The following is a 230,014-nucleotide window of genomic DNA, read 5'->3' on the forward strand; positions in this document are numbered from 1 at the left end:
GTGGTACGCGGCGAAGGACGTCAGCCCCAGCTCCCGCATCCGCCGCGACAGCCGGTTCGCCACCAGCGCGCTCTTGGCCGACGACAGGTGGATGCCGGCCTCCGCCTCCACCAGATGCTGGAACAGCGCCAGCTCCGAGCGCGACAGCGCCGGAGGCAGCGCGGAGGGCCAGGGGTCCTGCCCGCTCATCTCCTCACCCGTTGCCCGGCGCTTCCGGAGCCGGCGGCGCCGCCGGAGCCTGGGACGGCGCGGGGGGCGGGGCCTCTTCGGAGGCGGCCGTCAGCTTGAGCAGCTCCTCCAGCGACAGGAGCCGGTCCAGGTCCAACAGCAGGATGAACGCGTCGTTGTGGCGGCCCATGCCCCGGAGGAACTCCAGCCGCACGCGCGTGCCGAAGGCGGGGGGCGGCTCGATGTCCGCGGGGCCCAGCTCCAGCACCTCGCGCACGGTGTCCGTGAGCAGCCCCAGCACCGTCTGCTGGCCGTCGAGCGCCACCTCCACGATGACGAAGCAGGACCAGCGGGTGATGGGCCGGGGCGGCAGCCCGAACTTCACCGCCAGGTCCACGACGGGCACCACGCTGCCGCGCAGGTTGATGACGCCCTGCACGGCCGCGGGCATGCCCGGCACGCGCGTGACGGGGCGGTATTCGATGATCTCCCGCACCCGCAGGAGGCCCACGGCGTACTCCTCGCCCGCGAGCATGAAGCTCAGGTAGCTGGACCTGCCGCCGCCCGGTTCGCTGGATGGGTTCATGGTGCGCGCGCCTCCCTAGAACCGCTGGAAGTCATGGGGGGCCGGCGCTTCCGCGCCGTTCTGGAGCCGGGACAGCGCCGTGGGCGTGGACGCGCCGAGCGCCCCCTGCGCCGCCGCCTGGAGTCCCCGCGCGGGCGAGGCCGGCAGCCGGGGCGCCGGAGCGCGCGGCGCGGCGTGGTGGTTGAAGCTCAGGCCCTCCGTGAGCCGGAAGAAGGTCATCATCTGCAGGAGGGACTCCGCCTGGGTGGCCATCTCCTCCGCGGTGGAGGACAGCTCCTCCGCGGCGGACGCGTTGCGCTGGGTCACCTGATCCACCTGCGTCATGGCGCGGTTCATCTGCGACACGCCGACGGACTGCTCGCGCGAGGCGTTGGTCACCTGCTGCACCAGCTCCGACGTGCGGCGGATGGCGGGCACCAGCTCCGACAGGAGCTGGCCGCTTCTCTCGGCGACCTTCACGCTGGAGGTGGCCAGGCCGCCAATCTCCTTCGCGGCCTTCTGGCTGCGCTCCGCCAGCTTGCGCACCTCCGTGGCGACGACGGAGAAGCCCCGGCCGTGCTCACCGGCGCGCGCGGCCTCCACGGCGGCGTTCAGCGCGAGCAGGTTCGTCTGGTAGGCGATCTCCTCCACGATGGAGATGCGCTCCGCGATGGCGTTCATCGCCTCCACGGTCTCCTTCACCGCGCGGCCGCTCTCCTCCGCGTCGCGGGCGCCCTTGAGGGCCGTCTGCTCCATCTCCCGGCTGTTCTCCGAGTTCTGGCGGATGCTCACGTTGAGCTGCTCCAGGCTGGCGGTGGTCTCCTCCACGGAGGCCGCCTGGGAGCTGGTGCCCTGCGACAGGCCCTGGGCGGCGGACGCCACCTGGAGGGACGCGGAGGACAGCGAGCCCGCGGCACCGCGCACCTCGCTGATGACGCCCGACAGCCGCTGGATCATGTCCCGCATGCTGCCCATCATCCGGCCCGTCTCGTCGGTGCCCCGGGCGGTGATGTTCGCGGTGAGGTCGCCCGCCGTCACCTGCGCCGTCACCTGCACGGCCTCCGCCAGCGGCTGCACGATGCTGCGGGTGAGGAAGTAGGACAGCAGGGCCGCGAGCACCACGCCCAGGACGCCGCCGGTGATGATGGTGTTGTACAGGTCCTCCACCATGCCCGCGGTGCGGGCGGAGCGCTCGCCCAGCAGGGCCGTCTCGTCGTCCGCCAGCTTGGTGAGCTGCATCCGGATGCGGTCCGCGGTCTGCTTGCCGCGCGCGGACTGCTCCACCGCGATGAGCTGCGCCAGCTCCCCGCGACCCGCGGTGACCTCGCGGCGCTGGGCGATGAGCGGCTCCAGGTGCTGGGTGATCCACTGCTGCAACAGGTCGCGGATCTCCTGCTGGCGCTCCTGCTGGCGGTGGTCGCTCTGGGTGAGCTGGCGGATGTTGTCCAGGCTCTGCGTCACGCTCAACCGGGCCATGCTGTAGGGCTCCAGGAACTTGTCGTCGCCGGTGATGAGGAAGCCGCGCTGCCCCGTCTCCAGGTCGGCCATGTCCCCCTCCAGGGTGCGCACGGCGATGAGCACCTTCTGGCTTTCGGTGTCGCCCAGGGCGGTGACGGAGACCTTGATGATGGTCGTGTACACCACCACGACCAGCGCGATGATGATGGCGACCATCGCGCTGAAGGCGAGCGTCAGCTTCGCCGTGATGCTCAGGTTGTTGAACATGATGACTCCGGTACGGCGACTGACTGCTACGACGCCCGGGGGGCGTTCGCGGGGGAAAGGGGTTCCAGGGGGGCGGGAGGACTGAGCGCGGCTTCGGAGGCGTGGAGGATGGCCCTGCGCACCAGCGCGGGCGTGTCCAGCAGGAGCCCCACCCGGCCATCCCCCAGGATGGTGGAGCCGGAGATGCCGGGGATGCCCTGGAAGAGGCGCCCCAGGGGCCGGATGACGCGCTGGCCTTCTCCCTGGAGCTCATCCACCGCCAGCCCGATGACGCCGTCCGGGTGCTTGAGGACGACCACGTTCTCCCGGGCCGGCGTGCCGCCTCCCAGGGAGAAGACCTGACGCAGCCGCAGGTACGGCAGCGGCTGGCCGCGCAGGGACAGCACGCCGGAGGCCTCCGACGTGCGCTCGTCGGCGGGGACCTCCATGCACTCCTGCACGCCCTCGATGGGGACGACGTACACCTGGTCCCCCACGCCCATGGCGAAGCCCTGGATGACGGCGAGCGTGAGCGGCAGCCGCAGCGTCAGCGTGGTGCCCTGCCCCTCCTGGCTCTGGATGGCGACGGACCCGCGCAGGGCCTCGATGTCCCGGCGCACCACGTCCATGCCCACGCCGCGGCCGGACAGCTCCGTCACCTCGGTGGCGGTGGAGAAGCCGGGCTCGAAGATGAGGCGCAGCAGCTCGTCGTCGCGCAGCCGCTCGGGCGCCGCCACCAGCCCCTTCTGCCGCGCGCGCTCGCGCACCCGTTCGCGCTGGATGCCCCGGCCGTCGTCGGACAGCTCCACCACGACGCTGCCGGCGTCATGGTAGGCCTTGAGCCGCAGGTGGCCCCGGGGGTCCTTGCCCGCCGCGCGCCGCTCGTCCGGCGTCTCGATGCCGTGGTCCAGCGCGTTGCGCAAGAGGTGGAGCAGCGGGTCGCGCAGCGCGTCCAGCACCGCGGTGTCCAGCGTGGCGTCCTCGCCCTCCAGCTCCAGCTGGGCCAGCTTCTGCTGGGAGCGGGCCAGGTCGCGCACGGTGCGCAGGTGCTGACGGAACAGCGGTCCCACCGGGACCATCCGCACCTTCATCACCTCTTCCTGGAGCGCCTCGAAGAGCGGATCCATCTCCCGCTGCTGCGTGAGGGCGTCCTCCCAGCTGGCGCCGGACTCCTCCGCGCGCGACAGGAACTGCGCCATCCGCCCGCGCGCCACGGACAGCTCCGCGGTGAGCGTGACGATGCGGTCCAGGCGCTCCAGGTCCATGCGCGCGCGGCTTCGCGCCGTGGTCCGGCCCTCCGGCAGGCGCGGCAGGCCGGTGGGGATGGGCGGCGCCTCCATGGAAGGAGCGCCCGCGACGATGCCCTCGCGCAGCCGGACGAGGTGGGTCTGGTGCACCGCCCCCAGCGAGTCCACACCCGCGAGCGAGGCCCGGGACAGGTCGCGCAGGTGGTCCACCGCGCCCAGCAGCAGCGACACCCGCGTCTCGTCCGGCTCGAGACGCCCGTCAATCAGGGCCTGGAGGAGATCCTCGACGCCGTGCGTGTAGTCCGTCACGGCCTGGAAGCCGAGCGACGCCGCCGCGCCCTTCAGCGTGTGGGCCCCGCGCAGGATGTCCTGGAGCAGCCCGTCCGCCGGAGAGACCTCGAGCGCGATGAGGTTCTCTTCCATGGAGGCGACCAGGCCCTCCGCTTCATCCGCGAAGACGGCCAGCACCTTCTGCCATTCCGCGGCGGTCTCCGAAGAGATGTCCCCCGGACCTGTCGTCACCATCCGCCCCACGAGCCCAAGGGAGCAAGCACACGCATGCAGACAGCGGGAGGGGCCTTCAGCAACAGCGACACGCGCCCCCCTTCCTCAAGCTGCAAGGCATTGCCATGAAGGTGGGCCGACCCCCAGGCGAGAAATCAATCGAGAAGTCAACAATATCGAAATAAACAAAAAGACACAACCTGACCGGTGATTTCACGCACCGTTGGAATCAGCAGGAAAGCGAGGGCTGCCGACAAGCAGGACCTCTCAGGTCGGACGGGAGATACGCCCGACGAGAGTATGTCTCGCCTGTCGTGAGTTACATGTTTCAATCCCATCCATACCCAACACAGTGCGTCTCATCCGTTCGTCCAAGACATCGCACTCGGGCTCCGGGGTGATGTGGACCCTCGGGTCCGTGCGCGACGCTTCCCCCGCGCACGTCGAACAACCGGAGGTGCTGCATGCCCAGCGTCATCGTGGTGGGAGGGGGCGTCGCCGGCCTGACGGCGGCGCACGAGCTGGTGGAGCGAGGCTTCGAGGTCCACGTCCACGAGACGCGGACGACCTGGGGTGGCAAGGCCCGCTCGCAGCCGGTGCCCGGCACCGGGACGGAGGGGCGGCGAGACCTGCCTGGCGAGCACGGCTTCCGCTTCTACCCGCGCTTCTACCGCCACGTCATCGACCAGATGCAGCGCACGCCCGCGGTGCCCGGCGCGGCCACCCCCACCGTCGACCAGCACCTCCGGGCCACGACGGAGAGCGCCATCGCGATGGTCGACGAGGACACGTGGTACCGCCTTTCGCGCCGCAAGCTCGACAAGCCTTACGACGTCCTGGAGGCGCTGGAGCTGTTCTTCCAGAAACTGGACATCGACACGGCTGACAGCAGCCTGCACATCCTCAAGATCCTGCAATTCCTTTCATCCAGTGACGCTCGCCGGTTTGGCCAGTATGAGCAGCTTTCCTGGTGGGACTACTGCCAGGGGGATTTGTACTCGCCGAAGCTCCAGCGGCTGCTGCGGGCCGTCCCCCGCACGATGGTCGCCATGGATCCGAAGCGGGGCTCCGCGCGGACGATTGGCACCATCGCCATGCAGCTCATCCTCGACTTCGCGCAGAGCGGGGTGAACAACGACCGGACGATGGGCGGCCCCACCAGCCAGATGTGGCTCGACCCCTGGGTCGCCCACCTGCGCTCACTGGGCGTGCAGTTCCACGCGGGCGTGCCCTGCACCGGGTTCGACCTCGCGGAGGGGCGCATCCGCCGCGCCTGCTTCGCCAACGGCGAGTTCCGCGCCGCGGACCACTACGTGCTCGCGGTGCCCCTGGAGGCGGCGCATGCGCTCATCACCCCGGAGCTGGCCGCGTTGGATCCGGCCCTGGCGCGGCTGCGCGCGGCGGACGTGGAGCAACTGGTGTCGTGGATGGTGGGGATCCAGTTCTTCCTCTACGAGGACGTGCCGCTGGTCCGGGGCCACACCTTCTATCCGGACTCGCCGTGGGCGCTGACGTCCATCTCGCAGCCGCAGTTCTGGCGCGAGCTGGGGCTGTTCCGGCGCCAGTTCGGGGATGGGCAGGTGGGCGGCCTGCTGTCCATTGACATCTCGGATTGGAACACGCCCGGCACGTTCGTGCCGAAGCGCGCGAAGGACTGCACGCCGGAGGAGATCAAGACGGAGGTCTGGGGACAGCTCAAGGCGGCGCTCAACGGCCGGGGCGCGGAGGAGCAGGTGCTGACCGACGAGCTGCTGCACTCCTTCCACCTGGACGCGGACCTGGACTACGCCAGCGGGCTGCCGCCGCGCAACACGTCCGGCCTGCTGGTCCATCCGCCGCGCTCCTGGGAGCTGCGTCCGGAGGCCGCCAGCGCCATTCCCAACCTCTGCCTCGCGGGGGACTACGTCCGCACGCACACGGACCTGGCCTCCATGGAGGCGGCGTGCGAGGCGGGCCGCCGCGCCGTCAACGCCATCCTCGACCGGACGCACTCCCAGGCCCGCCGCGCGGACATCTGGCCCCTGGAGGAGCCGGCGTGGCTGGAGCCGTGGAAGCGCCTGGACGCGGTGCTGTGCCAGCGCGGACGGCCGCACCTGTTCGAGCTGCTCGGCCTGCGCACCGCCCACCAGGCCGCGGACGTGCTGCGCCGGTTCGCGGCCGTCACGGGCCTCACCGACATCGACGACTGGATGGACCAGTTCCGCGTCAGCGGCATGGTGGACACGCTGCTGGCGCGGCTGGGCATCCGCTGAGCGCCGTGCCGGCGCGCGGGCTACTGCCCGGGCTACTGAAGGGTCGGCTGCGCGGGTTCCTCCTGCTTGCCGGTCCGGGCCTGGGCGTACTCCTCCGCGCCGGTGAAGTCGACGACGCGGCAGGGCTCATCGCCCACGACCCAGGCGTCATGGCCTGCCGGGACGAAGGCGACGTCGCCCGGCTCCAGGTCCAGCTCCTGGCCGTCGCGCATTTGAATGTGCATCCGGCCGGACAGGACGCTGAGCGTGTGGACCACCTCGCAGCTCTCCGTGCCCGCGATGGGCTTCACGTCCTTCGACCATTGCCAGCCGGGTTCGAAGTAGCCCCGGCCGATGGTGAGCGCTCCCAGGTTCAGGATGGCGGCCTCTCCGTGTGCGACGAAGGGCCGGCGCTCGTCCGCCTCGTTGGCCTTCTTGATGATGGCGCGTGCCATGGTGCAATCCCTCCAGGTGAATGGGTCCCAGGGGAAAAGCTGGGGGCCGCGCGCGCCGGAGGAAAGGGTTTGAGCGCGGACACGGTGGTGGACCCGGGCACGGGGTGTAGCGCCCGTCCCCACCTCCGTACCTTCGTGCCGCGGCAGCCAATCCGCGTCACAAGGGAGTAGAGCCATGCGCCTTCCGTCGCGCCTTGCCCTGTGGGCATGTCTGGTCATCGCGCAGGGATGCCGCACGCACCCCGAGCCGCCTCCCGCGCCGCCGCCCACGCCGCCCACCGCCACCGCCCGGCCGCTCCACCTGGCGAAGCCGGAAGCCATCGAGTTCGAGTTCGGACGGGCCCAGGCCACCGCCTGCAATTGCTTCAAGGCGGATGCCACCGCGAAGGAGGGGGGCGCGTGCGCCACGCCCCGCTTTGGCGCGTACCTGCTCGCGCTGACGTGGGCGCCCACCTTCTGCCGGACCCACCCGGACAAGGAGGAGTGCGAGCACCTGGAGGGCACCTTCGGCGCGACGCACCTCACCATCCACGGGCTGTGGCCACAGTTCACCGACGAGGAGGCGCGGGAGCTGAACTGCACCTATCCGGCGTACTGCGGCGGGCTCTGCGAATGCCGGGGCGGCAACGCGCCTTCACGGTGCTTCCCCGACCCCGCCACGATTCCACCCGCCATGGGCACCTACGGCCCGGGCTTCGTCACGGACAACTTCTTCCTCGCGAACCACGAGTGGCCCAAGCACGGCAGCTGCACGGGGATGGATGCCCGGACCTACTTCCAGAGCAACATCGACGCGCTGCTGTCATTGCCGGGCGACCAGGGGACGCCGGCCGCGCTCACGGACAACGTCGGTCGCGGCGTGGCGCTGGAGGAGCTGCGCGCGTCGTTCGGCCAGGCGGACAGCGTCGCCTTCGCGTGCGATCCAGGCTGCAACCTGACCGAAGTGGGCGTCTGCTTCTCGGTGGATGATCAGCGGCGGCCCGCGGCGCGCATGACGTGTCCGAAGAACGTGACCAGCGGCGCCACCAACAGCTGCGTGGGCAATGGCTCACAGCCCCGCTGCCCCACCGTGAAGATTCAGGCCGCGAAGCCCTTCGACCCCGGCGGCGGACCGTCCACCACCTGCGGGCAGCCGGGCCAGGGCCCCGCGTGCACGAATGATCAGCTCTGCCAGAACCAGGGCTGGGTCCGCTGCGCGCGCTCCGGGTGCTGCACCACCGTGCCCAAGCGCTGAGGGCCCGGCGTCAGGCCACGGCCTGGAGGTCGGCGTCGCGCGGCACCTTCGCGGCGGCCACGCGCACGACCTCCGGATCCGCGCCTTCCTTGTGGGCGTTCTCGCTCAGGTGCCGGCGCCAGGCGCGCGCGCCGGGCAGGCCCTGGAAGAGGCCCAGCATGTGCCGGGTGATGGCGCCCAGCGGCGCCCCCTGGCTCAGCTGCGTCTCGATGTACGGCAGCATCGCGTCCACTACCTCGTGCCGCGTGAGGGGCGCCTGCGTGCTTCCGAAGAAGCGCCGGTCCGCGTCCGCCAGGAGGTACGGGGATTCATAGGGCGCGCGGCCCATCATCACGCCGTCCACGCGGCCCAGGTGCTCCGCCGCCGCGTCCAGCGTCTTGATGCCGCCGTTCAGGGTGATGTCCAGGTGCGGGTACTCGGCCTTGAGCCGGTGCACCAGCTCGTAGCGCAGGGGCGGCACGTCCCGGTTCTCCTTGGGGGACAGGCCCTGCAGCCACGCCTTGCGCGCGTGCACGATGAAGCGCGTGCAGCCCGCCGCGGAGACGCGCCGCACGAAGTCCTCCAGCGTGGGCCACTCCTCCATGTCGTCGATGGCGATGCGCGACTTCACCGTCACCGGGATGCGCACCGCTTCGCGCATGGCGGCGACCCCGCGTGCCACCAGGTCCGGCTCCGCCATCAGGCACGCGCCAAAGCGGCCGGACTGCACGCGGTCGCTGGGGCAGCCGACGTTGAGGTTGATCTCGTCGTAGCCCCACTCCTCGCCGATGCGCGCGGAGGCGGCCAGGTCCGCGGGCTCCGAGCCGCCCAGCTGGAGGGCCACCGGGTGCTCGGCGGGCGTGAAGCCCAGCAGGCGGTCGCGCTTGCCGTGGAGCACCGCGCCCGTGGTCACCATCTCCGTGTAGAGCAGCGTGTGCCGGGAGATGAGCCGGAAGAAGTACCGGCAGTGCCGGTCCGTCCAGTCCATCATCGGCGCGACACACAGCGGCATGGGGTAGGCCAGGGCAGTCATCGCCCTACCCATATCCGGACTCCCGCCGTCCGCCCAGGGTCTCCCGAGGCCCCCTCCGAAGGCAGGCGGGCGACCGGGCCTGGCGGGCTCTATGCTCGCGGGCCATGTCCCCTGCCCCGCCCTGGCTTCCCGCCGTCCGGAACAACGCGGACTGGTGTGATGCGGTCTGCCGCGCCCATGGCCGCCCGGGCTGCTTCGAGCACGGCCTGTGGCTCAACCCCGCGCCGGTGCCGGCCTTCTATCCCAACGCCGTCACGCTCACGGCGGACGGCCAGGAGCGCACCCTCGCGCTCCTGGCCCGCCTGGAGCTGCCGGGCCGCTGGGGCGTGAAGGACAGCTTCGCGACGCTGGACCTGGCCGCGCACGGCTTCGACCCGCTGTTCGAGGCCCGGTGGATCCACCTGGACGCCACCGCGCCCGTGCCGGAACCGGCCTCGGGCCTGGCGTGGCGCACGGTGCGGACACCGGACGAGCTGGAGGCCTGGGAGGCGTCATGGAGCGGGCTGCCCGAGGGAGCGCGGCCCGCCCCCGGTGCGCGCGTGTTCCCTCCCGCGCTGCTCCAGGAGGAGGGCGTCGTCTTCCTCGCGGCGGGAGCCGGAGCCCGCCCGGTGGCCGGAGGCATCGCGTCCCTCGCCTCGGGGGTCGTCGGACTGTCGAACACGTTCCGGGCCGAAGGCGCGCCCTCCGCGCTGGACGCGGAGCTGCTCGCGCGGATCCGCGCCCGCTTCCCGGGGCAGACCCTCGTGGGCTACGAGCACGGCGAGGCGCTCGACACCTGGTGCGCCCTGGGCTTCGAGCCCGGCGGGCCGCTGCGGGTGTGGCTCAAGCGGGAGGGCTGAGCACCACGCCCTGCTCCGCGAGCCACCCGTCCACCAGCCGCTGGCCGGCGTCCGTCAGCGTGAAGCCCAGCCCGGCCCACTGCTGGCCGTTGAGCATCACCACCTGCCCCAGCGCGCGGGCGAAGGCCACCTCCGGCGCGGCGTGCTTGAGCAGCGCGCCCGCGTAGTGGTGGAGGAACAGGTCGAAGTTCTTCGCGAAGTCCGGGTGCCCGGGCAGCGAGTCGCTGCGCGTGTCCGCCGCCACGTCATACGCCTGGATGAACGCGCCGAAGCCCAGCACCTCCACCAGGAACGCGTGCATCCGCGCCTGCCCCCGCACCCGGCCGGGCAGCCACCGCTCCGGCCCCGCCGACGTCTGGAAGGTCCACAGCCCCCGTTGACGCGTGGCGGCGAACGGCAGGCCCCCACCTCCCTGCCGCTCAAGCCGGGCCACGCGGCGGTGCACCCGTGAAGGTGTCGCCTCAGAACGCGCGGGAAAGTAGACGATGACCGCCGGGGCCGAGCGGGCGCAGTTCATGGGGGACATGACTCCAGGAGGGGGACACCTGCACCGGAATTATCCGGCGTCAGCGCCCAGGAGTTGCTTCCCGGCCAACGCTTTTCAGGGACCGCCGGGCGAGGGCCCGGCGAGCGCCTCCACGGCCTCGGGGAGCGTGCCCCGCTCGAGCGCGGCCTGGAGGGTGGCCAGCTGGGCGGCCACCACCGCGCGTGACACCTTCGCGCCCGCGCCGTCGCGCACCAGCAGCTCCAGGGTGGCCTGCGCCAGCAGGAGCGGCAGCGTGGTGAAGGCGAGCACGTCCCGGGGCGCCCCGGCCAGGTGCAGGGCCCGCACGTAGCGCGCGGCCGCGACCAGGTCCTCGCCCGCGAGCCGCTCCACGTCCTGGAGCTGGACGCCCGCCGGCAGCCACACGCGGCCCTCCTTCCGGTCCTGCCGCGCGTCCTTGAGGATGTTGACCAGCTGGAGCCCTTCGCCGAACAGCGGGGCCAGCGAGCGCAGGTTCGGCGCGTACGGCGCGAGGCGCGGGTCCAGGACGAACAGGTCCGTGAGCAGCTCGCCCACCAGTCCCGCCACGATGTAGCAATAGTCACGCAGGGACTGGAGCGACTCCAGTTGCAGCAGCCCGCCCTCGGAGGCGCCGGCCAGCACCTGCCCCATGCCCTGCACCGTCTTCAGCACGAAGTGGCGCAGGATGGCGCCGGCCTCCGGGCGCAGCGCGTCCAGGCTGGCCAGCAGCGTGGGGGTGCTCGCGAGCAGGTCCAGGTAGCCCGCGTTCTCGGTGGGACGGCGCGACAGCCACTCGCGCGACAGCGCCTCGGCGTCCACGCCCGGGGTCTCCTGGAGCAGCGACGCGAAGGCGGCCAGGGCCTGCCGCCGCTCGTCGCGCGTCCAGGGCGCGGCGTCCTCCAGCGTGTCGGCGACGCGCAGGAGCAGGTAGCCCAGGCCCACCTCGCGGCGCAGCGGCTCGTCGAGCAGCGGGATGGCGAGCGCGAACGTGCGGCTGGTCCGCTCCAGGAAGTCCGCCAGCTCGTCATCCCGGAACGGCAGGGCCGTCGCGGTGGGAGCGTCACTCAAGGAACCGTCCTCCGGGCACGGGCGCGACGTTGCCGCCCGGGGGCCCCTCACTGCCACAAGCCACCCACCGACACACGCGAGAACGTGCGAGCCCGGCGCGCGGGTCCCGCAGCGGACAGCGCGCTCCCGGATTCCCGCGCTCAGGCCCGGGCCAGAGAGCCGCTGGCGGCCCGCGCACCGGGGGACTTCCGGTGCACGGGGGCCTGGCGGGAACCTCAGGGCGCCGGAGCGACCGTCGGCTTCGGGGCCGGCTGCGCGGGGGCGGCGGGCGGCGCGACCGGGGCCGGCGCGGCCGCGGCGGGCTTCGGCTGCGGCTTCTCGTGCGACTGCAGCATCTTGCCGTTGTCGGCCGCGATGCGGCGGTACCACGCGTCCGGGTAGCGCGGGTGGCCCACCTTGCCCGTGGCGTCGCGCACGTTGCCGTCGATGTACTTCACGAGCATCTGCTCGCCCAGCTTGCGCCAGCGCGCGTGGACCTTGTCGCCCTGCTGCATGGAGTACTCGGTGAGGTACTGGCGGGCCTGCTCCGGCGTCCGCTTGTAGAGCACCTGCGCGATGCTCTCCACGTTGGCCTGATCCGCCAGGAACTGGCCCTCCAGGTCCCCCTGCGCCTTCTGCACGTCGACAATCATGTCGCTCCAGCGCCCGTAGGCCTGGTTCGACACCCAGTTGAAGACCCAGAAGGAGGAGTCCCAGGAGAAGTCCCCGCGGCTGGCCACGCCCTGCGCGAAGTTCTTCGGCACCTGCCGGATGCCCGCGTACATGGGCGTGTAGACGGTGGTGAAGGTGTCATCCACGCCGAACCAGAGCACCCCGCCGATGGCGGCCGGCAGCGACGAGCGCATCTGCGCGACGAAGGAGAAGCCCGTCTGCTGCGTGGAGATGGCGCGCTCGTGCACGTAGCTCTTGCCGTCCACGTCCCACGTCATGGGGCGCCAGCGGTAGGGCACCGCGTAGGGCCCCGCGCCCACGTCCTTGGACATGTCCAGCGGCGTGCCCTCGAAGTGGTCGCGCATGAGCGCCATGGCGTCCTGCACGGACACCTTCTTGTCCGGCTTCACCCACAGCGGCAGCCGCTTCGTCGTGTCCGCGCCGTCCGCGTACTCCACGCCCAGCTTCAGGGACGGGGCCGCGCGGCGGAAGATGCTCCACACGCGCGACTCGCTGAAGCGCTGCCCGCCGAAGTCCAGCGGGTGGTACGTGTCCGCGAAGCTGAAGTCCTTGTCCGCGCCCGTGTACCAGCCCTTCGCGCGCGCGAAGGTGATGACGTCCGGCGAGTACAGCGTGGTGGCGCTGTCGTTGAGCGGGAACTGGCGGATGCGCGCCTGGTTGGCGTGCGCGGAGATGTAGCCGTCCGGCAGCTTGCGGGCCACCCACACCGCGCCCTTCTGCCCCGCGCCCTTGCCAATCATCTCCAGGAGCCACGCCTCCTTCGCGTCGGCGATGGAGAACGTCTCACCGGTGGAGGCGTAGCCGTACTCGGCGACCAGGTCCGTCATCACCTGGATGGCCTCGCGGGCCGTCTTCGCGCGCTCCAGCGCGATGTAGATGAGCGAGCCGTAGTCGATGATGCCCGCGGGCCCCTCCAGCTCCTTGCGGCCCGAGAAGGTGGACTCGCTGATGGAGAGCTGGTGCTCGTTCATGTTGCCCACCACGGAGTACGTGGCGGCCGGCTGCTTGATGCGGCCCAGGAACTTGCCGGTGTCCCACTCCATGACGTCGCGCATGGCGCCGGCCGCGTGGCGGCGCGCGGGCGTGTAGTACAGCTCGCCGTACAGCTCGTGCGCGTCCGCCGCGTAGGTGATGAACGTGGAGCCGTCCGTCGTGGCGCCCTTCGTCACCAGCATGCTGGTGCAGGCGTCCGCGACGACGGGGGCCACGAGCACCGCCGTCAGCGGCAGCGCGGTGAGGAGGGTCGAAGGGAATCGGTTCATGGCGGCGCAATCTAGCAGGACCGTCGCCCGCTGCCCGCCCGGACAGGTTGCCCGACCCTCAGGCGCCCGGCCTCCCGCCTCGCGACGCCATGCGTGAAGCCGATGGCCGCCGAGCGCCCGGCTACTTCCTGGCCCTCACGCTCGATGGCACCAGCCCCGCCAGGACGCTAGGGTTGGCTTTTCCCGCCCCGGGGCCTTCCCAACCCCCGGGGCGCCCCTCTGGAGGAAGCCGTGACGGAGATCGTGGTGGGCCTGGTGGTGTTCTTCGTCCTCACGGTCGTGCTCGGCCCCGCCCTGTGGAGCTCCCGCATCTGGTGGAGCAAGGCGGACCGGGAGCAGGTGAAGGACAAGTACGGCCGCCCCCAGAAGGACGCGAAGGACGCGTAGGGACGGCCGCTTGCGGTGCCCGGGGCCTGGAGCCGCTACTCGTCGTTCTGCCGCAGCGCGGCCAGGACGTTGAGGTCCTCCAGCGTGGTGGTGTCCTGCGAGGACTGCTTGCCCGCGGCCACGTCGCGCAGGAGCCGGCGCATGATCTTTCCCGAGCGCGTCTTGGGGAGCCCTTCCGCGAAGCGGATCTCATCCGGCCGCGCGATGGCGCCAATCTCCTTGCCCACGTGCACGGCCAGCTCCTTCTTGAGCGCGTCCGAGGGAGCGTTGCCCTGCTTGAGCGTCACGAAGGCGACGAGCGCCGTGCCCTTCAGGTCGTCCGGGCGGCCCACCACCGCGGCCTCGGACACCTTCGGGTGCGCCACGAGCGCGCTCTCCACCTCCGCGGTGCCCAGGCGGTGGCCCGCGACGTTCACCACGTCGTCCACGCGCCCCATCAGCCAGAAGTAGCCGTCCGCGTCCGTGCGCGCGCCGTCACCGGTGAAGTACATGCCGGGCAGCTCGCTGAAGTACGTGTTCACGTACCGCTCCGGATCCCCGTACACGGTGCGCAGCATGGACGGCCAGGGCTTCGTCACGAAGAGCAGGCCGCCCTGCCCCTTGGGCACGCGGTTGCCTTCGCGGTCCAGGATTTCGGTGTGGATGCCGGGCAGCGGGAGGGTGGCGGAGCCGGGCTTGGTGGGCGTGGCGCCGGGCAGCGGGGAGATCATGATGCCGCCCGTCTCCGTCTGCCACCACGTGTCCACGACGGGGCACCGCCCCCCGCCGATGACGTCGCGGTACCACATCCACGCCTCGGGGTTGATGGGCTCGCCCACGCTGCCCAGCAGGCGCAGCGAGGACAGATTGTGCTTCTTCACCGGCTCGTCGCCCAGGCGCATGAAGGCGCGGATGGCGGTGGGCGCGGTGTAGAGGATGGTGGCCTTGTAGCGCTCGATGATGTCCCAGAAGCGGTCCGGCCCCGGCTGCGTGGGCGCACCCTCGTAGATGATGGTGGTGACGCCGTTCATCAGCGGGCCGTAGACGACGTACGTGTGGCCCGTCACCCAGCCCACGTCCGCGGTGCACCAGTAGACGTCCTCGTCGCGCAGGTCGAACACCCAGCGCGTGGTGAGCGACGCGCCCAGCGCGTAGCCCGCCGTGGTGTGCAGCACGCCCTTGGGCTTCCCGGTGGAGCCGGACGTGTAGAGGATGAACAGCGGGTGTTCACTTTCCACCCACTCCGGCTCGCAGACGTCGGACTGGCCCTTCACCAGCGCGTCCCACGCCAGGAACCTGGGACCTTCGGGCAGCTTGCCGTCGCCGGTGCGCGTGAGGACGACGACCTTCTCGATGCTGGGGGCGTTGGGGAGCGCGGCCTCCACGTTCTTCATCAGCGGCACCACCGCGCCCTTGCGCCAGCCGCCGTCCGCGGTGAGCAGCACCTTCGCGCCCGCGTCCTTCATGCGGTCCTGGAGCGCCTCCGAGGAGAAGCCGCCGAACACCACGGAGTGCACCGCGCCCAGCCGCGCGCACGCGAGCATGGCGACCGCGGCCTCCGGCACCATGGGCAGGTAGATGCCCACGCGGTCGCCCTTCTTCACGCCCAGCGACTTGAGGCCGTTGGCCAGCCGGTTCACCTGCTGGGAAAGTTCGCCGTAGGTGATGCTCCGGCGGTCGCCCGGCTCGCCCTCGAAGAGGATGGCGGGCTTGTCCTTGAGCTTCGGCAGGTGCCGGTCCAGGCAGTTGTAGGCGAGGTTGGTCTTCCCCTCGACGAACCAGCGCGCGTGGGGCGGCTTCCAGTCCAGCACCGTCTGGAAGGGCTCCTTCCAGTAGAGCTCCTCACGGGCGCGGTCGCCCCAGTACTTGTCCGGGTCCTTCGCGGCCTCGTCCCAGAGCCGCTGGTAGTCCTCCATGCCGCGGATGTGGGCCCGCTCGGAGAACTCCCTGGGCGGGGGGAAGACGCGGGACTCGGTCAGGACCGAGACGATTTCGTGCGGGTTGGCCATGGGCGTCCCTCCAGCTTCAGCGTGGGAACAGCCCTCCTGTTGTAGGAAGCCCACTCCACTATCTCAAGGGTTCCCTTCACAGCGGGTGTTCCCCTGAACGCCGTCGAAGCGGAACCACAGCTCGCAGGTGCAGGCGGTGTTGTTGTTGGCGTCGTAGGTGAGCCGCATCTGCCCATTGAACTCGGTGGAGCACAGCGTGGTCGCGTCCAGGTGCACCTGGACCTGGTCGAGCAGGCACTCGTTGTCCCCGTCCACGGTGGTGCTGACGTTGGCCACGCTGCCGTCGGCGGTGAAGGCCTCGCCGTCCTCCAGGAAGTAGCCGAGCAGCTGCATGTTCTGCACGCCGAAGTCCGCGCGCACCACGCGTCCGGAGATTTGGAGGCTCAGCTGGAGGTTGCCCTGGAACTTCTCCAAGAGGTCGCAGTCGTCGCGCAGCGTCTCCGTGGGGATGAGCTCGTACTCGCCCTCGTTCTGGCTGTAGGGCAGGCAGCCCGCCAGGGTGGAGACCAGGACGGCGGTGAGGCAGAGGCGTCGCAGGGTAGACACGGCACGCACCATCGCCCACGGGAGGCATCCGGAACGGGCGCTCGGCGGGGGGCTTTGGGTAGAGTGCGACGCCATGCCTGAATACCGCAACCCCAAACCCACCGTGGACTGCATCATCGAGTTGTCCGGCGAGCGCATCGTGCTCATCCGCCGCGCGAACCCGCCGGTGGGCTGGGCGCTGCCGGGCGGCTTCGTGGACGAGGGCGAGCCCTTGGACAAGGCGGCCATCCGCGAGGCCAAGGAGGAGACGGGCCTGGACGTGACGCTGGAGGAACAGTTCTTCAGCTACTCGGATCCGAAGCGCGACCCGCGGCTGCACACCATTTCGACGGTGTTCATCGCGAAGGCGACGGGCGAGCCGGTGGGCGCGGACGACGCGGCGGAGGCGAAGACGTTCAGCGTGGACGCGCTGCCCAAGGACCTGTGCTTCGACCACGGCACCATCCTGTCGGACTACCTGACCTACAAGCGCACCGGGAAGCGCCGCAAGCTGTAGGCGGAAGGCGGGCCTCCACGGATGCACTACCTGTTCGTCCTCCTGGCGCTCGGGGCGCTGCTCATCGTCCATGAGCTGGGGCACCTGGTGGCCGCGCGCCTGTTGGGCGTGCGGGTGCCGCGCTTCACCGTGGGCTTCGGGCCGCCGCTCCTGTCGTTCCGGCTGGGCGGGACGCAGTTCGTGCTGGGCGCGGTGCCGCTGGGCGCGTCCGCGAACCTGCAGGGGATGAACCCGCACCGCTCCGCGGAGGAGGACACGTCGGGGTTCGGCACGCTGGGGCCGCTCAAGCGGATGGCCATCATCCTCGCGGGGCCGCTGGCGAACTACGCCGTCGCCCTGGGGCTGTTGTTCGCGCTGTACTCGTCGGGCACGCACGTGGTGGTGCCGCTGACGGTGGGCACGGTGGTGCCGGGTTCGGAGGCCGCGCGGGCGCAGCTGTTGCCCGGGGACAAGCTGGTCGCCGTGGCCGGCAAGCCGCTGGAGCGCTGGTCGGACTTCGTCACGCGGGTGGCGGACGGCGTGGGCGGACCGCTGGAGCTCTCCGTGGACCGGCACGGCGAGCCGCGCACGGTGACGGTGCGGCCCCGGGCGGACGAGCGCGGCGCGGGGCGCATCGGCGTGAGCCAGCAGTACGTGTTCCGCGAGCACGCGCCCGGCGAGGCCTTCACCCAGTCGCTGGTGCACACCGGACGCGTGGCGTCCGAGGCGCTGTCCACGCTGGGGGCGATGGTGCGCGGGCCCCAGCTCGCGGGCCGGGCCGGGCCGGGCGCGCTGATGCGCCAGGAGTCCTCCGACGTCGCGTCGTCCACTGCGTCCGGCGCGGATGCGCTGGTGCGCGCGCTGGTGGCGGCCTCCGTGGCGCTGGCGATGCTCACGCTGGTGCCGGTGCCGGGCCTGGATGGCGGCCGGGTGCTGCTGCTCGCCATCGAGGCGGTGAGTGGACGGCGCATCCCGCCCCGCGTGGAGACGGTGGCGCAGACGGCCGGGTTCCTCTTCCTGTCCATTGGCATCGTGGCCACGGCGGGAGCGGAGATCCGCCGCGCGCTGCCGCCGACGGACGCGCCGAACGTCAGCGTGAAGGCCTCCGCGGCCGCGCCTGCTGTCACGGATGCGGGCACGTCCGTGGGGGCCGCGCCGCTGGCGCCGGACGGGGGCACGGCCCGCGTCGCGGCGCCCCCGCCTCCCTGAAGCGACCGGTCGCCTGCTCCTCGGGCAGCCTTGCTGGAAGCGGAGCGCCTGTTGGATGGCAGGTGCCACCTGGATGCATTCCACCTCGTGGATTGCACGGCCGCGTGTGCGCCAATAGAAGCCAAGCTCCTTCCCACCTCGCACGGCCCCCCAGAGCTCCGCATGCCCCAGCCCCCGCCCCCTTCCATCCTTCCTTCCGAGGAGCGTCACTTCGCGGGCGGCGGTGAAATGGGAGAGCTGGTGCGCTCGATGGACTGGTCCCGCACGCCGCTGGGCCCGTCCCGCGACTGGCCCGTCAGCCTGAAGACGATGGTGGGCGTCGTGCTCCACAACCGGTTCCCCATGCTCATGTGGTGGGGCCCGGAGATGATCCAGGTCTACAACGACGCGTACCGCCCGGTGCTCGGCCTCAAGCACCCCGCCTCCCTGGGCGCGCCCGGCGAAGAGATGTGGCGGGAGATCTGGGATGTCATCGGCCCCATGGCCCGGGGCGTGCTCAACGGCGGCCCCGCCACCTGGAGCGAGAACCTGGCGCTGTTCCTCGGCAGCCGGGGGTTCATCGAGGAGACGTTCCACACGTTCTCGTACAGCCCCATCCCCGACGAGCAGGGCGGCGTGGGCGGCGTGCTCGTCACCGTGCGGGAGACGACGCAGGAGGTGCAGCACGACCGGCAGCTGCGCATGCTGCGCGACCTGGCGGCCCGCGCCGCCGACGCGAAGTCCCCGGAGCAGGCGTGCCGCGCCAGCCTGGACGTGCTCGCGGGCAACGACCTGGACCTGCCCTTTTCCCTGCTCTACCTGCTGGACGCGAAGGGCGGCACCGCGCACCTCGCGGGTGGCACCCAGCTGCCTGACGACGTCCTGGCGGCGCTGCCCGCGCAGCAGTCCCTCTCCGCGGAGTCCGACACGGACTGGCCCTTCGCCGAGGCCGCCCGCACGGGCGAGGCCGTCGTCGTGAAGGACCTGGGGGAGCGCCTGCGCACGCTGCCGGGAGGCCGCTGGAACACGCCGCCGTCGCTCGCCGTGGTGCGCGCCCTGACGCGGCCGGGCCAGTCGCGGCCGTCCGGGTTCCTCGTGGGCGGCGTCAGCCCCCGGCGGCTGCTCGACGCGCCCTACCACGCCTTCTTCCAGGCCACCGCCGAGCACGTCGCCGCCACGGTCGCCAACGCGCGCGCCTATCAGGAGGAGCGGCAGCGCGCGGAGGAGCTCGCCGCGCTGGACCGCGCGAAGACGGCCTTCTTCAGCAACATCAGCCACGAGCTGCGCACGCCGCTCACGCTGCTCCTGGGCCCCACCGAGGACGCGCTCGCCAGTCCCGAGCGCTCGCTCCACGGCGACGCGCTGGAGACGGTGCACCGCAACGGCGTGCGCCTGCGCAAGCTGGTCAACACGCTCCTGGACTTCGCGCGCATCGAGGCCGGACGCGTGAGGGCCACCTACGAGCCCACCGACCTGGCCGCGCTCACGGCCGGGCTCGCCAGCGCCTTCCGCTCCGCCATCGAGCGGGCGGGGCTGGTGCTCGACGTGGACTGCCCGCCCCTGCCGGAGCCGGCCTGGGTGGACCACGAGATGTGGGAGAAGATCGTCCTCAACCTCATCTCCAACGCGCTGAAGTTCACCTTCACCGGCAGCATCACCGTGGCGCAGGCGCAGCGGGACGGGCACGTCGAGCTGCGCGTCACCGACACCGGAACGGGCATCCCCGCCAACGAGCTGCCCCGCCTCTTCGAGCGCTTCCACCGCGTGCACGGCGCCCGCGCGCGCTCCCACGAAGGCTCCGGCATCGGCCTGGCGCTGGTGCACGAGCTGGTGCGGCTGCACGGCGGCACGCTCGCCGTCCAGAGCGAGCTGGACCGCGGCACCACCTTCACCGTGCGCATCCCCACGGGCTTCGCGCACCTGCCGCCGGAGCACGTGACGTCCGCGCGCAGCCAGCGTCCGCTGCCCGCTGGGGCGGACCCCTACGTGCGCGACGCCCTGGGCTGGCTGACGGACCTGCCCGCCACGCCCGGCGAGGACGGCGCCGCTCCGGAGCCCAGCGTCACGGCCGGGCTCGGGGAGGAGGAGCGGGGGCGCGTGCTGCTCGCGGACGACAACGCGGACATGCGCGAGTACGTGGGCCGGCTGCTGGGCGCGCACTGGACGGTGGAGGCGGTGGCGGACGGCGAGGCCGCGCTCCAGGCCGCGCGCGCCCGGCCCCCGGACCTCATCCTGTCCGACGTGATGATGCCCCGGCTGGACGGCTTCGGGCTGCTCCAGGCCCTGCGCGCCGACGAGCGCACCCGGACGGTGCCCGTCATCCTGCTGTCCGCCCGCGCGGGCGAGGAGGCCCAGGAGGAAGGCCTCCACGCGGGCGCGGATGACTACCTGGTGAAGCCCTTCTCCACGAGGGACCTGCTGGCGCGCGTCACCGCGCAGGTCACCCGCTCCCGGCTGCGCAAGCTGGAGGCCGCGCATGCCGAGCGGCTGGCGCGCATCTTCCAGCACGCCCCCGTGGGCATCGCCATCCTGCGCGGCCCGGAGCACGTCTTCGAGTTCGCCAACCAGAACTACCTGCGGCTCATCGCGAACCGGAACGTGGTGGGCAAGCCCGTCCGCCAGGCCATGCCAGACCTGGCGGACCAGGGCATCTACGAGCTGCTGGACGGCGTCTACACGACGGGCGAGCCGTACATCGGCCGCTCGCTGCGCGTCGTCTTCCAGCACGGTCCGCGGACCGAGCAGGAGATGTTCTTCGACTTCGTCTACCAGCCCATGAGCAACGCGCAGGGCCAGGTGGACAGCATCATCGCCGTGGTCTTCGACGTGACGGAGCTGGCCACCGCCCGGCGCGAGGCGGAGACCGCCAACCGCGCCAAGGACGAGTTCCTCGCGATGCTGGGCCACGAGCTGCGCAATCCCCTGGCCCCCATCCTCACCGCGCTCCAGCTCATGCGCCTGCGGGGCGACACCGCCGCGGAGCGCGAGCGCACGCTGATTGAGCGGCAGGTGACGCACCTGGTGCGCATGGTGGACGACCTGCTGGACGTCAGCCGCGTCACCCGGGGCAAGGTCACCCTCAAGCGCGAGCGCATCACCCTCACCGACGTGCTGGCCAAGGCCATCGAGCAGATCAGCCCGCTCATCGAGCAGCGCCAGCACACGCTGGAGGTGGACCTGCCGGAGCACGGCACGGACCTCCACGGCGACCCCACGCGGCTGGCGCAGGTGTTCGCCAACCTGCTCACCAACGCCGCCAAGTACACCGAGCCGGGCGGCCTGCTCGCCGTGACGGGCACGCGCGAGGGCCAGGAGCTGGTCGTCAGCGTGCGCGACACGGGCGTGGGCATCCCGCCGGAAATCCTGCCGCGCGTGTTCGACCTCTTCGTGCAGGAGCACCAGGCCCTGGACCGCTCCCAGGGCGGCCTGGGGCTGGGGCTCGCCATCGCGCGCAGCCTGGTGACGCTGCATGACGGCACCATCAGCGCGCACAGCCCGGGCCGGGGCCGCGGCAGCACCTTCACCGTGCGCCTGCCCGCGCTGGAGGCGGAAGTCCCCCCCGCGCTGCCCACGCCGCAGCCCGGCGCGCTCGTCCCCCAGGAGCCCACCTCCGTGAGCGCGCGCGTGCTCATCGTGGACGACAACCGGGACGCGGCGGACGTGCTCTCCGAGTCCCTGGAGTTCCTGGGCTGCACGACGCGCGTGGCCTACGACGGCCCCACGGGCCTGGAGGCGGCGAAGACGTTCCAGCCGGAAATCGCCTTGCTGGACATCGGCCTGCCGGTGATGGACGGCTACGAGCTGGCCCGCCTGCTCCGCCAGCAGGAGGAGCCCCGCTCCATGAAGCTGGTGGCGGTGACGGGGTACGGCCAGGAGTCCGACCGCCAGCGCTCCAAGGCCGCCGGCTTCGACGCCCACCTCGTGAAGCCGCTGCACTTCGAGACGCTGGAGACGCTGCTCAAGGACCTGACGGGCGCCTGAGGGGCAGGCCGCCCGTCGTCCAGGGGACGTCCGGCCCCACGAAGCCGGGCCGGGCGGCCGCGAAGGCCCTATGCTCCGGCCCGACATGCCGACGCCTTCCGCGCCCTCCGCGCCCTCCGCGCCCTCCGCATCTGGGGCGGACGGTGGACTCTTCTGCGAGCTGTACTGGGGCACCTCCCTGGCGGAGGCCTGGAGCTATGGCCCCGAGCTGGGCCAGGTCCACGCCGCGCCCGACGAGACGGCCCCCCTGCCCCTCTACGGCTTCACGCTGCCGGAGGAGCCGTTCCTCCTCGCCGAGCGCACGCCGCAGGGCTGGCGCATCCACGTGCCGCCGTCCGCCCAGGTGGAGAAGAGCCTCAAGGGCGACGCCTTCCACCCGGTGGGCCCGGAGGAGCTGACGGGCGCGCCGGGCCGCGCGGCGGTGGAGCTGCGCGAGGGCATGACGCTGCGCCTCGTGGAGGGCGAGCTGCGGCTGCTGGTGCAGCCGTCGGTGGTGAAGGAGCGCGCGGGCCGCTTCCGCGTGCGCGACGTGGCGTGGATCATCACCGTGGCCATCCTCTTCTTGAGCGCGCCCGTCGCCTTCCTCACCATGGGGCCGGACCCGGCGCGCATGGCGGCGAACAACGCGCGCGCGCTGCAGGTGGCCCACGAGAAGGAGGTCGCGCGGCGCAAGGCCATGGGCCTGGACCAGCCGCTCAAGCCGCTGACGGAGAGCGAGCGCGCCACCCAGAAGCAGGACGGCGGCGCGCGCGTCACCGTCCCCGCCAGCCTCGGCGTGCGCTAGCTCAGGGCCCCAACCCCACCCAGACCTCGCCGTCCTCGAAGAACTCCTTCTTCCAGATGGGGACGTCCTGCTTGAGCCGCTCGATGGCGTACTCACAGCCCCGGAAGGCCTCCTTGCGGTGCGCGGAGGCCGCGGCGATGACGACGGCCAGCTCGCCCGGCACCAGCGTCCCCACGCGGTGCGCGATGGCCAGCCGCGTCCCGGGCCACGCGCGGGCCACCTCGTCACCAATCTCCGCGAGCTTCGCCTCCGCCATGGGCGCGTAGGCCTCGTACTCCAGCCGCAGCACGCGCCGGCCCTTCGTCTGGTTGCGCACGGCGCCGGAGAACGTCACCAGCCCGCCCGCCCCCTCGGAGGCCACCGCGTCCACGACCTCCGCCAGCTGGAGCGGCCGGGCCACCACGCGGAAGAGGCCCGGCGACCCGCCAGCCACGGGCGGAATCAACGCCAGCTCCGCGTCCGGCGCCACCGGCGAGTCCAGCCCCACGAACTGCTGCTGCACCGCCACCCGCAGGTGCGGCAGGAGCGGCGCCAGCGGCGGGTGCTTCGCGGCGAGCAGCGCCAGCACGTCCGACACGCGCGCCCCGGCGGGCACGTCCAACGACTCGCGAGACAGGCCCGCGCGCTCGCGGGCGGCGGCGAAGTACAGCACCGTGACGGACATGGCCTGGGCGCCCTCCTGGCGTGTGGCTACCGCTCGCGCAGCACGACGCGGCCCTGGAGCCGGCCGCCGCCTTCCGCGGGGGAGAAGTCGAGGAACCCGTACTCGAACGGGGTGAGCCGCTCCAACAATGCCGTCACGAAGACCTGGCTCGCCAGGAGCTGCCCCGTGCCGACGCCCGGCACCGAGCGCACCCCGGCGAGGTCCGCCCTGAGCCGCCCCATGTCCACCATCAGCGACAGGTGGCCCGGGCCGAACGCCTCCGCGCCGAAGCGCGTGCGCAGCGTCGCGCCCACGTCGCCCGTCTCGCGGCCGGTGAGCACCTCGCCCGCCTCCAGCGTGGCGCGCTCCGGGGTGAGCGTGAGCGACACCGGCTGCTCCATGAGCCGCGTGCGGAAGCGCGTGGTGTTGCCCTGCGCCTCCTTCTGGAAGACGAGCGCGTTGTCCTGCAGCTGCTTCTGGATGAGCTGGAGCACCGGCTGCAAGGACGTGAGGCCCGCCTCCATCACCACCGTGCCCTTGGGCGACGGGCGCTTGTCCTGGATGAAGCCGCGGAAGAAGGCCGCCGCGTCGAAGTAGACGAGCATCGCCACGTCGCCGCGCAGCGCCTTCAAGAGCGGCTCCGCGTCCAGCCCCTGCTTGCGCCAGCGCTCCAGCGTCCGCTGCCGCCGGGGCGACTCCGGCGAGCCGAACACCAGCCGCGCCAGCTCCTCCGGGGGCACCGACAGCTGCGCCGCCGCCACCGGCCCCACCGCCGCGCGTCCCAAGAGCTGGGAGGCCGGGCCCCGCGTGCCGCCCAGGAGCGGCCGGGACGACGACAGGAAGCCGTCCAGCTCCGCCTGGTCCGCCTGCACCGCGAGCGCGCCGAAGAAGCCGCGCACCGGCATGTCCTCCTTCTCCGCCTCCGGCACCGGCGGCGCGGAGAAGAGGAACACGCTGCCGTCGCGCACCTTGCCGCGCAATTCGCCCAGGAGCGCGTTCTCGGAGAGGCCCGGGCCCGACAGCGCCTCCACCCGGCGGCGCACGAGCTCCACGTCCGGGGACTCCTCCACCGCCAGCGCCTTCACCGTCTCCCCGGGCTCCGGGGCGTCCGGCGAGTCCGGCACCGCGAGGTACACGTAGCCCCGGTCCGCGAACAGCAGCATGGACCGGCCACCGTCCACTGGATCCACGCGCGCGCTGCCGTCCTCGCGGGGCAGCACCTGGTGGCCGGCGCTCCGCAGCTCACGCGCCACGGCCGCGAGCGCCGCCCGCGAGTCCGTCACGCCCAGGAGCGCCACCACGCCGTCGAAGTCCGGCAGGAGGAAGAAGCCGAAGCCCTCCTCCGGGTCCACCTCCGAGGGGCCGCCCGCGAGGCTGCGCAGCAGCAGCGGCATCAGCGGCGTGTCCGCCAGGGTGGCGCGCGCGTTGCCGGCGCCCACCAGCCGCTCGTAGAAGTCCACCAGCCCTTCCACGTTGCCGCGCAGGCGGGGCACCCACAGCACCGTCTGCGCGTCCTGGGGCACCGCGCGGAGCACCGGACGCGGCACCACGGTGATGACCACCCGGGCCAGTTCCTTGTCCCCGTCCAGCGCCCGCACCGTGTAGCGGCCGGCGGTGGCCCACGCGTGGCTTGCGCCCGGCGCCGTGCGGGGCGGCGTGCCGTCCCCGAAGTCCCAGGTGACGGTGGGCGCCTTCGGGGCGGGGGAGCCGAAGGCCTCCGGCACGCCCGCCTCCAGCGTGCGCTCCGGCCCCAGGTCCGGCCGCAGGTTCCGGCAGCCGGAAGTCCCCAGCCCCACCGCGGCCAGCAGGAGGAGCAGCGGAAGCGGAGACCGGAGCGCGCGGGGTCGGGAGGCCATGGGCCTTTCGGTTAGTAGTCCAACGCCAGACCGAACATCCAGCGCCGGCTGCTCAGGACCAGGCCCTTGCCGCCGAAGTTGTTCACATCCGCATGGGTGTACTCGGCGAAGAGGTACGAGTGGTTCACGCCCAGGTCGGAGTCGAAGTCGCGCGCGAAGCGCGGCTCCAGCACGTCCAGGAGGAACGACACGCCGGCGGTGCCCGCCCAGCCCCACTTGCCGCCGCTGGCCTTGCTGCCCTCCACGACCTCCGTCTCGCTGCCCTTGGTCATCCACCACGGGGAGTAGACGAGCCCCAGCTTGGCGTACGGCACCAGCGGGATGCCCCAGCGGAAGGCGGCGTAGTCGAACTTGTAGAAGCCGTTGAGCTGGATGGGCAGCACCTTCAGCGCCGCCTTGTCCGCCGCCGCCGAGCCGTCGTCGAGCTTCGCGTCGGCGTACTTCTCCCCGTAGCCCACGCCCAGGCCGAGGCCCGCCGTGCCGATGCCCTGGTAGAAGAAGCGCTGGAGCTCCAGCTCGATGAGCAGCAGCGACGCGTCACCGAAGGTGTCCTTGTACGGCGTCGCGCCGTTGAGGGCCTTCTCGGTGTCGATGCGCGGCTTGTAGCCGCCCCCACGGAAGATGACCGCGCCGGTGCGCGGGGAGCGCGTGGGGATGGTCACCTCCTGCGCCACCGCCGGTACCGCCAAGAGAAGCGCCGCGACTCCCAGGCCCACAGCCCTGCTGCTCATGACACCTTCCTCCGAGACGACAGCCAGATGCCCAGCGCGGCCAGCACCGCGCCACCCGCGATGCCGCCACCGGTCGCGGCACACCCGCCGCGCTCCTCGCCTTGGGCTTCTTTATAGGCATCGAACAAACCATTGCTCTTCACGGGCGTCGCCTCCACCGCGGCGGACTTCGCGCCCTCATTGCCCGCGGCGTCGATGATGGTCGCCTGGAGCCGGTACGTCACGCCATTCGTGAGGCCGGTGACGACGACGTTGCCCTCGCCGGCCGCCTTGGTGACACGCGTCACGGGCCCCTCGGCGCCCTCCACCGCCAGCGCCCCCACCATTCCCTGCCCTCCCAGCCCGCCGTCATCCGTGCCCGCGTCCAGGTCCGTGCCGGCATCCACGTCGGTGCCCGCGTCCTCATCCGTCCCCGTGCCGCCGTCGGCGGACGCCACCGCCGCGGCCTCCACCACGACGGTGGAGTCCTCCTCCGCGCCGTCCACCTGCACCGACAGCGCCGAGTCCCGGGGGATGACGGTGGCGATGGTGGGCGCGGGGGGCGCCACCGGGTCGAACTTCATCACGTAGGCGGGCGTGCCCACGCTGGCGTAGGCCGTCTGGCACTCGGTGCCGTAGAGGCCGCCCAGCTGCCGCGCGGACGCGCACAGGTTGAAGGAGATCTCCGCCGCCTGGCTGTCGCACGTCGTCGCGGTGCCGCCGTCCGTGCCGCCCCCGCGCGCCGCGAGCAGCTGCGACACGCTGAAGTTCACGGTCCCCGTGGTCGTCGTGCTGGACGGGGTGAGGGTCTCCAGCCGCAGGTCCGCGGCACCGGGCTCCGAGCCACACGAGCCCGTCGTCGCGTAGATGAAGAGCGAGCCGCCGCAGATGTTGCCGTTGCGCGTCCAGGTGAAGCGGCGCGCATTGCCGCACTCACTCCTGGGCACGGTGATGGTCAGGCCCGTCGTGCTGGTGGCCGCGCTCGCGAACGTCACCGTGGGCCCCACCTGGGCCACGGCCGTGGACGCGAAGAGGAGGAGTCCAATGAAAGGAAGGCGCATGGATGGGCCGGAGGCTAGCAAGGGCGGGGCCACCCTCAACCCCCGTCCGGACGGCCTGTTTCCCAGGGAAAACCCCGGGTTCGCGCGCCAAACAGGCAAGGCGTCCCCGGGGGCTTTGCCAAATTGTCAGGCGGGGCGTTCCGCCAGCTTGAGGCCCGCGTCCACCAGGTGGGCGGCGGCCCGGCCGGCGTTGTCCACGGACGCGAAGAGCGTCACCCACTCCGGGGCCTGGGGGAAGGCGCGCACCCGGCCCACGTGGACCGCCGGGTCGCTCATCACCAGCATGGGCATGGGGTAGACGCGCTCGCCGGGGGCATCCAGCACCTTGAGGGACGGGGACGTCTTCAGGGCGGCGCGCACCTGCTCCACCGGGCCCGGCTTCTTCAGCTGCACGTTCACCGTGAGGCCGTGGCCGTGGAAGGTGGGCACCTGCACCGCGGTGCCGGCGAGGACGGGCGTCTCGCCCAGGGCGGAGAACAGGCGCGCGGCCTCCAGCGTCCAGCCGCCCTCCTCCTCCGTCCACGGGCTGTTCACCATGAAGCCGCCCACCTGGGGCACCAGGTTGAAGCCCACGCGGTGCGGGAACACCTGCGGCTCCGGCTCGCGGCCGGACAGGAGGTCCGCGGTCTGCTTCTCCAGTTCGGAGATGCCGCGCACGCCCCCGCTGGAGGCGCCCATCAGCGCCGTCACCTGCGCGCGCACCACGCCGAACGCGCGGCGCAGCGGCTCCACCAGGTGCACCGTGGCGCTGGTGACGATGCCGGGCAGGCTCACCACCCGGCCCTTGAAGCTGAAGCCCGGCCCCAGGGCCTCCGTGTTGAAGCCCGGCAGGATGAGCGGCACGTTGCCGTCGCTCCGGAAGGCGGAGCTTGCGTCCACCACCCACGCGCCCGCGGCCTGCGCGGCGGGAGCGAGCGTGCGGGAGGCCTCCGCGGGCGTGGCCAGCAGCACGACGTGGATGCCCCGGAAGGCGTCCGCCGAGGCCCGCTCCACCTCCAGCGTGTCCTCGCCGTACTCCACCTCCAGGCCCTTGGAGCGCTCCGAGCCGAAGGCCTGCACCTGCTCCATCGGCACGTCGCGCGCGTACAGGTTGGCCAGCACCTCGCGGCCCACCACGCCCGTGGCGCCCACCACGGCAATCCGAAGGTTCTCTCTCATGACGGGCTCCTTTACGTCAGCGCCCCGGCCCGCGCGAGCACGACGAAGCGTGCCCAGGGCTTCGGTGTCAGTCTTCCTTCAGCCGCGCCGTGGGCACGGGGCCCGGCAGCGGCGGGAACTTCGGATTGCGCTCCGGCTCGGACGCGCGGACGTAGTGCGGCTCCAGGGCGAAGAGCGCCTGCTGGGAGTACGCCTCTGGGAGCTTCGCCAGCCGCCCCACCTCCACCGCGGACGGGAAGGCCGGGCCGGACAGCAGCCGGTGCGGCGCGACGCCGTGCTTCTCCAGCGCCTGCCGGTAGTCCGCGAGCGCCGGGCCCAGCGCCACGGCCTCTGGTTCGGCGGCCATGCGCCGCGCCACCTCTTCCGGCGACATGGCCGTCTCGGGCGCCAGCGCCTCCACGGCGTGGCCCACGCGGCGATAGGCGCCCAGGTACAGGTCGTCCTTGCGCGCGACGGCGAGGCAGAACAGCGGCACGCCCTCCGGCCCCTCCAGTGCCACCGCCGCCAGCGACGACGCGCCGGCCACCTTGAGCCCCGTGGCGTACGCCAGCGCCTTCACCGTGGCCAGGCCGATGCGCAGGCCCGTGAAGGACCCCGGCCCCAGGCCCACCGCCAGCCCCTCCAGGTCCTTCAGCTTGAGGCCGTGGCGCTGGAGCAGGTCCCCGACGACGCCGGGCAGCGCCTCGCTCTGCTTGTCCGGCGGCGGCACCACCACGTGCTCCACCGCGCGCACGTCCGTCCCCTGGCGTTCCACCAGGGCGAGCGACAGCGTCAGCGTGGAGGTGTCCAGCGCGAGCAACACAGGCGACATCCCTTCTTTCTTCCGTTCACTTCGCTCAGGCCGGGACGGCCCAGAACTCCACCGGCACTTCCGACACGCGGTCTTCGCACCGGAACAGCCGCACGCGCGCCAGGCCCTTGTCCAGCATGCCCAGCTGCTTCGCCGCGGCCTTCGACACGTCGATGATGCGGCCGTCCACGAAGGGGCCGCGGTCGTTGACGCGCACCTCCACCTGGCGGCCGTTCTCCATGTTCATCACCTTCATGCACGTCCCGAAGCGCGCGGTGCGGTGCGCGGCGGTGAGCGCGTTCTGGTTGAACTTCTCCCCGCTGGCGGTGGGCCGGCCGTGGAGCCCGGGGCCGTAGAAGGACGCGATGCCCTCCCCCAGGTAGTTGCGCGGCATCTTCTCCCGGCGCGTCACCTTCGGGCCCTCGTCACCCGAAGCAGCGGTCTCCGGCGGCTGGGGCTTCGCCGCGCGCGACGCGCAGCCAGCGAAGAATCCCATCCCCAGCAGCAGGAGCGCGGTCCGTCCTTGCATCATCACCTCGGCTAGCGGGTCACGTCGTTGGTCACGGCCAGCAGCATCAGCAGGATGAGCAGCGCCAGGCCCACCATGTTCGCCACCTCGCGCACGCGCACGGGGATGGGGCGGCGGCGGATGCCCTCCCACGCCGCGGACAGCAGGTGGAAGCCGTCCAGCACCGGGATGGGCAGGAGGTTCATCACGCCCAGGTTGATGGAGATGATCGCCATCAGGTTGAGGAAGCTGTCCAGGCCCTGCTCGGCGCTCTTCGCGGCCAGCTGGTACATCATGATGGGGCCGCCAATCGTGCTGGGCGACACCTTGCCCACGAACAGCCCGCCCAGCACCTGCACCATCTGCCCGACAATCTTCGGGACGATGAGCGCGGCCTCCTTGAAGGCCTGCGCCGGGCCCAGGTCGATGGTCACCTTCTCCACCGGCGGCAGGTCCGCGCTGCTGAAGCTCCACGGGCGCACGCCGAACACCAGCGGGGCGCTCGTCTGGCCGTAGTCGTCGCGCGTCTTGAGCGGCGCCTGCGCCAGCTTCTCCGTGCGCTCGCCCTTCTCTCCGCGCCACGTGAGCGTGAAGGGCTGGGCCTGCAGGCCGTTGAGCACCGTCGCCAGCTTGTTGAAGGACTTCAGCGGCGTGCCGTTGATGGACACGATGCGGTCCCCTGGCTGGAGGCCCGCGGCTTCCGCCACGCTGCCCGAGGCCACGCTCGCCACGTAGAGGTCCACGGCCTCCGCGCCCAGCGCCGCCGCGCCCTCGCCGGCCTGACGCGGCAGGGTCACCTCCACCACTTCCGGCAGGCGGCCGGTGACGGCGCCCACGGCCACGGGGGCCAGGCGCGCCACGCTCAGCTTCAGGGGGGTGCCTTCCGGCACCTTGGCCACTTCGCGGTAGAGGGCCGCCTCGTCCTGCACGTGCACGCCGTTGACGGACAGCACGCGGTCAAAGCTCTTGAGGCCCGCGCCGGCCGCGGGGGACGCCGCCGGCACGCCCACCACCGGCGGCTGCGGGTAGGGGCTCACGCCAATCATCCCGCGCTCGACGGTGTCCACCGGGGACACCTCCGAGCTCTTCTCCGGCGTCACCTCCACCACGAGCTGCTTCCCGTCGCGCTCCAGGGTGACGGGCACGGGGCGGTTGAACTTGCCGACGAAGGCGTCGCGCATGTCGTCGAAGGTGCGGACCGGCTCGCCCTCCACGGACAGGATGCGGTCTCCGGGGCGCATGCCCGCGGCGGCGGCGGCCATGTCCGGCGACACCATGCCCACGCGCGTGGACAGCGTCTCCTGGGGGCCCAGGAAGACGAAGAAGTAGACGAAGATGGGGAACAGCAGGTTGAAGGCCGGGCCCGCGAGGACAATCAGGCCGCGCTTCCAGGGCGGCTGCGCCAGGAAGCCGCGCGCCGCCTCTTCCGGCGGGAGCTCCTCGTGGGGCAGGTCCCCGGCCATCTTCACGAAGCCGCCCAGGGGCAGCAGCGCCACCTGGTACTCCGTCTCGCCCTTGGTGAAGCCGATGATTTTCGGCCCGAACCCGATGGAGAACTTGAGGACCTTCACCCCGCAGGCCTTGGCCACGAGGAAGTGGCCAAGCTCATGCACCGTCACGAGCACGCCCAGCAGGAGGATGAAGAACCCGAGGTTCTGGAGCATGGCCGGAAGAGTAATCGCGCACCCTGGGCCGGACAACGCACAACGCACGCCGCAAGGCGGGCGGGCAGGCGCGAAATCAGGCACTTACGGCAGCAGGTGCCTCACGAACTGCACATAGACGAACACCAGCGGCGCGTTGAAGATGAGCGCGTCGATGCGATCGAGCACGCCGCCGTGTCCGGGAATGAGCTTTCCGGAGTCCTTCACGCCGTAGGCGCGCTTGAGCATGGACTCGCAGAGGTCGCCCACGGGGCCCAGAAGGCCCCCCAGGATGCCCAGCACCACACAGTCCCACACGGTGAAGATGGGGAAGAAGCCGAGCTTGGCGATGAACATGCCCAGCACCGAGCCGACCATGCCGCCGAAGAAGCCCTCCCACGTCTTGTTCGGGCTGACCGCCGGGTAGAGCTTGTGCTTCCCGAGGAAGCGGCCCGCGAAGTACGCCAGCGTGTCGTTGGCCCAGGTGATGGTCAGCGCGCAGATGACCCACGCGTGCCCTTCGCCGGGGAGCAGGCGCAGCGCGGACAGCGCGGTGAGGCCGATGGAGCCGTAGAGGAAGCCCGTGACGAGGTGCGCGGCCCGGGTGGGGGCCTCCGCGAGCGCGCCCCGGAACAGGTTGTAGATCCACGCGAAGAAGAAGAAGACGGACGTCAACCAGAAGGCCGTCTCGCCGGTGCGCGCGGCGTCTCGCAGCGGCAAGAGCGGCATCACGAAGGCGAAGGCCATGCCCACCCACGCGGCGGCGCCCAGGCGCTTCTGCGTGATGAGGTAGTACTCGCCGGCGCATACGGCCGCGGCGGCACCCAGCAGCACGGCGCTGTAGTACCCGCCCAGGAACAGCAGCAGGAGCACCAGCGGCAGCAGGGTGATGCCTGTGACAACGCGGATGAGGAGGTTCTTGTTCTTCTCGTTCACGCCTTGGCCCGCTGGGGGGTGTCGTCCCGGTTGACCTGGGCGGACGTCAGACCGAAGCGCCTCTCGCGGCCCTGGAACTGCGACAGGCAGCGCAGGAACTCCTCGGTGCGGAAGTCGGGCCACAGGGCGTCGGTGAAGCACAGCTCGGCGTACGCCAGTTGCCAGAGCAGGAAGTTGGAGATGCGCTGCTCGCCGCTGGTGCGGACGATGAGGTCCACCGGCGGCAGCCCGGCGGTCCACAGCCGCGACTCCAGGTCGTCGGCGTCCAGGTGCGCGGGGTCCAGCTCACCGCGGGCGGCGGCCTGCGCCAGGTCGCGCGCGGCGCGCAGCAGCTCCTCACGGCCGCCGTAGGACAGCGCCAGGGTGAGCACCATGCCCGTGTTGTGGGCGGAGTCGGCCCGCAGGCGCTCCAGGGGCTCGCGCACGTAGCGGGGCAGCTTGTCCACCTCGCCGATGGCGTTGAGGCGGATGCCGTTGTCGAGGATTTCAGCGCGCTCGGACTCCAGGTACTCGCGCAGCAACTCCATCAGCCCGGCGACCTCTTCCGGCGGGCGGGCCCAGTTCTGGGAGGAGAAGGCGTAGAGCGTGAGGGCCTGGACGCCCAGGCGGCGCGCGGTGCGCGTCACTTCCCGGACACTCACACTGCCCTCGCGGTGGCCCTCCAGCCGGGGCTGGCCGCGGAGTTCCGCCCAGCGGCCGTTGCCGTCCATGATGATGCCCACGTGGCGCGGGAGCGGCCGGGCCTTGACCTGGGCCTCGAGGGCGGTGGGCAACACGGTAAGAGGGCGATCCATGAAGCCGCGCACCCTAGCGGCGGCGCCGCGTCGCGTCCACGGGCGCGTGGACGCCCGGTCCCTCGCCCAGGCCAGGCGGTCGTCCAGAGGGGGTGAACGGTTCATGAGGGGACAGGAAGCCGGTTAAAGTCGGCTTCCATGAAAACTCCTCATGGGTGGCCTTCCTTCCGGGTGCTCGGCGGGCTGCTGGGGCTGTGGGTGTTCGGGGCGGGGCCGGCGTACGGGCAGACGGCGAAACCGGGCACCCAGGCGTCCCGGCCCGCGGGCAGCTACTTCGACGCGGCGATGGCGGAGGCGGCCCGGCTCTATGAGGACCTGGAGTCCGAGCAGGCGCTGGCGGCGGTGACCCGGGCGAAGCGGCTGGCGCGGACGGAAGAGGAGCGCAGCAAGGCCGCCATCTACGAGGGCGTCATCCTGGCGGACATGGGACGGCGCGACGAGGCGCTGGCGTCGTTCCGGGCGGGGTTGCTGCTGGCGCCGGAGGCGAAGCTGCCGGCGAAGGTGTCTCCCAAGGTGGAGAGCGACTTCGAGTCGGTGCGGAGCGCGGTGGTGCAGGAGCGCGCGGCGCTGGCGAAGCCGGCGGATGCGCCGGTGCGGCCTCCGGTGGTGGAGGCTCCTGCTGCGTTGAGTCCGCCCCAGGCCGCGGCGGCTCCGGCTCCAGGGGTGGACCTGAAGGCGGACGCCCGTGAGCGCGGGATGCGCCGGGTGCCGACGGTGTCGTGGGTGCTGCTGGGGACGGGCGTGGTGGCGGGCGGCGTGGGGTCCATCATCGGGCTCCAATCGCGCGGCAGCGTGAACTCCGCGCGTGAGGCGGAGCTGTCTTCGAGCGTGAGCGGGCACCTGGACGATGCGCGGGGACAGGCGGTCGTGGCGAACGTGCTCTTCGGCACGGCGCTGGCGGCGGCCGCGGGCGCGCTCACCACGTACTTCCTGATGGGTGAGGTTCCTGTCGCCGAGGCCACGCCATGAAGGCGTGGCTTGCGACAACGGCGTGCGCGCTGCTCGCGGGCGCCTGCACCGTGCCCAGCAATGAGGACGTTGCCTTGCAGCGGTTCTGCACGGACGTCGGCAATGACTTCCAGGACGGAACCCTTCGCCTGACAGAAAACGCATTCTGTGACCGGGGGATGGCCCTTGAAGTTCGGGTCCGGGACCTCCGACCCGGCTGCATCCGGGTCGCGCTGCTGGACGCCAAGGAGCAGGAGCTGAGCAGCACCGAGCTGAAGGGGGCTACGCAGGTGACGCCGGAGCGCTCCAGCAAGCTGCGTGTCCTGCTGTCCGAGAAGCAGGGAACAGCGTTCAGGTTGACGGCCACGGCGTTCCAGTATGCCTGCGCCAACAGCACCGTCCTGAGCCGTGCAGGGCAGACAGTCCAGGTTTCGAAGGGGGCCGTCGCATCCGTACAACTGGAAGTCTCACCGGCCTCCCCCCTCGATGGTGGAACGCCCGTGGACCTGGATGGAGACGGCTACGCCTCCGTGGCCAGTGGCGGCACGGATTGCGATGACACGGACGCATCCATCCATCCCAACCAGATTGAGTTCCGCTGTGATGGAAGGGATGACGACTGCGACGACGAGAAGGACGAGAACTTCAACGTGGGCGGAGCCTGCAAGGATGCCTTGCAATGCTTCGGAGTCCTGGCCTGTGACCTGAGCCAGGTCGGCACGCAGTGTGTGAGCACGACTGCCCCAACAGCCTGGTACATCGACGAGGATGGGGACGGGAGAGCAGGTGCTGATGCAGGCATCTCCTGTGCGGCCCCCATCCCTGGCGCGACCTCGGTGGCAGCGGACTGCGATGAGAGCTCGCCCTTCGTGGCCCAAGGTCTCACGGAGGTTTGTGACCGCCTGGACAATGACTGCGACGGCCGGGCGGACAACGGTTTGAGTTGCGCTGCCATCTCCTGGAAGAAGGTCGCGGGTGCCGGTGTCGAAGATCTGTCCGCCGTGGCCGCGTATGCCCGGGGCGGTGCCTGGTTCCTCAGTGGGTCGAACGAGGGCATGTTCTCCCTGGACGGAGGAGTCGTGGTCCCTGAGCTTGGTGTATGCGCCGGAGGTTACGAGGGCCGCCGGGCCGCGTGGGCCGACACCACGGGGCAACTCTTCGCGGTGGATCATCACGGCGAGATGATGACGCGCATGCCGGGAGAGCCTTGCATCCGGGCATCGAGCGCGAATGTGGCACATCCCTCCTTCACCGGCGTCACGGGCATGGCGAACGTGGATGGAGGGCGTGCCATCGCATATGGCGTCACGAGCCAAGGCGCCATCTATCGTTGGGTCTCGTTGAGCAGGGATCCTGTGCTGATGGCCGTGTTGCCTGCGAACCTGCAAGCCATCGACAGCTACGGGACGGAAGACACGCTGGTCGCCGTGGGCGCGGAGGCACTGGATGGCGGCACGGGCTGGGTGCCGCGAGCCTATCGTTATGACTCCACCCAGGATGTCTGGCGTTCCGAGAGCCTGGGCGCGGTCCAGGGGCAGGGATTCTTGCGCGGCGTCCACGTCCTCGATGCCCAACGGGCCCACGCCGTCGGGGACAACGGCCTGGTCCTGGAGCGGGACTCGAGCGGCTGGCATCCACTGCCCGCGCCTCCTTCGGGAACGGGGCCGTTGGACGACCTCACCAGCGTGGTCTCCTTCTCACGCAATGCCGTCTACGCGGCCTCCCGGCAGGGCCGGATCTTCTTCCATGGGCTGCAGTCCGACGGCGGGACCGCCTGGCGCCAGGATTACGTCGACACGAACGGCCGGCTCCTGATGTCCATGGACGCGACCTCCCCCACCGACATCTGGGCCGCGGGCTACGACGGCGCGCTGTTCCACTTCGGCCCCTGATGCGCCGTCACTCCGCCGCGAGGTTGAGCTTGAAGACGTTGTCCTGCCCCGCCTTCACCTCGAAGGGCTTCGTCACGTCCTTGCCCAGGTCCTTGTTCACGACGCGCACCTGATGCCAGCCCTCCGTCGCCTCCACGGCGGCGAAGGGCGTCTGCCCCAGGGGCTTGCCGTCCAGGGACACCATGCCGAACGGACGGACGCGGAACTCCACCTTGCCCTTGGGCAGCTCACGGCGGACCAGGGTTGTGCGGCGTACAGGCGTCGTGACCTTGCTGACAGCCACAGGCTTCACGTCAGCCGAGGGTCGTGACGCCGGAATCGGAGCCGTGGGCGGAGCCACCTCCGTCACCGGCCCTGCATCGCGCGCCTCCACGGGCGCCCCCGTCGCGGGCGTCACCTCCGCCACGACAGTCGGCGTGCCACTGTCCACCGTGGCGGCCACAGGCTCCACGCGCGCCTCGGGCACGGTCGGGATCACCACCGGGTCTACCGGCTTCGCGGGTGCTTTGTCCTGCTGAGCCACCGGCGCAGGAGGGCTCACAGGGTCCTCGGCCTTCTCACTCCGGCCCAGGAGCGCCAGCCCGCCCACGAGCCCGGCCATGCTCACGAACGCGACCGCGCCCGCCGCCAGCTTCCGGTGGGCACGCGTTGTCGTGGCGGGCTTGCCGGACTCCGAAACCTCCACCGGTTTGAACCACGTGGAGCGCTCGGATCGAGCCGCTGGCAACAGGCTGCCCGCCGATGGCGTCGCGGGATCCGTCGCCGCGTCGAACTGGCTCGACCGCGCGTCGTTCCCCGACGCCGTGACCGCGGGCGACTCCATCGACGCGCTCGAGGACAACGGCTCCCACGCCGTGCCCACACGGGCAGGCATGGGCGTCGTCACCGCCTCCCCTCCCCCGGGCTGCTTCGCGGGGGGCGCCTTGTCCGGCCTGACCAGCTCCGCCGTCTCCCGCCCCTTCGCGGGCGTGGCCGCAACGGGCGTGGCCTCCACCCCTTCCATCACCTGCGCCACCAGCCGGGCAATCTGATACGCGCCCACCGGCTCACCCAGCGACAGCACGAAGCGCTCCAGGTCCGCCTGGAACGCGCGGCAGTCCGGGTAGCGCTGCGCCCGGTCCTTCGCGAGCGCCTTCTCCAGAATCCGCTGCATCGCCTCCGGCAGGTCCGGCCGGCGCGTCAGCGCGGGCACGAACGGCTCGAAGAGGATGGCCTGCATCATGCTCACGTCCGTCGTCGCCTCGAACGGCCGCTTCCCGGTGAGCAGCTCGTAGAGCACGATGCCCAGCGCGTACACGTCCACGCGCCCGTCCATGGCCTTCGCCTGGAGCTGCTCAGGTGGCATGTACGCGACCTTCCCCTTCACCACGCCCGTCGCCGTGCGGTGACTCTGCCCCGCCACCTTCGCGATGCCGAAGTCCACCACCTTCACCGCGCCCTGCCGCGACACCAGGACGTTCTCCGGGCTGATGTCCCGGTGCACCAGCCCCAGCGGCGCGCCCGTCTCCGCGTCCGTCAGCTCGTGCGCGAACGCCAGCCCTTCGGCCGCGGCGGCCACCATCTTCGCGCACACGCCCGCGGGCAGCGGCTGCTTCAGCTCCATGGAGCGCTTGATGAGCCTGCGCAGCGTGGGCCCGTCGATGTACTCCATCGCCAGGAAGTAGCTGCCGTCCACCTCGCCGAAGTCGAAGATCTGCACCACGTTCGGGTGGTCCAGCCGGGCGGCCAGCTGCGCCTCGCCCAGGAACATCTCCACGAAGGCCTCGTCCTCCGCCAGGTGCGGCAGGATGCGCTTGAGCACCAGGGTCTTCTCGAAACCCCGGGGGCCCGCCGCCTTCGCGAGGAACACCTCCGCCATGCCCCCCGAGGCGATCTTCCGCACCAGCTGGTACTTCCCCAGTTGCATGGACCCAGAGCTTTCCCACGGTTTACCGGAAAAGTGAAACGTCCCAAGGGGACAGGCGTCCGCTGTCTCCCAGGACACGTCTGCGTGTTTGACCGTGACGTGACGTGCTCCGTAGGATCCGCCCTCCCATGCCTCCCAAGGCCATTGGTCCCTACCGCGTGCTGGAGACGCTCGGCAGTGGCGGGGCCGGGACCGTCTATCGGGCCCTGGACCGCCGCAGCAACGACGAGGTCGCGCTGAAGCTCCTGTCGACGGGTGGCCCGTCGCTGGACGACCGCGCGGCCCGGAGACTCGCGCGCGAATTCGAGACCCTGGCGGACCTGGCCCACCCCAACGTGGTGAAGGTCTTCGAGGCCGGCGTCCACGCGGGCCAGCCGTACCTGGCCATGGAGCTCATCGAGGGGCTCACGCTGCGCCACTACCTGGACGTGAGCTTCAACGACCTGCACACGCCCACGCCCTCCTCGCGCGGCCCGCTCGCCATCCGCCGCACCGCGGACGACGACTTCGGCAGCGAGGGCGGCCCGGACGAGGACGCGGACGACGCCAGCGAGGACGACGGCACCTTCGACCTGAACGCCTTCGCGGAAGAAGCGCCCAGCGAGGACCTGGCCAGCTTCCACGGCGCCGGGGACGACTCGGATTCGGACGGGATGCTCGTGGTGGACCCGCGCCGCGCGGCCCCGCGTTCGCCGCCGCCCTCGCGCGCCCCCGCCACGCCGAGGATGGCGGACCTCAACCGGCCGGAGCGCATGGGCAAGCTGAAGGACGCCATGCTCCAGGTGTGCGAGGCGCTGGCGTACATCCACGGCCACGGGCTGGTGCACCGCGACCTGAAGCCGTCCAACATCATGGTGGACGACGACCGGCAGGTGCGGCTGATGGACTTCGGCCTGGCCAAGTTCCTCGCCGACGACGCGGGCATCACCGCGGACGGCAAGCTGGTGGGCACCTACCGGTACATGGCCCCGGAGCAGATTCTGGGAGAGCCGCTGGATGGGCGCTCGGACCTGTACAGCCTGGGCGTCATCCTGTACGAGCTGATGAGCGGGCGTCCGCCGTTCGACGCGAAAACGCCGCACGAGCTGTGGCGTCAGGTGCTGGAGACGGAACCCCCGCCGCTGCTCGCGCTCAACCTGCATGGCGACCCGCAGCTGGCGCGGGTGGCCCATCGCCTCATCCGCAAGGAGCCGGACGACCGGTTCCAGACGGCCGAGGAAGTGTACGAGGCCCTCTCCGAGTGACCACGACGACGACGCACACCCTCACCGTGGACGCCGACAAGGCGGGCCAGCGGGTGGACCTGTTCGTGGGCGAGGCCCTGGGCCTGTCCCGCGCCCGCCTGAAGCGCCTCTTCGAGGAGGGCCAGGTGCGCGTGGACGGCCGCCCCGCGAAGAAGGGGCTCACCATCACCGCCGGCCAGAAGGTCGCCGTGACGGTGGAGGAGGCCCCGCGCGAGGCCGTGCCCGACACGGACTTCCCGCTGGTCGTCCTGCACGAGGACGCCGCCCTGCTCTTCGTGGACAAGCCCGCCGGCCGGGCGTCGCACCCGCTGCAGCCGGGTGAGACGGGCACGGTCGCCAACGCCCTGGTGGCGCGCTACCCGGAGGTCGCGCAGGCGTCCCAGGACCCGCGCGAGGGCGGCCTGTGCCACCGGCTGGACGTGGAGACGTCCGGCGTCCTCGCGGCGGCGCGCACGCGCGAGGCGTGGACCGCGGTGCGTGAGGCCTTCAGCCAGCGCGCGGTGGACAAGCGCTACGTCGCCCTGGTGACGGGCCCGCTGGCGGACGAGGGCGAGGTGGAGGTGCCGCTGCGCCACCACCCGCGCCACCCGGACCGCGTGGAGCCCGCGCCCTACGGCGCCGAGGACGCGCGCGAGGCGCTGTCCCACTTCCAGGTGCTGGCCCGCTCCGGGGACTACAGCCTCGTGGAGGTGAAAATCCTCACCGGAGTGCTGCACCAGGTGCGCGCGCACCTGGCGGGCGTGGGCGCGCCGCTCGTGGGGGACGCGCTCTACGGGGGCCGCGAGGCGCCGGAGCTGGGGCGGTTCTTCCTGCACGCCCGCTCGCTCACCGTGCCGCACCCGGTGACGAAGGCGCCCGTGAAGGTGGAGAGCCCGCTGCCGCCGGACCTGGTGGCGGAGCTGGCGCGGCACGGGCTGTCGTGGCCCGTGGCCGGCTAGTCGCCCATCACCTTGACGATGACGCGCTTGCGGCGCTGGCCGTCGAACTCCGCGTAGAAGCACTGCTGCCAGGGGCCCAGGTCGAGCTTGCCGGCGGTGACGGGAATCAACACCTGATGGTGGACGAGCATGGACTTCAGGTGCGCGTCGCCGTTGTCCTCGCCGGTGCGGTGGTGGCGGTAGTCGGGGCCGGAGGGCGCCAGGTGCTGGAGCCAGTCCCAGATGTCCTCGTGGAGGCCGGGCTCGTCGTCGTTGACGAAGATGCCCGCGGTGATGTGCATGGCGGACACCAGCACCATGCCCTCCCGGATGCCGCTCTTCTTCACCAGGGCGGCCACGGTGTCCGTGAGGCGCACCAGCTCCCGGCGGGCTTTCGTCTCGAACCAGAGGTATTCGGTGAGGGTCTTCATGGGTCGCACTGTCAGAGGGGGCCACTAGAGTGACTCACGCCATGCGAGCCATCCTCCACGTGGACATGGACGCCTTCTATGCGTCCGTCGAGCAGCGCGACAACCCGTCCCTCCGGGGCAAGCCGGTCATCGTTGGCGGGCATGCACAGCGAGGCGTGGTGGTGGCCGCGTCCTACGAGGTGCGTCCCTTCGGCGTGAAGAGCGCGATGCCCATGGCGCGCGCGGTGAAGCAGGCGCCGCACGCCATCGTGGTGAAGCCGCGCTTCTCCGCGTACGCGGAGGCCAGCGAGCAGGTGTTCGCCATCTTCGAGCGGTACACGCCGCTGATTGAGCCCCTGTCGCTGGACGAGGCCTTCCTGGACGTCACGGCGTCGGTGGGGTTGTTCGGCGCGGCGGCGGACATCGCGAAGCGGATCCGCAAGGAGATTGCCCACGAGCTGAACCTGCCGGCCTCCGCGGGCATCGCCACGGCGAAATTCGTGGCGAAGATCGCCTCCGACCTGGCGAAGCCCAACGGCCAGCGCGAGGTGCGGCCGGAGGAGACGGTGGCCTTCCTCGCCGGGCTGCCGGTGTCGCGGCTGTGGGGCGTGGGGCCCAAGACGGAAGAGGCGATGAAGCGCGCGGGGCTCGTCACCATCGGGGATGTGGCGGCGCGGGACGCGGGCTGGCTGGAGGAGCGCTTCGGCGCGTCCAGCGGCAAGCACCTGTGGGAGCTGTCGCACGGCATCGACGCGCGGGACGTGGTGCCGGACCGGGCGGCCAAGAGCGTGGGCGCGGAGGACACGTTCGAGGAGGACCTGACGGGCCTGGAGGTGCTCAAGCCGCACGTGCACGCGCAGGCCCTGCGGGTGGCCCGGCGGCTGCGGCGCGCGTCGCTGAAGGGGCGCGTGGTGCAGCTCAAGCTGAAGTTCGCGGACTTCACGCTCATCACCCGGCGCACCACGCTGCGCGAGGCGACCGACGACGGACAGGTCATCTACCGCGCGGCGCTGGAGCTGCTGGAGCGCGCCCACGAAGGCAAGGCGATGCGGCTCACGGGCGTGAGCGTGCAGCTGGACGAGGACGAGGCGCAGCTCGGGTTGTTCCCGGCGGCGGCGCCGAAGTCGTCGAAGTTGAACGAGGCAATGGACCGCATCGCGGCCCGCTTCGGCAGCAAGGCCATCACCATGGCGGACATCGCGGGGGCGGAGGCACCGGATGACGACGACCCGCGCTCCGAGCGTCCCCTGGAGAGACCGAAGCGGTAGCGCGTCACCAAGCTCGCGGACACGACAAGAGCCGGAGCACCGAAGCGCTCCAGCCCCTCTGCACCGCACCTATGCGCTGCGGGAGCGCCGTCCCCCGGACACGACAAGGGCCGGAGCACCGAAGCGCTCCAGCCCTTTCGCCGCACCTGGGCGCTACGGAGCGCTAGCCCTCGCCGGCGTCGGAACCGGAGGACGCGCCTGAACCGCCGCCCTCTCCGCTCCCGTTGCCGGAACGACGGCGACGGCGACGGCGACGCTTGCGGCGGGGGCCTTCCGCGTCCCCATTGCTGTTCGCTCCGGCGCGCGGCGGCGGCACCTCGCCGGCCTGCCACGCCTCCAGCGCCTCGCGGCCCTCGCCCGTGGCCTCCACCGTCATCGTGAAGACGGCCAGCGCCTCGTTGAAGAGCGGGTGGCGGCGGAAGGCGCCCGTCTTGCGGCGGCGCTCCCCGGTCAGCGTGCGCTGCATCAGCAGCAGCATGCGGCAGCGCTCGGCGATGCGGCGCGGCAGCCGGGCGGACTCCACGAAGCCGGCCAGCAGGTCCTCGATGACGCGCGACACCGACGCGCGGCCCTCGTCCTGCGACTCCTCCACTGGCGGCTGCGCGCGGCTGATGGGCACCAGCAACGTCGCCAGCAGGATGGCGTCGTCCAGCACCTCGCCCGCGGACACGCGCTTATCCAGCGCCTGCGCGAAGGCGTAGAAGGTCTTCTCCCCTTCCTTGCCGTTCTCCCGGAGGTACTCATCCACGGGCGGCAGCAAAATCTTCAGCGCGTCCAGCGCCGCCAGCAGCTTCAGCGCCGGAGCGGACACGCCGCCGCGGATGAGCCGGAACGTCTCCTCCAGCAGGCGCGCGGGCGCGCAGCGCGGCAGGTCCTCCACCGCGCCCTCCATCGCCGCGTACGTGCGCGACTCGATGTCCAGGTCCAGCTTCGCCGCGAAGCGCACCGCGCGCAGGATGCGCACCGGGTCCTCGCGCATGCGGATCTCCGGGTCGCCAATCGTCCGGATGAAGCGCTCATCCAGGTCGCGCCGGCCGCGCACGTAGTCGATGACCCGGCCTTCCGCCGCGTCGTAGAACAGGCCGTTGATGGTGAAGTCGCGGCGGCGCGCGTCCTGCTGCGCGGTGCCGAAGACGTTGTCGTGGGTAATCAGCAGGTCCTCGCCGCCCTGCCCCTCCTCCGCCCCCGCGCCCGCCGCCGGCTCCAGCTCCGTCGGGTTCGCGCGGAAGGTGGACACCTCCACGATCTTCCCGCCCTTGAAGTAGACGTGCGCCAGCCGGAAGCGCCTTCCGATGAGCCGGCAGTTGCGGAAGATGGCGCGCACCTCGCCCGGGTGGGCGCTGGTGGCCACGTCGAAGTCCTTCGGCTTCTTGCCCAGGAGCAGGTCGCGCACGCAGCCCCCCACCAGGTACGCCTGGTGGCCGTGCTGGTGCAGCCGCAGCACCACCTTGAGCGCGTCCGGATCCATCTCGTCCGGGTCGATTTCCGCGGGCTCGCCCGTGCGCGTGGTGGTGGGCGCCTGCAGCTCCGGCTCGTTCGCGGCGGGCTCGGGCTCCGGCTCCAGGATGACGGCCTCGGGCTCCTCGGCTTCGTCACCCGCCTCGGCGGCGGCCTGCGCGTCCTCCGCCTCCGCGGCCTTCAGGGCCTCGGTGGCGCGCTGGATTTCGTCGCTGACCTCGGGGCCGGCGTCCTCGGTGTCGTCATCGTCGTCGAACCCGTCGTCCTCTCCCGCATCCGCGGAATAGGGGGGCTCGGAAGGGGCCTCGGGGGCCCGGGAAGGGGTTTCGTGCTCGCTGGGGCGCTCGGCGGAGTCCGCGGGCGCCTGGGCCTCGGTGCGCTCGGGGCGCTCCTCGGGGCCGGTCAGGTCCAGGGGGGAAGACATGGAAAGAACCTCGTGCGCGGACCCGGATGCCTCGGCCGCTGCCGCCTCGAAGGAGGCCTCTCCGCGCGCGTCGTCTCCGGGCGCGGCTGGCAGCGTTCCGCCATGGGGCGGGGGATGGGTCGGGTCTCGCGTCATTCGCCTCGGAAGGGCAGCCGTCTAGCACGCATCCTCCCACCCATGGGGGTCGCGCTTAAGGACATTCTTCAGGGACGTCGGGGGTTCGCCTGGGGCCCCCCGCCCGCCCTCCGTGCGCCCGCTGCCCACAGGGAAAGGCGCTTCCACTGGATAACACCCCGCCCCACCCCCATCCGGGGCCAGGGCCGGGCGTTCCAGGGGTTCCAGCCGCTGGACAGGCCCCCGGGCAGGCAGGCAGTCACCAGGGCCCGGGGCTCAGGACTGGGGCTTCAGGGTGCGGCCCTTGTGGGTCCGGGGCAGCGCGTGGGAGATGAGCGACACGTAGTCCACCGCCTGCACGCGCGGCGGGGGCGGCTGCGTGCCCAGCGCGGCCAGGCGCTTGCTGAACGCGGCCAGGATGTCCGGCACGGGCCGCATCGCCTTGAGCAGCGCGTTGGGCCCCTCCATCGCCTGCGACAGCGCGATGGCCGCCTGCTGCAGCGGCAGTCCGCGCCGCAAGAGGTCCTGGAACGAGTTCGACAGCGTGATGATGTTGTGCCCCGCCGTCTGCACCATCTCCACGGCGATCTTGAGCACCTGCGGCGCCGTGAGGTGGCCGTCCGCCAGCAGCACCAGCGCCGCCTGGAAGTAGTTGAAGATGGGCACCACGCGCGGGCCGTAGGGCGTGAAGTGCGCGGGCGGCGTCAGCCGGTCCAGGTGGATGAAGATGCGCCGCACGGGGTCCGCGATGGGAATCTTCTTCCACGCCTCGTGCACCCGCGCGGCGTCGTCCGGGTACACCCCGCCCGCCTCCAGCACCTGGGACAGCACGCGCTCGTCCACACGCCCCGCGATGAGGTCCGCGTAGAGCGAGTAGATGAACGCGTCCGCCTCCGCGTCGTCGCCGAAGAGGACCTCCTCCGCTTCCACCGGCGCGTTGACGCGGCTCTCCAGGATGGCGGGCAGCTTGTAGCCCACCTGTCCGCGCAGGGCCCGGAAGCGCCCGCGCAGCAGGTTGCCCACGTTGTCCTTGAGGACGAACTCGTCCCACTGGACGCCGTCCAGCTTGAGCTTCTCCTCCAGCACCGCGCGCATCTGCTTGGGGCTGCCGGACACGATGCACAGCCGCGAGTCCCCCTGCTCCGCCAGCTCGCGGATGAGGGCGGACGCACCCGGCACGGCGACCTTCTCATGGGCCTTCTGGAAGGCGGTGCGGAACAGGTCGCGCAACGACTCGAAGTCCGTCTGGAGGTACGTCTTGTCCAGGTCCCACCGGTAGATGCGGCGCGGGGGACGCGGGTCGATGCGGTCCGGCAGGCTCACTTCGCCAGGCCCTCCTGGATGGCGGTGCCCAGCTCGTTCGCCACCGCCTTCGCGGCCACCTTGCCCGCGTTCGCGATGGCGCGCGCCCTGGAGCGGCCGTGCGCCTTGATGAAGATGCGGTCGAACCCGAGGATGGGCGCGCCGCCGTACTGCTCCCAGTCGGTGATGTCCTTCAGCCGCTCGATGCCGGAGGACAGCATGGCCAGGCCCGCGCGCCAGCGCAGGCTCTCCTTGTAGGCGTATTGGGCCAGCTCCATCACCGTGTCGTGCACGCCCTCCAGCATCTTCAGGCACACGTTGCCCACGAAGCCGTCCGTGACGATGACGTCCACCGTGCCGCGCGGAATGTCGATGCCCTCCACGTTGCCCGTGAAGTTGAGCCCCGCCATCTGCGACAGCCGCTGGTGCGCCTCCACCACGCGCGGCGGACCCTTCTGCGGCTCCACACCGTTGGACAGCAGCGCCACCTTGGGCCGCTCGTTGCGGGAGATGATGCGCGCGTAGGCGCTGCCCATGACGGCGAACGCCACCAGGTCCTCCGCGGTGGCCTCCACCGTGGCGCCCACGTCGAGGATGAGGCTGAAGGGGTCCTGCTTCGCGCCGCGCACGCCCCGCGTGGGGTACACCGTGGCCAGGGCCGCGCGGCGCACACCGGGGATGAGCTGGAAGTGGCGCTTGCACGCGAGCACGCCCGCGCCCGTGTTGCCCGCGGAGACGAGCGCGTGCGCTTCCCCCTCCGCCACCAGCCGGGCGGCCACCGCGACGGAGGACTCGGGCTTGCGCGCCAGCGCCTCGCCGGGCTTCTCGTCCATGCCCACGAAGTCGCCCGCGTGGTGCACGGAGATGCGCTCCCCGTTGTGCTTGATGCCCGCCAGGGCCTCGTCGATGACCGGCCGGTCCCCCACGAGCAGCGCGTGGATGTGCGGAGACTCCAGCGAGAGCTGGGCGGCGCCTCGCACCACCTCCGCCGGGCCGTGATCGCTCCCCATCACGTCGAACGCGATGGTGATGTGCTGCGGCTTGCCCACCATGGTCCCCATCCTATGAGCTTTGCTCCGCGCCCGCTCCGGACATTCGCACCTGTGTCACCAGCGACAGTGCCAAAAGTCCACCCAGCGCCACCAGCACCGCGCCCGTCCCGTAGGGGGCCGTCGGGCCCAGTCGGGTGAAGAGCAGCCCGCCCAGCGCGGGCCCCACGATGCGGCCCAACGACCCGGACGCCTGATACGCCCCCAGCACCGCCCCCTGCCGCTCCGAGGGCGCGTGCAGGGACACCAGCGCGGACAGGCACGGCGTCACCAGCGCGGACCCCACCGCCAAGAGGCCCATCACCGGGAAGAGCCACCCGTACGACGGCGCCACGGGCAGCAGCGCCAGCCCCGCCGCCGTCAGCCCGAAGCCCACCACGGCCACCGGGGCCTCCCGCCCTCCCCTGCCCCCCGGGCCACCGGACGCCTCTTGACTGGACGCGCCATGGACAGGCGCCACCAGCCGGCGCACCAGCCCGCCCTGCACCAGCGCGGACAGCACGCCCACCACCGCGAACAGCGCCCCGGAGCGCAGGCTGGCCTCCCGCAGGATGGCCGCGTCCGGATGCACCGCGTGCACCAGCCACCCGCCCTCCAGCGGCACCGGCCCGGAGGACAGGAAGCGCGTCAGCAGGTAGACGGAGAAGGTGCCCTCCATCTGCGCGAAGGCCACCGTGTAGAGCAGCACCAGCACCACGCACCGGCCCACGACGGGCAGCGTCAACGCGGACAGGGCGCCCTTCAGGGTGCGCGCCGTGGCGGACGGAGAGCCGGGCTTGCGCGTCTCCGGCAGGAAGAACCAGGTGTTGAGGAGGTTCAGCGCGGACAGCCCCGCCGCGAACAGGCCGATGGCCAGGTTGCCGCCCCACGCCCCCAGCACGCCGCCCAGCGCGGGCCCCAGCACGAAGCCCAGGCCGAACGCCGCGCCGATGATGCCCATGCCCTTCGCGCGCTCATGCGGCTTGGTGATGTCCGCCACCACCGCCTGCGCCGTGGACACGTTGCCGCCGGAGATGCCGTCGATGACGCGCGACAGGAACAAGAGGGGCAGCGTGTGCGCGAAGGCGAACAGCACGTAGCCCGCCAGCGACCCCACCTGGGAGATGAGCAGCACCGGCCGCCGGCCGAACCGGTCCGACAGCCGCCCCATGAGGGGCGCCGCCACCAGCTGCATCAGCGAGTACACCGCGACCAGCAGCCCCACCGCGAAGGGGGAAGCGCCAAAGCGCACGCCGTACACGCCCAGCTGCGGAATCAGGATGCCGAACCCGATGAGGTCCAGGACGGCGATGCCGAACACCACCCGCAGCGACGCCTCCCGAGCCAACTTCGCACTCCCCTCGTCCCTTCGAGGGACCGTTGGAAAAGACAAGACCGCCGGAGCGCGCGTACGGGGCGCTCCGGCGGCCGGGAACAATCCCACTCTCAGCGCGAGGCGTCTACATCGCCTCGGCGGACTGGATCTGACGGTTGGCCGTGTCGCGCTCGATGCAGCCCTTGGTCATCGTGTACTGGTACGTGCCCAGCTCGTCACGCCAGTACTCGCCCTCGTAGGGCCAGTAGAGCTGATCGTCCGCCACCGCCACGGAGTACTTGTACTTCTTGACGATGGCCGTGCGGCCGCCCGCCTTGAGCTGCTCCTCCAGGAACTCCTTCTCCTTGGTGGTCGTCTCGAACTTGATGCGCAGGCCGTTGGCCAGCAGCAGCTTGAGCGCGCCCAGCTCCGTCTCCAGCTTGCCCTTGGCCATGATGCCGGCCTTGGAGATGAGGCTGGTGCGCTGGACCTTGAGCTCCTCCAGCAGCTGCTTGGTCAGCTCCGAGTACTTGAACGTGTCGCCCTTGTTGGAGAACAGGTCCATCTCACCCTCGAGCTCCAGGATGGAGTCGTTGGTCTTCTTCAGGTCCTGATCCGTGAGGGCCAGCCGCAGGATGCGCTCCAGGATGACGTCCGTGCCGTTCTTCTCCAGGCCGTCCTTGTTCTTCTTCTGCACGTCCGCGAGCACCGTGTAGTACTCGGAGGCCTCCATGTTCTTCTTCACGAGCCCGTCCAGCTCGTCGTGCACGGGCAGGTAGGTGCGCTCGAAGTCCTGGAGGATGAGGTTGGACTCCCGGTAGCGGCAGTTCTCGTAATAGATGACCGCCTTGAGGATGAGCGCCTCCGGGAAGTACTCCTCGCGGAAGAAGGGCGACGACAGGGTGATGAGGTTGCCCAGCGCCTGCTCGTACTGACCGATGCGGTAGTTGGCCCAGGAGGACTCGAAGAGCGCCTCCAGCCACTGCGTGTTCCCGCGCTCCACCTTGTTCAAGTAGAAGATGGAGAAGCGGTTCTGCTGCATGCCGTAGTGCGTGCGCGCCAGCTGCATGAAGGCCAGCTCGCGCAGCGACTTGTCCAGCTTCGCCTGCTCGCCGGTGCGGCCCGCCATGGGACGGGTGAGGCGCACCACTTCCTTCATCGCCTCCACCGACGCGAGCACGTCCGTGTTGCCGCGCTTGCTGGCCGCGTCCTTGTTGCGCGTGCCGTTGCGGAAGAAGGCCAGGCCCTCCAGGTACTTCGCGCGCGGGTAGAACGCGTCCGTGCGCGGGATGGTCAGCGCCAGGCGCTTCACTTCCTCGAAGGACTTGTCCGCGTTCTCCGTCTGGCCCACCTGATCCAGCGCGCGGCCACGCACGAAGTGGTAGCGCGCCAGCAGGTAGCGGAACTCGTTGCGGAACTTCTCCGGGAACTCGTAGTTCGCGTACCGGGCGATCTCATCCAGGATGACCGTCTCGTTCTGCGTCTTGCGGCTGATGAAGAACAGCCACTCCAGGCTCGTCTTGAAGAACTTCGTGGACGGGCCCGCCGCGAGGATCTTGGAGAACTCGCCCAGCGACGAGTGGTACAGCCCCATGCGGTAGAGCGACTTGGCGAGCACGTAGCGCGCCTCGACGTGCAGGCCCTGGAGCTTGGGGTCCCCCAGCAGCTCGTGGGCCGCCATCGCGGACTTCTCGTACTCGTCGTTCTTGAACAGGCTGATGGCCGCGTCCAGGCGCTGGCGGTCCGCCGTCTTGCCGGACACGTCCACCGCGTCGAACGTCATCGTGGGCGCGGGCGGCTTGTCGTTGTCGCCCGTGAGGTCCAGGCCCAGGCCGGGGCTGGCCTGGGGCGCCGGCTTGGCGGCGGGCGCGGCCGGAGCGGCGGCGGGGGTGGCCGCCGGCGCGGGCGTCGTCGTCACGGCTGCGGGCGGCGTGGCCGGGTTGCCCATGGGCGCGGGGTCGGTCGCCGCGGTGGAGGACTCGGTGGTGTCCTCGGCCGGGGCGGCCGTCTTGCCCTTGCCGCGCTTGGCGGAGGTCTTCTTCTTGGAGGAGGCCTTGGAAGACGACCCCTTCTTCTTCTTCTTCGACTGGCCCGCCAGGTCCAGCCCTTCGAAGGACTGGGCCAGCGTGGGGGCCGTGTACGCGAGCGTGAGCCCGAGGACGGCGAGGCGGAGGAACCGGTGGGTGCGCATGAGTCTTCAGGAACCGGAGGGGAAGAAGAAGGACAGGCCCAGCTCGAACAGGATCTGGTTGCGGAGGTAGTTGGGCGTGGGGTCCCGGCCCTTCTCCACGTAGATGACGTCCCGCAGCTCCGTGCGCAGCGTCATCCAGCGGTTGAAGAAGAAGCGCAGGCCGACGCCCACGTTGCCGCCGCCCGTGAGGTACGACTTGCTGCCCGCGGCGGGCGTGCCGTCCGTCAGCGACTCCGCCGGTCCCTTGTACTGGACCACGGACGCGCCCACGACGCCGTACATGTCGAAGTGGACGAACTTCTCCGCCAGCAGCGACAGCTTGCCGTAGATGGGCGCCCACTGGACGTCCACGCCGCCCATCATCGTCATCTGGCCGGGCGCGTACCCGTCCAGCTCGCCCTTGGTGGGCGCGCGGCAGCCGCGCGTGTCGCCGTCCTCGCCCGGCGAGAAGGTGCAGATCTGCGCGGAGCCCGCCACGGAGTTCAGCGCGTAGCCGCCGCGCAGGCCCACGCCCAGCGTCTCCATGGGGAAGTACGTGACGGTGCCGCCGAAGAGGTACTTCTTGAAGAACGCGTCGCGGATGGTGATGGACGCGGACGGGCTGATTTCAAAGCGGCCCTTCTTGAGGAACATGTGGCCGGACACCGGCCGGATGCGCTCGCGAAGGGGCCCCAGGGCGTCCTTGTCCACCTCGGACACGTCGCCGGCCTCCTCCTCCTGGGAGGTGGTGGGCGGGTTCGAGTTGGCGGCCGTCTTCGGCGCCGGGGTCACCGGGGCCGCGGGCGGCGGGGTCGCCGGAGCCGGAGCGGCCGGAGCGGCCGCGGCCGGAGCGGGCGCGGGGGCCTGGTCGGCGGCGGAGGCGAGCACGGGCACGCCCGCGCACAGGGTCAGGAGCAGACGGAAGGCGGGCTTCATTCGGACTCCCTCCCCGTCGACTTGAGGGGCAGGAAGATGGAGATGCCCGCGTTGAGGGTCATGACGTTCTGGATGGCGCCCTTGCTGCTGCCCAGGGGCTGATCCACATAGGAGGTGTTGATGAGGGCCACGTTGACGGCCAGGTAGTCCTTGGTGACGAAGCGCATGCCCAGGCCCAGGTCGAAGGCCGGGTTGAGGCCGCGCTCCGGAAGCTCGGACGTCTCCGTCCTCACCACGCCCATGCCGCCCAGCAGGTAGCCGTCGAAGTGGAGGATGGAGTTGAGGAAGGACACCTTGCCGTAGAGCGGCGCCCACTCCAGGTCGCCCATGGCGGACCAGTTCGGCACGGAGTTGTAGATCTTCGCGTTGAAGGTGCGCTTCGCCGTGCGGACGTCATCCGACGGGAGCACCTGGATCAACGAGCCGCGCGCGGAGATGGCCAGCGTGTCCGACAGGTACCAGGCCGCCCGCAGCGAACCGCCGAACTTCGAATAGAACGGGTCGTTCACGGAGAGGCTCACGAACGGTGAGATCTCCAGGCGGTGCTTCTTCAGGTAGACCTTGCGCTGCACGCTCTTCACCCGGTCGTCCTGGGTGATGTCCGTGAGCGGCATCAGCGCTTCGACCGGGATGTCCTTCGCCGGGGTGGCGGCAGGCGGCGACGCGGGGCGGGCTTCCTCGTCCGGCGGCGGCGCGGGGTTTTCTTCGGGAGGCTTGGCCTGGGCATCCTCGGTGAGATCGAGGCCCATGCCTTCCTGGTTCTGGGCGGGGGCCAGCGCGGGCCACATCAGGCTCAGCGCAAGCAGCAGCGTGGGGCGGTTCAAGTCCGGGCGCTCCGTGGGGGGAGGGAACGTACTGCCACCGGAAGGCAGCATGACATCAGCCCCACCATCCTATCGGTCGTATTCCCAACCATCAACCGCCACGATGCGCCTGCCTCCTCTGTATTCCTCCCGTATCCCTTCACAATTCCACTGCGCTCGCTCCCCGTGGGTCAGGGGTTGGCGCGAAGGAGCGGTGTGCTACCGTTTCGAGGTTCCGGCGTCCTCCCCCCAGGCGCCCTGGTTCCATCCTTCCTAGAGGTCTCAAAGATGTTCGTGCGATCCGCGCTCTTCCTGTCCGCCGTCCTCCTGATGGGAGGCTGCGACGTCACCACCGAGCTGGGCAAGCCGTGCAACCTGGTGCGCAAGGCCACGGATCAGGAGCGTGCGGAGCAGGGCCGCGAGGTGGTGGAGGTCAAGGAGAAGGACATCGCCGCGGAGCAGGACTTCATCTCCTTCGGTTCGCTGGAGTGCGAGGACCTCATCTGCGTGCGCGACGACCTGAGCCCCCGCAGCGCGGATCCGGAGGCGCCGGCCCTGGGCTACTGCAGCAAGGAATGCGTGCAGGGCAGCACCACCGGCTGCGAGATCACCCGCACCGTGGGCGACGTGGAGGAGGGCCTCAAGGACCGCATGACGTGCCGGCCCCTGCTCCTGGACCAGGACACGCTGGACGCCATCCGCGCCGCCGACGAGGGCTTCTACCGGCGCACCTTCGGCGAGAACAACTCGCCCTACTTCTGCGCGGGCGCCACCCCGGAAGCCCAGGGCACCTGAGCGCTGGACTGAACAGTCGCCTCGCGCGAAAGGGTTAGACCTTTTCGCGCCCCCCGTTCGTAAAGGCAGGGCCCGCGTTTCAAACGCCTTTGGAGCCCTGCCATGAATCGTACGGTCCTGTTCCTCGCCCTGGCTGGTGGCCTCGCCCTCACCGCGCTGGTGCTGGGCATGCCCCACAGGGGTGGACTTCCGCCCCAGGTCGTCGTGACGACCCCGGTGCCCCCGCTTCCCACTCCGGCCCCGGGGCCGCGCACGTCGTCCGGCAGTCTCCAGGTGACGAGCCGCCTGTCGCATCCGTATGTGCCGGTGGGCACGTCGGAGACGTACGTGACGGTGGACCTCACCGGCGCGGAGGTGCCCGGGGCGAAGAGGAGCCCGGTGAACCTGGCGGTGGTCATCGACCGGTCCGGGTCCATGAGCGGCTACAAGCTCCAGCAGGCGAAGCAGGCCGCGCGGCACCTGGTGACGCTCCTGCGCGACGAGGACCGGCTGGCCATCGTGCACTACGGCAGTGACGTGAAGAGCCTGCCGTCCCTGCCGGCCACCGCGGCCAACCGCGAGCGGATGCTCCAGTTCATCGACGGCATCTGGGACGACGGCGGCACCAACATCAGCTCCGGCCTGACGGTGGGCCGCACGCAGCTGGCGTCCGCCATGGGCAACGGGGCCCGCGTCAACCGCCTCATCCTGATGAGCGACGGCCAGCCCACCGAGGGCGTGTCCGACGAGGAGGGGCTGAAGAACGTGGTGAAGGAGATCCGCGCCTCCGGCATCACGGTGAGCTCCATTGGCGTGGGCACCGACTTCAACGAGGACCTGATGCAGGCCTTCGCGGAGTACGGCGCGGGCGCGTACGGCTTCCTCGAGGACGCGAGCAAGCTGTCCACCCTCTTCCAGCGCGACCTGCAGCAGGCCACCACCGCGGTGGCGCGCAACGTGGAGCTGTCCTTCGAGCTGCCCCCGGGCACGACGCTGGACGAGGTGCTGGGCTACCGCGCGCACCAGGCCGGCAACACCGTGCGCGTGGCGCTGCCGGACTTCTCCGCGGGCCAGGTGGAGCGCGTGGTGGCGCGCCTCCACGTGACGGGCACCGCGGCGGGCCAGTCCGTGCAGGTGGCGGGGCTGAAGGTCGCGTACACGGACCTGCTCGTGCAGAAGAACGTGGAGGACCAGTCCACGCTGGCCGCGGTGGCCACCGACGTGCGGGAAGAGGTGGTCCAGCGCCAGGACAAGGAGGCCACGGTGTACGCGGCCCGGGCCCGCAGCGCGCAGAACCTCCAGAAGGCCGCGGAGGCGATGAGCCAGGGCCGGAAGGACGAGGCCAAGGGCTACCTGCACCAGAACCAGGCCCTCTTCCAGGAGGCGGGCGCGGTGGCGGGCGCGGCGGCGGTGGCGGCGGATCAGGCGGACCAGGCCCGCGCGATGCAGGAATACGACGACGCGGACTCCGAGGAGGCCCAGAAGGCCGCCGTGAAGAACAGCAAGGTGAAGGCGCTCAAGAGCTTCGGGCGCATGGGCTCGACGTACTGAGCGGGGGCTGGAGCCCGGGGCGTGCGAGGGGGCGGCGCCCGTCCCCCTGCCCGCCCTTCATCGCGACGTCACATCTTCGCGGTTGACCTCCGGAATCGCGTGGCCCTATCTCCGCGTTCTTCCAGGCTTCACCCCCTGGAAAGCAGGGCGCACTGGAGGCGCGGACAAGCATGGCGGCGAGCGCGAGCACCCCGTGGGTCGGGGTCATCATGGGCGGCAGAAGCGACCTTGAGCACCTGCAACCGGCGATCGACATCCTCGCCGAGCTGCGCATCCCGCACGAGGTGCGCGTCGTGTCCGCGCACCGCACGCCGGACTGGATGATGGAGTACGCGTCCAGCGCCGAATCGCGCGGCCTGTCCGTCATCATCGCCGCGGCGGGCGGCGCGGCGCACCTGCCCGGCATGGTGTCCAGCAAGACGCTCCTGCCGGTGCTGGGCGTGCCCATGCCCACCACGGTGCTCTCCGGCTTCGACGCGCTGCTCTCCATCGTGCAGATGCCCAAGGGCGTCCCGGTGGGCACGCAGGCCATTGGCAAGCCGGGGGCCGCCAACGCGGCGCTGCACGCGGCGGCCATCCTGGCGCTGAAGTACCCGGAGCTGCGCGAGCGGCTGGCCGCGTGGCGCAAGGCCCGCACGGACGAGGTGCTGGCGCAGCGCGAGGTGGCGGGATGAGCGGCCCCATGGTGCTCCCCGGAGGAACGCTGGGCATCCTGGGCGGCGGCCAGCTGGGGCGCATGATGGCGCTCGCGGCGCGCACGCTGGGCTACCAGGTGCAGGCGTTGGATCCGGACTCCACGTGCCCTTCCCGCTCGGTGGTGGACCGCTGCCTCACCGCGTCCTTCTCCGACACGGCGGCGGCCGAGGACCTCGCGCGTCAGTGCGACGTGGTGACGCTGGAGATCGAGAAGGTGTCGCTCGGCACGCTCAACGCGGTGGCCCGGCACGCGCCCATGCGGCCCGGCGCCTCCGTGCTGGAGGTGGTGCAGCACCGCGGCCGGCAGAAGGCCTGGCTCGCGAAGGGCGGCTTCCCGCTGGGCCCGTGGCGCGAGGCGAACTCGGAGGCGGAGCTGTCCGCGGCCATCACCGCGCTGGGCGGCAGGTGCTTCATCAAGTCCAGCGAGGGCGGCTACGACGGGCGCGGCCAGTACGAGGTGAAGGCGGCCTCCGAGGCGGCCGTCGCGTGGAAGGAGCTGGGCGAGCGCTCCGTGGTGGTGGAGGCCGCGCTGGACCTGAAGGCGGAGCTGTCCGTGCTGGTGGCGCGCGGGCCGGATGGACAGCTCGCGGTGTACCCGCCCGCGTTCAACCACCACGAGGAGCGCATCCTCGCGTGGTCGCTGTTGCCGGGCCCACTGCCGCAGGCCGTGCTGTCGCAGGCGTCGCAGGTGGCGCGCGACATCACCTCCGGGCTGAAGGTGGAGGGGCTGCTGGTGGTGGAGATGTTCCTCCTGGGTGACGGGTCGCTGCTGGTGAACGAGGTGGCGCCCCGGCCGCACAACAGCTTCCACTCGACGGAGGTGGCGTGCCTCACCAGCCAGTTCGAGCAGGCCGTGCGCGCGGTGTGCAACCTGCCCCTGGGCTCCGTGGAGGTGGTGCGCCCCGCGGCCATCGTGAACCTGCTGGGCGACCTGTGGCTGAAGGAAGGCGGCCCCAGGTTCGCGCAGGCGCTGGCGATGCCCGGCGTCCGGCTGCACCTGTACGGCAAGCGCGACGCGCGCAAGGGCCGCAAGATGGGCCACCTGTCCGCGGTGGGAAATACGCCCGAGGACGCGCTCCAGCGCGTGAAGGCCGCGGCCGCCGCCCTGGGGATGTGACGCCCATGAAGACGAACGCCGCCCGGCTCCTGGACTCGCTCGGCATCGCGTACAGCCTGCGCGACTACGACGTGGATCCGGACGACCTGTCCGCGGAGACGGTGGCCGCCAAGGTGGGCATGCCCGCGGAGCAGGTCTTCAAGACGCTGGTGGCCAAGGGGGACCGCACCGGCGTGTTGATGGCGGTGGTGCCCGGCAACGCGGAGCTGGACCTGAAGGCCCTGGCGCGCCTCTCCGGCGACCGCAAGGTGGACACCGTCCCCCTCAAGGAGCTGCAGCCGCTCACCGGCTACATCCGGGGCGGCGTCACCGCGCTGGGGGGCAAGAAGGACTACCCCGTCTTCGTCGACGAGACGCTGGAGCTGTTCGACGAGGTCGCCGTGTCGGCCGGGGTGCGCGGGACGCAGCTCGTCCTCGCCCCGGCGGACTACCTTCGCGTGACGAAGGGAAAGCCGGGACCCATCTCGCGTCCGAAGGCGTAGACCCTTTTCGCGCGCCGCGCGTTCGAAGGGACATTCCCGGCCCTTGGGGCCGTTCCCGGGGTGTCCCGATGAATGCCGCCGTGTTGCAATTCCACCACCGCGAAGCCTTCGAGCACACCGTCACGCGCGCGCTGGCCGCCGGCGCCGGGGCGGGCCTGGTGCAGTGGCTGGGCCTGCGCGTGGGCCTGCCGGTGCCGTTGACGTGGCTCGTGCCTGCCGCGGTGGTGCTGGCGTGCGCGCGCGGAGACCGGTGGGACCGGGGCCTCTTGAGTGGCCTGGGCCTGCTGCTGGTGGCGCTGCCCTATGGGCTGGGCCTGTCGCCCGCGTGGACGGTGGCGACGAGCGGCGCGGCCGCGGGGGCCCTGCTGGTGCGCTCCCGCCTCAACGACCTGGGCGAGGAGGGACAGGTCGCGGAGGCCCGCCCCACCCTCGTGCACTACGGCCTGGGCTCCGTGCTGGGCGCGGGGCTCACCCTGGCGGGCGGCGTGGTGGCGAACACCCTGGCGGTGCGGCTCGCGTCCGTGGCCACGCCCACGCTGCTGGCGGCGGCGGTGGTGGGCGGCATCGTGGGCCTCTTCGTGGGGCTGGGCGCCATCGCCGCGCACCTGGGCCTGACGGCCGACCCGGTGGAGGCGCGCGCGGAGGAGCTGCTGCCCCAGTTGTCCGGGGACTTCCTCACGCTGTCCGAGCGCGCGCTGACCCTCTACCGCCAATGCGGCCAGTCCCTGGCGAAGCTGCCCCGGGAGCCCGCCCGCGAGGAGCTGGCCCGCACGCTGGCGCGCATCACGAAGGGCGCGGTGGAGCTGGCGTCCGAGTGGGCCGGCGTGGAGGCGCAGCTGGAGGAGCGCGCCGCCGCGGAGCTGCAGGCGGAGCGCGACAGCCTGGAGCGCAGCGCCCGCGCGAGCACGGACGTGGTGGCGCGCCGGCAGCTGGAGGCCGCGGCGGCGTCGCTGGCGGAAGAGGTGGAGCGGCTGGGGGACATGCGTCAGCGGCGGGAGCGCATCCTCGCGAGGCTGCGCGCGGAGGTGGCGCTGCTGGAGCGTGCGCGCGTGGCGCTGCTGTCGCTGCGCAGCGGTCAGGCCCAGCTGAAGGCGGCGGAGCTGGCCTCGCTGGCCCGCCGCTTCCGCGCCCTCTCGACCGCCCAGGGAGAGGAAGGCCAGGCGATGGACGCGGTCGCGGCCCAGGTGACGTTGACCCAGGTGGCGCCGGTGGAGGCCGCCCCGGTGACGCCCGTGGATCCGGCTCCGGTCGCGTCCGACGGCGCCAAGGTGCCGGAAATCCAGCGGATTCAGGGGGAATAGGACCTGGGGAGGCTGTCAGGTCCCGCCCGCCCCGGGCTCCCGGGAGGCCCCGCGGCAAGCGTCCGTTTTCGATGTTGGACCTGCCGAGTGGTCGGGGGGGCCTGAAGCTTGCGCCGGAGCGCGGTACATTTCGGGAGTCATGAGCCTGCCCTCCCCCAGCAAGCCTGCAGCGCCACCGCCCTGGCTGTGGAACGGAGATGAGCCGAGGGTCGCCACCGTCTTCCAGCCCATCGTCGATCTGCTCAGCGGCGAGGTGCTTGGCCACGAGGTGCTGTCGCGAGGCCTGGGCCCGGTGGAGTCCCCCAACGAGCTGTTCAACCGCGCGCGGGTGGAGGGCTTCACCTTCGAGCTGGAGCGCGCGTGCTGGACCGCGGCGGTGCGCCGCATCGCCACGCTGCCGGAGGCGCAGCGGCGCGGGCCCTTCTTCTTCAACGTCAGCCCGGACGTGCTGAGCGACGAGCGCTTTGGCGGCGCGTCCACGCTGGAGCTCTTGCGTCAGCACGGCTTGAGTCCGCAGCAGCTGGTGCTGGAGATCACCGAGCGCAGCACGTTCGAGGACACGGAGCAGCTGCGCATGCTCGCGCGGCGGTACGCGGAGCAGGGCTTCGGCATCGCGCTGGATGACTTCGGCGCGGGGCACTCGGGCCTGGTGACGCTGGTGCACAGCGCGCCGGACTTCATCAAGTTGGATCAGGCGCTGGTGCGGGACATCCACCTGCACACGTACCGGCAGCACCTGGTGAAGTCGCTGGTGGCCTTCGCGCAGCGCGTGGACGCGGTGCTCATCGCCGAGGGCGTGGAGACGTGGAACGAGCTGGCGGTCCTGCTGCGCCTGGGCATCCGGCACGCGCAGGGCTACCTGCTGGCGCGGCCCGTGAGCTCCCCGCAGCGGCCCGGCGCGGACTTCGCGGAGCGCTGCCGGGAGGCCATCCGCGCGCTGCACCACCGCGAGCACGAGGACGACGAGACGGTGGGCAGCATGATCATCCGTCCGCCGTGCGCTCCGGTGACGGCGCAGGCGGTGGAGCTGGACCGCCTCTTCCGCCGCACGCCGGGCGAGGACCACGTCGTGCTGCTGGACGCGGAGCAGCCGCACGCGGTGGTGACGCGGCGGAGCTTCTACGCGCGCTTCGGGGGGGCCGCCGTCAGCTCGGCGTCCGCGCTTCCGGAGGGGCCGCGCGAGGCGCCGATGGTGGTGGAGGACGCGACGGCCATCACGGCGCTGGCGCGCATGGCGATGCGCCGTCCCCCAGAGTCCGTCTACGACCCGGTGGTGGTGACGGACGCGAAGGGCCATTTCCTGGGCACGGTGACGATGAAGCAGCTCATCGCGCGGGCCTCGGACCTGGAGCAGCACGCGGCGACGGGGGCGCATCCGCTCACGGACCTGCCCGGCAGCCGGATGATCGAGCGGTGGATCCGCGCCGCGCTCCAGGGCAAGGCGTTCACGGTCATCTACGCGGACCTGGACCACTTCGAGGCGTACAACGACCGCTACGGGTTCCTCCAGGGCGACCGGGTCATCCGCTACACGGCGAGCGTGTTGTCGGAGTGCCTGCACCTGCTGCCCGAGGGCTCGAACCTGGGCCACGTGGGCGGCGACGACTTCGTGCTCGTGTGTCCGGACGCGGTGGCGCCGGAGGTGCTGCGCACGCTCTGTCAGCGCTTCGACGCGGAGAAGGTGCCGCTCTACGGTCCGGAGGACCTGCGGCGCGGCGGCTTCACCGCGACGGACGCGGCGGGCAAGACGGTGCCGGTGACGCTGAGCCTCGCGGCGGTGGACCACCACGGGCTGTCCGCCCAGCCCCACCCCGCGGAGCTGTCCGCCGTCGCCGCGGCCCTGCGCAAGCGCGTGAAGGCCGTCTCCGCGCAGACGCACACCAGCACGTTCCTGTTCCAGCCGGGCGCGGTGAAGTAGCGCCCACCCGCTGGGTCACGGCGCGATGGGGAGGGTGCTCACGCCCTCGAACTCCGCCGTGCCGCCGCGCACGATGCCGTTCTTCTGGCACCAGCCGCCCGGCACCTCCAGCACGTACTGGCTGGGGATGCCCACCGTGCGGTTCGTCAGCGTGCGCGGCTCCGCGTTCTCGATGATGCCCACGACGCGGCCCTCGGACGTGATGAACAGCATGTCCAGGGGGATGAGCGTGTTGCGCATCCAGAAGCCGCGCACCTCCTCCTCCGGGAAGAGGAAGAGCATGCCCTGCCCCGCCGGCAGCGACTTGCGCCACATGAGCCCGCGCGTGCGCGCCTCTGCCGTGGCGGCCACCTCCACCTCCACGCGGTGCACTCCTCCGTAGGCATCCTTCAGCCGCACGTGCGCGCGCGGCAGGGTCGGCATCACGTAGTCCTCCGCCGCCACGTCCCTCGACTTCGGACGCGCCGGAGCGGGCGCGGCGGGCTTCGGAGGCGCGGCGGGCGCTTCCTGACACGCGCCGCCCGCGAAGGCCAGCGCCGCCAGAACGAAGGCGAGTCGCATCTTCATGGGTGCTGGGGGTGCAGGGGCTTGTTGAGCAGCTTCTCGGTCAGCTCGGAGCCCAGGCTGTCGGACATGAGCCGCTCCACCAGCGTCTCGAAGTCCACGCGCTGCGACTCGCTGCTGTAGATGAAGCGGATGCCCATGCCGGGCTCCTCCGCGTCGGCCTTGGACCAGACGACCTCGCCCAGGAGTTCGAAGGGTGCCTCGCGGTGCGGCACCGTCAGCTTGAAGAGGAAGCGCGTGCCGATGGGCAACGGCTTCTTCGTCTTGATGAACGTGCCGCCCTTGCTGATGTTCTTCGTGTAGTCAGCGAAGAACGAATTGAGCTTCTTGTAGTCGACCTTCAGCTCGATGGGCGCACGACCGTGGGTGCGCAGTTCGGATCCGCTCTTCTGTTCGGACATGCGGCCGGGGAGTATAGGGGACGCCATGCGGCAAGTCCTCCCCCGTGCCCGCGCTCTGTTGAGCCGTCCGGCCGTCCTGGCCACCGTGCTGCTGCTCGGCGGTGGGGGGTCGGCGCTCGTCCTCCTCCCGCTCTTCGGGGTCCCAGGCTTCGAGCTGGGCCTGGCCCTGTCCATCGCCGTCGGCCTGCTCGGGGGAGGGACGGGCATCGCCGCCGCCGCCCAGGAGCGCCGCATCCTCACCGGCGCCGGGTCCCGGCCCGCCACGGCGGAAGCCTCCGCCCTGCCCGGAACCGCCGTGGGCCGCGCCCTGGGCGCCAGCGTCGTCCTGAACCTGGGGGTGCTGGTTCCCCCCTTCCTGTGCGCCCTGCTCTTCGCCCGCCTTCGCACCGCGTGCGACCCCTTTGAACTGGCCGGCTTCTACCCCCTGCTCACCGTGCCCTCCGCCCTGCTGGCCTCCGCGGCGGGCGTGTTCCTGGGCTTCGCGACGGCCCGGCCCCGGAGCGCGGCCGGCCTGTACGCCCTGGTCCTCCTCGCCTCACTGGCGGTGACGGTGTGGCCCATCGTCTTCGGGCCCCAGGTGTTCGCCTTCAACGTCTTCCTGGGCCACCTGCCCGGCCCGCTCTACGACGAGGCCCTCCAGCTGACGGCCGCGCTCGGCTGGTTCCGCCTGGAGACGCTCCTGTGGGTGGGCGTCTTCGCGGGGCTCGCCCTGGCGCTCCTGGACGTGCGCACCGGGCGGCTGGCGCTCAAGGGGGCCCGCGTCGGCGGCGTGATGGGACTGGTCCTCCCCTGCGCCCTGGGCATCACCTACCTGGAGGCCCGCGCCCCCCAGCTGGGCCTGCGGATGAGCGACGCGTACCTCGCGGAGCAGCTGGGCGGCGTGCGGGAGACGGCGCACTTCGTCCTGCACTACCCGCGCGGCAAGGCCCGCGAGGACGTGGACCGCATGGCCCGCGACCTGGAGTTCCGCTACGCCCAGACGTCGCGCTTCCTGGGCGTGGCCCCCACGGAGCGCGTGCGCGTGTGGCTCTACCGCTCGGAGGGCGAGAAGCAGAAGCTGGTGGGCGCCGGCCGCACCCAGTTCGCCAAGCCCTGGCGCACCGAGCTGCACATCCAGGACAAGCCCTTCCCCCACTCCACGCTGCACCACGAGCTGGCGCACGTCATGGCGGCCCCGGCGGGCTCGGGCTTCTTCCGCGTCACCACCCGGCTGGGCGTCTGGCCGTTGATGGGCGTGATTGAAGGGCTCGCGGTGGCCGCGGACGACCCCGTGCAGGGGGAGCTCACCCTGCACCAGTGGGCCGCGGGCATGCGCCGGCAGGGGCTGGCCCCGGACATGCGCAACCTCATGGGGCCCAAGGGCTTCTACCAGTCCGCCCCGGCGCGCGCGTACACCGTGGCGGGCTCGTTCCTGCGCTACCTGGCGGACACGTATGGCGCGGACCGGCTGCGCGCCGTCTACGCGCACGCGGACTTCAACGAGGCCTATGGCCGGCCGCTGGACGAGCTCGTCACCGAGTGGGAGCGCACCCTGGACGCGCTGCCCCTGGACGCGTCCACGCTCGCGCGCGCCTTCGCCCGCTTCCGCACCGGCAGCCTCTTCTCCCGCGCCTGCGCCCGCGAGGTGGCCCGCCTGTCGGAGTCCGCCCGCGACGCGCTCGCGAGCGACCCGCAGGACGCGCTCGAGCGCTACCAGCGCGCCGCCGCGCTCCAGCCGGAGGAGCCGTCCTTCCAGCTGGGACAGGCCGTGGCCCTGGACGCCCTGGAGCGCGGGCCGGACGCGGCGAAGGTGCTGGCCTCGCTCGCCGAGCAGGTGAAGGACCGGCCCACGCTCGCCGCGGAGGTGGCAGTGGCCCGCGCCGACGTGGCGCTCCACCTGGAGGACGTGGAGGGCTCGCGCGCCTTCCTCCAGGCCGCGCTCGCGCTGGACGCCGCGCCGGAGGTGACGCGCACCGCCCAGGTGAAGCTGGCCGCGCTGGAGACGCCGTCGCGCCGCGCGCCCATCGAGGCGTACTTCCGCGCGCCGCAGGAGGAGCTGCGCCTGCTGCTCCTGGACCGGGCCCTCATCCTCTCGCCGCAGGACCCGTGGCTGCGCTACCTGCTGGGCCGGCGCCTGCACCAGGTGGGGGCCCCGGCGCTCGCGGGAGACCAGCTCCAGCGCGCCCTGGCGGCGGACCCCGCGCTCCCGGAGGCCATCCGCCGGGAGGCCACGCGGCTGAAGGTCGAGGCCGCCTACCTGGCGGGCGACTGCGGCGCCGTGCGGCATGAAGTGGGGGCGCTGCCGGATTACGGGGCCGCCTTCCGTGCGGCGGCCTCCGAGTGGCAGGAGCGATGTGACTTCGAGCAGACGACCTTTCGCGGGCCCCTGGTGCCGCGTCAGGCTTTCCGCTAGACGCGGGCCCCTGCTGGAACGACTCACGCATTGACGGAAAGGTGGATGGGGCATGCACTTCGAGAAGACGCAGTACATCCAGGGGACGGTGGACGAGGTGGAGCGCGCGCTCCTCGACGAGCGCTACTTCCCGTTCCTCCTCCAGCACCACGGCGTGCTGCTGGAGCTGCAGCCCCTGGAGGTGCGCAACGACGGTGACCGCGTCCACCGCAAGGTGCGCTACCGCCCCAAGCCCGTCATCTCCTCGGTGGGCCCCAAGAAGGTGTCCCCGGAGTGGTTCGCCTTCATCGAGACGTCCACCTACGACAAGCGCACCAAGCAGCTCACGTTCACCAACACGCCCACGTCCCACACCATCTCCAAGATGCTGGTGAACACGGGCGTGCTGAAGCTGCGCGACCTGGGCAATGGCCAGACGGAGCGCAAGATGGACGGCGAGCTGGCGCTCAAGGTCCCCTTCCTGCTCAAGCCCGTGGCGATGATCGCCGAGCCGCTCATCAAGACCGAGGGCCTGAAGATCCTCGACGGCGAGCTGCCCGTGCTCAACCGCTTCATCGCTGAAGTCATCCGCGCCAAATAGTCAAAGCGCACGCCAGGCGGCGGGGCCTGGGAATGGGTTGACACAAATGCGGTTGAACCCATAAGGCCCCGCCATGCACAACCGCTTCCTCGCCCTCTGCGCCGTCTTCCTCCTGGCCGCGTGCGCCCCGAAGCGCATCCCCGGCACGGAGCTGGAAGACACCGACGACACCCGTGCCATCCTCGCCGTGATGGAGAAGTACCGCGCCGCCCTGGAGGCCCGCGACGCGAAGGCCATCCAGGCGCTGGTGTCCCCGAAGTTCCGCGACGACGGCGGCACCGAGGACACCGCGGACGACCTCACCGCCGAAAACCTGGGGCCCCACCTCCAGGCCCTCTTCCAGAAGCTGCAGAACCCCAAGGTGGACTTCAACATCCGCCGCGTGGAGATCCGCGAAGAGGACAACGTCGCGCTCGCCATCTACTACTGGAACGCGTCCTGGCGCATGCCCGGCCTCAACGCCCGGCCCCAGCAGGACTCGGAGCTGGAGCAGATGGTGTTCCAGAAGGTCGACGACGCGTGGAAGATCGTCTCCGGCATCTAGCCGTCAGAAGTCCAGGAGCGTCCGCAGCCCCAGCGGGCCCATGTCGTTGAGGGCCCGCGCCCGGGCCAGGTAGGTGCGGAAGTCCTTGGGCGCGAGCTTGTCCGCGCCCAGCGGGGACAGGTGGTAGTCGCGGATGCGGCTGGTGGCGAAGCGCACCGCGCCGTAGAGGGCGTGGCTGTACAGCGCCCGCTTCTCCACGTCCGCCAGCGGCCGGACGTCCTGGTAGCCGCGCAGGAGCGCCTGGCACAGCTCCGGCTGGTACGTCCCCTCGAAGCACCACGCGTTGAGGGTGATGGCCACGTCCAGCGTGTACGCCTCCACGCAGGCCATCTCGAAGTCGAAGAAGGCGCCCACGCGGCCGGCCAGCCACTTCACGTTGTCCAGGAAGAGGTCCGCGTGGATGACGCCCAGCGGCTCCAGCCCCTGGCGCTCGGCTTGCGCGCGGGTGAGGAAGCCCTCCAGCTCCGCCGCCACCGACACGAGCTCCGGCTCCGGCCGCTGGGCCAGCCTGGTGAGCCAGCCCTTCACCACGCCCGGGCCGTAGGGGTTCGCGCGCGTCCCCCTGAAGGACTGCGTCACCTGGTGCAGCTTGCCCAGCTCCGCGCCCAGCCGCTCCAGCACGTCCGGCGTGAGGCGGTCGCGGGTGAGCTCCTCCCCGGAGAGCCACTTGAAGACGCTGATCCGTCCGCCGTGCAGCTCCAGGAACGGCGCGGGCCCCGGCGGCACGAGCAGCACGGGCGCGGGGAAGCGCGCGCGGGACAGGTGCTCCAGCAGGGCCGCCTCGAAGCGCAGGTCGTCCGACGAGCGCACCGTCGTGTGGCGCACGAAGACGCGGCCCGCGTCCGTCTCCAGCCGGTGGTTGGTGTTGATGGAGCCCTGCGGGATGGGCGTGATGGAGCGCACCGCCCCCAGGCCGTAGACGTCCGCCACGTGGGTGAAGGCCTCGGGCGGAAGTGTCGTGTACACGGCCATGGCGTGCCTCCGGGGCGTGCCGCCCCCGCGTGCGTGCTGCCCCCACCCGTTGACACCCCGGGGGGCCGGACCTATCTGTCCATGCCCGTCCTACTTCGCATAACTGTCTGAAAATCTTCAATCTTTGCGCGTGAGGCCACCCCCATGGAAACGCCGGGCCACGGTGACTGGAAGCGTCGCGAGGGGCTGGGCAGCGCCCTGGCCCAGGTGGGCGTCGTCGCCGTGCTGCTCGCGGCCGCCGTGGCGTGGTTCGTCCACCGCGGACAGGTGCGCCAGGAGGTGGACGCCCACCTGCGCACGGCGCGCTCCGCGTTCCTGAGGGGCAACCCCAGCGACCTGGCCATGGCGCAGCAGAACCTGGAGGCCCTCTTCGCGCTCGCGCCGGACTCGCGCGACGCGCGGGCGCTGGCCGCGGAGCTCCAGGCGGAGCTGTGGCTCACCCACCACCAGCCCGGCGCGGACGCGAAGGCGCGCGAACAGCTGGAGCGCGCGGAGGCGCTGGGCTCGCGCTCCGGTGAGCGCTACGGCGCGCGGGCCCTGCTGCTGCTGGGCGCGGGCCAGACGGCGGAGGCGCAGAAGCTGCTGGAGGAGCTGAAGGCCCAGGGCGCCAACAGCCCCAAGCTGACGCTGGCGCAGGCGCGGCTGCTGCAGAAGCAGGGGCACCTCTCGGAGGCCCGCCAGGCCTTCGCCCGCGCGGCGGAAGGGGCGTGGAAGGATCCGCGCTTCTCCACGGCCTACGGAGAAGCGCTGCTCGACGAGGGCCTGTTCCCCCAGGCCGTGGAGGCCTTCTCGCGCGCCACCACCGCGAACCCGGACCACCTGCTGTCGAAGGTGACGTCCGCGCTGGCGCAGCTGTACGCGGGGCGTCCCCCGGACGGCGCGCAGGCGACGCTGGACGAGGTGCGCTCGCGCGCGAAGGACCTGACGCCCGCCCTCCAGGCCCGCCTGGAGGTGGCGCAGGCGGAGGTCGCGCTGGCGAAGGGCGCCCCCGACCAGGCCCTCACGCACGTGGACGCGGCGCTCAAGGCCTGGCCGGAGGAGCACTACGCCCTCTTCACCCGGGGCCGTGCGCTCGCGGTGAAGCGCGCCCCGGAGGCCCGTCAGGCCTTCGAGGCGGCGGCGGCGAAGCGGCCCACCGCGCCCCTGCTGACGCTGGAGGGCGCGCGGCTGCTCCAGGCCCAGGGTGACGGCGAGGGCGCGCTCGCCATGCTGGACGCCTACGAGAAGACCTTCCGCGAGGTGAAGGCGCGGACGGCGGACGGCAAGGAAGTGCCCGCGCTGGACCGGGATGACCGGTACTGGCTCGCGCGCGGCGGCGTGATGGAGGCGGCAGGCCGGCAGGACGACGCGCTCGCGGCCTACGACAAGGCGCTGTCGGCGCGCGGCGTGGGGCTGGCCCGGGCGCAGTACGCCAAGGGCTCGCTGCTGCTCGCGCGCAAGGACTTCGAGGGCGCGAAGTCGCTGCTCACCGCCGTGGCCCCGGACACCGGCGCGGGCAGCATGCCGGAGGCGTACGCGGCGCTGGGCGAGCTGCTCTTCGCCCAGGGCGAGTTCGCCGCAGGCTGCCAGCAGCACTACTTCTCCCTCGTGCGCGCCCGCGCGCAGGGCACGCCGGTGGAGCAGCTGGCCACGCGCGCCAACGACATCAAGAAGCGCCTGGAGACCAGCGGCCAGCCCGCCATGGCCAAGGCCTGGCTCAACGAGGCCGGGCCGCTCTTCCAGCAGCAGTAGCCGGCTAGAGCAGCTCCGAGGGATCCAACCGGCGCTGCTTCGCCTTCACCACGCGCCACTCGCCATCGGGCTCCTTCTCGAAGGTGCCCTCGATGGAATAGGCGTTGAGGACGCTCTCCTTCGCCAGGTCCTCCAGCTTGTCCGCCTGCGAGCGGCCGAAGATGAAGCGCGCCTGGAAGTCGCCCTGCGTGGGGGACACCTCGTGCACGTCGATGTCGGTGGTGAAGATGCGGACCCACTGGCCGCGCAGCACCTGCGCGGCCAGGATGCGGTGCACGTCCTGCTTGCTCCAGCCCTCCGTCGTCTTGAAGCGCTCGGACACGCCCTCCATCACCTCGCCGACGTCCTTGTCCTCCGCCGAGCGCGTCATCGCGATGATGCGCCGGGTGACTGCGTCCTTCACCCCCGGCTCCTCACGCGGCCAGAAGAACAGCACCAGCGCCGCGGCGACCACCGCCGCCATGCCGCTCACCACCCGGGCTCGAGTCAGCACCATCTCAGGCGGCCCCGGTCTCCGGCTCCAGCATCATGTCGTCCGCGTCGATGATCTCCAGCGGACGCAGTGCTTCGCCAATCTGCTTCAGGCGCCGGTCGGACAGCTGCTCCAGGTACGTGCGGATGTTGGGGTAGGTCTTCACCAGCTCCTGGAAGGCCTCGCGCTTGAGCCACCCCGCCGCCGTCTTGCGCGTCACGGACACCGTGGCCGTGGCCCTGAGGCCCGTGAGGAGTGAAATCTCTCCCGCCACGTCGCCCTCGCGCAGCACGCCCAGCGTCACCACGCCGCCCGCCGGGTCCTCCTTCTGCACCGTCAGCTCACCGGCCAGCACCAGGAAGAGGCCCTGGGAGTGCTCGCCCTCCACCAGGACGTTCTCGCCCGTCTGCAGCGCGCGGAAGGTGAAGCGCTGGAAGAACGCGCCCCGCTCCGACTCCGGCAGCTGCTGGAACAGCGGCGAGTTCGCCATCAGGTTGCGCATCATGCGCTGCTGCGCGAAGTCCGCCAGCAGCTGCGGCACCGCCGGGTGGCTCTTGGCCACCGCGTTGAGGTGCTCGCGGCGGATTTCAAAGACCTCCGAATCCGACACCGCCGTCACCGTCGCGGTGGGCGGCGCGCCCGTGAGCAGCGCCAGCTCCCCGAAGATGGAGCCGCCGCCCAGGAAGCCCAGGGTGCGGTCCTCGCCGTCCGTCCTGCGCGTCACCTCCGCCTTGCCGGCGACGAGCACGTGCAGGTGGTCGTCCGGCTCGCCCTCGCGGCTGATGACCTCCTCCGGCTTGATGGTGCGCCACACCATGCGCCCCACCAGGTCCAGGAACGCGTCCCGGTCCAGGTCCGCGAACAGCGGCAGGGGCGGACGGCTCTGCGGATCCGCGGTGCCGCCGGTGTCCGGCGCGGCCAGCACTTCAATGGCGCGGTTGGACAGCTCCTCGCCGACGAGGCCCATCAGGTCCGTGTCCACCTTGCCGTCGTACAGGTGCTCCGGCGGCAGGGGCGGCGGCACGGCGGCGCGGCCCGGGGCGCTGCGCGCGGCGCGCGAGTGCACGCGGAAGAGCGTCTCCTTCAGGCGCCGCTCGTTCGGCGACAGCTCCAGGGCCAGCTTGCACGCGGCCATGGCGGAGAGGAGGTAGTCGCGGCGCAAGAGCCCCTCCGCGCACGCGTGGTACGCGGTGACGGCGCGCTCTCGCTCGCCCAGCTCCGCCAGGCACCGGGACGCCAGCATGCGCGAGCGGTGGTCCGCGGGCACGCGGCGAACGGCCTCCGCGAAGACGGCGAGGGCGCGCTCGAACTGGCGCTCCTCGAACAGGTCCATGCCCAGCTCACGCAACGACGACTCGTTCATCCGGTGTCTCCAGACCGCTCACGACGAAAGGTGTGACAGGAATCCATGAGGAGGCCGCCCGCTCCAGCCCACGAGCGGCGGCCCCCGGCTTCACGCTGCGCGCTACGAACCGTCGGCCTTCTGCAGGTCGCTCAGCGCCATCTCCGCCCTGCGCTTCACGTCCGCGCCGTCCGCGGACGCCTCGATGACGATCTTGAACTGCTCCTTCGCCATCGCGGGGTCGCGGTCGCGCGCGATGTAGGCCGACAGGTACAGCTCCTCCACCTTCTTCTGCAGCTCGTCCAGGCCGTCGCGGGCGCGCGAGTCACCCGGGTTGAGGCGCAGCGCCTCGCGGAAGCTGCGGCCCGCCAGCGGGTACTCCTTGCGCTTGAAGGCCGCCGTCCCCGCCGCCACCGACGCGGACGCCAGCTCGTTGTCCAGCGTGTCGCCCAGCGAGCCGTTGAAGCCGATCTGCCGGTACACCTCCGCCGCGCGGCGCAGCGGCTTCACGGACGCCTCCAGCGCGTTGTTCTCGTACTTCTTCTGGCCCTCCTCGAAGGCGGAGCGGAACTGGGGGATGAGCTTCTTCAGGTTGCGCGCGCGGGCCTGGATGTCCGCCTCCGAGCGGTACTTGTCCATCACCCGGTCCACCTCCAGCGTCGCGCGCTGGAAGTCCCCGCCGTTGAAGCGGCGCTCCACGTCCTGGAAGGCCTCCGCCACGAACTCCGCGCGGCGCTGCTTGGCGTTCTCCGCCGCCACCGCCTGCCGGATGCCGGCCTGCCGCGCGGCCTGCGCCGCCTCCTTCGCGAGCAGCGCCTCCAGGTCCGCGAGCTTCTGCTCGTAGATGGCGCGCGTGCTCTGCGGCAGCTCCGCGATGAGCGTGCGCGCGTCGTCCGGCCGGCGCTCCGTCAGCGCCGCCTCCACGAGGCTGAGCGTGTACGCCTGCTCCCGGGACTCCAGCTCCTCCTCCAGCTTCTTGCGCTCCTCGTCCGTGCGCGCGGTGCCCTGCGGCGTGGCGGTCAGCTTCGCGCGCGCGTCCGGGTACTTGTTCTCCGCCATCAGCGCGCGGACCGCCTGGAACGAGTCCACGATGTCCTGCAGCTGCTGCGCCGCCTTGGCCACGCCGTCCACGTCGATGCCCACGCGCAGCTTCTCCGCCTCCTGGGCGAAGCGCACCGCGTCCGGGTACTCGCCGTCGCGCACCTTGTCGCGCGCGCGCTGCATCAGCTCCTGGGCGCGCTGCTGGTTCGGGTCCACCACCGGCTTGGGCGGCGGCTTGTTCCCGCCGGACATCGCCAGGCCCGCGATGAGCATCAGCAGCACCAGGCCGCCCACGGCCGCGCCCACCTTCATCTTGAAGGTCGGACGGAAGCCCTCGCGCGCCGGCGAGCGCACCGGGCGCGGGCGGGGCACGCCCGTCTTGCGCGCCTTCTCGTCGCGCATGAGGTCCGCGAGCTTGTAGTTCGCGTTGGTCTTCTCATCCAGGCGCGGGTCCTTCTTCTCCTCCTTCTTTTCCTCCTTCTGCTCCTCCGCCTCGCCGGACTCGGCCTTGGCGCGCATCTCCTTGATGAGCTCGCCCTCGTCCACGAAGCGCAGGCGCGTCTTGCCCACGGAGATCTCATCCCCGTGCTTGAGGATGCACTCGTCGATCTTCTGGTCGTTCACCTGGGTGCCGGAGATGCCGCCCAGGTCGCGCATCACCACGCCGCTCTCGCCGTAGACGAGCTCCAGGTGGCGCCGGGACACCGTCTGGTCCTTCAGGGCGAAGTCGCAGTCGTTGCTGCGCCCCACCACCATGCGCACGCCCTTGAAGCGCTTCTTGCGTCCCTTGTCGACGCCGTCCAGCACCAGCATCATCACCGGCGGGCCGGCGCGCGTCGTCTCGGAGTTGTCCTCCTCCTCGGCGGGCTCCTCTTCCGGACGCACGCTGTCGATGGAGGCCACCCGCGTCTCGCCGGTGCGCGAGCGCACGGGCTCCGCGTCGCCGTACAGCTCCGGGTCTCCTCCGTCCTGGCTGTCCTCGCCCGACTCGGGCGCGGACCAGTCTTCATCCGGCACGGCGGACACGCGGCGTGAGCCGCCCCCCGCGGGAGCTTTGGGTCGGCGATCCGCCGTCGCGCCCCCGGCCGAACGGCCGGTACCTGAACGCGATGACGGTGATGGACGGCGAGGAGGCATGGGTGGGTCCAGGTTGAAGCGGCCAGCATCTTAGAGCGCTCACCGCACGGTGGGAATGCGCTCCCACCGTTCCTTTCAGGGAAGACGGGCCCATTCCGGTTCGTTGGCCCGCACGCCATCCCGTCTCCGATGTAGGTTTCCTCCATTCCCGCTTCCTCCAGCGCCACGAGCCCTCCCATGCCCCGAGTCCTCGCCTCCTCCCGGCGCGCCCGTCCCGCCCAGCTCGCCCCCCCGGCGGCACGGCAGGCGGCCGCCTCCCCGCTCCTGCCCCCGGGTCTGTTGGAACGTCTGCTGGCGGAAGCCATGGGCCGGGGCGCGGACTTCGCGGAGGTGTACGTGGAGCGCACGTCCACCACCGCCGTGGTGCTGGAGGAGGAGCGCATCCGCAGCGCGCAGGTGGGCCTGGTGCAGGGCGTGGGCGTGCGGGTCATCGCCGGGGCCAAGGTGGGCTACGCCTACTCCGACGACTGGGAGGACGCCGCGCTCGTCCGCGCCGCGCGCACCGCGGCGATGATTGCCCAGGGCGGCGGCTCCGAGCGGGCCTACCCCGTCAAGCGCGTGCCGGTGCCCAGCCACTACCGCGTGGCCCAGCCGCTGGAGGACGTGGCGGTGGCGAGGAAGACGGCGCTGCTCACCCGCGCCAACACCGCCGCCCGCGCCTTCGACTCGCGCATCCAGCAGGTGAACGCGTCCTACGTGGATCAGACGCGGCGCATTGCCGTGGCCAACACCACCGGCCGCTTCAGCGAGGACACGCAGGACCAGTCCCGCATGAGCGTGCACGTGGTGGCGCTGGGGAAGAACGGAGAGCGGAGGACCGGCATGTACGGCAGCGGCGGCCGGGTGTCCTTCAGCTACTGGGACGGCGTGACGCCGGAGTCCGTGGCGGAGGAGGCCGCGCGCCAGGCCATCGCCACCCTGGGCGCGGTGGACTGCGTGGCGGGGCCGCAGACGGTGGTGCTGGCGCCGGGCTGGAGCGGCATCCTCCTGCACGAGGCGGTGGGCCACGGGCTGGAGGCGGACTTCATCCGCAAGGGCACGTCGCTGTTCGCGGGCAAGCTGGGGGAGAAGGTGGCCTCCGACCTGGTGACGGTCATCGACGACGGCACGGTGTCCAGCGCGCGCGGCTCCATCAACATCGACGACGAGGGCGTGCCCGGTGAGCGCAAGGTCCTCATCGAGAACGGCGTCCTCAAGGGCTACCTCTATGATCAGCTCAACGCGAAGCTGATGAACCAGCGCTCCACGGGCTCTGGCCGGCGGGAGTCCTTCAAGAGCCTGCCCCTGCCGCGCATGACGAACACCTTCCTGGCGCCCGGGGACCACGCGCCGGAGGACATCCTCAAGGAGGTGAAGCGCGGGCTGTACTGCGCCACCTTCGGCGGCGGCCAGGTGGACATCAGCAACGGCAACTTCGTCTTCGAGGTCAGCGAGGCCTACCAGATTGAAGACGGGAAGCTGGGCCGCCCGGTGAAGAACGCCATCCTGATTGGCGTGGGGCCGGAGGCGCTGAAGAACATCAGCCGCGTGGGCTGCGACCCGATGCCGGACCCCGGCATGGGCGTCTGCGTGAAGGACGGGCAGATGATGCCCGTGGGGGTGGGCCTGCCCACCGTGCGCATCGACAACGTCACCGTGGGCGGAACGAAGGTCGGCTGAGGACACCCGTGAACTACGAACAGCTCGCGAAGAAGATCGTCCAGCGCGCCGTGAAGAAGGGCGCGAAGCAGGCGGAGGCGTACCTGGAGGTGGGCCGCCAGAGCAGCGTGCGCGTCCGCGAAGGGCAGATTGAAGACCTCACGGAGGCCACCAGCAAGGGCGTGGGCGTGCGGGTCATCGTGAAGGACCGGCTGGGCTTCGCGTACACGTCCGACTTCACGACCTCCGGCCTGGAGCGCGTGGTGGACCTGGCCGTGCAGCTGGCGGAGGCCGCCGCGCCCAACAAGCTCAACGGCCTGCCCGGCGCGAAGGACCTGGGCAAGCGCGGGGACACCGGCATCCTCTTCGACCCGAAGGTCGCGAACCTGCCCGGAGACTGGAAGATCAACGCGGCGCTGGAGGCGGAGCGCGCGGGCCGGGCGCAGGACTCGCGCGTGGCCACGTTCGACTCCGTGTCCGCGGGCGACTTCGTGTCGGAGGTCTACCTCGCGTCCAGCGAGGGCGCGTCCGGCGGCTACTCCGGCACGTACGTGTACCTCGTGGCGGTGCCGGTGGCCGCGCAGGACGGGCAGCTCCAGACGGGCTACTGGCTGGACTACAAGCGCTTCCTGGACGACCTGGAGTCGCCCGAGTCCATCGGCCGCGAGGCCACGAAGCGCGCCGTGCGCATGCTGGGCGCGAAGCCGGTGAAGACGCAGCAGGTGCCGGTGGTGTTCGACCCGCTGGTGGCCGCGAGCTTCGTGGGCAACCTGTCCCAGGCCGCGGACGGCAACGCCGTCTACCAGCGGTCCAGCGTGCTCGCGCCCCACGTGGGCAAGCGGCTCGCGGGCAAGCACGTCTCGCTGGTGGATGACGGCCTGCTCCCCCGGGGCTTGGCCACCGCGCCCTTCGACGGAGAAGGCGTGCCCACCCGCCGCACGCCCATCCTCGATGAAGGCGTGCTGTCCGGCTTCCTCTACGACGCGTTCACCGCGCGCAAGGCGAAGGCGCGCACGACGGGCAACGCGTCGCGCGGCTACAGCGCGCTGCCGCACATCGGCACCACCAACCTCTACCTGGAGAAGGGCACGAAGACGCCGGAGGAGCTCATCCGCGAGGTGCCCCAGGGCCTCTACGTCACCGCCCTCCTGGGCCACGGCGCGGATCCGGTGTCCGGGGACATGTCCTGCGGGGCCAACGGCCTTTGGATTGAAAACGGTGAGCTGACGCACCCGGTGCAGGAAGTCACCGTCGCCGGCCACCTCCTCCAGATGCTGAAGGACCTGGACGCGGTGGGCAGCGACCTCCAGTTCCGCGGCGGCAGCGTGGGCGCGCCCACTGTCCGCTTCCGACAGCTCACCGTATCGGGCGCGTAGCACGCCCCACCCGGTCGCCTACGCTGGCGGGCCTCCTTCCTCACGGTACGAGGTCCGCCCGCATGGCCGCGAAGTCCGCCCGCAAGTCCGCCCCCGCGAAGTCGAAGTCGGCCACGCCGCGCAAGCCGCGCCGCAAGAAGGCCGAACCGAAGTCGCGGGGCCTGGGGCCCCACGAGGTGGCGAGCGAGGCCGTGGCCTTCCCCGACGCCCTCCTCCAGGCGGTGCGCGAGGACGGCGGCGAGGTGCTCTCCGTCTACCGCGACCCGCTGGGCGGCCACCCCGTCGTCTTCGCCGTGCTCCCCATCGACAAGGTGGAGCCCACGCCCTACCAGCGCGACCTGTCCGAGCCCCACGTCAAGCGGCTCGCCACCGCGATGGAGCGGTTGGATCGCTTCCTGGACCCCGTCATCGCCGTGCGCGTGGAGGGGCGCTACTGGACGCCCAACGGCAACCACCGCCTCAACGCCAGCAAGCTGCTGGGCGCGAAGTCCATCGTCGCGCTGCTGCTGCCGGACGAGGACGTGGCCTATCAAATCCTCGCCCTCAACACGGAGAAGGCCCACAACCTGAAGGAGCGCTCGCTGGAGGTCATCCGCATGGCGCGCGGACTCGTGGGCGCGAACCGCCCGGGCAAGGAGTCCGCCTTCGCCCACCTCTTCGAGGAGCCATCCTTCCTCACCCTGGGCGCCGCCTACGAGAAGCGCCCCCGCTTCTCCGCGGGCGCCTACCACCCCTTCGTCAAGGTGGTGGACGGCTTCCAGGACGTGCCGCTCCCGGAGGCCATCGCCGTGCGCGACGCCCAGGCGGAGCGGCTGCTGGAGCTGGACGACGCCGTGGTGGCCATCGTCGCCGCCCTCAAGGAGCGCGGCCTCCAGAGCCCCTACCTCAAGAACTTCGTCGTCGCCCGGCTCAACTTCCTGCGCTTCCGCAAGGACGGCCCGCCTCCCACCTTCGACTCCACCGTGAGCCGCATGCTGGCCAGCGCCCGGCGCTTCAACGTGGACAAGGTGCGCCGCGAGGACATTGGCCGCATGGGCGGCGGCCCCATGGAACCGGACGAGGAGCAGGCCTGAGAGGCGCGGGCCTGAAGGGAATGGGGATTGCAGGGCGGTGTTGAGAGAGGCCCCGTACTCCCATGACATCTCCCACGGTCCTGGTCGTCGACGACGACCGCGCCAACCTTGATTCCGTCGCCCGCATCTTCCAGCGGGAAGGCTTCGCCACGCTGTCCGCCGCGCAGGGCACGGAGGCGCTGGAGCTGCTCCGGCGCCCCGAGGTCAGCGTCATGGTCACCGACCTGATGATGCCTGGCATGGACGGCCAGGAACTGCTCAAGGCCAGCCGCGCCATCCGCCCGGACGTGGAGGTGGTGCTGATGACCGCCTACGGCACGGTGGAGACGGCCGTGGCGGCCATGAAGGACGGCGCCTACGACTTCATCACCAAGCCCCTCAAGCGCCACGCCCTGGTGAAGGCCGTGCAGAAGGCGCTGGAGAAGCAGGCGCTCGTCCAGGAGAACACCTCCCTCAAGGCGAAGCTCGCGGAGATCAACCCCGCCGGCGGCCGCGCCATGGTGGGCCAGTCCCCCGCCTTCCGCGCCATGCTGGACACCATCCGCCAGGCGGCGCCCTCCACCGCGACGGTGCTGCTGCTGGGCGAATCCGGCACCGGCAAGGAGCTGGCCGCCCGCGCGCTGCATGAGCACTCCGCCCGGGCGAAGCAGGCCTTCGTCGCCGTCAACTGCGGCGCCATCCCGGAGAGCATCCTGGAGGCGGAGCTCTTCGGCGTGGAGCGCGGCGCGTACACCGGCGCCGTCACCCGGCGCGAGGGCCGCTTCGAGCGCGCCCACGGCGGCACCCTCTTCCTGGACGAGGTGGGCGAGATGCCCCTCTCCGCGCAGGTGAAGCTGCTGCGCGTGCTCCAGGAGGGAGAGCTGGAGCGGCTGGGCGGCACGCAGACGGTGAAGGTGGACGTGCGGCTCGTCGCCGCCACCAACAAGGACCTGCAGAAGGAGGTCGCCGAAGGGCGCTTCCGCGAGGACCTCTACTACCGCCTGCACGTCGTGGAGATCCGCGTGCCCGCGCTCGCCTCGCGCCGCGAGGACATCCCGCTGCTGGCGGAGGCCTTCCTGCGCCGCTTCTCCGCGAAGAACGGCAAGGTGCTGCGCGGCTTCTCCCCGGACGCGCTGAACGTGCTGGAGAACTACGCGTGGCCCGGCAACGTGCGCGAGCTGGAGCACGCCGTGGAGCGCGCCGTGGTGCTGGCCCGCACGGACGTGCTGGAGGCCAGCGACCTGCCGGAGTCCGTGCGCAAGGGCCCGCTGGGCTCCGCCGGCCAGCTCGTCATCCCCATCGGGACGCCCATGGAGGAGATTGAACGGCGCGTCATCCACGAGACCCTGCGCCACACGCGGGGGGACAAGACGCTCGCCGCCCGCCTGCTGGGCATCGCCGCGCGCACCATCTACCGCAAGCTCGAGCGCGAGCAGGGCGGCCCCGACGCGCCCGCGGTCCCCCCCTCCCCCCCCACCAGCGCGGACTGACAGGCCGTCACACCGGCCCCCGCCTGCTTTTGACAATTTGTCCCGACGTCCTGTCCCGGCCGCCCACCTGGCCGGGGCCCCGTCCTATTCCGAAATAATTTCAAGGACTTGGCCGTAAGTCGTGGGTTTGACGCCCGCCCAGCGATGGCACCTGCCTTGCTCAAGGTCCCATCTGGGGCTGGCTTTCTCCCGGAAGCGTGATGGAACTCTTCTTTCGCAAGTACTTCTGGAGCGTGAACCTGTTGTTCATCCTGCTCGTCGCCCTCCTGGCGGCGCGCACGGTGAACCTGTTCGTCGAATCCTCCATCTCCCCCGCGCCCGCGTCCGAGGCTCCCGCCCGCGTCGCGCAGCGCACCCACGCCGCGGACAGCGGCCTTGCCACCATCGACGCGGAGCGCCTGTCGCGCCTCACCGGCGTGAAGCTGCCGGAGCCGGAGGTCGCGGTGAAGGAGCCCACGGCGCCGGAGTTCGACGCCAACGCCCCGCCGGCCAAGAGCGGCCTGCGCGTGAAGCTCCTGGGCACGCTCGTCGCGGCCAACCCGGACTGGTCCTTCGCGTCCATCCAGGACATGACCACGCAGCGCTCGCAGACGTACATGATCGGCAACAACCTGATGGGCGCCACGATCATGGAGATCGAACGCGAGCGCGTCATCATCAACAACAACGGCCGCCGCGAGTTCATCGACGGGCAGCCCGGTGACGGCGCCGTCGCCGCCTACACCCCTCCCCCCGCGGCCACGCCCGCCGCCACCCCGACCAACAGCCTGGGCAACGGCATCAAGTCCACGGGGGAGAACGAGTACGAAGTCCCCAAGGCCGAGATCGACAAGACGTTGAGCAACCTCAACGACGTGGCGATGCAGGCGCGCATCGTGCCCGCCTTCAAGGACGGCCAGGCGGTGGGCTTCAAGCTGTTCTCCATCCGCCCGGACAGCATCTATTCGAAGATCGGCGTCCAGAACGGTGACGTCATCCGCCGCATCAACGGCTTCGACATGAACAGCCCCGAGAAGGCGCTGGAGATCTACTCGAAGCTGAAGGACTCCAGCCGCATCGAGATCGAGATCGAGCGCAACGGCGCGCCGATCCGCAAATCCTACAACGTCCGTTAAACACCCCCGTCAAAGCGCCCGCTCCTCCATGAAGACGACGCTCCCGTCCTGGCTGCTCTGTCTGTGCCTCGCGCTCTCCGGCTCCGCGTGGGCCCAGCGCCGTCCCACCCAGCCCGGTACCCCTGCCCCCGCTCCCGCGGCCCAGGGTGAACGCGACCGGACCATCACCCCGCAGGGCGGAAGCAACGCCGCGCCCGCGGAGAACCAGGGCCCCCGCCAGGTGCCCTCGTGCGAGCAGGCCCGGCGCAACGCGCGCTACGGCATCTACTTCGACAAGGTGGACATCGAGAAGCTCGTCCAGACCGTGTCGGACGCCACCTGCCGCACCTTCATCCTCCCGGAGAACGTGCGCGGGAAGATCTCCATCATCGGTCCGGAGAACGGCCGCGTGGAGGTGGACGCGGACCAGTTCTACTCCGCGTTCCTCGCCGCGCTCGACGCGAACGGCCTGGCCGTCTACCCGTACGGCCGGTTCCTGAAGATCGTCGACAAGCGCTCGGCGAAGCAGAACCCCATCCCGACCATCGTGGACGAGGACACCCCGTACACGACGAACGAGCAGATGGTCACCAAGCTGTTCAAGATCAAGTACGTGGAGGTGGAGCCGCTGCGCGGCGTCCTCCAGCAGCTCGTGTCCAAGGACGGCGACACCATCCCGTACCCGCCGGACACCATCATCATCAACGACGTGGGCTCCAACATCCACCGCCTGGAGCGCCTCATCAACCAGCTGGACAGCCGCTCCTCCAGCGACGAGATGCGCATCATCCAGGTGCAGTACGCCACCGCGCAGGACGTGGCCAACACCATCCAGAAGCTCTTTGAGGCCAAGGCCGGCGCGGGCGGCCGCCCGGGCCAGCGCCCCGGCAACTTCACGCAAGGCCAGCCGGGCCAGCCTCCTCCCGGCGCGGAGGGCGTGGCCGGCGGCACCGAGGCCGGCGGCGCCGTCACGCTGTCGCAGATCATCCCGGACGAGCGCACCAACAAGCTCATCATCGTGGCCAGCCCCGCCGCCTTCGGCCGCATCCAGGACCTGGTGCGCGAGGTGGACATCCCGTCCGGCAGCGGCAACAAGATCAACGTCTACCCGCTGGAGAACGCCAACTCCGAGGAGCTGGCCAGCACGCTCCAGTCGCTCGCGCAGGGCACCGCCAACCGCCCCCAGCGCGGCCCCGTCCCGCAGCAGCCGCAGGGCCTGCCGCGCGCCGCCCAGGCCGCGGAGCTGTTCAGCGGCGAGGTGAAGATCTCCGCCGACAAGGGCACCAACTCGCTGGTCATCGTCGCCAGCCAGGGCGACTACAAGAACATCGTCCAGATCATCCAGCAGCTGGATCAGCCGCGCCGCCAGGTGTTCGTGGAGGCGGTCATCATGGAGGTGAACCTGGACCGCAACAGCGAGTTCGGCATCAACTTCCACCAGGGCTTCAGCCTCAAGACGGATGACGGCGCCATCCCCGGCATCCTGGGCACCAACTACTCCGGCGGCACCATCCCGCCGTCCTTCTCCCTGGCGAACCTGGCCAGCATGGGCGGCTTCCTCGCCGGCATCCAGGGCCCCGTCCTGCCGGAGCTCAAGGCGCTGGGCATCGACATCCCGGCCTTCGGCGTGGTGCTCAACGCCATGCAGCAGTCCTCGGACGTGAACGTGCTGTCCACGCCGCACCTGCTCACCAGCGACAACGAGGAGGCCGAAATCACGGTGGGCCAGAACGTGCCCTTCCAGTCCGGCTTCACCCCGTCCGCGCTGGGCAGCTCGCTCGGCGGCACCGGCACGGGCACCACCGGCGGCATCAACCCGTCGCTCCTGGGCTCGCTGGGCGGCCTGGGGTCGCTGTACGCGCCCATCACCCGCCAGAACGTGGAGCTGAAGCTCACCGTCAAGCCGCAGATCAACGAGAGCGACTACATCCGCCTCGTCATCACCGAGCAGACGGAGGAGATCGCCTCCTCGGACCCCGTCCTGGGCCCCACCACGTCCAAGCGCAGCGCCAAGACGACGGTCATCGCCAAGGACATGGAGACGGTGGTGATTGGCGGCATCATGCAGGACCGCACGCTGGAGTCCGTCTCCAAGGTGCCGGTGCTGGGTGACATCCCGCTCTTGGGCCACCTGTTCCGCGACACCACGCGCCGCAAGACGAAGACGAACCTGCTGCTGTTCCTCACGCCCTACATCATCCGCGGCCAGGAGGACTTCCGTCGCATCTTCGAGCGCAAGATGAAGGAGCGGCAGCAGTTCGTGGAGCAGTTCTACGGCCAGGTCCCCGGCTACGACGTCGCGGTGGACTTCAGCCGCAAGCCCGGCCCCCTGTCGCGCATGAACCAGGCCGTCATCAAGGAAGAGCAGCGGGTGGAGAACGGCGGCAGTGGCACGTCCAATGAGCGCGTCATCCGCCCCGGGGCCCCGGCCACCGGCGGCGCGGCGCCCGCCTCCCCGTCTCCCGCCCGGCCGGGCGGGGAAGCGCCGCCCGAGCAGGAAGGTGCCGCGCCCTCCCCCGAGGGCGAGCAGGCGCCGCGAAATTTCGAGGCGCCCCCCGAGGGTTCGGAGAGATCAGTCCCCGCGCCACAGCCGGAGGTGATCGCGCCCACGCCGGACGCGGACGCCGAGCGGCTGCGCATCCAGCCGGGAGACGGAGAGTAAGGACCATGGACCTGACCGCCGACACCACGACCCCTCAAGACACCGCCGCGACGCCCGCCGTGTCCGGCGGACGCAACGACGCCACCCAGGTCGTCGCCCACGGACAGGCCTACCTCTGTGGCCGGCCGCTCGGGGAGATCCTCCGCGCGCTCGTGCCCGCCCTCACCCCGGAGAAGATCCAGGAGGCGCTCGCCGCCCAGCAGGAGAAGGGCGGGCGGCTGGGCGAGATCCTGGTGGGCATGAAGGCGATCAGCGAGGAGGACGTCGCGCGCGCCCTGGGCCACCAGCTGGACCTGCCCTACCTCCAGCGCATCTTCGTGGAGGAGGTGGACGCGGAGCTGGTCAAGCGCATCCCCATCAACTTCGCCCGCCAGACGCAGCTGCTCCCGCTCTCCATGGAGGGTGACGAGGTGGTGCTCGCGGTGGCGGATCCGCTGGACACCACCGCCCTGGACCACGCGCGCCTGCTGCTGGGCCAGGCCATCCAGCCCCGCATCGCGCTCGCCTCCACCATCGTGGACGCCATCAACAGCGTGTACGACCGCTCCGTCAACGAGGCCGAAGCGCTCGTGGACGAGATGGAGACCACGGAGGACCTGGACTCGCTGGCGCACGAGCTGGAGGAGCCCAAGGACCTGCTGGACGCGGACGACGAGGCCCCGGTCATCCGGCTGGTGAACTCCGTGCTCTTCCGCGCCGCCAAGGAGCGCGCGAGCGACATCCACATCGAGCCCATGGAGCGCGAGCTCCTGGTGCGCTTCCGCATCGACGGCGTGCTCCAGGAGGTCATCAAGCCGCCCAAGCGCTACCAGAACTCCATCATCGCCCGCGTGAAGGTGATGGGGCAGCTCAACATCGCGGAGAAGCGCCTGCCGCAGGACGGCCGCATCCGCATCAAGCTCGCGGGCCGCGACATCGACATCCGTCTGTCCACCACGCCCACGTCCTTCGGCGAGCGCATCGTCATGCGTCTGCTCGACAAGACGGCGACGCTGCTGGACCTGGCGGAGATCGGCATGAGCCCGCAGGTGCTGGGCAACATGGAGTCCGTCATCCGGCGCTCGCACGGCATCGTGCTGGTGACGGGCCCCACGGGCTCCGGCAAGACGACGACGCTCTACGGCGCGCTCTCCAAGATCAACACCCCGGACCTCAACATCCTCACCGTCGAGGACCCGGTCGAGTACCAGCTCAAGGGCATCGGCCAGATGGCCATTGCCCCGAAGATCGGCCTGACGTTCGCGCAAGGGTTGCGCTCCTTCCTCCGCCAGGACCCCGACGTCATCATGGTCGGTGAGATCCGCGACAAGGAGACGGCGGAGATCGCCATCCAGGCGTCCCTCACGGGCCACCTGGTGCTCTCCACGGTGCACACCAACGACGCCGCGGGCGCCGTGACGCGACTGGTGGACATGGGCGTGCAGCCCTTCCTCGTGGCGTCGTCGCTCACCGGCATCCTCGCCCAGCGCCTCGTGCGCCGGGTGTGCCCGGACTGCCGGCAGCAGTACACGCCCACGGACGCGGAGCTGAAGGAGCTGGGCTACACGGTCGCCAGCTTCAAGGCGAAGTTCAACACGGACCGCATCTACCGCGCGGTGGGCTGCCCGTCCTGCAACCGCAACGGCTACCGCGGCCGCTCCGGCATCTACGAGTTCCTCTTCGTGGACGACGACGTGCGCCAGCTGGTGCTCAAGAACGTGGACGCGTCCACCATCAAGAAGTCCGCCCTGTCCAAGGGCATGACGACGCTGCTCGACGACGGCGTGCGGAAGATCGCCATGGGCGAGACGACCATCGCTGAAGTGCTGAGCATCACGCAGGAGGACATCTAGGTCCGCCATGCCTGTCTTCGAATACAGAGGCCTTGATTCCCAGGGCAGGCAGAAGAAGGGCCTGCTGGAGGCGGACTCGCCCAAGACGCTGCGCTCCAAGCTGCGCGCCGACGGCATCTTCCTCACCGACGTGCTGGGCCAGGCGGAGGGCAGCCGCGCCGGCGTCGCCAAGGGCGCCAACGCGTCCCTGCTGGCGCGCGACGTGGACCTGCGCAAGCTGGGCCGCGGCCGAGTCTCCACGGAGGACGTCGCCATCCTCACCCGGCAGCTGGCCACGCTCTTGGGCGCGGGCGTCACCATCGTGGACTCGCTCAACGCGCTGGTGGACCAGGCGGAGAAGGAGCGCCTCAAGCGCGCCCTGTCGGACATCAAGCAGCGCGTGAACGAGGGCTCGTCCCTGGCGGACGCGTTCAGCCAGCACCCGAAGATCTTCCCCAGCATCTACATCAACATGGTGCGCGCGGGTGAGGCCTCCGGCGCGTTGGATCAGGTGCTCCTGCGGCTGGCGGACTTCACGGAGAACCAGGCCAAGCTGCAGCAGAAGATCATCGGCACGATGATCTACCCCGTCATCATGCTGGCGGTGGGCGGCGGCATCCTGGTGCTGCTGATGGTCTTCGTCGTCCCGAAGGTGACGAAGATCTTCGAAACGATGCGCGCCACCCTGCCGCTCAACACGCGCATCCTCATTGGCGCCTCCAACCTCATGCAGGCCTGGTGGTTCATCATCATCCCGGCCTTCATCGCCGGCGTGATGATGTTCCTGCGTTGGATCAAGAGCCCCAAGGGCAAGCCCAAGTGGGACCGCTTCACGTTGAAGGCCCCCATCTTCGGCAGCCTCGTGCGCCTGTTGGCCATCTCCCGCTTCGCGCGCACGCTGGCCACGCTGCTCAAGAGCGGCGTGCCCATGCTGGCCGCGCTGGACATCGTCAAGGCGGTGATGACGAACTCGGTGCTGGCGGACGCGGTGGAGAACGCCCGCGAATCCATCCGCGAGGGCGAAAGCATCGCCAACCCGCTCAAGCGCTCCGGCCAGTTCCCGCCGCTCGTGTACCACATGGTCGCCATCGGTGAGAAATCAGGGCAGCTGGAGGACATGCTCCTGTCGGTGGCGGACTCCTATGAGACGCAGGTGAACGTGCGCATCGGCGCGCTCACCAGCCTCCTGGAGCCCATGCTCATCGTGGTGATGGGCGTGATGATTGCATTCGTCGCGCTCAGCATCCTGATGCCGATTCTGCAGGTGAACACGGCCATCCATTAGGAGCAGGGGCGCACGATGAACGACACGCTCGACCGGTGGATCCAGCGCGCCACGCTGATGGGCCTGTTGGCCCTGGCCGCCACGCTGGCGACGGTGGGGGCCACCCTCTACGCCCACCGGGACCCGCCCGCGGCCGCAAGCCCGGGCACCCCTCCCTGACGCGAAGCGCTTCTGACATCCCGACACACCCATGGCGCGGTGGCTTGCCAGAAAGTCACCCGAAGGTGAGTGAAGACATGCACACGACGAACGCGAAGAAGCAGCAGCGCCGCAAGAACCGCGGCATGACCCTCATCGAGATCATGGTGGTCATCACCATCCTCGGGCTCATCGCGGCGGCGGTGGGCGTGGCCGTCATCCCGAAGCTGGAAGAGGCCAAGCAGGACACCGCGAAGCTGGACATCCGCAACATCCAGAGCGCGATGAAGCTCTACTACACGAAGAAGGGCTCCTACCCGGACACCGCCACGGGCCTCAAGGCGCTGGTGGACACCCAGAACCTGGAGCGCATGCCGCTGGACCCCTGGGGCCGCGAGTACGTCTACATGAACGAGGGCGGCAAGCCGGTCATCACCAGCTACGGCGCCGACGGCAACCCGGGCGGCGAGGGCTCCGACGCCGACATCTCCTCCAAGGACCAGAACGCCCGGCAGTAACGGGCGTTTCCTGAAGCAAAGCCGCGCCTCCCGCGTGTTGTCGTAGGAATGCCCGTGATGACCCCCGAGCACACTTCCTCCCCGACGTCCGCGCGCGAGGCGCGACCCGTTTCCGGCAAGCAGGCCCGCGCCCGCTCGCCGCGCCTGGGCCGGCTGCTGCTGCTGGGCGTCTTCGTCGGCGCCAGCCTGCTCGCGTTCGCGCTGGTGTGGGCCACCGAGGACAACTCCCTCACGCCCACGCAGCGCCAGGCGCGCGAGCAGATCCGCCGCCTGGAGGGCCTCTTCAAGGCCCACCACCGGCTGATGGGCTTCTTCCCCTCGCAGGCGCAGGGCTTCACGCCGCTCATCGAGTCGAAGGTGCTGGACGCGCCGCCCATCGACCCGTGGGGCCACCCGTACGTCTACCGCATGGAGGGCAAGACGGGCGCGGTGCTGTCGCTCGGCTCCGACGGCAAGCCCGGCGGCACCGGCGACGCCGCGGACCTCTTCAGCGGCGGCATCGTGGCACAGGAGGTGCAGCCATGAAGACGGCCATGTCCTCGCCCGCTCCCGCCCGCCGCCGTCGCGCCCCGCGCGGCCTCACGCTGATTGAAATCTCCATCGCGCTGGCCATCGCGGCGGTGATGTTCGCCGCGGTGACCGTGGGCATCGGCGCCATCACCGGCGCGAAGGCGAAGGGCAGCGCCACGGAGCTGGCGGGCGTCATCCGCTCGCTCTACGACTCGGCGGCGCTCAGCGGCAAGACGTGCCGGCTGGTGTTCGAAATCCCGGACCCGAAGCGCGAGCAGCCCACGCGCTACCACGCCGAATGCGCGGCGGGCGGCGTCACCACCTCGCGCGACCGGGACGCGGCGCTGCGGGACGAAGCGCGCGACCGCGAGCGCAACGCCCGCGAGGGCAACAACGGCGGCGACGCGCGCAAGAACTACACGCGCGCGGAAGGCTCGCAGCCGTCGGCGCAGGAGCTGATGGAAGAGGAGAAGAACCGCATCGAGTCCCAGTCCACCTTCTCCGCGTACACCGCGGAGGAGATCTCCCCCAAGGAGCTTCCGGCGGGCGTGGCGGTGTCGGTGTGGACGCGGCAGCAGCGCGAGCCGGTGGAGAGCGGCGTGGCCTATCTCTACTTCTTCCCGCAGGGCTACACGGAGAAGGCCATGGTGTTCCTGCGCCAGGGCGACAACGCGTGGACGTTGGACGTGTCACCCCTGACGGGCAAGGTGTTCATCGCACCCGAGGCCCTGGAGGTGCCCCGCTCATGAGGACCCCGACGCGAAGGCGCTCAGGCTTCACCCTGCTGGAGACGATGGTGGCCATGGCCATCCTCAGCGTCGCGCTGATGGCCATCTTCGACCTCAACTCCGGCGCGGTGGCCAACCACGTCTACACCAAGCGGCTCACCGTGGCGTCGCTCTTGGCCCGCTCGAAGATGACGGACCTGGAGCAGAAGCTCTACGACGACGGCTTCGAACAGGACGACGACGAGCAGTCCGGCGACTTCTCCGACGACGGCTGGCCCCAGTTCAAGTGGCGCGCCCGCATCATCGCGCCCAAGACGGACGGCGTGACGCCGGACCAGCTCATCGGCGCCATCTTCAACCTGCCCATGGGCGGCGGCGACTCCGGCGACCCGCTGGGTGGCCTGGCCGGCCTCTTTGGCGGCAGCGGCGGCGACAGCAAGGGCGGCAGCACGCCGCCCGGCGGCAGCACCACGGCCAGCCCCCTGGGCGCGTCCGCCATGAGCATGGCGCAGCCCATGTTCACGCAGATGGTGGACCAGCTCACCAAGTCCGTCCGCGAGGTGCACCTCACCGTGTACTGGAAGGAAGGCACCCAGGTGGAGAGCGTGGACGTGGTGACGCACGTCGTGTCGCTGGGGCCCGGCGGCGACCGCAACGGCGGCTTCACGCCCAACGCGGGCACCACGGCGGGCGCGGAGAACCAGTGGGTGAACCCGCGCACGGGCCAGGTGGTGGACAACCCCATCCCCGGCCCCAACGGGCAGATGCTGGACCCGAACACGCGTGAGCCGCTGGTCAACCGGGCGCAGGTCCTCAACCAGCTCAACAACCCGGGCGGCCGGCAGGGCGGCGGCAACGGCAACACCGGCATCACCCCGCGGCTGCCGGGCGGCATCTTCAACGGCGGCCTGCCGGGCATGCCGCGTGGGGGGACCATCCGATGATGAAGCGGCGCATGCGTGGCTTCACCCTCATGGAGGTCATGGTCGCGGTGGGCATCACCGCCCTCATGGGCACCGTCGTCGCCCTGGCCTTCCAGACGGGCATCAACGCCAAGGAGGTCGTGGAGGGCGAGGCGGAGCGCTACCGCATGGTGCGCGTGTCGCTCAACCGCATGGCGCGGGAGATTGGCTCCGCCTTCGTGAGCGACCGCTTCGACCTGCGCCGCTTCCGCGACCAGAACGACCGGCCCACCAACTTCATTGGCGAGCGCGACAAGCTGACCTTCACGACGTTCGCGCACCAGCGCCTGTACACGGACGTGAAGGAGTCCGACCAGGCGGTGGTGGAGTACTTCGTGGAGAACTCCAGCGAGCGCGGCGCCCGGCAGCGGCAGGACCTGAAGCGGCGGGTGAACCCCAACGTGGGGGACCGCATGGACCGGGGCGGCACCACGGACGTCCTCTTCGAGGGCGTCAAGGGCGTGGAGTTCGCCTACTGGGACTCGGAGAAGAAGGAGTGGGATGACGAGTGGGACACGCGGCGCACGGAGAAGAAGGCCATCCTCCCCACGCGCGTGCGCATCACCGTCATCGCCCTGGATGAGGCGGGCAAGGAAGCGCGCTACACCACGCAGACGCGCATCGTGCTCAACACGGAACTGCCGAGGTTCAACTGATGGCCCTCCCCTACTTCCAGCAGGCGTTCCGCCGGCGCGGCAAGGCGCGGGGCCCGGTTCCCGCCGCGGCGCCGCTCTCGCCGGCCGCGCGCAAGCACAAGCGCTCGCGCGGCGTGGCGCTCATCATCGCGCTCGTCTCCATCACGCTGCTGACGGTGGTGGCGACGGAGTTCGCCTACAACAGCCGCGTGGACCTGCAGCTCGCCGCCAACCAGCGGGATGAAGTGCGCGCCTACTACATGGCCCGCTCCGGCCTGTCGCTGGGGCGGCTGCTCCTGCGCTTCCAGAAGCAGGTGGACGCGACGCCCATCCCCAACCCCGCCAGCCTCCTGAGCGGCCTCATGGGCGGGGCCCTGGGCGGCGCGGGCGCGGGCGCGGGCGGCGCGAACGCCTTCCAGCCGCAGTCGCTCAACCTCCAGCTGTGGAAGCTGGCCCGGGTGGACTGCCACATGCTCAAGGGGCTGGTGAAGAGCGACGGCGCGGAAGGCGAGGACGGCCGCCCCGTGGAGACGGACCCCGTGCAGGTGGACCCCAACTTCCAGATGGAGGGCGAGGAAGGGGCCGAGGGCGGGGGCGCGGCCACGCAGATGGCGGCGCAGATGCAGCGCCGGTCCTTTGGCGGCTTCGAGGGCTGCTTCCTCGCGACCATCAGCGACGAGGAGGAGAAGCTCAACGTCATGCGCCTGAACACCGGCGGCGCGGAGGCGCAGGCCACCGCCGCGCGCATGCTGGACATGTTCGCGGACAAGCGCTTCGAGTTCCTCTGGCAGCAGGACGACGCCAACAAGGTGCGCTCCACGCCCAAGGACACCGTCATCGCGCTGAAGGACTGGTCCGACGAGGACGCCGCCCAGTCCAACCTCAACGAGCGCGACCCCACGAACCCCTTCATCACGGGCTTCGCGGACGAGGGTTCCCCGTACAGCCGCTATGAACCGCGCTATGACGTCAAGAACGCGCGCTTCGACAGCCTGGACGAGCTGTACCGCGTGCATGGCGTCAACGACCGCTTCATGGCGGCCTTCCGCGACCGGCTCACGGTGTACCCGGACATCAACTCCAAGCCGAACGTCAACACCGACGACCCCATCATGCTGGGGCTGGCCATCATGTCCGCCGCGGACCCCAACCGGCCGGATCCGCGCCTGACGGACCCGGTGTTCCTCAACGAGCTCATCAGCCGCATCCGCGCCGCGCGCATGTTCAACTTCTTCGGCATGTCGGTGGCGGACTTCGTGGGCGTCGTGGAGCAGGCCGGCATCGCGGTCAACCCGCTCATCAAGGGCAACGTCCAGCAGAACCGCTACCTGGGCGACAAGAGCAAGACTTTCACCATCAAGTCCGTGGGAGAAGCGGGCAGCGTCCAGAAGACGCTCACCGCGGTCATCCGCCTGGACGACGGGCTGGGCAAGCTCGTGTATTACAGAGAGGAATAGCATGGCCCGCATTCTTGGCCTGGACCTGGGCAGCCACTCCGTGAAGGGGGTGGTGCTCAACTCCGGAGCGAAAAGCAGCACCACCCAGGGCTACGCGGAGGTGCGCCGCGCGCAGGAAGGCGAGCGCGCGGAGACGCTGCGCGCCGCGGTGGAGGAGCTGCTCGGGAAGATGCCGGAAGGGCACGTGGACCAGGTCGTCATCGCCCTGCCCGGCCCGTCCCTCACCACGCACTCGGTGAGCCTGCCCTTCTCCGACCCCAAGCGCGTGGAGGCGACGCTGCCCTTTGAAGTGGGCAGCCAGCTGCCGTTCGACATCTCGGAGGTCGTCTACGACTACCAGGTGGTCGGCCAGAAGGACACCGGCGGCAAGGACAAGGCCGCGGACCTGCTGGTGGGCGTGGTGAAGAAGGAGGAGCTCCAGTCGCTGCTCGCGCTCCTGGGCGGCCTCCAGGTGGACCCGCGCGTCATCACCCACCCGGCGCTCGCGTACCAGAACCTCTTCACCCAGATGCCCGGCCTCTTCGAGGGCGCGTCCGAGGGCGGCCCGGTGGCGGTGGTGGACATCGGCCACGAGCGCACGTCGGTGGCCATTGGCCAGCCGGGCAAGGGCGTGGAGTTCGCGCGCACCTTCGCGGGCGGCGGGCGCGACCTGACGCGCGCGCTGGCCACGGAGTTCCAGACGACGCTGCCGGAGGCCCACGCGTGGAAGGAAGCGCACGGCGCCATGGCGAGCGCCGCGCAGGGGCCGGACGCCGAGCGCGCCGCGAACGCGTTCGTGCGCGGCCTGCAGCCGGTGCTGCGCGAGCTGCGCCCGTCCTTCAAGGCCTTCGCCGCGCGCACCCGCCGGCAGGTCTCCGCGGTGGTGCTGTGCGGCGGCACCGCGCGCATGCCGGGCCTGGCCGAGCAGCTGTCGCGGGACCTGAGCCTGCCGGTGCGCGTGATGGCGCTGCCGGCGGACGCGGCCGCGATGATTGGCCCCAAGGAGACGCCGTCCGCGGCGCAGGCGTACGCGCTGGCCATGCGCGGCAACGCGGCCGGGGCGAAGGCGCCGCGCTTCAACCTGCGCCGGGGTGAGTTCGCCTTCAAGGGCGGCTACGACTACGTGAAGGACCGGGTGGGCCTGCTGGCCTCCTTCGCGGTGACGCTGCTCCTGCTGCTCATCGCCTTCGGGGTGGTGCGCAACACGGTGCTGTCGCGCCGCGAGGCGGAGGTGGACGCGGTGCTCTGCAAGACGACCCAGCGCATCCTGGGCACCTGCGAGACGAACTACGACCGCGCCCTCAACATGCTCAAGGGCGTGGAGAGCCCCGCCGCGGCGCTGCCCGCGATGTCCGCCGTGAACCTGCTGGCGGAGGTCACCCAGCGCGTCCCGCCAGAGGTGCCGGTGAAGTTCGACCGCATCCAGGTGGACCTGGACCGCATCATGCTCCAGGGGGAGACGGACAGCTCCAAGCAGGTCGACACGCTCTCCGCCGCCTTGAAGGGCCACCGCTGCTTCAAGGACGTGAAGGAGGGCAAGGTGGAGAAGACTCGCGACGGGCAGAAGTGGACCTTCCGCCTGGACGTGCAGGTGCAGTGCCCCGGCGAGACGCCGGCGGGAGAGACGTGACATGGGAAAGCTCAAGGAACTCTTCGCACCCCTCCAGACGTGGTTCGAGCGGCTGAGTGACCGCGAGCGCAAGCTCGTGGCGCTGGCCGGCTCCGCGGTGCTGGTGTTCGTGCTCTTCGTCACCCTCTTCAGCTTCGCCAACAGCGCCAATGGCTACCGTCGGCGCACGCAGGACAAGCTGGCGAAGCTGCAGGAGGTCCAGGCCCTGGCCACGAGCTACGGCCAGGCTCAGGCGGAGCGGCAGGCGGTGGAGCAGCAGCTCACGCAGAGCAACGTGCGGCTGCTCACCTACATCGAAGACAAGGCCACCGCCGCGGGCCTCACCGCCCCCAACATGACGCCCAAGGGTGACGTGGGCGTGGGGGACGGGAAGATCATCGAGAGCTCCGTGGAGCTGACCTTCACGGACGTGGACCTGCGCAAGCTGACGGACTTCCTGCGCACGGTGGAGACGGGCCCGGGCATCGTGAAGGTGAAGTACCTGCGCGTGGAGCCCCGGCCCGCCACGGACACCCTGACGGCGTGGACGACCGTCGCCACCTACCGGATGAAGCAATAGCCCATGGCCACTGAAACCAAGACCGCCCGCTGGAAGCTCGTGCTGGGCTACACCGCCTTCGCGGTGGTGGCCTTCATCCTCTGCCTGCTGCTCACGTTCCCGTACGACGCGGTCCGCACGCGGCTCGTCACGGAGGCCGCGGCCCACGGGCTCGCGGTCCGCATCGGCGGCCTGCGTCCCGGCCTCTCCGGCGTCACCGCCACCCACGTGCGCGTGAGCAAGCCGCCCACGCCGCTGGGCTCGGACGCCGTCGCGGCGCTCGCCCGGGGCGAGTCCGGCGGGCTGGGCCCGGATGAGCTGGGTGAGGCGCTCGTCTTCGACAGCGTGGCGCTGCGTCCGTCCGTCTTCCCGCCCGGCGTGGTGGTGAAGATGAAGGGCATGGGCGGCACGGTGGACGTCCACGTGGGCGGCCTGAGCGGCACGTCGCTGCACGTGGACGTGGACGGCGTGCAGGCCAGCGGCGGCAACCTGCCGAAGTACACGGGCGTGGACATGGAGGGCACCCTCAACGCGAAGCTGGCGCTCAATGCGCCGGGGACGATGATGCGCGGCCAGCCGGTGGACTGGTCCCAGGCGTCCGGCACGGTGGCGCTGGACACCCAGGGGCTCACCATCAAGGGCGGCAAGGCGGCCATCCCCATGGGCGGCGGCCCCGCGATGCCCATGGAGCTGCCGCGCGTGGTGCTGGGCGAGCTGAAGGGCGACCTCCAGTTCGACAAGGGCCTGGGCACGGTGCGGGACTTGAACCTCAAGAGCGAGGACCTGGAGGGCGCGGGCACCGGCACGGTGAAGCTGGGCCGGCGGCTGGAGTACAGCGAGCTGGCGCTCGACGTGCGGCTGAAGTTCGAGCAGGCCTTCCAGCAGCGGCTGGGCCCCCTGGCGCTGGCGGTCAACATGCTGCCGCAGGACCGGGACAACCCGGGTTGGCGCGGCGGCCGGCTCAGCGGCATGGTGAGCAGCCCGCGCTTCGGTCCCAAGCGGTAGAACCCCGGGGGTCGGTTCCGTCCCTCCCCCACCCTCGGGTTGATGCCCGCGCACGCGCCGTGTAAAGCGCTGCGCGCGGCCCCGGGTGTCCGGGGCTTGGGAGAGTGGTGATGCCGGAGCTGGTGTTCTTCCGTCGAGGCGAGGAAGTGCTGCGGGTGGCGGTGGACCGGGCGCGGGTGGTGCTCGGCCGGGGCGACTCGAGCGACGTGGCCATTCCGGATCCAGAGGTGAGCCGCCAGCAGGTGGCGCTCCTGTGGGACGGTCAGAAGTGCCGCGTGGAGGACCTGTCCGGCAAGGGCACCAAGGTCGCGGGCGCGGTGGTGGAGCGCGGTGAGCTGCCCGACGGCGCGGACATCGAGCTGGGCCAGTGGCGCGCGGTGTTCCGCCAGCACAGCGCCAGCGAGGACGCGGACGCGGCCACGGAGGCCGGCAACACCACCTCCGTGCAGGGCCGGGACGCGCAGCGCTGGCAGGCCGCGCAGCTGCGGGTGAAGCAGGGCGGCACGGAGGCCGTGCACCGGCTCACCGGCGACAGCTTCACGGTGGGCAAGGACGCGGGCAACGACCTGGTGCTCCAGGACCGGTTCATCTCCGGGCGGCACCTCAAGGTGACGCGCCGCGAGGGCGTCTTCCACGTCGTGGACCTGCGCTCCACCAACGGCACGTGGCTGGGCCCGGTGCGCCTCTTCGAGGCGGAGGTGACGCTGCCCACGTCGCTGCGCGTGGGCGAGGCGGAGCTGATCCTGGAGGCCGTGCCCGCCGCGAAGAAGGAGGCGCAGGCCTTCCACGGCATCCTCGGCAGCGACCCGTCGGTGCGGCAGCTCACGGACCTGATTCAACGCGTGGCCCCGTCCACCGCGGCCGTCACCATCCTGGGCGAGTCCGGCACGGGCAAGGAGCTGGTCGCGAACGCGCTGCACGCGTGCTCGCCGCGCGCGAACCGGCCGCTCATCCCGGTCAACTGCGCCGCCATCTCCAAGGAGCTGATCGAGAGCGAGCTGTTCGGCCACGAGAAGGGCGCGTTCACCGGCTCCGTGGGCGCGCGCAAGGGCGCCTTCGAGGAGGCCGACGGCGGCACGCTGTTCCTGGACGAGATTGGCGAGTTGCCGCTGGACCTCCAGGCGAAGCTGCTGCGCGCGCTGGAGAGCGGTGAAATCAAGCGCGTGGGCGCCAGCCGCCCCCTGCACGTGGACGTGCGCGTGGTGGCGGCCACCAACCGCGACCTGCTGGCGGCGGCGCGCGAGGGCCGCTTCCGCGAGGACCTCTACTACCGCCTGTGCGTCGTGCCGCTGCACCTGCCGCCCCTGCGCAACCGCCGGGGGGACGTGGTGGCGCTGGCGGAGCACTTCGTGCGCGCGTTCGCCCCGCGCGGGCAGACGGTGCGCTTCACGCCGGCCGCGCTGGACCGGCTCCAGCAGCACGCCTGGCCGGGCAACATCCGCGAGCTGCGCAACGTGGTGCACCGCGCGCTGCTCCTGCGCAAGGGCCCGTCCATCGACGGCAGCGACCTGTCCTTCGACCAGGAGGTCAACCGCGAGACGGGCATCACCGTGCCGGAGCTGCCGCCGGGCATGACGCTGGAGCAGATGCTGGAGAAGCTGGAGCGGCAGATCATCGAGACCGCGCTGCGCCGCTTCAACAACAACCGCGAGCGCGTGGCGCGCGAGCTGGGCCTCGCGCGCTCCACCCTCTTCAAGCGCCTGAAGGACTGGGGCCTGACGAAGCAGGACGAGCAGGAGTAGCCCCGCCCCGCCCCGCCCTACCCGTTCCCCGGGTGGGCGGGGCCGCCCCAGGCCGAGTGCGGCGCGGGGTGCGCCGCCGTGCGCAGGTACCAGGGCACGCTGACCACCACCAGGCGCCGCTCGCCCGACAAGAGCAGCGCGCTGCGCAGCAGCTCCGAGCGGCGGCCGTAGAGCATGGCCCGGTACCAGCGCTTCTCCAGCAGCTCCGGCATCACGATGGCCACGGTGCGGCCCGGCACCTCCGCGAGCAGCGCGTCCAGGTAGTCCAGGAGCGGCCACACCAGCGCGCGGTACGGCGACCCCACGTGCACGAGCGGCGGCGGCTGGCGTCCAGCCTGAATGAGCGGCCCCTGGACGAAGTGCTGCCACTGCGAGTCCAGCGCCGCCTCGTCGGTGTCGCCGCTGCAGATGTGCACCGCGCGCACGTCGTCGCTCAGCTCCAGCGCGAAGCGCAGCGCCGTCTCCGACGCGTGGGACCAGCGGTCCACCGGCACCACGGCGACGAGCGGCGACGGAGGCGTCAGGCGCACCGGCCGCTTCAGCTCCGTGGCCTGCCGCGTGCGCGTGTACGCGGCGTGGACGCGCGACAGCAGCAGCAGCCCCACGGGCACGATGACGAACGCGGCCCAGCCGCCGTGCATGAACTTGGACACGCCCACGATGCACAGCGTGAGCGCCGTCATCACCGCGCCCGCGCCGTTGAGGACGCGGCGCCACCGCCAGCCCTCCTCCTCCCGGTGCCGGCTCCAGTGCACCACCATGCCCGCCTGAGACAGGGTGAAGGCCATGAGCGCGCCAATGGCGAACAGGGGAATCAGCCGGTCGGTGATGCCCCTGCACGCGATGAGCAGCAGGGCCGCCAGCGCGGACAGCGTGAGGATGCCGCGCGACAGGGCCAGTCGGCGGCCCCGGTGGGCGAAGCCCGGGGGCAGGTAGCGCTCGCGCGCCAGCACCTGGCACACGAGCGGGAAGCCCGCGTAGCTGGTGTTCGCGGACAGCGCGAGCACGCAGAGGATGGCGGCCATGGCCACGTAGTAGAAGACGCCGCGCCCCATCACCGCCGCGATGAGCTGCGACAGCACCGTCTGGTAGTTCGCGCCGTCGGGGTCCGTCGCGCCCACGCCGTACGCCCGGCACAGGAGTGCGATGCCCAGCAGCATCGTCACCAGGATGCCGACGATGACGCCCAGCGTGGCACGCGCGCGGCGGATGGGCGGGTCGCGGAAGATGGGCACGGCGTTGCTGATGGCCTCCACGCCCGTCATCGCCGTGCACCCGCTGGCGAAGGCGCGGATGACCAGCCACGCCCCCAGCGACGCGGTGGGTACCGCCAGGGGCGGCGGTGCCTGCACGGGCGTCGCGTCACCGGTGGCCAGCTTGAAGAGGCCCACGGCCAGCACCACGCTCAGCGACGTGATGAAGAACCAGGTGGGCACGACGAACACGGCGCCCGCCTCGCTGACGCCGCGCAGGTTCACCAGGGTGAGCAGCGCCAGCAGGCCCAGGGTGATGGGCAGCGTGTGGGGCCGAAGCTCCGGGAACGCGGACACCAGCGCACCCGTGCCGGCGGAGATGCCCACGGCCACGTTGAGCAGGTAGTCCAGCATCAGCGCCGTCGCCGCGAGCAGCCCCGCGCCCCGCCCCAGGTTCTGCTTCGCCACCGTGTACGCGCCGCCGCCGTTGGGGTACGCGGCGATGGTCTGCGCGTACGAGCTCGCGACGACCATCAGGAGCCCGACGATGGCGACGGTGATGGGGAAGAGCAGCCACAGCCCCCCGGGCCCCAGCGGGCGCAGCACGGTGAGCGCGGCCTCCGGGCCGTACGCGGCGGAGGACAGCGCGTCCAGTCCGAGCAGCGCCACGCCGGTGAGGACGCCCGTCTTCTCCTGCATCGCCTGGGCGCTGGTGAGCGGGCGCCCCAGGAGCAGGTCCACGACGCCGTTGCCCTCCCGGCGCCGGGGCATGAACGGCCTCCTGCGTCCGTAGTCGGCCAGCTGGGCCATGGCGGCGTCCCCCTGGCCCGGAAGGTGCGCACCGGCTGTCCACGCGGAAACACGGCCCCGCGGTCGCATGCCCTCCAGGGCCATAGACCGTTTTCCGCGCCCGTTCGTTCCAGGGGAAGACACAGGAGACCGTCCGCCATGGGCCCGCACGCCGCCGTCCTCGCCTTCCCCACCCTGGATGACTTGTACGCCCAGCACCGTCCCCGAGCGCTGGCCATCGCCCGGCGCATCGTGGGCGACACCGACGACGCGGAGGACGTGGTGCAGGACGTCTTCCTGCGCCTGTCGCGGCAGCCCCCGGGGCTGGACGGGCGGGCGACGTGGACGACCTGGCTGCACCGGGTGATGGTCAACAGCAGCATCAACTGGCTGCGCGCGCGCCGTCGCCGGGAGCGGCTGACGCACGCGCCCCAGGAGACCGTGTCGCCGGAGGCCCACGCCATGGGCACGCAGATGCAGCGCCACTTCCACGAAGCGCTGGAGGAGGTGAACCCCCAGCAGCGGCAGGTGCTCTACCTGCGCGAGGTGCGCGGCCTGGGCTCCGCCGAAATCGCCCGGCTCCTGCGCATCCCCGAGGGCACCGTGAAGAGCGCCCTGCACCGCGGCCGCCAGCGAGCCCTCACCGTGATGGAGGAGCGCGGCCAGCGGCCGTGAATCACGAAGCGACTACTCCTCGCCCTTGCTGCCCACGAACTGATCCCCCTTCTCCTTGAAGAGGAGGTTGAAGCTGGTGAGCGAGCCGTAGACGCGGGTGATGTAGCCCTGCATCTCCGCCTTCTCCGCCTCCGTGAGCTTGGGGTGGGCGTTGAGCTTCTGCTCCAGCACGCGGATGCGGTCGCGCACCATCGTGACCTTGTGGAACAGGTTGTCGATGGGCAGGTCCTTCGCCTGGAGCTCCGGGTTGCCCGGCACCAGCCGCACCGTGCCGCCCTCCCACTTGCCCGCGAGCGGCGGCTCACTGAGGCCCGCCGCCTCCCGGAAGATGTCCATCAGCTCTTCGCGCGTCATGTTCAGCCCTTCCAGGTCCACCACTTGCCGCGGATCCGCGCGGTGGCGCACCACCACGGGCGCCACGCTCCGCGCGGTGCGGGTTCGCGTGCTTGAAACCACGGGCGCCGGGGCCGCGGAGCCCCTGGGCGCGTACTTGTCACAGATGGGCGCGGAGGGCGGGAACAGGCCGCGCGAGGTGTACACGCGGCACGGCCCCACCCAGCCGCGGTGGTCCTCGGAGTGCGGACTCCAGAGCTTGCAGTTGCCGCACACCCGCTCATCGGGGCGGAAGGTGGGAAGAGGCCGGGGTCCCGCTCCCGCGTCCGACATGTCAGCGCGCCTCCTTGGCCACCGGCTTGCCCTTGCGGATGTTGAGCTCGCGCAGGAGCGCGTCCGCGTCCTCGACCTGGTCCAGCTGCCAGAGCAGGTAGCGCACGTCCACGTTGACGTTCCGGGCCACGTCCGGATTGTAGCCGAAGTCGTTCGCGACGTTCTCCCACACGCGGTCGAAGTTCACGCCCACGAGCTGCCCCTTGCCGTTCACCGTGGGGCTGCCGGAGTTGCCGCCCGTGGTGTCCGCGTCCGCCAGGAAGTCCACCGGCACGTCCTTCAGGCGCGGGTCCACCCACTGCCCGAACTTCTTCGCCGCCGCGGCCGCGCGCACCTTCTCCGGCGCGTTGAAGGGCTCTTCCCCCGTGTGCTTCTGGAGCATGCCGGTCAGCGTCGTCTGCGGCAGGTACAGCGCGCCGTCGCGCGGCGTGTAGCCCTGCACCTTGGCGAACGACACGCGCAGCGTGCTGTTGGCGTCTGGAGCAATCGGCTTGCCCGCCTGCGCCATCACCGCCTTGCGCCACGCCGGCCGCAGCCGCGAGGACGCGCCCTGGCGCCGGTCGCGCGTGTCATCCAGCGCGGCCTGCTCCTTCGCCAGCTGCATGCCGAACGCCAGCAGCGGGTCGCGGCGCGCGGTGAGCTGCCCCACGGACTCGTCCGCCATCTTCAGGCGCTCGGCCTGGCTCAGCACCTTGGTGCCCGCGTAGAGCGAGTCGATCTTCGCGGTGACGTCCTTCTCCGAGTACGTCTTGCCGAAGACGGCGTCCACGGACGTGATGCGCGCGTCCGCGGGCAGCGCCTGCGCGCGCTTCACGAACGCGTGCAACAGCGCCTTGTCCGCGGCGAGGAAGAGGTTCTTCTGCTCGCGCTCCAGGCGGTCCTTGATGCGCGGCACCTCGCGGTCCATGTACTCCGGGCGGCGCTCCAGGTCCGGCTTCGCGCGCTCCATGGCCAGCCGGGACACGGACGTGGCCAGCGCGGGGCCTCGCGCCAGGCGGCCGGCCATGGCCAGGAGGAACTCGCGGTCGAAGGTCTTGGAGGCCTCCTTCTGCTCCGCGAGCAGCGCCTCGCGGGCCTTGAGGGCGTCGCCCCACTTCGCCGCGTCCTTCTGGGCCCAGGCGACGGTGGCCGCTTCCGCGTCGCGCTGCTTCTCCACGATGTGGCCGCGCTTCAGGCCCGCCAGCTGCCCGCCCGCGTTCTTGTAGACGTTGTGCAGGCCCTTGAGCTGCGAGGCCACGGCGATCTTCCCGGCCGGGTCCTTCTCCCCTTCCGCCTCCAGGATGCGGATGGCCTCGCCCAGCACGTCGCGGATGCGCGGGTAGTAGCGCGCCTGGCGCTCCGCCATCTCGTCCGCGAGCAGCGTGCGGAACGTCGTGCCCGGGTAGCCCAGCACCATCACGAAGTCACCGGGCTTCACCCCTTCCGTGGACAGCGGGAAGAAGAACTCCGCCTTGTAGGGCACGTTCTTGTCGCTGAACGCGGCGGAGGCGCCGTCCGGCGCGGTGTACGCGCGGATGATGGCGAAGTCGCCGGTGTGGCGGGGCCACATCCAGTTGTCCTCTTCCCCGCCGTACTCGCCCACGGCGCGCGGCGGCGCGTAGACCAGGCGCACGTCCTGCAACTCCACGGCGTCCACCAGCGTGTAGTTCACGCCGCCGTCGAAGGTCGCGACCTGGCAGCGGGTCGCGGGGCGCTTCTCACACTCGGCGACCAGCTCCTTCTGCTTGCGGTCGATGGCCTTGTAGCGCGCGAGGTCGTCCGCGCCCTGCGGCACGGCGGCGTTCACTTCCGCCGTCACGTCCTTGAAGCCGCGCGGCACCTGCACGCGCGAGCCCTTGCCCGGAAGCTCCTCCGACGGGCTCTTCGCGAGGAAGCCGTCGGTGATGAGGTCCTTCTGCGGAGAGCTGTGCTCCTGGATGATGGAGAAGGCGCAGTGGTGGTTGGTGATGATGAGGCCGGAGGCGGAGATGAACGACCCGGAGCAGCCGCCGGTGTTCACCGTGCCCGCCAGGAGGCCCGTGCCGCGCTTGGGGTCCCACAGCTTGCTGGGCGGCAGCTGGAGCCCCTGGGCCTTGAGCCAGGCGGGGCTCAGTTCCAGCACCTGCTGCGGGGTCCACTTCCCTTCCCCGGCGAAGACCGGGGCAGCCACGAGCGAGAGGAGAAGGAGCGTCTTCTTCATGGTGCCCCATCCCTACTCCGTCCGCCGCCCGGGCGCGACCGTTCCGGTGTCCGGGGCGGGCGTTTTCGCGGAAGATGGAACGCGCTTGGATGTTCCGGTGTCCAGGTAGGAGGGGACCAGCGATGCGGACCGCGAGCGGGGCGACACTGGATTTCGGAAGGCTGGCGCTGCTCCTCGTCCTGATGGGGGCCTCCTGGTACTTCTGGTATTCGCCGGTGCTGTGGCCGGTGAAGGTGCTGGTGGTGATGATGCATGAGACGGGGCATGCCCTCGCCACGCTGCTCGTGGGGGGCTCCGTGGACCGGGTCCACCTCCAGGTGAACGAAGGGGGCAGCTGCTTCTCCCGCCTGCCGCCCGGCGTCTTCAACCGCATCGCCGTGTCGTCCGCGGGCTACCTGGGCAGCGCGGTGGCGGGCGCGGGGCTGATGCTGGCCACGTTCCGCTTCCGGCTGGGCCGCGCGGTGATGGGCGCGGCGTCCGTGTGGCTGGCGGTGATGGGCTTCTTCTACGCGGGGGACCTCTTCACCCTGGCCTTCTGCCTGGGCATGGCGCTGGCCATGGGGCTGGGCGCGCGCTTCCTGCCCACGGGGCTGGTGGACGCGCTCAACCTGTTCCTCGCGGCCTTCACGGCGCTCTACGTCATCTTCGACCTGCGGGACGACCTGTGGAACAGCGCGGTGCGCGCGCAGAGTGACGCGGCCATCCTCGCCAGCGAGACGTGGGTGCCGTCCATCGTCTGGGCGGCACTGTGGACGCTGCTGTCGCTGGCCCTGCTGGGTGTCTCCGCGTACTGGGCCCTGCACGCGAAGCCGTCAGGCGGCGTGAAGATGCCGCCCATGGCCCGCGCGCGGCGGGTGTGAGCGTTCAGGCCGCGCCCTACTTGCGCGGCCGCATCCGGAAGGCCACGAAGGACGCCATGTCCGGGAAGCCGAAGTACGGGTTCTTCTGCCGGATGGCCTCCATCTGGGCCACCGGCACGTCCGCGTAGTCGTGCCCGGGGAACAGCCGCGCGGAGTCCGGCACCTTCGCCAGCACCTGCGACAGCGAGCGGTACATGTCCTCCGGGCTGCCGCCCGGGAAGTCGCACCGGCCGCACCCGTTGATGAAGACCGTGTCCCCGGACACGAGCGCGTCCTCCGCCAGCAGGCAGTGCGACCCTGGCGTGTGCCCGGGCGTGTGCAGGGCCTGGAACGTGCGCGCGCCCACCGGCACGGGGTCCCCCGCCTTCAGCAGCCGCAGCGCGTCACCGCCCCGCTTGCGCAGCTCGCTGGAGAAAGCGACCTCCTCCGCCTGCGCGTACACCGGCACGTCGTGGCGCGACAGCAGCTCCTCCAGGCCATTGATGTGGTCGCCGTGGCAGTGCGACACGAACGCCCCCACCAGGCGCTTGCCGTCCTTCGCCACGGCCGCCTCGATGGCCGGCACGTCCCAGGCCGGGTCCACCACCACCACCTCCGGGCCGTCCTGGGGCCCCACGAGGTAGACGAAGTTGTCCATCGGTCCGAGCTTGAGCTGGCGTACGTACGGCGTGGGCATGTGTGTCCTCCAGGCGGCCACTCTACGCCCCAGGCTTGCCGCCCCGGGGCCTGTTCCCGTTGAATGCCCCCGTCCGCTGTCCCATGCCGCCTGGAGGTCCCCTTCCGTGAAGCGCCTGCCCACCCTGCTCGCCTGCTCGCTCCTGGTCGGCGCGACCGCCTCCGCCGCCGGGCGGACGGCCTCCACGTTCCGCTACAAGCCGTCGCCGGACGACGAGCGTCCCGTCATCGTGGACGCCACCATCGGGCCCCAGGGCAGCGACTTCGCCATGCGGCTGAAGTTCAACAAGGACCCCTTCGGCGAGGAGTGCAAGCAGCGCTGCGCCAACATCACCCTCTTCCTGGACACGGACTCCAGCACCCAGTCCGGCCTGCGCCTGCCCGCCAACAAGGCCCCGGAGAACGGCGCGGACCTGGCGGTCGTCATCCAGGGCGTGCGGGAGTACAAGCGCCAGGACGCGCCCCCGGAGGTGGCCCTGCGCGTGAAGGTCCGCCAGCTGGGCTCCGACGCCACCAGCGCGGACGCGGGCGAGCTGCTCGCGGACCTCAACAACCGGCAGGATCCGGAGCGCATCCAGACGGACGGCACCACCGTGTACCTCCTGGTGGACGCCACCAGCGCGCTCCTGCCCTCCGCCCGCAAGGTGCGCGTCATCTATCACCCGCCAGGTAGCAAGGCCCTCACCGCCAGCATCAACGGGATGGCCAGCGGCAGCTCCGGCCGGGGCGTGCAGATCTTCAAGCGCGGCAGCGGAAACTGGGGCCGCGCCCCGGACGCGGAGGGCAAGAAGCCCCGCGCCAACCCCCCCGGCGACAACGGCTAGTCCCAGCAGGCCGCCAGTCAGGCCCTGACAGCGCTCCCCTCGGAATTCCGGGGGGTTGGCGGTGGGTTCTAAGCAGGCACAGGACTGTACGGACGTGCAGAAGTTCCGCGTCGGAGCCGACGCAACCTCCCGAATTCGTTCTCAATGTCAGAGGCCCATGGTAGTCCCGGCCATCTGACGTTGAGTGGCCGACCCGACTGGTAGTCGCAGCGCGTACGACGCGGCCCGCGCGCCGCGTCACGCACGTGGGGGCGGCCCGTGTGACACCCATCTGGATTCCATGACCATGCTCGCAGAAGCCGAAACGAAGTCGCGCAAGAAGCAGGGAGGCCCGGCAGGGGGCGGAGGCAAGGGAGGCGGCGGCGCGTCCGGCGCCGGCGGCGGGGACGGACTGCCCGCGGGCCTGGCCGAGGAAGCGCGCCGCCGGTACCTCAACTACGCCCTGTCGGTCATCACCTCGCGCGCCCTGCCCGACGTGCGCGACGGCCTCAAGCCCGTGCAGCGCCGCATCCTCTACGGCATGTGGAACGACCTGAACCTGTCGTTCGACACGAAGTACCAGAAGTGCGCGCAAGTGGTCGGCGCCATCATGGGCCGCTACCACCCGCACGGCGACACGGCCATCTACGACGCGCTCGTGCGCATGGCGCAGGACTTCTCCCTGCGCTACCCGCTGGTGGACGGCCACGGCAACTTCGGCTCGCTGGACGGCGACTCCGCCGCGGCCTACCGCTACACCGAGTGCCGCCTGGAGAAGCTGGCCACGGAGCTCCTGGGTGAGCTGGACAGCAAGACGGTCCGCTTCCGCCCCAACTACGACGGCACCCGCGAGGAGCCCGTCGTCATCCCGGCGCGCGTCCCGCAGCTGTTGATGAACGGCACCACCGGCATCGCGGTGGGCATGGCCACCAACATCCCGCCCCACCACCTGGGCGAGCTGGTGGACGCGCTGCTGGCGCTCATCAACGACCCGGAGCTGCAGACCAAGGACCTGCTCAAGTGGGTCAAGGGGCCGGACTTCCCCACCGGCGGACAGATCCTCAACGACAAGAAGGAGCTGCGCGAAATCTACGAGACGGGCCAGGGCTCCGTCCGCATCCGCGGCGAGTACAAGCTGGAGGAGCACAAGCGCGGCGGTCAGATGATCGTCGTCACCTCCATCCCGTACACGGTGAACAAGTCCACGCTCGTCGCGAAGATTGGCGAGCTGGTGCGTGAGCGCAAGCTGCCGCTCATCACCGACGTGCGCGACGAGTCCACCAAGGACGTGCGCATCGTGATGGAGCTCAAGAAGGACGCCAACCCCGAGCTGGTGATGGCGTACCTCTACAAGCACACGCCCCTGCAGACGAACTTCGGCGTGAACCTCACGTGCCTCGTGCCGTCGGACAACCCGGACGTGGGCACGCCCAAGCGCTTGGACCTGAAGTCCATCCTCCGCTACTTCCTCGACTTCCGCCTGGAGATCGTGACGAAGCGGTTCGAGCACGAGCTGGCGGAGCTCAAGCGGCGCGTCCACATCCTCGAGGGCTTCGAGAAGGCCTACGACGCGCTGGATGAGATCATCCGGATCATCCGCCAGTCCGAGGGCAAGCAGGACGCCGCCCAGAAGCTGATGGCGCGCTTCAAGATGGACGAAGTGCAGGTGGACGCCATCCTGGAGATGCGCCTCTACAAGCTGGCCCGCCTGGAGATCCTCATCGTCCAGAAGGAGCTCAAGGAGAAGCGCGCGGAGATCAAGCGCATCGAGGGCATCCTCAAGGACGTGAAGAAGCGCTGGGCCGTCATCCACGACGAGCTGTCCGGCCTCAAGGCCGCGTACACCGACAAGCGCCGCACGCGCATTGGCGGCGCGGGCTCCGAGGAGATGGAGTTCTCCGCGGAGGCGTTCATCGCGGACGAGGACGCCCACGTCGTGATTACCCGCGACGGGTGGATCAAGCGCGTGCGCGAGGTGAAGGACCCGTCCACCACCCGCCTGCGTGAGGGCGACGCGGTGATGGCGGTGCTCGCCGGCAGCCTGAAGGCGAACCTGGTGCTGTTCAGCAACTTCGGCACCGCGTACGTGACGCGCTTCAACGACGTGCCGGCCTCCACCGGCTACGGCGACCCGGTGCAGAAGCTGTTCAAGTTCGACGACGGCGAGCGCGTGGTGGGCGCCCTGTCCCAGGATGCCCGCCTGCCCCAGCCGGAGAAGCTGGTGGCGGTGACGCGCCAGGGCCTGGGCCTGCGCTTCCTGCTGGCGCCGCACACGGAAGTGTCCACCCGCGCCGGCCGCCGCTACGCGAAGACGGGCGAGGGCGACGAGATCATCGGCACGCAGCCGGTGGGCGACAAGGACCTGCTCGCCGTCCTCACGGAGAAGACCCACGCCCTGGTCTGCAAGGTGGCGGAGGTGAATGAGCTGGCCGGCCCGGGCAAGGGCGTCCAGGTCATCAAGGTGGACGAGGGCGACAAGGTGGTGGACTTCCTCGCGGCGCCGGCCAGTCAGAAGGACGCCACGCTGGAGTTCGAGACGCAGAAGGGCCGCAAGCTGCACCTGTCACCGGCGAAGTTCTCCGTGACGGGCCGCGGCGGCAAGGGCCATGAGATGTCCAAGCGCGACACGGTGAAGGAGGTGGCGAAGCCCGTCACCTTCGTGCCGCTGCCGGAGAAGAAGGAGTAGCGGGAAGGCCATGGCGACCAAGAAGGAAAGCTACACAGGCGCGGACATCCAGGTCCTGGAAGGCCTGGAGCCGGTGCGCAAGCGCCCGGCCATGTACATCGGTGGCACCGACACCACGGGCTACCACCACCTCCTCTGGGAGATCCTCGACAACTCGGTGGACGAGGTCATCAACGGCTACGCGTCCCTCATCGAGGTCACCCTGCACAAGGGCGCGAAGTCCATCACCGTCGTGGACAACGGGCGCGGCATCCCCGTGGACATGATGCCCAAGCACAAGAAGCCCGCCGTGGAGGTCATCCTCACGACGCTGCACGCGGGCGGCAAGTTCGAGCAGGGCAACTACATCCACTCGGGCGGTCTGCACGGCGTGGGCAGCTCCGTGGTGAACGCGCTCACCAGCAAGCTGCTCATCGAAATCAAGAAGGACGGCAAGCGCCACGTGCAGTCGTACGCGCGCGGCAGGGCCACCAGCCCCCTCAAGGTGGAGGGCCCCGCGCGCGGCACCGGCACGTCCATCACCTTCGAGCCGGACGCCGAAATCTTCGGCGAGAAGCAGAAGTTCGACGCGGCCCTGGTGCGCGAGCGCCTGGAGGCGAAGAGCTACCTGCACAAGGGGATGACGGTCGTCTGGAAGGACGAGACGGCCACGCCCGCCACGACGGAGACGTTCAAGCACGACGGCGGCATCGCGGAATACCTCACCAAGGTCGTGTCGGAGCGCCAGAAGCCCATCGTCCCCGCGGGCAGCACGCCGTTCTACTTCTCGCGCGACAACGAGGTCCGCCTGGAGGTGGCGCTGGCGTGGACGGAGGCCACGGACGAGCACATCCGCTCGTACGTCAACGGCATCCCCACGAACCTGGGCGGCACGCACGAGGCGGGCTTGAGGGCGGCCATCGTCAAGGCGATGCGCAACTACATCGAGACGCACGGCCTGACGCCCAAGGGCGTGTCCCTCACTGCGGAGGACATCCGCGAGGGCATCACCGCCATCCTCTCCGTGTACGTGGTGGAGCCCCAGTTCCAGGGGCAGACGAAGGGCCGCCTCAACAACCCGGAGACGACGGCGCAGGTGGACGGCGCCATCCGCCCGGTGCTGGAGAAGTGGTTCAACGACAACAAGTCCATCGCGGAAGCGCTGCTGGCGCGCATCATCCTGGCCGCCCGCGCGCGTGAAGCCTCCCGCGCGGCCTCCGCCGCCATCAGCCGCAAGTCCGCGGTGAGCCACCGGCTCAACCTCCCCGGGAAGCTGGCGGACTGCTCGTCCACGGACCCCCAGTCCAGCGAGCTGTTCATCGTGGAAGGTGACTCCGCAGGCGGCTCCGCCAAGCAGGGCCGCGACCGGCGCACCCAGGCCATCCTCCCCCTGCGCGGCAAGGTGCTCAACGCGGAGCAGGCGTCCACCGACAAGGTGGCCACCAACAAGGAGCTCCAGGACATCGTCAGCGCGCTGGGCTGCGGCATCGGGTCCGACTTCGACATCACGAAGCTGCGGTACGGCCGCGTCTTCCTGCTGATGGACGCGGACAGCGACGGCCACCACATCGCCACGCTGCTGCTCACGTTCTTCTACCGGCACCTGCGCCCCCTGATTGAGGCGGGCGCGGTGCACATCGCCCAGCCGCCGCTGTACCGGGTGGACATCGGCAAGGAGACGTACTGGGCCCTGGACGAGCCGGACCGCGACCGCATCATCCGCGAGAAGGCCAAGGGCAACGCCAAGCCCAACATCATGCGCTTCAAGGGTCTGGGCGAGATGACCGCCGATGAGCTGAAGACGACCACGCTCGATGCGAAGAACCGCATCAGCCTGCGCGTCACCATCGACAACGCGCTGGAGACCGACCGCATCATCAACGACCTGATGGGCAAGGATGTCTCGGCGCGTTACAAGTTCATCACCGAAATGGCGGGCGAGGTCCAGGAGCTGGACGTCTGAGAAAGCGGGAGTCCCCGCACACCCGGGACGGCGCACTTTCCGTCCCGGGTGGGGCATTGGTCTTCCGCCCCGCCGGTCGGCTAGCATCCGCCGCATCGTGAACACTGCCCGTCTTGCCCTGACTGTCGCGCTCGCCTGTGTGCTGAGCGCTCCCGCCGCCGACGCCGCCACCAAACGGAAGTCCGCCGCGAAGAAGAAGCGCCCCGCCGCCACCAAGAAGGTGCGCGCGCCCGTCCCCGAGGACACCTTCACGCCTCCGGAGGAAGTGGCCCCCGCGTCGGACGCGCCCGTGGCGCCCAAGGCGGCCATCCAGGCCCCGGTCGCCCCGGCCACGCCCGCCGTCCCGAAGATGGCGGAGGTTCCGGCCGCGGTGGTGCGCGCGGCGCCGTCCAACGCGGTCGCCATCTTCGGCGTGGCACGCCAGTCGGCCGCGGCGGACTCCGCGGCGAAGCTGGAGGACACGCTCACCCGGAAGCTGGGCAGCGCGGGCGACATCCAGTTCGTGGACCTGGCCACCGCCTTCCCGCCCCCGGAGCCGCAGGCCAACCCCAAGGCGGACGCCCTCTTCGACGAGGGCCGCGCGGCGTACGACAACCTGGACCCGGACACCGCGGCGGGGAAGTTCAAGGCGGCCGCGGAGGCCTACGTGCAGCGCCCCGGCGACCTGCGCCCGGAGAAGCTGGGTGAGACGTACCTCTTCCAGGGCGCGTCGCAGCTGCTCAACGGCGACGTGGCGGGCGCGAAGGCGGCCTTCACCAACGCGCTGCTGGCGGAGCCGTCGCTGCGCCCGGACGCGGGCCTCTTCGGCCAGGACGTGCAGCGGGTGTTCGCGGAGGCCCAGACGGAGCTGAACGCGCAGCCGCAGGGCACGCTGGCGGTGATGTCCCAGCCGCAGGGCGCGCGCGTGCTGGTGCGCGGCCGCGAGGTGGGCGTGACGCCGCTCGCCGGCGCGAAGCTGGCCCCGGGCCGCTACCCCGTGCAGGTGGTGCTGCCGGGCTACGCCCCGTTCGCGACGTACGCGGAGGTGAAGCCGTCCGCCCCCACGGAGCTGAAGACGAAGCTCGCCTCCGCGCCGGGCCTGTCCGCGCTGCGTGACGCGGCGGCGAAGGCCGGCACGGAAGCCGCCTTCGACGCGGACGGCGTGCCGCCGGAGGTGGGCGCCATCGGCGAGCGGCTCAACGCCCGCTACGTGGTGCTGGCGGCGTCCTTCCAGGACAAGAAGGGCCGGCTGCACGGCGAGGTGCAGGCGTGGGACCTGCGCACGAAGAACCGCCTGCGCGGCGTGGAGGTGGACTTCGGCAAGCGCGACGGCAAGGGCAGCGCGGACGCGGCCGCGGACCAGCTGCACACCTTCCTCGCGGGCTCCGCCCTGCCCCAGAACCGCAAGGAGGAGAAGGAGTCCGTGTCCTCCAGCGACTCCGTGCTGCGCAAGCCCTGGTTCTGGGCGGCGGCGGCGGGCGTGGCGGCCGTGACGGCGGGCGTGGTGTACGTGGCCACGACGGACCGCGGCTCCGGCTTCAACCCGGTGAATGGTCTGCCCGGTGGAATTTCCTTCTAGGCAGGGCGTCAAGCGCACAGGACTCCTCATGAAAGCCCTTCCGCTCGCGCTCGTGCTGCTGCCCGCCCTGGCCCTGGCGTCCTCGCCTCCGCAGGGCCGCGTCTCCGCGCTGCTCATCCCCCTGGACCCGTCGTCCGAGTCCTCCGGGGTGCAGATGGAGAACTACATGAACGACGCGCTCGCCAACTTCGCCGGCTACTCCGTGCGAAAGCCGCGCGACCTGTTCGGCCTGCCGGACGACCCGGCCGCGCAGGCGTCCTTCCAGCGCGCGAAGAAGGGCTACGAGGAGAGCCTCAAGGCCTTCGAGGCGCGCGACTACGAGGACGCGGAGCGCAAGGTGCGCGCCACCCTCAAGGAGCTGGACGGCTCCGTCGCGGCGATGACCTCCTGCTTCCCGCTGTGCGACGCGCTGGCGCTGCACGGCGCCATCCTCCAGCTGCGCGGGGACGTGGAGGAGGCGAAGCTGCTGCTCATCGACTTGATGGCGCTCAACCCCACCTTCGAGCTGAACCCCAAGCGCTTCAGCCGGGACTTCATGAGCCTGCGCGTGCAGGTGGCCACGAGCCGCACCTCGCAGCTGCGCGGCAGCGCCACCTTCAAGTCGCGGCCCGCGGGCGCCCGCGTCTACGTGGACGGCGAGGCGGTGGGCTTCACGCCGGTGACGCTGCCCACGCTGCCGGTGGGCAAGCACCTGGTGCGCATGGAGCGGCCGGGCTTCCGCCAGTTCGGGCAGATCGCCGAGGTGACGCCGGACGACGTGGAGGTCAACACCACGCTGTCGCCGACGGCCACCTACAAGGCCTATGACGCGCAGCTGGACAAGGTGGTGCCGGACGTGTCCCGCCCCAGCGACAAGCCGGCCAACGCCGTCGTCGGGCTGGGCAAGTCGCTGAGCCTGGACCGCGCGATGGTGGGCACCGTGCGCGTCATCCCGGAGCGGGGCACGGAGCTGGCGGTGGGCTACTTCGACGTGAAGAGCGGCAAGCGCCTGGGCTCGCGCAAGCTGGTGCTCCAGGGCGACGAGTACGGACAGCTCAAGTCGGAGATGGAGCGGGTGGTCAACCAGCTCATCAACAGCGAGGGCGAGCAGGTCATCAAGAAGCGCGACCCCCTGGACAACCGCAGCGGCGCGGAGGACTGGGGCTCGGAGGACCGGGGTGGCAACTCCCGACAGTCCGTCAAGAAGCACTCCGGGGATGATCCGTTGGATAGCGTGTCGGGTACCGAGGACTGGTAGCACGCGGCGCTTGTCCCGGGACGGCTCGCCTCTAGAGTCCCGGGCCGTATGCGCCACCTGCCGCTGCTCGCCCTCCTCCCCAGCCTCGCGCTTGCCCAGACGGGCGTTGTCGACCGCGCCCCCGCCCCGCCCCGGGGTGTCACGCTGCCGCCCACCAACGCGGCGCTGATTGACGAGGCGCCCGCCCTGTCCCTCAACCCCGCCGGCCTGGGCTTCCAGGACGCGGGGCAGCTCTTCTACCTCCACGAGCGCAACCTCGAATCCGACTCCGTCGGCGACGCGGTCTTCCTGGGCACGCGCATCCTGGGCCTGGGCGCCGGCTTCTCCCTGGAGTGGATCCGCGGCGAGAACGCGCCGGACTACCGCAAGACGTCCTTCGGTTTGTCGCTGGGGCCTCGCACGCTGCAGCTGGGCGCGGCCCTGCACGACTTCAGCTCGGATGACCGCCGCATCGGCGGGCTGACCAGCTGGGACGTGGGCCTCACCGCGCGCCCCTTCCGCGCCCTGTCGCTGGCCGCGGTGGCCAAGGACCTGAACGCCCCGGAGCAGGACGGCCTCAAGCTGCCGCGCCGCTACAACTTCGGCGTGGGCGTGCGCCCGCTGGACGAGCGCTACACGCTGGGCGTGGACTGGCTCTTCGCGGAAGGGGGCTTCCGGGAGGGACAGGCCACGTACACGCTCCAGGCGGAGGTGGTGCCCGGCGTGCGGCTGGGCGGCGGCCTGTCCCACGGCTTCGTCAGCGGCATCCCGCTGGCGCTCCAGTTCGCGGCCACGGTGGACCTGGGCCACGCGGGCCTGACGTACGCGGCGGGCGGCGCGGGGGACGGGCTGGACCACGTGCTGCAGCTTCGCCTGTCGTCGGAGCGCTACCGCTCCGTGCACGGCGGCGGCGGCGTGGTGGCGCTCCTGGACCTGGACGACATGCTGGCCGGCGGCGTGAGCCCCGCGCTGGCGCTGCTGGGCGTGAGCGAGGTGGACCCGTACCTGCGCCTGATGAAGTTCCTGGACCTGGCCACGCGCGACGAGCGGCTCAAGGGCGTGGTGCTGAAGATGGAGGGCCTGCCCGGCGTGGGCTGGGGCACGGCGGAGGAGCTGCGCCAGTCGCTGCTCAAGCTGCGCGACGCGGGCAAGAAGGTCGTGGTGGTGATGCTGTCCGGGGATGACCGCAGCTACCTCGTGGCGTCCGCGGCGGACAGCGTCTACGCACTGACGGAGGCGTCGCTGCCCATCAACGGCCTGGCCGCCTCGGTGACGTCGCTGGGCGGCACCATGGAGAAGCTGGGCGTGCACTGGGACGTGGCGCGCGTGGGTGAGTACAAGACGGCGATGGAGCAGTTCACCCGCTCCGACATGAGCCCCGCGGAGCGCGAGACGCTGGACGCATACCTGGACGCCCAGGTGGCGCACTACGAGAAGGCCGTGGAGGCGGGGCGCAAGCTGCCCCCGGAGAAGCTGCGCGCCGCGTGGGCCCAGGGCATCCTGTCCTCCAAGCGGGCGCAGGCGGCGGGCCTGCTGGACGGCGTGGTGTCCGCGACGGAGCTGGACGCGCGCGTGGCGGAGTGGTTCCCCGGGCTGCGCTTCCATCCGGCGTACTCGCCTCGCGACGAGCGCGAGGGCCGCTGGGGCCTGCGCCGCCGCATCGCGGTGGTGCCGGTGCTGGGCGACATCACCGGGGGCCGCAGCCGCGAGGATCCGCTGGGCTTCGCACAGCTGGCGGGCGCGGAGACGGTGGTGCGCGCGCTGCAGGAGGCGCAGGACGACCCGTCCGTGGTGGCCATCGTCCTGCGCGTGGACTCCGGCGGCGGCGACGTGCTGGCGTCGGACCTGATGTACCGCGCGGTGCTGGAGGCGAAGAAGCACAAGCCCGTCGTCGCCTCCATGGGCGACGCGGCGGCGTCCGGCGGCTACTACGCGGCGGTGGCCGCGGACGAGGTGCTGGCGGAGCCCACCACGCTCACGGGCAGCATCGGCGTCTTCTACCCGAAGCCCGCGCTGGAGGGCCTGGGCATGAAGCTGGGGGTGAACCAGGAGACGCTCAAGCGCGGCGAGCTGGCGGACCTCCTGGAGTGGTGGAAGCCGTGGACGCCCGAGCAGCAGGCGGCGGTGCAGACCTGGGTGGACGACTCCTACGACACGTTCATCACGGAGGTCGCCCGCAACCGGAAGATGGACAAGGCGAAGGTGGACGCCGTGGCGCGGGGCCGCGTGTGGAGCGGCACGGACGCGCTCGCCCGGGGGCTGGTGGACGGGCTGGGCGGCCTGCCGGAGGCCGTCGCGTCGGCGCGCAAGCGCGCGAAGGTGCCCCCCGCGGAGGAGCTGGACCTGGACGTCATGGGGGACGCGCGCGGCTTCCTCTCCGGCCTGGGCGGAGAGCCCGGCGTGCACGCGCTGGCGGGGGTCCTCCTGCCCGCGCTGCCGGAGCGCCCGCCGGAGGCGCTGTCCGTGCTCGCCCGGGAGGTGGGCCTGGGGTCGCCCGAGCTCCTGCGCCCCGGGCTGAAGGCCATGATGCCGTTCCGCGTGCGCATCCGCTGAAGAGGCGGCGGGAGGCCCCGGGACGTGCCGGCGAGGTCGCCGGGTGGACAGCCCGGGCACACCCGCGGCGAAATTGCGGGCGCCCCATCCGGGCGCTCTGTTAGGGTGGTGAGTGCCTCCCGGCCGGCGCTAGGGCCGTCGGGGGGTTTCAGGAACCGGCGGTTTCGGCCTTCTCGCAGGCCCCGCGTCCGGCTTCCTGTCCCAAAACCTGCTTCCTGACGTCCCCGGCGAGCCCCCTCAAGGCCGCCGCCCTCAAGGGCCGTCACGCGTGGAGCCCCATGAGCGAGAATTCCGACAACCCCGAGACCCGCAACCCGCCGCCCCCGCCCGCGGCCGCCCGTCCCCCTCCGCCCCCCGAGGCGGATGACGACGGCGGAGACGACGAGGGCGACGAGGGCCCCGACGAGGGTGAAGCCTCCGCGGGAGGCGCCGCGCAGAACGGCGCGCCCGGAGGCCCCGCGGGCCAGGGTGGCCGCCGCCGCCGCCGCCGCCGTCGCCGTCGTGGCGCGCAGGTGCACTTCACCCCGGAGGGCCAGGCCTACCGCATGCAGCCGGGCCCGGACGGCCAGCAGGTGCAGGTGTTCCTGACGCCGCAGGAGCTGGAGCAATACAAGCAGCGCCAGGCGCAGCAGCAACAGCAGCAGCCCCAGGGCGGCGGCCAGCCGCAGGGCCAGGAGGCCCGCCCCCAGCAGGACGGCGGTCAGCCGCAGCAGCGCCATGAGCACCCGCGCCATCAGCAGCAGCAGCGCGGCGGCGGACACGCCCAGGGCGGTCAGCAGCAGCAGAACCTGGCGCCCGTGGAGGGCGTGCTGGACACGGAGGCCAAGGGCCCCAACGCCTTCCTGCGTCAGGTGAAGCGGAATCTCCTGGCGTCGCCGGACGACCCGGAGCTGCCGAAGAACCTGGTGCAGAAGCTGCGCCTGCGGCAGGGCCAGTACCTCACCGCGTTCGCGCAGATGCGCGGCCACAAGGGCGTCATCCAGAAGGTGGACACGGTGGACGGCCGCCCGCTGGACGGCGCGCCCCGGCTGCCCCACTTCGCGGACCTCACCTCCGTGGACCCCACCGAGCGGCTGAAGCTGGAGAACGGCCACAAGGAGATGGTCACGCGCGTGCTGGACCTCATCGCGCCCATCGGCAAGGGTCAGCGCGCGCTCATCGTCGCCCCGCCCAAGACGGGCAAGACGATCATGCTCCAGCGCATCGCGCAGGCCATCATCCAGAACCACCCGGAGTGCCACGTCATGGTGGTGCTCATCGACGAGCGCCCGGAAGAAGTGACGGACATGCGCCGGAGCATCAAGGCGGAGGTCATCGCCTCCAGCTCCGACCGGCCCACGGGCGACCACCTCAAGGTCGCGGAGCTCGCGCTGGAGCGCGCCCGCCGGCTGGTGGAGTCCGGCAAGGACGTGGTCATCCTCCTGGACTCCATCACCCGCCTGGCGCGCGCCTACAACAAAGAGGTCGACAGCTCCGGCCGCACCATGACGGGCGGCGTGGACAGCCGCGCCCTGGAGCGCCCCAAGCGCATCTTCGGCGCCGCGCGCGCCACGGAGGAGGCGGGCTCGCTCACCATCATCGGCACGGCGCTCATCGACACCGGCAGCCGCATGGACGAGGTGATTTTCGAGGAGTTCAAGGGCACGGGTAACTCCGAGGTCACCCTGGACCGCCTCCTCGCGGAGAAGCGCGTCTTCCCGGCCATCAACATCGCCCAGTCCGGCACGCGCAAGGAGGAGAAGCTCTTCACCCTGCGCGAGTACGAGAAGGTGAAGAAGCTGCGGCAGATGCTCTTCTCCGTGAAGCCGGTGGAGGCCATGGAGGCGCTCGTCAAACGGCTCGGCCGCTACACCTACAACGACGAGTTCTTCGACGAGTTGTAGGCCCCGGTCCGCCCGCGCGGGGGTGGTGTGGCGAGCCCTGGATTGCGTAAGGTGAGCGCATGATTCAGGGCTCGGGCCGCTGCCACTACCACCCGGACCGCGCGGGCCTGGGCGTCTGCGTGGAGTGCCGTCGCGTCATCTGCCGCGAGTGCACCACGCAGTTCGAGGGCATCAACCGCTGCGCCAGCTGCCTCGACACGCGCCGCAAGGCGCTGGAGGGGCCGCCGCCCCGGCGCGAGTGGAGCGTGGCGCACGTGGTGCTGGCGCTCGTGGGCGTCGTGCTCGTCTGGGGCGGCGTGCTCCTGGCCGCGCACGCGGTGGGCTAGCGCGATGGCCGTCTCCGCATTGGAACTGCGCCCCCGGGGTCCGGTGGCCTTGATGGACGCGGCGCTGCGGCTGTGCGCGCGCGACACGGGCGTGTGGGCGCTCACGCTGCCCGGTGGCGCGGCGGTGGTGGCCGCGCTGCTGCACCTGCTGGACGCCGTGGACCACGGCCGCTCCCCCACCCTGCCCGCGCTGTACGTCACGCTCGCGTGGTTCCTCCGGGGCGTGGGCCAGGGCGCGGCGTGCCACTACGTGCAGGAGGTGCTGCTGGGCGCGAAGGCGGAGCCGTCCGTGCGGCAGTCGTTGCGCGCGGCGCTGGCGCGGCTGCCCAGCCTGTTCATCGCCGTGGCGTACCTGGCGTTCTTCAACGTGCTGACGCTGACGTTCTCGCTGGGCATCGCGACGATGCTGCTCTCCGCGCAGGGCGTGGGCTACGCGGCGACGATGCAGGGCCGGGGCAGCCCGCTGAAACTCTACGCCGTGGGCTCGCGGCTCCTGGGCCCGTCGCGAGGGACGGCGACCGCGGTGCGCTGGCTGATGGGCATCCAGGTGCTGGGGGTCTTCAACCTGCACGTGGGGCTCAACTTCCTGCTGTACCTCGGGCGGCAGCTCGTGGGCATCGACCTGACGTTCGCGGAGCGCTTCGCGTCATTGGACAACCCGCCGTGGCTCGTGTTCCTCGCGGCGACGACGTTCGCCCTCTTCGAGCCCCTGCGCGCGGCGACCGCCACGCTGCTGCTGGTGGACGGACGCGTGCGGCAGGAGGGCCTGGACCTGCTGGCCGCCGTGCAGCAGCTGCCAGCGCGGAGCACGAAGCCCGGTGCGCTGGCGTCGAAGGGCGTCGCCGCCGCGCTGCTCCTCGCCACGGGCCTGCTCCTCGCGGTGCCCGCTCCGGCGCAAGCGGCTCCCGAAGCCGCGCCCGTGGACCGCAAGGCCGTGCGCGCCCGGCTGGTGAAGGTCGCGACGGAGTGCGAGCTGCCCGAGCAGGTGGAGGGCCCGGCGCTCCGGGACTTCGATGCGCTGGACGCGCGCGAAACGGCCAAGCTCGAGCGCTTCGTGCGCCGCCTGGAGCAGCAGGCCTTCGACGACGAGGACTGCGACAGCGCGGCGGTGACGTTGGAGGAAGGGCTCGCGCAGGTGACGGCCACGGCCGAGGCCCAGGCGCGCGCCGACGCCCGGGCGGCGACGGACCGGGCGCGGTCCATCCTCGCGCGGCCGGAGTTCCAGGAGCGTCAGGAGAAGGCCCCGTCCGAACCCAAGGAGGAGGAGGTCCCTCCGGAGGCGGGCTGGTGGCGCCGCTTCATCGACAAGCTGGGCGCGTGGCTGAAGGACTTCTTCAAGCGCCAGGACACCCAGCCCCGGTCGCGTGAGACGGCCCTGCCCCTGAGCGGCGGAGCGGCGGCCGACATCCTCGTCGTCATCCTGATCGCGCTGACGCTGGCGGTGCTGGGGGTGGTGCTCGTCAGCGTCCTGCGGCGCAAGCGCGGGGACTCAGGTCCCGCGCTGGACGTGCGCACCGTGGACGCCGCGGCGCTCGCGGACCACCCGGACCACGCGCTGTCCCGTCCTCCGGAAGGCTGGGCGCACCTGGCCGACGCGCTGGCCGCGAAGGGCGAGTACCGCGAGGCGGTGCGCAACCTCTACCTCGCGCTCCTGTCGCGCCTGCACCGCGACGGCGCCATCCACTACGACGAGACGCTCTCCAATTGGGACTACCTGCGCGCGTTCCGGGGCCGCCCCGAGGTGAAGGCCCCGTTCCGCGAGCTGACGCGCCGCTTCGACTTCGCGTGGTACGGCAACGTGCCCGTGGGCGCCGACGGCTACACCGAGTTCCGCGCCCTCACCGCCCCGCTGCTCGCCGCGCCGCCCGTGCAGGAGGCCGCCGGTGCGTGACCGTTTCCCGCTGCTCGTGCTGGGGAGCCTGCTGCTCGCGGGTGTGCTGGGGACGTTCCTGGTGCGCGGCGCCCAGCGCGGCGGCTTCGCGGATCCGCTGTCCACCTTCCGCGCGGAACCGGACGGCGCGCGCGCGCTGTACCTGCTCGCGCAGGAGAGCGGCCTGCCGGTGACGCGCAACATGGCGGACCTGCGCCTGCTCTCCGGCAAGGAGGCGCTGGTGCTGCTCGCCGTGGAGGTCCAGGACTCGCACGAGGAGGATCCGGACCAGACGCGGCTCGCCTCGGATCCGGACGCGGGCGTCGATGACGAGGAGGCGCCGCACCAGGGCTTCAACGCGCTGCGGGCGCAGCAACTGGACGACGACGAGGTCGAGCGCGTGCTGGCCCATGTCCGCGCGGGTGCCTCGCTCGTGTACGTGCCCTGGGGCTCGCGCGAGAACACGCTCCTGGATGAGCTGGGCGTGAAGCTGGACAAGGCGGACGTGACGCTGCCCATGCGCACGCTGGTGCCTCCGCTGCCCACGCCGTACACGCTGGGCGTCGAGCGCGTGGAGGCGAAGGTCCAGGCCTACCTCCGGCTTCCGGAAGGCGCGGTCACCGTGCTGGAGGATGAGCGCCTGGGCTTCCCCGTGGCGGCGGTGATTCCCGCGGGCGCGGGGCGGGTGCTGGTGGTGGGCGCCCCCGAGCTCGCGATGAACCCGGCGCTCGCGCGCGCGGACAACGCGCAGTTCTGGCTGAGCGCGCTGGGCGCCCTGGGCCCCGGCCCCTTCGCCTTCGACGAGTTCCACCACGGCTTCACCAACGAGCGCTCCGTCGTGGACTTCGCGCGCCGCTACGGCCTGCACTTCGCCGTCGCCCAGCTGCTCCTGGGCATCGTACTGTGGGCGGGCGCGCTGAAGCGCTTCGGCCGTCCCCTTCCCCCGCCTGAGTCCATGCGTGTGGGCGCCACGGACGCCCTCTTCGCCATGAGCCGCCTGTACCGCGAGGGCCAGCACCACGCCTTCGCCGCGGGCCTCATCTCGCGCGGCCTCACGCAGCAGCTGGCGCCGCTCGCGGGCCTGCCCTCGCACTCCACCGTCGACGCCGTCGCGGAAGGGCTGCGGTCGCGCGGACGCCAGGACCTGGCCGAAGGGCTGCTCGACGTGAATCGCCAATCCGCCGCCGTCCAGAAGGACGCCGACCTCCAGGCCCTCGCCACCTCCGCCGCGCACCTGCGCGAGCGCATCCACCCCGCCGGCACCGGCCGGCCTCGACCCGGAACCCCATGAACGCCCCGCCCTTCTCCCCTCCTCCCTTCCCGGACAGCGGCAACGCCGTGCGGTCCGCGAACGCCATCCGCGAGAGCGTCCTCGCGGAGGTGCGCAAGGCCGTGGTCGGGCAGGACGAGCCGCTGGAGCTGATGCTCTGCGGGCTCGTGGCCGGCGGACACATCCTCCTGGAGGGCGTGCCCGGCGTGGCCAAGACGCTGATGGCCAAGGCGCTGTCGCGCAGCGTGGGCGCGGACTTCAAGCGCATCCAGTTCACGCCGGACCTGATGCCCGCGGACATCCTGGGCACCAGCGTCTTCGACCTGAAGTCGCAGGCCTTCGTGCTCGCGCGAGGCCCCATCTTCACGGACCTGCTGCTCGCGGATGAGATCAACCGCGCCCCGGCGAAGACGCAGTCCGCGCTGCTGGAGGCGATGCAGGAGCGCGCCGTGTCGCTGGAGGGCAAGAACCTCCAGCTGTCGCCCATGTTCACGGTGTTCGCCACGCAGAACCCGGTGGAGTCCGAGGGCACGTACCCGCTCCCCGAGGCGCAGCTGGACCGCTTCCTCCTGAAGATCGACGTGGGCTACCCCGCGCCGGAGGAGGAGGACGCCATCCTCGACTCCGTGCACCGGGGCTTCGACGCGGGCGACCTGGCGCGCGCGGGCGTGAACGCGGCGGTGACGAAGGACGGCCTGCTCCAGGCGCGCGCGGCGCTCAGCGCGGTGAACGTGGAGCAGCCGGTGCTCGGTTACATCCGCAAGCTGGTGGCGGCAACGCGAAGCTCGCCCAACATCCGGCTGGGCGCGGGACCGCGCGCGGGCGTGCACCTGCTGCTCGCGTCCAAGGCGCTGGCGGCGCTGCGGGGCCGCGACTTCGTGACCCCGGACGACGTGCGCTTCCTCGTGGGCCCGGTGCTGCGCCACCGGCTGCTCCTGTCGCCGGACGCGGAGCTGGACGGGGCCACGCCCGCGGACGTGCTGCGCGAGGTGGTCCAGGGTGTCGAGGTCCCCCGGTGATTCCCTCCGAGCGCCTGTGGGGGCTGCTCGCCCTGCTCGCGCTGCCCATGGCGCTGGCGGGCTTCTTCCCGGGCCTGGGCGGCGCGGTGCTGGCGCTGGACGCGCTGGCCGTGGCCCTGGCCGCGTTCGACTTCCTCCAGGCCCGCCGCGTGCGGCTGGAGGTGGAGCGCACGCTGCCGGAGCGCCTCAACGTCGGCGTGGCGAATCGCGTCGAGCTGCGGCTGGTGCACCGGGGAGGCGGCACGGTGGAGGTGCGCGTGAAGGACGACGCGCCCCCGTCCTTCGCCACGGAGCCCTCGGAGGCCACGCTGCGCCTCACGCCGGACAGCCAGACGCGGTGGGTGTACCGGGCCACGCCCGCGAAGCGCGGCAAGTTCAGCTTCGGCGCCGTGCACGTGCGCGTGCGGGGCCCGCTGGGGCTCGTGTCTCACGAGCGCGCCTTCCCCGCCGAGCGCTCGGTGTCGGTGTACCCGGACCTGCGAGGCGCGCGGAGGATGTTGCTCTCCGGCGCGGCGCTGGACCTGGTGAACCTGGGCCTGCGGCAGCTGCGGCGCGACGGCCAGGGCAGCGAGTTCGCGCGCCTGCGCGACTATGCCCAGGGCGACAGCGTGCGTGACGTGGACTGGAAGGCCACCGCGCGCCGGGGCCGGCCGGTGACGCGCGTGCTGGAGTCGGAGCGCTCCCAGGCGCTGCTCATCTGCGTGGACGCGGGGCGCTCCATGGCGGCGCAGGTGGACGGCCTCACCAAGCTGGACCACGCGGTGAACGCGGCGCTGTTCCTCGCCTTCGTGGCCATCCGCAACGGGGACCGCGTGGGGCTGGCCCTCTTCGCGGACGGCGTGAAGGCCTACCTGCCGCCCGCCGCGGGCCGCGGCCAGTACCGCAAGCTGGTGGACACGCTCTACTCCGCGACGCCCAGCCTCACGTACGTGGACTACCTGGCGCTCTTCAAGGAGCTGAACGTCCGCCTCAACCGGCGCAGCCTGCTGTGCGTCTTCACGGACTTCCTCGACGAGGAGCAGGCCAACACGCTGGTGGCCCCGCTGCACCGCCTCGCGCGCCGCCACGTCCCGCTGTGCCTGTCCGTGAAGGACACGGCGCTCCAGAAGCTGCTGCGCACGCCGCCGCCGGGGCCGGAAGATGCCTTCCAGCACGCGGTGGCGTCGGAGCTGCTTGCGGACCGCGAGGTGCTCAAGGCCCGCGTGAGCCGGGGCGGCGTGCAGATGCTGGACGTGGCGCCGGACGAGCTGAGCCTCGCGGCGGTGAACCGGTACCTCGACATCAAGGCGCGCGGCGTCCTCTAGGAGGCAGCATGGCCCGGGCGGTATTCCAGACGGCGGACCTCACGGCGGACCCCGTGGACGACAGCGAGTCGCACGTCCTGCAGCCGCTGCTGGAGCGCTGCGAGGACTATTACCAGCTCGCCGAAGGCCGCCCCGCCCTTCCGGATCAGGCCCGGAACCTCCTCAACGAACGGCCTCCGGGGCTCGCCCCCGGCCAGGGCCACCTGTTCGCGCTTCGCGACGCGCAGGGAGGCCTCGTGGGGGTGCTGGAGGCCCTGCGCGACTACCCGGCCCGGGGCGAGTGGTACATCGGCCTCCTGCTCCTCGCGCCGGAGGCCCGCGGCCAGGGCCGGGGCGAGGCCGTGCTGCGTGCCTATGAGGCCCACGTCCGCGCGAACGGCGGCCGGCTGATTCGGGTGGCGGTGCTGGAGCACAACCCGGCCGGACGCCGCTTCTGGGAGCGCATGGGCTTCCAACCGGAGCAATGGGTGGGGCCCATCCAGCAGGGGCTCCGGCAGCATCAGGTCCTGAAGATGACCCGGGCCCTGGGCTGAAGCGTCAGGCCTCGGGCCCCTCGCGCAGCCAGCCCACGAAGCGCGTGTCGGGCACGGCGCCGCGCACGCGGTGCAGGCCCCGCTTGAACAGGGCGTAGACGCGGAAGAAGCGCTCCAGGCCCGCGCGCTCGGCGGGCGTCATCGGGTGTGTCCCGCACACCACCTTCGGGTCGCCCTTCCCCGCGTCGATGAAGCCCAGCACGGCCACCACCGGCACGCGCACGCGCTGCCCCTGCGCCAGACGAGGCCCCAGCACCACCGCGTCCAGCGGGTCTCCGTCATCCGACAGCAGCCCCGGAATGGAGCCGTAGTTGTACGGGCACGGCAGCGGCGACACGAAGTCCACGGAGCCGTCCGCGCGCCGCTTCACCAGGGAGAAGCGCGGGCACTCAATCAGCACCTCCGGCTCGCGCGGCAGCGGAGGCACGGACAGGTCCGGCCCGCTCATCCCGCCAGCTCCGCCGTCGCCCGCGCCCGCTCCCGGCGGCCACGCAGCCAGTCCGACAGCAGGTACGCGTAGACGCCCGTCCCCACCGTCAGCGCGAAGGTGACCTTGAAGGCAACCGACAGCTTCGGCGGGTGGATCTGCGACACGGAGCCCTCGATGAAGCCCGCGAGCACGAACAGCACCAGCGTGCCGAACAGCAGCTTCACCGCCGTCACCGCCTCCTTGCGCAGCGCCTGCCCGCGCGACAGTCCGCCCGGCGCCACCATGCCCCGCGCGATGACGAGCCCCGCCGCGCCCGCGATGCAGATGGCCGTGATCTCCGGGATGCCGTGCGGGAGGATCCACGCCCAGAACCACCCGGCCATCCCCTTCGCCGCGTACACCTGCGCGAGCGCCCCCAGGAACAGGCCGTTGACGAACAGCATCACCGCCGTGCCCAGCCCCAGCGTGATGCCCAGCGCGAACGCCAGGAAGGCCACCTGGATGTTGTGCGTGAAGAGGAACGTGGAGAACTGCGCCTGCTCCTCCACGGACATGCCCTTGCCCGCGGCCTCGTCGGCGGCGCGCTTCACGGGGTCCAGGCTCAGGTGCTGCTCGGGCACCAGGTAGTGCGCCGCGTCCGGATCCACCACCATGCCCACGTAGCCGAAGCCCGCGCCCGCCAGGAACAGCAGCACCGACGCCACGTACATCCGCCACTCGTGGTGCAGGAGCGCCGGGAAGCCGCGCGCGACGAAGGCCCACACGTCCGCGAACCGGGGCCGGCGGCCCGGGTACGTCAGCGCGTACGCGCGGCCCACCAGGTCGTTGAGGTACGCGCTCACGTCCGCGGAGCCGCTGCGCGCGCGCACCCACAAGAGGTCGCTGGAGACGGCGCGGTACAGCTTCCCCAGCGAGCGGGCCTCGTCCAGGCTCAGCTTGCGCAGCCCCCCACCCTCGGACTTGTCCAGCAGCGACTCCAGCTGCTGCCAGCGCGGCCGCCGCGTCTCGATGAACTCCGCCATCTCCATGGGGCCACTCTAGCCGAGCGCGGGAAACGACGAGGCGCCGGCCGCCCTCCCCGTTTCGAGGGAGGGCATCCGGCGCCCCGGTGCGTCAGGAACGCGAAGCGCTACTTGATGAGCTTCTCGAGCGGCTTCGCCTCGGTGGAGGCCTGGGCCTCGGTCCACTCGACGACGGGCGTCTGCCACGCCATGCCCGTCTCCGCCGGGTCGGCGTCCAGCTTCTCGAAGTCGAAGCCGTCACCGCCGAAGTACAGGTACTCCACGGTGGCGACCGTGTACTCCTTCTTCGGATCCAGCGCCTTGCCCTGGGCGTCCTTGAACTTGCCCTTGCCCGCCGGGGTGAAGCCGGCCACGAGCGCGTCCGGGTTCGCCAGCTGCTTCGCCAGGTCCTCGCCCTTGAGCTTCACGGTGAGCAGCGAGTTCTCGAACGGCAGCGCCGAGTACACGCTGCCCAGCGTCACGTCACCCTGGGACAGGCCGCCCCGGATGCCGCCCTTGTTGAGGATGGCCGCGTCGGTGTTGAGCTGCGCGCGCACCGCGCCCGCCACCCACTTCGCCATCAGCGGCGAGGCCTGCGGGATGCCCGCCTTGGTGAAGCCGATCTTCCGGCCCAGCGCCTGGTCCACCTTCGACTGCCACTCCGCGATGCGCTTCGCCGTCTCCGCGTCCGGCGTGCCACCGGCAACCTGGACGACCTTCGTGTCCACGCCGGTCACCTTCTGGCCCGCGGGCTTCGCCGGGTCGAACTTGAACTGCGCGCGCAGGTACGACTCGAAGCCGCGGCCCAGCGACGCGTAGGTGGTGTCACCTTCCGTCTTCACGCCGGGAGCGTCCGTGCCGCAGCGGCCGCCGGCCACCAGCGACACCTTCCAGTCCGCGTGCTTCGCCAGCACCGGCTGCAGGTCCGTGGGGCACTGGTCCGCGACGATGACGACCACGTCCGCGCCCGCCTTGCGCGCCTCGGGCACCGCGGTGTTGAGCGCGTCCTCGTTGGGCGTGACCTCCAGCCCCTCCGCGCGGCCGGACATCGCCGTGCGCACCGTCTTCTGCGACGTGAGGCCCACCACCGCAATCTTCAGGCCCCGGCGCTCGTACACCTGGAACGCGGGCATGGACAGGTCCTTGGCCAGCGACGCGTCCGTCACCTTCAGGTTCGCCGCCAGGAAGGGGAAGCCCCCGGCCGCGCGGTTCTTCAGGAAGGAATCCTTGGCGTACGACAGCTCGTGGTTGCCCAGCGCGGAGGCCGCATAGCCCATGTGCCCCATCACCTCGGCCGTCGGAGCGCCCAGGAAGAAGGAGGAGATGGCCGGGCCCGTCCACAGGTCGCCCGTCGCCAGGGCGAGCGTGCCGGCATCCGGACAGGTCGCCTGGCCATCCTTCAGCGGACCGGCACAGTGCTTTTCATCGGTCACCCAGCGGCCCATCAGCTCCGCGGCGCCGCCCTTGCCCTCGATGGGCAGGAGCTGGCCGCGGGCGCTGCCGGTGACGAGCACCGTCACCTCCGGGGGAGCCGTGGGCTTCGCGGGCGCCGCCGCCTCCGGCGGGGGCGTGGCCGGGGCCGGCGGGGGAGTCTTCTCACAACCCGCGAGGGCTCCCAGGGCGAGGACCAGCGCGCCGGACGACAGCCGGAGCTGGCGGGTAGGACGACGGAAGGGACGCAGCAAGAGGAGGTTCGGGTTCACGGCCGGGCCTTTAGCACATCCCCGACGTGGTAGCGTGACCCAATGACGGGCATGAAAGGCAAGGATTTCAAGCCTTTACAGGAGGAGAAGGACGTCGGGACTCCCAGTGGACGGGGAGACTCGTGGGGCCGGAACTTCGCCTCCGAGCTGTGGGGCGAGGTCCGGGGCGGCGCCGAGCACTTCCAGTCCACGAAGGGCCAGCTGCCCCAGGGCCGCATCCGCCAGTTCTTCTACGGCGTGGCCCTGCCCTTCCACATCGCCCGCGTCACCCTCGCGAGCCCCGCGGTCCGCGCCACCTACGTGAAGGTGACCGCGCTCCAGACCGCGTTCCTGCTGGCCATCGCCGCGGGCTGGGCGTTCAACCAGTTCAATGGCCACGAGCAGGAGGCGCAGGAAGAACAGGAGGAGCAGCAGGCGCCGCGGAAGGAGACGCCCGAGGAGCGGGCGGCGCGCGAGCAATTGAAGGCCCGCATCGAGCAGCGGGCGATGGAGCTGGAGGCCGCGAAGAACAAGGGCGATCCGACCGCCATGAAGCAGGCGCTCGGCGCGCTCATCGAAGAGACCGTCAATGCCGTGAAGGCCGGCGACCTCTCGCGGGAGGAAGCCGCGGCTGTCGCCGAGGACGCAGCGGATGAGGCCACCGCCGCGGACAGGGAGGCAAAGGAGGCGAAGCAAGCGCCAGCGGAGGCCGACGAAAACGCGAGCGGCGCCGAGGACGCGGAGGACTCCCTCGGCGAGGAGATCTCCGCCATCATCCGGGCGGAGGTGGGGCAGACCCTCCGGGACCTCCCGGAGGCGAACAAGCAGGGGCCGCGCATCCAGCGGGAGCCCCAGAAGGAGGGGCTCAACGTCGACGTGCCCCAGGTGCGCGACGGCACCTTCTTCCTGGGCAGCTGGGAGTTCTGGGCGCTGTTCTTCGGCGCGCTGAGCGCGGTGCAGTGGATCGTCGTCGCGCTGTCCCGCGACTACCACACGGTCATCTCCCGCGAGGCCAGCCTCGCCACCGGCGTGCCACCCGAGGACCCCGAAATCCTCCCGAGCGTGCGCCTCAACGTCCCCTGGATGCGCGCCAAGCTCCAGCGCCGCTGGAGGGCCTTCCTGCTGTTCGTGTCGGGGTTCCCCGCGCTGGTGCTGCTGTGCATCCCCCTGTTCTGGTTTCCGAAGTCGTTCACCATTCTCAGCAGCCTCTGGGGCTTCTGGTGGCTGCTCGTCTTCACCGCCGCCAAGAGCGACCGCGCCTGGATGGCCCCCGTCACGCGGCCACCCTGGTTCGTGCGCGCCTGGAGCCTGCTGCCGGTCCATGGAGGCTTGCGCTGGATGATGACGGGCCTCGCGCGGCGCTCGGAAGCCGTGGCCGCGCCCATCGCCACCGTGGAGCGTCAGCCATGGGTCTTCGCGGGGCTCGCGTTCACGCGCTTCGTGGGCAGCATCCCACCGTTGCGCTGCTTCACGCGGCCGTTCATCCCGGTGGCGTCGGCGCACCTCATCGGCCTGGACCCGCTGCAGCCGCCCGCGCGCAAGAGCACCGGGTCGCCGCCTCCGCACGGCGCGGGGGACTGACTCAGGCGTCGGAGGGGGCGTTGCCTTCGGGAGGCAGCCCGCCAATGCCCTCCAGCGGCGCCGCGGGCTGCTGGGGGGCGCCCAGTTCCAGCCGCTGGCCCTCCTCGCGGCGCGCGGGCAGGTCGATGACGCTCTGGAGCTGCTGGCTCACGGAGCGGAAGAAGCCCGTGAGCAGCTCCGGCCGGTCCGCCAGCAGGTCCAGGAAGTCGCGCCGGTCGATGACGAGCACGCGCGAGTCCACCGCGGCCACCATGTCCGTGGGGCGGGGCGCGCCATCCAGCAGGCTCACCTCGCCAATGGCCTCCTTCGCCTGGAAGCGCAGCACGTGCTCGCCGTTGCGGAACGCGTCCACCGCGCCCTCGACGATGACGTAGAGCGCGTCGCCCGGGTCGCCCTGGCTGTAGAGCCGCTCGCCCGTCTTGTAGGAGGCCTCGCGCGCCACCTCCGCGATGGCGGCGATGTCGTCCACGTCGCTCTGCGAGAAGACGCTCACGCCCTCCAGGGCGAACATCCGTTGGACGATGGTATCGCTCATGTCACCCTCCTGCGGGAGCACGTCCAGGCCGTTCACCCGCGCCACGTGGCGGGCGCACGCGCGCAGCACCAGGTCCTCACTCTGCACGAGGTTCGCGAGCCGCCGCCACAGCCGGCCCGGCGCTCCGGGCGGAAGCTCCCGGTGGTGGGCCTCCACCTGCTCCATCACCAGCTCGCGCTCCTCCGGCGCCACCAGGTTCTCCAGCAGCTCCAGCGCGTAGGCCCGCCGGCGCGAGTCCTTGCCCACCAGGTGCTGGTGGATGCGGCGCATGGCCTGCGGCGGGTGCAGGAGCCCCAGGAGGAAGAACGACAGCTCCAGCGCCTGATCCAACCGGTCGCCCACCGCGCGGGTGAGCAGCGACTGGGGCCCCAGCGCCGCCTGCACGTCGCGGAAGGCCCCCACCAGCTGGCGGTACGTGTCACGGCGGCGGCCCAGCGCCTCGTGGATGCGGTCCACGTCCACCGGGTGGTCCGGCTGCTCCTCGCGCAGGCGCGACAGCTGCGCGCCGATGCGGAAGTGCAGGGCCGCGTCGTCGCGCACGTTGGAGAACAAGAGCGCGTTGAGCGCCGCGGACGAACCGATGCCGCGCAGCACGCGAGGCAGCTGCATCCGCATGGCCAGGGGCGCGGCCTTGTTGTTGAGCTGCAGCTCCAGGAGCGGCGTCACCGTGTCGCCCAGCTGCACCAGCGACTCACGCGCGGCCGGACGCTCCTCGCGCCAGGTGAGGAAGGGCAGGAGGCGCGGCGCCAGCTCCACGTAGCCGCCCTCCCCCACCGCCACCAGCGCCACGCGCCGCACGGAGATGTCCATGTCCTCCAGGTAGAGCGACAGCTGCCCCGCGAACCGGGGGTCCTTCAGCCGGCCCAGGAGCCGCGCCACCTCGCGCCGCTCGGCCACCGGCGCGTGGTCGCCCTTCGCCAGCAATTCGCGCAGCGACTCCAGCGCCGCGGAGTTGCCCTGGGTGCGCATCAGCGCGCCAATGGCCGCGCAGCGCAGGCCCACGTCGGAGCTGGTGAGCAGGGGCGGCAAGAGCCGCTCCGCGCGCTCCGGGGACAGCCGCGCCAGGGCCCACACGGCCTGGTCGCGAGGGCGCCGGGGGCCCTCCTCCACCAGCCGCTCCAGCATGGGCGCCAATTCCCGCGCATCCATGGACAGGGCCAGCGTCACGCCGCGCTCCTGCACGCGCTCGTGGGGGTGGCTCAAGAGCGCGGCCAGGTGCTGCCGCAGGGGCGCGGCCTCCGCCTGCTCCAGCATGTCCACCGCGCGCAGCACGCGCTCCGGCGTGGGCGCGCCCAGCGCCTCCACCAGCAGCTTCTGCTCCTCGCCGTCCAGCTCGACTTCTTCCTCTTCGTGCGCGCCCACCTGCTCGCCCAGCGCGGTGAGGTACGCGGGCTTGAGGCGCACGAGCAGCAGGCCCAGCGCGGCGCACAGCCCCACCACCGCCACCGCCATGGTGATGCCATTGGCGCCCCGGCCCGCGCCGATGAGCAGCAGGCCCGCCAGCACCACGCCGCCCTTGCGCAGCAGGCCGTCCACCGCGCTTCGCAGCCCCTCGCGCTGCTCGTCCGGCACCGCCGCGTAGAGCAGCTGGATGCCCACCGGCAGGATGGAGTAGCTCACCGCCGTCTCCACCAGCCGCAGCAGGTGCACCGGCCACAGCTGCCCGGTGGCCAGCGTGGCGCCCGCCAGCGGCGCGAGCACCATCGGCACCACCGCCAGGTACATGAGCAGGCCCATGCGCTTGAGCAGCCGCTGCGCCACGAGCAGCTGGAAGGCCACGCAGAACAGGCCGATCCACAGCTGCAGCGAGCCGAAGAGCGCCGCCAGCCCGTCCTCGCTGAGCGTGCCCTCCACGCGCAGGCGGAAGAGGTAGTCCACGAAGGACGACAGCACCGCGAACGCGATGCCCAGCGCCGCCAGCACCTGCGCGTACGGGCTCTCCCCCAGGTAGCTCCACGCCGGGAACCACGCCTGCAGCGAGCGCGGGCGCGTGGGCGGCGCCGGCTCCGCCTTGTGCAGGTGGTGGAAGATGGCGCCCGCGGCCAGCAGGCTCACCGCGCCGCTCACCACCACCACGGGCGTGCCCATCCGCACCGCCAGCGCCTGCACCAGCAGGCCGCCCGCGATGCCGCCGCCCATGCCGAAGCCGTTGAGCACCGTGAACGCCCGGCGCGCCTCGCGCGCGTCGAACGCGGACGCCATGCGGCCCCAGAAGCGGAACGACACGAACGTGCTGAAGCAGTCCGCGAAGAGGTACAGCGCCAGCGCCGGCATGCGCTGCCCCGCGGACAGCGCCGCCGCCAGCCCCAGCGCCAGCACCCCGCCCACCCCGGTGAGGATGCCCGGCGACTCGGTGGGCCCGTCCGGGCGGCCGCGCGGCAGCAGCGTCAGCGACGCCGTCATCAGCGCACCCAGGAGGTAGAGGTACGGCAGCGCCTGGGACTCGAAGCGCGACAACACCAGCGCGTTCGCGGACGTCTTGAGCTGCGTCACCCCGGCGATGAGCGCGAACTGGAAGGCACCCGCCGGCAGGACGCGGCGGTTCCAGGATGAGGTTTCGGAAGAGGCCACGGGCGCGGGAATGCGGACAGGATAACGTGGGAGCCCGCTAATCACGAATACCACTCTTCAAGCCCCGCCCGCATCTGCCCCCCGGCCGGGGCTGGCCGCCCGCCTGCTCCCCGCGGTCCGTGTGGCGTACACTCCGGCGCCGTGACGCACACCCCCGACACCCTGCTCGACGGCACCCACACGGTGCTGACCCCGGAGTACGTGGAGTTCCGCTTCACGCTGGCGGGCGTGTACTCGCGCTTCCTCGCGTGGCTGCTGGACGCGCTCATCGTCGGCGTTGCCACGATGGGGGTGCTGCTGGTGTTCCAGGTGGCGATGGCCGCCTTCCCGGGGTTCGCCAGCGCGCTGGGCATCGTCGTCTACTTCCTGGTGGACTGGGGCTACGGCATCACGCTGGAGACCGCGTGGGCGGGCCAGACGGTGGGCAAGCGCGTGATGTCCCTGCGGGTCATCCAGGAGAGCGGCGTGCGCATCGGCTTCTACCACGCGGCCCTGCGCAACCTGGCGCGCGTGGTGGACCGGCTGCCGCTGCTCTACCTCGTGGGCGGCTCGGTGGCGCTCGTGTCGCGCTCGCACCAGCGGCTGGGAGACCTGCTCGCCGGCACCATCGTCGTGCGCGAGCGGCGCCTCAAGGTGCCCTCCGCCATCGAGACCCGGGGCGAGGAGGGCCTGCTGGCGGATCCGCTGTTCGTCTCGCGCGTGAAGCGGCTGTCCACCGAGGAGCGGGAGTTGGTGCTGTCCGCCGCCCTGCGCCGCGAGGAGCTGCGGCTGGAGGCCCGGCTCACGCTGTTCTCCGCGCTGGGCGCCCGGCTCCAGGACTCGCTCGCCATGGAGAAGCCCGCCCACCTCTCGGACGAGAAGTGGACGCTGCTCGTCGCCGCCGCCCTGCTGCCCGCCCCGGGAGCACGCCCGGGGCGTCCCGCGTCCGGACCTAGAAGTACGTCGCCAGGCCCACGGAGCCCGTCAACGACGTCTGCGTATCCTCGTTGAGCGCGATGTAGAAGTTGTACTGCGCGCGCACGCCCAGGCTCACCGAGTCGCTGAGGAAGAAGTCCACGCCCGCGTTGGGCCCGATGCCCACGAAGTTGCTGATGCTCTCCTTGAAGACGATGAGGTAGCTCACGTCCGTGCCGACGTACGGGCGGATGGTCTCCTCCAGCAGCAGGTAGCGGATGCCCAGGGACGGCGCCAGGCCCACCACGCGCTTCTCCGGCGTGGAGAACGTGTCCGTGGGGAACATCAGCTTCGACAGCGAGACGACCTCGAAGCCGTTCTCGATGTAGAGGCTGCCCTCCAAGCCGATGAACGGCGTCCCCGCGAGGCCCGCGGTGCGCTTGAAGTCCATGTAGCCCAGCGACAGGCCCAGACTCCGGTTGGAGAACTGCGCGTGAGCAGGAGCCGCGCCCAGCAGGGCCGCGAGCAAGCCAAAGGCACAAAGGTAGGTACGCATGGCGGCGCACTCTACAGCCGGCCTAACCCCTGGAAAACAGCGCTGATTCAGCGGCAGGCCGGCGTTGCCTCATGGGGTGGCGCTCTCCTACACTCGGGCGGCCATGCGTCTTCGCCTCGTCCTCGCCCTGACCGCCGCCGCCTCCCTCTCCACCACCGCCTGCCTCAGCACGCCGCCCCCGCACGAGCGGGCGCTCATCAACAATGAGCTGTGCGCGCAGGAGATGGCCAACGGGGACCTGCAGAAGGCGGAGACCTACTGCAACCTGGGCCTGGAGTTCTCCCCCCAGTACGCGGACCTGTGGGCCAACAAGGGCCTCATCGCCATGTACTCGGGCAACAAGGGCAAGGCGAAGGAGTTCTTCATCAAGGCCCTGCGCTTCAACCAGGAGCACCTGCAGGCCTACCAGAACCTGGGCGTCCTCTATTTGGAGGAAGGCGCCTACGGAAAGGCCCACGACAACTTCAAGCGCGCCCTGCAGGTGAACCCGGACAACCTGGAGTCGCGCTACGACCTGGGCCTCACCTACATGAAGATGGGCAAGACGAAGGAGGCCAAGAAGGAGTTCGACACGCTGCTCGCGGTCAACCCCAACGTGGCCAACGCCCACCACAACCTCGGCATCATGGCCTACGAGGCCAAGGACCTGGAGGGCGCCTTCGAACACATCTCCCAGGCCGCCCAGCTCACCCCGGACTCCGCGGAGGTGTGGCACGACCTGGGCACCGTCCTCATGGAGCAGAGCCGCTTCGCGGAGGCCCGTGAGGCCTTCGGCAACTGTGCCCGCCTGGATGAGAAGAACTCCAGCTGCCTGAACAACCTGGCCGTCGCCCAGCGCAAGGTGGCCCTCACCGACTCCGCCCTCAAGGAGCTGAAGGACACCCAGACGGCGGAGAACAGCGCCCCGGCCATGTACCTGCTCGCGCGCCAGTACCGCGAGAAGGGCCTCCTCGCGGAGGAGGAGAGCGCCTACCGCAAGTGCGTGAAGCTGGACGCCAAGTTCGCGCCCTGCCACTTCGGCCTCTTCCAGATCTTCAACGACGCGCACAAGCAGACCCACGCGCAGACGGCCTGCAAGAACTTCATGAAGTTTGGTACGTCCGAGGAATTCCCCACCGAGTACACGACGTGTGAGAGATTCCTCGCCAACGACTCGTTCTAGCCGTCCCTCCGGGTAGCGACACACGCGATGAGCGTCCGTCTGACCGTCACACAGCGCAGCGAGGCCGGTGGCGCCTCGGGCAAAGAGGTCGTCCTCGACGACTCCGTCATCACCCTGGGGCGGGACAAGACCTGCCAGGTGGTGCTTCCGCAGCAGGCGGTGTCGCGCAACCACGCGCGCATCATCCAGGAGGGCACGCTCTACTTCCTGGAGGACCTGGGCAGCGCCTACGGCACGAAGATCAACGGCAAGGCGCTCCCCAAGGGGGAGAAGGAGCTGCTGCGCAACGGCGACGTCATCGCCATCGCGCAGTACGACGTCCGCTTCGACAAGGTCGTGGAGATCGCCCCGGACGTCAGCGACAAGACGTCCTTCCTCGCGCGCGGCATCTTGAAGGACGCGATGCGCGGCCTCGCCGGCGGCGAGGAGCGCTTCCTGCGCTACATGAACGGCCCGCGCGAGGGCCAGCGCATCGAAATCTCCGAGGCCCAGGAGCACGTCTTCGGCCGCGACGAGAAGGAAGCCGACGTCATCCTCAAGGACGACCTCGTCTCCCGCAAGCACGCCAAGGTGCGCCGCGACTGGTCCGGCACGCACGTGGAGGACCTGGGCAGCCGCAACGGCATCAAGGTCAACAAGAAGCGGGTGAACCGCAAGGCGCTCAAGGACGGCGACGAGCTGGAGATTGGCGCCACCCGCTTCGTCTACGTGGACCCCGCCGAGCCGCCCGACGAGCCGGCGGTGAGCCTCTCCTCGGAGAGCTCCGCCGTCGTCCCGGCGCCGTCGCCGCCGCGCCCCTCCCCGCCCAAGCGCGAGGAGCCGCCCCCGCCCGAGCCTGAACCGGAGCCCGAGCCCGCCCCCGCGCCGCCGGAGGAGCCCGCCGCGTCCGAGGAGCCGCAGCCCGACGCCTCCTCCGAGGAGCCGCAGCCCGACGGCGGGATGGGCGAGTCCATGCCCGAGCCGGAGCCCGAGCCCGCGCCGGTGTCCGCGCTCGCGGACAAGAAGAAGCTCGTCCCGCTCATCGTGATGGGCGTGGTGGGGCTGAGCTTCCTCGTGTTGATGATCGCCGTGCTCGCGGGCGCCTGAGGCGCTTCGCGGGCAACAGCCACTCCCTCCCTGAAACGACAAAGGCCCCCGTCGCGAGACGGGGGCCTTCGCACTTCCGGCGCGGGGGACTACCGGCCGGAGGAGATGCGCGCCACCGGCTGGATGTTCAGCTCGGGGGACAGCTCCTGGTAGCTGAGGATGGAGAACGAGGGGTTGAACTCGTACTCCAGCAGCTTGCGCACGTAGCGGCGGATGTCCATGGCCGTGAGGATGACGGGGCGCTGGGCGCTGGGCGGCAGGTGGCCGCACTCCGAACGCACCGCGCCGACGATCTCCTGGGCAATCTCCGGCTCCAGCGCCAGGTGGGCGCCCGCGGAGGTGCGCTTGATGGAGCTGCGGATGGCCTCCTCGATGTTCGGGTCGAGCAGGTACACCACCAGCGTGCCGGTGCCGCGCGCGTACTTGTGGGAGATGTAGCGGCGCAGCGAGGCGCGGACATGCTCGGTGAGCATGACGTTGTCGGCCTCCACCTGCCCGTACTCCGACAGGGCCTGGAGGATGCCGCGCAGGTCGCGGATGGAGAGCTCCTCCTCCACCAGGCGCCCGAGGATGTCCGTCAGCTTCAGCACGTTGACGATCTTCGGGACCACTTCCTTGACGATGGCCGGGAACGCCTTCTCCAGCTGCTCCAGCATCGTCTGCGTCTCCTGCACGCCCACGAACTCGCGGGCGTTCTTCCGCAGCACGGCGGCGGTGTGCAGGATGATGTAGCCGGGCACGTCCCAGGTGGTGAGGCCCGCGGACTCGAGCGTCTCCCGGAACTGCTCGGGCACCCACGCGGCCGGCTGGCGCGTCGCGGGGTTGATGGCCTCGAAGCCGGGGATGTTCATCAGCTTGAGGCGCTCCACCGTGTCGTTCACCAGGATGTGGCCCAGGGTGGCCTGGCCGGTGACGACGGGGACCTCGTTGATTTGGATCTGGTAGGCCCCGGGCGGCAGGCCGCCGTTGCCGCGCGCGCGCACGCCGGGGAAGCGCACGCCCAGCTCCACGAAGAGGCCGTCGCGCATGAACGGGATGAGCTCGAAGAGGAACTTGCCGCCGTCCTGCCGCGAGTCCACGAAGGGCACCAGCGCGTCGGACACCTCCAGCACGATGGGCGTGACGACGGGGATGAACAGCTCCGAGTCCGGGTTGAGCTGCTCCTTGGGCGGAGGCTCCGCGGACACGGGCGTGCCGAAGCTGGACTCCATCGCGGGGCCGGCTTCCTCGGCGGCGATGGCCTCGTCGCGCTTGCGCATCATCGTGTACGCGCCGAAGCCCGCGCCCGCGCCCAGCAGGAAGAAGGGAATCTTGGGGAGGCCGGGGATGAGGCCCAGGCCCACGAGCATGGCCGCCGCGATGGCGATGGCCTTCGGGAAGGCGGTGAGCTGCGAGCCCACGTCCTTGCCCAGGTGCGCGCCCTCTTCCTCGCCGCCCACGCGCGTCACCAGGATACCGGCGCACGTGGAGATGAGGATGGCGGGAATCATGCCGACCAGACCGTCACCGATGGTGAGCAGCGTGTACTTCTGCGCGGCGTCACCGGCGGCCATCCCCTTCTGGGTGACGCCGATGATGAGACCGCCCACGATGTTGATGACCGTGATGATGATGGACGCGATGGCGTCGCCCTTCACGAACTTCATCGCGCCGTCCATGGCGCCGAAGAGCTGGCTCTCACGCTCCAGGTCGCGGCGCTTCTTCTTCATCTGGTCCTGATCAATCACGCCCGCGCGCAGGTCCGCGTCGATGGACATCTGCTTGCCGGGCATGGCGTCCAGGGTGAAGCGCGCGGCCACTTCCGCGACGCGCTCCGAGCCCTTGGAGATGACGATGAAGTTCACCACCACCAGGATGAGGAAGAGGATGGCGCCGACGACGAAGTTGCCCTGCACCACGAAGTTACCGAACGCCACCACCACTTCGCCCGGGTCGCCGGTGAGCAGGATGAGTCGCGTGGTGGAGATGGTCAGCGACAGACGGAACATCGTCGTGATCAGCAGGATCGTCGGGAACGACGACAGGTACAGCGCGCTGGGCACGTAGAGGGAGATGAGGAGCAGTACCACCGAGATGCTGATGTTCAGCGTCAGCAACACGTCCAGGACGAGCGTCGGCAGCGGGACGATCATCATCGCCACGATGGCCACGACGACCACCGCGAGGACGATGTCGGAGTACTTGTTCAGGAAGCTGTTCGGATCGGCGTTGGCCATCGGCGGGGCCATCCTAATCCGTGCGCGCCCCCGAGCCCAAGGGGGGGCCTTCCCTCCCCTGTCCGGGAAGGGAGCCTGCGGTCAGGCTACGAGCGGTCCTCGGGGGCTTCGGATTCCGAAGCCTCGTCCGAGCTCTCCAGGGCCGCGGCGGCGAGCATGCGCGCACGACGGCTCAGGGGGTCCTTGTCCTCGGGGTCCAGCGACACGGCATGCTGGAAGTCGCGGGCCGCTTCCATCGTCCGGCCCTGGCGGAGGAACGCCTCACCCCGGTTGACGAAGGGCGTGATGTCGGTGGGGTCCAGCTCGATGGCGCGGTTGAAGCACGCCACGGCGGTGTCCAGGTCCTCCAGCGCCAGGTGGCAGGCGCCCAGGGCGGTCTGGAAGTAGGCCTCGCTCGAGTCCATGGCCGAGAGCTTCTCGAAGATGGCCAGCGACTCGCTGAAGTGCCCGTCCTGGAAGAGATTGAAGCCCTCCGTGGCCCGTTCGAGCATCTCCGGTCCAGACAGGGGCTTCTCGTTGTCGTTCGACACCGTGGCCTTGGATTCAGTCGTCATCGGCGCGTTCACCGGGGCGGGGGCAGCAGCGGCGGGGAGTCTAGCCCGGGGCCCCCGCCAGTGCCAGACGGGGACCCTTCCAAGGCACGGGCTGGACGGACTACTTCGACTCGTCGATCCGCTCCTGCACCTTCGCCATGATGTCGTTCATCGACTTGCTGATGATCGACTTGAAGATGTACTCGCTGGTGGAGGTGCTGCCGAGCGCCTTCTTGGCCTCGGCCTCGACCTGCTCCTGGGTGGCGTTCGGGTTGGCCGCGACGAAAGCGTCGACCTTCTCCTGCGCCTTGGACAGGGCGCGGGCGTTCGCCGTCTCGCTCAGGTCGAGGTTGCCCAGGTACGCGTCCTTCAGACCGTTCAGGGTGTCGCCCGTGGACTTGCGGTCGGTGGTCGCGGTCTGCTTCGTGGCGGCCTGCGGCTGCGCAAGGGTCTTCAGCTGCGCGTTGAGGTCGCCCAGCTCGCGCGTGGCCTTGGCCGAAGCGGCCGGGTTCGCCTGCGTCGGGCCCGTGGTGCGGGCCGTGGGGGAGAAGGAAGGAGTACGGTTGATCGTGTTGCCCATGTGAACCAACCTCGTTCAAAAAGCGGTTTCCAAGGTTATCGGCGGAGAGGCTAGGAGAGTTTCTGGATCCCGAACAAGGGGCCGAGCGCTTTCGGAAGCGCTGAAACGCCGCCGGCCCCGGACCGGCACCCCCGAAGGAGCACCAGCGCGGGGCCGGAGCGAACCACTCAACCTGTCAGCGACTACTTCAGGTTGTTGATGGCCGCCATCGCCATCTCGTCCATCTTCTTCATCAGGTTCGTGATCGTGCTCATGATCTGCGAGTCCTGCTGAACCTTCTTCTGCGCCTCCAGGAAGCCCTTCTGCTCCGGCGGGGCCTGGGCGATCATGTCGTCCATCGAAGAGCGCTGGGAGTTGGAGGTGCTGATGGCGGTGGAGAGGACGTTCGCGAGGCCGCTGGCCATGGTGTGCTCCTTCAGGAGGACGACGAGGTTTTTGTAACGGCGACAGCTACAAAAGGATTATCGGTGAAGCGCCTTCGGAGTTTCCTGGGTGATTTCCAGGATCATTTCCGCCTGCCGTCGGGCCTGAAGCCCGAAACGCCGCCGGCCCCGGACCGGTGCCCCTGAAGGAGCACCAGCGCGGGGCCGGAGCGAACCACCAACCTGTCAGCGACTACTTCAGGTTGTTGATGGCCGCCATCGCCATCTCGTCCATCTTCTTCATCAGGTTCGTGATCGTGCTCATGATCTGCGAGTCCTGCTGAACCTTCTTCTGCGCCTCCAGGAAGCCCTTCTGCTCCGGCGGGGCCTGGGCGATCATGTCGTCCATCGAGGAGCGCTGGGAGTTGGAGGTGCTGATGGCGGTGGAGAGGACGTTCGCGAGGCCGCTGGCCATGGTGTGCTCCTTCAGGAGGACGACGAGGGGTTAGTACGGCGACAGCTACAAAAGGATTATCGGTGAAGGGCCTTCGGAGTTTCCTGGGGATTTCCTGAAATCATTTTTCCCCGGCCGCCGGGCCTGAAGCCCGAAACGCCGCCGGCCCCGGACCGGTACTCCCGAAGGAGCACCAGCGCGGGGCCGGAGCGAACCACTCAACCTGTCAGCGACTACTTCAGGTTGTTGATGGCCGCCATCGCCATCTCGTCCATCTTCTTCATCAGGTTCGTGATCGTGCTCATGATCTGCGAGTCCTGCTGAACCTTCTTCTGCGCCTCCAGGAAGCCCTTCTGCTCCGGCGGGGCCTGGGCGATCATGTCGTCCATCGAGGAGCGCTGGGAGTTGGAGGTGCTGATGGCGGTGGAGAGGACGTTCGCGAGGCCGCTGGCCATGGTGTGCTCCTTCAGGAGGACGACGAGAGGTTTGTACGGCGACAGCTACAAAAGGATTATCGGAGGAGGAGGGCCGGAGTTTCCTGGGTGATTTCCAGGATCATTTCCGCCCGCCGCCGGGCCTGAAGCCCGAAACGCCGCCGGCCCCGGACCGGTACTCCCGAAGGAGCACCAGCGCGGGGCCGGAGCGAACCACCAACCTGTCAGCGACTACTTCAGGTTGTTGATGGCCGCCATCGCCATCTCGTCCATCTTCTTCATCAGGTTCGTGATCGTGCTCATGATCTGCGAGTCCTGCTGAACCTTCTTCTGCGCCTCCAGGAAGCCCTTCTGCTCCGGCGGGGCCTGGGCGATCATGTCGTCCATCGAGGAGCGCTGGGAGTTGGAGGTGCTGATGGCGGTGGAGAGGACGTTCGCGAGGCCGCTGGCCATGGTGTGCTCCTTCAGGAGGACGACGAGGGGTTAGTACGGCGACAGCTACAAAAAGATTATCCGTGAAGCGCCTTCGGAGTTTCCTGGGTGATTTCCAGGATCATTTCCGAACCTCCCGACCCGCTGGGGAGGCGCGGAACTGTCAGCCCTTCAACTTCCCAAGCGCCGGATTCTTCATCCAGGCCTTGAAGGACTCCAGCTGCTGCTGCTCCGCCTTCGGATCAGGCGTGCCCGCGAACTCGGGGTTGAGGGTCATCTTGCCCTTGCTGGAGCTCTCGAAACCGTCCGACGGACCCTTGGGGCTGGCGCGGGACGCGGCGGGAGCGGCCGCGGGGGCCGGAGCGCCGCCCGGGGGCTGGATGGCCATCTTGCCGGCGATCTCGGGGTTGATCTCGAGCGCCATCTTCTGGATGGTCATGCCGTAGGTGGAGATGCGGAACTGCAGGTACTCCACCACCTGGCCGAGGATGGGCGGAGGCGGAAGGATGGGCTCCTTCATGAAGCGCGTGAGCGCGTCCTTCACGTCCGTGTAGAGCTGCTGATCCAGCGGCGCCGTGGGAGCTCCGGAGGCCACCAGCTTGCGCATGTTGCGCAGCACCTGCTGGAACACGCCCGTCGCGGCCTTGGACTGCTCGTCCAGTTCCACCAGGAGCTTCTCTCGCTTCGCGGTCAGCTCCGGCGGCTCGGGCGGCAGCGGCGGGACTTCCTTCTTGGGGGGGGCCATGAACCTCTCCATCGGTTGAGGTGAATGAATCGAGCCTAACAGAGTTTACTGGGCTTCCACATCCAACGACCCGGTGACAAGGGCCCGCCGTGGATCAGCGCCGCGTGAGGGCGTTCACCATGGCGCCGGCCTTGCGCACCACCGGATCATCCGTGGGGGACATGGCCGCCGCGCGGCGCAGGTCCTCGAGCGCCTGGGGCTTCTGTCCCAAGGCCAGCTTCACCTCCGCGCGCCCCACGTAGACGGCGGGGTCCTGCGGCGCCAGCTTCGCGGCCACGTCGAAGGCGGCGAGCGCGCCCTGCCCGTTGCCCGCGGCCATCTCCACCACCCCGAGCGCCTTGGCGAAGTACACGTCCGTGGGGTTGATGGCGTAGAGCCCCTGGAAGAGCGTCCGCGCCTCCGCCACCCGGCCCTGGTAGAAGAAGAAGTAGGCCGTCTTGGCGATGGCGTAGAGCTCATCGTTGGAATAGCCGCGCACCTCGCGGAGCGTGGCCTTCCCTTCCGCCCAGCGCTGCAGGAGCGCGGTGAGCTTCGCCTCGTCCTGCGGATCTTCCGGGTCCAGCGCCGCCATGGGTCAGTAGCCCTCGTCCTTCTGCTCTTCCCACATGCGGCGGATGATCTCCTGCGACTCCGCGCTCACCTGGTCCACCAGCCCCAGCATCGCGGACTCGCGCTGCAAGAGGGCCTTGAGGCGCTCCAGGCGCTCCGGCGGCGCGTTCACCTTGGACAGGCCGCGCTCCAGCATCCGGCGCTGCCCGTCATCCCCGCGGCCGGCGACGCTGGCCAGGTGCGGCCGGTCGCTGAAGCCCTCCAGGTCCGCGTCGTGACCGCCCGGGTGGGGCGGCAGGGGCAGCCGGAGCTCTTCCGACGAGTGCGCCGGACCGATGAAGTCCAGCAGCGCCGCGGAGGGCAGCGACGGGTTCTTGATGTTGCCGGCCTTGCGAGCCTTCTTCGCCCGGTCCAGCTGGGACGGGTCCACCAGCCGCTCACGGACGCTGCGGGGACCTCCCCAGGGCCAAAGCGCGGTGCTGGGGGGCTGATTGTTGATTCTGGCCATGGTGGCCCGACTTCAATACAGGTAGGGGGTTCGCGTCCAGCCCCCTTCAGCGTCCGCCCGCCTGCTCTCGCTGGAGCGCATAGATGAAGTTCAGCACCTCCGCGACCGCGTCGTAGAGCTCTTCCGGCACTTCCTGCCCCACGTCCACCCGGTACAGGGCGTGCGCCAGGGACACGTTGCGCATCACCGGGATGCCGTACTGCTTGGCGATCTCCCGGATCTTCTCCGCCTTCAGGCGCATTCCCTTCGCCACGACCCGCGGGGCGCCGTCCGCCTGCTTGTCGTACTTGATGGCGATGGCGATGTCCGCCTCTTCGTCGCTGGCCATGCCGTCCTCCTCAGGCGCGCGCCGGCGGCGCCGCGTTCTGCTGCTGCTTCAGCCCGTAGACGAAGTTCAACACCTCCGCGACCGCGTCGTAGAGGTCCTCCGGCACTTCCTCCCCCACTTCCACGCGCAACAGCGCGTGCGCCAGCGGGACGTTGCGCAACAGGGGCACGTCCGCCTCGCGCGCCAGCGCCTTGATGCGCTCCGCCTTGGCGTCCATGCCCTTGATCAGCACCCGCGGGGCGCCGTCCTTGTTCTGGTCGTACTGCAGCGCCACGGCGACGTGGTCCGGGTTGGTGACGATGACGCTCGCGTCCTTCACGGCCTCCATCTGGGCCCCCTCCATGATCTCATGGTGGAGCTCCTTGCGCTTGGCCTTGTGGTGCGGGTCACCCTCGCTCTGCTTGTACTCCTTCTTGACCTCCTCCTTCGTCATCATCATGTCCTTCATGTACGACTTGCGCTGCCACCACACGTCGAACACGCCGAAGATGACGAAGAGCATCACGATGCGCACGGACACCCGGTAGATGATCTCTCCCAGGATGGCCATGATGCCTTGCGTGTCCTGCCGCACCGTCTCGATGACCAGGGGCATCGAGTCGCGCACCACGCCGGTGACGACGTAGGCGGCGACGGAGATCTTGATGAGGTTCTTCAAGAGCTCCACGAAGGACTTCTTGGAGAACATGTTCTTCAACCCCGCGATGGGGTTGAGCTTGTCGAACTTGGGGATGAGCGGGTCGATGGTGAAGAGCGACCCCACCTGGAGATAGTCCAGCAGCCCGCCCAGCACCGCCGCGCCCGCCACCACGGGTATCGTCAGGAGCAGCATCGTGCGCAGGCCCATGATGAGCAGCTGCGTCGTCGCCAGCCCCAGGTCCTGCGAGTGGGCGATGGCGTCGAAGCTGAAGCGGAAGAGCGAGGAGATCTCCGTCTCCACGTTGTCCCAGGTGCCCTTGACGATGCCCAGGCCGGCGATGAGCACGGCCACGCCCGTCAGGTCCTTGCTCTTCCAGGTCTGACCCTTCTTGCGCGCGTCGTCGAGCTTCTTCTGCGACGGTTCTTCTGTTTTGTCGCCACTCTCGTCCGACATGGAGGAATCCCGGGAGGCTTGAGTCCGCTCAAGCCAGGAGCTGGATGGCGTGCTGGAACATCCGGAGCATGTTGGCCAGCTCCTGCTGCATGCGGCCAATGACCACGTGGATGGCGATGAACATGATCAACACGCCCACCAGCGGCTTGAGCGACATGGAGATGAAGAACACCTGGATCTGCGGCGCGACGCGGTTGATGGCGCCCAGGGCCAGGTCGGTGACGAACGCGGCCACCATGCCGGGGCCGGCCAGCGCCAGACTGATCTTCAGCAGGTCCGCGAAGGAGCGGATCATCAGGTCGAAGAAGGGCCACACGCCGCGGCTGAAGCGCGGGAAGCCCTCCAGCGGCACGATGGCGAGGCTGTCCGCGAGCGCCCGGATGATGATGTGGTGCCCGTCCAGCGACAGGAACAGCACCACGCACAGCTGCACCTTGAGGCTGGAGAAGAGCGACACCTGCGTGCCCAGCTGCGGCACGTAGAGCTGGGCGTTGTTGCTGCCTGACATGGTGTCCATCAGCGTGCCGGCCACGCGGGCCGCGTCGAACACCATGTTGACGATGTACGACAGCGCCACGCCGATGAAGACCTCCTTGAGCAGCAGCCCGATGTACGGCAGCGCGCTCAGGGGAATCCGGTCCATCCGGTCCGCGACGGACGGGAAGAGCACCGCGGACACCAGCAGGCCCAGGCCCAGCTTCATCTCCGAGGGAACGACCTCGCCGCCCAGGAACGGGCTGAAGATGAGGATGGGCATCACGCGGCACATGATGAGTGCCATCGTGAAGATGGTGACCGACAGGTTGACCCGAGCACCCAGCTCGGCCATGGCTTCGCCGATGTTCATCTGCCGATGAGCGCCGGGAACCGGTCGAAGACGTGGAAGGTGAAGCGCAGCAGCTGTCCGCCAATCCACGGGCCCGTCATGGCCAGCACGCCGAAGACGAGGACGACCTTGGGCGCGAACGACAGCGTCTGCTCCTGAATCTGCGTGGTGGCCTGGAACAGCGAGACGAGGAAGCCCACCAGGAGGCTCATGAGCACCGGCGGCGCGGAGACCACGAGCACCAGGAACAGCGCCTCCTGGGTGATGAACGTGAGCTGATTCATGGGAGTACGGGGCTCCTTACAGGTAGCCGATGACCAGGCCCTTGGCGATGAGGTACCAGCCGTCCACGAGCACGAACAACAGCAGCTTGAAGGGCATGGAGATGGTCGTGGGCGACAGCATGTGCATGCCCAGCGCCAGCAGGATGTTGGCCACCACCATGTCGATGACGATGAAGGGCACGAAGAGGAGGAAGCCAATCTGGAAGGCCTCCTTCAGCTCGGACACGACGAAGGCCGGCACGATGACCATGAAGTCGTTCGGGCCAATGTCCTTGCGGTCCTCCTCCTTCCGCATCTTCTTCGCCAGGCTGTAGAAGAGCGTGCGGTCCTTGTTGGTGACCTTCTTCATCAGGAACTCGCGCAGGGGTTCCTTGGACTTGTCCGCGGCGCCCAGCATCGTGCCCACCGTCTCCGAGGAGAAGACGGACGTTCCCCGGGACCAGATGTCGATGCCTCCCGCCCGGTACATCTCCGTGCCCACGGGGGCCATGATGTAGACGGTGAGGATGATGGCCAGGCCGGTGATGACCTGGGTGGGGGGAATCTGCTGGGTGCCCAGCGCCGAGCGGACGATGGAGAGCACCACCGAAATCTTCACGAAGCTGGTCACCATCATCAGCGCGAACGGGACCAGGGACATGGCCGCGAGCGCGAGGATGAGGATGAGCGGACGGGAGGTGAAGGAGTCGCTGCTCACCGCCTCCTTGACCATTTCATCCGGCATCGAGTCCCCGCCCTTCTTCGCCGCGGACGCGACGAAGGGGTGCAGCGACACGAGGGCCGCGAAGAGCCAGGGCGGAGCGCGGAACAGCAGCGGACGGGCGGCGGGAGACGAACGGTTCACGGGACGGCCTTCAGACGCCCGGCGGCGGCGTGGTGCCACCGGTCCGGCGGGAGAGGAGCTTCTGGAGGAAAGGACTCAGGGAGACCGGAGACGACGGCGGACGCGCGGCACGGATGCGCTCCACGGCGTCGCGGTCCAGCTTCGAAACCAGTTGCACGCCACCCTCGCCGCCACCCACCAGCAGGTACTCGTCCGCGGCCTTCAGGACGAAGAGCGTGCGCCGTTGATCCAACGGGATGCGCTCCATCACCGACACGACCGACGCCTTGCCCACGGGCACGCCCTGCAGGCCCATCAGCCGGCGCAGGCCCACGTTGAGCGTGAGGTAGATGGCCGCGAGCACCGCGCCCAGCAGCGCCACCGTGCGCACCACCACCCAGCCCAGGCTCTCCTGCGCCGCGTCGGCTTCCGGCTCGGCGACGCCCAGCTCGCGGTCCAGTTCGTCCGCGTGGCGCTTCGCGCGAGACGCGCCATCGCCGGCAGGGGGCGCCGCCGCGGGAGCCGCTGGCTTCACGGCCTCGGGCGCGGCGGCCTCAGGAACCGGCGCCGCGACGGAGGCGTCAGGCGTGGAGGCCGCGGGCGCCTGCGCCAGGACGGCGGGCGACGCGAAGAGCAGCGCGGCGCCGAGCAACAGGCGCGAGGGGAAGAGACCGAGGACCGCCATGGATGGGCGCGAGCCTAGTGCACCCGAGTCAGGACCGCCACGGGCCCGGGCACGAGCACGCCCCCCTGCCCGCCTGCCCTGTGACGCACGGGCACATGCGCTTCAGCTCAGGTTGATGATGCGCACGCCGAGCTGTCCCTCCAGCTCCACGAGCTCGCCCCGGGCCACGACCTTGCCGTTCACCGACAGGTCCACAGGCTCACCCGCCCCACGACGCAGGTCGATGACCTGGCCTGTGCGCAGGCCCACCACCTGTTCGGCCGTGATGGGCACTCGCGCCAGCTCCACCGCCACCTGCAGGGGCAGGTCGCTGAGCAGATCGCTTCCGTCCTTGTCGTCCAATGCCGCCCCTTCGAGTTCCGGAGGAACGCCCAGCTCCGGGTTGGTGAAGTCCTCGTTCTCTTCCGACCCGCCGGACTCCCCACCCTGGGGGTTGCCCGGCTCGCCGGGGATGATGTCCGTGATGCGCGCCCGGTAGCGGCCGTTCTCCACGAACACGTCCGCCGCGAAGTGGCCGGTGCGGCCCAGGCCCAGGCGCAGCTGCGCCGTGCCGGCCTCGCCCTTGTCCGGCCGCGCCGACAGCAGGTCCAGCAGCAGCACGTCCTTGATGCGCAGCGACGCCAGGTCCTGGGCGGACAGCTCCGCCACGCCAATCTCCGCGCGCAGCCAGTCGCGCAGCGCGGACAGGCGCCGCCCGTGGGCCTTCATGTCCTGCCGGCGTTGGTCGCGCCGCTGGGCGCTCTCCACCGCGGGCTCGGCCGCCTCCAGCACCGCCGACGGCACCACCAGCCGCACGATGCCGCGGTGCGTGCCCAGCACCGCGTTCAGGTGCACCGTCAGCATGGGACCGTCCTCGCCCAGGCGCGCGGAGACCTCGTCCACGCCGCGCGCCACGCCGTCCAGCCGGGGCCGGGGGACGCCGGGCTGCAGCCCGGGCACCAGCTCCTTCAGGGCCTCCAGGACGACGTAGCCCATCACGCCCTCCTCGATGTCCGTCAGGGGCCGCAGGCCCACCGTCTCACCGGCGCCGCCCAGGAGCAGGTCCACCGCCGAGTGCGCCAGCGACAGCTCGATTTCAAGGATGGCCCGGCCCTTGAGCGCGCCGGGGGCCAGCACCGCCAGGAAGGACGGGTCCCCCAGGAAGCGGCGCAGCTCCGTCATGGGGCGCGCCTGGGCGGACTCCACCGACAGGCGCACGTCCACGTCGAACAGCGCCTTGAGGCGCGCGCAGACGGTCTCCAGCGTGCCCGCGTTGGGCGTGAGCCAGCGCAGCCGCTCCGCCAGCTGGCCCTGCGAGCGCGACACCTTCTCCAGGTGCGAGAAGGCGAACGGCCGCCACGGCACGACCGGCTCGGGAGCGCGTGCCGGCGCCGCGGCGGGCTTCGGGGGCGGTCCCAGCTTCCGGGTGTCGACCAACATGGTGCGCTCGAAGACTCCGGGCTCGTCGTCCGGCTCCAGGCTCATGTCTTGGCCTCGAACCTCAGATTTTCAAGCGCCAGGCCCCGGCCGCCCAGGGCGCTGCGCAGGCCGTCGCTCTGCTCTTCCAGGAGCTTGAGCGTGTCGCGGTCGCTGCCGCTGAAGGTGGCGGAAATCTTCCCGTTCTTCGCGCTGACCTTGATGGACAGGCCGTTGAGCACGTCGCCGCGCAGGTCGATCTGGAACTCCGCGTTGCCCGCGGCGTTGGTGCCCACGCGCACGCGCTCGACGATCTTCTGGGCGATCTCGTTCGCCATGGCGCGCAGCCGCTCGGAGCCCGCCATGTCCTTGGGCTTGGCCACCGGCACCGGTGCCATCAGCGCGGGGTTGAAGCGGAAGCCCGCGGCGGCGGCCATCTGCCCGCCCTTGTCGTCCTTCTCCTTGCTGGCCCCGCCGCCGCCCGCGCCCTTGCCGCCACCGGCGTTGACGTCGATCTTCAGCTCGCCCTTCTCCTGGCTCAGCCGGCTGGCCTGACCTTCGGCCTTGGTCATGTCGCTCTCGCGGACGTCCGTGGAGCGCTTCTCCTCCACGACCTCCGACTTGCGGGCCTCCCCTCCCTTGGACAGGCCCTGCGACTCGGCGTTGCGCTGGGACTGCTGGGCGCCCTGGGTGGACTCCCCGGGCTTGGCGAAGGCGGTCTCCTTCTGGGCCAGCTTCTCGTCGAACGTCTTCCCCTGCCCCTGCGCGAGGCGCGCCAGCACCTGCTTGCCCAGGGGCTGCTTCAGCTCCTGCGCCTGCTTGGGCAGGGCCTGCTCCGCCTGGCCCTGCTGGACCAGCTTGGAGAAGACGGAGTCGCCCTGCAGGCGCTTCTGGGTCTTCGCCTCCGCGAGCTTGCGCTCCTGGATCATCCGCTCCGCCAAGCGCGCGGCATCGCGATCGTCATCAACTCGGCTCATGGCGTCTCTCCAGACTCAGCGGAAGGCGGCGGGAGGTTACTTGCGCTGGCGGGCCAGGAACAAGGCGCTGCCGATCTCCTCCTGCTGCAGCTCCTCGCGGTCCTGGCGTTCCTTTTTCACCTGCTTGACGAACTTCTCCTTGTTCTTCTCGATGGCCTTGAGCTCCTTGGCGGCCTCGGCCATCAGCATGCGGCGCTGCTCCACCAGGCGGCCGGCCGTCCGGACGACCTCCTTCTGGTGCTCGATCTGGAGGGCGACCTGGGCTTCGTCGTCCTTCAGACGCTCCTCGAAGCGGCCCATCATGTTCATGCCGTTGATGCCGGCGCCCTTGGCCATGATCTGCTGGAAGTACTCGGCGACCTTGGCCTTGCGCTCCTTGCGGCGGCGCTCCAGCTCCGCCTCCAGGCGCTGCTGTTCCTGCTCTTCCTTCGCCAGCGCCTTGACGGCGTCGGAGAAGGCCTGCTCGGCCTCCTCCTTCGCCTTCTCACGCATGTCCAGCAACGACTGCAACCGGTACGGGGGCATGGTGGGGGCATCCTACCCAAAAACCGCCCCGTCCATGCAGGCCGGCCGGAAGGCGGCCCGCCTCAGTCCGCGAACAGGTTGATGAGCTGCTCCACGGTCTCCTCGTACGGAGAGTTGGAGTGGGTGTCCTGCTTGAGGAAGTCGATGATGGCGTCGTACTTCTCGATGGCGTAGTCCGTCCTGGGGTCCGCGCCGGCCTGGTAGGCGCCCAGCAGGATGAGGTCGCGCTGCTTCTCGTAGGTGGCGAGCGTCTCGCGCAGCTTGCCAGCGGCCTTCTTGTGCTCCTTGCTGACGATGCCGCTCATCACACGGCTGAGGCTCTGGAGCACGTCCATGGCCGGCCACTGGTTTCGCGCGCCCAACTCACGGTTGAGGATGAAGTGGCCGTCGAGAATACCTCGGACTTCGTCGGCGATGGGGTCTTCCATGTCACCGCCGGCCACGAGGCAGGTGTAGATGGCGGTGCACTTGCCCTTCGCCGAGTTGCCCGTGCGCTCCAGGATGCGCGGCAGCATGGAGAAGACGCTGGGCGGGTAGCCCTGACGCGCCGGGGGCTCGCCGATGGCGAGGCCGATGTCGCGCTGGGAGCGCGCCAGACGCGTCACCGTGTCGAGCATGAACAGCACGTTGCCGCCGCGCTCCCGGAAGTACTCCGCGATGGCCGTGGCGACGTAGGCGGCGCGCAGACGCACGAGGGCGGGCTGGTCGGACGTGGCGCACACCAGCACGGCGCGCTTCATGCCCTCCTCGCCCATGGCGTCCTCGATGAACTCGCGCACCTCGCGACCACGCTCGCCGATGAGCGCCACGACGCTCAAGTCCGCTTGCGTGTTGCGGGCAATCTGCCCCATCAGCGTGGACTTGCCGACGCCGGAGCCCGCGAAGAGGCCCACGCGCTGGCCCTCGCCCACGGTGAGCAGCCCGTCGATGCAGCGCACGCCCAGGGGCAGCGGCCGCTCGATGCGCTGGCGGGTGAAAGGGTCCGGGCAGTCGCGGTCCACGGACCAGTCGATCAGACCCTCCCCTTCCAGGGGCCTGCCGTCCATGGGCTCGCCGATGCCGTTGAGCACGCGGCCCAGGAGATCGTCACCGCACTTGATGGTGAGCGGACGGCCGGTGGGGATGCACTCGCTGTCCGGACCGATGCCGTACAGCTCGCCCAGGGGCATGAGCATCACCTCGTCGCCCACGAAGCCCACGACCTCCGACTTCATCAGGCCGCGCTGGCGGTTCTTGACGAGCACCACCTCGCCGATGCGCACGTTGGGCACGCTCGCCTTGATGACGAGGCCCGTCAGCTCCGTGACGCGGCCGCGCACCCGGACGAGGGACGCTTCCTTGATGAGGTCGTAGTAGCGCGAAAGGTCGATGGCCATGGCGGATCCGGGAAGGCTCTAGGGCGCGGTGCGGGCCTGAAGGCTCAGGGAGGGCCGCTCTTGCGCGAGGTGTCCGGCTGCAGGAGGTTCTGGAGCATCTCCAGCTGGGTGGGCAGCTGCGCGTCCACCGTGCCGAACTCCGTCTGGACGATGCAGCCCACGGGAGCGACCTCCGGGTCCTCCTTGATGGCCAGGTCCACCGTGCGGCCGATGAGCTCCATCAGCACCGGGCGCTTGGCGCGCAGCACCGCGGCCGTCTTCGGGTGCACGCGAAGCACCATGGCGCGCGCGTTGCGCAGGTTGTCGATGGCCGCGGCGCACATGTCCACGAGCAGCTCCGGCTCGCGCTCCAGGTCGCGGCCGAGGATCTTCTCCGCCATCTTCAGCGCCAGCGCGATGATGTCCTGCTCCTGGGACTCGAGCATCTCGCCGGCCTGCATCTTCGCGCGCAGGAGCAGCTCCGTCGCCTGCGCCAGGCCTTCCTGACGGCCCAGGTCCCTGGCCTTGGCGAAGAGTTCCTCCTTCTCGCGCTGGGCCTCGGCGAGGATGCGCTCACGCTCGCGCTGGGCTTCCTCGATGATGCCCTGGGCGCCCTGGCGCGCCTCGAAGACCTCGGCGTTCATCACGCCCGCGCGCGGCGGACGCAGCGCCGGTCGCTCGGACGAGGCGACGACCACCGACTCCGCCAACCCGTCCCCCTTGATTACCTTGCCGATCGCCATGGGCCACTCCTTGGAGACCGGATGCTAGCGCGTTCCGCCGCGCGGTCCACGCCCTCCCGGGCCGCCCGCGTCATCCGGGCCCGGCCGGTCGGTGGGAGGGGGGCGCCTGCGGCCCACCTGGGTTCCCTCCGAGGACCGGGAGGAGGATGCCTGGCTGGAGAGCACGCGCGGGGGACGCTCCGGAGCATCCCCCGGTTCGGGACGCGCCGCGGGACGGGAGCCGGTGCGCGAGCGCAGCACCCGGGCCCCATCTGCGGACTCCCCGGAGGGGTCCGGGCGCCGGGGAGCGCGCACCTCCGCGTCGGCGGGGGGGCGCGCTGGGCGCTCGGGGCGCTCGACCCGGACGGAGCGGCCCTCGGGCCCGTCCGGCTCCGGCGGGCGTGACGCACCGCGTGCGCCCAGCCTTGAGGGCGGCGGGCCAATGCGGGCACCCTCCGGATCCGGCCGGGCGGGACGCGAGGGACGGGGTGCGTCCGGATCACGGCGGCCGGGAACGCCCCCGGTCGACGCGCGGGGCGCGGGGCCCACCGACGAGCCCCGGTCCACCGGCATCCGGCGCATCTGCGAGCCGTTCGCATCCCCTTCCGGCGCCACCATGGACGCGCGAGGCGCGGGGCCACGCTCCGGCGGCATCCGGCGGATCTGCGAGCCTCCGGCCTCCCCTTCCGGCGCCACCATGGACGCACGGGGCGCGGGGCCGCGCTCGCGCTCCACCGGCATCCGGCGCATCCGGGAACCGTCCGCGTCCCCTTCCGGCGAGACCATGGACGCGCGGGGGGCGGGCCCCACCGACGAGCCCCGCTCCTCTCCCGGGGGCGGCCGCGAACGTCCGCCAGGGGCAGCGCCCGGCCCCGCGTCACGGCTGGAGGCCGCACCCGCGCGACGGGCGGCGCGCTCGGCCATGAAGTCGCGTTTGGCGGCGGCATCTCCCGCGGCCTCGTCGTCGGCGGCGCCGCCCCGCATCGGCCTGGGAGGCCGGAGCGCGGGCGCGCGCGACGGATCCGCCGAGGAGGGACGCTGACCTTCGCGCGGTGCCGGGGCCGCCGCGGCGGACGGACGGGCTCCCGGGGCCGGGGCGGGCTTGCGCGCTCCCGGGGGTGGAGGCAGCACGGCGGAGGGGCGCGGCGGCGGCGCCGTCAGGCGCACGGGCCGCTCGATGAGGCCGCGCACGGCCAGCCGCTCCAGGTCCATGACGATGTCGGTGCGGCCGCCATCCCCCCGGGCCGTCGGCCGCGAGCGCTCCTCGCGCACCCACTTCGCCAGCAGGTGGCCGAACTCGCCACGGTGCTTCTCCAGCATGCGCGCGGCGAACTCCGGGGACTGCGCCACGCACGCGCGCGCCAGCCGCTGCACGCCCGCGCTGCGGATGGCACCGGCCAGACGGCTGAAGCCTTCGTGCAGGTTGATCTGCGCGCGCGCGTCCTCTTCCGGGAGCTTGCGCGGCGCATTGGCCGCCACGGACTTGCTCGCGAGCTGGAGCAGGTCCGGAGGCAGCGACTCCATGAGGCCGTTCAGTTCCTCTTCGGGGAGCCCCGCCAGCGCGGGCCCGAGCACGCGCGCCCCCAGGCGATCGCTCACCGTGAGCAGCTCACGCGTCTGGAGGTTGAGCACGTCCGCGAACTTGAAGCCCGCGGACTGACCGGCGACCTCGCGCGCCAGCGCCTCCTCCAGCTTCCAGCGGATGATGTCCAGGACCTGGGGCCGCACCTCGCGGGTGAGCTTCACGCGCGAGGGGGGCAGGTGGCCGCGCACGGCCTCCGCCATGTTGCCGGGCAGCGCGCGCAGGGTGACCTCCACCAGGGCCCCGCGCTCGCGCTGGAGCAACGCCGCCAGCCGCTCCGGGTCCGCGGTCCACAGCTGGCCGCGCCGGTCCTTCATCAGGCGCTTGAGCTCCTGCACCACCGCGGGCAGGCGCTTCTCACGCGGAATCTGGAGGATCTCCTGCGCGCGGTGGCGCAAGAGCGCGCCCTCCTCCTCCGGCAGGTGCTCCAGCGCCGCCATGCTCTCCTGGCCCCCGAAGGTGACCGCGGTGAGCAGCATCATCGTCTGGCGCTTGCTGAGCGAGGTGAAGAAGGAATCCAACGGTCACCTCGCGGGCCCCCAGGTGGCCCGCTGAAGATAGAAGACGTGTCCCCGGCCTGGAGGACACGTCCCGCGGTCCGCCCCAGGAGGGCCGCGGGAAGCGACGTGCAGGACTACTCGGTGCGACCGCCGCGCGCACGGGCGGGGCGGGCCGCCGCGGCGGGGGCGCCGCCACCGGAGCCGCCGCGCATGAAGGTCCACGCGGTGACGCCCATCATCGCCAGGATGAGCGCGAACGCGCCGCCGAGGATGATCTTGAACGTGCTGGCGCTGGCGGCCGTCATGCGCACACCGAGCACGTCCTGCAGGCGGTTGGTCTCCGTGGTCTCCGCCGTGGGGGCCATGGCCTCCGTCATCAGCACGGTGACGGCCTCCGGCTTGAGCTCCGACACGGAGCTGGCGACGAACTGCTTCACCGCGTCCACCGTGACGGGGGGCTTGCCGCCCTCCACGGTGCGGTACTTGATGAACACGGAGGCCGACGGCATCGGCTTGTTCTCCGGCTGCGACAGGTCGTTGTTCTCCGGCACCATCACGATGGCGCGCGCCTCCAGCACGCCGTCAATCTGGTTGAGCGCGTTGGAGACCTCACCCGCCATGGCCTTGAGGAGCATGGCGCGCTCCTCCGTGGCGGTGGGCACCATGCTGCCCTTGGCGAAGTGGGACAGGCCCTTCTCCACCGGGCGCGGCAGCGAGTTGCGCTTCAAGAGCTCCGCGGCCTGCGCGGCGTCGCCCTTGGGGACGACGATGGTGAAGCGCACTTCGTTGCCGCCCTCCGCCTTCTCCTTCTTGGCGTTGATGCCGTTCTTGCTGAGCAGGACGTAGATTTCATTCGCGTCCGCCTCCGTCAGCTCGTGCTGCAGCTCGATGGAGCAGCCGGTGAGGAACAGCAGGGCGAGGAGCGGGGCGGCGAAGACGGGCGTTCGGCGAGTCATGGGCGCGCGTAGCTTAACAGGGCCCTTGCAAAACGCGGAAGGGCGCCCCCTCCCGACCCTGGGAGGGACCGCCCTTCGCATGCCGCCATGGCCCGGCGGGGTGGGGACTTCAGACCTGCGTCTTGACGACGTCCTTCAGGCCGCTGGTGGCCTTCTCGACGACCTTCGACGTGAGGTCCAGCTCCTGCGAGTACTTGTACATGGACGCCTGGAGACCGAGCAGCTCCGCGTTGGACATGTTCTTGCCGGAGGAGGCCTCCTTGATGAGCTTGTCCATGCTGACCTGGCCCTTCTCCAGACCGGAGACGAGGTCGGACACCATGCCGCCCGACTTGGTCGTCTTCGAGGCTTCGGCCTTCGCGTCCACGGGCTCCGCGCCCTTGGCCGTGGCGGGCTGCTGGGCAGCGCCGCTCACCTTGTTCAGGTTGGCCTTCTCCGCCTTGTTGACGGTCTCCACCTGGCGGACGGCGTCCGCCTTCTGGGTGGCCTGCGCGGCCTGGGCCTTGTTCACGTTCTGGGCGGCGTCCACCTGGCCCGCGCCCTGCGCCTTGTCAGCGAGAACTCCGTCGAACTTCGAGGCGCCCGTCTTCTGCGTCTGCTGCGCGCCCTGGTCCTGCAGCTTTTGCTGCGCTACCTGTCCCGCGGAGATGCCGCTCATCGGAGCCGCCATGTGACACCCTCCTTGCATCCGTCGAGGGGGGAGGGAGTTCCTCCTCCTCGTTCAAGAGTTCCTTGAGCCGATCAATGGCGCGCGCATGAAGCCGCGACGCCCAGCTCTTCGACTGCCCGATCTCCGCCCCTGCCTCTTCCAGCGTACGTCCCTGGAAGTAATAGCCCTGCAGGAGCTTGCGCTCTTTTTCCGGAAGCTTCTCGATGGCCGAGCGCACCCGGTTCTTCAACTGCTCCATCTCCAGGCGCTGATCCGCCGGGAGCGATTCATCCACGTAGCCCGCCGCCTCCGCCCCTTCCGCCCCCGCCGCGAAAACCGCCGCGAGGCCCGCCACGGCATCCGAGATGTCTCCAATATCATCGTCGAATGACGCCCCGCGGTTGCTTGCGCCCTGCTCGCGGTCCGCCAGATTTCCCAGATACGCCGTCGCGCGCTCGCCTTGATAGGCCGTGCGGGCGTCCGCGCCGCGCAGCACGCCCATCTTCCTCAGGCCGTCGAAGATGGCGCCCTTGATGCGGTAGTGGGCAAAGGTGAGGAAGTTGGCACCCACCTTGGGGTCGAAGCGCTCCGCGGCTTCCAGGAGGCCGATCTGCCCATAGGCCAGCAGTTCATCCAGCTCCAGCTGGGCATTGAACTGCTTGCGCACGGTGGCCGCGAGCGACCGCACGTACGGGCCGTACTTCTCCAGGATGACCTTCCTGTCTTCACCCAGAGGCAAGCGGCGCGCTCACTCGGCCTTGGACCACAGCCGCTCGAGAACCTGGTTCAGCCGGGGATCATCCTGCAGCGCCCCGGCGATGCGGCCCGTGAGGGCAGCGGACTTCATGTTCAACTTCTCCTGAAGCACCTCGGAGACGAGCGCCTTCGTCGCCTCCTCCTTGCTCTTGAAGCCCCCGTTCTTCAGCCGCTTGGCGATGGCGAGCGCCTGCGCCGCGATCGGATCCGTGGCCTGGGGGCCCTGGACGTTGCTGGAGCCTACCAGACCCGAGGGCCCGACAAGAGACTCCGCGCGGTCCACCTTGCCGCCAAAGGACGCGCCGGAGGCACCCGACGGACCGGACGCCCCCTTCACGCCGCCCGCGCGGCCCTTCCCACCCCCACGTCCGACTCCACCGACAGCCATCGACGTACCTCCTTCTTCTGCCGCGACTACTTCTTCGGCGGAGGCAGGGCCCCCGCTTCCTTCGCCTGGATGAGCGCCTGGGCCAGCTTCGCGCCGTCGCTTTCCGGCTCCAGGTCGATGGCGGCCTTCAGCTCCTTGAGGGCCTCCGGCACCTTGCCCATGAACAGCAGGGCCTCCCCGGCGTGTGCCCGGGGCAGCGACGAGAGGGGCGCCAGGCGCTGGGCGACCCGGTAGGCCGCCAGGGCCTTGTCGTGCTTGCCCTGCGCGAACTCCACGGCGCCCAGGCCGATCTGCGGCACCTCGCTCTTGGGCATGAGCGCGGCGGCACCGACGAAGACCTCCTTGGCCTTGTCGAAGTGACCCATGTCCAGCCACAGGTAGCCGGACTCCAGCAGGACCATGGCCGGCTGGCGCGCCAGGGGCACGAGGCTGTTGGCAATCTCCGAAGGGGTCTCCGCCATGGACGTCGCGCTTCCTTTCCTGTCGCCGGAAGCACGGAAGGCGGCCGTCGAGGGCCGCCTTCCTTGCACCGGTCAGATGCCGCTGTCCGTGAAGACTAGCGGATGTTGCCGATGGAGTTCTTGGTCGTATCGTGCCGCGACTTCATCACGTTGGAAACAGCCGTGAAGAGCTGCGACTCGTGCTGCATGGCCGACTGGAGGTTCAGCAGCTTGACGTTGTCGTCCATCATCGTCTTGAGGCTGCTGTTGTTCGTCAGCTGATCCGACACCTGGCCGCCGGAGGCGCTGCCGCCGACGCTGGTGCCCAGCGACGTGGAGCCGCCCGTGGACACGCCCGTGCCCGGACCGGGCAGGTTGGTGGAGGGCACCGCGCCGGAGCCGGTGTTCATCACGCCGACGTACGGGCCGCCCTGCATGCCGGAGCCGGAGGCGCCGGAGAAGGTCTGCGCGGAGGAGACGGCGGCGGAGACGATGCCGGCGCCGGGAACGAAGCCCGCCACCGCGCCCACGCCCGCGCCCACGGCGCCGACGGTGCTGTTCAGGCCGTTCTGCACGCGCGCGCCAAAGCTCGTGTTCGGCGTCTGCCGAGCCGTGGTCATCTGGGTGTTCATGCGCAGGTTCGGGCCCATCATGCCGCTGTCGATCTTGCTCATTTCAGCCTCCGCGCTGGTGCCAGCGATTCAAAAAGGGGAGCCGGGGATCATCCCTCGGCTCTTTCAATGGATTATCGGGAGAGCCAGCCGCCGGTTGCCTGCTGGTGACGAGAAATCGTCAGGGCCCCCGAAAAGCCCGTTATTTCCGGCCCTTGGACTGCTTCGATTCCGCGACGAGCTTCTCGCGGACGTCCACGAGCAGGGTGAGCAGCTCTTCGGACCGCGCGATCGCAGCCTGGGCCTTCTTGCCCACTTCCGCGCGCGGTCCCTTGAGGCCGGCGAGGCCCTCCTTCACGGGCGCGAAGAGCGCCTGGACGTCGCTGGCGGAGGCCTTCTCGATGAAGGTCTCCACGGCGGGATAGGACGGGACAGGCAGTTCCTGGGGCTGGGGCTGCGGCGCGGAGGGCCTGGCGGGCGGGGGCATCGGGGTCACGGTCTCCTGGCGGGGAGCAGGCCATGGGGCCAGCCTCCGCTCTTTCCCCAGCACGCTAGGTGAATCCGGAATTGGCTTCAAGCACCCCACCCGGCGGCCGGAGTGCCGGTTGTCGGGTCCGGTCCACGTCCCACGGGCCGGGGAGCGAACGGGCACACACCCGGTCTTCTCCCTCCGACCTGTCCCCCACTCCCATCACCCCTAGGTTTTTGCCAGCGGGGGGCCACGCGAGGTGTCACCCCGTCCCACTCACATCATCCGGGAGAGATTCCATGAAGAAGCTCATTGGGGTTTTCGCGTCCGTGGCGCTGCTGGGTTCGGGCGTGGCCTTTGCCCAGGACAGCGCGGCGCAGGGCGCGCAGCAGCCGCCGACGTCCTCGGGCAGCATGCAAGGCTCGTCCGGCGGCAGCACGGGCGGCTCGGGTTCGTCCCCGGCGAGCATGACGGGCTCGAACGAGCTGACGGGCAAGGTCGTCAAGAGCGAGGGCAAGAAGGTCTACGTCAGCAGCACCAGCGGCGCGGTGGTGCCCCTCGACATCGACAAGAACACGCAGTTCACCGACCCGAGCATGAAGAACGCCAAGAGCCTGAAGGAGGGCCAGGAGATCCGCGCCAGCTTCCAGGTGAAGGAAGAGAAGAACATGGCGACCAGCATCTCGCCGAGCCAGGGCACGGGCGGCTCGGGCTCCGACGTGATGTCGCCGGATCCGTCCATCAACGAGGGCACGGGCGGCTCGGGCATGGATGACCCCAAGCAGGACATGGGCAGCGGCGACGACTCCACGATGAACCCGGACACCAGCTCCGGCACGGGGGGCTCCAGCAGCTCGCCGAAGACGTACTAGCCCCGCCTCTCCCCCGTCCTCCTCCCGAATGGGAGGGGGACCTGGCTCGCGGCCCTCCGTTCCTCAGGTGGGCCGCGGGCGTCTTTCCATGGCGGGAGCTCCGCGCGCGGGCGGATCAGGAGCGGCATGGACCACGAGGCCGACGTCGTCATCCTGGGCGCGGGCGCCGCGGGGCTCGCCGCGGCTGAGCGGTTGCTGGGCAAGGGCCTGAGGGTCATCGTGCTGGAGGCGCGCGACCGCGTGGGCGGCCGCGTGGCGACGCTCCGGGACACGGTGGCGGACGTGCCCCTGGAGCTGGGGGCCGAGTTCGTCCATGGCAAGCCCGCCGCGATGCTGCGGCGCATCCACCGGGCCGGGCTGACGGTGAGCCCCTGCAACGACACGCATGCGCTCCTATGGCGGGGGAAGCTGGACGACGGGGAGGAGGCCTTCGCGTTCCAGGAGCCCCTGATGGCGGCGAAGGCGCCCGACCGTCCCATGGCGGAGTGGGTGGCGGAGCAGGCACGTCTCCACGAATGGCCGCCCGTCGTAAGCGCGATGGCGCACTCGTATGTCCGGGGGTTCTACGCGGCGGATCCGGAGGTCGCGAGCACGCTCGCCATCTCCCGGATGGAGCGGACCGCGGAGGCGTCCGGGGGCACGACGCCTTCACGCGTGCTGGAGGGGTACGACCGCGTGCTGCACGCGATGGCCGCGAAGCTGCTCGCGAAGCCGGACACGCTGTTCCTCAACGCGGTGGCCGAAGAGGTGCGCTGGAAACCGGGCTCGGTCCGTGTGCGCGCCCGGACGCGGCAGGGCACTCCTCTCGGGACGTTCCGGGGTGGGCACGCGGTGGTGACGCTGCCCGTGGGCGTGTTGCAGGCGAAGCCACCCGCCCCTGGCGCCGTGCGCTTCGTGCCGCGCGTGCGTGAGCAGGAGCGCGCCTGGAGCCGGCTGGCGATGGGCCCCCTGGTGAAGATCCTCCTGCGCTTCCGCACGGCGTTCTGGCGGGAGGAGGAGGCCACCGCGCGCTTCGGCTTCTTCCATGCACCCTCCTCCGCGTTCCCCACATGGTGGACGCTGGCGCCCCACCGCCGCACGCGGCACCTGGTGGGCTGGAGTGGAGGCCCCACCGCCGCGGCGCTGTCGCGCTTGAGCGACAAGGCGGTGCTGGGACGCGCGCTCCAGGGGCTGTCGCGGCTCTTCCATCGCTCCGTGCGGGAGCTGAACGAACAGCTGGAGGCGTGGCACGTGCAGGACTGGCAGGGTGAGCCGTACACGCGCGGGGGCTATGCGGTCATTCCCTCGGGTGCACTGGACGCGGTCGAAGCGCTCGCCAGGCCCGTGGGCCGGACGCTCTTCTTCGCAGGCGAGGCCACGCACGCAGGTGGCGACGAGGGCACCGTGCATGGGGCGCTCGAGACGGGCTGGCGCGCGGCGGACGAGCTGTGGGCCCGGCGCTCGAAGGCCTGAGCCCTGTTCGCCCTCCAGGCGGGCCAGGGGGCGGAGGGGCGGTGGCCGCGATGTGGAAGCGTTCGCGCGTGGACACCTTCAGGGCATGCGCCTCTGGATTGCCATCGTCGCGGGATTGAGCCTTGGACAGACGCAGGATGTGGAGCCGCTGCCTCCGGAAGATCCGTCCGTGAGAGACCCTGCCGCCGCTGCCCTGCAGGATGCCTATGAGCAGGCCGCGGACGACATGGACGGTGCCCGGCCCCCGCAGGGCTATGTCGTCACGACCCCGACGGATCCGACCCAGGGCAACTATCGCGCGTTGGTGCCGTTGATGCCCGATGGCAGCACGCCGGTCACTTCGGGTGATGTCGCCGTCCAGCAGTCCCAGACGTACGTGGCTCCGCCTGTCCCCACGGTCTTCGAGCAGGAGCCCGCCCCCAACGAAGCGGCGGAGACGGCTGAATCACAGCAGCCCCTGTCGGGTACGGGTGGCGCGGGCGCGGCGGGCACTGCTTCGACCGCGGGAGGAACCACCGCGGGACAATCCGATACCGGCGCGGGCGCGGCAGGGACGTCACCGACCGCTGGCCCCACGAGCGCGGACGCCCCGGGCTTCGGTGGCACGGTCGACACGGGCGCGGCTCCCTCGACGGCTCCGGGCAATGTCGCGGCGGGCAGCACGGGTGAGGTCCCGTTGGATTCATCCAGCGTGACGGTGCAGGAGCCGGGCACCGCGACGGGTGGCTCGGGTGCCGCCGGCACCGCGACGCCTGAGCCCGCTACCGGTGGCGCGGGGGCTGCTGGCACGACGGGGACCGCGCCTCCTGAAGCCGCTACGGGTGGCTCGGGGACGGGGACCGCCGCTCCGTCGGGCTCCACCGCCGCGCCACAGACGGGAACGACGGCACCGGTCCAGGGTGGAACGCCGGCCGTGACGCCTTCGGGTCAGACGACGCAGCCCACGGCCGCGCAGGCACAGCCGCAAGGGACCGCCGCGAACGCCAACGCGGCCAACCAGGAAGTGACGCGCCTGCGCCAGCGCGTCGCGGAGCTGGAGCAGGAGATGGAGGCCCGCGACACGAGGGCCACCGAGCGCACCCAGGCCGTGCAGTCCCAGGTGGACACCCACGAACAGCGCGCCTACGAGGCCGAGCGCGCCCGGCAGCAGCGGCTGGCGCGCATCCAGTCCGGCGGCCAGTGGATGCTCGCGGCGGATCAGGCGCTGGAACAGGGCGAGCTGGGCGTGGACAACGCGCTGGACATCGCCGACGAGGACTTCTCCGTCGTTCGCCAGAGCGCCTCGACCTACGGGCAGGGCACGGTCGTGGTCCAGGCCGAGCGCATCCGCGCGCAGATCGCCCTCGCGCGGGACGCCGCCAACCGCCGGGACACCTACGCCGCGCGCATCGCCCTGCAGAACGCGGGCTACATGCTGCAGCTGGCACGCGCCGCGAGCCTGGAGCAGTCCGGGACGTCCAACGCCCTGCTCAATCCGTGATGCGCGGGGTGGTGAGGGCCGGCGCGCCCGCGGGCCTCGCGATGAGGTAGCCCTGCACGAAGTCCACCCCGTGCCGGCGCACCCAGGACAGCTCCTCGGGCGTCTCGATGCCCTCGGCCACGGTCTGGATTCCGAGCTGCCTGGCGATCTCCAGCAGCTTCTGCACGATGGACGCCTTGTAGGGGTCCGCGTGGACGCCTCGCACCAGCTCCATGTCCAGCTTCATGAACTCCGGCCGGAGCTGGTGGATGAGGTTCAGCGACGAGTAGCCCGCGCCCAGGTCGTCCAGCGCCACCTTGAAGCCCGCCGCCCGGTAGAAGTCCACGATGGAGCGCAGGTGCGCGGCGTTCGCGGCCCGGTCGGATTCGATGATCTCGAAGACGACGTGCGACTCCGGGATGCCCGACTCGCGGATGGCGGCGGCGGTGGAGCGCAGGCAGTAGGCCGGGTCGTAGATGGCCGTGGGCGTGAAGTTGATGAACAGGTGCGTGCGCAGCTGGTGCCGCACCGCCTCGCGGATGGCGGTGGTGCGCGCGGCCAGGTCCAGCTGGAACAGCAGGTCCGCCTCGCGCGCGGTGTCGAACAGGCGGTTCGGCGGCACCAGCGCCCCATCCCGGTCGCGCCCGCGCAAGAGCCCCTCGTGCGCGAAGATGCGGGAGGTGTCCTGCGCGTGGACGATGGGCTGGAAGAACGTGGTGAGCCGCGACTCCGCCAGCATGTCCACCAGCCACCCGGACTGGTGCAGCGTGGTGAGGCGCTGCAGTGAGTCCACGCGCGGGAAGTCCGCCATGCCCGGCTCGCCGTCGCCCGCGACGAAGAGGGCGCGCGTGCCCCGCACCTCCTCCGCCGTCAGCACGTTGGGCAGCTGCGAGGAGAGCCGCCGCAGGCCGCCCTCCTCCATCCCCACCACCACGCATTGCGCGTCGGTGCGCAGCTGGTAGCTGCCCCCCGAATCACGCAGGTGCGCCACCAGCTTGCCCAGGCTGTGGCCCAGCGGCGGCCACAGGAAGAGACGCCCCGGTGTGTCGGGCGTCTCAGGGAGGGTCTGGCAGCGGCCACATCCGTTCAACGGGGTCATGAAGCGGCCTTGGCGTCACGGGGTGTGGCGGAAGACGAGCAGTCCACGAGACGTGTCCCACCCATACACCAGGCCGTCCGCGACGTGAACGCCCTGGAGCCCCTCGAAGAAGCCCTGGCCCCGGCCCGCGTCGCTTTCGCTCCAGGTGTTGAAGTACCCGGCGGCCTTCGGCGTGCCCAGCGTGGACACGTCATAGACGCGCAGGCCGTCCTGGTAGTTCGCCACGTAGAGCGTCGTTCCGGACAGGACCATGCCCCCCAGGGAGGCCTCCGGACGCAGCGCCAGCTCCCCGCGCTGGACGATGTTCGCCGGGTTGGTGGCGTCCAGCGTGAGCAGCGACGAGCCCCAGGCGTCCGACCCCTGGAAGACGACGGTGGCGTCCCCCAGCCTGCCCACCGCCAGGGCGCTGGTGGACGGACCGCCGAAGCGGCCCAGCAGCTTGGGGGCCTTCGTCGTCGCCACGTTCGTGAGGTCCGTCACCGTCACGCCGTAGCTCCAGTTGCTCACGTACAGGCGGCCGTCCTGGATGGCCAGGGCGTAGGGGAACTCGCCCAGGGTGGTGGACGAGCCCTCCACCGTGTAGCGCACCACGAGCACCGGCGCGGCCGGCTGGGTCACGTCCAGCACGACGATGTCCGACTTGGGCTGCGGCGACGCGACGTAGAGCAGGTTGCCGTCCTTCGCCAGCGAGTCCACCCGCACCTCCGAGTCCGCGAGGAACGTCTTGTCGCAGCGCGGGACCACGGGGTTCGCGGCCAGGTCGCAGATGCGCAGGCCCGTCGCGTAGGTGCCCAGGTAGAGCGTCGTGCCGCTGATGAGGGAGGTGGTGTACGTCTCCGAGGGGAACTTCTGCTCGGACACCAGCGTGGGGTGCACGGGGTCCTTCACGTCGTAGACGAACAGGCCCTGGTCTCCCGCGGTCACGTAGGCGTAGCCGCCCGCCGTCACCACGCTGGAGGGCACGCCGCGGGGCAGCGGGGTCTGGCTGACGAGCGCCACGCGGTCGGACTCGGACTCGCCATCGCGCCGCGTCACGCGCGTGGCGGTGAAGGTGCCCTGACGCACGGTTTCGCCGTTGCGGCAGACGCGGGCCACACCCAGCACCGTGCCGGGGCCGGAGGCCTTGCAGCCCGCGAACGCGTAGCGCACCGCCGACCCGTCCGACCCGCTCACGTCGCTGGCCAGGAAGAAGGTGTCCGGGGTGAGCTGCTTCGTCGTCATCGCCAGGCCGATGAGCAGCGGCTCCCCGGGCGAGAAGCGGATCGCGGAGGGGCCCGTGTAGCCGTCCTCGAAGTTGATGTTCGTGTTCCAGATGCCTTCGGCCTGGACGGCACCCAACGTCGACCTGTCACAACCGGTCAGGTCGATGGCTTCAACCTGACACTCGGCCTTGTTGTCGGAACTGTCCTTGCCACAACCGAAGGCGAGGAACGCGGTAGCGGCCACGAGAGGGAAACGATTCATTCCCTCCTCCATACCGGGCCATCCCGACCGTCGCCAAGTCCCCTGGCGCACGCAGAGGGGGGATGACCGGGACGTCCACCGCAACGCAAAGAAACAAAACGACCGCTTGTGCGTTTCCGGTGGGAGAGGGAGCCTTCCTCCAGGCCCCTGACAGCCTGTCTCCTCGCCTTACCGAGGTGCTTTTTGAACCCCCGTCCGCACGTCATCGCCGTGCTGCTGGCCCTGCTCCTGCCGGAGCTCGCGCTGGCCCAGGTCTTCGTCGTTCCCCGCCGCGCGGGGAAGACGCCCGTGAACAGCTACGAATTCGAGTGGCGGCACATCGACATCCTCGTGGGGCCGGGCTCGACCGGCCTGGCGAAGCCCACGGACCGCACCGCGCATGATCAGCCGCCCGGCACGCAGGGCGGCGCCAATCCAAGCGCGCCCACCACGTCGCCCGAGACGGGCGACAAGCAGTCCCCGCCGGGCGGCGCGGAGGTCACCCCTTCCGGCGACGTGACCGCGGCGCCCCCGGGCAACCAGCGGCCCGCGGCGGGAGGCATCGCGCTGGACATGGGCGCGTCGGACGCGGGCATCCCTCCGACCGTCCTGGGCCTTCCTGACGGCGGCATCCCGCCCCCGGGCGTCGTGGCGCTGGCGGACGGCGGCTCGGCGGGCGACGCGGGCACGCTCGCGGGCGCGACCGGCGGGGATGGCGGCACGGTGTTCTCCGGCGCGCCGCTCTTGCTGGGCGGAACGGACGGCGGCTTCAACTACACCTACGCGAAGGACCTGGGCGCGAAGACGGGTGGCGTGCGCTTCTACTTCTACGAGCGCGAGCGCGAGGTGGCCGAGCGGGCCGCCCCCATCATCGAGGAGGCGTACCGGTACCTGGTGGATCAGTTCAAGTACGTCCCCACGGAGACGTTCCCGTACATCCTCTACAGCAGCTACGCGGAGTTCCTCCAGACGAACGTGTTCGCGGTCTCCGAGGGCACGCTGGGCGTCACCTCCACGGAGGACCTGAAGCTGTCCTTGCCGTACCTGGGCGACCACCACCTCTTCGAGGAGGTCAGCACGCACGAGCTGGCGCACCAGTTCACCATCCAGAAGGTGCGCACCGTGGCCGAGCAGGCCAAGACCTTCGGGGATCCGCTGGGCGGCTATCCGCTGTGGTTCATCGAAGGGCTCGCGGAGTTCTACGCCAAGCGCGGGCTGGACCCGGAGGCGGAGATGATGGTGCGGGACCTGCTGGTGAACCCGGACCTGATGAAGGGCTACGCGTTCCTCGACTTCTTCTCCCCCGGGCCGTATGGCTACCTGTGGATCTACAAGGTCGGCCAGGCGCGCGTGGCGTTCCTGGAGGCCGAGTACGGCGCGGGCATCACCCAGCGGCTGCTGGAGGAGGCGCCCCGGCTGGTGGGCGGCTCGCGCGACTCACCGTCGCTCAAGTTCGAGGAACTGCTGGAGCGGCTGACGGGGGATGACCCCAAGCGCATCTCCGCGCGGTTCGAGAACTGGCTCAAGCGCCGGGCGTTCAAGACGTACCTGGAGTCCACGCAGACGGCGCCGGCGCTGGACTCGCTGGGCGAGACGCCGGGAATCGTCACCGCGATGGCCAGCGGGCCGGACGGCAACGTGCTGGCCCTGCGCACCATCGTGCCGGAGACCGGCGAGAGCCGGCTGTACCTGACGGATCCGCGCACGCCGGGCAAGACGGTGAAGGTGGCGGGTGACGGCGTGCCGGGCGTGGAGTCCCTGCACCCGGTGTCCGGCCGCAACTTCGCGCTGACCAAGGACAAGCTCGCGTTCGTGGCGGAGCGCACCGGGCGCGACGTGCTGTACGTGCAGGACTACGTGCACATCTCCGAGAAGCGGACCACGGACGTGCTGGTGAGACGCTCGGCCATCCGCACCGGCATCGGCACGGAGGTGGGCCTCAACGTGAAGCTGGAGACGGGGGACCGGCGCCAGTACCGCATCGACAAGCAGGGCGTGCTGGCCATCTACTCGCCGGCCTTCTCCCCGGACGGCCGCTACGTCGCGTTCATCGGCATCAACGACGCGGGCCTGCGCGACGTGTACCTGGTGGACCTGACGCAGGGCGAGGACGCGAAGATCCGCAAGCTCACCGACGACGTCTTCGCCGAGCGGCAGGTCACCTGGGGCCCGTCGGGCATCATCTACACGTCCGACGCGACGTCGCACCGCAAGTACAACCTCTTCCGCGTGAAGCCGGACGCGCCGGCGGGACAGTCCGAGCGCCTCACCAGCGAGGACCGCGACGAGGCGGATCCGCTGGCGCTGCCGGACGGCCGCCTGTTCTTCGTGGCCTACAACCAGAGCAGCTCCGACCTGCACGAGCGGCTGGCGGATGGCCGCATCGTGCGGCGCACCGACCTGACGACGGGCGTCTTCGAGCCGGGCCCCGGCCCCGACGGCGGCCTGTGGATGCTCTTCCACATGAGCGGTGAGCGCAAGCCGTCCCTCCTGCGCCCGCCGCGCATGCTGTCGCTGGAGAGCGCGAAGGAGCCGCAGGCGGATCCGCCCTCCCCGCTCGCCCTCCGGCCGCTCACCGACGCGCTGGACTACAAGCCCTTCACCCGGGAGAACATCGAGCTGGGGCCCATCTTCGGCTTCGCGGGCGCGGGCGGCGGCGGCTTCGTGGGCCAGGTGTTCGCGTCCGCGTCGGACCGGCTGCGCGACCACCAGATGGTCCTCACGCTGGCGGTGTACGGCTCCTTCGAGTTGACGGACGGCCTCCTGCTCTACGTCAATGACGAGAAGCGCACGACGTGGGGCGGCGGTCTGTTCCAGTCGCTGCGCTTCCGCATCGACAAGACGTTCGACAACCTGCCGGCGGACCAGCGGCCGTTCTTCATCTCGTCGGAGCGCTACTTCGGCGCGTTGGGCAGCCTGCGCTACCCGCTCAGCACGTTCTTCTACCTCCAGGGCGACCTGAGCATCGGCGGCACGAAGTACTTCCTGGATGACTTCAGCGAGTTCTACCTGGCGTTCCCGGAGCGCAACGAGTCGAACACGGAGCTGCTGTCCGCGTGGCGCGCGGACAACCAGCACATCCGCTTCCAGACGGAGCTCAGCGGGCGCATCGGCTACGACAGCATCAAGTACCACTACGCGACGGGGCCGCTCGCGGGCAGCTCCGTGCTGCTGGAGGCCACCGCCGGCGTGCAGCCCTTCGACGGGCAGGCGTACGGCAACCTGCGCCTGGACGCGGAGCGGTACTTCCCCATCTACGGCCGCACCAACTTCTTCGCGCGCGTGGGCGCGGGCACCACGGTGGGCGGCCGCTACGCGCGCTCCTACTACCTGTCCAGCTTCGACACCCTGCGCGGCGTGAACTTCGGCGACGAGCGGTGGCTGCTGGGCCAGCACTTCGTCTACTCCACGCTGGAGGCGCAGCTGCCCCTCAACGACATCATCCGGGTGGCCTTCCTGAGCGACCTGGAGGCCATCGCGGCAGTGGACGCGGGCGGCGTGGGCGACGGCGCGAGGGACCTGTGGGACCACCGCGTGCTCAACGCAGTCATCGGCTTCAACCTGTCGCTGGGGCCCCTGCTGCTGCGCCTGCACTTCGCACGGCCCTTCGACATCAATGCCGCCGAGGGCAAGCCCGACGAAGGCTGGGTGACGAACTTCTCCATCGGCGTCGCCGGCCTCAACGGCTTCTTCGACACCAAGGGTGACCGCAGGCCGGGGTCCGCCACGCCAGGGCCGGCGCTGATGCCCGCGCTGGGCGGCGGCTACACGACGCCCCTGGTGCACTGAAGCGGCAGGGGCGCGCTTCCCCCTTCGTGAGGGAGGCGCGCTCCTTCAGGACTGCGCGGCGACGAGGGCGGCGTTGGCGCGAGCCAGCGGCCCTCCGTCGTTGGGGATGCGCTCGAAGTCCCCGCGCAGGGCCTTGATGGCGAACTTCTCCAAATCAATCTCCCGGCGGGTGCGCACGCCCAGCGCGCGCACGAGCGCGGACAAGGGCCCGAAGCCGGTGAGGCCGTGCTGGAGGAGCAGGGCCAGGGTGGCTCCGCCGAGCAGGCGGAAGCCCTGACCGGACTTGCGGCCCAGCAGCAGCCCCCCCAGCGCCACCGCGGAGACGCCCACGACCAGGGTCCGGTGCACGTCCCACTCGTGCTCCAGCTTGTCGAGGTACCGGCTCATCTCCGGGCGGTCCCCCTTCTCCGCCATGTAGCGGACACACGACTCCACGTGGGCGTCGATGCGCCGGTTCACCGTGGAAGGGGCGTGGGTGCGCACGGCATCGGTCGAGGTCTGGTTCCAGGACTCCATCAGCACTCCCTTGTCGGATTCGGGCCGTCCTCCAGCCTGCTCCCAGGAAGCTAGGGCCGCCGGTCGCGTCCGTGCACAGGGCGGCTTCCAGCGGCCGTCGCCCGGTTGCCCGCCTCGGAGGCGATGACGCCTGCCCCCCCTTCCCGGGAAGCAGGCGGGCAGGCGTGAGGGCAGGCGAGCATTCCAGGGAGGGAAAGAGTTTTCCTTCCACGGGGAGTCCGCGCGCCCTGTAACGCCCACCTGACCGTCCTTCCCTGGCAGGGAGGGTGCCTTCCGGCGCCGTGGCAGGGAGGCATGCGGCTTGCTCAGGCCTCGGTCGATGACGCGCCTACGACTCCTGATCAGCCTCTCGATGCTGCTGGCCGCCTGTGGCGGCGGCACGTCGAATCCCGATGACTCCGATCCCTCCGTGACGGATCCCGGCATCACGGACCCCGGCACGAACGACGCCGGCGTTCCCGACGCGGGCTCCACGGACGCAGGGACGCCAGACTCGGGGGTGCCCGATGCGGGCTCCGCGGACGCGGGCCCGACGGACCCCGGGGATGGCGGGAGCCCGGATGCCGGGCCGGTTCCGCCGCCGGAGGTGCAGCGGCCGTTCACGCTGCCGAAGGTCCAGACGTCGCTGCCGGAGTACGCGCTGATCATGCCTCCGGAGACGCTGGAGATGTTCAAGAAGTACCCGCTGACCGAGGAGCAGGACGCGACGTTCCAGGCGAACGGCAAGACGTTCCCGGTGAAGGTGCGGCTGCGCGGGGCCTCCGCGCGCGACTTCGACAAGAAGAGCTGGAACGTCAGCTTCGCGGACAAGGACAAGTTCGAGGGCCGCACGTCGCTCAACCTCATCGCCGAGTACGCCGACGCGACGATGATCGCGGAGAAGATCTCCTACGACCTGCTGGCGGCGATGCGGGTGCCGGCGTCGAAGGCGACGTTCGTCCGGCTCTCCGTGAACGGCCACTACGAGGGCGTGTTCCTGGAGGTGGAGCAGGTCAACAAGGCCTTCGTGAAGGCGCGGCAGTTCCCGGACGACGACGCGTCCATCTACCGCGCGGGCTGGAAGGACACGGAGTTCAAGACGTGGAAGGTCCCCTACCAGGGCGACTGGGTGAAGAAGACGAACGAGAGCGAGCCCGACGACGCGCTGTGGGAGGTGCTGGACGTCATCAACCACACGCCGGAGCCGCAGCTGGTGGCCGCGCTGGAGAAGAACCTGGAGCTCGAGTCCTACGTGCGCTCCATGGTGCTGGACGCGCTGATGTCCAACAACTTCGTGGAGGACTCCGAGAGCTACTTCATGCACGACGACATCACCGGGCGCTGGCGCTACGTGCCGTGGGACCTCAACAACGTCGATGCGCGCTGGTGGTACACGAACTCGGTGGAGGACCAGTCCGCCTCCACGAGCAACATGCGGCACCCGCTGTTCAACTTCACGCTGCTGGATGGCTGGGTGGAGAAGATGTACCAGCAGCGCAAGGAGGAGCAGAAGAGCTACCCGGGCTACCTGCCGGTGTTCTCCAACCTGGGCACGCGCGTGGTGATGAACCCGGTGCTGCGCGCCCGGCTGGAGGCGCGGCTGGACAAGGCGCTGGACGAGCTCTTCACGCCGGAGGTGATGGACCCGTACATCGACCAGCTCCACTCGCTGATCGACACGTCCATGAAGACCGACCCGTACATGGACTACGCGAAGTTCAGCGCGGGCAAGGCGTACATGAAGCGCTTCGTGAAGTTCCGCCGCGAGTTCGTGATGGCGGAGGTGAAGCGGCTGAAGGCGCGGCAGTCCACGCTGGTGCTGGAGGCGTTCGACCCGCGCGCGGGCTGGGTGGAGGTGGGCAACCACGGCCCCGAGCCGGTGTCGCTCCAGGGCATGACGCTGACCACGAACCTGCGGATCAGCCTGGCGGGAGGGAGCTACGCGCCCACCATCGTGAAGGCCCCGACGGGCGCGGTGCTGGGCAACATCACGGTGGCGCCGGGCCAGACGGTGCGGCTCACCGCCGCCTCACTGGGCATCACCTTCCCCGCCAAGGGCGAGGTGGGCCTGTTCGACGGCACGTCGGTGGTGGGCGTGAAGGACGCGCTGTTCTACGGCGAGCTGCCCGCTGGCAAGCACTACGCCCGCGGCGAGGAGGGCTGGGAGGTGCGCTGAGTCGTCGCGCGGACACCGATTGAGGGCGGGATGTGCCAGGCGGGCGGGGACGGGTTAGCACCCGGCCCATGCCCGCCTCTCGCGTTCTGGATGACCTGCTGCCGCGCCGCTCCGGTCCCCTGCCCCACGTGGCTGTGATTGGCGCGGGCATGTCGGGGCTGGCGCTCGCGCGGGTGCTGACGGGCGCGGGCTTCGGCGTGCGCGTGCTGGACAAGGGGCGCGGGCCGGGAGGACGGCTGTCCACGCGGAGGAGCGCGGATGGGGGCACGTTCGACCATGGCGCGCAGTACTTCACGGCGAGGGACCCGCTCTTCCGGACGCTGGTGGAGGCGTGGGGGGCGGAGGGCGTCGTCGCGGAGTGGCAGGGGCGCATCGGCACACTGACGCGTGGGGCGGTGACTCCCGCGAAGGAGTCCGTGCGGTACGTGGGCGTGCCGGGCATGAACGCGGTGGCGAAGGCGCTCGCGGACGGATTGGACGTGCGCTCCGGGGTGCGCGTGGAGCGGGTGGAGCGCGACGGCCGGGCGTGGCGACTGACTTCGGAGACGGGCGAGGACCTGGGGCTGGCGGACGTGGTGGTGGCCGCGGTGCCCGCGCCGCAGGCAGTGCCGTTGCTGGCGGGGGCGCCCGAGTTGGCGGCACAGGCGGGGACCGCGCGGCTGTCGCCGTGCTGGGCCGTCATGGCCCGGTTCGAGGAGACGGTGGCGGTGGAGGTGGATGGCGCGTTCGTGGAGGACTCGCCGCTGTCGTGGGTGGCGCGCGACACGAGCAAGCCGGGGCGGGCCCCGGGTGAGCGCTGGGTGCTTCACGGGTCGCCGGAGTACAGCGCGGCGCACCTGGAGGAGACGGCGGAGGAGATGGCGCCGAGGCTCGTGGAGGCGTTCGGCAAGGCGCTGGGCAGGGACGTGCGCGCGGTGGAGGCCGTCGCGCACCGGTGGCGCTTCGCGATGCCTGCACCGCCGCTCGAGGCCCCTGCGTTGTACGACGCGGCGCTGGGGCTGGGCGCCTGTGGCGACTGGTGCGCGGGGCCGCGCGTGGAAGGCGCGTTCCTCAGTGGTGTCGCGCTGGCACGGCGGATCGCCGGGCCTTGAGCCCTACTGCCGCTCGCGCACCACCAACGTGCGGCGGGCGGTGAGGCCGTGGTCGTCGGTGACGAGGATGTCGTGCGTGCCCACGCTGGGCTTCCACCACAGGCGCTCGGCGGCCCTCGCGGTTCCCAGGACGGCTCCGTCCACGAACCACGTCAGCTCGCGGTCGTGCGCGGCCTCCGCCTCCAGCGGGATCTTCTGCTCCTCCGTGTTCATGCCGGGGATGAGCAGCGCCACCTGCCCTTCCGGCGGCGAGAGGATGCTCGGCGTGTCCCGCTCCCCTCCCGCGACACAGCCGGGCGCCAGGGGCGGCGGTTCGGGCAGCTGCCGCTGCTGCTCCGCGAGCCACCGGCGCAGGCTGGATGGCCAGGTCAGGTACACGCGCGACTCCGTCTTGCGCCCGTCCCGGCAGCCCGGCCCCACCGCCAAGCCCGACGCCACGTCCACCTCCACCCGGTGGTGATACGGACACGGAGCCGTCGGCACCGCCGTGCGCACCGCGTCCACCCGCTTGCGCTGAGTGCACGCCTCCGTGGGCAGGTGCCCCGAGTACGCGCACACCTCCACGCTCACCAGGTCCCTGGGCGGCGCGACGTCCTCCTCCTGCAACGCCGTGCCTCGCGGCCCCACGCCTTCCAGGATGTCGAACAGCAGCGGGGCCGCGTTCTCCGCGCCCACCAGGTGCACGCTCGACGCGTGGTCGAAGTTGCCCAGCCACACCACCGCCGTGTGCTTCGGACCGGAGCCCGCCGCCCAGGCGTCCCGGTTGCCGAAGCTCGTCCCCGTCTTCCAGTGCACCCGCGCGGGCAGGCCCGTGAGCCGCCGCCGCTCCGGGAAGTCCGGCCGGTCCCTCAACGCCAGCGCCTGCCGCGTCAGCCACGCCGCCCCCGGCGACACCAGCAACTGGGCCTTCTTCGGCGCCGTGTCCTCCTCCAGCACCCGCAGCGGCCGCGCCTGCCCATCCCCCGCCAGCGCCAGGTACACGCCCGTCAACTCCAGCGGCGTCAGCTCCAGCCCGCCCACCGCCGCGGAAAGGCCGTAGTGCCCCGGCCGGGGATCCAGGCTGGTGACGCCCGCCTGCCGCAGGGAACCGAGGAAGCCCTCCACGCCCACCCGCTCCAGGAGCCGCACGAACGGCAGGTTGAGCGACTGCGACAGCGCGGACTCCATCCGCACCAGCCCCAGGAACCGCCCGTCGAAGTTGCGCGGCTGATAGCCGCCGTACGCCACCGGGATGTCCGGCACGAGCGTCTCCGGCCCCACCAGGCCCTGATCAATCCCCACCGCGTACAGCAGCGGCTTGAGCGCCGAGCCCGGTGAGCGCGGCGTGGCGAAGCCGATGATCTGCCCGCCGTGCTTCTCGTCGAAGAAGTCGAAGTTGCCCACCAGCGCGCGCAGCTCGCCGGTTTCCCGGTCCGCCACCACCACTGAGCCGTTGTGGATGCCCTGCCGCTCCAGCCGCCGGGCCGCCTCCCCCAGCGTGCGCTCCACGAAGCGCTGCGTGCCCGCGTCCAGCGTCGTCGCCAGCCACGTCGCCCCCGGCCGCCGCGCCTTGAGCCACACCGCCGCGTGCGGCGCTTCCCGGGGAAAGGGCGTGAGCACGTCCGGCACCGGCGTCGCCCGTACCTCCGCCAGCACCGCGTCGGACGCGACGCCGTCCACGACCAGCCCCCCGGACTCCAGGAGCCGCCGGGCGATGTCGTCCCGGGCCGAGCGCAGCCGGTCCCGGTTCTCCGGCGACGGGAAGCGCCGGTTCGGGTTCTGCGGCACCGCCAGCAGCGTGGCGATCTCCGCCGGGCTCAGGTGCTGGGCCGTATGCCCGAAGTACGCGAGCGCCGCCGCCTCCACGCCCTCCACGTTGCGCCCGTAGGGCACGAACTGGAGATACGCCTCCAGCACCTCCTGCTTGGACAACCGCGCCTCCAGCTGGGCGGCGCGGAACGACTCGATCACCTTCGAGGTGAACGTGCGGGGACGGGGCTCCAGCACGCGCACCAGCTGCATCGTCAACGTGGACGCCCCCGATACCCGCCGCCCCCGGCTCAGGTTGAGCCCCAGGGCGCGCAGGGCCGCGAGCGGATCCACGCCCGGGTGATGGAAGAACCGCTTGTCCTCCAGCGCCAGGAGGGCGCGGACATAGGCCCGGTCGATGCGGTCCTTCGGCGCGGGGATGCGCCACCGCTCGTCCGGGGCGAGGAAGACGTACGCGGGCGCACCGTCCCGGTACGCCATCACCACCGAGGGGGGCGCCGCCAACCGCTCCGGCAGCGGCACCCACCAGGCCGCCAGCAGGCCCGTGCCCAGGAGCACGAGCCCCGCCAGCGCCACCCCCGCCCACTTCCTTCCGTTGAGACGCACGCGACGCATGGGCCTAGAGCAGGTCGTCCTTCCAGGGACCCGCCACCTGCACCGTGCCCGCGGCTTCACGGGCCCAGACGGAGGAGTCGTACATCGCCTCGGCCTCCGCGGACGGCAGGGTGAAGCTGCCCGCCGTCACCGCGCGCACCGCGTAGACGAGCTTCTTCGTCTCGCGGGCCTGCAGCGCGCCGAAGGCCTCCATCCGGTCATCGCGCACGTTCACGTAGTCCGCGGTCCACAGCGAATCCGCGTCCACCCAGTCCACGCTGCCCCCGCGCCCCAGGCGGGCGTTCTCGATCTCCCAGCCCGCCGGCAGCCGGTCCACCAGCGCGATGTTCTGCACGCGCTCGCCCGTGGTGTTGGTGAGCTCCAGCTCCACGTAGATGAGGTCCGCCAGCTTCACCGGCTGGGCCTTCAAGTCCAGCGCGGTGCCGTCCAGCGAGCGCCAGGTGCGCTTGAGCGTCAGCCCCTGCCCGCCCACCTTCACCTCGGGCGTGGTGCGCACGCCCTCGCTCTGGAGGAGCAGGTACACGCTGCCCGTGCCCTTGTCCTTCAGGTCCAGCGACACGCTGGCGCGCTCGCTGGCGCGGGCCAGGGCCCACGTGCGGTCGGACACGCGCGCGTCCTTCTCCGCGACGGACGCCACCGCCTTGCCCGCCACCGTGAGCGTGGGCGGCGTGAAGCTGGTCGCCATGCCCTGCAGCCGCTTGCCCAGGCCGGTGATGCCCCAGACCAGCTCCTGCGTCGTGTAGTACTCCGACGTGCGCGACTGGAGCGCCGTCGCCACCATGCGCGCCAGGGGCTCGCCTTCCGGCGCGTTGCCGAAGAGGTCCTGGAAGGTGCTGAGCATCATCCCGCGCCGGCGCCGGTCCGAGTAGAACGACCAGCTGTTGTGGCGCTCGTCGCTGAGCGTGGACACGTCCGGGTTGCGCAGCTCCTGCTCGTAGCGGCGGTCGCCGGACAGCCACAGCGCGGCCTTGAGCAGGTACAGGTCCTCCTTGTTCTCGCCGGTGAGCGGCGCCTTCTTCGCCGCCGTCTCCAGCGCGCTCACCAGGGCCTGCGCCCGCGCCTTGCGCCCCTTGCCCGCCACCGCGAGCACGTAGTGCATGTACGCCTCCGAGCTCTGGCCGTAGTGGTCATCCTTCACGCGGCCCTCCTTGCGGGTCAGCTCATCCCCCATCCACGCGAGGGCGCTGTCCACCCGGTCCTCCGGCACCGGGTACTTCAGCTTGCGCGCGTCCAGCAGCATGTGCGTCGCGTAGGCCGTGCCCCAGGCCAGGGGCTCCGTCTGGCCCGGCCAGTACGCGAAGCCGCCCGACGCCGTCTGCATGGACAGCACCCGGTTGATGCCCACCTGCACCATGTCCTCCACCTTCGCCGTGGAGACCAGGGTCGGATCCACGCGCTCCACCAGCTGGCTCACGAACAGCAGCGGGCGCGTGGAGGACGTCGTCTGCTCGATGCAGCCGTACGGGTAGCGCACCAGGTACGAGAGGTGCTGGAGCGACTTCGCGTAGGGGTTGTTCGTCACCCAGACGGTGGTGCGCTCCGTCGTGGGCACCCAGCCCTGGAGCAGCGCCTTCACGTCCGTGGTGCCCTGCGCCAGCTCCACCTGCTGGAGCTTGCGCTCCCGGGGCCCGGCCGGGGACAGCGGCACGTCCAGCTGCTCGCGGGACGTGTAGCCCCCGCCCTCCACCGTCACCACCAGCCGAGCGGCGCCCACCGACTGCACCGCGCGGCCCTGGAACACGAAGGTGCGGGACTTGCCATCCTCCACCCGCGCGCGGCCCTCGCTCTTGCCCTTGAGCTCCAGGGGCGAGCCCACCGCCTCCGGCATCGCGAGCCCCGGCACCGCCAGCGCCTCCGAGGCCAGCGACACCTTCACGTCCTGCGCCTTGCCGGACAGGTTGGTGACGAAGACCGGGATTTGGATTTCGTCGTTCTGGGTGAGGAAGCGCGGCAGCGTCGTCTGGAGCACCAGCGGGTCGCGCACCAGCACCTGCGCGCTGGCCCGGCCGATGCGCTTGTTGCCCGCCGTCACCACCATCACCCGCACCGCGCCCCGGTACTGCGGCAGCTTGAAGGGCACCTTCAGCTTGCCGTTGGCGGGCACCTCCACCACGCCGCTCCACAGGGCCACGGGCTTCACCGGCTGCACGCGGCCTTCGGCGCCGCCCTCGTCACCGCCGGTGGAGCTGGAGTTGCCGCCGGGCGGCACCAGGAGCGCCCAGCCCACCGTCTCGAAGGTCTGGATGCCCAGCGCGCGCCGCGTGAAGATCTCCTTCAGCGGATCCGGGCTCTGGAAGCGCGTGAGGGACAGGATGCCCTCGTCCACCACCGCGACGGTGGCGAAGGTGGGGCCCTCCACGCCCTCCACCGCGAGGTCCACGGTGAGGGTGTCGTTGCTCTTGACCTCCTTGGGCACCGTCAGCGTGACGGCCTGGGTGAAGTCCACCGGCTCCAGCGAGATGCTGCCCACGCCGAAGGCGCGGTCGGGCATGAACGCCTGGGCGGATTCCAGGTGGGGGTCCTTCACCAGGAACGCGCTCACGTACACGTTGGGCGCGTACTCCTTGGGCGTGAACGACCAGGACACCTCGCCGGGCTCCACCTGCTTCCACGCGGTGGTGAGCACGCGGTCGGTCTCCACCGTGAAGAGGACGCGGCCCCGGTAGGGCGCCTTCAGCTTCACCGTGAGGGCCTCGCCCACCTTGCCCTTCGCGGGCAGCGACAGGTCCAGCGCCGTGGGCTTCTGGGGCCGCGGCGTCTGGTCCACGCGCGAGCCCTCGCCCCACCAGTAGTAGCGGCCCTCGCCCTCGATGGAGAGGTCCGTCTGGGTGTGGCCCGCGCGAGCGCGCACGAGGTAGCCCGCGCCGTCGTGGCCCGGCAGCACCGTGGCGGTGAAGCGGCCGTTCTCCACCTTCACCGTCGCCTCGCCCTCACGCTGCGGGCGCAGGTAGCGCTGGTAGCGCTCGTAGCCGGACTCCTCGTCGTAGTAGTAGCCGTAGTTCTCCTCGAGCAGCTGGTACTCCAGCACCACCGTCTTCGGCGCCTTGCCGTCGGTGACGAGCTGGCCGTTCCAGTCCACCACCACGCCGGACAGCGTGAAGGGCGTGGCCGCCTTCACCTTCTGCGTGTTGGCCTGCAGGCCCAGGTAGTAGGCCTCCGGGTGCACCGGCACGTTGGCCTCGCCAATGGTGGAGCGGCCGCTGCCGGACTCGAAGACGCTGGCCACCGCGGACAGCCGCGCGGCGCCCTTGATGGGGCCCGACGCCGCCTGGGCCGGACAGTTGAGGAGCGCCTGCCCCTTCGCGTCGAGCGTGCCCTTCACCTGCCCCAGCGTGACGGGCCGGGGCGCGGTGCCGTCCTGACGCCAGATGCCGTACGTGTACTGAGCGTTCTGCTTGGGCTTGAAGGGCACGGACTCCAGGCGGCACGTCAGCTCCACCGGGCTGCCCTCCGCGGAGCCGCCGAAGAGGTACGCGGCCTCCACGCCCACCGGAATCTCCTTGCCCTGCACGTAGCCCGGCGCGGTGGTGCTGGCCGTCACCTTCATGCGCTCCGGGACGAACTCCTCCACGTTCACCGCGTAGGAGGCCACGTCGCGGTCCGCCACCTTGAGGCGCACCCAGTAGTGACCCGTGTCCTGGAACGCCGCGAAGGCCTGGTCGAACGACACGAGCCCCGCCGCGTTCGTCTTCAGCGTCACCTTGCGGATTTCACGCTCGCGCGGGTCGATGACGCGCACCTCCACCGGCATGCCCACGGGCGGCGCCAGGTTGTCCTGGCCGCGCAGCACCGCGGCCACGTGCGCGGTGTCACCGGGGCGGTACACGCCGCGGTCGGACCAGACGGAGGCGCGGTAGGGCTGCTCGGCGCGGTACGGCTCGCCCTGCACGTCCGAGTTGGCGATCTCCGTCTTCAGCTCGTCGTACTTGAGGTACGTCAGCTCGTCGCCCTTGCGCGCCACCAGCGCGAACGGCGCGCTGTCGTCCACGCCGGGCGCGGGCACCTTGAGATTGCAGCCGGCTTCGCCCTGCGTGGTGCAGCGGGCCACGGCCTGCCCGCTCTTCTTCACCAGCGACACCTCCACGCCGGACAGGGGCTCCGTGCTCTCCAGGCCCAGGGCCCAGACCCACACCTCGCCGGAGTCCTGGGAGCCCACGGCGGGACCGCCGCGCTTGGCCACGAGGCTCAGGTCGGTGAGCAGGATGCGGGAGGCGGCCTTGTAGTCGCCGCGCTCGGCCAGGATTTCGACCAGGCCGCGCGTGGTGGCGGGCACCAGCGACGCCACGTCGACGTACGTGGTGAGCAGCGTGTCCGGCGTCGACTTGAGCGGCACCGCCTTGCGCACCAGCACGTTGCTCGTCCGCTCGTCCGCGCTCTCCTGGTAGTCGTTGCCCATCCAGAAGACGAGGTTCTCCGGCGGCACGTTGCGCACCGTGAGCGTCACCTCCTCCACGTTGAGGTGCTGCAGGGGCAGGTTGCGCCACGCGCTGCGCGGCAGGTAGCGGCCGTTGGCGTTGAAGCGCACCTGAGGCTGGCGCGCGGGCACGGAGAAGCCGCGCGACCAGGCGCCCATCAGCGTGCCGCCGCCCACGGACAGCGTGCCCTCCGCGAGGGAGAGCGTGTGCGGGCCGCGCTTGAAGTCACCGAAGATGCGGAAGCCGCGCCGCGACGGGGCCACGCTGAACTTCACCTTCGGCTTGAAGCGGATGGCCTCCAGCGCCACCGCGTCGTTGAGCGAGCAGCCCTTGTTGTCGTCGTCGTAGTAGTACGAATCCCACTGCTCGTCGGTGGGGCTCGCCGGGGCGTCCGCCTCCACGTCGCGGCAGCTCACCTCGAAGAAGTAGCCGTTGGTCCCCTCCTGGAGGCTCACGTAGGTGATGTCCAGGCGCTTGCCGCCGTTCAGCGGGAAGCTGCCCGTGGCTGCGGGCGCCTGCACGGTGGACGCGCCTCCGGCCGGCGTCAGGCCTTCGCGCAGGGAGAACTGCACCGTCGCGCCGGGCTTGAGCTTCGGGTGGGTGAGCACCACGGAGAGCGAGTTGCGCGTGTCCGCGCGGGTGCTCCACTTCACGTCGCTGATGGCGGTGTCACCCACGCGGAAGCTGGTGCGGGAGCGCACGGCGGCCAGGTCCACCGGGCCGGAGAAGTCCACGTTCGCCTCCACGCGGCCCTTCGGCAGGTCCATGCGCGTGGGGTAGAGCTGGGCGAACTTGAAGGCGTAGGTCGTGAAGTTGTAGCGCCACTCCCGCGCGGTCCACGGCTTGACGACGCCCGCGTCGGTGTTCACCGCGTCCACGGAGACGGTGTACGTCGTGCCAGCCGCGAAGCCCGTCGACGGGGTGAAGAGCAGCGACGAGGGGCCCGTCCACTTCAGGCTGCCCGCGACCTCCGGCGACAGCGTGACGACGGTGCCGTCGACGTTCTCGTAGCGCGGGCGCACCGGCAGCGCGAACTCGATGACGACGCCCGTGGGCAGGGCGTTCTCGCTGGCCAGCTCATGGATGACGGGCGTGAGCTTCGAGGGCTGCACCGGCGTGGGCGTGGGCGTGGACGGAGTGCTGGCCGCGGGCGTCGCGGTGGACGCGGGGGTGGCGGGCGGCGTCTTCGCGGGCTCCTGCTTGCAGCCGGCGACGAGCGCGCCCACGAGCAACGCCGGCAGCAGCCAGCGGGCACGAGGTGCGCGCGCGGCCTTCGGCGGGACAGCGGACTGCGGGGACATGTTTCCTCCGGGGGTGGCGGCGCAACCGATTTCATGCCGCGTGCCGCGCGTGGGACGCCTCGGAGGCGCACGGAAAGTGCGGCCCGGCGACCACGTGCCGGCGCTCCCCCATGCGCGTCCGCGGGCCCACAGGGTGTCCGGGCAGCCACACTCGCGGGTGGCCTCCGGACGCGCTCAGGACGCGGGATTTCGACGTGCAGACTGGCGGTGAGACGCCTCGGCGGTCAATGGGGCCTCTGCCCGCCGGGACGACCCGGCGGTCAACCGGGGTCCCTGGCCGGGACACGGAGACGCCCCCCCTGCCGCCCGGTGCGGTCCCAACTGGTCCGACAGTCGGACCAGTTCAGGCCCTGCGCCTCCGGCGGGGGGATCCGCACCGTTCTCACCTTCTCATCCAGGTGGACAGACCGCGTGTCCGACGGCTTAGGGTGCGCGGCCATGGTGCTGCCCGTCCGATTCGTCCTCATGCGCCCGCGCAACGCGGAGAACCTGGGCGCCGCCGCCCGCGCCCTGAAGAACTGCGGCCTGTCCGACTGGGCCTGGGTGACGCCAGAGGTCGAGGACCTGGGCCCGGCCCACCGGCTGGCGGTGCACGCGGAGGACGTGCTGGGTGGGGTGAAGCGGCCGGACACGCTGGACGCGGCGGTGTCCGACTGCGTCTGGGTGGTGGGGACCAGCTCGCGCAAGGTGGAGGGCAAGCGCCGGCTGTCGCCCCGGGCCGTGGGCGAGGAGCTGGTGGCGCGGGCGAAGCAGGGGCCGGTGGCGCTCGTCTTCGGGGACGAGCGCAGCGGCCTCACCAACGCGGAGGTGGAGCGCTGCCATGATTTGTCCGCGGTGCCCACCGCGCCGGAGCAGCCCTCCATCAACCTGGCGCAGGCGGTGCTGCTCTACGCCTACGAGGTCCGCATGGCCCACCTCGCGGACACCGCGCCGCCACCGGGCCCCCTGCCCCTGGCCGCCACGGACGCGGAGCTGGCCCGCGTGGAGGCCACGCTGGAGGCGCTGCTGACCACGGGCGGCTTCCTCGTGGATGAGCAGCCCGGACGCACGGCGGTGCGGGACCTGGTGGCGCCCCTGCGCCGCTCCCGGCTCACCCGGAACGAGGCCCGGCTCTGGCTGGCCGCGCTGCACACCGTGCGCAAGCACTTCCCCCAGGAGGGCGGGCCGCCGGAGGACGACACCTGAGCAGGCAGGGGGACGCCCCTCCCGCGCGCGGCGGGATTCGCGCGCGTCGCTACCTTTCCCGGAACCATCGAAACCCTTCGGGAAGGAGCACCGCGTGAACCACATGCCCTATGAGTCGATGATCGTGGGAGGCAGCGAGCCCGGCCCTGGCCGTCAGGCGCCCGCCCACGAGGAGGTCTTCGAGGAACCCGGCCGCACGCCCGGGACGGCGGAGGACGGCGGGCTGGAGGAGGAGTCCCACCGCATGGCGAACGGCGACGAGCCCGGCCCGACGCCGGGCACCGCCGAGGGCGAGGATCCGGACGAACCGGTCCGGCGCTAACTCCCAGCACGCCGCCGCCCGAGCGCGGCTATGGTGCCGCGCCCATGCCTCGCAAGCCCGAACGGCCCCCCAAGTCCCCGCCCCGCCCCAACCGCTGGGAGGGCAAGGAGAAGCCGGACTGGCTCTCCCGCGCGCTCGCCCGCGCGGGCGCCATGCCCCAGGACGAGGCGGAGGCCGCCATCAAGGCGGGCCGCGTGAGCGTCAACGGCCGCGTGGCGACGACGCCGCTGACGCCCGTGCCGCCCGACGCCGTCATCAAGGTGGACGGGCTGCCGGTGCGCAAGGAGGTGCCCACGCACGTGCTGGCCTTCCACAAGCCCGCGGGCGTGCTGACCTCCACCGCGCGCCAGCACCGCACGGGCACCGTGTTCGAGGTGCTGCTGCCCCAGCTGCCCCTGGAGCTGAACCGCTTCACCTGGCACGCCGTGGGCCGGCTGGACGTGGACACCACGGGCCTCTTGCTCTTCACCAACGACGACAAGCTGGTGGCCCACTGCACGTCCCCGGAGACGAACCTGCCCAAGCGCTACGTGGCCACGGTGTTCAGCGTCGCGGACGACGCGAAGGTGGAACCGCTGCGCCAGGGGATGACGCTGGATGATGGCCCCGCGCGCCCCGCCGTCGTGCGCGTGCGCGACGAGCACACCGTGGAGGTGACGCTCACCGAAGGCCGCCACCACCAGGTGAAGCGCATGCTGGGCGCCGTGGGGCTGCCCGCCCGCGCGCTCCACCGGGAGGCCGTGGGCGACATCACGCTGGAGGGACTGCCCGAGAGCGGCTTCCGGCTCCTCACCGACGCGGAGGTCCGCGAGAAGCTGCGCTACACCGGCCGTGCTCCCTCGGGCCCCGTCAGCGAGTCCGAGGACGCCTGAGCGCTGGCCCTGCGTGGAAGGCGCGGGAGAACACGGCCGGGGTGTGACTTCCCGGTGCCCTGCTCCCCACGGTGGGGTTAGGGTGCGCCCATGGCGGACTTCGACCTGGTGGTCATCGGCTCTGGCCCCGCGGGGGAATGGGGCGCGGTACAGGCCTCGCTCGCGGGCAAGCGGGTGGCGGTGGTGGAGCGGGAGCCCGTGCTCGGCGGCACCGCGGCCAACACCGGCACCCTTCCCTCCAAGACGCTGCGCGAGACGGCGCTGCACCTGTCCGGCTTCAAGGCGCGCGGCCTCTACAGCGTGGACGCGACGCTGCGCCACGAGGCCACCGTCTCCGACTTCCTCTTCCGCGAGCGCCGCGTGAAGCAGATGGAGCGCGAGCGCATCCACAGGAACCTCCAGCGCCACGGCGTGACGGTGTTCCAGGGCTCCGGCGCCTTCCTGGACGCGCACACCGTCGCGGTGAAGCGCGATGGCGCGGAGGTCGAGAGGCTCACCGCCGGCACCGTCCTCATCGCCACCGGCTCCACGCCCTACCGCCCGCCGCTGTACCCCTTCGGGGACCCGCGCGTGCACGACTCGGATGAGATCCTCGACATCACCACCCTGCCCCGCACGCTGGTGGTGGTGGGCGGCGGCGTCATCGGCTGCGAGTACGCGTGCATGTTCGCCGCGCTCGGCATCCCGGTGACGCTGGTGGAGGTGAAGAACGAGCTCCTGTCCTTCCTGGACGCGGAGATCGGCCAGCTCCTGCGCGACTGCATGGAGACGCTGGGCGTGCGGCTGCGCCTGGGCCAGACGGTGGAGTCCGCGCACGTCCCGGAGTCACACGCGGAGCCCATCCGCCTGAAGCTGTCCACCGGCGAGGTGCTGGAGGCGGACCAGGTGCTGGTCGCGTCCGGCCGCACGTCGAACACCGCGGGCCTGGGCATCGAGGCGCTGGGCATCAAGCAGGGCAAGCGCGGGCAGATTGAGGTGGGGCTCGCGTACCAGACGGCCGTGCCGCACATCTACGCGGTGGGAGACGTCATCGGCTTCCCGGCGCTGGCCTCCACGTCCATGGAGCAGGCCCGCATCGCCGTGGAGCACGCCTTCGGCCCGGGCAAGCGCACCCTCACGCCCATCCTGCCCTACGGCATCTACACCATCCCGGAGGTGTCCATGGCCGGCGACACGGAGGAGTCCCTGCGCACGCGCAGCATCCCCTACGTCGTCGGCCGCGCCACCTTCGACACCAACCCGCGCGGGCAGATCATCGGGGAGCGGCAGGGCCTGCTGAAGCTGCTCTTCCACCGCGACGACATGAAGCTCTTGGGCGTGCACGTGCTGGGCGAGCAGGCCTCGGAGCTGGTGCACGTGGGGCTCACCGCGCTGCTCACCGGCTCCACCGCGCAGCTCTTCGTGGAGACCTGCTTCAACTACCCGACGCTGTCGGAGGCCTACAAGGCCGCCACCTACGACGCGCTGGATCAGGTCCGCGTCAGCAGCGCCTGATCCAACGGACCTAGCGCGAGTCCTTGAGGCTGCCCACGGTGAGGCCCGACTCCAGCCGGGCCACCCGGTTCACCCCGTCCCCGGACACCCGGGCCAGCGGGGGCGCGACGGCGGGCGGCGCACCCTTCGAGGCCGACGGCGTGGAGGCAGCCCCCGTGGAGGCGCCGCCCCGTCCCGGGGCGCCCTGGAGCAGCGAGCGGATGCGCTCCCAGCGGACCTTCTCCTCCGCCATCAGCCGCACCAGCTCCTCGCGGGCGGACGCGTCCGGCAGGTTCGAGGCGGCGGCCGCCACCTTGTCCATGAAGGGCAGCAGGTATCCGAAGTCCCGGTCGAAGCTGTTGGGAGGGTTCGCCATGGGGGCACCTTAGCCGTGGTAGACGCGCGACGCGACGATGCGCCCGCCCTTCACCTCCAGCACCTCCGCCACCGGCAGGGGGGCCTCGTTGGGCGCGTGGCGCAGGTACTCCATGAACACCCGGTCCCCGTCCGCCGTGAGGGCCGTCTCCTCGTAGCGCAGCCCCGGCAGCCGGGCGATGGCGTCCCTCCACCACCGCTCCAGGGCCGGCCGGCCCACCAGGCGCCCGCCCGTCTCCGGGTGCAGGACGCGAATCTTGGGCGAGGTGTGTGTTGCATCCTCCGCGTACAGCGAAACCAGGGCGGTGACGTCGTGGGCGTTGAAGGCCTTGAGCCATGCACGGGCCAGGGAGAAGTTTTCGCTCGCGCTCATTGTTATGAGACCTCAGTCGGAACAGGGACGGGCGGAACGTAGGCGGATGTACGCCCCACGTCATGCGGATTTGTCTGGTAACTGGGTCCTGTGGGAAGTAAGGGCCCCGCCTGCTCTGTTCCCTCAGGCAATTTTTTCAATCGAAGAAGGACCGGATCGTGGCCTCCAACGTACCCATCGAGAAGATTCGTAACATCGGTATCTCCGCCCACATCGACTCGGGCAAGACGACGCTGTCCGAGCGCATCCTGTTCTACACGGGCAAGATCCACGAGATCCACGAGGTCCGCGGCAAGGACGGCGTGGGCGCGGTCATGGACTCGATGGACCTGGAGCGTGAGAAGGGCATCACCATCCAGTCCGCCGCCACGTACGCGATGTGGGGCGACTTCAACATCAACCTCATCGACACGCCGGGACACGTGGACTTCACCATCGAGGTGGAGCGCGCGCTCCGCGTCCTCGACGGTGCCATCCTGGTGCTCTGCTCCGTGTCGGGCGTGCAGTCGCAGTCCATCACGGTGGACCGCCAGATGAAGCGCTACAAGGTTCCGCGCATCGCGTTCATCAACAAGATGGACCGCTCGGGCGCGAACTACGACCGCGTCGCCGCGCAGCTGAAGGAGAAGCTGGGCCACCACGCGGTGAAGCTCCAGTACCCCATCGGCGCGGAGGACCGCTTCCAGGGCCTCATCGACCTGCTCTCGATGAAGGCGTTCTACTTCGACGGCGAGAACGGCGAGCACATCCGCGAGGAGGCCATCCCCGCGGACATGCTGGACGAGGCGAAGCTGCGCCGTGACGAGATGATCGAGGGCATCGCCAACGTCGACGACGAGCTGGGCGAGGCCTTCCTCATGGACCCGGCCTCCATCACCGAGGCGCAGCTCCGCGCCGCCGTGCGCCGCGCCACCATCGCGCTGAAGATGACGCCGGTGATGTGCGGCTCCGCGTACAAGAACAAGGGCGTGCAGCTGCTCCTGAACGCGGTGTGCAGCTACCTGCCCAACCCCAAGGAAGCGACCAACGAGGCGCTCGACCAGAAGAACAACGAGGCCAAGGTCATCCTGGAGTCGGACCCGACCAAGCCCTTCGTCGGCCTGGCGTTCAAGCTGGAAGACGGTCGCTACGGCCAGCTCACCTACATGCGCGTGTACCAGGGCAAGGTGAGCAAGGGCGACTTCATCATCAACCAGGTGAACCAGAAGAAGGTCAAGGTTCCGCGCATCGTCCGCATGCACGCGTCGGAAATGCACGACGTGAACGAGGCCACGGCCGGCGACATCGTCGCGCTGTTCGGCATCGAGTGCGCCTCCGGCGACACGTTCACCGACGGCACCGTGCAGTACACGATGACGTCCATGTTCGTGCCGGACGCGGTCATCTCGCTGGCGGTCACGCCGAAGAACCGCGACACGCTGGCGAACTTCTCCAAGGCGCTCAACCGCTTCCACAAGGAAGACCCCACCTTCCGCGTGCGCCGTGACGAAGAGTCCGCGCAGACCATCATCAGCGGCATGGGCGAGCTCCACCTGGAGATCTACATCGAGCGCATGAAGCGCGAGTACAACTGCGAGGTGGTCGCCGGTAAGCCGCAGGTGGCGTACCGCGAGACCATCTCCCAGAAGGGCGAGTTCGCCTACACGCACAAGAAGCAGACCGGTGGTTCGGGTCAGTTCGCGCGCGTGTGCGGCTACGTGGAGCCCCTGCCCTCGGACGCCGTGCAGCAGTACGAGTTCGTGGACGACATCGTCGGTGGCTCCATCCCGCGCGAGTTCATCCCCGCGTGCGACAAGGGCTTCCAGGAGGCCGTGAAGAAGGGCAGCCTCATCGGCTTCCCCGTGGTGGGCCTGCGCGTGGTCATCAACGACGGCGCGTTCCACGCGGTGGACTCGTCCGAAATGGCGTTCAAGACGGCCGCCATCATGGGCTTCCGCGAGGGCTACGCCGCCGCCAAGCCGGTCATCCTCGAGCCGATCATGAAGGTGGAAGTCACGGCTCCGGAAGACTTCCAGGGTTCCGTCGTCGGCCAGCTGAACCAGCGCCGCGGCACCATCCTGGAGACGGGCACCGCCGAGGGCTACGTCACGGCCGTGGCGGAAGTGCCGCTCAACACGATGTTCGGCTACTCCACCGACCTGCGCTCCGCGACCCAGGGCAAGGGCGAGTTCACGATGGAGTTCGCCAAGTACATGCCGGTCCCGCGCAACGAGGCGGAGGCCCTGATGGCGCAGTACAAGGAGAAGCAGGCCGCGGAGCAGGCCGCCCGCAAGTAGTCCGGGTGTCCCAGACGCCGCTCTGGCAGTAGGAAGGGCGCTCCCCGCTTCAATGGGGGGCGCCCTTTCGCTTTATCCCCCCCACCGCTTTTCGCCGTGCCCCTTCGAGGAGGTCTCGTCCCGTGACGCTGCTTCGCGCCGCCAACGTCCAGCTCGCCTTCGGCAGCCGCACCGTCTTCGAGGGCCTCACCTTCACCATCGAGGAGGGCGAGCGCGTGGGGCTCGTGGGCGTCAACGGCTCCGGCAAGTCGTCGCTGATGAAGATACTGGCCGGCGCGGCGAAGCCGGACCTGGGCGAGCTGCAGCTGCGCCGGGGCGCGCGCGTCACCTACCTGCCCCAGGAGCCGGAGTTCCCCGAGGGCGCCACCGTGGCGAGCGAGCTCGCCGTGTCCCAGGCGCCGCTCAAGGAGGCGCTGGCGGCGCACACGGAGCTGTCCCGGCGGATGGAGGCGGACCCCGCGAACGCCACCCCGAAGATGCTGGAGCAGCTGTCCGCCCTGAGTGACCGGATTGAACAGGCGGGCGGCTGGGACACGGAGCACCACGCGAAGACGCTGCTGGACCGGCTGGGCGTGAAGGACTGGGACCGGCCGGTGGCGCAGCTGTCCGGAGGCCTGAGAAAGCGCGTGGCCATTGCCCGCGCCCTGCTCACGCGCCCGGACCTGCTGCTCCTGGACGAGCCCACCAACCACCTGGACGCGGACACCGTGGACTGGCTGGAGGACGAGCTGGACAAGCTGCCCGGGGCGCTCCTGCTCGTCACGCACGACCGCTACTTCCTGGACGACCTGGTGGACCGCATCGTGGAGATCCAGCCCGGCGGCGGGCTCATCTCCTACCCCGGCAACTACGCGGCCTACGTCGAGCAGAAGCTCGTCGCCCAGGAGAACGCGGAGGTCGCGGAGCACAAGCGCGGCCGCTGGATTGCCCAGGAGGTGGCGTGGCTGCGCAAGGGCCCGGAGGCGCGGCGCACCAAGAGCAAGGCGCGCATCGAAAGGGCGCAGAAGCTGCTGGCGGAGAAGGGCTTCCAGCGTCCCAAGGTGGCGGACCTGAAGGTGGTGGCGGCGCCCCGGCTGGGCCACACCGTCATCGAGGCGGAAGGGCTGAAGAAGTCCTTCGGCGACCGCAAGGTGCTGGACGGCGTGGACTTCCGCCTCCAGCGCGGCGAGCGCGTGGGCTTCCTGGGCCCCAACGGCGTGGGCAAGACGACCTTCCTGCGCGTGATGCTGGGTGAAATCCCCGCGGACAGCGGCAAGCTCGTCATCGGGAAGAACACCAAGGTCGCGTACTACGACCAGCAGCGCGCCCAGCTGGACCCGGACCAGACGGTGTACGACGCGGCCTCCAACGGCGAGGACCACGTGGAGCTGGCGGACCGGAAGGTGGCCCTGCGCGACTACCTGGAGGACCTGCTCTTCCCGGTGCCCATGCAGCGCATGAAGGTGGGCGCGCTGTCCGGCGGCGAGCGCAACCGGCTGCTGCTGGCGCGGCTGTTCCTGGAGGGCGCCAACGTGCTGGTGCTGGACGAGCCCACCAACGACCTGGACATCGTCACGCTCAACATCCTGGAGCGCCTGCTGCTGGACTTCGCGGGCAGCACGCTGCTGGTGACGCACGACCGGTACTTCCTGGACAAGGTGGCCACCGCCATCCTCTCCTTCGACGGCGAGGGCAAGGTCACCCGCTACGAGGGCAACTACGACATGTACAAGCGGCTGCGCGAGCAGTCGCAGGCCGCCGCGCTCAAGGCCGCTCCGGCGAAGAAGGACGAGCCCCCGCCCCGCGAGGAGTCCGCCGCGAGGCCCGCGCAGAAGAAGCCCGGGAAGCTCTCCTACAAGGACCAGCGCGAGCTGGACGGCATGGAGGCCACCATCGAGGCCGCGGAGAAGCGCAAGGCGGAGCTGGAGGCGAAGCTGGCCGACCCCACCGTCTACAGCCAGGGCTCCAAGGTGGCGGAGGTCAACCAGGCCCTGGAGGCCGCCACCGCCGAGGTGGACCGGCTCTATACGCGATGGCAGGAATTGCAGGACCTGGCGGCCGGCACGGCCTGACACGGCGGTTCTTGCGTAGGACAACCATCAATCGGTGACACCCCCGTGCATGATTTTCGGGGCGGGGGACTCTGGCTAGAGTCCGCGTCCCTCCGCCTCGGGAGTCGTCACGTGTTCCGTCCGGCCTCGGTCCTCGCCGCAGCCCTGCTGTCCCTCCCCTTCTCCGCCCACGCCCAGGAAGGCGGCCCCAAGAGCCCGCTGCCCATGTTTGACCTGCAACGGCTGCGCCTGGACCCGGCGGCCCTGGGGTCGCTCGTGGTGGGGACGGGCCGGACGCTGGAGGCGGGGCAGCTGCGGGTGGGGTTGAACTACCACTACGAGCAACTGCCCCTGCACTTCCAGACACGGTGGGAGCCTGGCGAGGGCACGGGTCTGGTCGAGAACAAGATGACCGCCCACCTGACGGTGGGCTTCGGCGTGCTGTCGTGGTTGGAGGTGGGGGCGGAGCTGCCCTTCGTCCTCACGCAGGGGGGAAAGCCGACGCTGGAGTACTTCGGGCCGAAATCCGGGGGCCTCGCCACGCCGTGGCTGAATGCCCGGGCGGCGCTGCTCCGGCAGTCGAAGGGCGCGCCCATCAACGTGGCGGTGGCACTGACGGCGGGCCTGCCCGTGGGCAGCCGCGAGGCCCTGGCGCACGAGGACTACGCATGGCAGCCGCGTCTGCAATTGGGCTACGTGGGCGAGGGCTTCCAGCTGGGCGGCGAGGCCGGCGTCTTCCTTCGCAAGCGCCAGGACCTGGGCCCGGTGTCCTACGACCCGCGCGACGTCGTGGGCAATGAGCTGCGATTGGGCGCCACGGTGACGTCGCTCCACGGGGAGATGACGCGCGGCGAGGTGAGCGTGCTCACGGGCATCCCGCTGGACGGGGGCCGCGTGGGGGCGGAGCTGCTCATCGCCATCCGCCGCCACGCCCTGTCCAGCCTGGACCTGTACGTCATGGGTGGCCCGGGCGTGGGCGCGGGGCTCGACACGCCCACCTTCCGCTTCGTCGCGGGCCTGTCCTGGGCCACCAGCAAGGTGGACTGAGGAAGGCGCCGCTACTTCGGCATGAAGCCGAAGGCCTTCACCATCGCGATGGCGATGCCCAGGAGGCTCTCGCCCGCGATGAAGCCGGAGGAGACGGGCAGCACCGTGTCCTCCGCGAGCTTCGGCTTCAGGCGCTTGACGAGCGCCGCCAGCGCCGCGCCCACGAAGAGGCTGATGGAGCTGGAGCCGGGGATGACGATGGCCAGCCCCAGGCCGGCCGCCGTGGGGATGAAGGCCCGCACCTTCGGATGGGCCCAGCGCTCCAGCAGCACCAGCGAGATGCCCAGCAGCGCGCCGACCAGGGCCCCCATGCGCGCGGTGGGGTGCAGCGCGGACACACCGGAGGCGAGCATCTTCGACACGCCGGCCCACACCATGGACGCGGGCGCGGGGAACTGCTCGGAGCCCAGCACGTCCGCGGTGGGCACCAGCAGGTTGAAGATGGGCACCACCACGACAGCGCCCGCGGCCACGCCGAACAGCTGCGCGAAGAACTGCTGACGCGGTGACGCGCCCAGGAGCCACCCGGACTTGAGGTCCGTGAGCAGGTCCGCGGAGTGCAGCCCCACGCCGCCCGTGGCGTTGGCGCTCATCACGTTGGCGGGGATGTTGCCCGGCGCCAGGCCTCCGAAGATGAGCTGGGTGACGGGGCCCAGCGCCTTGGTGGGCGTGGTGTCCGTCTCCCCCGTCACGCGCGACGCGACGACGCCCATCACCACCGCCAGGGGCAGCGCGAGCACGCCGGCCCACCAGGGAATCTGGAACAGCCAGGCCATGAGGAAGACGGCCACCGGGCCCAGCAGCGCGAAGCCCAGCGGGAACCACGCCGGCGGGCACTCGATGTCCGCCAGCGGATCCTCGCGGGCGCCCTCCTTGGGCTTCATCCCCACCAGCGAGCCCAGCGCGGAGAAGGAGCGCACCACGCTCCTCCACTGGAAGGCGAAGGACAGCAGGCCGGAGGACACCAGCACCGCGGAGCCCGTCCACAGCGACCAGCCGTTGATGGCCTTGTACGTCACCTCCGGGATGACGCCCTGGGTGAACATGGCCGGCGCCAGGAAGCCGTAGTTGAGGATGGCGCCCAGGAGCATGGACCAGCCGGTGCGGAAGTTCACCAGCGCGCCCGCGCCGATGAGCAGCAGGCTGAAGTCGAAGGACAGCGACCACTTGCCGGCCTCGCGGCCCAGGATGGTGAAGGGCAGGCTCGCCTTCTCCGGCAGGTTCTTCAGCCAGGTGAAGCGCGCGTCGCGCACCAGCACCAGCAGCGCGCCCACCAGCCCCGCGATGCCCAGCAGCCGCGCCTTGTTGCGGGCCGTCTCCCCATGGCCGTGCAGCGCGCGGATGGTCTCCGCGGTGGCGGTGCCGGTGGGGAACGGGAGCGCTTCGATGTTGATGAGCTGGCGCTTGATGGGGATGGCGGCGAAGACGCCCAGCGCGGAGATGACGGCGAACCACAGCATCAGCCAGCCGGACGACGGCAGCGTGCCGGTGAGCATCAGGAGCGCGGGCACCGCGGCCATGTTGCCGCCGCCCGTCATGTAGCCCGCGGCGGACGCCACGGAGCCCATGGCGTTGTTCTCCAGGTCGGTGAACTCGTTGCGCAGCACCTTCAGCGAGCGCAGCGTGCCGAACACCGCGAACGCCAGGATGCACGCGGTGATGGTGACGCCCAGGCTCCAGCCCGTCTTGAGGACGACGTAGAGGTTGGACAGGCACATCACCGCGCCAATGAGCATCCCGGCGATGACGGCGCGCACGGTGAGCTGCCGCGCGCCGCCCTGGTAGACGTGCTCCCGCCAGTACAGCTCCGGATCCATGGCCGCGGAGGCGCCGGGCCGGTCAGGGACGGCGCCAGGGTCGGGCGGGGGGACGCGGAGCTGGCTGGGGTTCGGGACGGGAGGAGCCATGGGGGGCGCAAGATAGTGCACGCCCCCCCATGGAACGAAACGCTCCGTGCCGTCCGGTGGCGTTACTCGTGCGCGCCGCCCGGCCCGTGCACGTGGCCGTGCGTGAGCTCTTCCTGCGTCGCGTCACGCACTTCGCGCACGGTGACATCGAAGTGGAGCGTCTTGCCGGCGAGCGGGTGGTTCAAGTCCACCACGACGGAGTCCGGGTTCACCGTCTGGATGCGCAGGGGGATGTTGCCGTCCTCCGTCTGCGCCATCAGCGTCTGGCCCACCTGGGGCGTGAAGCCCGGCGGCAGCATGCTGCGGGGGACGGTGCGCACGCCCTCCGGGTTGTGGTTGCCGTAGCCCTGGTCCGGGCTCACCACCACCTGCTTGCTCTCCCCCACCCCCAGGCCGTCCAGCGCGCCCTCCAGGCCGGGGACGATCTGCTTGTGCCCGTGCAGATAGGCAAGCGGCTGGCCCGGGGCGCTCTGGTCGATGACCTGCCCGTCCCCCAGGTGGAGGCGGTACTCGAGCGCGACGACGCGACCGTTGGCGATTTTCATGCGGCGGAAGCTCCTTGGCTTCGGGGGACGGCGAATGGGACTTCGGTCAAAGGTGGAACCGGGGGGACACCCTGTCTCAGGCCGCGGGGGACTCCGCCGCCTCCTCGCCGACCGGCCGGTCGGGGGGTTCACCGCGCGACACGTACACCGCGGCGGCCAGGTCTCCTGTCACGTTGAGCACGGTGCGGCACATGTCCAGGAAGCGGTCCACGCCGAGGATGAGGCCCAGCCCCTCCACGGGGATGTGGAACATGCCCAGAATCATGGCGATGACGGGGATGGAGCCCGCCGGCACCCCCGCGGTGCCGATGCCCGCCAGCACGCAGATGAACATGATGGTCGCCTGCTGCCCCAGGCCCAGCTGCACGCCGTACACCTGCGCGAGGAAGAGGACGGTGACGCCCTCGAAGAGCGCGGTGCCGTTCTGGTTCATCGCGGAGCCGGCGGTGAGCACGAAGCGCGACACGTTGCGCGGCAGCTTGAGGTTCTCCTCCGCGACCTTGAGCGCGGTGGGTAGCGTGGCGCTGGAGGAGGACGTGGAGAAGGCGGTGACGATGGCCAGCCGGCAGGCGCGGAAGAACTCCACCGGGTTGCGTCCGCCCAGGAAGCGCACGGACAGCGAGTACATGACGAACATGTGGAGGCTCAGCGCCAGCAGCACCACGCCCACGTACGACGCCAGCTGTCCCAGGATGTGGAAGCCCAGCCGCGCCGTCATGGAGAACAGCAGCGCGCCCACGCCGATGGGCGCCAGCTTCAGCACCCCGTCGATGAGCTTCATCATCACGTCATAGAGGCCCTGGACGACGTCCTTGAGCCGCTGCGCGGGCTCGCCCGGGGTGAGCGCCAGGCCCAGGCCGAAGATGAGCGAGAAGACGATGAGGCCAATCATGTCCCCGTCCGCCGCGGCCTTCAGCGGGTTGGTGGGCACCATGGACATGAAGAGCGCGCCCGCGGAGGAGTCCCCGGGGGGCGGCGCGGGCTTGATGGTCGTGCCCGTGCGGGCCAGGGCGCGGGCCTCGTCGCTCAGGCCGTCCCCGGGCCTCAGCGTGTTGACGAGCAGCAGGCCGATGAGCACGGAGATGACGGAGAAGACGACGGTGTAGCCCAGCGTGCGGGCGCCCAGCCGTCCCACCTGCTTCAGGTCCAGCTCCGCCACGCCCACGACGAGCGCGGAGAACAGGAGCGGCACGACGAGCATCAGGAGCAGGCGGATGAAGAGCTGCCCCAGGGGGTTGGTGACGTGCTCGACGGTCCAGGTGAGCCAGTCCGCGCTCCCGAACACGGCGTTGCAGACGAGCCCGGCCACCGCGCCGACGGAAATCCCGAGGAGCATCTTCTGATGGGCCTTCATGAGGGGGCGAGCCTACCGGTGAAAGGAGGTGGCGCCCACCTCGCGTTCAGGGGAAAGCTTCGGATCCATCGTGGAATCCCTCGTCCAGCTCACCGAGCCCGCCCTGCCCCTCCCCCTCTTCCGCCGGCTGTCGCGCCGCGTGGGGGACCTCAAGGGGGAGCGGCTGCGTCACACGTACCAGACGACGTTCTGGTACGCCTTCGGGCCGCCAGAGAACGTGGTGGAGGAGGTCATCCACACGCTGCGCCCCCGGGTGACGAAGGGGTGGAGGATTGCTGGCGTGGAGTGGTGGCTGTCGCGGATGAAGGCCACGGACGTGCGGGTGGACTTCCACCAGGACCGGGATGAGCGGCTGGCGTTGGCGACGGGGAAGCGGGTGCACCCGGTGCGCTCGTCGGTGCTGTTCCTCAACCGGGTGCGGGGCGGCGCGCTGGCGGTGACGCGGGAGCTGCCGTGTGAAGACAACCCGTCGCTCGCGCCGGACCGGCTGGAGGATTTGACGCTGGTGGCGCCGCGTCCCAACCGGCTGGTGGTGTTCGACGGGACGCTGACGCACGGGGTGCTGGACGCGGACAACCAGGTCCCGGACGGCAAGCTGCCGGGGCCTTCGCGCGAGCGGCGCACGCTGGTGATGAACTGGTGGGGCCACCGTCCCACGGACGTGCCCACGTGGAGCGAGACGCGCTTCTACCGGGCGCTGGCCAGCTGACGGGCGGTTTCGCGCAGGCGGTGGGTGACGCGCTCGGCCCACTCGGGTTCGACCTCCATGCAGGCGGGGCGGCGGCCCAGGCGCAGGGCGGCGGAGGGCATGGAGCCGCTGCCGGCGAAGGGGTCCAGCACGGTGTCGCCGGGGCGGCTCCAGGTGCGGACCAGGGGCTCCAGCACGGAGAAGGGCTTGTGGTGCGGGTGGCCGCCCCACTGCACGGCCTCGGCGTCATCGTCGTAGCCGCCGACGACGGCCCACACGGTGGGGGCGTCCCCGGGCGCGAGCGGCGGCGCGGGCGTGCGCGCGATGACGAGGGCGACCTCGTAGACGCGCAGGAGCTGCTCGTTGGCGTTCTTGTCGGTGGTGCGCTTGCCCCAGACGTATTCGCCGCGCAGGTGGGTGTAGCCCAGGTCGCGCGCGGCGGTGAGGATGGGCTCCTTGCCCAGGAGGTTCGTCCAGATGATGAGGGGCGCGTCGGGGGTGAGGTGCGCGGTGGCGCGCGCAAGCCAGGCCTCGGAGAAGACGCGGTAGTCGCGCACGGACTCGAAGCGGACGATGGGGTTGCGGTCGATCTTCTTGTTCGCGCGGGGGTCGCGCAGGTCGCCGCCCTTGCGCCGCCGGGTGAGCAGGCAATAGGGCGGATCGGTGTGGAGCAGGGACGCGCGGGTGTCGCCGAGGGCGGCCCGGTAGCCCTCGGGCTCGCGCGCGTCGGCGCGGACGCAGCGCAGGGATTCGGGCGTGAGGTCGGAGGTCATCGTGTGGAGCCGCACCCTACCCGGCATGGGGGACGGGGCTGAGGGGATTCTGGCACGCTCGGTGGCCATGCGGATTCGTCACACAGCGGCCCTGCTGGGCTGGCTGCTGCTCTGCGGGTGCCAGTCCGCGGGCGGCGGACAGACGCGGCGGGAGTACCAGCAGACCCTGGATTCGGGCACCAACGCGTGCCGGCACAACCCCGCGTACTGCGCGGACATGGCAGTGCCCGCCGGGGTCCGTGCCACGGCGCAGGCCGGTGCGTCCGTGGCCGGGGCGCTGCGGGCCATGGATGCAACGGCGGAGACACGACTGAGGGAGCTGCTGACGTCTTGCGCGACCGAGGCGGATCTGGACGTGAACCTGCGGATGTTTGACGGAAAGACGCCGACGGCGAAGCAGTGCCAGGAGCAGGTCGGGACGGATGCGGCCGGACAACCCATCACCCGGGCCATGCAACTGGGGCAGGAGAAGCACGCGGTGGCCCTTCGCTGCGTCCAGGCGCGTCTATCCGTTGAGCGGCCAGGTGGATTCAGTCTGGAGCAACGGTACGGTTATGACATGAAGAAGGGAACGCTCCGGCTGATCACCCGCGCTCAAGTGGAGGCGTGGCTTCGATCCGGACAAGCAGGCCAACTCCTGGGCACGCTTGTTCCGGACGTCGTCATCCATTTGGGAGATCCGTTGATGGCCGAAGCTGTGTTCGACTTCAAGTTTCCGTGCCCCGTCAGCAATCCAGCGAGCTGGAGGCGTTATCCCCGCAGCCATCCTTACTGGGGCAAGACGCAAGGCCAGATGTATGAGCAGGCTTTGGGAGTCCAGCCCTGGCGCATCGTCCCCATTCTGGGAGCAGCACCGTGACGCGTTCTCATCCTCACATCAGGATTCGTGCAGGACACGGAGGCATGCTGCTCCGAGATGGCGTCAGCATTGCCTTTTACCTGGCTCACTCGCACCATGACGTCGCCCAGCGAATTGAACATGCCCTGCATGTGTTTCAGCACGCCATCGTCCCGGCATCCCTGAATTGGTATTGTGATTACGAAGGGGACTTCCACGAAATCGGTAGTGCTGGTCGAGAGTTCCTGGAGCAGGAACTTCACTCCTCCCAGTTCGCCTACGTCGATCTAGCGGATCACGTCAATGGAGTGGGCGATTACAGGTTCATCTATAACGGCCAGTGGAGGGAGAATCCCGACTCCCCGGATGCGGCACAGACGTTCAGCACCGTCACTTTCTGGCTCCCTACGGAGTTCCTGGAGTCGCAAGGGCCAGTCCTCGTCCGCGAGCTGGCGTTGAAACTCTCAGCGGACCTGCCGTTTACATCCGGGCATGCGGGTTTCGCCTTCAATGCCCAGCTCAGTCTCATGGATGTCGACGAATGGATTCAACGCGAACGCCTTCGTCATCCCGGGATGGATGTTCCCGATGAGTCTGCATCCCTTCACCTGGGCAACCGTGTCCGCGGCGTCCATTGGATGAACTTCCTGGGTCCCCCGGTGCTTGAGGAACTGGGCGGCGTGGATGCGCTCCGTGAAAAGCTCAAGAGTCCTGGCACGACCGTGACGCCTCTGTCGGAGGGACGCGCGGTCATTACCCTGGGCCCTGAGCCCGACGCGGGGGATACGGCGCGGAGCCCCGTCCTACCGGCCTACCGTGAACTGGCCCGCGTCCTGGAGCCCTGGATGTACTTCCAGGGTGACTCCCGTCCCTCCAGGGATGCCGAAGCCCTGCGTCGCTGGGAGCGCCGGTTCCTGGACTGAGTCTCAGGAGAAATCGATGCCGCGCCACTGCGTCATCCGGTTGCCGTCCACATCCGAGACGTTCAGCTGATAGCCGCGCAGCTCCGGGTTGTTCACGTCGAACTCAAGGATCAGCGTCGCCGCGGCTTCCGCTGTGATGGGCCCGGACTGGGCGGGTGGCAGGGACTCCCACTCGTTCCCCTGCCGGTCCACCAGCACCGCCCGCCCGATGATCCATGGCTTCTTGTCGGCCGCCCGCAACGACAACTTCACGGCCCGCCGCTTCCCCGACATGTACGCCCAGTTCTTTTCGATTCGCAATGAACAGGGTTGCTTGCAACTCAGCGACCTAGCAGTCGCTCCGACCGAAATGCCAGGGAACGCCGCTACGGCCTCCAGGAGTCCCCGAAAGCCGGTCCGTTCGCATGCCCCTCCCGTCTGGGAACCTCGCTCCTGTCTCAAGCGATCCAGTTCCGTGCGCAGTTGCTGCACTTCCAGGCGGTACGACTCCGCGGAACGCGCCCGCCGGTAGACTTCCACCTGTCTATCCACGGCACCGGAGTCCACCACCAGGGTCAATGTCAGCCGCGAGGGTAGCGCCGGGCCCGAATCCCTGAACGGAATGGACAACTTCAGCGTTTCCCCCTGCTGCAAGTCATTGGAAGGAATCAGCACGAGGACCGAGCCGCCAGTGCTCACCCGCGCGAATTGCGCTCGCGACTCCAGGCTTACCTGGTCCTGCTGGATCTCGGTATCGAAGAGCAGCGTCGTGCTCACCCCAGGCCCGATGCGGATGGGGCGCGTCCGCGTGTCCTCCGCTCCCACTTCCACCCGGAGCGTTCCTTCAACGGGTTCCTTCTCTGCGGGAGGGGCGGCCAGGACAGTTGTCGACCAGAGAAGAACCGGAAGCGCGACGAACAGACAGGAGGGCACGGTAGTGAGGGCTCCTCGAACCGGGGCGGCAGGAGTTTCCTTCTATCACGGAGCGTTTCGCGTGGCCGCTGCTCGATGATGACCCATCTCCGTGAGGAGTCATCGTTGAGGCGAAGTATCTACTCCTCGTTGGGCATGTAGAGCCGCTTGACCCCCCTCACGTTAAGCAACTGGACCGGGATGTGACGAACGGTGGCGGTGTCCTTGTCGAAGTTTTCTTGGTTTTGCAGAAAGCCCCATCGTTCGTGCTGAAGGTCGAAGAACTCCATGCAAATAGGAATGACCCGCCCCTCGGGTAGGGTGGCCTCCGTGAAGAAGAGCCGCGTCTCCCCCGGCGCGAACACTGCGCGCCCCCTCACCGCAGTGCGCGGCGGCAGGTCGCCTTTCCCCCACGCCGTGTTATGGGTAATGCCCGCGATGGGCCCTTCACGGACCTCCATCTGGCCGAGCTCGTTTTCTTGCAGGTAGACGTAGTCCATGCCCCTGAGCCTGTAGAGACCAAACTCCGTCATGGCCGCCTTGGCGCCCGGCGGACACGGTTCGCCTTCCTCTCTGCGGGTGTTGGCATTGCCGCCCGCGCAGGACACACCCACGCAGGCCGCAACGGCTGCTCCGGCGATCTTCCGCATGACGCCCCCGTCTGCACGCAAGGGTTTCGCGGGAGCACTCGCGACCACGGGCGGTACGGACGGAGCCGGTTCCACCGCGGCGGAGGCTCCCGCATCCGGGGAAGCGGCCACCGCGAGCACGGCGGCATCGGGAAGACTCGGGGTTGGGGTCACGGACGGACTTCCTTTCTCAGACACAGGCGCTACGGCAGGTGGAGGACGGTCCGGCGTCAGCCGGGCCAGTCCGAAGATCAAAAGGCCCAACAACAGTGCTCCCAGGCCGAGCACCGCTCCGGAACGGCGGCGCCGCTTCGGCGACACGGAGGGCGCCACGATGGCGGGCGAACCCGCGGTCTCCGTGGCATCGGACTCCGACTCGGTGGCTCTCCCGGGGTACTGCGACAGCGACACCACGCCCCGGTCCAGGCCAGACGCATCCGGGTCCTCCGGGATGTCCAGGGACACCTTCCAGTCCGAGTGGCGCTTGTCCTTGGCCGCGTCCCAGAGCGCCTGCAGCAGCGTCTCCGTCCCCGAGTAACGGTCCTCGGGGCGCTTGGAGAGCAGCCGCATCGCGATGTCCGACAGGCTGGAGGGGACCTTGGGGTTGATGTCTTTGGGAGCGCGCGGCACCACCGACTCGATGGCGGGCAGCAACCGCTCGTAGGGCAGGCGCGGGTCGAAGGCGTAGCCGTCCGTCAGCGACTCGTAGAGCAGCGCGCCCAGCGCGTAGAGGTCGCCCGGGATGCCCGCGTCGAAGTTCGCTCCCGACTTCCAGGAGCCCTCGCGCAGGAACGCCACGCACTCGGGAGGCAGCAGGTGGGGCGACGCGGGCGCGACACCCACTGTCAGCGTGGAGGCCCCGGGGATGCGCGCCGTGCCCATGTCGATGAGGATGGGCCGCTCGTCCGCGCGGCGGATGAGCAGGTTGTCCGCCTTGAGGTCGCGGTGAAGGACGCCCCGGCGGTGGAGATCCGCGAACACCCGCACGACCTCCGTGTAGACGGTCAGCAGGTGCGCGGCGGAGGGCTTCACGCGCCAGCGCCACTCGTGAAACGTCTCGCCATCCACGAAGTCGGTGACGTGGAAGAGGTAGCCGTCCGGCGGCTCCGGCCAGCGGTCCACCGCGTGCACACGCGGCAGGTTGGGATGCGGCGCGCACGCGAGCAACGCCGCCACCTCCCGCGAGAGCCGTCCGTTGACGTCCTCTTCATCCGGGGCGTGCTGGTTCGCCGGCCGCAGCGCGAGCTTCAGTGCGTAGACGTTCCCCGCACGCTCCACCTTGAAGACCCGGCCGAAGCCTCCCGCGCCCAGGAAGCCCACGATTCGCCACGGGCCGACGTGGTGGCCGACTTCAAGCTGGTCCGGGTGGAACGGCGTGCTCATGACCCTGACTCAAGCCGCGACACAACCTGGGAGGTGGGGACACCTTTCCAGGGGTTCAGGACCCGCGAGGGCGCCTTCCCTGCCACACCCCACCGCGCAGGTCGGATTCCCCGCAATCCGGGAGGGAGCCCGACGGATGACGGCACGGACCCACTTGGCGGAACCACCCGGGGAGCGGTGTTCAATGCGGACAACCTCCGGGGTTGACCCTATCCGTCCGTGCGGGGCTGTCACGTTTTTTCGTGACGCAGCAGGAGGGTTGACCCTGAACGCGCGTCCAACCCGCCAGGGTGCATGAGGACCACGGGCGCGTGAAACAGGTCTCAACCGTCAGCCGTGACGGAGGTCCCTGTCTGGAATTACTCGGGGGGACGGGCCGTCACCCGCCGTCGTCAGGCCCTTCGTCCGCTTCCGCCAGCGCGCGGGCGGCCTGCTCCCACTGGCCTCCCAGCCGGGCTTCGGAGGCCAGGGCCTCGTCCCAGGAGGGGCCGTCCGGAAGGAGCCTTGATGCGTTCAGCAACGCCAGCCGCTCCAGCGCCCGGGCCTCGCACAGCTGGCGCAGCCCCGGTCCGTCGAGCCCGCTCGCGGCGAGGAAGGCCTCGCGGCGGGACACGCGGATCCCCCGCTCCTTCCACCACGCGGCCTCCTCCGCGGCGATCTCCTCCTCCGTCGCGGCGAGGCCCAGCGACCGCGCCCAGCCCGCGAGCAGCGCGCGCCGCAGGCCGGCCTCCGCCCAGGCCGCCGCATCCGGCGCGCCGCGCAGCAGCTCCATCACGCGTCCGGAGTCCACGGGGCGCGGGCCCACGCGCGTCACGTCCTCCACCAGGCGCCGGCGCCGCACCAGCGAGGAGGGATTGCGCCGCACGCCGGGCCGCGGCGGTTCCGACTGGCTCACGAAGTCCGCCGCCGAGCGGATGCACTCCAGGGCGTCCAGCCGCTTGAGGTCCTCCACCCCATTCGCGAACCAGGCGTCCCACGCATCGCGCACGGGCCGGGTCCACGCGGGCTCCACGGCCTCGCGGACCCGTGCCCAGGTGCGCTCCTGGTAGAAGACGGCCGCCGCCGCGTCCACCAGGGCCTGGGCGCCGGGGCGGCCCAGCACGCGCGCCTTGCGTGCCTGCTCCGCCGCGTGGCGCACGTTCACCAGGGGCACGGTGAGGGGACGCCAGCCGTGCTCGGCGTCCGCGTGCAGCAGCGCCACCTCCGAGTCGTCCACCACCACGCCGTCCCGATACCAGCCGAAGATGCGGCCCACGCCCACCATGCCCTGCCCGGCCAGCTCCGAGGCGCGCAGCGCGCCCATGCTGCCGCCGCCGAACACGGCCACGCCCGCCTCCATCGCCGCGAGCAGCTCGTGGTGCCACACGGACGGCTGCGCCTCGAAGACGCCGTCCACCAGCACCAGGGCCCGGGGCTTGAGCGACAGCGCCCGCCACACGTCGCCCTGCCGCGCGGGAGGCAGCACCGTGCACGGCGCGATCCGCCGCGCCTCCGCCTCGGGCAGCGAGGGCCCCAGGAACACCACCAGGTCGTCCGACCGCCGTTTCACAGGAGCCCCGAGACGCGCATGCCCGCCACCACCACCTTCCACACGTGCAGCCCGGGCACCGGCGCGTCCAGCACCACGCCCGCCACCCGGGTGAAGCCCGCACCGTCCAGCAGCGACAGCACCGCGCGCACCTTCGCCGTCGCGGTCCCTGCCCGGCGGACCGTCACGTCCGGCATCGCGTCCACGGCGCGCCGCGGCCGCACCTCCGCCAGGGCCTGGGCGAACCCCAGCGACGCCTCGCGGTCCGCCGCCGCCACGTCCTCCCGGGCGCCGTGGATGTCCGTCAGCCGCGACTGCGCGGCCTCCAGCAGGGCCTTGTGCAGCGCCTCGTCCCGGTCCAGCGCGCACGCATAGCCGGCCGTGAGGGGCACCGGCCCCTCGTCCGCGTCCACCAGCACCGCCGCCGCCACCGGCAGCCCCACCCGGCCCCGCGTCCGGGGCGCGGGCGTCACGTCGAAGAGGTAGGCGTGGAACCCTCGGGTCCGCAGCGCGTCCCGCAGCGCGGCCGTGCGCGGCGCCCCGTCCTCCAGGCCCTCCGGCCGCAGCATCCGCCCCACCACGCCCTCCTCGGACCAGCCCTCCGGCAACGCCCTTGCCAGCTGGTCGCGCTCCGTGGCCTCCAGCAGCGCGTGCAGCAGCGCCGGCTCCGACTCCGGATGCGCCCCGGAGCCGTTCGTCGTCCAGGCCACCGACAGCGGCCCCAGCTCCACCGTCCCCGAGGGCGGGCAGTACACGCCCTGCGCCGGCACCCAGACGCGCTCGCCTGCGTCCAGCGTCCGCGCCTCGCACCATGCCAGCCGCACCGCCGGCCCCGCGAGCCTGGGCGCCATCACCGCCCCCGCCGACCCCAGCGCCTCCACGCCCCAGACCGCGTCGCCTGTCCGCTCCAGCTCCGCCTGGGCCCCCCAGCGCAGCCGCTCCGGCCGGACCGTCTCCGCCGCCCACAGCTCCGCCGTCTCGAAGAGGGCGCCCCGGGCCGCGGCCTCGAAGGTGAGCCCCTTGCCGTTACACACCTGGAGCACGTGTCCACCCGGACGCACCGCGCAGGCGACCTCCACGCCGGTGCGGTCCAGGCCGGTGACCCGGGCGACCCGGGTCACGCCCAGGCCTCGGGCCAGGGCATCGAGGAAGGCGGGGGAGGCAGGGTCCGTCAAGGCAGGCGGCACGGCGGGGCACCTTGCCAGATTCCGAGGGGAGCGGACACCCGGCGCGGCGCGGCATGGGATGGCGGGGAAAACGTGGTAGGGGAAGGACAACTCCCGCCGTTGGGGATGGAGCACGCATCGAATGATTGCCGTCGGAGACCTCGCACCTGACTTCGCCGCGACCGACTGCCATGGGCAGACCGTGCGGTTGTCGGAGCTTCGAGGCCGGCGCGTCGTGCTCTTCTTCTTCCCGCGCGCCTTCACCGTGGGCTGCACCATCGAGAACAGGGCGTTCCGGGACAACCACGAGCGGATCCGCGCGCTGGGCGCGGAGCTGGTCGGCGTCTCCGTGGACACGCTCACCACCCAGTGCGACTTCGCCCAGCAGGAAGGCATCCACTTCGCCCTCCTGGGAGACGACGAGCGGCGGATCAGCCGCGCCTGGGGCGTGCTGTGGCCCGTGCTCAACATCGACCGGCGCGTCACCTTCATCATCGGCGCGGACGGCACCGTCGAACACGTCATCCACCACGAGGTGCGCGTCTACCGCCACCTGGACGACGTGCTGAAGTACCTCCAGGCCCACCCCGCCCCGGGCAACGACACCGCCTCCGCCTGAGGGCGCCCGCGCCTGCCCGCCTGCCCGGTACCGGACGTCTCCTGTTCGCCCCCGGGGCGAAATGCAGGGCGGAAAATAACCTTCCGCCCCCTGGAGGGTTGGAGCCCCTGTGAGCGGACGGGTCCTAGGACTGGTGCGGCCCGGTGGGGCCGTGAGCGCTCTCTCGGACGAGGCCCTATGCGGGGCCTTCCTCGCGGGGGACGCGGCGGCGTTCGGCCAGCTCTTCGAGCGGCACCGGGGCCTCGTCTTCTCGCTGATGCGCCGCTACACGGTGAGCGCGGAGGACGCGGCGGACCTGACGCAGCAGGCATTCCTCCGGGCCCTGGAGGCGTCGCGACGGGTGTTCGCGCGCTTCACCCCCGCCACGCCCACGCCGTTCCGGTCGTGGCTGGTGCGGGTGGCGCTCAACCTGGCGAAGAACCACGCGCGGCAGGGGCTGCGGTGGCGGCCGGTGCTGGTGGCGCCGGTGACGGATGACGTGGCGGCGGATCCCGGCGAGGGCGCGGAGGCGTCCCTGGAGCGCACCCAGCAGGGGCAGCGGGTGCGTCAGGCGGTGCTGGCCCTGCCCCGCCGTCAGCGCGAGGTGCTGACGCTGCGGGTGGACGGCGGACTGCCGTTCAAGGACATCGCGGAGACGCTGGGCATCACGGAGAACAACGCGAAGGTGCAGTTCCACCACGCGGTGAAACGCTTGAAGGCCGACGTGGCCGGGGAGACGCAGTGATGGGTGCGTGCGTGGAATACGAGGAGCAGGCGAGCCTCCACGCCGCGGAGGCGCTGGAGGGCGAGGAGGCCACGCGCTTCCAGGCCCACCTGGAGTCCTGCGCGGCCTGCCAGGGGGAGGTGGCCTCCGCGCGCGAGGTGCTGGGGCTGGCGGCGCTGCCGCCCCAGACGCCCGTGGAGGTGCGCGCGCAGGAGGGCCTGGGCTCGAGGACGCTCGCGGCCTGGCGCCGTGAGCAGTCGCGCCAGAGCATGAGCCGCCGGGCGCTGGGTTCGCTCGCGGCGGTGGCGGCGGTGGTGGCGCTGATGCTGGGGCCGTCCGCGCTGGAGCGGCTCAGGGCACCCCACCCCGCGGCGACGCCGGCCACCGTGCAGACGGCGAGCGCCCGCGACGACGTGGACGCGGAGACGCTGGCCGCCTTCGAGGCCTGGGCCGGGTTGGATCCGCTGGAGGACGACGGTTCGGAGTACAGCGTGGACGAGGACCTGACGTGGGAGGGCGACGACGCCGACCTGGATGGGGACTTCGACCTGGGAGAGACACTGTGAAGACGATGAAGCGGATGACGTTGGCGCTCGCGTTCGCGCTGCCCGTGATGGCGCTGGCGCAGCCCCGGGCGCAGGAGCCGGGAGCGCGTGACTCCGACCGCATGGCCCGGGCCGAACAGCGGCAGCGGCTGCGGCAGGTGCTGGAGCTGGCGGACTCGCTGGAGCTGGACAGCGCGCAGGCCCTGAAGATGGATGAGACGCTGCGCCGCTTCGAGGACCGCCGGCGCCCGCTTCGCGAGCAGGTGCGGGACTCCGCGCGCATCCTCCACCAGGCGGCGCGCGGCGACAGCGCGGCGCTGGGACAGGTGGACGCGGCGGCGCAGAAGGCCTTCGACGCGCGGGCGCAGATCGCCGCGCTGGACCGGGAGCTGTACCAGGCGCTCGCCAAGGACCTGTCCCCGCAGAAGCGCGCGACGCTGGCCATGGTCATGGCCCGCTCCGAAGGCATGAAGGGAATGAAGGTCAAGGGACCCAAGGGACCGCGCGGCGACTGAGGACGCCCCTGCCGGAAGTCGGAGGCGGACAGGCGGGCACGGGGGGGCATCCCCGGGGGCCATCCCCAACGTCATGGCATCGACCGTGTCCCGCCCCCTGGGATGCGTCCATCCTCCTGGAGGCCGCCATGCGTCTGCTGTCCCGTGTCCTTCCCGTGCTCGTGGGCCTGGGGCTCGCGTCCTGCGCGGGCGTCGATGTCGGCACCAACTACGACCCCGCCGCGGTCCAGCGCATCAACGAGTTCCGCAGCTATGCGTGGCTGTCGCATCCCGAGCAGACGACGGACACGCGCATCAACAACGCCATCACCGAGTCGCAGGTGACAGGGGCGGTGGATCGCAACCTCCAGGCCCGCGGCTACAAGAAGGTGGATGCGAGCGCGAATCCGGACTTCCTCATCGGCTGGCAGGGCGCCATCGACACGCGGCTGTCCGCGGAGACGGTGGACAGCTACTGGGGCTACCCGTGGGATCCGTTCTGGGGTTCGTACTACGGGCCCTCGGAGACGTACGTGCGCCAGTACGACGTGGGCACGCTCATCCTCGACGTGGTGGACGCGAGGGAGAAGACGCTCGTCTGGCGCGGCACGGCCCAGGCGAACCTGGGCGACAGCCCGAGCGCCCAGACCGATGGCGGCAGGATTGAAAAAGGCGTGGAGAAGATGCTGGAGAAGTTCCCGCCCAAGCCGGAGGAGAAGAAGTAGGCGCTCTCTCTTCAGCGCGCGCGCCGCCACGCGCGCGTCAGCACCAGGCCGCCCAGCACGCCGCCCACGCCCAGCAGCACCAGCAGCAGCGCGAGCCAGAGGAACACGCGGTCCACCAGCGGCCCCAGCCGGTCGAACGCGTGGTCCACCCAACCGCGCGCCAGACCATCGAGTTGCTGGAGCGTGGCCACCCGCTCGGCATGCAGCGCGTCCACCACCGCCTGGCGCTCGCGCCCCACGTCCGCGAGCACGGCCTGCCGCTCGCCGGTGACGAACTCCTGAAGGCCCAGGCGCTCGCGGTGCACCGCGTCCAGCACCGCGCGGCGTTCGCGTTCGATGTGCGCGGGCGTGTTCGCGGCCACGGCGCCCACGCGGTCCAGCAGGTCCACCGTGCGCCCCAGCTCCGCCAGCGCGGCCTGGACGGTGGGGGCGCGCATCGCGTCGGTCGCGACCAGCTCCGCCTGCCAGCGCGCCTGCCGGGGCAGGCTCGTCGCGTAGAGGTCCACGCGCGCGGTGAGGTCGCGCGTGTCCTCGATGAGGCCGGCGGCCGTGGACCTCAGGCCTCCCCCCGCCACGTCCGTGAGCGACGCCAGCAGGGCCGTGGTGGATTCGCGAGTGACGAGCGGTCCGGTCAACGGGTGCTCCGCGGCCCAGGCGTGCACCCGGTCCCGGGTCTGGGTCACGTCCTCGTGGCCGGTGACCTCGCGCCACTCGGCCGCCAGCTCGGACTCCAATGCCACCAGCGAGTCATGGGCGTGCGCCACCAGCTCCGGCGAGGCGCCCGCGGCGGAGCGCGGCAGGGAGTCCTCCAGCTGGGCCAGCAGCGCCCACGTGTCGATGAGCGCGGCCACCGGATCCGGCTTGAAGAGCGTGCTCTGCACGGCGGGCACCGCGTTGGCCTTGAACCGCAGCATGGCCGCGGCCACGGAGGGTGAGCCGGAGCGCAGGGCCAGGTCGTCCGCCATGGCCTCAATCAATCCGGAGAAGCGCCGGGCCAGGTCCCGCACCCGCGTGCGCATCACCGCCACGGACAGGTCGGACCGTCCCACGCGCGTGGCCAGCTCCGAGCGCCGCGGCTCCAGTGACGCGCACCCACCGCCCAGCGCCGCGAGCAGCACCACGGTCACGACGCGCACAGGGGAAAGAGCCGGAGCCATGGGCCGGGACCCAAGCTGCGCACGCCCTGCCCCACCGCCGAGCGGCCCCCCGGCGCGGAGCCAACGTCGGACGCCCAACGCCCGGCGCGGATCCCCGTCACGAGGACCGGATCCGCCGCCGGGGAACGCCCGTCACTTCTCCGCGAGCGCCTTGTCGATGGCGGCCTTCAGCTCCGGGCTGTCAGGCGTGACGCTGCTGGGGAACGCGGCCTTCACCTGGCCGTCCTTGCCCACCACGTACTTGTGGAAGTTCCACTTGGGCTCGCCGTGGTCCTTGGCGAGGAACGCGTAGACGGGGGACTGGCCCTCGCCCTTCGTCTTCACCTTCTCGAACATGGGGAAGGAGACCTTGAAGCGCAGCTCGCAGAACTTCGCGATCTGCTCGGAGGTGCCCGGCTCCTGTCCGCCGAAGTCGTTGGACGGGAAGCCCAGGACGACCACGCCCTTGTCCTTGTAGCTGTCGTAGAGCGACTGGAGGCCCTTGTACTGCGGCGTGTAGCCGCACTCGGACGCGGTGTTCACGACGAGGGCGACCTTGCCCTGGAAGTCCGACAGCTTCCCGGGCTTGCCGTCGAGCCGGTTGGCGGAGAGCTGGTGGAAGGACATGGCTTTCTTTTCGGTCTTGTCCGCGGCGGAGGCCGCCGTGGAGAGGGAGAGCACCGTCGCGACGGTGAACAGCAGTGGGGTTCGCATGGCGCGCGCAGGATGCCGCAAGGCGTTCATCGTTTCACCGTCCCCGCGCGGCGACGCGCGTCCTGGGTTCTTCAGTGGAAAAAACCGTCTTGAGCACGCGGCCCGTGGGCGTCTTGAGCTTCGCCACCTCGCGCGGCGTGCCTTCGCCCACGATGCGGCCTCCGCCCTCGCCGCCCTCCGGCCCCAGCTCCACCACGTGGTCCCCCGCGGCGATGACCGACGGGTGGTGCTCAATCACGACCAGCGTGTCGCCCCGGTCCACCAGCCGGCCCAGGAAGGTGATGAGCTTCTCCACGTCGCCCAGGTGCAGGCCGGTGGTGGGCTCATCCAGCACGTACAGCGTGGGCTCGTGGCGGGAGGTGGCCGTCAGCTCCGCGGCCAGCTTGAGCCGCTGCGCCTCGCCGCCGGACAGCGTGTTGGAGCCCTGTCCCAGCTGCAGGTAGCCCACGCCCAGGTCCGCCAGGCACTCCAGCGGCGCCGCGACCTTGGGCAGCGAGCGGAACACGTCCTTCGCCTCGTCCGCGGACAGGCGCAGCACGTCGCCCACGGTGAGCCCGTGGTAGCGCACCTCCAGCGTGGCGGCGTCGAAGCGCGCCCCGTTGCAGGCCTCGCACGGCGTGACGACGTCCGGCAGGAAGGACATCTCATGGGAGATGGCGCCCTGCCCTTCGCACACCTTGCAGCGGCCACCGGCCGCCGTGTTGAAGGAGAAGCGCGCGGGCCCGAAGCCGCGGATCTTCGCCTCGGGCGTGGCCGCGAACACGCGGCGCAGCTCGTCCCAGATGCCCAGGAACGTCGCCGGCACCGAGCGCGGCGTGCGGCCGATGGGCGACTGATCCACCGACAGCACGCGCTTGATGGACTCGGTGCCCTTGAGCGCATCGAACGCGCCGGGCTTCGACGTGACGAGCCCCAACTTGTCGCGCAGCGCCGGGTACAACACCTGCCGGATGAGCGTGCTCTTGCCGGAGCCCGACACGCCTGAGACGACGTTGAGCCGTCCCACCGGAAGCTTGAGGTCCACGCGCTGGAGGTTGTTCGCGCGAGCCCCCTTCAGCTCCACCCACGCCTTCGGCTCGCCCCGGCCGGACGGAGGCCGCACCTGCGCGGCCCGGAGCGCCAGCGCGGTGGGCGAGTCCGACTCCAGCACCACGTCCGGCGTGCCCTCCGCCAGGATGTGGCCACCGCCCCGGCCGCCCGTGGGCCCCAGGTCCAGCAGGTGATCCGCGGCGCGGATGGTGTCCGAGTCATGCTCCACCACCAGCACCGTGGAGCCCGTCTCCACCAGCGCGCGCAGGTTGTCGAGCAGCCGGTGCGTGTCGCGCGGGTGCAGGCCGATGGTGGGCTCGTCCAGCACGTACATCGCGCCGGTGAGGCCCGCGCCCAGCTGCGCGGACAACCTCAAGCGCTGCATCTCGCCGCCGGACAGCGTGGCGGCGTTGCGGTCCAGGGACAGGTAGCCCAGGCCCACGCGCTCCAGGAACTCCAGGCGCCGCAGCATCTCCTGCCGCGCCGTCTCGCCCAGGAGCGCCCGGTCGCCCTTGAGCTTCCAGGTGCGCACGCGCGCGAGCGTGGACGTCACCGACGCCTGCACCACCTCGTGGTAGCGCGCGCCCTCCAGCCGCACCGCGCGCGGCACGGGGGACAGGCGGGTGCCACCGCACGTGCGGCACGGGGCCGTCTCGCCCTCGGCCATCGCGGAGGCGCCGCCCTGTACGCCGGTGCCCTCGCACGACTCGCAGCGGCCCTGCTTCGTGTTGAAGGAGAACCAGCGGGGGTCGAGCTCCGGCACGGCGGTGCCGCACTTCGGGCACGTGCGCTCGCTGGACAGGAGCGTCTCCGCCTTGCCCGTGCGCAGCTTCACGGCGCCCTTGCCCCAGTTGAGCGACGCCTCGAACAGCTCGCGCGGCAGCTTCGCGAGCTTGCCCTCGTACATCACGAGGTCGATGTCGTGCTCCTTCGTCTTCGTCAGGCGCGGCGGGTTGTCCGTGGACGCCAGCTCCCCGTCCACGATGGCCTGGGTGATGCCCGCGCGCGCCGCCGCCGTGAAGACGTCCAGGTACGTGCCCTTGCGAGCGCGCACCGCGGGCGCCAGCACCTGCCCCTCGCCCTTCGTCGCCAGCACCTGCGCGTAGAGCGCGGCCGGCGTCGTGGCGCCAATGGGCGTGTCGTCGTGCGGGCAGTGCGGCTCGCCGATCTTCGCGTACATGAGGCGCAGGTAGTGGGCCACCTCCGTGACGGTGGCCACGGTGCTGGTGGCCCCCGCGCGCGACGTGCGCTGCTCCAGCGCCACGGTGGGCGGGATGCTGCTGATGCGCTCCACGTCCGGGCGCGGCAGCGTGGGCAGGAACTGCCGGGCGTACGGCGTCAGCGTCTCCAGGAAGCGGCGCTGGCCCTCCGCGAAGACGACGTCGAACACCAGCGAGCTCTTGCCGGAGCCGCTGGGCCCCGTCACCACCGTCATCTTCCCCAGGGGAATCCGGCAGGACACGTCCTTGAGGTTGTGCTCGCGCGCGTGCTCCACCTCGATGGCGGGCGGCGCTTCCTTCCCGGGACGGCGCAGCTTCACCGCCTTCGCCAGCGGCTTGCCCTCGCCCCGGAGCGCGGCGGCGGTGGCGCTGCCCTGCACCTTCGCCACGTCCGCGGGCGTGCCCTCCGCCACCAGCCGGCCCCCGTCGCGGCCGCCCTTGGGCCCCAGGTCGATGATCCAGTCCGAGCCCTTCATCACCGACACGTCGTGGTCCACCACGAGCACGCTCGCGCCCCGGTCCACCAGCGCGTGCAGCGACGCCATCACGTGGCGCACGTCCTCCGCGTGGAGGCCGGCGCTCGGCTCGTCGATGAGGAACAGCGTGCCCTTCGCGTCGCTCGCCAGCGCGCGCGCCAGCTTGAGCCGCTGCGCCTCGCCGCCGGACAGCGTGGACAGGGGCTGGCCCAGGGGCAGGTAGCCCAGGCCCAGCCGCTGCGCCGGCCCCAGCGTGCGCTTCAGCGCCGAGTCGTCGCCGAAGTGCTGGAGCACCTCGTCCACCGTCATCTCCAGCACCTGCGCCACGCTGAAGCCCTGGTGGCGGACGGCGAGCACCTCCTCCTTGAAGCGCCGGCCCCGGCACACCGCGCACAAGAGGGCCACGTCCGCGAGGAACTGCATCTCCACCGTCTCGTAGCCCTCACCCGCGCAGGCCTCGCAGCGGCCCTTGTCCACGTTGAAGGAGAAGTGCGCGGACGTCAGGCCCCGCACCTCCGCGTCGGGCTCGGACGCGAAGCGCTCGCGCAGCCGGTCCCACGCCTTGGTGTACGTGGCCGCGTTGCCGCGCGACGTGCGCCCCAGCGGGGACTGGTCCACGAAGGTGATGGCCTCCACCTGCGCCCCGCCCTCCACCGCCGCCACGTCGCCGGGGGCCTCTACGTCCTTCTCGCCCAGCCCGCGCGCCAGGTGCCGGTAGAGCACCTCGTCCATCAGCGTGCTCTTGCCGGAGCCGCTGGGGCCGGTGATGGCGCACAGCACGCCCAGCGGCACGCGCACGGACACGTCCTTGAGGTTGTGCTCGCGCGCCTCGCGGATGACGATCTCCCCCGTGCGGGTGCGCGGCGTGCGCGGCGCCTCCGAGCCGCCGGACAGCATGCGGCCCGTGGGCAGGTCCTGCCGCTTCGCCAGCGCCTCCGGGGTGCCGTCGAAGCAGAGCGTGCCGCCGTTGCGGCCCGCGCCCGGGCCCAGCTCCAGCACGCGGTGCGCGGAGCGGATGACCAGCGGATCATGCTCGATGACCAGCGCGATGTTGCCCCGGTCCGCCAGCTCCGCGATGGCCTCCGTGAGCGGCGGCACGTCCCCCGGGTGCAGGCCCACGGTGGGCTCGTCCAGCACGAAGAGCGCGCCCGTCAGCGACGTGCCCAGCGCCGCGGTGAGCGACACGCGCTGCGCCTCGCCGCCGGACAGCGTGCGCGCGGGCCGGTCCAGCGTGAGGTAGCCCAGGCCCACGCGCTGGAGGTAGCGCAGGCGCGCGGACAGCTCGCGCCGCGCCAGGTCCCCCTGCCCCGTGAGCGTCTTCAGCGCATCCAGGCGGCTCAGCGCGTCCGTCAGCTCCAGGCCGTGCCAGCCCGGCAGGTCCAGGCCGCCCACGCGCCACGCGCGGGCCTGCTCGTTGAGCCGCGCGCCGTGACAGCTGTCGCAGAGCGTGTACGCGCGATAGCGCGCCAGGAGCACGCGCACGTGCATCTTGTACGTGCGCCCCTCCATCCACCGGAACCACGCGCGCACGCCCGGGTAGACGCGGCCGCCGTCGTAGTCACCCTCGCCCTGGAGCACCGATTCGCGCTGCTGGGCGGTGAGCTTCTCCCACGGCTTGTCGAAGGGGATGCCCTTCTGACGGCAGTAGCGCTGGAGCATCTCCCGCTCCCAGCTGGTGGACTGGCCGGACCAGGGACGGATGGCCCCCTGCGCCAGGCTCAACGTCGGGTTGGGGATCACCTTCCCCCAGTCGATGCCGATGGTGCGCCCGAAGCCCCGGCACGGCGCGCACGCGCCCACCGGGCTCTGGTAGCTGAAGAGGCCTGGCCGCGCGGGCTCGAACTCACGCGCGCACCTGGGGCACACGAGGCCCCGGCGCAGCCGCTTCGGCGCGGCCTCCGGCACGAAGAGCAGCGCCTCGCCGTCCGCGCGCGCCCACGCGTCCTCCAGCGCCTGGGTGACGCGGGACAGGTTCGCGTCCGTCAGCTTCACCCGGTCCACCACCACCTGCGCCACGCCCGCGGGGTCGGTGGCCTCGCCCGGCTTGAGCGTCTCCAGCTCCTTCACCTCGCCCTGCACCATCAGCCGGTGGTAGCCGTCCTTCAGCAGGCGGGCCCTCGCGTCGAGGAACGCGGACGTGTCCGGGATGCGCACGGGGTACGTGAAGACGGCGGGCGCGTCCGGGTGCTCACGCAGGGCGGCCTGCGCGGCCACGCGCGCGTCGGTGCGCACCGCCTCCAGGCCACAGTCCGGACACACCGGCATGGCCTCACGGGTGAAGAGCGCGGACAGGTACGGCTCCACGTCCGCCAGCGTCGCCACCGTGGAGCGCGAGCTCTTCACCGGCGCGCGCCGGTCCACCGCGACGCCCGCGGCCACCGGCTCCAGCGCGTCCATGGGCGGCCGCTCCAGCCGCTCGAGGAACTGCCGGGCATACGGGCTGAAGCTCTCCACGAAGCGGCGCTGGCCCTCCGCGTAGAGCGTGTCCAGCGCGAGGCTCGACTTGCCGCCTCCGGACACGCCGGTGACGCAGACGAACTCTCCTTCGGAGAGGTCGACGGACAAATCCTTGAGGTTGTGGGTGCGGGCGCCGACGAGGTGGGTCTTGTGCATGCCGGCCGGAGGTTTAACGACCGGACACTCGCGCGCCAATCACAACATGACGGCCAACATCGCCCCGCCCGGGTGGGTTGGGTGGAGAGCGGGCGGGCTGATACAACCCGATGCGACTGGCCCCATCGGACGTGTCTCGATGGGAATGCCGGCCGGAGCATCACGAACGGGGGTGGCCATGTCCGACGACGACCAGGCACGCCGTGCGCGGGCCGAAGAGGCCTTGCGGCGCACGAGTGCCTCCCTGGTGTTGCTGGACCTGGGCGGCCATACCGCCACGGGCTTCGTCGTCTCCACGGAAGGCCACGTCGTCACCAGCCTCCACGCGGTGGCCAGCGCGCGCGCCATCACCGCCGTGCTCCCGGACGGCCTGCGCTCCCCGGTGGTGCAGGTGGCCGCCGTGGACGAGCGGCGCGACCTGGCCGTCCTGTGCCTGTCCGTCCCGGACCTGGTGCCCGCCCTCGCGCTGGGCCCGGCCACGCTGCCCCGGGAGGGCGAAGCGGTGCACGTGCTCCAGGCCCACGCGGACCGCCTCCCTGAACCGCGCGCCCTGGAGGTCCGCGCGGTGCAGGTGCTGGGCGAATGGCTCACCCTGCTGGAGCTGTCACGCACCCTGCCCGAGGACGCCTCCGGCTCGCCCGTGCTGGACGCGCAGGGTCAGGTGGTGGGGCTGGCCACCGCGGCGCTCGCCAACGGCCGCGCGCTGGGGCTCGTCATCCCGGTGCGCTACATCACGCCGCTCCTCAAGACGTCCGGCCCGCCCCGCCCGCTGTCCGCGCTGGACGCGCCCCGGCAGCGCGCCACCCGCGTGCGCCAGGTGCCCCAGCATCCCGTGGGCCTCCTGGAGGGCTGCGCGACGCCGGCCGTGGAGTCCGTGGCCGCGCTGCTGGGCCAGGCCATCAACGTGGGCGCCCCCGCCTACAACCGGGGCGACGTGGAGGGGTGCTACCGGCTCTACGCGCACACCGCCGAACAGCTCATCGACGAGCGCGACGACTGCCCCGGCGTCCAGCGCGCGCTGCGCGACGGCCTGCTGCGCTGCGAGGGCCTGAGGGACGCGGAGGACCGCGCCTGGGCCCTGCGCGACACGTTCGACGGGCTGATGGACGTCATCGGCCGGTGGCGCCAGTCGCGTCCGGCGCCTCCCGCCCCCACCAGCAAGCGCCCCCCGCCGAAGACGTACCTCAACTAGAGGCGGGGGGACGCGCCGGCCCCTCAGGCCTCGTCCCAGCGGATCCGCAGCGAATAGGCGTGCTCGGCGCGCTCCAGCACGTCCACGCGCGGCAGCACCCGCGTGCGGCGCAGCACCTGCTCCATCACGCCCGCCACGAAGTCCGGCAGCGGATCCGCGTCCACCACGCGCGCCCGCCACTCGCGCGCGCGCACCGGCTCCAGCAGCAGCTTCATGTCGTCGCGGCCCGCGCGCAGGTACGTGGGCAGCCGCGCCAGGCACCGCTCCGCGCCCATGAGCGGCGCCGCCGCGGCGAAGATGCGCCCCACCAGCGTCTGCGCGAAACCCTCCACGTAGTGCGTGCCCAGCACGCGGTTGGCGTCCTCGCTCGCCAGCCCCGGGCACGCATGCCGCCGCGCCACCGCCAGCGACGCGCGCCACACCTCCAGCGGAAGGACTTCGTCCACCGCGTCCGGGTCGTAGCCCACGTCCCGCAGCGCCTGCGCGAACAGGCCGGACGGCCTCAGCGCGTGTTGAAACAAACCTTCGAAGTTCCGGCGCGGCACCCGCACCGCCAGCGTCGGAAGGCCAGGGGCCTCCCGCGTCTCCGGATGAATCCACGGCTCCATGTCTTCAACCCCCCCAGGGTCCAGCCCCCGCACCCACCCGGCCGGGAAACCGTGTCGCAGTGTATCAGCCTCCACGCGTCCGGCCTGCCTGCCTGGTTGCCGCTCGAATGTACTTTTTCATTTATTTCCGCCGCATTTCCGGGCCCCCCGCGACGGCTGCTCCTGACGCCCTGGGTCAGGGATTCCAGGGATTCGGGTCGCGATGCACCCCGGCTGAAAGCAAATTTTTCGTGTCAACCGTTGAATTCACCGGAAGTCCACCAGCGCTATCCACTGAGTTCTGGGATGCCGCGTTAACTTCTTCGTCCCATCGGAAACTCTCGGTGTCCATCATGCGAGAATTGTTCATCCCCCTTGCAGCGTGAGTGTTCAATGACCATTCGCCGCACCGAAGGTTCGACGCCCGTTTCCCTCCGTCCCACCACCGACACCTCGACCCCGGCGAAGGCCAAGAACGTCCTGCGCGTGAAGGACGGCTTCGAGTCCGTCTCCCGCACGGGCGCCACCGCTGGCGCGCAGCCCACCGCGGCCGCCGCGGCGACGACGCAGTCCTCCTCCACGGAGGCCACCTCCGCCCAGACCGGCCGCCTCGCGCTGGACAGCAAGGACGCGCAGCAGGCCATCCAGACGTCCCTGAAGCACCTCACCCCGCCGCTGACCGCGTCGAACCTGCTGGCGGCGAACAAGGCCGGCCCGACGCTGGCGCCCAAGAGCGTGGAGCGCGACGCGCTGGGCATGACGCACGTGCGCCTGGACCGCGTGCACGAGGGCGTGAAGGTCTACGGCGAGCAGCTCATCAGCCACCTGGGCGCGGACGGCAAGGTGTCCAGCGTCACCGGTGAGCAGAACCCCATCCCCGCGGGCCTGGGCTCGCAGAAGCCGAAGCTGGCGCCCCAGCAGGTCATCGACCTCGCGAAGAAGGAGCTGGGCGGCAAGCCGGACAAGCAGCCCTCCGCCGAGCGCATCATCTACCAGGACCAGGCCGGCAAGTACCACTCGGCCTACCAGGTGGAGGTGACGCAGATCGCCAACCAGGCCGAGCCCAAGAAGCAGAACTACATCATCGACGCGAACACCGGGAAGATCCTGGAGAGCTTCAACAAGATCCACGGCTACTCGCGCCCGTTGGCCGCCGGTGACGCCCAGCAGACGACGGTGCTGGCGACCCCGAACGCGCCCATCCCGGACCTGGGCAAGGCCACGTCGAAGGTCACCGTCTCGAACGACATGACGGTCGACTCGCTGAAGCTGGACCTGGACATCAAGCACACGTTCAGCGGCGACCTCACCATCAGCCTGACCAGCCCGTCCGGAAAGACGGCCGTCGTGCAGAGCCGTAAGGGTGGCAGCGCGGACGACGTGAAGGGCAGCTTCGACCTGTCCGCGTTCGCGGGCGAGTCGGCCAAGGGCGACTGGACCCTCACGGTCGAGGACAAGGCCAAGCGCGACACGGGCACGCTGCAGTCGTGGGGCCTCACCGTCACGGGCAAGGGCTCCACGCCTCCCCCGACGGACCCCGTGGGCACCGCGGACGACCAGTCCATGTACAGCGGCAACGTCGATCTGAAGACCACGAAGAACGCGGACGGCACGTACTCGCTGGAGGACTCGACGCGCGGCAAGGGCGTGGCGACCTACGACGCGAAGAACGCGAACACGGCCAGCGGCCAGACGAAGATCACCGACAACAACGACAAGTGGGGCGAGGCCACCGACCCGGCGCGCGCCAAGGCCGCCATCGACGCGCACTACGGCGCGGCCGCGACGTACGACTTCCTCAAGGATGTGCTGGGCCGTGACTCCATTGACGGCGCGGGCGAGAAGCTCACCAGCTACGTGCACGTGCGCAACAACTACGTGAACGCGTTCTGGGACGGCGAGAAGATGAGCTACGGCGACGGCGACGGGAAGCAGTCCGGCCCGCTCACCACGCTGGACATCGCGGGCCATGAGATCGCGCACGGCCTCACCCAGCGCACCGCCGGCCTCATCTACAGCGGCGAGTCCGGTGGTTTGAACGAGGCCTTCTCCGACATCATGGGCACGGGCGTGGAGTGGCACGCCGCCCAGTCGAACCCCGAGGTCAAGTGGAACTGGACCGTGGGCGAGTCCGCCTGGACGCCGACGAACGGCGACCCGCACGACGGCCTGCGCTACATGAACGACCCGACCAAGGACAACTACTCCATCGACAACTACAAGAACTACCCGAAGCAGACGGAGGTGCACGGCTCCAGCGGCATCGCCAACAACGCCTTCTACCTCCTCGTGGAGGGCGGCAAGAACCGCACCTCCGGCCTGGAAGTGAAGGGCGGCATCGGGATGGAGGACGGCCTGAAGATCTTCGGCCGCGCCCTCACCACGTACATGACGCCGAAGACGACGTTCGCCCAGGCCCGCGAGGCCACCATCAAGTCCGCCACGGACCTGTACGGCGCGGACTCCAACCAGGTGCAGAAGGTGAAGGACGCCTGGACCGCGGTGGGCGTGAACTAGTTCCAGCGTCACGAGCTTCCTGAAACACGCGAGGCGGGTCCGGTGTCAGCACCGGGCCCGCCTCTTCCTTTTCGTCGCCGCTCAGGCGAAGAAGCGCGTCAGCACCGCCACCATCTTCGCCACGTCCGACGCGGCGGCCAGCTCACGGATGGAGTGCATGGACAGCATGGGGTTGCCCACGTCCACCGTGCGGATGCCCAGCTGCCCCGCGGTGATGGGGCCAATGGTGCTGCCGCAGCCCAGGTCCGTGCGGGTGACGAAGTGCTGGGGCGTGACGCCCGCCTCCTTGCACAGGGCGGCGAAGTGCGCCCACGACTCGCCGTCCGTCGCGTAGGACTGGTTGACGTTGGTCTTGATGACCGGGCCTGCGCCCAGCTGCGGCTGGTGCTTGGGCTCGTGCATGGACGAGTAGTTGGGGTGCACCGCGTGCGCCATGTCCGCGCTCACCAGGAACGAGCGGCGGATGGCGCGGTGGAACGCGTCCGCGCGCCCGTCCGAGTGCGCCTGGACGATGCGCTCCAGGAGGTCCTTGAGGAACGGCGACGCGGCGCCCTGCGCGCTGCGGCTGCCGCACTCCTCGTGGTCATAGAGCACCACGCCGACGGTGGCCTCGCGCTTGTCGGTGCCGGACAAGAGCGCGGTGAGCCCGGTGTGGCAGCTGGCCAGGTTGTCCAGGCGGGGCGCGTGCAGGAACTCCCCGTGCAGGCCGGAGCGCGTGGACGGCTGCAAGTCGTAGAGGCACAGGTCGTAGCCCAGGAGGTCGTCCGCGGCGGCCTTCACGCCCGCGCGGCCCAGCTCCTCCACCAGCAGCGCGCGCAATTCCGCGGGGCCCGCGCTCTCCAGGCCCAGCACCGGCACCATGTGCTCCTGGGGGTTCAACTTCAGGCCGTCCGTGTTGACGCCGCGGTTCAGGTGGATGGCCAGGTTGGGCACGCGCAGGAGCGGCCGGCGGAAGTCCACCAGGTGGTGCTGGGGACGGCCGTTGTGCAGCGCCACCACGCGGCCCGCGAGCGACAGGTCGCGGTCCGTCCACGTGTGCAGGAGCACCCCGCCATAGATTTCCACGCCCAGCTGCTGGTAGCCGTGGCGGTTGACGGGCGCGTTGGGCTTGAGGCGCAGGTTGGGCGAGTCCGTGTGCGAGCCCACCAGCCGGAAGCCGGTGGTGTCCACGGGCTTCGTGCCCAGCTGGAAGGCGGCGATGCTCGTGTCGCCGCGGATGACGAAGACCTTGTCGCCGGGCTTCAGCGACCAGGACTCGCGCTCGTCCAGCTCGCGGAAGCCCGCGGCGGTGAGGCGGCGGGCCGTCTCGCGCACGGCGTGGTACGGCGTGGGCGACGCGTCGATGTACTGGAGGAGGTCGTTGGCCTGCGTGTCGATGTCGGTCGGGCTCATGGGCCCGGCACGCTAACGCCGTCCGGCCCCGCTGCCACGTCCGACTGTCACCGCCCGGACAGGCGGAGGGGCGCCCGCCGGCAGGACGGTGGAGGAGGGGCGCGTCCCGGGCGGGGCGTCCAGGAAGGTGCCCAGCAGCACCCAGCGGCGTGCCGCGTCCTCCTTGCCCGGCTTCGCGGCGAGCGGGGTCGTGTAGTGCCAGAAGGGCAGCCGGTACACGGTGACGCCGCCCACGGTGCTGACCTTGGTCAGCTCGGAGAAGTGCCCGTCCTTCGCGTACACGAGGTACTGGTGGTCCACGGCGGGCTGCGTGAGGCTCACGTGCATGTCCACGTAGCCGTCGCGCGCGTCCGCCTCCTCCGGGTGGTGGTCGTTGTGCGGGCCCGTGTAGTCGCCCGGTCCGTAGCAGAGCACCTGGATGCCCCAGCCCCGCTTGAGCGGCCGGCCGCTCACCGCCGCCGCGAAGGCCGCGAACGTGTCCGAGCGCAGGAGCGCCACCAGCCCCACGCCTTCCGCCGCGCGCCACGAGCGCGAGCGCCGGCTCTCCAGGAGCGCGGTGCGCACGCGCACCGTCTTGGGCAGCGCCTCCGTGTAGTTCTCCACCATGCCGGAGATGGAGTCCTCCGGGATGGGGTCCTCCATGGTGACGAGCGTGTCCCGCAGCGCCGCGTCCAGGATGTCGCGGGCCTCGGCCGCCTTCTTCACGTCGATGACGCCCTGCAGCGCGATGAAGGGCCGCGTGGGGTCCAAGAGCGCGCCGCACGTCTCGGAGTCTCGGCCTTCGAGAATGCGACGGCCCTTCGGGGTGAGCAGGTCAGCGAACTGGGTGGGGAGGCGCGGGGACATGGCGCGCACCATACCGGGCCAGGGGCGGAACGCACGCGCCGGGTAGGACGCGCGAGGCAACTCCCCTGCCCTCCCGGCGATAATCCGGTACTCCGAATTCCAGGGTAGAAGGTGCCTCCATGACGCAGCCGATCCGCAACCGCCCCGCCGCCCCCTCCGTCGCCCCGGCCCGTACGCAGGCGCCGGCCGCGCAGCCCGCCCGGGCCAACCAGGTCACGGAGGCCTCGCGCGCGGACGTGCTCAACCGCGCGGAGCTGGCGCGGGCCCGCGCGACGACGGCGCCGGTGCAGGCGACGCCGGGCTCGTGGCGCGGGGGCGCGAACACGGAGGTGGGGCGCGCCATCCAGACCATGCGTCAGCGCCTGTCCGACGTGAACATCACCATCAAGGGTGACACGCCGCAGAGCCTGTTCGACCGGGCCATCCTGGACAACAAGCACGTCACCAACGAGCAGATCCTGGAGATGTCCCGGGTGAAGCTGGACCAGCTGGCCACCGACCCGAAGACGCGCGCGAAGGTGCTGGAGCGCGTGCCCAACGCGCGCGAGCTGCCGGTGCACCACTTCACCGTGGCGATGCTGTCCGCGGTGACGGGCATCGACCGCGCGGCGCTGTCGGAGGCCTGTCCGGACCTGGGCCTCACCGGCGCGCCGAACACGCCGCTGCTCTACGCGGCCAAGACGGAGCGCATGCAGCGCTCCACCGCCCTGCACGACTTCACGGACTACATGCGCGGCGCGGGCGTGAAGGGCATGAACAAGGCCGTCTGGGGCGTGGAGAACCGCATCCTGTCCGCCGCCGTCTCCGCGCTGGGTGGCGGCCGGTACTGAAAGCAGCCTCCGTGGCACCCCAAGGCCCGCGCGGTGGAGGAGGCCTCACGCCCCTCCCCTCGCGGGCTTCGCCTTTGGGGGCCGTCAGTCGTCGCCCATGCCGCCGGCCAGCCGCTGGCGCGCGACCTCCAGCCGCTTCGCGCGCACCTTGGAGGCCAGGTCGAGCAGGCGCCGGTCGCGCTGCCACCGCTCGCGCATCTCCACGTCCACGCCCTCCCAGGCCACCTCACAGCGCTCCAGCGCGCGGTGCATCTGCGTGAGCGCGCCGCCCAGCGCCACGTGCACGGACGCGTCGCTGGGGTCCTCCAGCGCCAGCGCGTGGATCATCACCGCGACGGAGACCAGCTCCTCGCGCAGCGCCACCGGCCAGCCGCACCGGCGGGCCACCTTCACCAGCCAGCCCAGCACCGCCAGGTTGACGTGGCAGTCCTCCACCGTGCGGAACGGCTTGAGGTAGCGGGTGTAGCCATCCCCGGGCAGCACGTCCTCCGCCGCCACCTCCACGCCGTCCAGCCGCAGCGCCGCGTGCGGCACCTCCGGCACGAAGCCCAGGGGCGGCAGCGGCTCCACCGTCACGCCAGGCGTCGTCGCGTCCAGCCGCACCATGCGCAGGCGGTTGCGCTCCTGGGCGTCGCGGCCCTCGGAGGCGACCACGAGCAGCACCTCCGCGTGCGTGCCCAGCGTGACGTAGGTCTTCACGCCGTCGAGCTTCCAGCCCGTGCCGTGCGGCGTGAGCTTGGTCTCGATGGCGCTCGGGTGCCCGCCGCCGGTCTCCGTGGCGCAGAGCGCGGCGCGCCGGTCCGCCGGGAGCCGGGGGAAGAGGGAGCGCAGCGCGGCCTGGTAGCCGGAGGAGAACGCGAACCCCATCCGGTCCATCCGGAAGCCGCTGGCGAGCGCCAGGTCCGCGGGTACCGGGAAGCGCGGCAGCACCGCGAGGTGCCGGCGCCACCAGGCCTCCACGGAGTCGAGCGCGGGAAAGTCAGGGGCCTCGGTGAGCAGGAAGCGCAGGACGTCTTTCACGCCTCCAGTCTAATGCCCGGCCCCGGAGCGTGCGCGCTCCGTTTGGGCCTTCAGCTCGCGGCGCGGCGGCCGCGGCCGGGGGTCTTCGTGCGCGGGGTGCTCCGCTTCTTCTTCGCGGCGGCCGGCGGCGCGGACTTCGCCTTCTTGGCGGACTTCACCTTGGAGGCCGACTTGGACTTCGAGCCGGACTTCGCCTTGGAGGCCGACTTGGACTTCGACGCGCCCTTCTTGCGCCGCGCGGGGGCCTTCTTCTCCGGGGCGAGGATGGTGCCCCGGCAGGAGGGCGTGCCGCAGCGGCAGACGTAGAGCGACTCGGCGTCGGCGTCCATCTCCGGGGTGCGCTCGTACGCATAGTCGTACGTCAGCTCCTCCCCCGGTTCGATGGTGCGCAGCGCGTAGATGTGGATGTGGCCCTTGTCGATGAGCGACTGACAGTTGGGCTCGCACGAGTGGTTGATGTAGCGCGACTCGTTGTGGAGCGTGCCCGCGTCCAGCACCGTGTCGTCGTCCAGGTTGAAGAGGAACGTGTGGTGGCGCTCCATCGACTCGTCGTCGTAGCGGACGTCCGCCTCGGCCTGGGTGATGCGCTCACCGATGTACTCGATGATGCGCGCGCCCTTGCGGATGCGGCGGGTGGCGAACGCGCCCATGCCCTGGATGGGGGACTGGCGCAGCTCGAAGGGAATCGACGGGGTCGGCTGGAAGGAAGGGGAAGTCGTCATCGCGGATAGGGGCACGGCTGGGGCGGGTGCGTGTTCAACCAGGACGCTGCCGTGAAGCGCGGTGTAGCGTGCCGCAGTCAAGCGCGCGAAGAAAGGCACTCGATGATGCGGTGGTGGATCGTGGTGGGCGCGGTGAACGCTTTCCTGTCCGTGGCGGCGGGCGCCTTCGGGGCCCATGCGCTGAAGGCCCGGCTTGCGCAGGACCTGCAGGTCATCTTCGAAACCGGGGCGCGCTACCACATGTACCACGCGCTCGCGCTGGTGGCGGTGGGCCTGCTGGGCACGGTGCGCCCCTCGGCGCTCCTGGAGTCCGCGGGCTGGGCGATGCTCGCGGGCATCGTCCTGTTCTCCGGCAGCCTGTACGCGCTGGCCCTGTCCGGCGTGCGCGTGCTGGGCGCCATCACGCCGCTGGGCGGCCTGGGCTTCCTCGTGGGCTGGGTGCTCTTCGCCGTGGCCGCGTGGCGCGCCACACCGTGAAGCGGTGAACAGCCGGCCTCACTCCTTGAGCAGGGGCGGCAGCGGGTAGATGACGTCCAGGTCGCGGTGGTTGCGCAGCCCGCAGGCCTCGCGCTGCACGGTGAGGTTCCAGCGCAGCCGCTCCGCTTCCTTCCAGACCGCGCGGTACGCCGGATAGCGCGCCACCCGCGCGGAGCCGCTCAGGGCGCGCAGCTCCTTCTCCGCCTGGGCCAGCAGCGCGAGGGCGTCTTCCAGCTTGTCACCGGAGCGGCGCAACCCGGAGGCACGCTCGCGCTGGAAGTCCACCTCGATGGGCAACAGGGCGTTGACGTTCACCGGTCTGGCCATGGCTTCCCTTTAACCACGAGCGCCCGGCCTCGCAGCGGGCCGGGGTGCCGGGGAGGCAGGCGGGCGTTCAGGCCGGAGGGGGCGTCGCGGGTGCGTCCCGCGCTTCCGGGCGCTCGGCGGCGGCAGGGCGTCCCCACCGCCACGTCTCGCGGGCCCAGGCGATTGCCACGCCCAGCACCATCGCGTTTCGCACGAGGAGCAGCAGCGTGGCCGGCGGCAGGAAGCCATGGAAGGAGCCGCCCACGAAGAGGCCGCGCGTGATGGCGGCGGCCACCAGCAGCACGACGGACGGCCCCACCCTGCCGGAGAGCAGCGCGAGCGCGGCGGCCCCGGTGAGCCAGATGAGGAACTGCGGGCTCAGCACCGGGTTGAGGATGACGAAGGCCACGAGCGGCACCAGCGCCAGCCGGGCCAGGTCCTCGATGTGCACCGGAGGCCTGCGCCAGGCGGCGCGCACGGACAGCGCCGCGGCCAGCAGCGAGCCGGCGACCCAGAGCTGGCGGGTGACGGCGAGGACCCCTTCCGCGGTCGCGCCGTGCAGCTCGTAGGAGGCGGGGGCGAGGACCCACCGGGCCTGGGCGAAGCCCAGCTGGTGCGCGGCCCAGAGCAGGCCCGCGGTGAAGGCCTCCACCTGGAGGCCCCGCTCGACGTGGAAGGACGCGAACTGCCACCACGGCCACACGAAGCTCAGCGGCACCAGCGGCAGCACGCCCGCGGCCAGTCCCAGGAGCAGGGCCCGCGTTGGCTTCGCGCCCCGGCGCCAGCACACGGCCAGGGCCAGCGGCACGAGGACCGCCGGGTAGAGCTTGGTGACGGTGCCCACCGCCAGCGCCACGCCGGCCCAGCCTTCACGGCGGCGCATCAGGGCCACCAGCGCGGCCAGCGCGAACGCGGCCGGGATGACGTCGTAGCGCTTGAGGTAGTGCACGCTCTGGATCCAGCTGACGACGAAGTACGCCGCGAGCGGCGCCCACGCGCGCCAGGACGTGCCCCACCGGCGCACGCCTTCGGACAGCAGGAGCCACTTGATGAACGCGTCGAAGACCATGAGCTGGAGGCCGAACGCGAGGATGAACCCGCGCAGGTCTCCGCCTGCCCACGTCGCGGGCACGAACCACAGGAGCGCGTAGGGCGGGTATTCGAAGCGGAAGTCCCGATTGGGGGTGGCGCCGTCCAGGAACGCGCTGGCCGTCCGGAAGTAGAGCGGCAGGTCGCCCTCGCGCAGGGAGAACGAGGCGTAGAGCACCAGCGGCAACACGCTCACGGCGAGCGCGAGCCAATGCCTGGGCGTCAGCCGGTAGGACGCGGACGGGTTCGAATCGGACACGGGGCGGCACTCTGCCCGTGACGGGCGGGCGCTGTCGCCGGGAAAGGCGTCCGTCCCCTCCCCTGCCCGGCCCCCGGCCGGGCGCATCGCCGTGCGAGCCGGCACCCAACCCGCTAGGTTCCGGGCCAGGTCTCCCACTCCATGAAGCTCCACCGCCCCACGAAGGACGAGCTGTTCGCCGCCACCGGCCGCACCATGAAGGACCTGCTGGCCCCGGGCCTGCGGGTGCTCTTCTGCGGCATCAACCCCAGCCTCTACTCCGCGGTGGTGGGGGTGCACTTCGCGCGGCCCGGCAACCGCTTCTGGCCCTCGCTGCACGCGTCGGGCTTCACGCCGCGCCGCCTGCAGCCCTCCGAACAGGAGGAGCTGCTGGCGCTGGGCCTGGGCATCACCAACGTGGTGGACCGGGCCACGGCGAGCGCGGACATGCTGGACGCGGAGGAGTACGCGCAAGGAGCCAGGTCACTGGCGCGCAAGGTGAAGCGCTACCGCCCGAAGTACCTCGCGGTGCTGGGGCTGGGCGCGTACCGCACCGCCTTCGCGCGGCCGAAGGCGAGGTTCGGACCGCAGGAGGAGACGCTGGGCGACACGCGGCTGTGGGTGCTGCCCAATCCCAGCGGGCTCAACGCCAGCTACCAGCTGCCGGACCTCGCGCGGCTGTACGGCGAGCTGCGCCGCGCGGTCGAGCCGCGCTGACTACTTCAGCAGGCCGGACTCGCGGGCCACCTGCGAGGCGACGGGCAGCACCTTGTCGAAGGCGGCGGCGTTGCACGCGAGCAGGCCCCGGCGGTTCTGGAGCTCGGAGCCGTCGTACAGGTACGCGTTGCCCGCGAGGTCCGTGAGCACGCCGCCCGCGGAGCGGATGACGGCCTCCGGCGCGCAGTTGTCCCAGCGGTAGCTCTTGTCGCTCACGTGCACGTAGAGGTCGCAGCGGGCCTCCGCCAGCAGGCCGCACTTGAGCCCCACCGAACCGGACTCCGTCTCCTTCGTGATGCCCAGCCGCTGCACCACCGCGTCCGTCGTCCTGGAGCGGTGCGAGCGCGACACCACGAGCCGCAGCTGCGCCGGATCCGCCACGTCCGACACGCGCAGCGCGCGGCGGCCCTGGGGGTCCTCCACGGAGCCCTGCTCGCCCACGATGCCGGAGTACAGGACGTCGCCCACCGCGCGGTAGACGACGCCCAGCGCCGCCCGGCCCTCCACCGCGAGGCCGATGTGGATGGCGAACTCGCCGTTGCGGTTCACGAACTCCTGCGTGCCGTCCAGCGGATCCACGAACCAGCAGCGGCTGAAGCGCTTCGCGTCGGAGACGTCCTCCTTCTCCTCCGCCACCACGCCGTCGGCCGGGAAGGCCTTGCGCAGCTCGCCCACGATGAAGGCGTTGGCGCGCTCGTCCGCCAGCGTGACGGGCCCGGCGCCGCCCGCCTTGTCCGTGACGGAGAAGTCCGTGGCGTAGACCTGCAGGAGGATGTCACCAGCCTGGCGCGCGATGCGCCGGGCCACTTCGAGCTCTTGAGCGAGTGCGGGCATGGAGACCCCTGAGTCTACTGGGGCGGATTGCCCCTCGTGGGGAAATCCGCGGATGCGCGCGAAGGCCCGCCAGGCAACGCCGGGCCGCGCTTTCCGCGTGGCCGGCTGAGCACTTCCGGCGGGAAGGCTTCGACAAGCGCGGCCGGGGATGCCCATGGTGGGGCGGACACCCGCTTCCTGGAGAACGCATGCCCGTCACCATCCGCCCCGCGAAGGACTCGGACGCGCCCGCGCTGGGCCGCATGGGCGCGGCGCTCGCGCGTCAGCACCACGGCTTCGACGCCCAGCGCTTCATGGTCCCGGACGACGTGGAGTCCGGCTACCGCTGGTGGCTGGGGAAGGAGGCGCGCCGTCCGCAGGAGGCCGTGGTGCTGGTGGCCGAGCTGGACGGCGAGGTCGTGGGCTACTGCTACGGCCGGCTGGAGGGCGTGGACTGGAACATGCTCCTCGACAAGCACGGCGCCCTGCACGACATCTGGGTGGAGGCGAAGGCGCGCGGCACCGGCACCGGCCGGCTGCTCGCGGAGGCCATGGTGCGGCGGCTCACGGAGCTGGGCGCGCCGCGCGTCGTGCTCCACACCGCCGCGAAGAACGAAGCCGCGCAGCGCCTGTTCCAGCGGCTGGGCTGGCGTCCCACCATGGTGGAGATGACCCGCGAGACGCCGCCCCGCTCGTAGCCCTGCTCAGAGCCTGCCGGTGGGCATCCGGCCCTGCTGGAAGGCCTCCACCTGCGCCTGCGTGAAGGGCGGCTGGTAGAGGCTCCGGTCCTGCTGCCGCGAACGGAACAGGTCCACGATGAGGTTCATCCGGTCCTTCACCGAGCCCCAGTCCCGCGCCGCGCTGCCCGCCGTGTCGTCCGGCGTCCGGTCCAGCTGCTGCAGCAGGGCGCACAGCTCCGGGTGCTCCAGCTTCAGCAGGTCCGGCGGGAAGTCCGCCGCGGCGGTCAGCGCCGGGATGTCCTCGCCCAGCCGCAGCGTCCGGCCCGGCAGCTCCATGGTCATCAGCTCGCGCGTCATCAGCTCGCGCCAGCAGCGCTCCAGCCGGTCCGCCAGCGGCGTGAAGAGGGCGAGCAGCCACGTCTCCGGCATCCCGGCCCCGCGCGCGCGCAGCAGCTCCCGCAGCTGGTCCAGGAACAGCTCCTTCAGCGGCGCCTCGAGCGCCCCCATGATGGGGGCCTGTAGCCGCACCTGCTCGTGGTAGCCCACCAGCGCGTTGGCCAGGAACACGCGCTCCGCGCGGTCCTTGGCGCGCGTGAGGCCCAGGGCCTCGTGGTACGCGCGCACCGCGCGGATGAGCAGGTCCTGGCCCCCGGACTCCAGCGGCCCCGGCTTGAGCAGGGCCACCACGCGCTCCAGCGCGGCGGGGCTCGTCGCCTGGGGGCCGGTGAAGTGCTCCAGCATCGCCGTGTAGAGCGGTCCCAGCTCCTGGAACACCAGCAGGTTGCCGTGCGCGATGTGCCTCGCCACCGCGCTCATCACCGGGTCCAAGGCGCGCGTCAGCACCGTGGCCACGCCCGACGGCAATCCCCACGAGCCCAAGAGCCGCGCCTGCGTCACGCCGAAGCCGCGCATCACCGATTCCGCGCGGGACAACATGTCGCGCTCCAGCGCGGTCACCATCTCCTTGCGGATGAAGGTCCCGGCCGTCTTCGACGCCCAGGTGGAGAAGCCGCACCACGACTGGTCCGCCTCCCCCAGCAGGCCGGCGAAGGCCACCTTCAGCACGTGGTACGTCTGGGTGATGTGGAGGTTGCGCAGGGCCGCGTCCTCCATGCGGCCAATGGCCTCCACCTCGGCGTACGTCGGCGGCGGCCAGGAGCGCGGCAACGGGTGGGGCGCCATGTCGGAACGGGCTCCGGGAGGAAGGGGCGGCAGTGCCCTCTCCAGCATGGAGCACGAGCCCCATGGCCCGCCATCCCCCCGCAGGAAGGGGGCGAAACGACGAAGCCCCGGGTGCTTCCACCCGGGGCTCCCTGAAGCTTCCTCCGCGTGGAGGGGAGCGCCCTACTTCTTCTGCTCCTTCACCCACGAGTCCTTCAGCGTCACCGTGCGGTTGAAGACGGGCGCGCCCGGCTTGGAGTCCACCGCGTCCGCGCAGAAGTACCCCAGGCGCTCGAACTGGAAGCGGTCCCCCGGCTTCGCGTCCGCCAGGCCCGGCTCCACGCGCGCGCCGGTGAGGGTCTCCAGGCTGTTCGGGTTGAGGAACTCCTTGAAGTCCTTCGTCTCGTCCTTGTCCGGCGTCTCCACCGAGAAGAGCCGATCGAACAGCCGCACCTGCGCCACGGGCGCGTTGCCGGGCACCCAGTGCAGCGTGCCCTTCACCTTGCGGCCATCCGGCGAGTCCCCACCGCGCGTCGCGGGGTCGTAGGTGCAGCGCAGCTCCGTGATGTTGCCCGCCGCGTCCTTGATGACCTTCTCGCACTTGATGAAGTACGCGGAGCGCAGGCGCACCTCCTTGCCCGGCGCCAGGCGGAAGAAGCCCTTCTCCGGCACCTCCTGGAAGTCGTCCGCCTCGATGTAGAGCTCGCGCATGAACGGCACCTTGCGCGTGCCCATGTCCTCGCGCTTCGGGTGGTTCGCCGTCTCCAGCTCCTCCGTCTGGCCTTCCGGGTAGTTCTCCAGCACCACCTTGAGCGGGCGCAGGACGGCCATGGCGCGCGGCGCCGTCTCGTTGAGGTCGTCCCGGATGGACAGCTCCAGCACGCCCATGTCGATGAGGCTGTCGGACTTGCTCACGCCAATGCGCTTCGCGAAGTCGCGCAGCGACGCGGGCGTGTAGCCCCGGCGGCGCAGGCCGCTGATGGTCAGCATGCGCGGATCATCCCAGCCGGAGACGCGCTTCTCCTGCACCAGCTGGAGCAGCTTGCGCTTGCTCATCACCGCGTAGGTGAGGTTCAGCCGCGCGAACTCGTACTGGTAGGGCCGGTCACCCTTGATCAGCGCGTCGACGATCCAGTCGTACAGCACGCGGCGGTTCTCGAACTCCAGCGTACAGACGGAGTGCGTGATGCCCTCGATGGCGTCCGACAGGCAGTGCGCGAAGTCGTAGAGCGGGTAGATGCACCACTTGTCGCCGGTGCGGTGGTGGTGCGCGTGCCGGATGCGGTAGATGGGCGGGTCGCGCAGCACGGGGTTCGACGACGTCATGTCGATCTTCGCGCGCAGCGTGTGCTTGCCGTCCGGGAACTCGCCCGCCTTCATCCGGCGGAACAGGTCCAGGTTCTCCTCCACCGTGCGCGTGCGGTACGGGCTGTCCTTGCCCGGCGTGGTGAAGTTGCCGCGGTACTGGGAGATCTCCTCCGGCGACAGGCTGCACACGTAGGCCTGGCCCTGCGAGATCAGCTGCTCCGCGAAGGCGTAGAGCCGGTCGAAGTAGTCGGACGCGAAGAAGCGCCGGTCGTCCCAGTCGAACCCGAGCCAGCGCACGTCGCGCTGGATGGACTCCACGTAGTCCGTGTCCTCGGTGAGCGGGTTGGTGTCGTCGAGCCGCAGGTTGCACTTGCCGCCATACTGCTGCGCCAGCCCGAAGTTCAGCACGATGGACTTGGCGTGGCCGATGTGGAGGTAGCCGTTGGGCTCGGGCGGGAAGCGGGTGTGCACGCGTCCGCCGTGCTTTCCCGTCCGCCGGTCTTCCTCAACGACTTCCTGGAGGAAGTTGAGGCCCTGCGTCTCGTTCGTCGTCGTCATGATGGGTGCGAATCCTCTTGAAGCAGGACCAGGGGAGCAAGGTTTTCCTGACCCGTGGCCCCGGCTCAGACCTCCGCCAGCAGCGACTCCCAGGCCTTGAGCGCCCGCTCGGCGGACAACTCATCCGCCCGCTCCAGGGCCCGCTGGCGCAGCCCGTCGCGCCATTCCGTGTCCTTCACCACCCGCGACAGGGCCTGGGCCATGGCCGCGTCGTCCCCCATGGGGACCAGCACCCCTGCCCGCCCCCCGTCCAGGGCCTCGGAGGGGCCCGAGGGGCAGTCCGTGCTGACGATGGGGCAGCCCAGCGCGAGCGCCTCCAGCAGCACCATGGGCAGCCCCTCGAAACGCGAGGACATGGCGAACGCCGTGGCCCGCCGCATCAGCGCGTGCGGGTTGTCCGCGTAGCCCGGCATGAACACGGAAGCCCCCACCCCCAGTTCCGCCACCAGCGCCTTCAGCTCCGCCTCCAGCGAGCCCACCCCCAGGATGAGCAGGTTCGTGTCCGTTCCCGCGGCCCGCATCCGGGCGTGCGCGCGGATGAGCATGTCGAAGGACTTCTGCGGCTCCAGCCGGCCCACCGCGATGACCACGGGCTTCTGGAACACCGGCTCCGCCCACGCGGGCAGGGGGGCGTCCGCCGCCACGCGGATCCGGTCCGCGTCCACGAAGTTGGGGATGACCTCCAGCCGGTCGCGGTCCACGTTCACCAGCTCCGCGAACGCCTTCGCGGAGTCGTAGCCGCACGCCACGATGCGGTCCATGCCCGGGTAGAGCACCTTCAGGCCCCAGAGCTGCCGGCGCGGCTGCTCGCGGTGGAAGGCCCCCCAGTCGAAGTGCACCATCCCCAACACGGGCTTGCCCAGCAGGGCCCCCGCCATCCGCGCCAGCAGGGCCGCCCGCCCCTCCTGCCCGGAGACGATGATGTCCGCCTTGCGCGCCTCGTGGAACAGCCGCCAGAGCATCCGCGGCAGATCCCAGCGGTGGTAGGCCTCCACGCCCACGCCCCAGGAGATGGGCACGTCCGCGGGGATGCGCCCGCGCGTGTCCGGCGGCGGCGGCCCGTGGTGGAAGAAGAGCGAGGGATCGAACCGCTCCCGGTCCAGGCCCGCCAGCACGTTGCACACCGAGCGCTCGATGCCCCCCGTCCCCATGAAGACGAGCGTGAACAACACACGCTTCCGCCCGGGGGCCGGGACCGCCATGTCTCGCGCCTGCAGTTCCAATGTCTTGGGTTCCCGGTAAGAAACGATTTTCAGCCTTCGTGCCCGGCGCGTGAGCGTCCGACGGGCCCACCCCTGGAGTCGCTCGTTGCTCAATAGCGCACGCACCTTGCGATAGGTAGCGAAGGCCACCTGGCCCCGCCACTCAGGAGACAGTTGAACGGCGTCATGCCGGGCAAGCTCCAGACACGGGTCCGCGAGGGAGTCCCGGGCCTGCGGCGAGCGGATCACGTCGCGGTGATGCACGCTGCTTGGGGGAGCAACGAGCCCGGGGGCCTCCCGCGGGCAACTGGACTCCGGGTATAGGCTCACAATCCATCCTCGTGAAGAAACCCATCCATCCCCGTCCCGCCCGCCTCATCGCGCTCGCCCTCGTGGGCGTGCTCGCGGTGGTGGCCGTCATCGCGTACCGCAACGTCCGCACCGCTCACGCTGTCTTGCACCCCGCGCGCCAGCCGCTGAAGCCCATGGCGCAAGGCGCGCTCGTGGAGCGCACGGACGTGGCGCTGCGCACGCGCGACGGCCTGACGCTGCGCGGCTGGTACCTGCCCTCGCGCAACCACGCGGCGGTGGTGGTGATGCACGGCTTCGCGGAGAACCGCACGCAGATGCTCTTCGAGGCGGAGGTGCTCTCCCGCGCGGGCTACGGCGTGCTGCTCTTCGACTCGCGCGGCCACGGCGAGAGCGAGGGTGACCTGGTGACGTGGGGCGACCGCGAGCGCGAGGACCTGCGCGCGGCGGTGGACTTCGTCTCGCACCGCGACGACGTGGACCCCTCACGGCTGGGCGTGCTGGGCTTCTCCATGGGCGGCACCACCGCGATGCTGGCGGCGCTGGAGGATGACCGCCTCAAGGCGGTGGCCGCCGCGGGCGCGTACCCGTCGCTGGAGGCGGACACGCGCTACAGCTACGGCAAGTGGGGACCGCTGAGCGTGCAGCCGGTGCTCTGGACGATGCGCCTGTCCGGCGTGGACGTGGACGCGGTGGACCCCATGAAGCGCCTGTGTGATTTGAAGGGCCGGCCGCTGCTGTTGATCAACGGCGACGTCGACGCGTACGCACCCGCGTTCCTCCAGGACGCGCTGTTCCAGGCCGCGTGCGAACCCAAGTCGTACTGGGTGGTGCCCGGCGCGCACCACGGCGAGTACGCGAAGAAGGCCCCGGAGGAGTACGCGCGCCACCTGCGCGACTTCTTCGCCGCGGCGCTGCTCAGCGGCTCCTGACGTCCTCCGGGCCCACGGGCGCTTGCGCGTCAGGCGCGGTCGCTGACGCGTCAGGCGCGGCGCGCCACTCCGGCGGCGCGTCCAGCGCGGGGCGGCCCTCCAGCAGCTCGTGCGGACGGAAGCCGGCCTTGTAGCGCAGCGAGTCGCACGCCAGCACGCGGTAGCCCAGGTACACGTACGGGATGCCCCGCTCGCGCGCCAGCTCCACCTGGAACAGCACGCTCGCCTTGCCCAGCGACAGCCGCGCGTAGGCGGGGTCGTAGAAGAAGTACACCGCGCTCCACGCGTGCGGCGTCTCGTCGCACAGGCCCAGGCCCACCAGCTTCGGGCCCGCCGGGTCGCTGTCGTCGTACCAGGCCACCTCGCGCGCGGACGGGTGCGGGAAGGCGAACTGGAGCGAGTACTCCCGCGCGCCCAGCTCCGACGCCTCCCATTCGCGCGACGCCTCCCGCTCCGCGTGCCACGCGCGGTACAGGGCCAGGCGCTCCTCGTCCACGCGCGGCGGGCCCACCTCCACGCGCAGGTGCGCGCACGCGGCGCGGGCCCGGCGCTGGCTGCGGTTGGGCGTGAAGCCCGCCACCGGCACGCGCAGGGACACGCATTCGTTGCACGCCGCGCAAGCGGGCCGGAAGTACTGCGGTCCGAACCGGCGCCAGCCGCGCACCAGCAGGTGCTCGTACTCCTGCGCCGTCACGTTGCGCATCAGCAGCGTCTCCAGGGACGCCTCCCGCCCCGGCAGATAGCTGCACGGACGCGGGGTTTCGATTTCATGTGCCAGCAGGACGGCCATCGGTGTTCCCTTCCTGTCGGCCCCGGGCCCCCGCGTCAAGCCATGCCTGCCCGGCTGGCGACCCACCCTCCGTCGGAAACGACCCGTCCCCGTGGGCCGTTCCGTATGAACAGGTGGCACAACGACTGCAAGCCTCCGGCTGAAGCCGAACCGCTTGCGGAAGAGGACGAACGCACATGGCCCGCGAGGAACTGCATTCCGAATGGCTGCCGCTGGAACCGGAAGAGGCCGACGGCCTCCTCTCAGGCGACGCGTTCGTCGAGGAGGATGACGCCTCGCGTTCCGCCGCCGGGGCCGACGCCGAGGACGACCTGGACGCGTTCGACTTCGCCATCGCCAGCTTCTGAATGGCCGTGGGCAGGCGGCCACGGTGTGGCAATCCTGTCGCGGTCCGACCGTGAATTTTTCCGGTCCGCCCCCTGAAGGGGCCGTAGAAACTTCCTAGAAATCGCGAGAGGGCCCGCCGCGTTCGCTTCCCCGGACAGCAGGCGGGTAACCCCGGACACGGGGGGCGGGGCGCAATGCCCCGGGTGGCGGAATGCCCCGCGGGCGAGGAGGCCTGGCTGGCTTCTCAGTCGTGGGGCGCCACCGGTATAAACGGCGGCCTATGTCCTCAATCGATGTCTCGGTCGTGATGCCCACCTACAAGCGCGAGAAGGAGGTGGTGGAGGCCATCCACTCCGCGCTGCGTCAAGAAGGCGTCCAGGTGGAGGTGCTCGTCCTGGACGACTCGGCGGAGGGCACGGCGCGCGACGCGGTGCAGGGCCTTGGCGATTCCCGCGTGCGCTACTTCCAGCAGGAGGTGCCGTCGAAGGGGCGCCCCGCGCTGGTGCGCAACCACGGCGCCACGCTGGCCCGGGGCCGCTACCTGCACTTCCTGGACGACGACGACACGCTCGCCGAAGGCGCGCTCAAGGCGATGGTGACGGCGCTGGACGCGCGGCCGGACGCGGGCGTCGCGGTGGGCTGGGTGGTGCCCTTCAGCGAGGACCCGGAGTGGCTGGAGGACAAGAGCAGCTACTTCGAGCGGGTCGCGAAGGTGGGGGCCACCACGCCCAACAGCGCGTGGACGGTGGCGCACATCCTGTTCCTGGGCACGCTGTACGTGAACTCCGCGTGCATGGTGCGCCGCGAATACTTCCAGCCCCTGGGCGGGTTCGACCCGAACATCCCCGTCTACGAGGACGTGGACTTCTACATGCGCGGCATCCGCCGCTACGGCCACGTCTACGTGAACCGGCCCATCCTCAACTACCGGGTGGGCAAGCCGTCGCTGATGAACGACCTGGGCAAGACGGGCGCGAAGGTGGAGAAGTCCGTGGCGGAGTCCAACGCCATCATCCACAACAAGTACCGGCGCGAGCACGGGGAGCTGGAGTACCGGCTCCTGCAGATGGCCACGCGCGCGCTGAAGGGCCGCTTCGGCCTCACGCGCTACCTCCCCCTCAAGCTGCCCGGCGTCTCCTGAAAGGGCCCCTCACCGTGAGCCTGCGTCGTCGTCTCGTTGGAACCGCCAAGCGGCAGTTGAAGCAGACCCTGGGGCCCGTGGTGCAGCGCGCGATGGCCCCCGCGCGCGCCTTCCTCCCCCCGGAGACCTGGAGCCTGGAGTCGCGCGCCGGCCAGGGCCTCTTCCTGGAGGGCGTGTCGCTGTCGCGGCTCGCGAGCGAGTACGGCTCGCCGCTGCACGTGGTGCACCTGGCGGCGCTGCACCGCAACGCGGACGCGTTCCAGGCGGTGCCCCCGGGCGCGGCCGGCGGCTGCGAGGTGTACTACTCGTACAAGACCAACCCGGTGCCGGGCGTGCTGTCCGCGCTGCACGCGCGCGGCGTGGGCGCGGAGGTCATCTCCGCCTATGAGCTGTGGCTCGCGCTCAAGCTGGGCGTGGCGCCGGAGCGCATCGTCTACAACGGCCCGGTGAAGTCGGACGCGTCCATCCGCGAGTCCATCACCCGGGGCATCGGCCTCTTGGCGGCGAACCACCGCGAGGAGCTGGACGTCTTCTCACGCCACGCGGCGGAGCTGGGCAAGCGCCCGCGCGTGGCCGTGCGGGTGACGACGGCCACGGGCTGGACGTCGCAGTTCGGTACGCCCATCGCGGGAGGCCAGGCGCTGGCGGCGTACCGTCAGGCGCTGGCCTCCGGAAACCTGGACGTGGTGGGCCTGCACGCGCACCGGGGCGAGCTGATCCGCACGGAAGGAGAGCTGGAGGGCTTCGTCGGCTCGGTGCTGGACTTCGCGGACGAGCTGCACCGCGAGCTGGGGCTGGACCTGGAGGTGCTGGACCTGGGCGGCAGCCTCTGCACGCCGACGGTGGAGCACATCGAGCAGCGGGACTGGCGGCTCAACCTCACCTTCCAGCGCGACCTGCCCGCGCCGGACTTCGCGGCGGCGCTCTCCATCGAGCGGTACGTGGCGAAGGTGGTGTCCCAGGTGGAGGCGCACTACGCGAAGCAGGGCCGCAAGCGTCCGCGCATCTTCCTGGAGCCGGGCCGCGCGATGACGGGCAACACGCAGCTCCTGCTGGGCCGCGTGCACGCGCTCAAGGACGGTGGCGAGCGGACGTGGGCGGTGCTCGACATGGGCATCAACCACGCCGAATGCGTGCGCAACGAGTACCACCAGCTCTTCCACGTCGAGCGTCCGGCCGCCAGCGCGCACCGGGCGTACACGGTGGTGGGCCCCATCTGCACCCCGGGCGACACGCTGTACCACGCGGTGCGGCTGCCGGAGCTGAAGGTGGGCGACACGCTGGCCATCATGGACGCGGGCGCGTACTTCGTGCCCTTCGGCACGTCCTTCTCCTTCCCGCAGCCGGCCATCGTGGGCGTGGAGGGCGGGAAGGTGCGGCTGTTGCGCCGGGCGGAGACGCACGAGGACCTGGTCACCTTCGACGACCCGGTCCCCTCCCCTACGCGCGCGGCGAGCTGAGTCCCCGGACCTGAGCGCGGCGCGCCGCACGAACCTGTCCGACTGTCGGACAGGTTTGGACGACCGCCCCCGCGCGCCGGACAGCCGCTACCGACGCTTCCGCGAACGCCTGGAGGAAGCGAAGAGCGCGGCCAGGGCGAGGCCCCACGGCATCGACGCCGGCGTCGCCTGACACCCGCAGCCGCCGGAGTCGGTCTCCGGCCCGTCCGGTCCGGTGCCGGCATCACGTCCCGGCCCATTGGGACCCGCGTCGGCCGTGCCCGCGTCCGTCGAGCCGGCATCCGCCGTGCCCGCGTCCGTCGAGCCGGCATCCGGAACGCCCGCGTCCGGGACTCCCGCATCGACGGTGCCCGCATCCGGAACGCCCGCATCGACGGTGCCCGCATCGGGTCCGGAGAGCGGCTTCACGGTGATGGTGAAGGTGCACGTCCCGGCGTTCCCGGTGCCATCCGTCGCCGTGAACGTGACCGGCGTCACCCCCACCGGGAAGCGGCCGCCCGAGGCCGTGTCCGTGCGCGCGGTGGGCACCTCGCCCGAGTCATCGTGCACGGTCGCGTGCGGGAACGTCACCACCGCGCCCGCCGCATTCGTGGCGGACACGGT

198 protein-coding genes (2 of these 198 only partly in view) are annotated in these 230,014 nt (G+C 70.9%); 93 read left to right on the forward strand and 105 right to left on the reverse strand.

Annotated elements, in window-relative coordinates; genetic code table 11:
• The 4 genes in view from NR792_RS14295 to NR792_RS14310 are tightly spaced (at most 26 nt apart) and all read right to left on the reverse strand, a layout consistent with a single transcriptional unit that may run on beyond the window.
• Positions 1-189: the beginning of a CheR family methyltransferase gene (locus tag NR792_RS14295; RefSeq protein ID WP_375760592.1), read on the reverse strand. It extends 705 nt beyond the left edge of the window; the window shows 189 of its 894 coding nt (coding positions 1-189); the start codon lies at positions 187-189; its stop codon lies beyond the left edge, outside the window.
• 4 nt (positions 190-193) lie between these two features.
• The gene (locus NR792_RS14300; RefSeq protein WP_375760593.1) at positions 194-754 is read right to left on the reverse strand and encodes a chemotaxis protein CheW; all 561 of its coding nucleotides are present in this window, start codon (positions 752-754) and stop codon (positions 194-196) included.
• Positions 755-769: 15 nt separating this feature from the next.
• On the reverse strand, positions 770-2,458 hold the full coding sequence (locus tag NR792_RS14305) for a methyl-accepting chemotaxis protein (RefSeq protein ID WP_375760594.1): 1,689 nt from the start codon (positions 2,456-2,458) through the stop codon (positions 770-772).
• A gap of 26 nt (positions 2,459-2,484) precedes the next feature.
• The gene (locus NR792_RS14310) at positions 2,485-4,209 is read right to left on the reverse strand and encodes a chemotaxis protein CheA (RefSeq protein ID WP_375760595.1); all 1,725 of its coding nucleotides are present in this window, start codon (positions 4,207-4,209) and stop codon (positions 2,485-2,487) included.
• A gap of 443 nt (positions 4,210-4,652) precedes the next feature.
• Between NR792_RS14310 and NR792_RS14315 the strand changes: the two genes are divergently transcribed.
• Entirely contained in the window at positions 4,653-6,440 is a 1,788-nt protein-coding gene (locus NR792_RS14315) for an FAD-dependent oxidoreductase (protein ID WP_375760596.1), read from the forward strand.
• Between the two features lie 32 nt (positions 6,441-6,472).
• On the opposite strand, the gene NR792_RS14320 is transcribed toward NR792_RS14315, so the two are convergent.
• Positions 6,473-6,874 (reverse strand): cupin domain-containing protein, encoded by a 402-nt coding sequence (locus tag NR792_RS14320; RefSeq protein ID WP_375760597.1) that lies wholly within the window; start codon positions 6,872-6,874, stop codon positions 6,473-6,475.
• A 175-nt stretch (positions 6,875-7,049) separates the two neighbouring features.
• Here NR792_RS14320 and NR792_RS14325 point away from each other — a divergent pair, with 175 nt between their 5' ends.
• Positions 7,050-8,108, forward strand: a complete 1,059-nt coding sequence (locus tag NR792_RS14325) for a hypothetical protein (protein ID WP_375760598.1) — start codon at positions 7,050-7,052, stop codon at positions 8,106-8,108.
• Positions 8,109-8,118: 10 nt separating this feature from the next.
• Here the strand turns inward: NR792_RS14325 and dusA are convergent, their stop codons facing one another.
• Positions 8,119-9,120, reverse strand: coding sequence for a tRNA dihydrouridine(20/20a) synthase DusA (dusA, locus tag NR792_RS14330; protein WP_375760599.1), 1,002 nt, complete (start codon positions 9,118-9,120; stop codon positions 8,119-8,121).
• Positions 9,121-9,224: 104 nt separating this feature from the next.
• Here dusA and NR792_RS14335 point away from each other — a divergent pair, with 104 nt between their 5' ends.
• The gene (locus NR792_RS14335; protein ID WP_375760600.1) at positions 9,225-9,959 is read left to right on the forward strand and encodes a hypothetical protein; all 735 of its coding nucleotides are present in this window, start codon (positions 9,225-9,227) and stop codon (positions 9,957-9,959) included.
• Here the strand turns inward: NR792_RS14335 and NR792_RS14340 are convergent.
• The 3 genes from NR792_RS14340 to NR792_RS14350 all read right to left on the reverse strand — a co-directional run bounded on the left by NR792_RS14340 (position 9,943) and on the right by NR792_RS14350 (position 13,466).
• Entirely contained in the window at positions 9,943-10,476 is a 534-nt protein-coding gene (locus NR792_RS14340) for a hypothetical protein (protein ID WP_375760601.1), read from the reverse strand. The genes NR792_RS14335 and NR792_RS14340 overlap by 17 nt on opposite strands.
• Positions 10,477-10,560: 84 nt before the next feature.
• Positions 10,561-11,532 (reverse strand): squalene/phytoene synthase family protein, encoded by a 972-nt coding sequence (locus NR792_RS14345; protein ID WP_375760602.1) that lies wholly within the window; start codon positions 11,530-11,532, stop codon positions 10,561-10,563.
• Between the two features lie 215 nt (positions 11,533-11,747).
• The gene (locus NR792_RS14350; protein WP_375760603.1) at positions 11,748-13,466 is read right to left on the reverse strand and encodes a dipeptidase; all 1,719 of its coding nucleotides are present in this window, start codon (positions 13,464-13,466) and stop codon (positions 11,748-11,750) included.
• A 231-nt stretch (positions 13,467-13,697) separates the two neighbouring features.
• Between NR792_RS14350 and NR792_RS14355 the strand changes: the two genes are divergently transcribed.
• Positions 13,698-13,853: a hypothetical protein gene (locus tag NR792_RS14355; protein ID WP_375760604.1), complete on the forward strand. Its 156-nt coding sequence runs from the start codon at positions 13,698-13,700 to the stop codon at positions 13,851-13,853.
• Positions 13,854-13,888: 35 nt separating this feature from the next.
• Here NR792_RS14355 and acs read toward each other — a convergent pair whose 3' ends face one another.
• Positions 13,889-15,841 (reverse strand): acetate--CoA ligase, encoded by a 1,953-nt coding sequence (gene acs, locus NR792_RS14360; protein WP_375760605.1) that lies wholly within the window; start codon positions 15,839-15,841, stop codon positions 13,889-13,891.
• 63 nt (positions 15,842-15,904) lie between these two features.
• Positions 15,905-16,387, reverse strand: coding sequence for a hypothetical protein (locus tag NR792_RS14365; RefSeq protein ID WP_375760606.1), 483 nt, complete (start codon positions 16,385-16,387; stop codon positions 15,905-15,907).
• A gap of 73 nt (positions 16,388-16,460) precedes the next feature.
• Here NR792_RS14365 and NR792_RS14370 point away from each other — a divergent pair, with 73 nt between their 5' ends.
• From NR792_RS14370 to NR792_RS14385, 4 genes are all read left to right on the forward strand, one after another.
• Positions 16,461-16,883, forward strand: coding sequence for an NUDIX hydrolase (locus NR792_RS14370; protein WP_207055783.1), 423 nt, complete (start codon positions 16,461-16,463; stop codon positions 16,881-16,883).
• A gap of 21 nt (positions 16,884-16,904) precedes the next feature.
• Complete coding sequence (locus NR792_RS14375) at positions 16,905-18,071, forward strand: RIP metalloprotease (protein ID WP_375760607.1); 1,167 nt, start codon at positions 16,905-16,907, stop codon at positions 18,069-18,071.
• A gap of 162 nt (positions 18,072-18,233) precedes the next feature.
• Positions 18,234-22,031 (forward strand): ATP-binding protein, encoded by a 3,798-nt coding sequence (locus NR792_RS14380; RefSeq protein ID WP_375760608.1) that lies wholly within the window; start codon positions 18,234-18,236, stop codon positions 22,029-22,031.
• Positions 22,032-22,116: 85 nt separating this feature from the next.
• Positions 22,117-22,815, forward strand: a complete 699-nt coding sequence (locus NR792_RS14385; protein WP_375760609.1) for a hypothetical protein — start codon at positions 22,117-22,119, stop codon at positions 22,813-22,815.
• 1 nt (position 22,816) lies between these two features.
• On the opposite strand, the gene NR792_RS14390 is transcribed toward NR792_RS14385, so the two are convergent.
• The 10 genes from NR792_RS14390 to uppS form a co-directional block, all read right to left on the reverse strand.
• Positions 22,817-23,479: a molybdenum cofactor biosynthesis protein MoaE gene (locus NR792_RS14390; protein WP_375760610.1), complete on the reverse strand. Its 663-nt coding sequence runs from the start codon at positions 23,477-23,479 to the stop codon at positions 22,817-22,819.
• Positions 23,480-23,505: 26 nt separating this feature from the next.
• Entirely contained in the window at positions 23,506-25,314 is a 1,809-nt protein-coding gene (locus NR792_RS14395) for a PKD domain-containing protein (protein ID WP_375760611.1), read from the reverse strand.
• 11 nt (positions 25,315-25,325) lie between these two features.
• A complete protein-coding gene (locus NR792_RS14400) occupies positions 25,326-26,045 on the reverse strand; it encodes an MXAN_2562 family outer membrane beta-barrel protein (protein ID WP_375760612.1) in 720 nt (239 codons plus the stop codon).
• The gene (locus NR792_RS14405) at positions 26,042-27,085 is read right to left on the reverse strand and encodes an MXAN_2561 family MXYO-CTERM-anchored protein (protein ID WP_375760613.1); all 1,044 of its coding nucleotides are present in this window, start codon (positions 27,083-27,085) and stop codon (positions 26,042-26,044) included. Before NR792_RS14405 ends, NR792_RS14400 begins: the two co-directional genes overlap by 4 nt.
• A 126-nt stretch (positions 27,086-27,211) precedes the next feature.
• Entirely contained in the window at positions 27,212-28,243 is a 1,032-nt protein-coding gene (locus NR792_RS14410; protein ID WP_375760614.1) for an aspartate-semialdehyde dehydrogenase, read from the reverse strand.
• A gap of 67 nt (positions 28,244-28,310) precedes the next feature.
• On the reverse strand, positions 28,311-29,054 hold the full coding sequence (gene tsaB, locus NR792_RS14415) for a tRNA (adenosine(37)-N6)-threonylcarbamoyltransferase complex dimerization subunit type 1 TsaB (RefSeq protein ID WP_120526443.1): 744 nt from the start codon (positions 29,052-29,054) through the stop codon (positions 28,311-28,313).
• Between the two features lie 25 nt (positions 29,055-29,079).
• Positions 29,080-29,562: a septal ring lytic transglycosylase RlpA family protein gene (locus NR792_RS14420; RefSeq protein ID WP_375761620.1), complete on the reverse strand. Its 483-nt coding sequence runs from the start codon at positions 29,560-29,562 to the stop codon at positions 29,080-29,082.
• A gap of 11 nt (positions 29,563-29,573) precedes the next feature.
• Positions 29,574-31,205 (reverse strand): RIP metalloprotease RseP, encoded by a 1,632-nt coding sequence (gene rseP / locus NR792_RS14425; RefSeq protein WP_375760615.1) that lies wholly within the window; start codon positions 31,203-31,205, stop codon positions 29,574-29,576.
• A gap of 84 nt (positions 31,206-31,289) precedes the next feature.
• Complete coding sequence (locus NR792_RS14430) at positions 31,290-32,120, reverse strand: phosphatidate cytidylyltransferase (RefSeq protein WP_375760616.1); 831 nt, start codon at positions 32,118-32,120, stop codon at positions 31,290-31,292.
• Complete coding sequence (gene uppS, locus NR792_RS14435) at positions 32,117-32,914, reverse strand: polyprenyl diphosphate synthase (protein WP_120526451.1); 798 nt, start codon at positions 32,912-32,914, stop codon at positions 32,117-32,119. Before uppS ends, NR792_RS14430 begins: the two co-directional genes overlap by 4 nt.
• A 138-nt stretch (positions 32,915-33,052) precedes the next feature.
• Between uppS and NR792_RS14440 the strand changes: the two genes are divergently transcribed.
• Together NR792_RS14440 and NR792_RS14445 are read left to right on the forward strand one after the other, a co-directional pair.
• Positions 33,053-33,883, forward strand: a complete 831-nt coding sequence (locus NR792_RS14440; RefSeq protein ID WP_375760617.1) for a hypothetical protein — start codon at positions 33,053-33,055, stop codon at positions 33,881-33,883.
• Entirely contained in the window at positions 33,880-35,754 is a 1,875-nt protein-coding gene (locus NR792_RS14445) for a MopE-related protein (RefSeq protein ID WP_375760618.1), read from the forward strand. The genes NR792_RS14440 and NR792_RS14445 overlap by 4 nt, the downstream gene beginning before the upstream one ends.
• A 7-nt stretch (positions 35,755-35,761) precedes the next feature.
• Here NR792_RS14445 and NR792_RS14450 read toward each other — a convergent pair whose 3' ends face one another.
• Complete coding sequence (locus NR792_RS14450; protein WP_375760619.1) at positions 35,762-37,660, reverse strand: protein kinase; 1,899 nt, start codon at positions 37,658-37,660, stop codon at positions 35,762-35,764.
• 128 nt (positions 37,661-37,788) lie between these two features.
• Between NR792_RS14450 and NR792_RS14455 the strand changes: the two genes are divergently transcribed.
• Together NR792_RS14455 and NR792_RS14460 are read left to right on the forward strand one after the other, a co-directional pair.
• Positions 37,789-38,904 (forward strand): serine/threonine-protein kinase, encoded by a 1,116-nt coding sequence (locus NR792_RS14455; protein ID WP_375760620.1) that lies wholly within the window; start codon positions 37,789-37,791, stop codon positions 38,902-38,904.
• Positions 38,901-39,842 (forward strand): RluA family pseudouridine synthase, encoded by a 942-nt coding sequence (locus tag NR792_RS14460; protein ID WP_375760621.1) that lies wholly within the window; start codon positions 38,901-38,903, stop codon positions 39,840-39,842. The genes NR792_RS14455 and NR792_RS14460 overlap by 4 nt, the downstream gene beginning before the upstream one ends.
• Here the strand turns inward: NR792_RS14460 and NR792_RS14465 are convergent.
• A complete protein-coding gene (locus tag NR792_RS14465) occupies positions 39,839-40,252 on the reverse strand; it encodes a secondary thiamine-phosphate synthase enzyme YjbQ (protein WP_375760622.1) in 414 nt (137 codons plus the stop codon). The two genes, NR792_RS14460 and NR792_RS14465, sit on opposite strands and share 4 nt — an antisense overlap.
• A gap of 41 nt (positions 40,253-40,293) precedes the next feature.
• Here NR792_RS14465 and NR792_RS14470 point away from each other — a divergent pair, with 41 nt between their 5' ends.
• Positions 40,294-41,499, forward strand: coding sequence for a DNA polymerase IV (locus NR792_RS14470; RefSeq protein WP_375760623.1), 1,206 nt, complete (start codon positions 40,294-40,296; stop codon positions 41,497-41,499).
• Between the two features lie 163 nt (positions 41,500-41,662).
• Here the strand turns inward: NR792_RS14470 and pcnB are convergent, their stop codons facing one another.
• The 7 genes from pcnB to NR792_RS14505 form a co-directional block, all read right to left on the reverse strand.
• Complete coding sequence (gene pcnB, locus NR792_RS14475) at positions 41,663-43,381, reverse strand: polynucleotide adenylyltransferase PcnB (RefSeq protein ID WP_375760624.1); 1,719 nt, start codon at positions 43,379-43,381, stop codon at positions 41,663-41,665.
• Between the two features lie 390 nt (positions 43,382-43,771).
• Positions 43,772-44,818 (reverse strand): phosphatase domain-containing protein, encoded by a 1,047-nt coding sequence (locus tag NR792_RS14480; protein WP_375760625.1) that lies wholly within the window; start codon positions 44,816-44,818, stop codon positions 43,772-43,774.
• Entirely contained in the window at positions 44,815-45,849 is a 1,035-nt protein-coding gene (plsX, locus tag NR792_RS14485) for a phosphate acyltransferase PlsX (protein ID WP_120530640.1), read from the reverse strand. The genes NR792_RS14480 and plsX overlap by 4 nt, the downstream gene beginning before the upstream one ends.
• Before the next feature lie 10 nt (positions 45,850-45,859).
• Positions 45,860-47,218 carry an MFS transporter gene (locus NR792_RS14490; protein WP_375760626.1) on the reverse strand — a complete coding sequence of 453 codons (1,359 nt, stop codon included), beginning with the start codon at positions 47,216-47,218 and terminating at the stop codon, positions 45,860-45,862.
• Positions 47,219-47,285: 67 nt separating this feature from the next.
• Positions 47,286-49,331, reverse strand: a complete 2,046-nt coding sequence (gltC, locus tag NR792_RS14495; RefSeq protein WP_375760627.1) for an adventurous gliding motility protein GltC — start codon at positions 49,329-49,331, stop codon at positions 47,286-47,288.
• Positions 49,332-49,337: 6 nt separating this feature from the next.
• Complete coding sequence (locus tag NR792_RS14500; RefSeq protein ID WP_375760628.1) at positions 49,338-50,246, reverse strand: outer membrane beta-barrel domain-containing protein; 909 nt, start codon at positions 50,244-50,246, stop codon at positions 49,338-49,340.
• Positions 50,243-51,070, reverse strand: coding sequence for an outer membrane beta-barrel domain-containing protein (locus tag NR792_RS14505; RefSeq protein WP_375760629.1), 828 nt, complete (start codon positions 51,068-51,070; stop codon positions 50,243-50,245). Before NR792_RS14505 ends, NR792_RS14500 begins: the two co-directional genes overlap by 4 nt.
• Before the next feature lie 267 nt (positions 51,071-51,337).
• On the opposite strand from NR792_RS14505, the gene cglC reads away from it, so the two are divergent.
• The 7 genes from cglC (at position 51,338) to NR792_RS14540 (ending at position 58,888) form a co-directional block, all read left to right on the forward strand.
• A complete protein-coding gene (gene cglC, locus NR792_RS14510; RefSeq protein ID WP_375760630.1) occupies positions 51,338-51,844 on the forward strand; it encodes an adventurous gliding motility lipoprotein CglC in 507 nt (168 codons plus the stop codon).
• 102 nt (positions 51,845-51,946) lie between these two features.
• Positions 51,947-53,374 (forward strand): VWA domain-containing protein, encoded by a 1,428-nt coding sequence (locus NR792_RS14515; protein WP_375760631.1) that lies wholly within the window; start codon positions 51,947-51,949, stop codon positions 53,372-53,374.
• Positions 53,375-53,544: 170 nt separating this feature from the next.
• Positions 53,545-54,048: a 5-(carboxyamino)imidazole ribonucleotide mutase gene (purE, locus tag NR792_RS14520; RefSeq protein WP_375760632.1), complete on the forward strand. Its 504-nt coding sequence runs from the start codon at positions 53,545-53,547 to the stop codon at positions 54,046-54,048.
• A complete protein-coding gene (gene purK / locus NR792_RS14525; RefSeq protein ID WP_375760633.1) occupies positions 54,045-55,187 on the forward strand; it encodes a 5-(carboxyamino)imidazole ribonucleotide synthase in 1,143 nt (380 codons plus the stop codon). Before purE ends, purK begins: the two co-directional genes overlap by 4 nt.
• A gap of 5 nt (positions 55,188-55,192) precedes the next feature.
• A complete protein-coding gene (ybaK, locus tag NR792_RS14530) occupies positions 55,193-55,669 on the forward strand; it encodes a Cys-tRNA(Pro) deacylase (RefSeq protein WP_120591064.1) in 477 nt (158 codons plus the stop codon).
• A gap of 80 nt (positions 55,670-55,749) precedes the next feature.
• Positions 55,750-56,970, forward strand: a complete 1,221-nt coding sequence (locus tag NR792_RS14535; protein WP_375760634.1) for a hypothetical protein — start codon at positions 55,750-55,752, stop codon at positions 56,968-56,970.
• A 139-nt stretch (positions 56,971-57,109) separates the two neighbouring features.
• Entirely contained in the window at positions 57,110-58,888 is a 1,779-nt protein-coding gene (locus NR792_RS14540) for a bifunctional diguanylate cyclase/phosphodiesterase (protein ID WP_375760635.1), read from the forward strand.
• Between the two features lie 15 nt (positions 58,889-58,903).
• Here NR792_RS14540 and NR792_RS14545 read toward each other — a convergent pair whose 3' ends face one another.
• Positions 58,904-59,455 carry a DUF192 domain-containing protein gene (locus tag NR792_RS14545; protein ID WP_375760636.1) on the reverse strand — a complete coding sequence of 184 codons (552 nt, stop codon included), beginning with the start codon at positions 59,453-59,455 and terminating at the stop codon, positions 58,904-58,906.
• Positions 59,452-59,853 carry a TIGR02266 family protein gene (locus tag NR792_RS14550; protein WP_043321926.1) on the reverse strand — a complete coding sequence of 134 codons (402 nt, stop codon included), beginning with the start codon at positions 59,851-59,853 and terminating at the stop codon, positions 59,452-59,454. Before NR792_RS14550 ends, NR792_RS14545 begins: the two co-directional genes overlap by 4 nt.
• 25 nt (positions 59,854-59,878) lie before the next feature.
• On the opposite strand from NR792_RS14550, the gene NR792_RS14555 reads away from it, so the two are divergent.
• From NR792_RS14555 to NR792_RS14565, 3 genes are all read left to right on the forward strand, one after another.
• Complete coding sequence (locus tag NR792_RS14555) at positions 59,879-62,245, forward strand: hypothetical protein (RefSeq protein ID WP_375760637.1); 2,367 nt, start codon at positions 59,879-59,881, stop codon at positions 62,243-62,245.
• A gap of 52 nt (positions 62,246-62,297) precedes the next feature.
• Positions 62,298-62,825: a hypothetical protein gene (locus NR792_RS14560; protein WP_375760638.1), complete on the forward strand. Its 528-nt coding sequence runs from the start codon at positions 62,298-62,300 to the stop codon at positions 62,823-62,825.
• 73 nt (positions 62,826-62,898) lie between these two features.
• Positions 62,899-63,369: a nuclear transport factor 2 family protein gene (locus NR792_RS14565; protein WP_375760639.1), complete on the forward strand. Its 471-nt coding sequence runs from the start codon at positions 62,899-62,901 to the stop codon at positions 63,367-63,369.
• Between the two features lie 3 nt (positions 63,370-63,372).
• Here NR792_RS14565 and NR792_RS14570 read toward each other — a convergent pair whose 3' ends face one another.
• Positions 63,373-64,341 (reverse strand): homoserine kinase, encoded by a 969-nt coding sequence (locus NR792_RS14570; RefSeq protein ID WP_375760640.1) that lies wholly within the window; start codon positions 64,339-64,341, stop codon positions 63,373-63,375.
• Positions 64,342-64,485: 144 nt separating this feature from the next.
• Between NR792_RS14570 and NR792_RS14575 the strand changes: the two genes are divergently transcribed.
• The gene (locus NR792_RS14575; protein ID WP_375760641.1) at positions 64,486-66,072 is read left to right on the forward strand and encodes a tetratricopeptide repeat protein; all 1,587 of its coding nucleotides are present in this window, start codon (positions 64,486-64,488) and stop codon (positions 66,070-66,072) included.
• Positions 66,073-66,076: 4 nt separating this feature from the next.
• Here NR792_RS14575 and NR792_RS14580 read toward each other — a convergent pair whose 3' ends face one another.
• The 3 genes from NR792_RS14580 to NR792_RS14590 form a co-directional block, all read right to left on the reverse strand.
• Entirely contained in the window at positions 66,077-66,568 is a 492-nt protein-coding gene (locus NR792_RS14580; protein WP_375760642.1) for a hypothetical protein, read from the reverse strand.
• A 1-nt stretch (position 66,569) separates the two neighbouring features.
• Positions 66,570-67,907: a cyclic nucleotide-binding domain-containing protein gene (locus tag NR792_RS14585; protein ID WP_375760643.1), complete on the reverse strand. Its 1,338-nt coding sequence runs from the start codon at positions 67,905-67,907 to the stop codon at positions 66,570-66,572.
• A 102-nt stretch (positions 67,908-68,009) separates the two neighbouring features.
• On the reverse strand, positions 68,010-69,953 hold the full coding sequence (locus NR792_RS14590) for an FHA domain-containing protein (RefSeq protein ID WP_375760644.1): 1,944 nt from the start codon (positions 69,951-69,953) through the stop codon (positions 68,010-68,012).
• Positions 69,954-70,241: 288 nt separating this feature from the next.
• Between NR792_RS14590 and NR792_RS14595 the strand changes: the two genes are divergently transcribed.
• From NR792_RS14595 to NR792_RS14685, 19 genes are all read left to right on the forward strand, one after another.
• A complete protein-coding gene (locus NR792_RS14595) occupies positions 70,242-71,723 on the forward strand; it encodes a TldD/PmbA family protein (RefSeq protein WP_375760645.1) in 1,482 nt (493 codons plus the stop codon).
• Positions 71,724-71,731: 8 nt separating this feature from the next.
• The gene (locus NR792_RS14600) at positions 71,732-73,078 is read left to right on the forward strand and encodes a TldD/PmbA family protein (RefSeq protein WP_375760646.1); all 1,347 of its coding nucleotides are present in this window, start codon (positions 71,732-71,734) and stop codon (positions 73,076-73,078) included.
• 62 nt (positions 73,079-73,140) lie between these two features.
• Positions 73,141-74,151 (forward strand): ParB/RepB/Spo0J family partition protein, encoded by a 1,011-nt coding sequence (locus NR792_RS14605; protein ID WP_375760647.1) that lies wholly within the window; start codon positions 73,141-73,143, stop codon positions 74,149-74,151.
• Positions 74,152-74,213: 62 nt separating this feature from the next.
• Complete coding sequence (locus tag NR792_RS14610; RefSeq protein WP_375760648.1) at positions 74,214-75,620, forward strand: sigma-54-dependent transcriptional regulator; 1,407 nt, start codon at positions 74,214-74,216, stop codon at positions 75,618-75,620.
• A gap of 200 nt (positions 75,621-75,820) precedes the next feature.
• Positions 75,821-76,735 carry a type II secretion system protein GspC gene (gene gspC, locus NR792_RS14615; RefSeq protein WP_375760649.1) on the forward strand — a complete coding sequence of 305 codons (915 nt, stop codon included), beginning with the start codon at positions 75,821-75,823 and terminating at the stop codon, positions 76,733-76,735.
• A gap of 28 nt (positions 76,736-76,763) precedes the next feature.
• Complete coding sequence (gspD, locus tag NR792_RS14620; protein ID WP_375760650.1) at positions 76,764-79,376, forward strand: type II secretion system secretin GspD; 2,613 nt, start codon at positions 76,764-76,766, stop codon at positions 79,374-79,376.
• 5 nt (positions 79,377-79,381) lie between these two features.
• Positions 79,382-81,208, forward strand: a complete 1,827-nt coding sequence (gene gspE / locus NR792_RS14625) for a type II secretion system ATPase GspE (RefSeq protein WP_375760651.1) — start codon at positions 79,382-79,384, stop codon at positions 81,206-81,208.
• A 7-nt stretch (positions 81,209-81,215) separates the two neighbouring features.
• Entirely contained in the window at positions 81,216-82,472 is a 1,257-nt protein-coding gene (gspF, locus tag NR792_RS14630) for a type II secretion system inner membrane protein GspF (RefSeq protein ID WP_375760652.1), read from the forward strand.
• 15 nt (positions 82,473-82,487) lie between these two features.
• A complete protein-coding gene (locus NR792_RS14635; RefSeq protein WP_167508134.1) occupies positions 82,488-82,631 on the forward strand; it encodes a hypothetical protein in 144 nt (47 codons plus the stop codon).
• A 77-nt stretch (positions 82,632-82,708) separates the two neighbouring features.
• Positions 82,709-83,128, forward strand: a complete 420-nt coding sequence (gspG, locus tag NR792_RS14640) for a type II secretion system major pseudopilin GspG (protein ID WP_207055723.1) — start codon at positions 82,709-82,711, stop codon at positions 83,126-83,128.
• A gap of 57 nt (positions 83,129-83,185) precedes the next feature.
• A complete protein-coding gene (locus tag NR792_RS14645) occupies positions 83,186-83,653 on the forward strand; it encodes a type II secretion system protein GspG (protein ID WP_375760653.1) in 468 nt (155 codons plus the stop codon).
• A complete protein-coding gene (locus tag NR792_RS14650) occupies positions 83,650-84,387 on the forward strand; it encodes a Tfp pilus assembly protein FimT/FimU (RefSeq protein ID WP_375760654.1) in 738 nt (245 codons plus the stop codon). Before NR792_RS14645 ends, NR792_RS14650 begins: the two co-directional genes overlap by 4 nt.
• Entirely contained in the window at positions 84,384-85,310 is a 927-nt protein-coding gene (locus NR792_RS14655) for a prepilin-type N-terminal cleavage/methylation domain-containing protein (RefSeq protein ID WP_375760655.1), read from the forward strand. Before NR792_RS14650 ends, NR792_RS14655 begins: the two co-directional genes overlap by 4 nt.
• The gene (locus NR792_RS14660; RefSeq protein ID WP_375761621.1) at positions 85,310-85,984 is read left to right on the forward strand and encodes a type II secretion system protein GspJ; all 675 of its coding nucleotides are present in this window, start codon (positions 85,310-85,312) and stop codon (positions 85,982-85,984) included. The genes NR792_RS14655 and NR792_RS14660 overlap by 1 nt, the downstream gene beginning before the upstream one ends.
• A complete protein-coding gene (locus NR792_RS14665) occupies positions 85,984-87,420 on the forward strand; it encodes a type II secretion system minor pseudopilin GspK (RefSeq protein WP_375760656.1) in 1,437 nt (478 codons plus the stop codon). The genes NR792_RS14660 and NR792_RS14665 overlap by 1 nt, the downstream gene beginning before the upstream one ends.
• Before the next feature lies 1 nt (position 87,421).
• On the forward strand, positions 87,422-89,029 hold the full coding sequence (gene pilM / locus NR792_RS14670; RefSeq protein WP_375760657.1) for a pilus assembly protein PilM: 1,608 nt from the start codon (positions 87,422-87,424) through the stop codon (positions 89,027-89,029).
• 1 nt (position 89,030) lies between these two features.
• On the forward strand, positions 89,031-89,588 hold the full coding sequence (gspM, locus tag NR792_RS14675) for a type II secretion system protein GspM (RefSeq protein ID WP_375760658.1): 558 nt from the start codon (positions 89,031-89,033) through the stop codon (positions 89,586-89,588).
• A gap of 3 nt (positions 89,589-89,591) precedes the next feature.
• Positions 89,592-90,572, forward strand: a complete 981-nt coding sequence (gene gspN, locus NR792_RS14680; protein ID WP_375760659.1) for a type II secretion system protein GspN — start codon at positions 89,592-89,594, stop codon at positions 90,570-90,572.
• Positions 90,573-90,682: 110 nt separating this feature from the next.
• Positions 90,683-92,314, forward strand: coding sequence for a sigma 54-interacting transcriptional regulator (locus NR792_RS14685; RefSeq protein WP_375760660.1), 1,632 nt, complete (start codon positions 90,683-90,685; stop codon positions 92,312-92,314).
• A 17-nt stretch (positions 92,315-92,331) separates the two neighbouring features.
• Here the strand turns inward: NR792_RS14685 and NR792_RS14690 are convergent, their stop codons facing one another.
• A complete protein-coding gene (locus NR792_RS14690; protein WP_375760661.1) occupies positions 92,332-94,317 on the reverse strand; it encodes an APC family permease in 1,986 nt (661 codons plus the stop codon).
• 138 nt (positions 94,318-94,455) lie between these two features.
• Here NR792_RS14690 and NR792_RS14695 point away from each other — a divergent pair, with 138 nt between their 5' ends.
• Positions 94,456-94,971, forward strand: a complete 516-nt coding sequence (locus tag NR792_RS14695; protein WP_120525684.1) for an RNA polymerase sigma factor — start codon at positions 94,456-94,458, stop codon at positions 94,969-94,971.
• Between the two features lie 12 nt (positions 94,972-94,983).
• On the opposite strand, the gene NR792_RS14700 is transcribed toward NR792_RS14695, so the two are convergent.
• Together NR792_RS14700 and NR792_RS14705 are read right to left on the reverse strand one after the other, a co-directional pair.
• Positions 94,984-95,637 carry a hypothetical protein gene (locus NR792_RS14700; protein ID WP_375760662.1) on the reverse strand — a complete coding sequence of 218 codons (654 nt, stop codon included), beginning with the start codon at positions 95,635-95,637 and terminating at the stop codon, positions 94,984-94,986.
• Between the two features lies 1 nt (position 95,638).
• On the reverse strand, positions 95,639-97,816 hold the full coding sequence (locus tag NR792_RS14705) for a S46 family peptidase (RefSeq protein WP_375760663.1): 2,178 nt from the start codon (positions 97,814-97,816) through the stop codon (positions 95,639-95,641).
• Between the two features lie 122 nt (positions 97,817-97,938).
• On the opposite strand from NR792_RS14705, the gene NR792_RS14710 reads away from it, so the two are divergent.
• Entirely contained in the window at positions 97,939-98,676 is a 738-nt protein-coding gene (locus NR792_RS14710; RefSeq protein ID WP_375760664.1) for a M50 family metallopeptidase, read from the forward strand.
• A 16-nt stretch (positions 98,677-98,692) separates the two neighbouring features.
• Here the strand turns inward: NR792_RS14710 and NR792_RS14715 are convergent, their stop codons facing one another.
• Entirely contained in the window at positions 98,693-99,352 is a 660-nt protein-coding gene (locus NR792_RS14715) for an MBL fold metallo-hydrolase (protein ID WP_375760665.1), read from the reverse strand.
• A 106-nt stretch (positions 99,353-99,458) separates the two neighbouring features.
• Between NR792_RS14715 and NR792_RS14720 the strand changes: the two genes are divergently transcribed.
• The 13 genes from NR792_RS14720 to NR792_RS14780 all read left to right on the forward strand — a co-directional run bounded on the left by NR792_RS14720 (position 99,459) and on the right by NR792_RS14780 (position 118,314).
• The gene (locus NR792_RS14720) at positions 99,459-100,175 is read left to right on the forward strand and encodes a hypothetical protein (RefSeq protein WP_375760666.1); all 717 of its coding nucleotides are present in this window, start codon (positions 99,459-99,461) and stop codon (positions 100,173-100,175) included.
• Between the two features lie 286 nt (positions 100,176-100,461).
• Positions 100,462-102,840, forward strand: coding sequence for a DNA topoisomerase (ATP-hydrolyzing) subunit A (locus tag NR792_RS14725; RefSeq protein WP_375760667.1), 2,379 nt, complete (start codon positions 100,462-100,464; stop codon positions 102,838-102,840).
• Between the two features lie 10 nt (positions 102,841-102,850).
• A complete protein-coding gene (locus NR792_RS14730; protein ID WP_375760668.1) occupies positions 102,851-104,782 on the forward strand; it encodes a type IIA DNA topoisomerase subunit B in 1,932 nt (643 codons plus the stop codon).
• Positions 104,783-104,879: 97 nt separating this feature from the next.
• A complete protein-coding gene (locus NR792_RS14735; protein WP_375760669.1) occupies positions 104,880-106,340 on the forward strand; it encodes a PEGA domain-containing protein in 1,461 nt (486 codons plus the stop codon).
• 28 nt (positions 106,341-106,368) lie between these two features.
• Positions 106,369-107,577 (forward strand): PEGA domain-containing protein, encoded by a 1,209-nt coding sequence (locus tag NR792_RS14740; RefSeq protein WP_375760670.1) that lies wholly within the window; start codon positions 106,369-106,371, stop codon positions 107,575-107,577.
• Between the two features lie 48 nt (positions 107,578-107,625).
• Positions 107,626-110,109, forward strand: a complete 2,484-nt coding sequence (sppA, locus tag NR792_RS14745; protein ID WP_375760671.1) for a signal peptide peptidase SppA — start codon at positions 107,626-107,628, stop codon at positions 110,107-110,109.
• 278 nt (positions 110,110-110,387) lie between these two features.
• Positions 110,388-111,992 carry a transcription termination factor Rho gene (gene rho, locus NR792_RS14750; RefSeq protein WP_375760672.1) on the forward strand — a complete coding sequence of 535 codons (1,605 nt, stop codon included), beginning with the start codon at positions 110,388-110,390 and terminating at the stop codon, positions 111,990-111,992.
• A 59-nt stretch (positions 111,993-112,051) separates the two neighbouring features.
• On the forward strand, positions 112,052-112,318 hold the full coding sequence (locus NR792_RS14755) for a hypothetical protein (protein WP_014398393.1): 267 nt from the start codon (positions 112,052-112,054) through the stop codon (positions 112,316-112,318).
• 4 nt (positions 112,319-112,322) lie between these two features.
• Positions 112,323-114,209: a DUF4129 domain-containing protein gene (locus NR792_RS14760; protein WP_375760673.1), complete on the forward strand. Its 1,887-nt coding sequence runs from the start codon at positions 112,323-112,325 to the stop codon at positions 114,207-114,209.
• On the forward strand, positions 114,202-115,479 hold the full coding sequence (locus NR792_RS14765) for a DUF4350 domain-containing protein (protein WP_375760674.1): 1,278 nt from the start codon (positions 114,202-114,204) through the stop codon (positions 115,477-115,479). The genes NR792_RS14760 and NR792_RS14765 overlap by 8 nt, the downstream gene beginning before the upstream one ends.
• Positions 115,476-116,477, forward strand: a complete 1,002-nt coding sequence (locus NR792_RS14770) for an AAA family ATPase (protein WP_375760675.1) — start codon at positions 115,476-115,478, stop codon at positions 116,475-116,477. The genes NR792_RS14765 and NR792_RS14770 overlap by 4 nt, the downstream gene beginning before the upstream one ends.
• Positions 116,474-117,781 carry a DUF58 domain-containing protein gene (locus NR792_RS14775; RefSeq protein ID WP_375760676.1) on the forward strand — a complete coding sequence of 436 codons (1,308 nt, stop codon included), beginning with the start codon at positions 116,474-116,476 and terminating at the stop codon, positions 117,779-117,781. Before NR792_RS14770 ends, NR792_RS14775 begins: the two co-directional genes overlap by 4 nt.
• Before the next feature lie 8 nt (positions 117,782-117,789).
• Positions 117,790-118,314, forward strand: coding sequence for a GNAT family N-acetyltransferase (locus tag NR792_RS14780; protein WP_375760677.1), 525 nt, complete (start codon positions 117,790-117,792; stop codon positions 118,312-118,314).
• 4 nt (positions 118,315-118,318) lie between these two features.
• Here the strand turns inward: NR792_RS14780 and NR792_RS14785 are convergent, their stop codons facing one another.
• From NR792_RS14785 to NR792_RS14795, 3 genes are all read right to left on the reverse strand, one after another.
• Entirely contained in the window at positions 118,319-118,762 is a 444-nt protein-coding gene (locus NR792_RS14785) for an inorganic diphosphatase (RefSeq protein WP_375760678.1), read from the reverse strand.
• Complete coding sequence (locus tag NR792_RS14790) at positions 118,759-119,772, reverse strand: stage II sporulation protein M (RefSeq protein WP_375760679.1); 1,014 nt, start codon at positions 119,770-119,772, stop codon at positions 118,759-118,761. Before NR792_RS14790 ends, NR792_RS14785 begins: the two co-directional genes overlap by 4 nt.
• A 101-nt stretch (positions 119,773-119,873) precedes the next feature.
• Complete coding sequence (locus NR792_RS14795; RefSeq protein ID WP_375760680.1) at positions 119,874-121,448, reverse strand: bifunctional metallophosphatase/5'-nucleotidase; 1,575 nt, start codon at positions 121,446-121,448, stop codon at positions 119,874-119,876.
• A gap of 51 nt (positions 121,449-121,499) precedes the next feature.
• On the opposite strand from NR792_RS14795, the gene NR792_RS14800 reads away from it, so the two are divergent.
• Positions 121,500-123,008, forward strand: coding sequence for a hypothetical protein (locus tag NR792_RS14800; RefSeq protein ID WP_375760681.1), 1,509 nt, complete (start codon positions 121,500-121,502; stop codon positions 123,006-123,008).
• 1 nt (position 123,009) lies between these two features.
• Here NR792_RS14800 and NR792_RS14805 read toward each other — a convergent pair whose 3' ends face one another.
• A complete protein-coding gene (locus NR792_RS14805; protein WP_375760682.1) occupies positions 123,010-126,114 on the reverse strand; it encodes a cyclic nucleotide-binding domain-containing protein in 3,105 nt (1,034 codons plus the stop codon).
• 141 nt (positions 126,115-126,255) lie between these two features.
• On the opposite strand from NR792_RS14805, the gene NR792_RS14810 reads away from it, so the two are divergent.
• The gene (locus tag NR792_RS14810; protein ID WP_375760683.1) at positions 126,256-127,104 is read left to right on the forward strand and encodes an RDD family protein; all 849 of its coding nucleotides are present in this window, start codon (positions 126,256-126,258) and stop codon (positions 127,102-127,104) included.
• Here NR792_RS14810 and NR792_RS14815 read toward each other — a convergent pair.
• Positions 127,046-127,564, reverse strand: a complete 519-nt coding sequence (locus tag NR792_RS14815; protein WP_375760684.1) for an outer membrane beta-barrel protein — start codon at positions 127,562-127,564, stop codon at positions 127,046-127,048. The two genes, NR792_RS14810 and NR792_RS14815, sit on opposite strands and share 59 nt — an antisense overlap.
• A gap of 103 nt (positions 127,565-127,667) precedes the next feature.
• Here NR792_RS14815 and NR792_RS14820 point away from each other — a divergent pair, with 103 nt between their 5' ends.
• Complete coding sequence (locus NR792_RS14820) at positions 127,668-128,726, forward strand: tetratricopeptide repeat protein (protein ID WP_375760685.1); 1,059 nt, start codon at positions 127,668-127,670, stop codon at positions 128,724-128,726.
• Between the two features lie 27 nt (positions 128,727-128,753).
• A complete protein-coding gene (locus NR792_RS14825) occupies positions 128,754-129,812 on the forward strand; it encodes an FHA domain-containing protein (protein ID WP_375760686.1) in 1,059 nt (352 codons plus the stop codon).
• An 89-nt stretch (positions 129,813-129,901) separates the two neighbouring features.
• Here the strand turns inward: NR792_RS14825 and sctV are convergent, their stop codons facing one another.
• The 29 genes from sctV to NR792_RS14970 form a co-directional block, all read right to left on the reverse strand.
• Positions 129,902-132,028: a type III secretion system export apparatus subunit SctV gene (gene sctV / locus NR792_RS14830; protein ID WP_375760687.1), complete on the reverse strand. Its 2,127-nt coding sequence runs from the start codon at positions 132,026-132,028 to the stop codon at positions 129,902-129,904.
• A gap of 86 nt (positions 132,029-132,114) precedes the next feature.
• On the reverse strand, positions 132,115-132,582 hold the full coding sequence (locus tag NR792_RS14835) for a tetratricopeptide repeat protein (protein WP_375760688.1): 468 nt from the start codon (positions 132,580-132,582) through the stop codon (positions 132,115-132,117).
• 100 nt (positions 132,583-132,682) lie between these two features.
• Positions 132,683-133,141 carry a hypothetical protein gene (locus NR792_RS14840; RefSeq protein WP_375760689.1) on the reverse strand — a complete coding sequence of 153 codons (459 nt, stop codon included), beginning with the start codon at positions 133,139-133,141 and terminating at the stop codon, positions 132,683-132,685.
• A gap of 182 nt (positions 133,142-133,323) precedes the next feature.
• Entirely contained in the window at positions 133,324-133,545 is a 222-nt protein-coding gene (locus NR792_RS14845; RefSeq protein ID WP_120530291.1) for a hypothetical protein, read from the reverse strand.
• A gap of 211 nt (positions 133,546-133,756) precedes the next feature.
• Complete coding sequence (locus tag NR792_RS14850; protein WP_120530291.1) at positions 133,757-133,978, reverse strand: hypothetical protein; 222 nt, start codon at positions 133,976-133,978, stop codon at positions 133,757-133,759.
• Positions 133,979-134,190: 212 nt separating this feature from the next.
• Positions 134,191-134,412 (reverse strand): hypothetical protein, encoded by a 222-nt coding sequence (locus tag NR792_RS14855; RefSeq protein ID WP_120530291.1) that lies wholly within the window; start codon positions 134,410-134,412, stop codon positions 134,191-134,193.
• A 210-nt stretch (positions 134,413-134,622) separates the two neighbouring features.
• Positions 134,623-134,844: a hypothetical protein gene (locus tag NR792_RS14860; RefSeq protein WP_120530291.1), complete on the reverse strand. Its 222-nt coding sequence runs from the start codon at positions 134,842-134,844 to the stop codon at positions 134,623-134,625.
• A 142-nt stretch (positions 134,845-134,986) separates the two neighbouring features.
• Entirely contained in the window at positions 134,987-135,568 is a 582-nt protein-coding gene (locus tag NR792_RS14865; protein ID WP_375760690.1) for a hypothetical protein, read from the reverse strand.
• A gap of 94 nt (positions 135,569-135,662) precedes the next feature.
• Entirely contained in the window at positions 135,663-136,139 is a 477-nt protein-coding gene (locus NR792_RS14870) for a SycD/LcrH family type III secretion system chaperone (RefSeq protein WP_375760691.1), read from the reverse strand.
• 3 nt (positions 136,140-136,142) lie between these two features.
• Positions 136,143-136,625 carry a hypothetical protein gene (locus NR792_RS14875; RefSeq protein WP_120558041.1) on the reverse strand — a complete coding sequence of 161 codons (483 nt, stop codon included), beginning with the start codon at positions 136,623-136,625 and terminating at the stop codon, positions 136,143-136,145.
• A gap of 46 nt (positions 136,626-136,671) precedes the next feature.
• The gene (locus NR792_RS14880) at positions 136,672-136,953 is read right to left on the reverse strand and encodes an EscU/YscU/HrcU family type III secretion system export apparatus switch protein (RefSeq protein ID WP_375760692.1); all 282 of its coding nucleotides are present in this window, start codon (positions 136,951-136,953) and stop codon (positions 136,672-136,674) included.
• A 10-nt stretch (positions 136,954-136,963) separates the two neighbouring features.
• Positions 136,964-138,046, reverse strand: a complete 1,083-nt coding sequence (sctU, locus tag NR792_RS14885) for a type III secretion system export apparatus subunit SctU (protein WP_375760693.1) — start codon at positions 138,044-138,046, stop codon at positions 136,964-136,966.
• Between the two features lie 28 nt (positions 138,047-138,074).
• Complete coding sequence (locus tag NR792_RS14890; RefSeq protein ID WP_375760694.1) at positions 138,075-138,893, reverse strand: flagellar biosynthetic protein FliR; 819 nt, start codon at positions 138,891-138,893, stop codon at positions 138,075-138,077.
• Positions 138,890-139,156, reverse strand: a complete 267-nt coding sequence (gene sctS / locus NR792_RS14895; RefSeq protein ID WP_120528175.1) for a type III secretion system export apparatus subunit SctS — start codon at positions 139,154-139,156, stop codon at positions 138,890-138,892. Before sctS ends, NR792_RS14890 begins: the two co-directional genes overlap by 4 nt.
• A gap of 16 nt (positions 139,157-139,172) precedes the next feature.
• On the reverse strand, positions 139,173-140,000 hold the full coding sequence (gene sctR / locus NR792_RS14900; RefSeq protein ID WP_375760695.1) for a type III secretion system export apparatus subunit SctR: 828 nt from the start codon (positions 139,998-140,000) through the stop codon (positions 139,173-139,175).
• A 10-nt stretch (positions 140,001-140,010) separates the two neighbouring features.
• Positions 140,011-140,664 carry a flagellar biosynthetic protein FliO gene (locus NR792_RS14905; protein WP_375760696.1) on the reverse strand — a complete coding sequence of 218 codons (654 nt, stop codon included), beginning with the start codon at positions 140,662-140,664 and terminating at the stop codon, positions 140,011-140,013.
• A 102-nt stretch (positions 140,665-140,766) separates the two neighbouring features.
• Positions 140,767-142,128: a type III secretion system cytoplasmic ring protein SctQ gene (gene sctQ / locus NR792_RS14910; RefSeq protein ID WP_375760697.1), complete on the reverse strand. Its 1,362-nt coding sequence runs from the start codon at positions 142,126-142,128 to the stop codon at positions 140,767-140,769.
• Positions 142,125-143,036, reverse strand: coding sequence for a flagellar hook-length control protein FliK (locus tag NR792_RS14915; RefSeq protein WP_375760698.1), 912 nt, complete (start codon positions 143,034-143,036; stop codon positions 142,125-142,127). Before NR792_RS14915 ends, sctQ begins: the two co-directional genes overlap by 4 nt.
• Positions 143,037-143,072: 36 nt before the next feature.
• Positions 143,073-143,561, reverse strand: a complete 489-nt coding sequence (locus tag NR792_RS14920) for a flagellar assembly protein FliH (RefSeq protein ID WP_171420301.1) — start codon at positions 143,559-143,561, stop codon at positions 143,073-143,075.
• A 62-nt stretch (positions 143,562-143,623) separates the two neighbouring features.
• Positions 143,624-144,937: a type III secretion system ATPase SctN gene (sctN, locus tag NR792_RS14925; protein ID WP_375760699.1), complete on the reverse strand. Its 1,314-nt coding sequence runs from the start codon at positions 144,935-144,937 to the stop codon at positions 143,624-143,626.
• A 44-nt stretch (positions 144,938-144,981) separates the two neighbouring features.
• Complete coding sequence (locus NR792_RS14930) at positions 144,982-145,659, reverse strand: FliH/SctL family protein (RefSeq protein ID WP_375760700.1); 678 nt, start codon at positions 145,657-145,659, stop codon at positions 144,982-144,984.
• 24 nt (positions 145,660-145,683) lie between these two features.
• Positions 145,684-147,741 carry a hypothetical protein gene (locus tag NR792_RS14935; protein WP_375760701.1) on the reverse strand — a complete coding sequence of 686 codons (2,058 nt, stop codon included), beginning with the start codon at positions 147,739-147,741 and terminating at the stop codon, positions 145,684-145,686.
• A gap of 113 nt (positions 147,742-147,854) precedes the next feature.
• Entirely contained in the window at positions 147,855-148,676 is an 822-nt protein-coding gene (locus NR792_RS14940; protein ID WP_375760702.1) for a type III secretion protein, read from the reverse strand.
• A 109-nt stretch (positions 148,677-148,785) separates the two neighbouring features.
• Entirely contained in the window at positions 148,786-149,346 is a 561-nt protein-coding gene (locus tag NR792_RS14945; protein ID WP_242589311.1) for an ATP-dependent helicase HrpB, read from the reverse strand.
• Positions 149,228-150,064 (reverse strand): sigma-70 family RNA polymerase sigma factor, encoded by an 837-nt coding sequence (locus tag NR792_RS14950; protein ID WP_171437397.1) that lies wholly within the window; start codon positions 150,062-150,064, stop codon positions 149,228-149,230. The genes NR792_RS14945 and NR792_RS14950 overlap by 119 nt, the downstream gene beginning before the upstream one ends.
• Before the next feature lie 9 nt (positions 150,065-150,073).
• Positions 150,074-150,469, reverse strand: a complete 396-nt coding sequence (locus NR792_RS14955) for a hypothetical protein (RefSeq protein WP_375760703.1) — start codon at positions 150,467-150,469, stop codon at positions 150,074-150,076.
• A 26-nt stretch (positions 150,470-150,495) separates the two neighbouring features.
• Entirely contained in the window at positions 150,496-150,930 is a 435-nt protein-coding gene (locus tag NR792_RS14960; protein WP_120530743.1) for a lipopolysaccharide assembly protein LapB, read from the reverse strand.
• A 95-nt stretch (positions 150,931-151,025) separates the two neighbouring features.
• Positions 151,026-151,583, reverse strand: a complete 558-nt coding sequence (locus NR792_RS14965; protein WP_120530742.1) for a hypothetical protein — start codon at positions 151,581-151,583, stop codon at positions 151,026-151,028.
• A gap of 139 nt (positions 151,584-151,722) precedes the next feature.
• A complete protein-coding gene (locus NR792_RS14970) occupies positions 151,723-152,007 on the reverse strand; it encodes a hypothetical protein (RefSeq protein WP_375761622.1) in 285 nt (94 codons plus the stop codon).
• A gap of 281 nt (positions 152,008-152,288) precedes the next feature.
• Between NR792_RS14970 and NR792_RS14975 the strand changes: the two genes are divergently transcribed.
• The 3 genes from NR792_RS14975 to NR792_RS14985 all read left to right on the forward strand — a co-directional run bounded on the left by NR792_RS14975 (position 152,289) and on the right by NR792_RS14985 (position 155,793).
• Complete coding sequence (locus tag NR792_RS14975; RefSeq protein WP_375760704.1) at positions 152,289-152,861, forward strand: hypothetical protein; 573 nt, start codon at positions 152,289-152,291, stop codon at positions 152,859-152,861.
• A 126-nt stretch (positions 152,862-152,987) separates the two neighbouring features.
• A complete protein-coding gene (locus NR792_RS14980; protein WP_375760705.1) occupies positions 152,988-154,313 on the forward strand; it encodes a flavin monoamine oxidase family protein in 1,326 nt (441 codons plus the stop codon).
• 85 nt (positions 154,314-154,398) lie between these two features.
• Positions 154,399-155,793, forward strand: coding sequence for a hypothetical protein (locus NR792_RS14985; RefSeq protein WP_375760706.1), 1,395 nt, complete (start codon positions 154,399-154,401; stop codon positions 155,791-155,793).
• Here the strand turns inward: NR792_RS14985 and NR792_RS14990 are convergent.
• Positions 155,783-156,871 carry an EAL domain-containing protein gene (locus NR792_RS14990; protein WP_375760707.1) on the reverse strand — a complete coding sequence of 363 codons (1,089 nt, stop codon included), beginning with the start codon at positions 156,869-156,871 and terminating at the stop codon, positions 155,783-155,785. The genes NR792_RS14985 and NR792_RS14990 overlap by 11 nt on opposite strands.
• A 15-nt stretch (positions 156,872-156,886) precedes the next feature.
• Entirely contained in the window at positions 156,887-158,335 is a 1,449-nt protein-coding gene (locus tag NR792_RS14995; protein WP_375760708.1) for an LVIVD repeat-containing protein, read from the reverse strand.
• Between the two features lie 183 nt (positions 158,336-158,518).
• On the opposite strand from NR792_RS14995, the gene NR792_RS15000 reads away from it, so the two are divergent.
• Complete coding sequence (locus tag NR792_RS15000) at positions 158,519-162,103, forward strand: tolB protein precursor protein (protein WP_375760709.1); 3,585 nt, start codon at positions 158,519-158,521, stop codon at positions 162,101-162,103.
• 45 nt (positions 162,104-162,148) lie between these two features.
• Here the strand turns inward: NR792_RS15000 and NR792_RS15005 are convergent, their stop codons facing one another.
• A complete protein-coding gene (locus NR792_RS15005) occupies positions 162,149-162,619 on the reverse strand; it encodes a hypothetical protein (protein ID WP_375760710.1) in 471 nt (156 codons plus the stop codon).
• Between the two features lie 319 nt (positions 162,620-162,938).
• Here NR792_RS15005 and NR792_RS15010 point away from each other — a divergent pair, with 319 nt between their 5' ends.
• Both NR792_RS15010 and NR792_RS15015 read left to right on the forward strand, forming a co-directional pair.
• A complete protein-coding gene (locus tag NR792_RS15010) occupies positions 162,939-164,774 on the forward strand; it encodes a CotH kinase family protein (protein ID WP_375760711.1) in 1,836 nt (611 codons plus the stop codon).
• Positions 164,775-164,842: 68 nt separating this feature from the next.
• On the forward strand, positions 164,843-165,865 hold the full coding sequence (locus tag NR792_RS15015; RefSeq protein WP_375760712.1) for an NAD(P)/FAD-dependent oxidoreductase: 1,023 nt from the start codon (positions 164,843-164,845) through the stop codon (positions 165,863-165,865).
• Positions 165,866-165,868: 3 nt separating this feature from the next.
• Here the strand turns inward: NR792_RS15015 and pbpC are convergent, their stop codons facing one another.
• Together pbpC and NR792_RS15025 are read right to left on the reverse strand one after the other, a co-directional pair.
• Positions 165,869-168,229, reverse strand: coding sequence for a penicillin-binding protein 1C (gene pbpC / locus NR792_RS15020; RefSeq protein WP_375760713.1), 2,361 nt, complete (start codon positions 168,227-168,229; stop codon positions 165,869-165,871).
• A gap of 4 nt (positions 168,230-168,233) precedes the next feature.
• Complete coding sequence (locus NR792_RS15025) at positions 168,234-173,945, reverse strand: MG2 domain-containing protein (RefSeq protein ID WP_375760714.1); 5,712 nt, start codon at positions 173,943-173,945, stop codon at positions 168,234-168,236.
• Between the two features lie 438 nt (positions 173,946-174,383).
• Here NR792_RS15025 and NR792_RS15030 point away from each other — a divergent pair, with 438 nt between their 5' ends.
• The 4 genes from NR792_RS15030 to sthA all read left to right on the forward strand — a co-directional run bounded on the left by NR792_RS15030 (position 174,384) and on the right by sthA (position 177,818).
• The gene (locus NR792_RS15030) at positions 174,384-175,130 is read left to right on the forward strand and encodes an RNA methyltransferase (protein ID WP_375760715.1); all 747 of its coding nucleotides are present in this window, start codon (positions 174,384-174,386) and stop codon (positions 175,128-175,130) included.
• A gap of 94 nt (positions 175,131-175,224) precedes the next feature.
• Entirely contained in the window at positions 175,225-175,452 is a 228-nt protein-coding gene (locus tag NR792_RS15035; protein WP_375760716.1) for a hypothetical protein, read from the forward strand.
• A gap of 44 nt (positions 175,453-175,496) precedes the next feature.
• The gene (locus NR792_RS15040) at positions 175,497-176,324 is read left to right on the forward strand and encodes a pseudouridine synthase (RefSeq protein ID WP_375760717.1); all 828 of its coding nucleotides are present in this window, start codon (positions 175,497-175,499) and stop codon (positions 176,322-176,324) included.
• A gap of 90 nt (positions 176,325-176,414) precedes the next feature.
• Complete coding sequence (sthA, locus tag NR792_RS15045; protein WP_375760718.1) at positions 176,415-177,818, forward strand: Si-specific NAD(P)(+) transhydrogenase; 1,404 nt, start codon at positions 176,415-176,417, stop codon at positions 177,816-177,818.
• A 10-nt stretch (positions 177,819-177,828) separates the two neighbouring features.
• On the opposite strand, the gene NR792_RS15050 is transcribed toward sthA, so the two are convergent.
• The gene (locus NR792_RS15050) at positions 177,829-178,173 is read right to left on the reverse strand and encodes a hypothetical protein (protein WP_375760719.1); all 345 of its coding nucleotides are present in this window, start codon (positions 178,171-178,173) and stop codon (positions 177,829-177,831) included.
• A 9-nt stretch (positions 178,174-178,182) separates the two neighbouring features.
• Positions 178,183-178,545 (reverse strand): nuclear transport factor 2 family protein, encoded by a 363-nt coding sequence (locus NR792_RS15055; protein WP_120548854.1) that lies wholly within the window; start codon positions 178,543-178,545, stop codon positions 178,183-178,185.
• Between the two features lie 158 nt (positions 178,546-178,703).
• Between NR792_RS15055 and fusA the strand changes: the two genes are divergently transcribed.
• The 3 genes from fusA to NR792_RS15070 all read left to right on the forward strand — a co-directional run bounded on the left by fusA (position 178,704) and on the right by NR792_RS15070 (position 183,898).
• Positions 178,704-180,821 (forward strand): elongation factor G, encoded by a 2,118-nt coding sequence (fusA, locus tag NR792_RS15060; protein WP_375760720.1) that lies wholly within the window; start codon positions 178,704-178,706, stop codon positions 180,819-180,821.
• Positions 180,822-180,943: 122 nt separating this feature from the next.
• Complete coding sequence (locus tag NR792_RS15065) at positions 180,944-182,872, forward strand: ABC-F family ATP-binding cassette domain-containing protein (RefSeq protein WP_375760721.1); 1,929 nt, start codon at positions 180,944-180,946, stop codon at positions 182,870-182,872.
• 204 nt (positions 182,873-183,076) lie between these two features.
• Positions 183,077-183,898 (forward strand): flagellar motor protein MotB, encoded by an 822-nt coding sequence (locus NR792_RS15070; protein ID WP_375760722.1) that lies wholly within the window; start codon positions 183,077-183,079, stop codon positions 183,896-183,898.
• Positions 183,899-183,909: 11 nt separating this feature from the next.
• Here NR792_RS15070 and NR792_RS15075 read toward each other — a convergent pair whose 3' ends face one another.
• The 3 genes from NR792_RS15075 to NR792_RS15085 form a co-directional block, all read right to left on the reverse strand.
• Positions 183,910-185,805, reverse strand: a complete 1,896-nt coding sequence (locus tag NR792_RS15075) for an OPT family oligopeptide transporter (RefSeq protein WP_375760723.1) — start codon at positions 185,803-185,805, stop codon at positions 183,910-183,912.
• A gap of 62 nt (positions 185,806-185,867) precedes the next feature.
• Positions 185,868-186,350: a peptidylprolyl isomerase gene (locus NR792_RS15080; protein ID WP_375760724.1), complete on the reverse strand. Its 483-nt coding sequence runs from the start codon at positions 186,348-186,350 to the stop codon at positions 185,868-185,870.
• A 76-nt stretch (positions 186,351-186,426) separates the two neighbouring features.
• Complete coding sequence (locus tag NR792_RS15085) at positions 186,427-187,704, reverse strand: dicarboxylate/amino acid:cation symporter (RefSeq protein WP_375760725.1); 1,278 nt, start codon at positions 187,702-187,704, stop codon at positions 186,427-186,429.
• Between the two features lie 70 nt (positions 187,705-187,774).
• Between NR792_RS15085 and NR792_RS15090 the strand changes: the two genes are divergently transcribed.
• Positions 187,775-188,413 (forward strand): hypothetical protein, encoded by a 639-nt coding sequence (locus NR792_RS15090; RefSeq protein ID WP_375760726.1) that lies wholly within the window; start codon positions 187,775-187,777, stop codon positions 188,411-188,413.
• Here the strand turns inward: NR792_RS15090 and NR792_RS15095 are convergent.
• Positions 188,392-189,165, reverse strand: a complete 774-nt coding sequence (locus NR792_RS15095; protein ID WP_375760727.1) for a DNA-methyltransferase — start codon at positions 189,163-189,165, stop codon at positions 188,392-188,394. The two genes, NR792_RS15090 and NR792_RS15095, sit on opposite strands and share 22 nt — an antisense overlap.
• Here NR792_RS15095 and NR792_RS15100 point away from each other — a divergent pair.
• Positions 189,149-190,024, forward strand: coding sequence for a hypothetical protein (locus NR792_RS15100; protein WP_375760728.1), 876 nt, complete (start codon positions 189,149-189,151; stop codon positions 190,022-190,024). The two genes, NR792_RS15095 and NR792_RS15100, sit on opposite strands and share 17 nt — an antisense overlap.
• A gap of 44 nt (positions 190,025-190,068) precedes the next feature.
• Positions 190,069-190,926, forward strand: coding sequence for a DUF3396 domain-containing protein (locus NR792_RS15105; RefSeq protein ID WP_375760729.1), 858 nt, complete (start codon positions 190,069-190,071; stop codon positions 190,924-190,926).
• A gap of 3 nt (positions 190,927-190,929) precedes the next feature.
• Here the strand turns inward: NR792_RS15105 and NR792_RS15110 are convergent, their stop codons facing one another.
• The 4 genes from NR792_RS15110 to NR792_RS15125 form a co-directional block, all read right to left on the reverse strand.
• The gene (locus tag NR792_RS15110) at positions 190,930-191,838 is read right to left on the reverse strand and encodes a DUF2381 family protein (RefSeq protein ID WP_375760730.1); all 909 of its coding nucleotides are present in this window, start codon (positions 191,836-191,838) and stop codon (positions 190,930-190,932) included.
• A gap of 119 nt (positions 191,839-191,957) precedes the next feature.
• On the reverse strand, positions 191,958-193,829 hold the full coding sequence (locus tag NR792_RS15115; RefSeq protein WP_375760731.1) for a serine/threonine protein kinase: 1,872 nt from the start codon (positions 193,827-193,829) through the stop codon (positions 191,958-191,960).
• A gap of 379 nt (positions 193,830-194,208) precedes the next feature.
• On the reverse strand, positions 194,209-195,378 hold the full coding sequence (locus NR792_RS15120; protein ID WP_375760732.1) for a TfuA-like protein: 1,170 nt from the start codon (positions 195,376-195,378) through the stop codon (positions 194,209-194,211).
• Entirely contained in the window at positions 195,375-196,544 is a 1,170-nt protein-coding gene (locus tag NR792_RS15125; RefSeq protein ID WP_375760733.1) for a YcaO-like family protein, read from the reverse strand. Before NR792_RS15125 ends, NR792_RS15120 begins: the two co-directional genes overlap by 4 nt.
• Positions 196,545-196,665: 121 nt before the next feature.
• On the opposite strand from NR792_RS15125, the gene NR792_RS15130 reads away from it, so the two are divergent.
• The 5 genes from NR792_RS15130 to NR792_RS15150 all read left to right on the forward strand — a co-directional run bounded on the left by NR792_RS15130 (position 196,666) and on the right by NR792_RS15150 (position 199,609).
• Positions 196,666-197,142, forward strand: a complete 477-nt coding sequence (locus NR792_RS15130) for a peroxiredoxin (RefSeq protein WP_375760734.1) — start codon at positions 196,666-196,668, stop codon at positions 197,140-197,142.
• A gap of 151 nt (positions 197,143-197,293) precedes the next feature.
• Complete coding sequence (locus tag NR792_RS15135) at positions 197,294-197,866, forward strand: RNA polymerase sigma factor (protein WP_375760735.1); 573 nt, start codon at positions 197,294-197,296, stop codon at positions 197,864-197,866.
• On the forward strand, positions 197,866-198,411 hold the full coding sequence (locus NR792_RS15140) for a zf-HC2 domain-containing protein (RefSeq protein WP_375760736.1): 546 nt from the start codon (positions 197,866-197,868) through the stop codon (positions 198,409-198,411). Before NR792_RS15135 ends, NR792_RS15140 begins: the two co-directional genes overlap by 1 nt.
• A gap of 5 nt (positions 198,412-198,416) precedes the next feature.
• The gene (locus tag NR792_RS15145; protein ID WP_375761623.1) at positions 198,417-198,905 is read left to right on the forward strand and encodes a hypothetical protein; all 489 of its coding nucleotides are present in this window, start codon (positions 198,417-198,419) and stop codon (positions 198,903-198,905) included.
• Positions 198,906-199,033: 128 nt separating this feature from the next.
• Positions 199,034-199,609, forward strand: coding sequence for a DUF4136 domain-containing protein (locus NR792_RS15150; protein WP_375760737.1), 576 nt, complete (start codon positions 199,034-199,036; stop codon positions 199,607-199,609).
• A gap of 11 nt (positions 199,610-199,620) precedes the next feature.
• On the opposite strand, the gene NR792_RS15155 is transcribed toward NR792_RS15150, so the two are convergent.
• The 3 genes from NR792_RS15155 to uvrA all read right to left on the reverse strand — a co-directional run bounded on the left by NR792_RS15155 (position 199,621) and on the right by uvrA (position 206,797).
• Positions 199,621-200,766 (reverse strand): chemotaxis protein, encoded by a 1,146-nt coding sequence (locus NR792_RS15155; RefSeq protein ID WP_375760738.1) that lies wholly within the window; start codon positions 200,764-200,766, stop codon positions 199,621-199,623.
• 132 nt (positions 200,767-200,898) lie between these two features.
• Positions 200,899-201,459: a glutathione peroxidase gene (locus tag NR792_RS15160; protein ID WP_375760739.1), complete on the reverse strand. Its 561-nt coding sequence runs from the start codon at positions 201,457-201,459 to the stop codon at positions 200,899-200,901.
• 34 nt (positions 201,460-201,493) lie between these two features.
• Positions 201,494-206,797, reverse strand: a complete 5,304-nt coding sequence (gene uvrA / locus NR792_RS15165; RefSeq protein ID WP_375760740.1) for an excinuclease ABC subunit UvrA — start codon at positions 206,795-206,797, stop codon at positions 201,494-201,496.
• Positions 206,798-206,975: 178 nt separating this feature from the next.
• Here uvrA and NR792_RS15170 point away from each other — a divergent pair, with 178 nt between their 5' ends.
• Positions 206,976-207,989 (forward strand): serine protease, encoded by a 1,014-nt coding sequence (locus NR792_RS15170; protein WP_375760741.1) that lies wholly within the window; start codon positions 206,976-206,978, stop codon positions 207,987-207,989.
• 23 nt (positions 207,990-208,012) lie between these two features.
• Here NR792_RS15170 and NR792_RS15175 read toward each other — a convergent pair whose 3' ends face one another.
• Positions 208,013-208,597 (reverse strand): DUF2378 family protein, encoded by a 585-nt coding sequence (locus NR792_RS15175; protein WP_375760742.1) that lies wholly within the window; start codon positions 208,595-208,597, stop codon positions 208,013-208,015.
• A gap of 372 nt (positions 208,598-208,969) precedes the next feature.
• Here NR792_RS15175 and NR792_RS15180 point away from each other — a divergent pair, with 372 nt between their 5' ends.
• Positions 208,970-211,093 carry a M4 family metallopeptidase gene (locus NR792_RS15180; protein ID WP_375760743.1) on the forward strand — a complete coding sequence of 708 codons (2,124 nt, stop codon included), beginning with the start codon at positions 208,970-208,972 and terminating at the stop codon, positions 211,091-211,093.
• A gap of 81 nt (positions 211,094-211,174) precedes the next feature.
• Here the strand turns inward: NR792_RS15180 and NR792_RS15185 are convergent, their stop codons facing one another.
• Both NR792_RS15185 and NR792_RS15190 read right to left on the reverse strand, forming a co-directional pair.
• A complete protein-coding gene (locus NR792_RS15185; protein ID WP_375760744.1) occupies positions 211,175-212,485 on the reverse strand; it encodes a M18 family aminopeptidase in 1,311 nt (436 codons plus the stop codon).
• A gap of 12 nt (positions 212,486-212,497) precedes the next feature.
• The gene (locus NR792_RS15190) at positions 212,498-213,331 is read right to left on the reverse strand and encodes a hypothetical protein (protein ID WP_375760745.1); all 834 of its coding nucleotides are present in this window, start codon (positions 213,329-213,331) and stop codon (positions 212,498-212,500) included.
• 119 nt (positions 213,332-213,450) lie between these two features.
• Here NR792_RS15190 and NR792_RS15195 point away from each other — a divergent pair, with 119 nt between their 5' ends.
• Positions 213,451-214,161 (forward strand): hypothetical protein, encoded by a 711-nt coding sequence (locus tag NR792_RS15195; protein WP_375760746.1) that lies wholly within the window; start codon positions 213,451-213,453, stop codon positions 214,159-214,161.
• An 84-nt stretch (positions 214,162-214,245) separates the two neighbouring features.
• On the opposite strand, the gene NR792_RS15200 is transcribed toward NR792_RS15195, so the two are convergent.
• Positions 214,246-215,181, reverse strand: a complete 936-nt coding sequence (locus NR792_RS15200; RefSeq protein WP_375760747.1) for an acyl-CoA dehydrogenase family protein — start codon at positions 215,179-215,181, stop codon at positions 214,246-214,248.
• 50 nt (positions 215,182-215,231) lie between these two features.
• Positions 215,232-215,903, reverse strand: coding sequence for an SET domain-containing protein (locus tag NR792_RS15205; RefSeq protein ID WP_375760748.1), 672 nt, complete (start codon positions 215,901-215,903; stop codon positions 215,232-215,234).
• A gap of 102 nt (positions 215,904-216,005) precedes the next feature.
• Between NR792_RS15205 and NR792_RS15210 the strand changes: the two genes are divergently transcribed.
• Complete coding sequence (locus NR792_RS15210; RefSeq protein ID WP_375760749.1) at positions 216,006-216,380, forward strand: DUF423 domain-containing protein; 375 nt, start codon at positions 216,006-216,008, stop codon at positions 216,378-216,380.
• Between the two features lie 18 nt (positions 216,381-216,398).
• Here the strand turns inward: NR792_RS15210 and NR792_RS15215 are convergent, their stop codons facing one another.
• Positions 216,399-216,707 carry a hypothetical protein gene (locus tag NR792_RS15215; protein ID WP_375760750.1) on the reverse strand — a complete coding sequence of 103 codons (309 nt, stop codon included), beginning with the start codon at positions 216,705-216,707 and terminating at the stop codon, positions 216,399-216,401.
• Between the two features lie 67 nt (positions 216,708-216,774).
• Complete coding sequence (locus NR792_RS15220) at positions 216,775-218,034, reverse strand: glycosyltransferase 87 family protein (protein ID WP_375760751.1); 1,260 nt, start codon at positions 218,032-218,034, stop codon at positions 216,775-216,777.
• Positions 218,035-218,229: 195 nt separating this feature from the next.
• Here NR792_RS15220 and mug point away from each other — a divergent pair, with 195 nt between their 5' ends.
• The gene (gene mug / locus NR792_RS15225) at positions 218,230-218,730 is read left to right on the forward strand and encodes a G/U mismatch-specific DNA glycosylase (RefSeq protein ID WP_375761624.1); all 501 of its coding nucleotides are present in this window, start codon (positions 218,230-218,232) and stop codon (positions 218,728-218,730) included.
• Here mug and NR792_RS15230 read toward each other — a convergent pair whose 3' ends face one another.
• Complete coding sequence (locus NR792_RS15230) at positions 218,731-219,564, reverse strand: 3'(2'),5'-bisphosphate nucleotidase CysQ (protein WP_375760752.1); 834 nt, start codon at positions 219,562-219,564, stop codon at positions 218,731-218,733.
• A 188-nt stretch (positions 219,565-219,752) separates the two neighbouring features.
• Here NR792_RS15230 and NR792_RS15235 point away from each other — a divergent pair, with 188 nt between their 5' ends.
• Positions 219,753-220,241, forward strand: coding sequence for a GNAT family N-acetyltransferase (locus NR792_RS15235; protein ID WP_375760753.1), 489 nt, complete (start codon positions 219,753-219,755; stop codon positions 220,239-220,241).
• A 6-nt stretch (positions 220,242-220,247) separates the two neighbouring features.
• On the opposite strand, the gene NR792_RS15240 is transcribed toward NR792_RS15235, so the two are convergent.
• The 3 genes from NR792_RS15240 to NR792_RS15250 all read right to left on the reverse strand — a co-directional run bounded on the left by NR792_RS15240 (position 220,248) and on the right by NR792_RS15250 (position 224,422).
• A complete protein-coding gene (locus tag NR792_RS15240; RefSeq protein ID WP_375760754.1) occupies positions 220,248-221,405 on the reverse strand; it encodes a hypothetical protein in 1,158 nt (385 codons plus the stop codon).
• Between the two features lie 162 nt (positions 221,406-221,567).
• Entirely contained in the window at positions 221,568-223,250 is a 1,683-nt protein-coding gene (locus NR792_RS15245; RefSeq protein WP_375760755.1) for a glutamine--tRNA ligase/YqeY domain fusion protein, read from the reverse strand.
• A gap of 65 nt (positions 223,251-223,315) precedes the next feature.
• A complete protein-coding gene (locus NR792_RS15250) occupies positions 223,316-224,422 on the reverse strand; it encodes a glycosyltransferase (RefSeq protein ID WP_375761625.1) in 1,107 nt (368 codons plus the stop codon).
• A gap of 371 nt (positions 224,423-224,793) precedes the next feature.
• On the opposite strand from NR792_RS15250, the gene NR792_RS15255 reads away from it, so the two are divergent.
• Positions 224,794-225,693, forward strand: coding sequence for an alpha/beta hydrolase (locus NR792_RS15255; RefSeq protein WP_375760756.1), 900 nt, complete (start codon positions 224,794-224,796; stop codon positions 225,691-225,693).
• On the opposite strand, the gene NR792_RS15260 is transcribed toward NR792_RS15255, so the two are convergent.
• Entirely contained in the window at positions 225,680-226,483 is an 804-nt protein-coding gene (locus tag NR792_RS15260; protein WP_375760757.1) for an arginyltransferase, read from the reverse strand. The genes NR792_RS15255 and NR792_RS15260 overlap by 14 nt on opposite strands.
• 176 nt (positions 226,484-226,659) lie before the next feature.
• Between NR792_RS15260 and NR792_RS15265 the strand changes: the two genes are divergently transcribed.
• The 3 genes from NR792_RS15265 to NR792_RS15275 all read left to right on the forward strand — a co-directional run bounded on the left by NR792_RS15265 (position 226,660) and on the right by NR792_RS15275 (position 229,411).
• Positions 226,660-226,830: a hypothetical protein gene (locus NR792_RS15265; protein WP_375760758.1), complete on the forward strand. Its 171-nt coding sequence runs from the start codon at positions 226,660-226,662 to the stop codon at positions 226,828-226,830.
• 287 nt (positions 226,831-227,117) lie between these two features.
• Complete coding sequence (locus NR792_RS15270) at positions 227,118-227,951, forward strand: glycosyltransferase (protein WP_375760759.1); 834 nt, start codon at positions 227,118-227,120, stop codon at positions 227,949-227,951.
• 14 nt (positions 227,952-227,965) lie between these two features.
• A complete protein-coding gene (locus tag NR792_RS15275; protein WP_375760760.1) occupies positions 227,966-229,411 on the forward strand; it encodes a pyridoxal-dependent decarboxylase in 1,446 nt (481 codons plus the stop codon).
• Positions 229,412-229,498: 87 nt separating this feature from the next.
• Here NR792_RS15275 and NR792_RS15280 read toward each other — a convergent pair whose 3' ends face one another.
• Positions 229,499-230,014: the 3' portion of an HYR domain-containing protein gene (locus NR792_RS15280; RefSeq protein ID WP_375760761.1), read on the reverse strand. 2,697 nt of this gene lie beyond the right edge of the window; only the last 516 of its 3,213 coding nucleotides appear in the window; its start codon lies beyond the right edge, outside the window; the stop codon is at positions 229,499-229,501.

It is taken from the genome of Corallococcus exercitus (genome assembly GCF_042231735.1).
Taxonomy (GTDB): Bacteria; Myxococcota; Myxococcia; order Myxococcales; family Myxococcaceae; genus Corallococcus; species Corallococcus exercitus_B.

Coding starts and splice junctions, on each gene's coding strand:
- NR792_RS15115 (WP_375760731.1), bottom strand. CDS start 193,829: ATGAGCACGCCGTTCCACCCGGACCAGCTTGAAGTCGGCCACCACGTC.
- NR792_RS14855 (WP_120530291.1), bottom strand. CDS start 134,412: ATGGCCAGCGGCCTCGCGAACGTCCTCTCCACCGCCATCAGCACCTCC.
- NR792_RS15170 (WP_375760741.1), top strand. CDS start 206,976: ATGTCCGACGACGACCAGGCACGCCGTGCGCGGGCCGAAGAGGCCTTG.
- NR792_RS15160 (WP_375760739.1), bottom strand. CDS start 201,459: ATGCGAACCCCACTGCTGTTCACCGTCGCGACGGTGCTCTCCCTCTCC.
- plsX (WP_120530640.1), bottom strand. CDS start 45,849: ATGGTGGGCAAGCCGCAGCACATCACCATCGCGTTCGACGTGATGGGG.
- NR792_RS15195 (WP_375760746.1), top strand. CDS start 213,451: ATGACGCAGCCGATCCGCAACCGCCCCGCCGCCCCCTCCGTCGCCCCG.
- NR792_RS14445 (WP_375760618.1), top strand. CDS start 33,880: ATGAAGGCGTGGCTTGCGACAACGGCGTGCGCGCTGCTCGCGGGCGCC.
- NR792_RS14565 (WP_375760639.1), top strand. CDS start 62,899: ATGCACAACCGCTTCCTCGCCCTCTGCGCCGTCTTCCTCCTGGCCGCG.
- NR792_RS14555 (WP_375760637.1), top strand. CDS start 59,879: ATGCGGCAAGTCCTCCCCCGTGCCCGCGCTCTGTTGAGCCGTCCGGCC.
- NR792_RS14965 (WP_120530742.1), bottom strand. CDS start 151,583: ATGAGCAAGATCGACAGCGGCATGATGGGCCCGAACCTGCGCATGAAC.
- NR792_RS14930 (WP_375760700.1), bottom strand. CDS start 145,659: ATGGCGATCGGCAAGGTAATCAAGGGGGACGGGTTGGCGGAGTCGGTG.
- NR792_RS15215 (WP_375760750.1), bottom strand. CDS start 216,707: ATGGCCAGACCGGTGAACGTCAACGCCCTGTTGCCCATCGAGGTGGAC.
- NR792_RS15105 (WP_375760729.1), top strand. CDS start 190,069: ATGCTGCTCCGAGATGGCGTCAGCATTGCCTTTTACCTGGCTCACTCG.
- NR792_RS14610 (WP_375760648.1), top strand. CDS start 74,214: ATGACATCTCCCACGGTCCTGGTCGTCGACGACGACCGCGCCAACCTT.
- NR792_RS15015 (WP_375760712.1), top strand. CDS start 164,843: ATGCCCGCCTCTCGCGTTCTGGATGACCTGCTGCCGCGCCGCTCCGGT.
- NR792_RS14305 (WP_375760594.1), bottom strand. CDS start 2,458: ATGTTCAACAACCTGAGCATCACGGCGAAGCTGACGCTCGCCTTCAGC.
- NR792_RS14740 (WP_375760670.1), top strand. CDS start 106,369: ATGAAAGCCCTTCCGCTCGCGCTCGTGCTGCTGCCCGCCCTGGCCCTG.
- sctS (WP_120528175.1), bottom strand. CDS start 139,156: ATGAATCAGCTCACGTTCATCACCCAGGAGGCGCTGTTCCTGGTGCTC.
- NR792_RS14465 (WP_375760622.1), bottom strand. CDS start 40,252: ATGAAGACCCTCACCGAATACCTCTGGTTCGAGACGAAAGCCCGCCGG.
- NR792_RS14915 (WP_375760698.1), bottom strand. CDS start 143,036: ATGAGCCGAGTTGATGACGATCGCGATGCCGCGCGCTTGGCGGAGCGG.
- NR792_RS14500 (WP_375760628.1), bottom strand. CDS start 50,246: ATGAAGCCCGCCTTCCGTCTGCTCCTGACCCTGTGCGCGGGCGTGCCC.
- NR792_RS14850 (WP_120530291.1), bottom strand. CDS start 133,978: ATGGCCAGCGGCCTCGCGAACGTCCTCTCCACCGCCATCAGCACCTCC.
- purK (WP_375760633.1), top strand. CDS start 54,045: ATGAGCGGCCCCATGGTGCTCCCCGGAGGAACGCTGGGCATCCTGGGC.
- NR792_RS14865 (WP_375760690.1), bottom strand. CDS start 135,568: ATGGCCCCCCCCAAGAAGGAAGTCCCGCCGCTGCCGCCCGAGCCGCCG.
- NR792_RS14955 (WP_375760703.1), bottom strand. CDS start 150,469: ATGGCTGTCGGTGGAGTCGGACGTGGGGGTGGGAAGGGCCGCGCGGGC.
- NR792_RS14710 (WP_375760664.1), top strand. CDS start 97,939: ATGCGGACCGCGAGCGGGGCGACACTGGATTTCGGAAGGCTGGCGCTG.
- NR792_RS14410 (WP_375760614.1), bottom strand. CDS start 28,243: ATGAGAGAGAACCTTCGGATTGCCGTGGTGGGCGCCACGGGCGTGGTG.
- NR792_RS14635 (WP_167508134.1), top strand. CDS start 82,488: ATGAACGACACGCTCGACCGGTGGATCCAGCGCGCCACGCTGATGGGC.
- NR792_RS14800 (WP_375760681.1), top strand. CDS start 121,500: ATGAAAGGCAAGGATTTCAAGCCTTTACAGGAGGAGAAGGACGTCGGG.
- NR792_RS14665 (WP_375760656.1), top strand. CDS start 85,984: ATGGCCCTCCCCTACTTCCAGCAGGCGTTCCGCCGGCGCGGCAAGGCG.
- NR792_RS14905 (WP_375760696.1), bottom strand. CDS start 140,664: ATGGCGGTCCTCGGTCTCTTCCCCTCGCGCCTGTTGCTCGGCGCCGCG.
- NR792_RS14340 (WP_375760601.1), bottom strand. CDS start 10,476: ATGAACTGCGCCCGCTCGGCCCCGGCGGTCATCGTCTACTTTCCCGCG.
- NR792_RS15005 (WP_375760710.1), bottom strand. CDS start 162,619: ATGGAGTCCTGGAACCAGACCTCGACCGATGCCGTGCGCACCCACGCC.
- NR792_RS14870 (WP_375760691.1), bottom strand. CDS start 136,139: ATGGCGGCGCTGGACCCGGAAGATCCGCAGGACGAGGCGAAGCTCACC.
- NR792_RS14960 (WP_120530743.1), bottom strand. CDS start 150,930: ATGGCGGAGACCCCTTCGGAGATTGCCAACAGCCTCGTGCCCCTGGCG.
- NR792_RS15180 (WP_375760743.1), top strand. CDS start 208,970: ATGACCATTCGCCGCACCGAAGGTTCGACGCCCGTTTCCCTCCGTCCC.
- NR792_RS14650 (WP_375760654.1), top strand. CDS start 83,650: ATGAAGACGGCCATGTCCTCGCCCGCTCCCGCCCGCCGCCGTCGCGCC.
- NR792_RS14375 (WP_375760607.1), top strand. CDS start 16,905: ATGCACTACCTGTTCGTCCTCCTGGCGCTCGGGGCGCTGCTCATCGTC.
- gspN (WP_375760659.1), top strand. CDS start 89,592: ATGGCCACTGAAACCAAGACCGCCCGCTGGAAGCTCGTGCTGGGCTAC.
- NR792_RS14725 (WP_375760667.1), top strand. CDS start 100,462: ATGCTCGCAGAAGCCGAAACGAAGTCGCGCAAGAAGCAGGGAGGCCCG.
- pilM (WP_375760657.1), top strand. CDS start 87,422: ATGGCCCGCATTCTTGGCCTGGACCTGGGCAGCCACTCCGTGAAGGGG.
- NR792_RS15190 (WP_375760745.1), bottom strand. CDS start 213,331: ATGTCCCCGCGCCTCCCCACCCAGTTCGCTGACCTGCTCACCCCGAAG.
- NR792_RS14450 (WP_375760619.1), bottom strand. CDS start 37,660: ATGCAACTGGGGAAGTACCAGCTGGTGCGGAAGATCGCCTCGGGGGGC.
- NR792_RS14990 (WP_375760707.1), bottom strand. CDS start 156,871: ATGACCCCGTTGAACGGATGTGGCCGCTGCCAGACCCTCCCTGAGACG.
- NR792_RS14790 (WP_375760679.1), bottom strand. CDS start 119,772: ATGGAGATGGCGGAGTTCATCGAGACGCGGCGGCCGCGCTGGCAGCAG.
- sctU (WP_375760693.1), bottom strand. CDS start 138,046: ATGTCGGACGAGAGTGGCGACAAAACAGAAGAACCGTCGCAGAAGAAG.
- NR792_RS14315 (WP_375760596.1), top strand. CDS start 4,653: ATGCCCAGCGTCATCGTGGTGGGAGGGGGCGTCGCCGGCCTGACGGCG.
- NR792_RS14880 (WP_375760692.1), bottom strand. CDS start 136,953: ATGGCCAGCGACGAAGAGGCGGACATCGCCATCGCCATCAAGTACGAC.
- NR792_RS14420 (WP_375761620.1), bottom strand. CDS start 29,562: ATGCAAGGACGGACCGCGCTCCTGCTGCTGGGGATGGGATTCTTCGCT.
- NR792_RS14335 (WP_375760600.1), top strand. CDS start 9,225: ATGTCCCCTGCCCCGCCCTGGCTTCCCGCCGTCCGGAACAACGCGGAC.
- cglC (WP_375760630.1), top strand. CDS start 51,338: ATGTTCGTGCGATCCGCGCTCTTCCTGTCCGCCGTCCTCCTGATGGGA.
- NR792_RS14515 (WP_375760631.1), top strand. CDS start 51,947: ATGAATCGTACGGTCCTGTTCCTCGCCCTGGCTGGTGGCCTCGCCCTC.
- NR792_RS15175 (WP_375760742.1), bottom strand. CDS start 208,597: ATGGAGCCGTGGATTCATCCGGAGACGCGGGAGGCCCCTGGCCTTCCG.
- NR792_RS14405 (WP_375760613.1), bottom strand. CDS start 27,085: ATGCGCCTTCCTTTCATTGGACTCCTCCTCTTCGCGTCCACGGCCGTG.
- mug (WP_375761624.1), top strand. CDS start 218,230: ATGAAGGACCTGCTGGCCCCGGGCCTGCGGGTGCTCTTCTGCGGCATC.
- NR792_RS14705 (WP_375760663.1), bottom strand. CDS start 97,816: ATGAAGAAGACGCTCCTTCTCCTCTCGCTCGTGGCTGCCCCGGTCTTC.
- NR792_RS14770 (WP_375760675.1), top strand. CDS start 115,476: ATGAACGCCCCGCCCTTCTCCCCTCCTCCCTTCCCGGACAGCGGCAAC.
- rho (WP_375760672.1), top strand. CDS start 110,388: ATGAGCGAGAATTCCGACAACCCCGAGACCCGCAACCCGCCGCCCCCG.
- NR792_RS15185 (WP_375760744.1), bottom strand. CDS start 212,485: ATGAGCCCGACCGACATCGACACGCAGGCCAACGACCTCCTCCAGTAC.
- NR792_RS14550 (WP_043321926.1), bottom strand. CDS start 59,853: ATGTCCGAACAGAAGAGCGGATCCGAACTGCGCACCCACGGTCGTGCG.
- NR792_RS14970 (WP_375761622.1), bottom strand. CDS start 152,007: ATGCCCCCGCCCGCCAGGCCCTCCGCGCCGCAGCCCCAGCCCCAGGAA.
- pbpC (WP_375760713.1), bottom strand. CDS start 168,229: ATGCGTCGCGTGCGTCTCAACGGAAGGAAGTGGGCGGGGGTGGCGCTG.
- NR792_RS15235 (WP_375760753.1), top strand. CDS start 219,753: ATGCCCGTCACCATCCGCCCCGCGAAGGACTCGGACGCGCCCGCGCTG.
- NR792_RS15030 (WP_375760715.1), top strand. CDS start 174,384: ATGGTGCTGCCCGTCCGATTCGTCCTCATGCGCCCGCGCAACGCGGAG.
- NR792_RS14645 (WP_375760653.1), top strand. CDS start 83,186: ATGACCCCCGAGCACACTTCCTCCCCGACGTCCGCGCGCGAGGCGCGA.
- NR792_RS14440 (WP_375760617.1), top strand. CDS start 33,053: ATGAAAACTCCTCATGGGTGGCCTTCCTTCCGGGTGCTCGGCGGGCTG.
- NR792_RS14400 (WP_375760612.1), bottom strand. CDS start 26,045: ATGAGCAGCAGGGCTGTGGGCCTGGGAGTCGCGGCGCTTCTCTTGGCG.
- NR792_RS14780 (WP_375760677.1), top strand. CDS start 117,790: ATGGCCCGGGCGGTATTCCAGACGGCGGACCTCACGGCGGACCCCGTG.
- NR792_RS15070 (WP_375760722.1), top strand. CDS start 183,077: ATGTTTGACCTGCAACGGCTGCGCCTGGACCCGGCGGCCCTGGGGTCG.
- NR792_RS14545 (WP_375760636.1), bottom strand. CDS start 59,455: ATGAAGATGCGACTCGCCTTCGTTCTGGCGGCGCTGGCCTTCGCGGGC.
- acs (WP_375760605.1), bottom strand. CDS start 15,841: ATGGCCAACCCGCACGAAATCGTCTCGGTCCTGACCGAGTCCCGCGTC.
- sppA (WP_375760671.1), top strand. CDS start 107,626: ATGCGCCACCTGCCGCTGCTCGCCCTCCTCCCCAGCCTCGCGCTTGCC.
- NR792_RS14840 (WP_375760689.1), bottom strand. CDS start 133,141: ATGGGCAACACGATCAACCGTACTCCTTCCTTCTCCCCCACGGCCCGC.
- NR792_RS14845 (WP_120530291.1), bottom strand. CDS start 133,545: ATGGCCAGCGGCCTCGCGAACGTCCTCTCCACCGCCATCAGCACCTCC.
- NR792_RS14455 (WP_375760620.1), top strand. CDS start 37,789: ATGCCTCCCAAGGCCATTGGTCCCTACCGCGTGCTGGAGACGCTCGGC.
- NR792_RS14660 (WP_375761621.1), top strand. CDS start 85,310: ATGAAGCGGCGCATGCGTGGCTTCACCCTCATGGAGGTCATGGTCGCG.
- NR792_RS14470 (WP_375760623.1), top strand. CDS start 40,294: ATGCGAGCCATCCTCCACGTGGACATGGACGCCTTCTATGCGTCCGTC.
- uvrA (WP_375760740.1), bottom strand. CDS start 206,797: ATGCACAAGACCCACCTCGTCGGCGCCCGCACCCACAACCTCAAGGAT.
- NR792_RS15040 (WP_375760717.1), top strand. CDS start 175,497: ATGCCTCGCAAGCCCGAACGGCCCCCCAAGTCCCCGCCCCGCCCCAAC.
- sctQ (WP_375760697.1), bottom strand. CDS start 142,128: ATGAGCCTGGAGCCGGACGACGAGCCCGGAGTCTTCGAGCGCACCATG.
- sthA (WP_375760718.1), top strand. CDS start 176,415: ATGGCGGACTTCGACCTGGTGGTCATCGGCTCTGGCCCCGCGGGGGAA.
- NR792_RS14390 (WP_375760610.1), bottom strand. CDS start 23,479: ATGTCCGTCACGGTGCTGTACTTCGCCGCCGCCCGCGAGCGCGCGGGC.
- NR792_RS15095 (WP_375760727.1), bottom strand. CDS start 189,165: ATGACCTCCGACCTCACGCCCGAATCCCTGCGCTGCGTCCGCGCCGAC.
- NR792_RS14540 (WP_375760635.1), top strand. CDS start 57,110: ATGAGCCTGCCCTCCCCCAGCAAGCCTGCAGCGCCACCGCCCTGGCTG.
- dusA (WP_375760599.1), bottom strand. CDS start 9,120: ATGACTGCCCTGGCCTACCCCATGCCGCTGTGTGTCGCGCCGATGATG.
- NR792_RS14945 (WP_242589311.1), bottom strand. CDS start 149,346: ATGGCGGCTCCGATGAGCGGCATCTCCGCGGGACAGGTAGCGCAGCAA.
- NR792_RS15260 (WP_375760757.1), bottom strand. CDS start 226,483: ATGGCCGTCCTGCTGGCACATGAAATCGAAACCCCGCGTCCGTGCAGC.
- NR792_RS14685 (WP_375760660.1), top strand. CDS start 90,683: ATGCCGGAGCTGGTGTTCTTCCGTCGAGGCGAGGAAGTGCTGCGGGTG.
- NR792_RS14580 (WP_375760642.1), bottom strand. CDS start 66,568: ATGGTGCTGACTCGAGCCCGGGTGGTGAGCGGCATGGCGGCGGTGGTC.
- NR792_RS14585 (WP_375760643.1), bottom strand. CDS start 67,907: ATGAACGAGTCGTCGTTGCGTGAGCTGGGCATGGACCTGTTCGAGGAG.
- NR792_RS15150 (WP_375760737.1), top strand. CDS start 199,034: ATGCGTCTGCTGTCCCGTGTCCTTCCCGTGCTCGTGGGCCTGGGGCTC.
- NR792_RS14320 (WP_375760597.1), bottom strand. CDS start 6,874: ATGGCACGCGCCATCATCAAGAAGGCCAACGAGGCGGACGAGCGCCGG.
- sctN (WP_375760699.1), bottom strand. CDS start 144,937: ATGGCCATCGACCTTTCGCGCTACTACGACCTCATCAAGGAAGCGTCC.
- uppS (WP_120526451.1), bottom strand. CDS start 32,914: ATGGATCGCCCTCTTACCGTGTTGCCCACCGCCCTCGAGGCCCAGGTC.
- NR792_RS15140 (WP_375760736.1), top strand. CDS start 197,866: ATGGGTGCGTGCGTGGAATACGAGGAGCAGGCGAGCCTCCACGCCGCG.
- NR792_RS14690 (WP_375760661.1), bottom strand. CDS start 94,317: ATGGCCCAGCTGGCCGACTACGGACGCAGGAGGCCGTTCATGCCCCGG.
- gltC (WP_375760627.1), bottom strand. CDS start 49,331: ATGCGCACCCACCGGTTCCTCCGCCTCGCCGTCCTCGGGCTCACGCTC.
- NR792_RS14820 (WP_375760685.1), top strand. CDS start 127,668: ATGCGTCTTCGCCTCGTCCTCGCCCTGACCGCCGCCGCCTCCCTCTCC.
- NR792_RS14980 (WP_375760705.1), top strand. CDS start 152,988: ATGGACCACGAGGCCGACGTCGTCATCCTGGGCGCGGGCGCCGCGGGG.
- gspG (WP_207055723.1), top strand. CDS start 82,709: ATGCACACGACGAACGCGAAGAAGCAGCAGCGCCGCAAGAACCGCGGC.
- NR792_RS15230 (WP_375760752.1), bottom strand. CDS start 219,564: ATGCCCGCACTCGCTCAAGAGCTCGAAGTGGCCCGGCGCATCGCGCGC.
- NR792_RS14860 (WP_120530291.1), bottom strand. CDS start 134,844: ATGGCCAGCGGCCTCGCGAACGTCCTCTCCACCGCCATCAGCACCTCC.
- purE (WP_375760632.1), top strand. CDS start 53,545: ATGGCGGCGAGCGCGAGCACCCCGTGGGTCGGGGTCATCATGGGCGGC.
- NR792_RS15010 (WP_375760711.1), top strand. CDS start 162,939: ATGACGCGCCTACGACTCCTGATCAGCCTCTCGATGCTGCTGGCCGCC.
- NR792_RS14920 (WP_171420301.1), bottom strand. CDS start 143,561: ATGCCCCCGTACCGGTTGCAGTCGTTGCTGGACATGCGTGAGAAGGCG.
- NR792_RS14755 (WP_014398393.1), top strand. CDS start 112,052: ATGATTCAGGGCTCGGGCCGCTGCCACTACCACCCGGACCGCGCGGGC.
- NR792_RS15210 (WP_375760749.1), top strand. CDS start 216,006: ATGATGCGGTGGTGGATCGTGGTGGGCGCGGTGAACGCTTTCCTGTCC.
- NR792_RS15025 (WP_375760714.1), bottom strand. CDS start 173,945: ATGTCCCCGCAGTCCGCTGTCCCGCCGAAGGCCGCGCGCGCACCTCGT.
- NR792_RS15240 (WP_375760754.1), bottom strand. CDS start 221,405: ATGGCGCCCCACCCGTTGCCGCGCTCCTGGCCGCCGCCGACGTACGCC.
- NR792_RS15270 (WP_375760759.1), top strand. CDS start 227,118: ATGCCCACCTACAAGCGCGAGAAGGAGGTGGTGGAGGCCATCCACTCC.
- NR792_RS15265 (WP_375760758.1), top strand. CDS start 226,660: ATGGCCCGCGAGGAACTGCATTCCGAATGGCTGCCGCTGGAACCGGAA.
- NR792_RS14940 (WP_375760702.1), bottom strand. CDS start 148,676: ATGACTCGCCGAACGCCCGTCTTCGCCGCCCCGCTCCTCGCCCTGCTG.
- NR792_RS14875 (WP_120558041.1), bottom strand. CDS start 136,625: ATGGCCAGAATCAACAATCAGCCCCCCAGCACCGCGCTTTGGCCCTGG.
- NR792_RS14385 (WP_375760609.1), top strand. CDS start 22,117: ATGCCGACGCCTTCCGCGCCCTCCGCGCCCTCCGCGCCCTCCGCATCT.
- NR792_RS14560 (WP_375760638.1), top strand. CDS start 62,298: ATGCACTTCGAGAAGACGCAGTACATCCAGGGGACGGTGGACGAGGTG.
- NR792_RS14370 (WP_207055783.1), top strand. CDS start 16,461: ATGCCTGAATACCGCAACCCCAAACCCACCGTGGACTGCATCATCGAG.
- NR792_RS14695 (WP_120525684.1), top strand. CDS start 94,456: ATGGGCCCGCACGCCGCCGTCCTCGCCTTCCCCACCCTGGATGACTTG.
- NR792_RS15085 (WP_375760725.1), bottom strand. CDS start 187,704: ATGAAGGCCCATCAGAAGATGCTCCTCGGGATTTCCGTCGGCGCGGTG.
- NR792_RS14835 (WP_375760688.1), bottom strand. CDS start 132,582: ATGACGACTGAATCCAAGGCCACGGTGTCGAACGACAACGAGAAGCCC.
- NR792_RS14890 (WP_375760694.1), bottom strand. CDS start 138,893: ATGAACATCGGCGAAGCCATGGCCGAGCTGGGTGCTCGGGTCAACCTG.
- NR792_RS15075 (WP_375760723.1), bottom strand. CDS start 185,805: ATGGCTCCTCCCGTCCCGAACCCCAGCCAGCTCCGCGTCCCCCCGCCC.
- NR792_RS14715 (WP_375760665.1), bottom strand. CDS start 99,352: ATGCCCACGCCGTACGTACGCCAGCTCAAGCTCGGACCGATGGACAAC.
- NR792_RS14655 (WP_375760655.1), top strand. CDS start 84,384: ATGAGGACCCCGACGCGAAGGCGCTCAGGCTTCACCCTGCTGGAGACG.
- NR792_RS15130 (WP_375760734.1), top strand. CDS start 196,666: ATGATTGCCGTCGGAGACCTCGCACCTGACTTCGCCGCGACCGACTGC.
- gspF (WP_375760652.1), top strand. CDS start 81,216: ATGCCTGTCTTCGAATACAGAGGCCTTGATTCCCAGGGCAGGCAGAAG.
- NR792_RS14575 (WP_375760641.1), top strand. CDS start 64,486: ATGGAAACGCCGGGCCACGGTGACTGGAAGCGTCGCGAGGGGCTGGGC.
- gspD (WP_375760650.1), top strand. CDS start 76,764: ATGAAGACGACGCTCCCGTCCTGGCTGCTCTGTCTGTGCCTCGCGCTC.
- gspM (WP_375760658.1), top strand. CDS start 89,031: ATGGGAAAGCTCAAGGAACTCTTCGCACCCCTCCAGACGTGGTTCGAG.
- NR792_RS15050 (WP_375760719.1), bottom strand. CDS start 178,173: ATGGCGAACCCTCCCAACAGCTTCGACCGGGACTTCGGATACCTGCTG.
- NR792_RS15145 (WP_375761623.1), top strand. CDS start 198,417: ATGAAGCGGATGACGTTGGCGCTCGCGTTCGCGCTGCCCGTGATGGCG.
- ybaK (WP_120591064.1), top strand. CDS start 55,193: ATGAAGACGAACGCCGCCCGGCTCCTGGACTCGCTCGGCATCGCGTAC.
- NR792_RS14975 (WP_375760704.1), top strand. CDS start 152,289: ATGAAGAAGCTCATTGGGGTTTTCGCGTCCGTGGCGCTGCTGGGTTCG.
- NR792_RS15155 (WP_375760738.1), bottom strand. CDS start 200,766: ATGGCTCCGGCTCTTTCCCCTGTGCGCGTCGTGACCGTGGTGCTGCTC.
- NR792_RS14380 (WP_375760608.1), top strand. CDS start 18,234: ATGCCCCAGCCCCCGCCCCCTTCCATCCTTCCTTCCGAGGAGCGTCAC.
- NR792_RS14785 (WP_375760678.1), bottom strand. CDS start 118,762: ATGAGCGGGCCGGACCTGTCCGTGCCTCCGCTGCCGCGCGAGCCGGAG.
- sctV (WP_375760687.1), bottom strand. CDS start 132,028: ATGGCCAACGCCGATCCGAACAGCTTCCTGAACAAGTACTCCGACATC.
- gspC (WP_375760649.1), top strand. CDS start 75,821: ATGGAACTCTTCTTTCGCAAGTACTTCTGGAGCGTGAACCTGTTGTTC.
- gspE (WP_375760651.1), top strand. CDS start 79,382: ATGGACCTGACCGCCGACACCACGACCCCTCAAGACACCGCCGCGACG.
- NR792_RS14760 (WP_375760673.1), top strand. CDS start 112,323: ATGGCCGTCTCCGCATTGGAACTGCGCCCCCGGGGTCCGGTGGCCTTG.
- NR792_RS14730 (WP_375760668.1), top strand. CDS start 102,851: ATGGCGACCAAGAAGGAAAGCTACACAGGCGCGGACATCCAGGTCCTG.
- NR792_RS14350 (WP_375760603.1), bottom strand. CDS start 13,466: ATGAACCGATTCCCTTCGACCCTCCTCACCGCGCTGCCGCTGACGGCG.
- NR792_RS14325 (WP_375760598.1), top strand. CDS start 7,050: ATGCGCCTTCCGTCGCGCCTTGCCCTGTGGGCATGTCTGGTCATCGCG.
- NR792_RS14595 (WP_375760645.1), top strand. CDS start 70,242: ATGCCCCGAGTCCTCGCCTCCTCCCGGCGCGCCCGTCCCGCCCAGCTC.
- NR792_RS14300 (WP_375760593.1), bottom strand. CDS start 754: ATGAACCCATCCAGCGAACCGGGCGGCGGCAGGTCCAGCTACCTGAGC.
- NR792_RS15080 (WP_375760724.1), bottom strand. CDS start 186,350: ATGAAAATCGCCAACGGTCGCGTCGTCGCGCTCGAGTACCGCCTCCAC.
- NR792_RS14815 (WP_375760684.1), bottom strand. CDS start 127,564: ATGCGTACCTACCTTTGTGCCTTTGGCTTGCTCGCGGCCCTGCTGGGC.
- NR792_RS14570 (WP_375760640.1), bottom strand. CDS start 64,341: ATGGCCGTGTACACGACACTTCCGCCCGAGGCCTTCACCCACGTGGCG.
- NR792_RS14605 (WP_375760647.1), top strand. CDS start 73,141: ATGGCCGCGAAGTCCGCCCGCAAGTCCGCCCCCGCGAAGTCGAAGTCG.
- NR792_RS15245 (WP_375760755.1), bottom strand. CDS start 223,250: ATGACGACGACGAACGAGACGCAGGGCCTCAACTTCCTCCAGGAAGTC.
- NR792_RS14985 (WP_375760706.1), top strand. CDS start 154,399: ATGCGCCTCTGGATTGCCATCGTCGCGGGATTGAGCCTTGGACAGACG.
- NR792_RS14310 (WP_375760595.1), bottom strand. CDS start 4,209: ATGGTGACGACAGGTCCGGGGGACATCTCTTCGGAGACCGCCGCGGAA.
- NR792_RS14995 (WP_375760708.1), bottom strand. CDS start 158,335: ATGAATCGTTTCCCTCTCGTGGCCGCTACCGCGTTCCTCGCCTTCGGT.
- NR792_RS14700 (WP_375760662.1), bottom strand. CDS start 95,637: ATGTCGGACGCGGGAGCGGGACCCCGGCCTCTTCCCACCTTCCGCCCC.
- NR792_RS14825 (WP_375760686.1), top strand. CDS start 128,754: ATGAGCGTCCGTCTGACCGTCACACAGCGCAGCGAGGCCGGTGGCGCC.
- pcnB (WP_375760624.1), bottom strand. CDS start 43,381: ATGTCTTCCCCCCTGGACCTGACCGGCCCCGAGGAGCGCCCCGAGCGC.
- NR792_RS15055 (WP_120548854.1), bottom strand. CDS start 178,545: ATGAGCGCGAGCGAAAACTTCTCCCTGGCCCGTGCATGGCTCAAGGCC.
- NR792_RS14395 (WP_375760611.1), bottom strand. CDS start 25,314: ATGGCCTCCCGACCCCGCGCGCTCCGGTCTCCGCTTCCGCTGCTCCTC.
- tsaB (WP_120526443.1), bottom strand. CDS start 29,054: ATGTCGCCTGTGTTGCTCGCGCTGGACACCTCCACGCTGACGCTGTCG.
- rseP (WP_375760615.1), bottom strand. CDS start 31,205: ATGCTCCAGAACCTCGGGTTCTTCATCCTCCTGCTGGGCGTGCTCGTG.
- NR792_RS15205 (WP_375760748.1), bottom strand. CDS start 215,903: ATGACGACTTCCCCTTCCTTCCAGCCGACCCCGTCGATTCCCTTCGAG.